The 230,686-nt window shown below is 50.1% G+C and carries 162 protein-coding genes, 4 tRNA genes and 4 pseudogenes (2 of these 170 only partly in view); 70 read left to right on the top strand and 100 right to left on the bottom strand.

What is annotated here, in order from left to right; genetic code table 11:
• Together E0E47_RS12835 and E0E47_RS12830 are read right to left on the bottom strand one after the other, a co-directional pair.
• Positions 1-504 carry the 5' portion of a DNA cytosine methyltransferase gene (locus E0E47_RS12835; RefSeq protein ID WP_130893896.1) on the bottom strand. 636 nt of this gene lie to the left of the window's left edge, so only the first 504 of its 1,140 coding nucleotides appear in the window; the start codon lies at positions 502-504; its stop codon lies off the left edge, out of view.
• Between the two features lies 1 nt (position 505).
• The gene (locus E0E47_RS12830) at positions 506-1,135 is read right to left on the bottom strand and encodes an Eco29kI family restriction endonuclease (protein ID WP_130893895.1); all 630 of its coding nucleotides are present in this window, start codon (positions 1,133-1,135) and stop codon (positions 506-508) included.
• Positions 1,136-1,334: 199 nt separating this feature from the next.
• Here E0E47_RS12830 and E0E47_RS12825 point away from each other — a divergent pair, with 199 nt between their 5' ends.
• The 3 genes from E0E47_RS12825 to E0E47_RS12815 all read left to right on the top strand — a co-directional run bounded on the left by E0E47_RS12825 (position 1,335) and on the right by E0E47_RS12815 (position 10,217).
• The gene (locus tag E0E47_RS12825; RefSeq protein WP_130893894.1) at positions 1,335-5,360 is read left to right on the top strand and encodes a hybrid sensor histidine kinase/response regulator transcription factor; all 4,026 of its coding nucleotides are present in this window, start codon (positions 1,335-1,337) and stop codon (positions 5,358-5,360) included.
• A 156-nt stretch (positions 5,361-5,516) separates the two neighbouring features.
• Positions 5,517-7,988 carry a glycoside hydrolase family 2 TIM barrel-domain containing protein gene (locus E0E47_RS12820; RefSeq protein ID WP_232038435.1) on the top strand — a complete coding sequence of 824 codons (2,472 nt, stop codon included), beginning with the start codon at positions 5,517-5,519 and terminating at the stop codon, positions 7,986-7,988.
• A gap of 51 nt (positions 7,989-8,039) precedes the next feature.
• On the top strand, positions 8,040-10,217 hold the full coding sequence (locus E0E47_RS12815; protein ID WP_130893892.1) for a fasciclin domain-containing protein: 2,178 nt from the start codon (positions 8,040-8,042) through the stop codon (positions 10,215-10,217).
• A 364-nt stretch (positions 10,218-10,581) separates the two neighbouring features.
• Here E0E47_RS12815 and E0E47_RS12810 read toward each other — a convergent pair whose 3' ends face one another.
• The 5 genes and pseudogenes from E0E47_RS12810 to E0E47_RS12790 all read right to left on the bottom strand — a co-directional run bounded on the left by E0E47_RS12810 (position 10,582) and on the right by E0E47_RS12790 (position 15,572).
• The gene (locus E0E47_RS12810) at positions 10,582-11,904 is read right to left on the bottom strand and encodes a sigma-54-dependent transcriptional regulator (RefSeq protein ID WP_005775887.1); all 1,323 of its coding nucleotides are present in this window, start codon (positions 11,902-11,904) and stop codon (positions 10,582-10,584) included.
• Positions 11,897-13,258, bottom strand: a pseudogene (locus E0E47_RS12805) (sensor histidine kinase); the annotation flags it as partial. The pseudogene E0E47_RS12805 and the gene E0E47_RS12810, both read right to left, overlap by 8 nt.
• Positions 13,259-14,134, bottom strand: coding sequence for a radical SAM mobile pair protein B (locus E0E47_RS12800; protein ID WP_004329298.1), 876 nt, complete (start codon positions 14,132-14,134; stop codon positions 13,259-13,261).
• A complete protein-coding gene (locus tag E0E47_RS12795; protein ID WP_004329299.1) occupies positions 14,131-14,799 on the bottom strand; it encodes a radical SAM mobile pair protein A in 669 nt (222 codons plus the stop codon). Before E0E47_RS12795 ends, E0E47_RS12800 begins: the two co-directional genes overlap by 4 nt.
• Positions 14,796-15,572 (bottom strand): MBL fold metallo-hydrolase, encoded by a 777-nt coding sequence (locus E0E47_RS12790; RefSeq protein ID WP_004329300.1) that lies wholly within the window; start codon positions 15,570-15,572, stop codon positions 14,796-14,798. Before E0E47_RS12790 ends, E0E47_RS12795 begins: the two co-directional genes overlap by 4 nt.
• Before the next feature lie 130 nt (positions 15,573-15,702).
• Here E0E47_RS12790 and E0E47_RS12785 point away from each other — a divergent pair, with 130 nt between their 5' ends.
• A complete protein-coding gene (locus tag E0E47_RS12785; RefSeq protein ID WP_004329302.1) occupies positions 15,703-16,602 on the top strand; it encodes a helix-turn-helix domain-containing protein in 900 nt (299 codons plus the stop codon).
• Between the two features lie 47 nt (positions 16,603-16,649).
• On the opposite strand, the gene E0E47_RS17375 is transcribed toward E0E47_RS12785, so the two are convergent.
• Positions 16,650-16,799: a hypothetical protein gene (locus tag E0E47_RS17375; RefSeq protein WP_004329303.1), complete on the bottom strand. Its 150-nt coding sequence runs from the start codon at positions 16,797-16,799 to the stop codon at positions 16,650-16,652.
• Between the two features lie 86 nt (positions 16,800-16,885).
• Here E0E47_RS17375 and E0E47_RS12780 point away from each other — a divergent pair, with 86 nt between their 5' ends.
• On the top strand, positions 16,886-17,521 hold the full coding sequence (locus E0E47_RS12780) for a helix-turn-helix domain-containing protein (RefSeq protein ID WP_224201639.1): 636 nt from the start codon (positions 16,886-16,888) through the stop codon (positions 17,519-17,521).
• Positions 17,522-17,542: 21 nt separating this feature from the next.
• Here the strand turns inward: E0E47_RS12780 and E0E47_RS12775 are convergent, their stop codons facing one another.
• From E0E47_RS12775 to E0E47_RS12750, 6 genes are all read right to left on the bottom strand, one after another.
• On the bottom strand, positions 17,543-18,490 hold the full coding sequence (locus E0E47_RS12775) for a relaxase/mobilization nuclease domain-containing protein (RefSeq protein ID WP_007560543.1): 948 nt from the start codon (positions 18,488-18,490) through the stop codon (positions 17,543-17,545).
• Complete coding sequence (locus E0E47_RS12770; RefSeq protein ID WP_004329306.1) at positions 18,487-18,852, bottom strand: MobC family plasmid mobilization relaxosome protein; 366 nt, start codon at positions 18,850-18,852, stop codon at positions 18,487-18,489. Before E0E47_RS12770 ends, E0E47_RS12775 begins: the two co-directional genes overlap by 4 nt.
• Before the next feature lie 176 nt (positions 18,853-19,028).
• Positions 19,029-19,967 carry a toprim domain-containing protein gene (locus tag E0E47_RS12765; protein WP_130893891.1) on the bottom strand — a complete coding sequence of 313 codons (939 nt, stop codon included), beginning with the start codon at positions 19,965-19,967 and terminating at the stop codon, positions 19,029-19,031.
• Between the two features lie 257 nt (positions 19,968-20,224).
• Complete coding sequence (locus E0E47_RS12760; protein WP_004328112.1) at positions 20,225-21,430, bottom strand: primase-helicase family protein; 1,206 nt, start codon at positions 21,428-21,430, stop codon at positions 20,225-20,227.
• Positions 21,431-21,707: 277 nt separating this feature from the next.
• Positions 21,708-22,097, bottom strand: a complete 390-nt coding sequence (locus tag E0E47_RS12755) for a virulence RhuM family protein (protein WP_004328110.1) — start codon at positions 22,095-22,097, stop codon at positions 21,708-21,710.
• Positions 22,094-23,317 (bottom strand): site-specific integrase, encoded by a 1,224-nt coding sequence (locus E0E47_RS12750; protein ID WP_130893890.1) that lies wholly within the window; start codon positions 23,315-23,317, stop codon positions 22,094-22,096. The genes E0E47_RS12755 and E0E47_RS12750 overlap by 4 nt, the downstream gene beginning before the upstream one ends.
• Before the next feature lie 289 nt (positions 23,318-23,606).
• Here E0E47_RS12750 and E0E47_RS12745 point away from each other — a divergent pair, with 289 nt between their 5' ends.
• The 4 genes from E0E47_RS12745 to E0E47_RS12730 all read left to right on the top strand — a co-directional run bounded on the left by E0E47_RS12745 (position 23,607) and on the right by E0E47_RS12730 (position 39,044).
• The gene (locus tag E0E47_RS12745) at positions 23,607-27,575 is read left to right on the top strand and encodes a hybrid sensor histidine kinase/response regulator transcription factor (protein ID WP_130893889.1); all 3,969 of its coding nucleotides are present in this window, start codon (positions 23,607-23,609) and stop codon (positions 27,573-27,575) included.
• 129 nt (positions 27,576-27,704) lie between these two features.
• On the top strand, positions 27,705-32,069 hold the full coding sequence (locus E0E47_RS12740) for a family 78 glycoside hydrolase catalytic domain (protein WP_232038434.1): 4,365 nt from the start codon (positions 27,705-27,707) through the stop codon (positions 32,067-32,069).
• Positions 32,070-32,340: 271 nt separating this feature from the next.
• Entirely contained in the window at positions 32,341-35,142 is a 2,802-nt protein-coding gene (locus E0E47_RS12735; protein WP_130893888.1) for a LamG-like jellyroll fold domain-containing protein, read from the top strand.
• Between the two features lie 227 nt (positions 35,143-35,369).
• Positions 35,370-39,044 carry a hypothetical protein gene (locus E0E47_RS12730; protein WP_172604709.1) on the top strand — a complete coding sequence of 1,225 codons (3,675 nt, stop codon included), beginning with the start codon at positions 35,370-35,372 and terminating at the stop codon, positions 39,042-39,044.
• Positions 39,045-39,124: 80 nt separating this feature from the next.
• Here the strand turns inward: E0E47_RS12730 and E0E47_RS12725 are convergent, their stop codons facing one another.
• The 3 genes from E0E47_RS12725 to E0E47_RS12715 all read right to left on the bottom strand — a co-directional run bounded on the left by E0E47_RS12725 (position 39,125) and on the right by E0E47_RS12715 (position 41,617).
• Entirely contained in the window at positions 39,125-39,820 is a 696-nt protein-coding gene (locus E0E47_RS12725; RefSeq protein WP_021980152.1) for an LrgB family protein, read from the bottom strand.
• Entirely contained in the window at positions 39,801-40,151 is a 351-nt protein-coding gene (locus E0E47_RS12720; protein WP_008616919.1) for a CidA/LrgA family protein, read from the bottom strand. The genes E0E47_RS12725 and E0E47_RS12720 overlap by 20 nt, the downstream gene beginning before the upstream one ends.
• A gap of 125 nt (positions 40,152-40,276) precedes the next feature.
• Positions 40,277-41,617 carry a hypothetical protein gene (locus E0E47_RS12715; protein WP_130893886.1) on the bottom strand — a complete coding sequence of 447 codons (1,341 nt, stop codon included), beginning with the start codon at positions 41,615-41,617 and terminating at the stop codon, positions 40,277-40,279.
• 298 nt (positions 41,618-41,915) lie between these two features.
• Here E0E47_RS12715 and E0E47_RS12710 point away from each other — a divergent pair, with 298 nt between their 5' ends.
• From E0E47_RS12710 to E0E47_RS12685, 6 genes are all read left to right on the top strand, one after another.
• Positions 41,916-43,292: an alkaline phosphatase gene (locus E0E47_RS12710; protein ID WP_130894380.1), complete on the top strand. Its 1,377-nt coding sequence runs from the start codon at positions 41,916-41,918 to the stop codon at positions 43,290-43,292.
• A 232-nt stretch (positions 43,293-43,524) separates the two neighbouring features.
• Positions 43,525-46,794 carry a SusC/RagA family TonB-linked outer membrane protein gene (locus E0E47_RS12705; protein ID WP_008629037.1) on the top strand — a complete coding sequence of 1,090 codons (3,270 nt, stop codon included), beginning with the start codon at positions 43,525-43,527 and terminating at the stop codon, positions 46,792-46,794.
• Positions 46,795-46,806: 12 nt separating this feature from the next.
• Complete coding sequence (locus E0E47_RS12700; RefSeq protein WP_021980150.1) at positions 46,807-48,270, top strand: SusD/RagB family nutrient-binding outer membrane lipoprotein; 1,464 nt, start codon at positions 46,807-46,809, stop codon at positions 48,268-48,270.
• An 18-nt stretch (positions 48,271-48,288) separates the two neighbouring features.
• Positions 48,289-48,837, top strand: a complete 549-nt coding sequence (locus tag E0E47_RS12695) for a hypothetical protein (protein ID WP_130893885.1) — start codon at positions 48,289-48,291, stop codon at positions 48,835-48,837.
• Positions 48,838-48,843: 6 nt separating this feature from the next.
• On the top strand, positions 48,844-50,277 hold the full coding sequence (locus E0E47_RS12690) for a calcineurin-like phosphoesterase C-terminal domain-containing protein (RefSeq protein WP_130893884.1): 1,434 nt from the start codon (positions 48,844-48,846) through the stop codon (positions 50,275-50,277).
• A gap of 11 nt (positions 50,278-50,288) precedes the next feature.
• Positions 50,289-51,062 (top strand): glycerophosphodiester phosphodiesterase, encoded by a 774-nt coding sequence (locus tag E0E47_RS12685; protein ID WP_008629031.1) that lies wholly within the window; start codon positions 50,289-50,291, stop codon positions 51,060-51,062.
• A gap of 8 nt (positions 51,063-51,070) precedes the next feature.
• On the opposite strand, the gene E0E47_RS12680 is transcribed toward E0E47_RS12685, so the two are convergent.
• Positions 51,071-52,003 (bottom strand): ComEA family DNA-binding protein, encoded by a 933-nt coding sequence (locus tag E0E47_RS12680; RefSeq protein ID WP_130893883.1) that lies wholly within the window; start codon positions 52,001-52,003, stop codon positions 51,071-51,073.
• Between the two features lie 7 nt (positions 52,004-52,010).
• Positions 52,011-53,369 carry a sodium-dependent transporter gene (locus E0E47_RS12675; RefSeq protein ID WP_008629029.1) on the bottom strand — a complete coding sequence of 453 codons (1,359 nt, stop codon included), beginning with the start codon at positions 53,367-53,369 and terminating at the stop codon, positions 52,011-52,013.
• 82 nt (positions 53,370-53,451) lie between these two features.
• Here E0E47_RS12675 and E0E47_RS12670 point away from each other — a divergent pair, with 82 nt between their 5' ends.
• Positions 53,452-53,847: a VanZ family protein gene (locus E0E47_RS12670; RefSeq protein ID WP_008629028.1), complete on the top strand. Its 396-nt coding sequence runs from the start codon at positions 53,452-53,454 to the stop codon at positions 53,845-53,847.
• A gap of 27 nt (positions 53,848-53,874) precedes the next feature.
• Here the strand turns inward: E0E47_RS12670 and E0E47_RS12665 are convergent, their stop codons facing one another.
• The 3 genes from E0E47_RS12665 to prfB are packed head-to-tail and all read right to left on the bottom strand — an operon-like array spanning position 53,875 to position 55,628.
• Positions 53,875-54,351, bottom strand: coding sequence for a CYTH domain-containing protein (locus E0E47_RS12665; RefSeq protein ID WP_008629027.1), 477 nt, complete (start codon positions 54,349-54,351; stop codon positions 53,875-53,877).
• A complete protein-coding gene (locus E0E47_RS17370) occupies positions 54,341-54,490 on the bottom strand; it encodes a hypothetical protein (RefSeq protein WP_008616959.1) in 150 nt (49 codons plus the stop codon). Before E0E47_RS17370 ends, E0E47_RS12665 begins: the two co-directional genes overlap by 11 nt.
• Positions 54,491-54,515: 25 nt before the next feature.
• A complete protein-coding gene (gene prfB, locus E0E47_RS12660) occupies positions 54,516-55,628 on the bottom strand; it encodes a peptide chain release factor 2 (protein ID WP_008629026.1) in 1,113 nt (370 codons plus the stop codon).
• A gap of 197 nt (positions 55,629-55,825) precedes the next feature.
• On the opposite strand from prfB, the gene E0E47_RS17365 reads away from it, so the two are divergent.
• Positions 55,826-55,966, top strand: a complete 141-nt coding sequence (locus E0E47_RS17365) for a hypothetical protein (protein ID WP_008629024.1) — start codon at positions 55,826-55,828, stop codon at positions 55,964-55,966.
• A gap of 300 nt (positions 55,967-56,266) precedes the next feature.
• On the opposite strand, the gene E0E47_RS12655 is transcribed toward E0E47_RS17365, so the two are convergent.
• Positions 56,267-58,123, bottom strand: a complete 1,857-nt coding sequence (locus E0E47_RS12655) for an AMP-dependent synthetase/ligase (protein WP_008629022.1) — start codon at positions 58,121-58,123, stop codon at positions 56,267-56,269.
• 119 nt (positions 58,124-58,242) lie between these two features.
• Between E0E47_RS12655 and E0E47_RS12650 the strand changes: the two genes are divergently transcribed.
• On the top strand, positions 58,243-59,304 hold the full coding sequence (locus tag E0E47_RS12650; RefSeq protein ID WP_172604708.1) for a M20 family metallo-hydrolase: 1,062 nt from the start codon (positions 58,243-58,245) through the stop codon (positions 59,302-59,304).
• 31 nt (positions 59,305-59,335) lie between these two features.
• On the opposite strand, the gene E0E47_RS12645 is transcribed toward E0E47_RS12650, so the two are convergent.
• From E0E47_RS12645 to dut, 4 genes are read right to left on the bottom strand one after another with little or no spacing between them, the layout of a single operon-like run.
• A complete protein-coding gene (locus E0E47_RS12645; RefSeq protein WP_008629017.1) occupies positions 59,336-60,661 on the bottom strand; it encodes a murein hydrolase activator EnvC family protein in 1,326 nt (441 codons plus the stop codon).
• The gene (gene lolB1, locus E0E47_RS12640) at positions 60,658-61,494 is read right to left on the bottom strand and encodes a lipoprotein insertase outer membrane protein LolB1 (protein ID WP_008629016.1); all 837 of its coding nucleotides are present in this window, start codon (positions 61,492-61,494) and stop codon (positions 60,658-60,660) included. Before lolB1 ends, E0E47_RS12645 begins: the two co-directional genes overlap by 4 nt.
• The gene (locus E0E47_RS12635) at positions 61,491-63,236 is read right to left on the bottom strand and encodes a tetratricopeptide repeat protein (protein WP_232038433.1); all 1,746 of its coding nucleotides are present in this window, start codon (positions 63,234-63,236) and stop codon (positions 61,491-61,493) included. The genes lolB1 and E0E47_RS12635 overlap by 4 nt, the downstream gene beginning before the upstream one ends.
• A 5-nt stretch (positions 63,237-63,241) precedes the next feature.
• A complete protein-coding gene (gene dut / locus E0E47_RS12630) occupies positions 63,242-63,676 on the bottom strand; it encodes a dUTP diphosphatase (RefSeq protein WP_040603091.1) in 435 nt (144 codons plus the stop codon).
• A gap of 130 nt (positions 63,677-63,806) precedes the next feature.
• On the opposite strand from dut, the gene dgt reads away from it, so the two are divergent.
• Positions 63,807-65,162: a dGTP triphosphohydrolase gene (dgt, locus tag E0E47_RS12625; RefSeq protein WP_172604773.1), complete on the top strand. Its 1,356-nt coding sequence runs from the start codon at positions 63,807-63,809 to the stop codon at positions 65,160-65,162.
• Positions 65,163-65,189: 27 nt separating this feature from the next.
• On the opposite strand, the gene glsB is transcribed toward dgt, so the two are convergent.
• The 16 genes from glsB to rsmH all read right to left on the bottom strand — a co-directional run bounded on the left by glsB (position 65,190) and on the right by rsmH (position 83,440).
• Complete coding sequence (gene glsB, locus E0E47_RS12620) at positions 65,190-66,122, bottom strand: glycine N(alpha)-acyltransferase GlsB (protein WP_008629008.1); 933 nt, start codon at positions 66,120-66,122, stop codon at positions 65,190-65,192.
• A gap of 23 nt (positions 66,123-66,145) precedes the next feature.
• Entirely contained in the window at positions 66,146-66,964 is an 819-nt protein-coding gene (gene glsA, locus E0E47_RS12615) for a lyso-glycine lipid O-acyltransferase GlsA (RefSeq protein WP_172604707.1), read from the bottom strand.
• A gap of 74 nt (positions 66,965-67,038) precedes the next feature.
• Positions 67,039-67,404, bottom strand: a complete 366-nt coding sequence (locus tag E0E47_RS12610) for a hypothetical protein (RefSeq protein ID WP_008629006.1) — start codon at positions 67,402-67,404, stop codon at positions 67,039-67,041.
• A gap of 237 nt (positions 67,405-67,641) precedes the next feature.
• Positions 67,642-68,091: a GatB/YqeY domain-containing protein gene (locus tag E0E47_RS12605; protein WP_008629005.1), complete on the bottom strand. Its 450-nt coding sequence runs from the start codon at positions 68,089-68,091 to the stop codon at positions 67,642-67,644.
• A 23-nt stretch (positions 68,092-68,114) separates the two neighbouring features.
• Positions 68,115-69,434: a cell division protein FtsZ gene (ftsZ, locus tag E0E47_RS12600; RefSeq protein WP_008629004.1), complete on the bottom strand. Its 1,320-nt coding sequence runs from the start codon at positions 69,432-69,434 to the stop codon at positions 68,115-68,117.
• Between the two features lie 21 nt (positions 69,435-69,455).
• The gene (ftsA, locus tag E0E47_RS12595) at positions 69,456-70,808 is read right to left on the bottom strand and encodes a cell division protein FtsA (protein WP_008629003.1); all 1,353 of its coding nucleotides are present in this window, start codon (positions 70,806-70,808) and stop codon (positions 69,456-69,458) included.
• Position 70,809: 1 nt separating this feature from the next.
• Positions 70,810-71,547 carry a cell division protein FtsQ/DivIB gene (locus tag E0E47_RS12590; RefSeq protein ID WP_130893880.1) on the bottom strand — a complete coding sequence of 246 codons (738 nt, stop codon included), beginning with the start codon at positions 71,545-71,547 and terminating at the stop codon, positions 70,810-70,812.
• Positions 71,544-72,920, bottom strand: a complete 1,377-nt coding sequence (gene murC / locus E0E47_RS12585) for a UDP-N-acetylmuramate--L-alanine ligase (RefSeq protein ID WP_130893879.1) — start codon at positions 72,918-72,920, stop codon at positions 71,544-71,546. Before murC ends, E0E47_RS12590 begins: the two co-directional genes overlap by 4 nt.
• A 69-nt stretch (positions 72,921-72,989) precedes the next feature.
• Entirely contained in the window at positions 72,990-74,117 is a 1,128-nt protein-coding gene (gene murG / locus E0E47_RS12580; protein WP_008629000.1) for an undecaprenyldiphospho-muramoylpentapeptide beta-N-acetylglucosaminyltransferase, read from the bottom strand.
• Positions 74,118-74,505: 388 nt separating this feature from the next.
• The gene (locus E0E47_RS12575) at positions 74,506-75,714 is read right to left on the bottom strand and encodes an FtsW/RodA/SpoVE family cell cycle protein (protein WP_008628999.1); all 1,209 of its coding nucleotides are present in this window, start codon (positions 75,712-75,714) and stop codon (positions 74,506-74,508) included.
• Between the two features lie 17 nt (positions 75,715-75,731).
• On the bottom strand, positions 75,732-77,066 hold the full coding sequence (gene murD / locus E0E47_RS12570; protein ID WP_008628998.1) for a UDP-N-acetylmuramoyl-L-alanine--D-glutamate ligase: 1,335 nt from the start codon (positions 77,064-77,066) through the stop codon (positions 75,732-75,734).
• Between the two features lie 10 nt (positions 77,067-77,076).
• The gene (locus E0E47_RS12565) at positions 77,077-78,342 is read right to left on the bottom strand and encodes a phospho-N-acetylmuramoyl-pentapeptide-transferase (RefSeq protein ID WP_130893878.1); all 1,266 of its coding nucleotides are present in this window, start codon (positions 78,340-78,342) and stop codon (positions 77,077-77,079) included.
• Positions 78,343-78,353: 11 nt separating this feature from the next.
• Positions 78,354-79,805 (bottom strand): UDP-N-acetylmuramoyl-L-alanyl-D-glutamate--2,6-diaminopimelate ligase, encoded by a 1,452-nt coding sequence (locus tag E0E47_RS12560; RefSeq protein WP_172604772.1) that lies wholly within the window; start codon positions 79,803-79,805, stop codon positions 78,354-78,356.
• A gap of 15 nt (positions 79,806-79,820) precedes the next feature.
• Positions 79,821-81,983: a penicillin-binding protein gene (locus E0E47_RS12555; protein WP_008628986.1), complete on the bottom strand. Its 2,163-nt coding sequence runs from the start codon at positions 81,981-81,983 to the stop codon at positions 79,821-79,823.
• Positions 81,980-82,528 (bottom strand): FtsL-like putative cell division protein, encoded by a 549-nt coding sequence (locus E0E47_RS12550; protein WP_130893876.1) that lies wholly within the window; start codon positions 82,526-82,528, stop codon positions 81,980-81,982. Before E0E47_RS12550 ends, E0E47_RS12555 begins: the two co-directional genes overlap by 4 nt.
• 3 nt (positions 82,529-82,531) lie before the next feature.
• Positions 82,532-83,440: a 16S rRNA (cytosine(1402)-N(4))-methyltransferase RsmH gene (gene rsmH, locus E0E47_RS12545; RefSeq protein ID WP_008628982.1), complete on the bottom strand. Its 909-nt coding sequence runs from the start codon at positions 83,438-83,440 to the stop codon at positions 82,532-82,534.
• A 195-nt stretch (positions 83,441-83,635) separates the two neighbouring features.
• Between rsmH and E0E47_RS12540 the strand changes: the two genes are divergently transcribed.
• The 6 genes from E0E47_RS12540 to E0E47_RS17360 all read left to right on the top strand — a co-directional run bounded on the left by E0E47_RS12540 (position 83,636) and on the right by E0E47_RS17360 (position 90,383).
• On the top strand, positions 83,636-84,376 hold the full coding sequence (locus tag E0E47_RS12540; RefSeq protein WP_130893875.1) for a peptidylprolyl isomerase: 741 nt from the start codon (positions 83,636-83,638) through the stop codon (positions 84,374-84,376).
• Positions 84,377-84,528: 152 nt separating this feature from the next.
• A complete protein-coding gene (locus E0E47_RS12535) occupies positions 84,529-85,677 on the top strand; it encodes a PCMD domain-containing protein (RefSeq protein WP_008628976.1) in 1,149 nt (382 codons plus the stop codon).
• A gap of 20 nt (positions 85,678-85,697) precedes the next feature.
• Entirely contained in the window at positions 85,698-86,513 is an 816-nt protein-coding gene (locus E0E47_RS12530) for a porin family protein (RefSeq protein ID WP_008628975.1), read from the top strand.
• 20 nt (positions 86,514-86,533) lie between these two features.
• Positions 86,534-87,190 (top strand): calycin-like domain-containing protein, encoded by a 657-nt coding sequence (locus tag E0E47_RS12525; RefSeq protein ID WP_172604706.1) that lies wholly within the window; start codon positions 86,534-86,536, stop codon positions 87,188-87,190.
• 458 nt (positions 87,191-87,648) lie between these two features.
• Positions 87,649-90,192: a calycin-like domain-containing protein gene (locus tag E0E47_RS12520; RefSeq protein ID WP_130893873.1), complete on the top strand. Its 2,544-nt coding sequence runs from the start codon at positions 87,649-87,651 to the stop codon at positions 90,190-90,192.
• A 17-nt stretch (positions 90,193-90,209) separates the two neighbouring features.
• The gene (locus E0E47_RS17360; RefSeq protein ID WP_008628967.1) at positions 90,210-90,383 is read left to right on the top strand and encodes a hypothetical protein; all 174 of its coding nucleotides are present in this window, start codon (positions 90,210-90,212) and stop codon (positions 90,381-90,383) included.
• A gap of 116 nt (positions 90,384-90,499) precedes the next feature.
• On the opposite strand, the gene E0E47_RS12515 is transcribed toward E0E47_RS17360, so the two are convergent.
• Positions 90,500-91,609 carry a hypothetical protein gene (locus tag E0E47_RS12515; RefSeq protein WP_008628965.1) on the bottom strand — a complete coding sequence of 370 codons (1,110 nt, stop codon included), beginning with the start codon at positions 91,607-91,609 and terminating at the stop codon, positions 90,500-90,502.
• A gap of 309 nt (positions 91,610-91,918) precedes the next feature.
• Here E0E47_RS12515 and E0E47_RS12510 point away from each other — a divergent pair, with 309 nt between their 5' ends.
• Complete coding sequence (locus tag E0E47_RS12510; protein WP_130893872.1) at positions 91,919-92,365, top strand: copper resistance protein NlpE; 447 nt, start codon at positions 91,919-91,921, stop codon at positions 92,363-92,365.
• 125 nt (positions 92,366-92,490) lie between these two features.
• On the opposite strand, the gene recO is transcribed toward E0E47_RS12510, so the two are convergent.
• Complete coding sequence (gene recO, locus E0E47_RS12505; RefSeq protein ID WP_130893871.1) at positions 92,491-93,216, bottom strand: DNA repair protein RecO; 726 nt, start codon at positions 93,214-93,216, stop codon at positions 92,491-92,493.
• 209 nt (positions 93,217-93,425) lie between these two features.
• Here recO and E0E47_RS17355 point away from each other — a divergent pair.
• Both E0E47_RS17355 and rpsT read left to right on the top strand, forming a co-directional pair.
• Positions 93,426-93,497, top strand: a tRNA-Glu gene (locus tag E0E47_RS17355).
• Between the two features lie 30 nt (positions 93,498-93,527).
• Positions 93,528-93,782 (top strand): 30S ribosomal protein S20, encoded by a 255-nt coding sequence (gene rpsT / locus E0E47_RS12500; protein WP_008628959.1) that lies wholly within the window; start codon positions 93,528-93,530, stop codon positions 93,780-93,782.
• 82 nt (positions 93,783-93,864) lie between these two features.
• On the opposite strand, the gene E0E47_RS12495 is transcribed toward rpsT, so the two are convergent.
• Positions 93,865-94,506, bottom strand: a complete 642-nt coding sequence (locus tag E0E47_RS12495; protein ID WP_008628958.1) for a thiamine diphosphokinase — start codon at positions 94,504-94,506, stop codon at positions 93,865-93,867.
• On the bottom strand, positions 94,503-95,081 hold the full coding sequence (gene pnuC, locus E0E47_RS12490) for a nicotinamide riboside transporter PnuC (RefSeq protein ID WP_008628957.1): 579 nt from the start codon (positions 95,079-95,081) through the stop codon (positions 94,503-94,505). Before pnuC ends, E0E47_RS12495 begins: the two co-directional genes overlap by 4 nt.
• A gap of 220 nt (positions 95,082-95,301) precedes the next feature.
• On the opposite strand from pnuC, the gene gyrB reads away from it, so the two are divergent.
• Complete coding sequence (gyrB, locus tag E0E47_RS12485; protein WP_008628956.1) at positions 95,302-97,269, top strand: DNA topoisomerase (ATP-hydrolyzing) subunit B; 1,968 nt, start codon at positions 95,302-95,304, stop codon at positions 97,267-97,269.
• Between the two features lie 96 nt (positions 97,270-97,365).
• Here the strand turns inward: gyrB and E0E47_RS12480 are convergent, their stop codons facing one another.
• The 8 genes from E0E47_RS12480 to E0E47_RS12445 all read right to left on the bottom strand — a co-directional run bounded on the left by E0E47_RS12480 (position 97,366) and on the right by E0E47_RS12445 (position 106,945).
• A complete protein-coding gene (locus E0E47_RS12480) occupies positions 97,366-99,759 on the bottom strand; it encodes a leucine-rich repeat domain-containing protein (protein WP_130893870.1) in 2,394 nt (797 codons plus the stop codon).
• Positions 99,760-100,088: 329 nt separating this feature from the next.
• Complete coding sequence (locus tag E0E47_RS12475) at positions 100,089-101,366, bottom strand: hypothetical protein (protein WP_130893869.1); 1,278 nt, start codon at positions 101,364-101,366, stop codon at positions 100,089-100,091.
• Positions 101,367-101,670: 304 nt separating this feature from the next.
• Positions 101,671-102,255, bottom strand: a complete 585-nt coding sequence (locus tag E0E47_RS12470) for a DUF3109 family protein (protein ID WP_172604771.1) — start codon at positions 102,253-102,255, stop codon at positions 101,671-101,673.
• A gap of 27 nt (positions 102,256-102,282) precedes the next feature.
• Positions 102,283-102,945 carry a uracil-DNA glycosylase gene (gene ung / locus E0E47_RS12465; protein WP_130893867.1) on the bottom strand — a complete coding sequence of 221 codons (663 nt, stop codon included), beginning with the start codon at positions 102,943-102,945 and terminating at the stop codon, positions 102,283-102,285.
• Between the two features lie 206 nt (positions 102,946-103,151).
• A complete protein-coding gene (gpmI, locus tag E0E47_RS12460; protein WP_130893866.1) occupies positions 103,152-104,669 on the bottom strand; it encodes a 2,3-bisphosphoglycerate-independent phosphoglycerate mutase in 1,518 nt (505 codons plus the stop codon).
• 365 nt (positions 104,670-105,034) lie between these two features.
• Positions 105,035-105,346, bottom strand: coding sequence for a hypothetical protein (locus E0E47_RS12455; protein WP_008628947.1), 312 nt, complete (start codon positions 105,344-105,346; stop codon positions 105,035-105,037).
• A 57-nt stretch (positions 105,347-105,403) separates the two neighbouring features.
• On the bottom strand, positions 105,404-106,318 hold the full coding sequence (locus tag E0E47_RS12450; protein ID WP_130893865.1) for a helix-turn-helix transcriptional regulator: 915 nt from the start codon (positions 106,316-106,318) through the stop codon (positions 105,404-105,406).
• 3 nt (positions 106,319-106,321) lie between these two features.
• On the bottom strand, positions 106,322-106,945 hold the full coding sequence (locus E0E47_RS12445; RefSeq protein WP_130893864.1) for a ribonuclease HII: 624 nt from the start codon (positions 106,943-106,945) through the stop codon (positions 106,322-106,324).
• A gap of 235 nt (positions 106,946-107,180) precedes the next feature.
• On the opposite strand from E0E47_RS12445, the gene E0E47_RS12440 reads away from it, so the two are divergent.
• Entirely contained in the window at positions 107,181-107,354 is a 174-nt protein-coding gene (locus E0E47_RS12440) for a hypothetical protein (RefSeq protein ID WP_008628935.1), read from the top strand.
• 84 nt (positions 107,355-107,438) lie between these two features.
• Here E0E47_RS12440 and E0E47_RS12435 read toward each other — a convergent pair whose 3' ends face one another.
• The 10 genes and pseudogenes from E0E47_RS12435 to E0E47_RS12390 all read right to left on the bottom strand — a co-directional run bounded on the left by E0E47_RS12435 (position 107,439) and on the right by E0E47_RS12390 (position 119,695).
• A complete protein-coding gene (locus E0E47_RS12435) occupies positions 107,439-108,653 on the bottom strand; it encodes an aminotransferase class V-fold PLP-dependent enzyme (protein ID WP_130893863.1) in 1,215 nt (404 codons plus the stop codon).
• Between the two features lie 7 nt (positions 108,654-108,660).
• Complete coding sequence (gene sufD, locus E0E47_RS12430) at positions 108,661-110,004, bottom strand: Fe-S cluster assembly protein SufD (protein WP_130893862.1); 1,344 nt, start codon at positions 110,002-110,004, stop codon at positions 108,661-108,663.
• A gap of 14 nt (positions 110,005-110,018) precedes the next feature.
• A complete protein-coding gene (sufC, locus tag E0E47_RS12425; protein ID WP_008628924.1) occupies positions 110,019-110,774 on the bottom strand; it encodes a Fe-S cluster assembly ATPase SufC in 756 nt (251 codons plus the stop codon).
• 22 nt (positions 110,775-110,796) lie between these two features.
• Complete coding sequence (gene sufB / locus E0E47_RS12420; RefSeq protein WP_130893861.1) at positions 110,797-112,320, bottom strand: Fe-S cluster assembly protein SufB; 1,524 nt, start codon at positions 112,318-112,320, stop codon at positions 110,797-110,799.
• A 95-nt stretch (positions 112,321-112,415) separates the two neighbouring features.
• Positions 112,416-112,952, bottom strand: a complete 537-nt coding sequence (locus E0E47_RS12415) for a CvpA family protein (RefSeq protein ID WP_130893860.1) — start codon at positions 112,950-112,952, stop codon at positions 112,416-112,418.
• A gap of 7 nt (positions 112,953-112,959) precedes the next feature.
• Positions 112,960-115,182 (bottom strand): annotated as a pseudogene (infB, locus tag E0E47_RS12410) (translation initiation factor IF-2); the annotation flags it as partial.
• Positions 115,183-115,769: 587 nt separating this feature from the next.
• Entirely contained in the window at positions 115,770-117,032 is a 1,263-nt protein-coding gene (nusA, locus tag E0E47_RS12405) for a transcription termination factor NusA (RefSeq protein ID WP_130893858.1), read from the bottom strand.
• Positions 117,033-117,037: 5 nt separating this feature from the next.
• Positions 117,038-117,505 (bottom strand): ribosome assembly cofactor RimP, encoded by a 468-nt coding sequence (rimP, locus tag E0E47_RS12400; protein WP_130893857.1) that lies wholly within the window; start codon positions 117,503-117,505, stop codon positions 117,038-117,040.
• Between the two features lie 136 nt (positions 117,506-117,641).
• Complete coding sequence (locus tag E0E47_RS12395) at positions 117,642-118,034, bottom strand: hypothetical protein (protein WP_008628913.1); 393 nt, start codon at positions 118,032-118,034, stop codon at positions 117,642-117,644.
• On the bottom strand, positions 118,031-119,695 hold the full coding sequence (locus E0E47_RS12390) for a S41 family peptidase (protein ID WP_008628911.1): 1,665 nt from the start codon (positions 119,693-119,695) through the stop codon (positions 118,031-118,033). Before E0E47_RS12390 ends, E0E47_RS12395 begins: the two co-directional genes overlap by 4 nt.
• Before the next feature lie 164 nt (positions 119,696-119,859).
• Between E0E47_RS12390 and E0E47_RS12385 the strand changes: the two genes are divergently transcribed.
• Positions 119,860-119,933: transfer RNA gene (locus tag E0E47_RS12385), tRNA-Asn, on the top strand.
• Positions 119,934-119,955: 22 nt separating this feature from the next.
• A tRNA-Asn gene (locus tag E0E47_RS12380) sits at positions 119,956-120,029 on the top strand.
• Between the two features lie 51 nt (positions 120,030-120,080).
• Here the strand turns inward: E0E47_RS12380 and E0E47_RS12375 are convergent.
• From E0E47_RS12375 to pnp, 4 genes are all read right to left on the bottom strand, one after another.
• Positions 120,081-121,130 carry a 6-bladed beta-propeller gene (locus tag E0E47_RS12375; protein ID WP_172604705.1) on the bottom strand — a complete coding sequence of 350 codons (1,050 nt, stop codon included), beginning with the start codon at positions 121,128-121,130 and terminating at the stop codon, positions 120,081-120,083.
• A 161-nt stretch (positions 121,131-121,291) separates the two neighbouring features.
• Positions 121,292-121,720 (bottom strand): NVEALA domain-containing protein, encoded by a 429-nt coding sequence (locus tag E0E47_RS12370; RefSeq protein WP_130893855.1) that lies wholly within the window; start codon positions 121,718-121,720, stop codon positions 121,292-121,294.
• Between the two features lie 827 nt (positions 121,721-122,547).
• On the bottom strand, positions 122,548-123,159 hold the full coding sequence (locus tag E0E47_RS12365) for a hypothetical protein (RefSeq protein WP_130893854.1): 612 nt from the start codon (positions 123,157-123,159) through the stop codon (positions 122,548-122,550).
• 166 nt (positions 123,160-123,325) lie between these two features.
• Positions 123,326-125,554 (bottom strand): polyribonucleotide nucleotidyltransferase, encoded by a 2,229-nt coding sequence (gene pnp, locus E0E47_RS12360; protein WP_130893853.1) that lies wholly within the window; start codon positions 125,552-125,554, stop codon positions 123,326-123,328.
• 185 nt (positions 125,555-125,739) lie between these two features.
• Here pnp and E0E47_RS12355 point away from each other — a divergent pair, with 185 nt between their 5' ends.
• On the top strand, positions 125,740-126,894 hold the full coding sequence (locus E0E47_RS12355) for a TlpA disulfide reductase family protein (protein WP_130893852.1): 1,155 nt from the start codon (positions 125,740-125,742) through the stop codon (positions 126,892-126,894).
• Positions 126,895-126,914: 20 nt separating this feature from the next.
• Here the strand turns inward: E0E47_RS12355 and E0E47_RS12350 are convergent, their stop codons facing one another.
• Positions 126,915-130,901, bottom strand: coding sequence for a two-component regulator propeller domain-containing protein (locus E0E47_RS12350; protein ID WP_232038432.1), 3,987 nt, complete (start codon positions 130,899-130,901; stop codon positions 126,915-126,917).
• Positions 130,902-131,266: 365 nt separating this feature from the next.
• Here E0E47_RS12350 and E0E47_RS12345 point away from each other — a divergent pair, with 365 nt between their 5' ends.
• The 4 genes and pseudogenes from E0E47_RS12345 (at position 131,267) to E0E47_RS12330 (ending at position 139,414) form a co-directional block, all read left to right on the top strand.
• On the top strand, positions 131,267-134,917 hold the full coding sequence (locus E0E47_RS12345; protein ID WP_232038431.1) for a hypothetical protein: 3,651 nt from the start codon (positions 131,267-131,269) through the stop codon (positions 134,915-134,917).
• Between the two features lie 94 nt (positions 134,918-135,011).
• Positions 135,012-137,192 (top strand): fasciclin domain-containing protein, encoded by a 2,181-nt coding sequence (locus E0E47_RS12340; RefSeq protein ID WP_130893851.1) that lies wholly within the window; start codon positions 135,012-135,014, stop codon positions 137,190-137,192.
• Positions 137,193-137,269: 77 nt separating this feature from the next.
• Positions 137,270-137,980 (top strand): annotated as a pseudogene (locus E0E47_RS17650) (rhamnogalacturonan acetylesterase); the annotation flags it as partial.
• Between the two features lie 72 nt (positions 137,981-138,052).
• Positions 138,053-139,414 (top strand): family 43 glycosylhydrolase, encoded by a 1,362-nt coding sequence (locus E0E47_RS12330; protein WP_130894376.1) that lies wholly within the window; start codon positions 138,053-138,055, stop codon positions 139,412-139,414.
• Between the two features lie 720 nt (positions 139,415-140,134).
• On the opposite strand, the gene E0E47_RS12325 is transcribed toward E0E47_RS12330, so the two are convergent.
• From E0E47_RS12325 to E0E47_RS12305, 5 genes are all read right to left on the bottom strand, one after another.
• Positions 140,135-142,492 (bottom strand): glycosyl hydrolase 115 family protein, encoded by a 2,358-nt coding sequence (locus E0E47_RS12325; RefSeq protein ID WP_172604704.1) that lies wholly within the window; start codon positions 142,490-142,492, stop codon positions 140,135-140,137.
• Positions 142,493-142,541: 49 nt separating this feature from the next.
• On the bottom strand, positions 142,542-144,149 hold the full coding sequence (locus E0E47_RS12320) for a sialate O-acetylesterase (RefSeq protein ID WP_172604703.1): 1,608 nt from the start codon (positions 144,147-144,149) through the stop codon (positions 142,542-142,544).
• 150 nt (positions 144,150-144,299) lie between these two features.
• The gene (locus E0E47_RS12315; protein WP_130893848.1) at positions 144,300-148,346 is read right to left on the bottom strand and encodes a beta-galactosidase; all 4,047 of its coding nucleotides are present in this window, start codon (positions 148,344-148,346) and stop codon (positions 144,300-144,302) included.
• A gap of 13 nt (positions 148,347-148,359) precedes the next feature.
• The gene (locus tag E0E47_RS12310; protein ID WP_130893847.1) at positions 148,360-151,068 is read right to left on the bottom strand and encodes a discoidin domain-containing protein; all 2,709 of its coding nucleotides are present in this window, start codon (positions 151,066-151,068) and stop codon (positions 148,360-148,362) included.
• Positions 151,069-151,147: 79 nt separating this feature from the next.
• Positions 151,148-153,133, bottom strand: a complete 1,986-nt coding sequence (locus E0E47_RS12305) for a beta-L-arabinofuranosidase domain-containing protein (RefSeq protein WP_172604702.1) — start codon at positions 153,131-153,133, stop codon at positions 151,148-151,150.
• Positions 153,134-153,577: 444 nt separating this feature from the next.
• On the opposite strand from E0E47_RS12305, the gene greA reads away from it, so the two are divergent.
• Both greA and E0E47_RS12295 read left to right on the top strand, forming a co-directional pair.
• Positions 153,578-154,045 carry a transcription elongation factor GreA gene (greA, locus tag E0E47_RS12300; RefSeq protein WP_008629428.1) on the top strand — a complete coding sequence of 156 codons (468 nt, stop codon included), beginning with the start codon at positions 153,578-153,580 and terminating at the stop codon, positions 154,043-154,045.
• Positions 154,046-154,050: 5 nt separating this feature from the next.
• Positions 154,051-154,458 (top strand): HIT family protein, encoded by a 408-nt coding sequence (locus E0E47_RS12295; protein WP_008629426.1) that lies wholly within the window; start codon positions 154,051-154,053, stop codon positions 154,456-154,458.
• Between the two features lie 78 nt (positions 154,459-154,536).
• On the opposite strand, the gene E0E47_RS12290 is transcribed toward E0E47_RS12295, so the two are convergent.
• Both E0E47_RS12290 and E0E47_RS12285 read right to left on the bottom strand, forming a co-directional pair.
• Positions 154,537-155,622, bottom strand: a complete 1,086-nt coding sequence (locus tag E0E47_RS12290) for a mannose-1-phosphate guanylyltransferase (RefSeq protein ID WP_008629418.1) — start codon at positions 155,620-155,622, stop codon at positions 154,537-154,539.
• Between the two features lie 90 nt (positions 155,623-155,712).
• Positions 155,713-156,387: a nitroreductase family protein gene (locus E0E47_RS12285; RefSeq protein WP_008629417.1), complete on the bottom strand. Its 675-nt coding sequence runs from the start codon at positions 156,385-156,387 to the stop codon at positions 155,713-155,715.
• Between the two features lie 203 nt (positions 156,388-156,590).
• Here E0E47_RS12285 and E0E47_RS12280 point away from each other — a divergent pair, with 203 nt between their 5' ends.
• The 3 genes from E0E47_RS12280 to E0E47_RS12270 all read left to right on the top strand — a co-directional run bounded on the left by E0E47_RS12280 (position 156,591) and on the right by E0E47_RS12270 (position 160,223).
• Complete coding sequence (locus E0E47_RS12280) at positions 156,591-159,134, top strand: glycoside hydrolase (RefSeq protein WP_130893846.1); 2,544 nt, start codon at positions 156,591-156,593, stop codon at positions 159,132-159,134.
• Between the two features lie 84 nt (positions 159,135-159,218).
• Positions 159,219-159,300, top strand: a tRNA-Leu gene (locus E0E47_RS12275).
• Positions 159,301-159,620: 320 nt separating this feature from the next.
• Entirely contained in the window at positions 159,621-160,223 is a 603-nt protein-coding gene (locus tag E0E47_RS12270) for a DUF1349 domain-containing protein (RefSeq protein WP_415959484.1), read from the top strand.
• Between the two features lie 567 nt (positions 160,224-160,790).
• Here the strand turns inward: E0E47_RS12270 and E0E47_RS12260 are convergent.
• From E0E47_RS12260 to ruvB, 5 genes are all read right to left on the bottom strand, one after another.
• Positions 160,791-161,573: a class I SAM-dependent methyltransferase gene (locus E0E47_RS12260; RefSeq protein WP_008629413.1), complete on the bottom strand. Its 783-nt coding sequence runs from the start codon at positions 161,571-161,573 to the stop codon at positions 160,791-160,793.
• Positions 161,574-161,706: 133 nt separating this feature from the next.
• Positions 161,707-162,600, bottom strand: coding sequence for a glycerophosphodiester phosphodiesterase family protein (locus E0E47_RS12255; RefSeq protein ID WP_130893843.1), 894 nt, complete (start codon positions 162,598-162,600; stop codon positions 161,707-161,709).
• A gap of 102 nt (positions 162,601-162,702) precedes the next feature.
• Positions 162,703-163,080: a fluoride efflux transporter CrcB gene (crcB, locus tag E0E47_RS12250; RefSeq protein ID WP_130893842.1), complete on the bottom strand. Its 378-nt coding sequence runs from the start codon at positions 163,078-163,080 to the stop codon at positions 162,703-162,705.
• A gap of 13 nt (positions 163,081-163,093) precedes the next feature.
• Positions 163,094-163,519, bottom strand: a complete 426-nt coding sequence (gene ybeY / locus E0E47_RS12245) for an rRNA maturation RNase YbeY (RefSeq protein ID WP_008629410.1) — start codon at positions 163,517-163,519, stop codon at positions 163,094-163,096.
• 14 nt (positions 163,520-163,533) lie between these two features.
• The gene (ruvB, locus tag E0E47_RS12240) at positions 163,534-164,568 is read right to left on the bottom strand and encodes a Holliday junction branch migration DNA helicase RuvB (protein ID WP_008629409.1); all 1,035 of its coding nucleotides are present in this window, start codon (positions 164,566-164,568) and stop codon (positions 163,534-163,536) included.
• A gap of 94 nt (positions 164,569-164,662) precedes the next feature.
• On the opposite strand from ruvB, the gene E0E47_RS12235 reads away from it, so the two are divergent.
• From E0E47_RS12235 to E0E47_RS12220, 4 genes are read left to right on the top strand one after another with little or no spacing between them, the layout of a single operon-like run.
• On the top strand, positions 164,663-165,898 hold the full coding sequence (locus E0E47_RS12235; protein ID WP_130893841.1) for a nucleoside recognition domain-containing protein: 1,236 nt from the start codon (positions 164,663-164,665) through the stop codon (positions 165,896-165,898).
• Between the two features lie 21 nt (positions 165,899-165,919).
• Positions 165,920-167,422 carry a lipopolysaccharide biosynthesis protein gene (locus E0E47_RS12230; RefSeq protein WP_130893840.1) on the top strand — a complete coding sequence of 501 codons (1,503 nt, stop codon included), beginning with the start codon at positions 165,920-165,922 and terminating at the stop codon, positions 167,420-167,422.
• A 5-nt stretch (positions 167,423-167,427) separates the two neighbouring features.
• The gene (locus E0E47_RS12225) at positions 167,428-168,822 is read left to right on the top strand and encodes a TIGR00341 family protein (RefSeq protein ID WP_008629400.1); all 1,395 of its coding nucleotides are present in this window, start codon (positions 167,428-167,430) and stop codon (positions 168,820-168,822) included.
• Positions 168,823-168,840: 18 nt separating this feature from the next.
• A complete protein-coding gene (locus E0E47_RS12220; protein ID WP_130893839.1) occupies positions 168,841-171,006 on the top strand; it encodes a S46 family peptidase in 2,166 nt (721 codons plus the stop codon).
• Positions 171,007-171,085: 79 nt separating this feature from the next.
• Here E0E47_RS12220 and E0E47_RS12215 read toward each other — a convergent pair whose 3' ends face one another.
• Positions 171,086-173,080, bottom strand: coding sequence for a DEAD/DEAH box helicase (locus tag E0E47_RS12215; RefSeq protein WP_130893838.1), 1,995 nt, complete (start codon positions 173,078-173,080; stop codon positions 171,086-171,088).
• Between the two features lie 215 nt (positions 173,081-173,295).
• On the opposite strand from E0E47_RS12215, the gene E0E47_RS12210 reads away from it, so the two are divergent.
• Entirely contained in the window at positions 173,296-174,228 is a 933-nt protein-coding gene (locus E0E47_RS12210; RefSeq protein WP_130893837.1) for a carbohydrate kinase family protein, read from the top strand.
• Between the two features lie 181 nt (positions 174,229-174,409).
• Positions 174,410-177,634 carry a hypothetical protein gene (locus tag E0E47_RS12205; protein ID WP_130893836.1) on the top strand — a complete coding sequence of 1,075 codons (3,225 nt, stop codon included), beginning with the start codon at positions 174,410-174,412 and terminating at the stop codon, positions 177,632-177,634.
• A 95-nt stretch (positions 177,635-177,729) separates the two neighbouring features.
• On the opposite strand, the gene E0E47_RS17645 is transcribed toward E0E47_RS12205, so the two are convergent.
• The 4 genes from E0E47_RS17645 to E0E47_RS12190 all read right to left on the bottom strand — a co-directional run bounded on the left by E0E47_RS17645 (position 177,730) and on the right by E0E47_RS12190 (position 181,015).
• Positions 177,730-178,209 (bottom strand): outer membrane beta-barrel protein, encoded by a 480-nt coding sequence (locus E0E47_RS17645; protein ID WP_232038430.1) that lies wholly within the window; start codon positions 178,207-178,209, stop codon positions 177,730-177,732.
• Positions 178,095-178,745 carry a hypothetical protein gene (locus tag E0E47_RS17640; protein WP_232038429.1) on the bottom strand — a complete coding sequence of 217 codons (651 nt, stop codon included), beginning with the start codon at positions 178,743-178,745 and terminating at the stop codon, positions 178,095-178,097. Before E0E47_RS17640 ends, E0E47_RS17645 begins: the two co-directional genes overlap by 115 nt.
• Positions 178,746-179,468: 723 nt before the next feature.
• Positions 179,469-180,002, bottom strand: coding sequence for an LOG family protein (locus tag E0E47_RS12195; RefSeq protein ID WP_130893835.1), 534 nt, complete (start codon positions 180,000-180,002; stop codon positions 179,469-179,471).
• A 32-nt stretch (positions 180,003-180,034) separates the two neighbouring features.
• Complete coding sequence (locus E0E47_RS12190; protein WP_130893834.1) at positions 180,035-181,015, bottom strand: response regulator transcription factor; 981 nt, start codon at positions 181,013-181,015, stop codon at positions 180,035-180,037.
• 240 nt (positions 181,016-181,255) lie between these two features.
• Here E0E47_RS12190 and E0E47_RS12185 point away from each other — a divergent pair, with 240 nt between their 5' ends.
• The 9 genes from E0E47_RS12185 (at position 181,256) to E0E47_RS12145 (ending at position 194,608) form a co-directional block, all read left to right on the top strand.
• Positions 181,256-182,557 carry a hypothetical protein gene (locus E0E47_RS12185; protein WP_130893833.1) on the top strand — a complete coding sequence of 434 codons (1,302 nt, stop codon included), beginning with the start codon at positions 181,256-181,258 and terminating at the stop codon, positions 182,555-182,557.
• Between the two features lie 45 nt (positions 182,558-182,602).
• The gene (locus tag E0E47_RS12180) at positions 182,603-183,796 is read left to right on the top strand and encodes an imelysin family protein (protein WP_008629374.1); all 1,194 of its coding nucleotides are present in this window, start codon (positions 182,603-182,605) and stop codon (positions 183,794-183,796) included.
• Positions 183,797-183,905: 109 nt separating this feature from the next.
• Positions 183,906-185,348: a di-heme oxidoredictase family protein gene (locus E0E47_RS12175; RefSeq protein ID WP_130893832.1), complete on the top strand. Its 1,443-nt coding sequence runs from the start codon at positions 183,906-183,908 to the stop codon at positions 185,346-185,348.
• Between the two features lie 59 nt (positions 185,349-185,407).
• Positions 185,408-186,619: a porin gene (locus E0E47_RS12170; RefSeq protein WP_130893831.1), complete on the top strand. Its 1,212-nt coding sequence runs from the start codon at positions 185,408-185,410 to the stop codon at positions 186,617-186,619.
• Between the two features lie 32 nt (positions 186,620-186,651).
• On the top strand, positions 186,652-187,362 hold the full coding sequence (locus tag E0E47_RS12165) for a hypothetical protein (RefSeq protein ID WP_130893830.1): 711 nt from the start codon (positions 186,652-186,654) through the stop codon (positions 187,360-187,362).
• Between the two features lie 7 nt (positions 187,363-187,369).
• On the top strand, positions 187,370-188,509 hold the full coding sequence (locus E0E47_RS12160) for a Rid family hydrolase (protein WP_130893829.1): 1,140 nt from the start codon (positions 187,370-187,372) through the stop codon (positions 188,507-188,509).
• 29 nt (positions 188,510-188,538) lie between these two features.
• Entirely contained in the window at positions 188,539-190,587 is a 2,049-nt protein-coding gene (locus E0E47_RS12155; protein WP_130894374.1) for a cytochrome c biogenesis protein CcsA, read from the top strand.
• An 80-nt stretch (positions 190,588-190,667) separates the two neighbouring features.
• A complete protein-coding gene (gene feoB, locus E0E47_RS12150; protein ID WP_130893828.1) occupies positions 190,668-193,055 on the top strand; it encodes a ferrous iron transport protein B in 2,388 nt (795 codons plus the stop codon).
• Between the two features lie 302 nt (positions 193,056-193,357).
• Complete coding sequence (locus tag E0E47_RS12145) at positions 193,358-194,608, top strand: M16 family metallopeptidase (RefSeq protein ID WP_130894373.1); 1,251 nt, start codon at positions 193,358-193,360, stop codon at positions 194,606-194,608.
• 174 nt (positions 194,609-194,782) lie between these two features.
• On the opposite strand, the gene E0E47_RS12140 is transcribed toward E0E47_RS12145, so the two are convergent.
• On the bottom strand, positions 194,783-197,254 hold the full coding sequence (locus E0E47_RS12140) for a M6 family metalloprotease domain-containing protein (RefSeq protein ID WP_232038428.1): 2,472 nt from the start codon (positions 197,252-197,254) through the stop codon (positions 194,783-194,785).
• Between the two features lie 559 nt (positions 197,255-197,813).
• Here E0E47_RS12140 and E0E47_RS12135 point away from each other — a divergent pair.
• The 5 genes from E0E47_RS12135 to E0E47_RS12115 all read left to right on the top strand — a co-directional run bounded on the left by E0E47_RS12135 (position 197,814) and on the right by E0E47_RS12115 (position 208,811).
• A complete protein-coding gene (locus E0E47_RS12135) occupies positions 197,814-200,297 on the top strand; it encodes a leucine-rich repeat domain-containing protein (protein WP_130893827.1) in 2,484 nt (827 codons plus the stop codon).
• 97 nt (positions 200,298-200,394) lie between these two features.
• On the top strand, positions 200,395-203,001 hold the full coding sequence (locus E0E47_RS12130; RefSeq protein WP_130893826.1) for a zinc-dependent metalloprotease: 2,607 nt from the start codon (positions 200,395-200,397) through the stop codon (positions 202,999-203,001).
• Between the two features lie 12 nt (positions 203,002-203,013).
• Complete coding sequence (locus tag E0E47_RS12125) at positions 203,014-206,094, top strand: SusC/RagA family TonB-linked outer membrane protein (protein WP_130893825.1); 3,081 nt, start codon at positions 203,014-203,016, stop codon at positions 206,092-206,094.
• Between the two features lie 25 nt (positions 206,095-206,119).
• Complete coding sequence (locus tag E0E47_RS12120) at positions 206,120-207,880, top strand: RagB/SusD family nutrient uptake outer membrane protein (protein ID WP_172604700.1); 1,761 nt, start codon at positions 206,120-206,122, stop codon at positions 207,878-207,880.
• A 40-nt stretch (positions 207,881-207,920) separates the two neighbouring features.
• Entirely contained in the window at positions 207,921-208,811 is an 891-nt protein-coding gene (locus E0E47_RS12115; protein ID WP_130893823.1) for a T9SS type A sorting domain-containing protein, read from the top strand.
• A gap of 109 nt (positions 208,812-208,920) precedes the next feature.
• Here the strand turns inward: E0E47_RS12115 and E0E47_RS12110 are convergent, their stop codons facing one another.
• The 5 genes from E0E47_RS12110 to dapB form a co-directional block, all read right to left on the bottom strand.
• Positions 208,921-212,055, bottom strand: a complete 3,135-nt coding sequence (locus E0E47_RS12110; RefSeq protein WP_130893822.1) for an alpha-L-fucosidase — start codon at positions 212,053-212,055, stop codon at positions 208,921-208,923.
• Positions 212,056-212,252: 197 nt separating this feature from the next.
• Positions 212,253-212,927 carry a WbqC family protein gene (locus E0E47_RS12105; RefSeq protein WP_040602932.1) on the bottom strand — a complete coding sequence of 225 codons (675 nt, stop codon included), beginning with the start codon at positions 212,925-212,927 and terminating at the stop codon, positions 212,253-212,255.
• Complete coding sequence (gene lepB / locus E0E47_RS12100; protein WP_232038427.1) at positions 212,927-213,679, bottom strand: signal peptidase I; 753 nt, start codon at positions 213,677-213,679, stop codon at positions 212,927-212,929. The genes E0E47_RS12105 and lepB overlap by 1 nt, the downstream gene beginning before the upstream one ends.
• A 10-nt stretch (positions 213,680-213,689) precedes the next feature.
• Positions 213,690-215,138, bottom strand: coding sequence for a S26 family signal peptidase (locus E0E47_RS12095; RefSeq protein ID WP_130893821.1), 1,449 nt, complete (start codon positions 215,136-215,138; stop codon positions 213,690-213,692).
• Positions 215,139-215,158: 20 nt separating this feature from the next.
• Complete coding sequence (gene dapB / locus E0E47_RS12090) at positions 215,159-215,914, bottom strand: 4-hydroxy-tetrahydrodipicolinate reductase (protein WP_040602906.1); 756 nt, start codon at positions 215,912-215,914, stop codon at positions 215,159-215,161.
• Between the two features lie 102 nt (positions 215,915-216,016).
• Here dapB and E0E47_RS12085 point away from each other — a divergent pair, with 102 nt between their 5' ends.
• From E0E47_RS12085 to E0E47_RS12060, 6 genes are all read left to right on the top strand, one after another.
• On the top strand, positions 216,017-217,324 hold the full coding sequence (locus E0E47_RS12085; protein ID WP_130893820.1) for a DUF2851 family protein: 1,308 nt from the start codon (positions 216,017-216,019) through the stop codon (positions 217,322-217,324).
• 1 nt (position 217,325) lies between these two features.
• Positions 217,326-217,733 (top strand): acyl-CoA thioesterase, encoded by a 408-nt coding sequence (locus E0E47_RS12080; protein ID WP_008628108.1) that lies wholly within the window; start codon positions 217,326-217,328, stop codon positions 217,731-217,733.
• 4 nt (positions 217,734-217,737) lie between these two features.
• A complete protein-coding gene (dprA, locus tag E0E47_RS12075) occupies positions 217,738-218,859 on the top strand; it encodes a DNA-processing protein DprA (protein ID WP_130893819.1) in 1,122 nt (373 codons plus the stop codon).
• Positions 218,860-219,111: 252 nt separating this feature from the next.
• Positions 219,112-219,438, top strand: coding sequence for a hypothetical protein (locus tag E0E47_RS12070; RefSeq protein ID WP_130893818.1), 327 nt, complete (start codon positions 219,112-219,114; stop codon positions 219,436-219,438).
• A 5-nt stretch (positions 219,439-219,443) separates the two neighbouring features.
• Positions 219,444-220,589 carry a 6-bladed beta-propeller gene (locus tag E0E47_RS12065; RefSeq protein WP_008628099.1) on the top strand — a complete coding sequence of 382 codons (1,146 nt, stop codon included), beginning with the start codon at positions 219,444-219,446 and terminating at the stop codon, positions 220,587-220,589.
• 73 nt (positions 220,590-220,662) lie between these two features.
• Positions 220,663-221,787 (top strand): 6-bladed beta-propeller, encoded by a 1,125-nt coding sequence (locus tag E0E47_RS12060; RefSeq protein WP_130893817.1) that lies wholly within the window; start codon positions 220,663-220,665, stop codon positions 221,785-221,787.
• 102 nt (positions 221,788-221,889) lie between these two features.
• Here the strand turns inward: E0E47_RS12060 and E0E47_RS12055 are convergent, their stop codons facing one another.
• Together E0E47_RS12055 and E0E47_RS12050 are read right to left on the bottom strand one after the other, a co-directional pair.
• The gene (locus tag E0E47_RS12055; protein ID WP_130893816.1) at positions 221,890-222,999 is read right to left on the bottom strand and encodes a 6-bladed beta-propeller; all 1,110 of its coding nucleotides are present in this window, start codon (positions 222,997-222,999) and stop codon (positions 221,890-221,892) included.
• Positions 222,984-223,352 (bottom strand): NVEALA domain-containing protein, encoded by a 369-nt coding sequence (locus E0E47_RS12050; RefSeq protein WP_130893815.1) that lies wholly within the window; start codon positions 223,350-223,352, stop codon positions 222,984-222,986. The genes E0E47_RS12055 and E0E47_RS12050 overlap by 16 nt, the downstream gene beginning before the upstream one ends.
• 671 nt (positions 223,353-224,023) lie before the next feature.
• Between E0E47_RS12050 and E0E47_RS17635 the strand changes: the two are divergent.
• Positions 224,024-224,275 (top strand): annotated as a pseudogene (locus E0E47_RS17635) (Fic family protein); the annotation flags it as partial.
• A gap of 47 nt (positions 224,276-224,322) precedes the next feature.
• Here E0E47_RS17635 and E0E47_RS12035 read toward each other — a convergent pair.
• From E0E47_RS12035 to E0E47_RS12010, 5 genes are all read right to left on the bottom strand, one after another.
• Positions 224,323-225,084 (bottom strand): class I SAM-dependent methyltransferase, encoded by a 762-nt coding sequence (locus tag E0E47_RS12035; RefSeq protein WP_172604699.1) that lies wholly within the window; start codon positions 225,082-225,084, stop codon positions 224,323-224,325.
• A gap of 5 nt (positions 225,085-225,089) precedes the next feature.
• A complete protein-coding gene (locus E0E47_RS12030) occupies positions 225,090-225,896 on the bottom strand; it encodes a KilA-N domain-containing protein (RefSeq protein WP_130893813.1) in 807 nt (268 codons plus the stop codon).
• A gap of 724 nt (positions 225,897-226,620) precedes the next feature.
• Positions 226,621-227,379 carry a succinate dehydrogenase/fumarate reductase iron-sulfur subunit gene (locus E0E47_RS12020; protein WP_008619073.1) on the bottom strand — a complete coding sequence of 253 codons (759 nt, stop codon included), beginning with the start codon at positions 227,377-227,379 and terminating at the stop codon, positions 226,621-226,623.
• 37 nt (positions 227,380-227,416) lie between these two features.
• Positions 227,417-229,399, bottom strand: a complete 1,983-nt coding sequence (locus E0E47_RS12015; RefSeq protein WP_008628089.1) for a fumarate reductase/succinate dehydrogenase flavoprotein subunit — start codon at positions 229,397-229,399, stop codon at positions 227,417-227,419.
• Positions 229,400-229,433: 34 nt separating this feature from the next.
• Positions 229,434-230,126 carry a fumarate reductase gene (locus tag E0E47_RS12010; protein ID WP_040602903.1) on the bottom strand — a complete coding sequence of 231 codons (693 nt, stop codon included), beginning with the start codon at positions 230,124-230,126 and terminating at the stop codon, positions 229,434-229,436.
• A gap of 167 nt (positions 230,127-230,293) precedes the next feature.
• Between E0E47_RS12010 and mnmG the strand changes: the two genes are divergently transcribed.
• Positions 230,294-230,686 carry the 5' portion of a tRNA uridine-5-carboxymethylaminomethyl(34) synthesis enzyme MnmG gene (gene mnmG, locus E0E47_RS12005; protein ID WP_130893812.1) on the top strand. It continues 1,479 nt past the right edge of the window, so the window shows 393 of its 1,872 coding nt (coding positions 1-393); its start codon is at positions 230,294-230,296; the stop codon falls past the right edge of the window.

Below are 230,686 nucleotides of genomic sequence, written 5' to 3'. Positions count from 1 at the left end.
AAATATTACATTATACTTTAATTCTTTATAAGAACCTTCTGTATGAATACGTTCAAGCAATGAAAGATTTCTCTCCCAGTCCAAGTTTTTCAACTCCACATGAGGATAAGTAAGTTGCAGGATGATGTAACTAAAATATCGAGCAAATGACTGCCTCAGCAAGCCCTTTACATTCTCAAAAATAAAAACTTTAGGCGTTAACTGTCGAATAGCGGAAATTGCATATGGAAACATGTCCCTATCATCCTTGTATCCCAAAGCCTTTCCACCCAAAGAAAAAGGTTGGCATGGAGGACCTCCCGCAATAACATCTATATTACTGAACTGAGAAAATTGAAAATCCCGTATATCTGTCTCAAAAACAATATCAGGTGAGTAATTCCATCTTAAAGTTTTACAAGCATCTCCATTCCACTCAACAAAAGCCTGATGACGAGCACCCGCCATTTCAATACCCTTTGCTAAACCTCCAGCACCTGAAAATATTTCCAAACTATTAATCATATTACTCTCCCGATAAATACTTACAGACTTTCCTTTCTACATCAACCAAAGGCAAAGCCTTACCTTGGCACTTATAAGCCCAACTCCGTCCTGGATGCAATACGTCCCAATCTGATTTGGACTGATTATATCGTCCTTTTCCGGGATCATGATTGCCAAACCCATCTATCGAGCTATTCCATACCGGAGTATAACAACGGATTAATGCCGCTTCAATAGTTCCTATCATATCACAAGCGGCATTTTCCAATATCATGAAACGACAATGGAAATCTTTCAAATCCAAATTATGCACCTGGTTGATACTATTTGCGTGCTCACATAACCTTCTGTAAAGTTCATGCGAACTTTGAGATTTCCCAACTGTCCTTGCCTGCCTCCAACCTTGCGGCACGGCCTTACCTACATAAATCGGTTGCTTAAACTCCAACCTGTTTAAATCATAAAGTATCTTATAATAAGGATTCTTCCCTATATAATATAGAGCATACACCCCTGTACCTATGAAATTTTCCGGAGGTGGCAATTCATGAACAGGCGTACCATTGAAAAAACGTATGGTATCTTTTATTATTTCTTCAAAAGCATTCGATTTATACACATGCTTAGACCTGTCAAAAACATCATTCATTCTATACTTTTTAAGGAAGGTATATTATAAAATCTTCTTAGCTTATAATTATCGGCAAATATACTTATAGTTGCAAAATTACACTTTTTACTGGTAAAAATGAGAGCCAAAGACTGAAAAGTTGAGGATTTTATAAAAATCTGACGAATAAGCCTATTTTTTCACTACCTTTGTCCATCATACTTCGGATGGGATGCGAATGAAAAATACTTTCTACCTGTTGCTGTTCTGGTTAGGACTTTCCCTGAGAGTTCCGGCACAAGCCATCTGGTCGGCGGATTTCCCGTTCGCCGGAGAACTGCCATCCAACGAAATGACGGAACTCTATCAGGACGAAGACGGCTTTGTCTGGATAGGCACAACGAACGGCTTGTCGCGCTACGACGGTTACCGCCTGCAAACGTTCCAAACAGACTACCGACATCCGGGCCGGCTTACCCACAACCACATCACCTGCATTGCGGAAGACAGTGCATACCTTTGGGTTGGAACGAGAAAAGGACTGAACCTCGTCGACAAACGGACTTACCGGATTACCACACCGGGAGAAGCCCCATTACAGACCGCCTACATCCGCTCTCTTTGTTCCGACGGGAAAAGCCGTATATGGATAGCCTTAAACGACCGGCTATTGGAGTCCCGTTTCCCATACCATGAATATACCTCCATCAAACTACCTTCCCCAAACGGCAAACCGTCTTACATCAACTCTTTCTTTTATGAAAAAGGAAAAGAACGCCTATGGATATGCACGTCGAATGGGATTTTCGTCTATACGGACAGTACACAAGAACTACGCCACCTGCCGCCTGTGGGACAAACCAACTCTCCTTTCACGCTTTTCCAAGACAGGGACGGGCGGTACTGGCTCACCACCTGGGGAGAAGGACTGTGGCAACTCCTGACCGATGAAACCTTGAGACATGTGGAATATATCCATCAGGACATACAGTCACCACGAGGGAAAGTGGCAGACAGCAAATTCTTCAGTACAAGCCAAGACGACACGTTCGGTTACATTTGGGCCTTGTCCTATAACAACCTGTACGCATTCCAGTATGACGACCGTACCGGCAAGTTGATCCCCGTGGCTTTACCCAAATACATAGACACGGGCAAAATGTACACCAAAATCCTGAAAGACCACGATGGCAACCTGTGGCTCAGTTCTTACGACCGGGGCACGTTGCTCACGTTTCATACGGAAACCATACGGAGCTACCCGTTGGACGACCTGCGCAAGACCTTGGACTGGATGCCCAATCTGCTCACTTTGAACCGCGACACCCAGGGGCGCTTCTGGTTCATCCAAGACCGCTTCGGTCTCTGCCTCCATGGGCCGCAACACGGAAAAACCGTTTTCGCTACCCCCGAAATCCAGAACCTGACGGTAGATGCCCGCGTCACGGCATCCAGTCCTGTCAGCGGCGGCTTATGGGTAGCAGCTCCCCACCGCAACCAAGTGTACCTGTTGACATACGAACAAGGAACATTTAAGGTAAACCGCCGCATCCGGTTGTCCGACGCTTCCGGTGATTATGTTCCCGCCAACCAGATGGAAGAAACATCGGACGGCAAACTTTGGTTGCGTAGCGGAGGGCGTATGCTCTGCCAGCCTGCCGACGGCACGTCCCTGCTCTCCACACCCGACAGCCTGCACTTTACCGCCTTTGCCCATAGAGACGCTGTGTCCGTCTGGGCCGCCACTTCCCGACGTCTATATATAATAACGGTGGAAGGGAAACGCATGGCATGTATTCCGCAAACACTTGCCTTCCAGAACCACAAGGACGAGGAGGCGCGCTTTCTCTGTCCTGATGACTCGGGCGGCTTTTGGATAGCCACCAGTATGGGGCGCATCCTGTACGGTCAACCGGAGGATTCGGTTTTCCAAGATTTCAGCGACCGTTTCGACACGCAAGGCATGACGATATTGAATCTGTTGTGGCGAAACCACCACCTTTGGATCGTCTCCCACAACCGTTTCATCCACTACGACACACGGAGCCACAACCTGCAACAATACACTTCCTCGGACGGCAATATGTCTTCCCCCATCTTCCGCGACCAAGCTGCATTCCTTTCGGCCGACGGTACACTCTACGCCGGAGGACGTGGCGGTTTCGTATCAGTCACTCCCCCATCTTCATCCGGCTCTAAAGCCCCTTCACGTACGGTGATGCTGACCGACTTCAAAAGCGGTACGCGCAGTATGCTGTTCAATCCCTCCGGGCGGTACGCGTCCGGACAGCCCGACCGGCACACGCTTACCTTGCAACCTGAAGCAGCCAACCTTTCCCTCTGTTTTTCCACATTAGATTATGCACGAAGCGGAAAAGTACGTTACGCTTATCGGTTGGAAGGCCTCGATACCGATTGGAACTACCTGCAAGAAGGAGAAAACACGGCTTATTACCAGAAACTGCCCAAGGGATACTACCGGTTGGTCGTAAAAGCCACAGACCGTAACGGGCAATGGCAGGCTCCCGCCACGCTGCTCAGCCTCACGCAACTTCCGGCTTGGTACGAAACCATGTGGGCTTACGCGGCCTACGTAACCGTTGCCCTGTTTCTCATCTACGTACTCCTGAGGCTGTACTTGCAACGATTGCGCAGCCGCAACCGATTACAACTCCAAGAAGCCCTGACACAAGCCAAACTGAATTATTTCACCAACATCTCCCACGACTTGCTTACGCCGCTCAGCGTGATATCCTGCGTAGGTGACTACTGGGAACGGAAGTATCCGACCGAAAAACGCCAGACCACGGTGCTGCGCCACAACATCTACCGGCTGAAACGCCTGCTGCAACAAGTCCTGGATTTCCGTAAGACCGAGAACGGCAACATGGTACTTCGCCCCGAAGAAGGCGACATCTTCGCTTTCGCCCGTCAACTGTGTACCCACCATTTCTGGCCTTTGGCTGAACAGAAAGGCGTACGGCTGAACCTCCGAATTCCGGAAGGCGAATGCCGGGGCACACTGGATTTTGACAAAACAGACAAGATACTCTACAACTTGCTTTCCAATGCCGTCAAATACACGCCAAGTGGAAAAAATGTCGATTTCATCGTGGAAATACGGCAAAACGGAACAGAAAAAGACGTGATATTCACCGTACAAGACGAGGGTGTCGGCATACCGGCCAAAGAACAACAAAGGATATTCGACCGCTTCTACACCGGAAGCAACGGGCGTAGCGGACAATCGAACGGCATAGGGTTGGCATTGGCACGGGAATTGACCACCTTGCACCATGGCAGATTAACACTGAAAAGCGAACCGGGAAAGGGAAGCTGTTTCACCGTGGCCCTTCCCCTGGACCTTCCGCCCACCGTCTCCGCAAAAGAAAACCTCGAAATACAGCTGACAGATGCTGAAGCATCCACACAAGACTTCACTTCACCAGAAGCTTTCTCCCCTATGCCGCAAGAGCCGTCTCCCGAAGCCCGAGAACCCGGAAACGACCGTCCCTCCATCCTCCTTGTGGACGACAACACGCAACTGTTGGAAATGATGGAGAAGATATTGGCCACGAAGTACCGGGTGCTCACGGCAGAAAACGGGTTGGAGGCTCTGAAACAACTCAAGGCAAGCGCCGTAGACCTCATCGTATCGGATGTCATGATGCCGGGCATGGACGGATTCGCCTTGTGCAGGAAACTTAAATCACAACTCGAAACTAGCCACATTCCCGTTATCATGCTGACAGCCAAACAGAGCGCGGATGACCGGGTAGATTGTTATGAAGCCGGAGCGGACGGTTATTTGGCCAAACCTTTCGAGTTGAAAGTGCTAGCCGCCCGGATAGACAACCTGCTCCATACCTACCGGAACCGCCAACAGGCTTTCAGGATGGAAGACCACGTCCGTCTGGCCGAACTGGAATATTCTTCCGGCGACACCCAGTTCCTTCAGGACATGGCAGACTGTATCCACACCCATTTGGCCGAAGAAGGATTCGATTTGGAACAACTGTCCGGCCATTTGAATGTGTCCAAATCCACCCTCCACCGCAAAGTGAAGGCCATGACCGGGCTTACACCTTTGGAATTTATCCGGAACATCAGGCTGAAGTATGCCTGCGAGATGCTTTCACGCCGCGACCGGAACATCAGCGAAATCGCTTATGCCACGGGCTTCTCTTCGCCCAAATATTTCACCAAGTGCTTTAAAGAAGAGTTCGGACTGACACCCCGCGAATACCAAGAGAAAGAAAAATAAAACCGTAACAGGCAAAAAACAGTCAGGAAGGGGGTAAAAAACTGCCAAAATAGGATTTTACCCCCTTTCTGGCAGTTTTTTACCCCTCTGTAACCTTCCTTTTCATATAGTTTTGCAAACAAATCAATCAAAACACATAAAAAAATACAGATTCAAATGAAAACGAACTTACGTACACACCGGAGTAGCCGGCTGAAGTGGGTGGCCGCCCTCTTTTTCGCATTCGGAATCGGAAACGCCCTCCCGGTTTCTGCCAACTTCTCCCGTGCAGACGAGCTTGCCATTCCAAACGATACACGTTCAAACCGGGAAGTAAACTTTAACGGGAATTGGAAATTCTTTTTAGGCGATACCGCTGCAGCCTCGCATCCGGACTTCGACGACAACCATTGGCGCACGTTGGACCTGCCCCATGACTGGAGCATCGAAGGCCGTCCTGAAGCAGACAATCCGGCCGGTAACGATGGAGGGTATTACCCCACTGGCATCGGTTGGTACCGCAAGACATTCGACTTTACTCCGGATAGCCGACATCCCGAAACCACCCTCTATTTCGAAGGGGTTTACATGAACGCGGAAGTATTCGTCAACGGACATAATCTCGGCATACGCCCCTACGGTTATTCAACTTTCTACCATGACATCACGCCTTACCTCAAAGCGGGTAAGAATGTCATTGCCGTGCGTGTGGACAACTCGGGACAGAAGAACTGCCGTTGGTACACCGGTTCCGGCATTTACCGCAACGTGAAACTTATCCGTACCCCTAAAGCACACTTTGAACCGTGGGGCATAGGTATCACCACCGAACAAGTGAACCAAAAGACGCAGGTGGAAGTGAAAGCCACGCTCGCCAACCGCAATAAAGCCCTCCCGGCCACACTGCTTTGCACGGTTACCGACTTGGACGGCCACACCGTTCTCACACAAAAAGAAAGCGTCACCCTTGAAGCGAACCGGACAAGCAAAATCAAACTGCAATTTCCTTTTGAAAACGCCAAGCTCTGGAGTCCTGAAACACCGAACCTCTACCGGATGGTATGTTGCCTCGTACCGGCCAACGGAGAACCGGCCGACACGGTCACCACTACGTTCGGAGTGCGCCACGTGGAATACAATGCCGAAAAAGGATTAGTTCTGAACGGTAAGGCCATAGAAATGAACGGCGGATGCCTCCATCATGACAACGGTCCGCTCGGTGCCGCCTCCTACCGCGATGCAGAATGGCGTAAGGCACGGCTGATGAAAGAGGCAGGATTCAACGCCGTGCGCACCTCGCACAACCCTCCATCAGAAGCCTTTCTCGATGCTTGCGACCACTTGGGACTGTTGGTCATCGACGAATCGTTCGACGGATGGCGGTCAGCCAAAACGCCTAAAGATTACTCCGTCCTGTTCGACCAATGGTGGACGAAGGACATCGAGTCCATGGTACTGCGCGACCGCAACCATCCGTCTATCTTCTGTTGGAGCATCGGAAACGAAATCATCGAGCGCAAAACGCCCGAAGCCGTCCTTACGGCATACGCCTTGGCAGGCCATGTACGCCGCCTCGACCCGAGCCGTCCGGTGACATCTGCCCTTGCGGCATGGGACAGCGACTGGGAAATCTACGACCCGTTGGCTGCCGCACATGACATCGTGGGTTACAACTACATGATGCACAAAGGACCGTCGGACCACGAACGCGTCCCTTCGCGCATCATGATGCAGACGGAATCTTACCCACGCGACGCATTCGCCAACTGGGCACGGGTCAACGACCATTCCTATATCATCGGAGATTTCGTGTGGACGGCTATCGACTACCTCGGCGAATCGGGTATCGGACGCTTCTTCTATAAAGGAGAGACCGAAGGCGAACACTACCAACGTAACCAATTCCCGTGGCACGGTGCCTATTGCGGTGACATCGACCTTACTGGATGGCGTAAACCCATATCCTACTACCGCGAGATGCTCTTCTTCCCCGAACGCAACAAACTGTTCCTCTCCGTAAAGGAACCTTCCGGATACTACGGAGAAATCAAGGAAACCCAATGGTCCGTTTGGCCCACATGGGAGAATTGGAACTGGCCCGGACATGAGGGAAAGAATATCGACGTGGAGATTTACTCCCATTACCCATCCGTACGTTTGTACTTGAACGACAAACTCATCGGTGAAAAGGCTACGACCCGGGAAGAAGAATTCAAGGCTATCTTCACCTTGCCCTACGCTCCGGGCACCCTACGCGTCGCAGGCGTAGAAAACGGGCAGGAGAAAGAATCACGTACTTTGGAAACAGCCGGAAAACCGGCACGCATCCGGTTGACGGCCGACCGCACGGAAATCTCGGCCGATGGCGAGTCATTGGTTTATGTCGTGGCTGAAATTACGGACAAGAAAGGACGGGTGGTACCCAATGCCGACAATCTGTTGGCATTCGAACTCCAAGGGCCCGGTACACTGTTGGCGACATGCAGTGCCGATTTAAAAGATTGCACGGCTTACACCGCTCCGGAACGCAAGGCTTGGAAAGGCCGTGCCATGGCCGTCGTGAAAAGCGGACGGGAAAAAGGCGGCCTCACCCTGACCGTAAAGGGCACGGGACTAAAAAAGGCTTCCGTCAGCCTCGACGTAAAATAGCCTGAAAAGAAACAAAACCATATTATTAACCTGATTCCATTTTTTGAGACCATGAAACGTCTGTCAAAACTCTCTAAATTCGTTTGCACTGTCCTGCTTTTGGCAGGACAGGCAAACTTGTTTACCGGTTGCAACGATGACATGCCGGCAGAAAGCTATTACACCTTCACAGGAGAAATGATGAGTGATTTTCTAATCGAACATGAGGACTTCAGTCTCTTCAAACGCATTGCGGAACGAGCCGGCAAAATGGACTTTTTAGGAAGCCGTGGCTCACGCACCTTCTTTCCCGCGACCAATGCGGGCGTGGAAGCTTTCCTGAAAGAGAAAGGATATGCATCTGTGGAAGACATTCCCGCCTCATTCTGCGATACGCTGTTGAGGGCCTGCATCATAGAAAGAATCATGTACACTTATGACTTGCCCGAAACACAACAGGAAAACAACGAACTGGACTTACCACTCATCTTCGAAAGCAAGGGAGATACGTTGGATGCCAACCAAATGGCCTTGACCATCGTCAACCGCCGGGCCGCCATCATCAACGAATTGAAAAACGACTCCGTGGAAAACGGTGTGGTACATCCGGTTGACCGTGTCCTGGTACCTAGCACCAGTTTAGGTTCCACTCTGTTGGACGAACATCACGAGGATTTCCAGATTTATTACGAAGCCCTCCGGCGGACGGGACTGATAGATTCCTTATACCGTTACCGGGACGAAGAATACGAACAGGAAAAAGGGAAGTATGCCCCTTTTACCCAAAGCATGCGCATCGGAAATGAAGACTACGTGGCCAAACTTCCGGACCACCGGTACAGCGGCTTCACCCTTCTCATCGTGCCGGACAAAGACCTGTACGGAAAATACCCCGACCGCTTCAACGAAAGCATGACCATGGACGAAAAGATCGATGCCCTATACGAATTGGCTGCGGAGAAATACAGCGGGGCAGATGCGGAAGGCATCTTCGGCCTGAACCAGACCGTTCCGGGTTCCGGCAAGACATATAAGGAACTGTACTGGAACAAAGGTTCATTGACACACAAGTACAACCCTCTGAACATGTTCCTCTCCTACCACATCATCGACCGCCTGTTCAGCAGTACGGCCAAACTGGTAAACACCATCGGCATCCACACCGCATACGCCGACCCGACGGACTGGGTCAGCACGCTGCTCGACTTCTCCACCATCAAATTGGAAAAGGTGTACCGTCCGGTAGACCCGGCTGTCGAATATCCCTCCGAATTTTATGTCAATCATTGCCATGCTTCCCAATACAACAATTACGAACGGATCCGGGGTGCCCATCTGACCGTTCCGGAACAAGAGAACTACTCTTTGAACGTGGCTTACTATTACATCGACGACGTGGTAGCTTACGACCCTGTCATGCGCAACACCGTCATGAATACCCGGATGCGCATAGATTTTGAACTCTTATGGCCGGAACTGACGAACAACAACATGCGGTTGTGCGGCAATCCTCTTAAGGAGTACAACAGCGGTGACAACAGCGAAGACGGGACGGAAGGTGGAGGCTTCAACTATTACCTTCCTCCCGGCTACTTGAAAAACATGTCATTCAGCGAGAACACCATGTTCATCGTGAAACGCCCGATAATCTATTGGTCTAACTATCAAGGAGACGACATCGCCGTATTGGGCACGAGCTATGACGTGACGTTCAGACTGCCATGCGTACCGCCCGGAGAATACGAACTTCGTCTCGGATACTGCGCGTTGGGAAGCCGTGGCATCGGACAGGTTTATGTAGACGGAGTACCACAGGGGCTCCCGATAGACATGCGCGATAAAGCTGATGCACCTAATATTGGGGGACTTTACAACGGATGGAACGGTGTAAGAAGCGAAAAAGACGGTGCTGCAGGAATTTATACGGAAGAAGAACTGCAGGAAAACGCCCGGACAATGAAAAACAATGGTTATTATAGTGCACCCAAGGGAGTATACTACTACTTCGGGGGAAGCGGCACTACCACAACTCCGGCTTATGACCCGTCCAAATGCGTCATCTTTTACAATCAGAATGATTTGTTGCGGCGGAAAATCTGCCAAGTGCAGGTACAACCCAACCGGCACCATACGATACGCTTACGTTCCGTGCTGTCCAGTGCCACCAGCGGAGGCTTCTCTTTAGATTACATGGAACTCGTTCCCATAAGCATCTGCGGTCCCGGCGGTATCGGGGAAGACATCTATTAAACAAAATACCTTTAGCCAATACCACGCCTGATTAGCGTGGTATTGACATATAAAAAATAAAGGAACATATTTTCATCAAAAATGCGTCCCATCCCATTTCTTTTCGTAATTCTGGAAGATTTTTATAACCACTTTATTAGCAAGCAGTTCTGAGGATAAGGTAAAAATGAGGTAATGATTTGGCAACCCTGTCTATTTCTACGTTCTGCTGTGAGTTGCTGTCAATGTCTCTCGTCTTGGTACAAAAGTAGCAATAAAAATCGGATACACATCAAAATGTCCCATGATTTTTATCACAGGACGTTTTTTATCTTCGCTGAATAATCCGGTTTAACCGTTACTTCTATTTTCGGCAAGTTGCGGGCTATGATTGCTGAAATTTATACTTTAATCCATACTCTTCCAACTTGCTATACAGCGTTGTACGTCCGATTCCGAGCAATTCGGCGGCAACCTTGCGGTTTCCGTTTGCCTGCTTCAACGCGCGTAAGATGCGTTCCTTGTCCTCCGCATCGTTTCGCAAGGCGAAGCTGACAGGTGAGGTCGGTTTCGTTACGGCAAGTTCCAGATGCTCTTTCATGACAACTCCCGTCTGTGCCTGCAACACCGCGCCCATTATCTTCTGCCGAAGCTCACGGACATTACCCGGCCACGGATGGGTCAGCAATGTCTTACGGGCTTCCGCATCGAACCCAGTCACGCTACATTCCAATTCATTGTTGGCAATCTCACGGAAGAACTCCGCCAACGGCATGATGTCCTCCTGACAGTCACGCAAGGGCGGAACAGTTATCTCGAAGTCGTGCAAACGGTACAGCAAATCCTGTCGGAAACGTTTTTCAATGACCGCTTTCTCCAGATCCTCGTTGGTGGCGGCGATGATGCGGACATTGAAGCTCTTGTCCGTCTTGTCACCTATAGGGCGGTATCTCCGTTCCTGTATGGCACGGAGTAACATCTGCTGGGTTTCCAATGCGAGATTGCCTACCTCATCCAAGAACAATGTGCCACCCTCTGCCTCATTGAAGTATCCTTTCTTTGTGCTGTCCGCACCCGTAAACGCGCCTTTGACATGTCCGAAGAATGCCGAGGGCGCAAGGTCTTTGGAGAGTGAACCGCAGTCCACAGGCACAAACGGTTTCCCTGCCCTTTTGCTCTTATCATGCAGATGGTGGGCGATATGCTCCTTGCCCGTGCCGTTCTCTCCGAATATCAGCACGCTCATATCAGTAGGGGCAACTAATCTTATCTGTTGCATGATTTTCTGAAAGGCGGAACTGTCACGGGCAAAAACGGGCATACGATTTCGTCCGATACTCCGTTCTTTCAGGATGGTATGAAGCAGAGGCATAAGTTTATCCTCCACAAGCTGCTTGGGGATATAGTCCAGCGAGCCGAGTTTCATACTTTCGACTGCCGTATGCACTTCGGCATAGTTGGTCATGATGATTAACGGTTGTGTCATGCCTTCCTTGCGCATCCATCGTAATAGGTCGATGCCGTCACCGTCGGGTAGTCGTAGGTCAGAAACCACGATGTCCCCGTCTGAGGCTTGTTGCAGAAGTTTCTTCGCGGTCGAGAGGTGGTAAGCCTGCACGGTACGGAATCCTTCCCGTGCCAGCAGGTTGCAGACAAACTCGCAATACACGATATTGTCCTCCACCACGATGATTCTTGTTTTATCCATTTTCGTATTTTTCCTTTCTTCTTTTGCCTGCCGGATAATTTCAGCACCTTTATCCAGCACAGCCGGTCACCGCTTTGCATATCGCTTCGTCATCTGGAGTGGCACTTCCATGAAGTTGGGCGTAAAGTTCCCTCAATGGCTGGTCGGCACGGAGAATCTGCCATGAACTTCGCAGATGGTGTGTAAGTGTGTCCAGTTCTTGGAGGTCTTTACGCTGTTCTGCATCCTTGACCGCCTGCATTTCCTTTTCGGTTTCCGCTATCAGTTTGTCCAGCATGACGGATTCATTGCCATAAGATAGCAGAGTGGAAAAATCCGGCTTTTCATCCAATATGCTGCTTAATGCGCATTTATCCGTAATCTCCATCAGTTCGGATATGGAGAACGGCTTGAACAGGCATCCGGCAAATCCACGCCCTATAAGTTCCTCCTTGCTGCAACTGCCCGAAGCGGTTGTCACGACTATGGGAATACTCTTCGAGTTGCCTACATTGGATGAGCGCAACAGTTCCAGCAGTTCAAAACCGCTTATCTCAGGCATATTCAGATCCGTCAGAAGCAGGCTGTATTCCTTTTTTCGTATCAGCTCCATCAGTACCGAAACATTGGTACAGGTATCGCAGTGCATCCCTTCATGGGCATACATTTCTTTCAACATAAGGAGAAGTACCTCGTCATTGTCGATGGCAATCACATCATGGCAGATATGATTATGGCGCATTTGCGCTTGAATTGTCTGTTCCGGCAGTTCCTCGGCTGTCTGCATGGGAATTTCCACCGTGAAGCGGCTCCCTTTGCCTTTCTCGCTTTCCAAGCGTATAGTTCCACCGAGCATCGCCACAATACGCTGCACGATGGACAATCCTAATCCGAAGCCGTCTTTTGCGGCGGCATTTGAAAGACGTTCAAATGCACCGAATACTCGTTGTTGCTCATCTTCGGTCATGCCCGTACCGGTATCTTCAACGATAAGTTTCAGCAAACCGTTATCATAATCCGCTGCCAATGATACACTACCGTTATCCGTGAACTTGATGGCGTTTGACAACAAGTTGTTGCCGATTTGCAGGATACGTTCCTTGTCGGTCAAAACCACCGCATCGGTGTGGCTCTCCACTATCAAAGTCAGCCCCTTGTTCATGGCAATGGGCATGAACTCCGTTTCAAGAATATGCGTGATTGCGGAAATCCTGCAAGGGGAAAGGTTGGGTTGCTCCTTGCCGTTGTCCAGACGGAAGAAATCCAGCAGCGTGTTGAGCATCTCCCGCATACGCTCGGAAGATTGCCGGATATTATCCACATACATGGTGCTTTTATCCGCGCTACAACTTTTCTGCATCAGTCCGGCATAGCCTCATTTTGTCAATCGTATTTTTTCGTGGTAGAAGTAGTTTACGATGACAGGTTTGCCTTTTTCCGAGCGTCCGTATGGCAGATCGTTTATACGATACGGGAAGCCCTGCTCCTTGGCGTAATTTGAAATGTCCTGCTCCAATGCCTGCCAGTATTCAAGCCTTTTTTTATTGTAAATTTCCTCGTAAAGCGGTATGAGGTCAGGATACTTCTCACGGATATACGTCATTATCCCGCCTTTGAACTGCCCGCGTAAATTCAGGTTTTCAAGCCAGATTAAATCAGCATAATCTTTTACCTCCTCTATTATTGCCTTTACGTCTGTTATTCTGGGGAATATGGGCGAGACGAAGCATACGGTGCGGATACCTGCCTCGTATGTCTGACGCATCGCTTTCAGACGGCGTTCAATGCTTACGGCGTTGTCCATATCTGCGCAGAACTGCTCGTCGAGCGTATTGACAGACCATGACACAGTCACTTTGGGAAAACTCTTCAACAGGTCGAGATCGCGAAGGACAAGATCGGACTTTGTGCATATCATAATCTCGGCATCGCTTCCTCGCAGCTCTTCGAGCAGCCTTCGGGTACGGTGGAATTCTTCTTCATACGGATTGTAACCGTCCGTCACAGACCCTATTACAACACGTTCACCGTCGTATTTATGAGGATTCGTTATCGGCTTCCAGTTTTTTACATCTAAAAACGTACCCCACGGCTCGGTGTGCCCGGTGAACCGTTTCATGAACGATGCGTAGCAATACCTGCAGGCGTGGGGACACCCTACATAAGGGTTGACCGAATATCCTCCCACCGGCAGAGAGGATTTGGTCATTACACTCTTTACATCTATTTCCTTTATTGTATCCATATTCATTGTATTCGTCTGGTAAATTGTTCCGGCAATTCCTGAATCATTCTTTCGTCGCCCATAATCGGCAGCAAATCCTCTTTCATGAACACCGGTATGCCATGAGCCTTTGCCTGTTCTGCAATGCTAAGCACCCATTCGGGGCGCGAATATGACTTTCCTTTTCGGTTTCCGGTCTCTGTGCCTATGACAATCCAGTCAATTCCCTCGAAATCAATCTCGCCGATATCATCGAAGAGAGGTTCAAACGTGACATGGTAGTGTCGTGCTTTGATATTCTTTTTCAAATCATCAATCCTCCTTTTCTCGGAACTGCGCGTAACGGTCACGCCCATCCATACGTTCTCGTCGTCAGAGGAGAAACTGATTTTGTCAGGGCGCTTCGTCAGAAAGATATAGGCGTGCTGGGGATTGCTGCTGATCCGCTCGAAAATTTCTGCGTTCCATTCAGGCTTCCAATCGGAGAAATCGCTCATTCCTGTCATGAGCCACACATGAGGACGGGACGTATCGATGATGCGCAGTTTTCGTTCCATGTATTCAGGCACGGAAAAGTCGTCGGTAATGTGGAAACGGCGGCAGTTGTTACGGGCATAGCAGTAAGGGCATCCTATAGTGCACCCTACCACTATGTTCATGTTTTTTATCAGGGATTTAATGCAGACACTCATAACACAACTGTTTCTCCGTCCTCCGGGATAATCAGCCGGCTCATGTCGGCTTCGTGATGCGTTGCCTCATTGCGCAGAATTGCACGGGTGGTCTGGCAATGGTCGATGGCATCCATGTGTACGGCTATCAGCTTGATATGCGAAGGCAATTCGTCAAGTATCTGCATCACTTCGTTCTCGTCGGGGATGATAGGACCGTCCGTTTTGGAAAATTCGGGAAAGATTGCACCTCCGGAGTTTACCACGATATAGTCAGGATTGAACCGTTCCACGGTGTCTCGGATACATGCTTCCCATCGGCAGTCACCCATTATATAAACGGTCGGGAAGCCCTCGGCTTTTAGCACATAACCTGATACAGGTCCCATCATCTGCCCGATCTGCCCGAAACCATGATGTCCGGTCGTGCGGTAAATGGATATGCCGTCTATTGTTTTTATTTCTTCGATGGGTATCACATTTGTAAATCCGTCGTTTCTGATGGCGTCCGCGTCCTGGGGCTGAACGTAGAAAGGAATTTCTTTGGGCAAATGTGTGGGGACACTCGGCTCGTAATGGTCGATGTGATTGTGGGTCAGGAGCACCATGTCCACGCCTCCGATAATATCCTGAATAGGAATGGTGAGGTGTACCCTCGGTGTTTTATTCACACCGAGGGCCGATATCAAAGTGCCTTTGTCGGCTAAAACGGGGTCAATTAGCATGGTGTGTCCCGCATACCTGATTTTCAAGGTGGCATTGCGCACCAATTGTACTGTAGATGTCTTTTTCATGACTATATGTCTTGTTATTGATTACGGGTGCAAAGTTCGGAAGAATCCGGCGAAACATCTATGCCTGAAAAAACGGCAATTATGCCATTTTGATAAATGAAATTATTATCTTTGCAAAAACGACAAGGATATGGACGAGATAATCAACCCTGATCGACTGGTCAGCGTACCGTTCAACAAGACACGCTGCGGCGTGGATTTTTACATCAATACTGCCATAAACAAGGACATCGGACTTGTGCTGACAGAAAACAAGCGGTTTAAGACAGACTTCTTCAGCTTCTACTTTTTCCGTAAGGCAAACGGATATTTGCTACTGAACTTCCGCAAGATTGAACTGCGCGACGGCATGGTTCTCCTGCTTTCACCCCATCAGCAACAAGAGTGGCATGTAGATGAGACGGCGTTGGATTACACGTTCCTTATATTCCGCGAAGATTTCATGCGTACTTTTATCGCCGACAAGTTCTTCGTTTTTCGCCTTTTGTATTGTTACCAGACAGATACGCCGCCTTACATCAATGCCACACATGACGAAATGAAGGAATATATGCGGCTGCTCGGAAAGATTAAGTATGAGCTGATGAATCCAGTGTCCGATACGTACAATATCATTGTTTCCTTACTATATTATCTTTTGCTGATTATCAATCGTACATACGCTGCCGCCTATTGCTTGCCCGCTGAAATTGCTAAAAACAATTTCGCTTTTCGGTTCAAGGACTTGTTGGAACAGAATATCCGCACCCACCAGCGGGTGCAGGAATATGCAGACATGCTTCATGTCAGTCGCATCACACTCAATAACTCAGTAAAAGCCCAATTCGGAGTATCAGCTACCCATTTGATAAAACAACGTCTGCTTGAGGAACTGAAGAACGAATTGCTATTCTCCAACCGCACTGTCAGTGAAATGGCGGATGATTTCAATTTCTCTGATCCGAGCCATCTCATGCGCTTCTTCAAACAGCAAACAGGCAAAACATTTACTCAGTACATGACGGATTACAATAAAGGCATATACGAATAACTTCTTAATATAGTCGATAGCGGCTATCGAAATATGGTTGTTGATGTTCAGGCGTTTTTGTACTGCATGAACCATTTTACGATTTCTGGATCTTCGTGCGAGCCGAGTAAGAAAGGCTTGTCGGTATCCAGCGTCTTTATCCGTGCCATGTCGTCGGCCGACAGGGTGAAGTCTAATATGTCGAGATTCTGCTTCATGCGTTCCGGTTTCACAGACTTAGGAATAATTATGCACACTGATATTTATCGCGCCCGGACAGGTGTTCGGTGCGGAAGATGACGGCATGCAGTTCCAACCAGATGGCTACCTGCTTATGTTCCATCCCGACCTGCTGCGGAATACACCTCTCGGGCGGATAATGCGTGAATATTCGTTCTTTTCCTACGAGACAAACGAGGCATTGCACCTTAGTGTGGAAGAACGGCAAATCATCATGGATTGCTTCCACAAGATTCAATATGAATTGAACCATCCGATACACCGTCACAGCAAGAACCTCATCACAGACAGCATCAAGACGTTCCTTGATTACTGCACACGTTTCTATGACCGCCAGTTCATCACACGCGACAACCAAAACCGAGACATCCTCGCAAGATTTGAGCGGTTGCTTGACGAATACTTCCATGATGGGGCTGCTAAACGGATAGGCTTGCCCACTGTACAGTATTGTGCAGACAAGCTCTGCCTCTCGCCCAACTATTTCAGTGATTTATTGAAAAAAGAAACAGGTTCAACCGCCCTGCATTTCATTCATGACAAGTCTATTGAAATAGCCAAGACGGAACTTGCATCTACAGACGACACCGTTAATGAAATCGCCTATAATCTCGGTTTTCAGTACCCGCAACATTTTACCCGACTGTTCAAGAAAGAGGTAGGTTACACTCCGAATGAATATAGAGCGCAAGTGTCGTGAGAATTGGATTAGTACAGAATATTAGAACCCAACACCTCTCTTGCGCTTAACTTTCTTCCTTCTGCGAAGTATATCCACCATTTCCTGATTGGCTTCCGCATCAGCAGCGTTATAAGATGAGCCACTGCTTTTTAGCAATCCCCAAGAGCCGTTGAACAACTCGCTTTGTGCCGTGCCGGACGGTGCGCTTGGTGTAGCCGTTTCATATATTCCGGCTGTTATTCCCATACGTTCCCTGCATCTGTTGTGCTGCAAAGCCGCGTCAATCTTGGAATAACTGAAACGCCTGTCCACTTTGGAGCCGTTGAAATGGTAGCCATTCATGGAGAATACAACACCCTGTACCTCGCTGGTCTGCCCCTTATGCTTGAAATGTACTTCCACTCCCTGCCGTTTCAGGTTGGCGATAAGCACGTTCCAGTTGCCGCATCTGCCGACTTCCATTTTGATGATGTCGTAAAGCGCATATTTCGTCCTGTCTGGCTCTTTCAGGCGGTTGCGTTTGACATTGTCCTTTCCGCCAGCCATATGCAAGCCGTATTTCAAGGTCAATTCCTTGCAGATGCGGGTACTGCGCAGACGCTCGTGCCTGTCCGATATGGTATTGCCGTTGTTGTCTATGCGGTTGAAAGCAATATGCACGTGCGGATGCTCCTTGTCGAAATGCTGGGCGATGAAGAACTGCGTATTCTTGATTCCCATCCGTTCCATATATTCAAGCGCGATGCCTGCCATGATACGGTTCGTCAGCCGTAACTCATCCTCTTTGGAAAAACTCAACGCGATATGTCCGACAGGTTTTGTCACCTTATCGTTCATCCGTGACTGGGCATTGAAACTCATGGCGATAGTTTCCAGATTTTCCATAAACAAGCCTTCGCTTGCTACTATCTGCGTATCCTTCTTCTTGTCGATGATGTAATCCACCACACCCTTGAAGTCGCTTCCTTTTACGATTTTCGCCATCATATCCCTATCTTGGTTATAAGTTCATGAATCCTTGCCACTGCCACCTTGCAGTCCCACCGTTCATCGTGGAAGCCTCCGGCGTTTGCCTTACGCGCAAGCTGGTTGAGATTGTTAGCCATGCCGCAGAGTTGGCGGATGTATCCGGCATGTTCCTCCGACAGCCGTTCTTTCACATGACCGTTACGGAAACATTCCCTCATGTACTCGCTTGGTGATACGCCCGCCTCATGCGATCGTGTCAGCAGGCGGAAGTAGTCGGCTGCCGTCATTTTCACTGCGATACGGTATTTCAGTTTCTCGGTTGCTTCCTTCTTGGGGCGACCTCCCTTGTTGCGTTCCTTGTGTTCCTTTGTCTGTTCCATATTTTATTCCTTTTAATTCGGTTACTGATTCAACTGTATAGACCGACGGGATGCCACCTCCTGCAATTTGGATGGTGGGTGGCAAGCGGTTTCGGTACACCCGAAACACAAACTTGCTACCTCCCAATCCTTAAGGAATGAGTTTCGGGCATCTCCCGTTTTTCTCATTCGGGATGTCATAATCCCAACCCTTTCTTCTTGGGTTTTACGATAGTTCTTGGCGGTGGACTAACGGCTAATTTCTGCCGGATTCCACGCAGGTAATCGTTCAGGTCTTTATGCCCTTTGTAGTTGTCGGAGAAGTCGCGGATGCGTCCGGCGAACTTCCTTTCCAATTCCCGATACGCCTTTCTTCCCGCCTCGTCATTGTCGAGCATGCAGTGGATACGTCCATACCCGTGCAGCACATCTATAGCTTTGGAAACATTGGCGGTCGAATTGAGGATGACGTAATCCTGCCTGTCAAGGTCGGGCAAGTTCGAGCAGTTCCTCTTCCGCAACGTGAGGAATGAAAGATAGTCCATCATGCCCTCGAATACAAGGCATTTCTCTCTCGCTTCTCCCTGTTGCCGAATATGGCTGATGTCTTTGGGTGCGACACAGCCTTTGAAAAAACGGTTACGCACTTCAAATCCTCCCGCCACATTCGGAAAACCGATGGCGAAATAGGGCTTGCCGTTATGGGTGAAGTGGAGCTCTTTACATTGCGCCTTTGCCAAAGCGATGTTTATGCCCCGTTCCTGCAAGTATCGGAGCAATGCCGGATGGGTGAGTTCGCCCACCTCCAAATGTTGGAAACTCGGTTCGGATGCCTGCTGGCGAAAAGAGAAAGATATGGGACGGATGTGTGGTGCCTGTTCCGCTATCTTGCCAAGCAGATAAGGCACATGGTCGGATGCGTACAGTACCCCTGCAAGTGCGATGATGTTACCACCTCTTCCCAGTCCATAATCGAACCACAGGTTGCGGTCGGTGTTCACCTTGAACGAGGCTTCCGTTTCCTGACGGAACGAGGATTTATACCACAGGCAGTTTCCCTGTTGCTTTACGGGCGAATAACCCAAACTTTGCAGATAGTCCGCAATTTTGATTTGTTTTGCTTCTTGGATGTTCATGATATAATTTCTATGGATTTGATGATGACTGTAAAAACGTTGATTTGATGAATGAGATATGTATTGTCCTATACGTTAATGCTTTATATTCTCAACATCTTCTCAACAAACCACTCACAAATAGAGAATCCAACAAACTGATGCTGTTTCCCTCTCAACTTTTCTTTTCGATTGTTGAGAATTTGTTGAGAGTGTATGCTGTTTATTATCAGTATGGTTATATCATTATTCATCAATTCAACAAAAAAAGAATAGTATTACAGGGATTCAAGTTGTTCCCTTGTGACGGTGTAGAAACGACCGACTCTTTTTATCGGCTCATATCGGCACTCCCGATTGTAATTGAATTGGTAAGTGGTATATGTAAGCCCGTTAGAGGCAGGAGTAAGTTTCCAACATTCCTGCAATACCTTTCTGACTTGGTGCTTCTCCACCTTTACCTGCGAATGTACCAGCAAAAGAAGAATGTCGTTGTGGCAGAACGAGAATGTGTCCGTGCCGACACTTTCCATAATGTCAAGGATAAGTTCGCACATCTCTATCTCCAATCGGTTGCGGTTGCTGCGGATAATCTTCTGCAAGGCTTCGGTATGCAGCAAAGAGGGCGCAAACCACATACGGCTTTCCTTTTCGGTGGAAAGTTGTCTGTATTGCAGGTAATACAGAAAGGCAGGTATCTCAGCTTTCAGCTTTTGCAGGAAGTCTGTGTCATCGGATTGCAGACGGTCTATCTTGCGCACCCAATAGCGTGTTTCACCTGCATCAATGATAACAGGCAGATACTCGTTGTTGGAGCATAGCACGAACTTGGCAAAGAACGCTATCTCGTCACGGTCTTTGCCTTTGGCTTCCACCTTGTAGGAAAGTGTGGTGCTGAGGTTCTTCAACCGCTCGCTGTCCTCCCTGCGGTTGAGCAATACCTCGTCCACCACGATGAGCAGTTTTCCTGCCCAGTCGGAATTGAACTGGCTGCGGAAGTCCTCGTTGGTATTGAAAGTGACATTGTTTTGAAACACAGCTTTCAGGAAGTTCAGGAATGTACTCTTGCCCGTGTTGCGTTCTTCTGATACCAACAGCAGGATAGGCAGTTTCTGCACGGGTTGCAGGTAGAGCAATTGAAGATAGTCCATGCCCAATTCATACTGTTCACCGAAGATATGGCGCACCAATGACCGGATACAGGGAAACTCGCCTTGTTGCGGACGGTGTCCTATCGGCTCGTAGAGGTTCAGGAACTTGTCCACCACGGGACGGTAGTCCACATGGTCGGGGACGGTGCAGAAGCCGTCGTACTTCGGCACGGTGGCGAGATAGTCCTTGCCGTAGTCCTGCCGCAGTGTTTCGTTGTTCCACACGATGCGCTTCTTCACATAGCCTCCGTTCAGACGGGGCTGGTTCACTAACTTGTAGAGGGTAGTACCCACACGGATAAACTCCTCATTTTCAAAGTTGCCTTGTTTCATTAGCACTTCATTTTTTTGTTTAATCAGTGCAAAACTCGGCAATTAGCGCAGAACGGATTAACAACTCACGCATACCTCACGTAAGATTTTCTTGGATTTGGCTTTATGACATACAACAAAAGCCCGAAGAAATGCCATTCTAATGGATTTTTCTTCGGGTTTGTCGTAATCGTACGTATGAATGGCAATACACCTATTCACATACTCGTATAAATACATTGTTGGCAATGGGAATACGCATAGGTCTCACTACTTCATGTCGTCATATCATTAGAACTTATGCCTGATAATTAGACATATCCCAACCATTTATACCCAGCGAAAAGAAGATATTTGTTTTCTCTTTTCGCAAGTACAGCCTTTTAAATATGGCATTGCGCACCTGTTCCGCACCGAAGCTGTCAATGCGGAAAGCAAGTGCGACTATCATCGGAAAGCTGAACACATCGGCATGATACCCGTTCTCCTGCCGAACATACTTCTGTACCTCGTATTCTTTTAATGCTCCACTGTTATAGATGTTTCTGATGGCAGAACGAAGTGTCGGAGCAATTACTCCGAACAGTTCCACCAATTCCGGCTCGCTCATCCAAATGTTTGAGACATTCTCCGGCATGATGATATTGCCGGATTCATTCACTGTTATGCTGTTTCTTCTCATACTCATGACATCGTTATTCCGTTAAACGTCTTACTCAGTTTGTCGCCGAACATGGTCAGGTCGTTGTCGAGCTTCTGCGTGGTTATCTTTGCGTAGAGTTGGGTCGTGACTATATTCGTATGTCCCAACACACGGCTTACGCTTTCAATGGGCATCCCCTTGCTCAAAGCTAATGTTGCGAAGCCATGACGACTGCAATGAAATGATATTGACTTGGTTATGCCACATTCCCTTATCATCCGTTTCAACGGTTTGCAGATAGACCAATAGTTCAAGCCGGGGAATATACGATTGTCTTTCTGCATCGGTCGGTAGCGTTCGACTATCTGCAAGGGTATATCCAGCAGCTTCACTTGGAAGGCGACTTTTGTCTTGTGGCGTTTGGACAATATCCACTTCTCGCCGTTCACCTCCACGATGTTGTCATTCGTCAGTTCCTGAATGTCCACGAATGACAAGGCGGTGAAACTGGCAAAGATGAAAATGTCACGGATGTATGCGAGCTTGCTGTCTGCAAACTCATGTGTCATGACCGCTTTCAGTTCATCCTCCGTCAGATATTCCCGTTCTTTCACATTGGGGCTGATATGAAACTGGATGAAAGGATTGCGCGGTATCAACCCGTTATAATGCGCTTTCATGACCACGCCTTTCAGCCACATACAGTTTGCCCATATCGAACCGTTCCGCAATCCGGCTTCAGTCGAGAGGTATGCGGCGAACTCCTTGATGAAATCGGGAGTAAGTTCCAACATGGACATATCGCTGCGTCTGTAAAACGACTTGATAAAGGCGGCTACATGGTTTCTTGCCCGTACACGTGCCCGATAGGTAGCCATTACCCTGTCTTTGCCTACCCGTTTCTTGAACACTTCGTTCTCACGGTCGAATGCTTTTAGCAGCGTCTCATACTCGCTGCCGATTCCCTGATAGGCGTTGCGCACCATCTCAGCCGTAACAAATGCCTCGCGGTCTGAAATGCGCTGGTAATGTTTGATGATTTGCGCCTTGATGTTGTCAAGGGCAAGGTTGATGTCTCGTGCCTCGCGGCTCTTGCTTTTCGCCTTGTTTCCTTTCACGTCCCAAAGCGTTTTCGGGATGTTCTGCTTACAACTGAACTGCGCCACAGTCCCGTTGATTGTCACTCGTCCCATGATGGGGACAATACCGTTTTTCTCCTTGCTGCCGTTCACGTAGAACAGAACCTTGAATGTGCTTCTTGCCATACTCGTTTTTTGTTTGCAAAGTTATTACTCAACGAGTTAGACCTTGATATGCCAACCTGTGCCACAAGCTGCCAAATACAACACGGTGTGTTAAAAATCACCATTCGGCGGGTAATGATTTGGAGACCGTTCTTCTTCATAAATCCGCTTTCCTTTACGTTACCTCGATTTTTCGCCTGTCCTCATTTGTCTTCGCAAACGCCTTATTGACAGGCATTACGAAGACATTTGTCCCTTTTTATTCGTCTTTTCCAGAGATTTTTCGTAACTTTGTACAAATTAATCCTACATGAAAAGCCGCGATTCCATATTCCTCACGCTCCTGTGGTCCGGATTGTTCCTTTCGTTCTTTACCCTGCACGCACGGGATTACTCGGCCACGCCCCTTCCGTTTGCCTCTTCGCTTCCCTCAAGAGAAATCACCTCCCTTCATCAAGACCGCGAAGGCATGATATGGATTGGCACAACCCATGGTGTAGCACGTTATGACGGATACGAAACCATAGTGTTCAAATCTGATCCCTTACATCCCGACCTACTGACGGACAACTCCATTACGTTGATTACCGACACGGAACACCGCGTATTCATCGGTACACAAAACGGACTGAACCTGTTCGACAAACAAACATGGAAATGGATGCCCGTCCTGAATGGAGCGTTCTGTCATACGGAAATCAAATATGTGTACACTGACAAAAAACAGCAGTTATGGATTGCCACGGCACAAGCCTTGTACCGATGCGACGAACAATTGCATATCCTTCGACGATATGACCTGAAAGCCGCCGTCACCTCCATCTATGAAGACCACGCCCAACACTTATGGATATTGACCTGGGGCAAAGGTTTGTTCCGATGGGATGCTGAAAAAGACCATCTCACCGGCTATCCGGCCATAGGAAACGCCAACATACCTTTTGTCTTGTTTCAAGATCGCGACGAACATTATTGGTTAGGCACATGGGGCGACGGGCTTTTCCGTTTTTATCCCGAACGGAACGGAGCGGACATGTACGAACACCAAGACGTGGCAGACGACATTTTCTTCGATATAGAACAAGACGGGCACAACGGACAACTCTGGATGCTTTCCTATAATGCTTTGCACATATTCAACCGTCCCACAGACGGCATATTGCATTTCTCGTCCGCATCTGTCCCTTTCGACCGCAACCGGATGTTTTCCACTCTATTGAGAGACCGGGAAGGAGACCTTTGGTTAGGAGCATTCGACGCAGGCTACCATATATCTTTCTGTCCGGAAGAGCTATCGGGGCACAGTTTGCCTTTCATCAAGGAAACATTAGGATTTGATACCAACATCAACTGCATGTACGAAGATGAGGGCGGTGTACTATGGTTCAATCAAGAACGCAACGGCATCGGGCTGTACGCCCCGGATAGCGGGACCTACAACCTCCATCCCTATTCCCAAAAGAGGAATGTGGAAGTCAATCTCATCGCCCGTTCCCGGTTTCCCAACACGGTATGGATCGCCTCAGCTTTTGTCCCGACCGTGTTCCGGGCACAACGTCAGGGTATGGACATTCGCTTCACCGATACGCTGCTTTTAGCCCACGACGGGGCAGAAACCGGCCATGTCACCGGAATACTTGAAGACCCGGCAGGCCGTTTATGGGTCATGACAGAAAGGAAACTGTTCGTATTCAAACCGGACGGCCATCCTCTCACCGCAGTCACAAACCTCCCCGGAAACGTCAATGCCCTTTGCGAAGACCAACAAGGCCGGCTATGGATAAGCGATGCTACCGGCAGGCTCTCTTGCATGCATACCTATCCCACAGGAATCCGCCCCACAACCCGCTATAAACTACCCTTGTCCCCGCACGACCGCATCCGGCACCTTTGCTGCGACAGCACCGGACACATCTGGATGGCTACGGAACTGGGCTGCCTCTACAGTTTCTATCCAAAGGCTTCCAAATGGTCGGACCATACCTTGTCCGGTTTGCCTGACATGTCACCGGTGCTCCATTTGGAAGCCATCGGTAAAGACTTATGGCTTGTCACGCCGAGTGCCGTCATCCGGTATGACCCAGAGAAGCGTACCCGGCATACTTACAACACACAAGACAAGCATGTTCCCGTATATGCCTTCCGCAACAACGCATCGTGTACAGGACATAAAAAACTGTTATACGCCGGAGGCCATGGAGGATTCATCGCCATACGTACCGACAAACCGCAACCGGAAGTAAAGCCGGACAAGATATTTCTCACGGACTTACGTATCGAAGACAGAAGCATGCAGACCGACCCTTGCGAAGGATTTTCATGGAACAACGGACTGATTGCCTTGCCACCGGAAGCCTCCCGCATCGAATTCCGTTTTTCCTCCCTTACATATTCTTCTTCCGGAAACATCCGCATAGCATACCGGCTTGCCGACCTGGACCGGAACCCCATACAACTCAGAGCCGGTGTACACACGGCTTTCTACGACCGCCTGCCTAAAGGAACCTATACATTAGAGGTTTGGGGCATGGACGAAAACGGGCACACTACAGGTCCAAGCACCATTTATACCGTTGTCAAACGCCCCCGATGGTTTGAAACCTGGACAGCTTATACAGCCTATGCCGTCATGTTTCTTGTCTTGTGCGTATGCGGTTTCCGTCTTTACGCCAAACACCTGCGCAAAAAGAACGCACAACTGTTACGCGAAGAAATCGCCCGGACAAAGTTGGAATACTTCACCAACGTTTCCCACGAACTGCTCACTCCGCTCACCGTCCTGTCCTGCCTGACCGATGAAATCGAACAAAACAGCCCCTCCGGTTCCCCTATAACCCGTGGCCTGCGCGACAATATCCTCCGCCTGAAAAAGCTCATCCGTCAAGTACTCGACTTCCGGAAAGCCGAACAGAAAAGCCTGTCCTTGCAGGCAAGCTACGGTGATGTGGCGGCTTTTATACGCCACATTGCACAAACGGACTTCACATTACTGGCCCGCAAAAAAGAGATTGACTTTAACCTGGACATCTTCCCTGAGGACATTTACGGTTTCTACGATGCGGACAAATTGGAAGAAATGGTATTCAATCTTCTTTCCAATGCCGTCAAGTACACACCATCCCGCCATAACGTCGGCATACGGCTACGTACTGCAAAGAAAGACGATGGCAAGCACTTACGGTTGGAAGTATGGGATGAAGGCATCGGCATCTCCGCCCAAGAACAAACCAAAGTATTCACCCGATTCTACCGCTCCCCTCAAGCCAACGGAACCGAATCGAATGGCATCGGGCTGTCCCTGACACGAGAATTAGTCTACCTGCACCACGGCACATTGGACTTGCAAAGCACACCAGGCAAAGGCAGCCGTTTTACCATCGATCTGCCGTTAGAAGAAACTGCCTACCAACCAGAAGAAATCTGCCAGCCACCGATGGTGAACCATCCGGATACCGATACAACACGACCGTCAACCGACGGACTCGCACATTCTCCGTCCGCAAGGCTGTGTCCGACCATACTTATCGTGGACGACAACGCTGAAATCACCGATTCCATCGGGCGTTTAATCGGACAACGCTACCACATCATAACAGCCCACGACGCAAGACTGGCATTCTCTCGGCTCCAAGACCAAAATATAGACCTGATGGTGTGTGACCTGAAGATGCCTGGCACAGACGGACTGACACTCTGCCGAGAGGTGAAGAACGACCTGTCCACTAGCCATATTCCCGTCATCATCCTCACGGCACAAGCCACGGACGACACCCATGCGGCCTGCTACGAAGCCGGAGCGGACGGTTACCTGACCAAACCTTTTGACATTCGCGTACTCACCACCCGCATCGACAACCTGCTCCTGCAATACCGCCAACGCAGCCGACAGTTCCTTCACGCACCGGATACAGACTGCGATGTCCTACCTTACCAGAACCGGGACAAGACCTTTCTGGAAAACATGGTGAAGACCGTAGAAAGCCATTTCACGGACAGCGACTTCAATCTGGACTACCTCGCCGCAGAAGTCAAGCTGTCCAAATCAACCATGAACCGCAAACTCAAAGCCATGACCGGGCTTACCCCGATGGATTTCGTAAAGAATATCCGTCTCCGGTCGGCTTGCCGCCTGCTACGGCAAGCCGACATGACCGTGTCCGAAGTGGCCTATGCCGTAGGCTTCAACGACCCGAAGTATTTTGCCAAGTGTTTCAAGGAGGAATACGGCCAAACGCCCAGACAGTTCCAAGACAGGCCGGACATGGGAAATCGGGCATGACAAGTGCGTATCTCCCTTGAAAAATACGCTTTGCCGCGATTTTCCACCCTTTTGGCAATCTGTTACACCTGTCTTTGCCCGGATTCCATTAGCTTTGCCCCCGAAAACATTTTTAGATATAATGATATCATGAAACAAGACAAAGACCAACGCCGGACATCTCCCGGCACATTCTTTCCGGAGCATACCCCAAAACGCCCGACAATGAACCGAATGCAAGACCGCACACGATCTTTTTCGTTGTTCCGCCATACCGTTTTATGGTGTGCCATCGGCCTTTTGGGCATGCACTCCACCTATGCCATGGAAGTGGAAAGACTACGTACGGAAGCCGTGAAAAACCCTATAGGTATCGATGTGGAAAAACCTATGTTCAGTTGGATGATGGACGCAGACAATGAACGGGGCATCCGGCAAACTGCCTATGAAATCTCCGTATTCACCGATGCCACCCACAGCGAACAGGTATGGACCTCCGGCCGAATCGAATCCGATTGCCAGATAGACGTGCCTTATGACGGCAACCCATTGTCTCCTTCCACCCGTTACTATTGGACTGTGACCGTATGGGACAACAAAGGACGTGAATCTACTTCGTCCGAAGAAGCATATTTTGAAACCGGACTGCTCGGCAGCGGATGGGATGGCGCACGTTGGATCAAAGCGACCGACACGCCACTGGCTACATCCGAAAACGCCATCACGCACTATTCCGTAGAGGCGGATTTCGAAATCGACAACCTTTCCGCAGGAATCATCTTTGCCTCGAATGCCGAACACAGCCATTACTATATGTGGCAAGTGAACCTCGAAGCCGGTTATCCCCGTTTCCGCCCACACATCTGGCGCGGCCCCGACCTCGCGGACGCGACCTGCCTGGCAGAGATAGACCTTCGCCCGTTCATCGACGTGCAACTGCATAAGTCCTACCATCTGCGCATCGAAGTGGACGGTGACGTGGCGCGTTCGTACATCGACGACGTATTGATTGACACCCGAACGAATCCCGACGGTGGAGATTACGGATACGGCACGGTGGGCATCCGCCAGGACCGCGCCCTAAACAATTACAATGATACGGAACGTGCTTATTTCGACAACTTTACCGTAACCGATTTAGAGGGAGAGAGTCCAAAAATATTGCTTCACGAAGACTTCTCAGACGAAAACAACCCTTTTACCACAGGACAAATCAAGAACGGACGCCTGTTCATCGAAGCCTCCTATTCCTGGTACAATCCCATGAACACTCCAACGGTATATGCACTCGATTTGGATTTCCTCATCGAGCGTGACAACGCAGGCATAATCTTTTCAGGCTACGACACGGACAATTTCCACCTGTGGGGCATCAATGTGCGCGACAAAGAAACACCGTTCTTGCGCCGCCACGTGAAAACAAACGGTGCGTTCAGCTCCAACGATGCCGATTTAGGCAAGTTTTTCACTAAGGCCGAACTCACCGGCTCGCTCCACCATCTGACCCTCAAGGTGAATGGCACGACTGTGGAGACCTATATCGACGGGACACTTGTGGACACCTATACCGACACGTCCGGCCGGTTAAAAAACGGCCTGATTGGCTTCCGCACCTATCACGACTTGACCATGGACGAGATGGCGTATTATGACAACATCAAAGTGACCACCTACGACGAAGAGGACGGCACGCAAGGTACCGTGACTTTCTCCGAAGATTTCGAAGGAGCCGGAATGGCATTCAGCGACGGTACCGTGATAACGAAGAAAGGCAGCAAAATGCTGTGCGTACACTCCACTTACGAAGAGACTTGTGCCATGCAGACCGGTACAGAAAAGGGCATCCCTCTTTTCCGCAAGGCTTTCACTGCAAAAAGCACGGTGAAATCGGCTAAAATCTACGCATCCGCTCTTGGGGTATTCGATTTGTTCATTAACGGAAAGCGCGTCGGACAAGACGGTACGACCATGTATGATGAACTGAAACCGGGCTGGACCGACTACCGGAAAGAAATCAACTACATGACCTACGATGTGACCCCTCTTATACAAGAAGGCGAAAACGCAGTCGGCGCACAAGTGAGTAACGGCTGGTGGGGCGGAGCCATCGCACATGGCATGTACGGTTCCCCCTCGCTCGGGTTCATCGCCAAACTAAGGCTTGAATACGAAGACGGCACGATAGAAAACATCGTAACCGGAACGGACTGGAGCTGTTCTTACTGCGGCCCCGTCATTTCAGGAGACATCTACAACGGCGAGACGTATGACGCACGCCGCGAAAGCGACTGGAGCATGCCGGAATATGATACCTCCGAATGGTTCGCCACAGCTGAAAACACAGAATTCAACGGAGAAATCACAGCCTTCTGCGGCCCCACGGTCAAGGTGCGCGACTTCTTGCGCCGCACGCCCCAGACCATCACCGTATATGAAGGCACGAAAGCCTCCGGCACCACTTACGGCACCATCAATGTGGTCCGTACATTGGAAGGCACGGAAACCCTCCGGCTGAAAGCCGGTGAAACCGCCCTTTTCGACCTCGGACAAAACATGACGGGATGGATACGGTTCACGACCAAAGGAGAACGCGGCACGAAGCTCCGCTTCAAGTTCGGGGAAATGCTGAACGACACGGGAGCAGCCGACCGCGCCAATGACGGACCGGGCGGAAGCCTCTACACTTACAATCTCCGCACGGCGGAAGCCACACTCCACTACACGCTGAAAGGAACGGAAGAGGGCGAGACATTCCAACCCTCCACCACTTTCTTCGGCTTCCGTTACTGCGAAGTAACAACCACCTCGGATGTGGAAATCAGCAAACTTACGGGAGAATTCGTCGGTTCCGACCTCGAAGAACTGGCTACTTTTGAAACCAGCCATCCGGACATAAACCAACTTTACAGCAACATCATCTGGAGCCAACGCGACAATTTCCTGAGCGTGCCCACCGACTGCCCGCAGCGCGACGAACGCCTCGGTTGGACGGGCGACACACAAGTGTTCGCACGTGCGGCTTCCTATAATACGGACACACGTGCCTTCTACCGTAAATGGTTGAATGACCTGCGCCAAAGCCAACGCGAAGACGGGGCATATCCGGAAATCGCACCGTTCTGCAACTTCTGGGGCTTCGGTAACTCAGGATGGGCCGATGCCGGAGTCATCGTACCTTGGACCGTCTATCTCATGACCGACGACCAAAGTGTACTGAGCGAAAGCTACGCTTCCATGAGCCTCTACATGGATTGGCTCTCCACACAAAGCGGAGGAGGCTTCAAGTACAACGGTGCCGGTACGGCCACAGGCGACTGGCTCTCTTACGAGACCACGGACGGACGCTACGTCAGCGTATGCTATTATGCCTACGTGGCCCAACTGATGAGCAAGATTTCAGGAGTGCTGAGCGAGGCACAGGCCGACCGTTTCTATTTGGATTCACTGAAATACAGCACTCTCTACGAAAACATCAAGGAAGAATTCCAACACAGGTATCTCAATTCCGACGGCCTGCCCAACATATCCACGCAAGCCTCTTACCTGATGGCCTTGAAGTTCGGCCTGTTACCCGAAACCGCCATAGGGAAAGCCCGCGAAGTGCTGCGCAAAAAAATCACAGACAACGGTTACAAACTGAGCACCGGATTCCTCGGCACGAGCATCCTAAACCAGACACTCAGCGCGGAAGGCATGGATGACTTGGCCTACGACCTGCTGCTGCAACGCGAGAACCCATCGTGGCTGTACAGCGTAGACCAAGGAGCCACGACTATTTGGGAACGTTGGGACTCCTACACCAAGGAAGGCGGGTTCAACAAGCACCCGTGGATCATGAACTCCTTCAACCATTACTCCTACGGTGTGGTGTCGGAATGGATGTTCCGTTACGTGGGCGGCATCGAGGCAGACGAAACACAACCCGGATTCAAACACATCATCCTGCAACCCACTCCGGACTTCAGGACGGCATTCCCCACCGGACAAAAACGCATCACGCAGGCCAAGGCATCTCATCTGTCCGGATACGGGCGTATCAGCAGTGAATGGCAATACAAAGAGGACGGACGCATCAGCTATACGGCCACCGTACCGGCCAACACTACAGCCACACTCTATCTGCCCCTAATGGAAAAGACAGACAACATCACTGAAAGTGGAAAAGACCTGAAAGAAGCAGAAGGCGTGGACTTCAAAGGCATAGTAGACGGAAAGGCCGTGATAGAACTGCAATCGGGCACCTACCAGTTCGACATGGAAAAGGGAAGCCCCGACCGTGTGGAAGAAAGTACGTCCCCAAACTTACGCATACATCCCAACCCCTTCTGTGACAGGCTCCATCTTTCTTGCAGCGAAGACATCCGCTATGCCAGTGTCACGGCTTGCAACGGGCAAATCCTGTATCGCCAGCACCGTGGTGGGAACATCGACACGTCTGCTTGGGCACCCGGCATCTACGTGGTGAGGGTGGACACGCCGGAACACAGCTACACCGAAAAGGCTATCAAGAAATAAAATGACAACCGAAAAGAAAAGCACTTCCTTATAACGCTCTGTATACCAACATAATGAAACAAGCAAATCGTTTGGCTTAGATTGATTTTCCATTCTGCGCCAAACGATTTTTCAATCTCCTGAGATTGATTTCCCGTTTGGCGCAGAATGATTTTCGGACGAGGCTTTCCTTTACAATGCTTTCCATTCCCCCATAAAAAAACGGCCATTCGCTTGCCTAAATCAGCAAAAATCTTTTTCTTTGCCACAGCAATCCAATATACTTCAATCAATGAAAGACAAAACATTACACCTGATTTCAATCCTGTTAGCCGGGTGCAGCACATTCCCGGCCCTCGCACAAAATTTCAGCTCAAGCAGCAACCTGAAACCCCAACCCACGGCAGACCGCGTCGTACCCTTCCGGCTTTCGGACAAGGGCATCACCCATAAATATGTGGAATGGGGGGCAGACATTGCATGGCTTGATGAAAACAACCTGCGACGCAGTGCCGCCTTCATGGGCAAGGACAACCTTGACGTGGTACGCACATCCTTCCAACCGGACCTGCCCATCGTGGACGGAAAAATGCAACAGGGGACAATCGACACACTGCAAATGCGCGTCAACATGTTCAAATGGGTCAAACCCGATGTCAAACTCATGATTAATTGTGACGCGCCTTTCATGAGCACTTATTACACGGACGAGAACGGAGCCAACGCCGCCCATTGGGCAGAAATCATAGACCTTTCCACCCAATATTACCAAGATGCCGGTTACGAGGTCGTCTCTGTCGCCCCGTTCAACGAACCGGATTACCTGTACAACAACCAAGGTTCACCCAATGAGGCAAAACGAAAAGCCGAGTTTGCCGCAATCATCACGGAATTAAAGCAAAAAGAACGTTTCAATAATATCCGCATGTGTGGCGGAAACACGCTGAACTCCGACCAGGCCTTGCCGTGGTACAATTACTTGAAAGACCAACTGGATGAGGGAAACACGCACCAACTGGCCGGAAGTTTCGACAACTTCGCCCAATTCTTCACCACGGTGAGAGAAGACGGCAAACATGCCACCGGTGACGAGATGCACAACGTCATGGAAGCCATGGTAGGCTTGGAATACGGCATGCAAACCGGAATATGGTGGGGATGGGCAGAATACACACGTGGCGAGTTCTGCAAGGCGAGCCATGGTGAACGGTTGGCCTACGCGGAGCATCGTCCCAACTGGACGGCAGCGTCGGTCTACCGTGCACCGGACGGCAAGGTACAGGCGTTCGGCGGGACATCCGAACGGCAAGCCGTCACCACCTCCTACCGCTTCCTTTCTAAAGAGCGCGACGTGTTCTTCGACGGACACGGGCCGCAACGGGAATACGTCATGGAGCTTCCGGGCGGAGCACCGGGAAGTTACCAAGACGGGCAGACCAATGCCGAAACCGTGGTGAACATCACGTGGGGCGATGACGTGCAACCCGTAGTGGACGGCACCTACGCATTAATCAACAAAAGCAACCTAAAACTGTTGGACAACGACAACGGCTCCCTCACCTCATCCACTTATTCCACAGGCAAAAAGTCGTTGCAATGGCATGTAAATCCGGTAGACGCTCGCATCGGAGGTGCGTTCAGCTACCACCAGATTCTTTCGGGCACTTCAAACCAGACGCTCGACGTACTGAACTGGTCGATGGACGACGGCACGGAAATCATACTTTACCAAAACAACAAGGGCACTAACCAACAATGGTACTTGGAATATGCAGGCGACGGATGGTTCCGCATCCGCAACCGCAACAGTTCGCTGTGCCTCAAGACATCAGGCAACAAAATCGTACAGGCCGAACCAGACGAAGAAAGCGCAGCGCAACTCTGGCGCTTCATCCCGACCGGCATCCGTCCGCGCATCCGCGACATCGATGCTCCCACCGGCCTGAAAGCCGAAATCCGCGCATCCTCCGTACTCCTGACATGGGAAAAGGCAGACGCCACAGCCCCGACCTACACCGTGCTGCGTTCGGAAAATCCGGAGGAGGGTTATGAAATCATCGCACGCTACGTGGAGGACACGGCTTTTGTGGACAACAAAGCCGAAGAGGGAAAGACATATTATTACACCGTCAAGACTGTGGATGCTTCGATGAATACTTCCCCGGCATCCTTGACCGTAAGCGCAAGCGTAGCCCCGACGGATGCCCTCTTCGCACGCTATGAATTTGAAGAAAACCTCCACGACACGACCCTTAACATCCGCCACGGGGTCATGCCGGAAGATGGTGTGTACACCGAAGGAAAATCCGGCCAATACGCTTTGGCTCTGGACGGTTCTGGCCAGTACGTGCAACTGCCGACCAACGTGGCCGACCATGAGGAAACCACCATTTCAACGTGGGTGTACTGGCAAGGCGGCAACAGTTGGCAGCGCGTGTTTGACTTCGGAAACGGGGAAGACGAATATATGTTCCTCACCGTGCGTTCGGATGACGGCCGGATACGGTTTGCCGTCAAAAACGGTGGAGACGAACAGCAATTAGACGGCGAACGAATCACGCCATACCGCAAGGAATGGATACATCTGGCCGTCACGATAGGAAAAGATGAAGTTTGCCTCTATTTGAACGGAGCACTTATGGCTTCTTCAAAAGACATGACCTTGCGCCCTTCCGACTTCCACCCGTTGCTGAACTACATCGGGCGCAGCCAGTCTGCAGCCGACCCGTTGTTCAACGGCAGTATCGACGACTTCCGTATATACGATTATGCTTTAAGTGCTGAAGACATCAAGAAGCTCGCAGACGGCACCACCCGTATCTGCGGCACGCCGAAAGACGAGCCAGGCGCGTTCGACGTAGGTCCGTTGCCTGCCGACCGCCGCCTCGACGTGCGTTACTTGTTGGACAACGGTCCGGAAAGAGTGGACTTCCACATTTACGACCTGCAAGGCAACATGCAACTTACCCAAAGAGGCACGAACGGAGCCACGACTTCATTCGATGTCAGCGGACTTCCTGACGGCATGTATATCCTGAAAGCCCGGTGCGGACAGGCGAACGACAGCAGGAAATTTACGGTACGGCATCCTTAACGTGGATGCGCACGACCACACCCTAAACCGTCCCGGAAAACAGTTCCCTTGTTTTCCGGGACGGTTCCGTTTATGGAGCGGGAACTATTCGTGGAATACGCTCAATGCAAAAAAATACAAAAGTTTGCAAAAACGGGGGGGGGGGTAAACGGGATTATCGTATATTTGACACCGTTTCCGGAAGGAAATAGAGAATATTGATATTATTAACTTAATTTCTGTCCAAAATGAAAAACAGATTACTTGCCTTAATGGCACTTTGCGGTGCGACTTCGTCAACACTTCCCTTGTGGGCCGCATGGGATGATCCCGTACTACAATTCACAGAACCGAACTTAGCTACCGATGGTACCGGAGGCGGGGTGTTCTACATCTACCACGTAGCCACACAAAAGTTCATGGCCGCCGGACAACCACACGGCACACGTCTTGTAGTAGCAGACGATGGACAAGAAGTAACCCTAAGTTACGGGCAAGACTATGAATTGAGCCGCCGTGCGGAGAGTGACCCTGAATACTCGGAAGCCTACGGTTGGCGCTTAAGTATGATGAAAGCTCCCTCCAACGGAGGTTTCCATGAGTTGTTCAACGATGCAGCCGCCAGCATTTGGGTAGACCACAACAAACAGGGACATATCTTATGGAAGATTGTGGCACAGGACAAGGCCAACAAGGTCTACCGCATAAAGATGATAGATGAAGACAAGCTTTATGGCACGGAAGCAAACGACGGCTTGTACGCCAATGCCTACATGGGAATAGACGAAGGAAAGCTTGAAGTGTCCCCGTCCATCGACACATCCACTTCCGGACATGAAACTGCCAGCTTGGATTGGAAGTTCGTGGATTCCGAGGTATATACGGTCTATAAAGCCAAGAAAGAATTGCAAACTCAACTGAATGCCGCTGACGAGGCCGGATTCAGCGATTATGCAAAGTATGCCGAGATTTATAATAAGGCTAACGCCACGGCTGAAGAAGTCGAAGAAGCAGCCAAAGCCTTAAAGCAAGACATCGTAAACTGGAAGAGTTCGGAAGCCACACCGGACAAACCCGTAGAATTCACTAACGCCATCGCTAATAATTCGTTTGCTGACGGGAACAACGGTTGGAATGTAGTGGGAAGCATCGGACATCAAAGCGGAACGAGCTACGAGACTGCCGACAACAAATACAAAATGGATCACTTCTCCGAAAAATGGGTGACTTCTGCCAACAACGGCAACCTTTCGGGCAATCCGATGGATATCTCCCAAACTTTGGAAAACATGCCTGTGGGAAAATACCGCCTCACGGCCAACACCATCGGATACTGGCAAGGCGACTGGCAAAATACCGTGCCCCATGGGGTCTACGTCTTTGCCGAGAACAACGGGACGGAATACCGTGCCGAAGCACACACCATCGAATTCGGTGGAATCAGAGGTACTGAAGCCCCTGCTGAAGGCATTCCTTCTCCGCGCAATGTAATCTTGGAATTCTTCGCTCTGGAAGGCTCAATTAAAGTAGGCTTCAAGACCGTCAACACAAACTGCAACTGGGTGGGCGTGGACAATTTCAAGCTCGAATATCTGGGTCTGGTCGAAGGCGGCATGGCAGAAGAACTGAACAAGGTCATCACCAAAGCCGAAGAACTAAAAGCAAAATATGACACCAACCAAGAAAAATACTCAATAGCCGGAGAGGAAAAGTTCACCAAGATGCTCCAAGCCGCTAAAGATGCGGCCTCCAACCCGGAAGTCGATGACAAGACCTTGGGCATGTTACTCACTACGGTACAAACCGGCATGGACACGCTGACTGCTGATGTGAACGCCTACAAGACCTTGAACCAAAAAATTTTGGATTTGTCAAATGCATGGGACAACGGAGTATATGTAGATTTAGACCTCCCCGATTACGAGCAATTCCTCATAGATTTGGAAACGGCACGGGATGGCAGGACATTCAATCCCGCCGAAGTAGACAGCATACAACCGCGCGCCGACCGGATTTGGATGTCGGGAATAAAGAAGGCCTTACTAAATGGGGATACCGACAATGTGACTGGGATAATGAATAATCCCGGTTTTACGGGCAGCAAGGACGGGTGGAAATACGACTTCGTGTCTGGTGACAACAAGTTCAACTATGGCTATAACATGGGTGAAGTTTATCAAACGGTTTGTGACGTATACCAGGAGTTGGAGGGCTTGCCCAATGGCACGTATGAAGTCACTTTGCAAGGGTTCTACCGCCCGACATGGAATGGCACCTGCGCATCCGCATGGGGCCTGGAAGGCGATACCACGAATGACATTTTGGCTTATGCTTTCGGCAACAACACAAAAGCCAAGCTATGCCACCCGTTTGAATGCGTACAAGACACCAATACCGTGAACAATTGCGAGCAGTTGACAGCCGGTGGAGCGGAACTTGAAGGAAAGTGGACTCCCAATGGCATGGCCAGTGCTGCAGCCATCATGGAAGCCAACCCCGATGCTTATAAGCTCTCTTTCAAATGTTATGTGGAAGATGACGGGAAACTCCGTGTGGGAATAACCATTCCACAGGCCGGATTAGCCGGATATTGGGCTTTGTTTGACAACTTCCAAATCAAATACGCCGGAGCTGATGACATGAGCGGTGCCGTTTCTACCATCAACGCCCTGATTGCAGAAGCCACTGATTTGCTTAACAACGAAGAAGCCCTGACCACAGAAGAAGCCAAACAAACACTGGGCGCAGCCATCGAAGCTGCCAACAATGCCATAGCTGAAGGCTTGACCCTCGAAACCTACAAAGCACAAAACGAAGCTTTGAACGCTGCCATCAAGGGCGGACATGATGCTATGTCAGCAGCTTCCGCGTTCGAGACATTGGTAACAGAGCATATCAACAACTTCGACACGGGCGTATACGACCCATACTCGTCCAAAGCAGAATACGGTAAATTCCAAGACCTATTGTTGGATGAAATGGAACCGGCACTGGCACAAAGCCTGGAATCCATAAAATGGATTGAAGATGCCACCGTGAAAATCGACAAGGCTTACGCCACGATGGTAAGCACGGACATCGACTTCACCGGAGCTAGCATCAACGCGCCAGCCGATGTCACCGCAATGATACAAAGCCCGAGTTTCTCCGTTCCCGACCCGAACGACCCCTCCAAGGAACTCTCCTCCATCAAGGGATGGGTGACCACGGAAGGCAACAACGCCAACGCGACCGGTGCACAGAACTATGAGTTCTACGTGGGCAAGGGCGATGCAGACATCCACCAAGTACTGTATGCCTTACCCAAGGGATACTACCGTTTGGTTTATAACGGCTTTTACAGAGCCGGAGGAGCAGTGGAAGCCGCCGTTGCACACCGCGACAGCACGGATGCCCGGAATGCGAAAGTCTATGTAGAGGCCGGTGATGGTAAATGGAGCAAAGAACTGGCTTCCATTTTCGACCACGTAAACGAATACAAGTATGATGGCGGTGATTTCGCATTGGCTGACAGCCTCTTCCCTGAATCAGACAAACTTTACCACTTTGTGGTGAACAATGTGAACGGGACGAAAGCTGCATTCGACGAAGGATTGTACGAAGGTAACTTCTCATTCTACGTATCGGAGAACGGGCAACCTGTCACCATCGGAGTCAGCAAAAAAGAAGTAATTCCTAACGACTGGGCTATCTTTGACAATTTCCGCCTCTATTATTACGGTGACGGAGATGCTAACAAACCGGGAGACTTCACTTCTGCCATAGAAGATGCTGTTACCGACGGCAAGGCAAACGTAGTAAGCACAGCATGGTATACCATCAACGGCGTACGTGTAGATGAGCCGAAACAACGCGGTATCTATATTCGTCAGGATTTGATGAGCGACGGCACCAAGAAGTCAGTGAAAGTGATAGTCAAGTAACTTCTTGTTTAAGTTAATACAATGTTTTGTGATGAGCCGGTTCGAACCATGTGAATCGAACCGGCTCACTTTATCTCCTCTTAAACAATACCTAATAAATGCAACATCAAAGGCGTAAAAAGAGCCGTCAACAACCCGTTCAGAATCAATCCTAAGCTGGCATACGCCCCATAAATACGCCCGTATTCCATGGCACGCGATGTCCCGACGGCGTGCGAAGCCGTGCCCATGCTCAGGCTTTGGGCGATAGGGCTTTTCACCCTCCCTACCTGAAGAATCTTAAACCCGCATACCGCTCCGAACAGTCCGACCAACACGACAATGGCAGCCGTCAGGGAAGGAATACCGTTTAACGATTCCGTCACGGCCATCGCAATAGGAGTCGTGACCGACTTGGGCGCAAGGGAAATAATCACATCATCGGAGGCTCCCATCCATTTGGCGGTCAATACCACCGAAACAATGCCGACAAAACAGCCGACCAACTGGGAAACCAACACCGGCATCAGTTGCCGCCGGATGCTCTTGAGTTGCAGATACAAAGGCACACCCAAAGCCACAATGGCCGGTTTGAGCCAGAAGTCGATGATGGAAGCACTCCCGGCATACGTCTCGTACGAAATACCCGTAACTTTCAGGAAGCCTATCAAGGCCAATATGGCCAACAATATGGGATTCAGCACCACCCAGCCTGTACGCGCCTGCAAACGTTTGGCCAGAAAATACACGCCGAACGTCAGCGCGATAAGGAAAAAATCACTTTCTAAATACTCCATGTCTTCTTACCCATTGATGCACGTGCCCCGTGACGACTAGAACCAATACCGTACTGACCACCGTGGCCGTAAAAATCGGCCAGAACTCAGCGGCAATCACATCGAAATAAAGCATCAGGGCCACTCCCGGCGGAACGAAAAAGAACCCCATGTTGCTTACTAAGAAATCTGAGATACCCTTGACCCAACGCAGCTTTACCCATCCCATCTGCAAGAAGGCGGTCAGGAGAAGCATACCGATAATGCTGCCCGGCAATTTTACCCCCGTGGCCCACACCACGAAGTCGCCCAAAGCCAGACAGCCGAACAAAATCGTACATTGTTTTACCATGTCTACAATCTTTATAACCTTAAAACGCTAAAAAACTATATTCTTACTTACAAAAAGCCCTCGTGCGCCGCTCCCTCTCGAAACGACACACGAGGAATATTCTCAAAAGAGGCAAATATTACTCCTTAACGATTGATAATCAATTTTTCCGTAACTGTACCGCGAGTCGTTTTCTTCACCAAGATATAAATGCCACTCTTCTGTACGTACCCCTTTACATCTGCAATTTCTTCCGCAGACAAATCGCAAACTTTCACACCATCCAAAGCATAAAGCGTAGCCCCCAGAACCTCTCCGTCTGCCACAGCCGAAGAAACAGAAGAAGCATCATGCCACTTCGTAAACTTCAGAATGGAATTCAAATTAAAGCTTCCTTCCCTGTCCGCAATATAACGTTTCATACTAAGCGGACGGCCTTGCTCATCATACTCCCACTCCATCTTTTCTTTCGAAGAATACTCTACGCCTTCGTTTCCGATTTCTTCCCTTGAATTTTCAACCTCATCTCCCATTTCATTGAATACATGTGTCTCTTTCATAATAAAAAGGTCGCCGTAAGAGTTATCCCGGTCTTCCAACACATAGCTACCGTTGTCATCCGTATAGGTCAGCGTAACCACATCATCCAATATGTCTCCCGCTTTCATGGTCTGTGTCAGCGTTTTCTTGTCCTCGCTCACACTTCCGGTCAACACCAAGTCAAATGTCTCTCCGTCCTCAGTAACGGTTCCGGTAGCATTACAAATCCACGTACCACTCCCGAAATTTTCTGTCAAATCAATAGCATAAGCATTAAACGGAACCGCAGCATAAACCTCTTTTATATCGGTCACGTTCATCTCTGTCTTATAAAGGACTTCTCCGCCACCTCCATATTCTTCATACAAATTCCTCCATGAAGAAGGAACCTCACCGTTCCAGGTATAGATGTCCTCCATACGGAATTCACGGACATCCTCCACAGCCCGTGTCACACGCCCCGCCTGGTCCAACTCGATGATGTCATAATTTTCGTTCTCCAATTTCGTACGTACCCCTCCTTCCATCGTAGTACGTTGACGATATTCAAACGGGGTTTTCTCATGCGTTATGGCCGATTCCCGGTAATGATACTGGTCCAATAACACCGGATATCCCTTAGAATAGTCATAAGAGGATTTCTGAACATAAAAAGAGTCAACCTCTCCACTCATGGTATATACAGAAGAGGAAGAAACAATCTGCCCCTTTGCGTCATACTCATACCAATAATACGGCTCCTCAGAAACCTCTCCGTTATACACAGTATATTCCTCTGCCGACGCAGGCTGCACTCTTTCCACAGCCAAAACCGGACGAGCCTTCAGGATATTCTCTGTTCCCACTTTCATTTGCGCAGCTTTTCCTTTCTTCCGAATCAACTGTGCATTTACAGTCACAACGCCACACAATATGGCCATGCTAAAAAAAAGTAATCTTCCTTTCATACGCTTATTATTTAAATAATTGGTTGCAAAAATATCCCATAACCTCAAAATAAACAATAAACTTAGGATAAAAAAGTTTAATGCTTTGCTTTCTATTCATCCAATTGCCGTATATAACCTAACGCAATTATATTTCGTTGCACTTTTGACACATCACCATATTTTTCTCTGTTCCGCAGCGGAAAATATTAGATTTTGTTGAACATCAGACCGATTTTTCCGTAACTTTGGCTCATCAACTATTAGCATTGATATCATCATGAGAAGAAGACTACTATCACTTTATGCCGTCCTTTGTATGGCACTGGCCGTAATGGCTGAGGGCAAAGCCAAGTATGTATTTTATTTTATCGGTGACGGAATGGGAGTCAACCAAGTAAACGGAACGGAAACCTATATGGCTGCCGTGGAAGGGCGTATCGGAACATCACCGCTCTGCTTTGCACAATTTCCATACGTGGGGCTTGTCACGACGTATTCCGGTACGAACGGGGTAACCGATTCTGCCGCCGGAGGAACGGCCCTTGCTACCGGAAACAAAACGAAAAACGGAGCATTGGGCATCAAGTCCGACTTGACCACCCGCATCAATAGCATAGCCGCTTTGGCCAAATCAGAGGGGAAGGCCGTGGGCGTCACTACAAGCGTATCCGTGGATCATGCCACTCCCGCATCTTTCTATGCCCACGTAAAAGACCGGAACATGTATCATCAAATCGGCAAAGACCTCATAGCAGCCGGGTTCGATTTCTATGCCGGTTCCGATTTCCTGCAACCGGAAAACAATGAACTGAGCGGAAATAAGGACTTGTACACACAATGCCGGGAGGCCGGTTATACCATCGCACGCGGATATGCCGACTACCGTAAAAAGGCAAAAAAAGCCGATAAAATGCTCCTGTTGCAAACCGAAACGGCCAACAAGGCAGACCGTACCAGTATCCCCTACGCCATAGACCGTCAAAAGAATGACCTTACCTTACAGGATATTACTCGGGCAGCCATCCATTTCCTCAGCCAAAAGGATACGGACGGTTTCTTCTTGATGGTGGAAGGCGGAAAAATCGACTGGGCTTGCCACAGCAACGATGCGGCAACAGCTTTTAAAGAGGTTATAGACATGGACAATGCCATCAAAGTGGCATACGAGTTCTATGAACAGCATCCTGACGAAACGCTGATTATCATCACAGCCGACCACGAGACCGGAGGGATTGTTTTAGGAACAGGTAAGTACGAACTGCGTACCGACCTGCTGAAATACCAAAAACAAAGTGCGGGAGCCTTCAGTAAAATGATAGCCGCACAACACCAGAAAGAGGGCAAAAAGTTCACGTGGGATTTCGTACGCAAGCAGTTACAGGATAACTTCGGATTTTGGTCTCAAATACCATTGGATGAACGGGAAACGGAGCAACTCAAAAAAGCATACGAGAATTTCTGTGAAGGAGTGGCCAAAGACACGAAGACTTTGTATGAAAGCGAAAACATCATTGCCTCTACAGCACGGCAACTCATGGCTCGGAAAGCTATGGTAGGATGGCAAAGCGGAGGACATTCCAACGGCTATGTTCCGGTGTTTGCCATAGGAGCCGGTGCCGAAGAATTCACCGGACGTATCGACAACACGGAAATCCCTAAAAAGATAGCTGAAATAGCGGGCTACAAGGAATAAGGAAGACAAAACACACAACCTATAATAGAAAGAGAAGTAGAGGAAGGAGTTCCCCGTACTTCTCTTTTTTCTTTTTCAAATGTCATATATACCTGATTTTATTTGCATTAACAGGAATGACATAGCATTGCAACCAACATTTAAAACGAACGTTACAGTGTCTTAAAAAGACTTTAGTTCCTTTGCAGTGTATTTAGAAAACGACTCAAATACATATAGCAAATAGAAAAAAATGGAAACTAAAGTTTTAACGAATTTGAGCAAGAGTATGGCAATCCTGGCTATCAGCAGCCTGACGACCCATGCCATACAGGCTCAAAGCTTGGTGAGAGGTCAAGTGACGGACACAAAGGGTGAACCGTTAATGGGCGCCACTATCAAGGTAAAGAACAGCCAAGAAGGAGCCATCACGGACTTGGACGGGAAGTTTTCGTTCGAAAGCAAACGGACGCTGACAGCCAAGGACCGCCTGGAGGTGAAATATGTAGGTTTCAAGACACAAGAAATCGAATATTCCAATAAAGCCCTCCAAGTTCATTTGGAGGAAGACGCGGAAGAAATCAATGAGGTAGTGGTAACCGCATTGGGCATCAAGCGCGACGAGAAAGGCTTGGGATACGCCACAACGAAAGTGGAAGGCAGCCAAATCACCGGTACAATGCCGGCTAACTGGTCGTCGGCTCTGACAGGAAAAGTGGCCGGATTGAGCATCATCTCTTCCGGAGGACCTCTAAGTACTAGCCGGATATCCGTCCGAGGAGATGTTTCACTGAATGCGAATGGCAATAATGCTTTGGTAGTCGTAGACGGTGTTCCCCTGAGCAGCCCGATGACCAACCCGGGAATGGCCTACGGAGCCGGCGATGCAGCCGAACTCTCGGTTGACTACGGCAATGGTTTCTCAGACTTGAATCCGGAAGACATCGAAAGTATCCAGGTATTGAAAGGAGCCAGTGCCACAGCCTTGTACGGTTCGCGCGCAGCAAACGGTGTAATCATGGTAACGACCAAATCGGGAGCCGGTGCCAAGAAAGGGCTTGGCGTTTCTTATAGTGCCCACGTCAGTATGGATAACGTCATGCGCTGGCCCGACTATCAATATGAATTCGGACAAGGACAAGCCAAAAACATCGGTGCGGAAGGTACGGCATACGCCGGACAACATTACTATTCATACGGTGCCGGTCCGGACGGGACTCCCAGTACCGGTGGAACCAGCAGCGCATTCGGTCCGCGTTTCGAAGGACAGATGTTCTATCAATACTCTCCGGAGAACCAAGGCCGTGCCGATGCTGCGACTCCTTGGGTGGCTTACAAAGACAACCGGAAAGACCTGTTTCAAACAGGTTATACACTGACCAACTCCGTAGCGTTGACCGGAAAATCAGACCGGGGCAACCTGAGAGCCTCTATCACACATACCAAAAACGAATGGATATTGCCCAATACCGGCTTTCAACGCGTATCGGCCATGGTATCGGCAGCCCAACAAATCTCACGTGCTTTACGTGTCAACTTCAAAACGAGCTATACTTATCGTAAAATCAACAACACTCCCGCATTGGGATACAACAGTAATTCCATTGCCTACTTCCTCATCTTCCAGAATCCGAACGTGAACCTGGACTGGTTGCGCCCCATGTGGAAAAAAGGGCAGGAAGGACTTGAACAGTTGCAGCCTTACAGCAGCTACATCGGTAATCCCTTTGTCACGCTGTATGAAGCAGAGAACCCTTCGGAAAAGCATAACGTCGTCTCTACCGTATCGGCCAACCTGAAGCTAAGCAGCAAGTTCGACTTCATGATACGTTCCGGCATACAACTCTCGGCCGACCAACGCGAACAGCATCGCCCCATCAGCGACGTGGTATTCCGCAACGGGTTCTTTAAAAAAGAAAACGTTTTCGACTACGAATTGAATAGCGACGCCTTGTTGACCTATCATGATTCATACGACGGAGGATTCCACCTCAATGCTTCCGTAGGAGGCAACATGATGCAACAACGTTATGACTTACTGTCGGCTTCCGTCAACGGACTTATTACCCCCGGTGTGTACAAGCTGTCTAACGGAATCTCTAACCCGAACGTCGTGAATACCATCCGACGGAAAGCTTTGAACAGCCTTTATTTCACCGCCAACCTATCCTGGCAGTCCAAACTGTTCCTCGATGTGACAGGACGCAACGACTGGTCGTCTACCCTTCCCCGTAACCACCGTTCTTTCTTCTATCCTTCGGTCAGCGCCAGTGCCGTCATGAATGAATTATTTGCCCTGCCCGACCCCGTCAGTTTCTTTAAGCTCAGGGCTTCTTTTGCCCAAGTAGGTAACGACACCGACCCTTATAAGACCTCCGCTTACTACGACAACAGCAATTTTCCGGGGGCGGCCGAAGTGGCTTCCACTTTATACAATCAAGACTTTAAACCTGAAATCTCGACGAACTACGAGGCCGGCTTCGACTTCCGTATGTTCGACAATCGAATAGGTGTAGACTTCTCGTTTTACTATAATCGCACTAAAAACCAAATTTTGGATGCTCCTCTCGACCCGACCACAGGATACAGCCGCGGCACAATCAATTCCGGCTGCGTCCGTAACAGGGGATATGAATTGGAAATCACGGCCACGCCGGTCCTGACACGCGACTTCCGATGGAACACGACGCTCACATGGTCGAAGAATGACAATAAAATACTTTCACTGGCTGAAGGAGCAGACGAAAACCAGGTCATCAGCACTGTGGGAACCGCATCCATCATCGGACGCGTAGGAGGTACCACAGGAGATTTATGGGGCTACAAACTGGTACGCGACCCCGAGGGCAACGTGATTATCGGAGACAACGGCTTACCCGAACAAGCCGACGAAATCGAATATGTAGGTACAGCCTATGCCGACTGGAAAGCCGGATGGTATAATGAGTTCTCTTATAAAGGCTTTAAATTAGGAATCCTGCTTGACGGACAAGTAGGCGGTACAATCTACAGCATGTCATTCCACAAAATGATGGAACAAGGCAAACTCACACAATCCCTGAACGGACGCCTTCCGGGCACGGAGTATTATATGGATGCCAACGACCCGCGCATTGCAGCCGCCGGCTACACGCCCCAAAGCGGAATGTACATGATAGCACCGGGCGTGGTACGGAATGACGACGGAACGTTCTCGCCCAACACGAAAGTGGTAACTATCGAAAGTTTTTATAAGGAGTATTATCGGAGAGCCAATGTAGAAACCAACTCGTTCGATGCCTCTTTCTTGAAAATCAGAGAAATCCGATTGGAATACGAACTCCCTAAGAAAGTCTTGGAAAAATCTCCATTCTCAAAAGCCTCGATAGCCGTATACGGACGCAATCTGTGGTGTTTCACTGACTATCCTCTCTTCGACCCGGAATCCGTAGCCTTGGATGGCAGTTCCATGGTATCCGGTATAGAAACAGGCTCGCTGCCTACTACAAGAACTTTCGGCTTCAACCTCAATCTTACTTTCTAAAGAACAAAAACAATGAAAAGAACGAATCTTTTAAGAAATATCACACTCGGAATGGTATTAAGCGGCTTTGCCTGCTCGTCATGTACCGACTTCGATGAACTGAATACAGACCCCACACGTATGGAAAAGGTGAATCCCGGCACTCTGCTCGACCCGATTCTTTACGACATGGGCACTTATAACTGGAACCGCTATTACGACTACACATTTCCTTTGATGCAATGTCTCGTAAGCAATAACGGCACAAGCGGGGTCGGATGGTGGAACATGACAGACTCCCGGGGCGACGGAACATGGAACACCTACTACAAATGGATCAACAATGCCAAAGAAATCCAACGGCTCAATGCCCAACTGGCTTCCCCAGAACCGAACTACGAGGCTGTATCCCTCACCTTGCAAAGCTGGATGTACGGCATATTGGCCGATGCTTTCGGTGACATTCCCATGTCGGAAGCCTGTTCGGCCGACCAAGGTATTCTTGCTCCCCGGTTCGACCGGCAAGAACAAGCCTACCGGCAAATCCTCGACAATCTGAAAACGGCCAACAGTTTGTTCGACACAGAAAGCGGACTCGTGTACAACACTTCCGGAGACATGCTTTACAGCACTACCGACGGAGAAGGCATCAAGAAATGGCAGAAATTCTGTAATTCGCTCCGCATGCGTACCTTGACCCGGCTCTTGGATGCAGAAGGTTTTAACGCACAAGCCGAATTACAAGAAATGTACAATAATCCGGCTACGTATCCCGTATTCGAATCTAATGACGATGCTGCCATGTTGGGCATCTCGGGGGTATTCCCTGAAGAGGCACCCATGGCACGCCCTCAAGATTTCACTTCATACGTCAACTTATCTGAATTCTTCATCGACCTGCTCAACTCTTGGAATGACCCGCGCCTGCCGGTATTTGCCACCCAAGTGGAACAGGAAGACGGTACCAAAGCCTACGTGGGACTTCCCAGTGGTTATCTGACTCTACCGGCCATAACAGCTTCCCTCCCCAACCAAAGCATGGCAAAGGCTCCTATGGAGCTTACCTTGATGTCGTACGCAGAAGTGGAATTCATCAAGGCAGAATTGTTCCAAAAAGGAATCCTCCCCGGAGGTGCCACAGAAGCTGAAACCGCTTACAAGAAAGGTGTACAGGCTTCTGTGGAACAGTGGAACGCCACACTCCCCGCCGATTATTTCGACAATCCCCAAGCCCGATACGACGGTTCCTTGGAGCGTATCATGAATCAAAAGTTCGTGGCCTTGTATTTCTGCGACTATCAACAATGGTTCGAATACAACCGCACGGGGTATCCGGTTCTTCCCGTAGGAGAAGGCATACAAATCAGCCACAACCAAATGCCTCGAAGGTTTAAATATCCGGCCGCCGTGCAACGTACCAATATGGCAAACTACCAGGAAGCCAAAAAAAACATGGGCGGCGATGAGTTTTCCATCAAATTGATTTGGCAGAAGTAAAGCAAAACATAGAAGAACATGAAAAAAATTATTGTAGCAATAGCTGTTTGCTGCTGCGCAGGAACAGTCCCCGTAGAAGCCCGTCCGGAAAACCATACGGAAACAGCCGTCTCCACGTCCCATCCGGAAAAAAGAAACACCGAGAGTAAAGAAGCGTCAGGCACGGAGTTTGTATTCGACATATATGGCGACATTCCCGTAGTAAAAGTAGTTTTCGAATCCGACCACTTCCTCGGAGAGGGTATCGCTAAAAAATGGGACACTTTCGTCCATAACTATACTCACGAATACGACATGTCCGTCGGTTTCTCCGACACATCGGTAGAAATAGTCAAACCGGCGGTATACAAAGCCGTCAACAAGGTGAATAAATATTATAAGAAAGCCGTCAACAAAAATCAGATTAGCCGCGATGCCGCCATCACCAACATGGCCCATATCCTGGACTGCGCCAACGTAATCTGCTTCGAACAAGACACCCAAACCTTAGAGCAAGCTTTGCGCTCGGCCGACCGACCGGAAGCAATCATCGCCCTATTCGATAAAGTAAAACTCAGAAAACATTAAAAAGCTATGAAACGTAACTATAAACATATCCTATTCCCGTTTGTTTTATGCGGACTGATGGCTGCCCAGACCTCGGCAGCCCCGGGAATCGTCAAAGGCCGTATCACCGACACCCAAGGAAAACCCGTAGCCCAAGTAGTCGTGACGGACGGACGTAATTTCACTACGACCGATGGCACGGGACATTACCGCATGGAAAGCGATGCAGAACGCCAACCGTTGGTTTACATCTCAACCCCATCTGCCTACAAGTTACCGGCAACCGACGGAATTGCTGACAGGTTCTACCAATTCCAAAAAGCGGATTCGCAAGAAAACACCTGTAATTTCACGCTTGAACCACGGGAAACCCCTACCCGCCGGTTTGTGTACATTGCCATTTCCGACCCTCAAGTGAAAACCGACGCCCATCTCGACCGTTTCCGGAAAGAAACCGTTCCCGACCTGAAATGCACTGTGGATTCTTTCAAAGGACAAGAAGTGGTAGGCATGGCCGTGGGAGATTTGGTCTGGGATGCCATGAACCTGGTAGAACCATATAAAGAATGTGTTTCCCACTTGGGACTGACGATGTTCCAAGCCATCGGAAATCATGATTTCAACCTTAAGTATGCCGATATGGAACGCACGGCAGTTCCGGAATCGGGTTATGGAGAAGCCGATTACCACAAAGCATTCGGCCCTACCGATTACTCTTTCAACATCGGCCAGGTACATGTCGTAACCATGAAAGACATAGACTACCAAGGCGGAAAGAAATACAAAGAAGCTTTTTCTCCGGCCCAACTGGCATGGTTGAAAAAGGATTTGAGCTACGTGCCCAAAGGCAGCCTCGTGTTCCTCAACCTGCACGCACCTACTTCCAATACAACGGCAGAGGGCAGTGGAAACACAAGTAATACATCAGAGTTGTTGGACATTCTCAAAGATTACCAGGTACATATATTTGCCGGCCATACCCACTTCTACGAAAACGCACAACCTGCGGCTAACATCTACGAGCACAACATAGGAGCCGCCTGCGGAGCGTGGTGGGCCGGACACGTGAACCGTTGCGGGGCTCCCAACGGATACCTTATAGTAGAGGTAGACGACAAAAACGTGAAATGGCACTACAAAGCTACCGGGAAACCCTCTGACTACCAATTCCGCACCTATAAGCCGGGAGAATTCAAGAGCCAACCGAAACAAGTCGTGGCCAACATCTGGGACTGGGATCCGGACTGGAAAGTAGAATGGTTCGAAGACGGAAAACCGAAAGGCCCGATGCAGCCATTCGAAGATGAAGACCAGGACTTCATCACAATGAAAAACGGAAAAGCAGAAGGCTACCACACCCGCCATCTTTTCCGTGCCCAACCTTCCACGTCGGCCCGAACCATCACGGTCAAAGCGACTAACCGTTTTCATGAAAACTACACACAACAAATCGAACTATAAGCCTGATAAAAATGAACATCTATCAAAAAACCATTGCTACAGCCTGTCTTTGCCTCGCCGCACTAAGCATCCAGGCACAGACTCAAGTCATCGCCCATCGAGGTTATTGGAAAGCCGAAGGTTCGGCACAAAACTCATTGGCCTCTTTAAGAAAAGCGGCCGAAGCGAAAGTCTACGGGAGTGAATTCGACGTACAAATGACTGCCGACGGCATCGTGGTTGTCAATCATGACAATACCATCGGTTCGACAGCCATATCCCGGGCTACTTACGAGCAAATCAAAGAGAGCAAACTCAAAAACGGGGAGACGTTACCCACTTTGCAAGCTTATTTAGAGGAAGGACGCAAGCTGAAAGACCTGCAGCTTATTCTTGAAATCAAGAAGAACAAAAACAAAGAACATGAAGACCAAGCCGTGAAAACCATCGTAAAAATGGTAAAAGACATGGGAATGGAAAAACAAACGGAATACATCTCTTTCAGCCTGAACGTATGCGAACAGTTAGTCAAAGCCACCAACGGAGCCTCCGAGATATTCTACATCAACGGAGACCTCTCGCCCCAGGAAGCCAAGGCCAAAGGTTTCACCGGCATAGACTATAATTTCAAGGTGTTCGACCAACATCCCGAATGGGTAGAAGAAGCGCATCGTTGCGGTCTGAAAGTAAATGCCTGGACGACGAACAAAGAAGAAGACCTGAAAAGAATGCGCGACCTGGGAGTAGATTTTGTCACGACCGACCACCCCGTAGAGGCCATACGACTCATGAAAGAAAAATCATAGCGGACGAATCATTCCTCAAAACTCACATAAGGCTGCAGGCGTTCCAAATCGGAAGGGGAAAACTCCTCGTACAACGACAACGCTTGCAGCTTTTTTATCGGCCCGTATTTACGGCGATGCTCCACTATCACCCGGCTCTGATAGAAATTCAAATAGGGATGACGGCGCAAGACTTCTACCGACATCCGGTTGACCTGCAACGGACGATGTACGGCCGGAGATACCGTAAACCATCTTCCGATGTTTTCAGGCAACTCCCCCATCTCCTTCAGTTGAGCCACAGACACAAAACCGCCCAAACGGTTGCGATAGTCCACAATCCGCCTCGCATAATAAGAGCCGATACCGGGAATCTTCTTCAATGTAGCCGTATCGGCCGTGTTCAGTTCCACCCGTATGCCTTCCGGGAATTTCTCTTGCCGTGGAGGGAGTTCCACGGTGTCTGTTCCCGGCAGACCGTGAGGGTACAAGTCCGACATCAACTTATACTTATCAGCGATACGGATATAAGGCAACAGCCTTTCGTAGTCTCCTTTTGTCAGTCCGTAAAGTTTGGAAAAATCTTCCGGACGGTGGTAACGTCCGCCACGTGCCCGGTATTTATAAATATTGCGCACTTGCCATGGCGACAAGCCCAAACGGAGCAAAGCGGTGGAATCAGCCGTATTGGGGTCGAAAAAGAATGTAGCCGGTTTCGCCTTAACAGGTTGTCCATAGGTTGGCCCGCTACGTACGACTACCACGGTATCCGGTTTCAATCCGGCAAAAAAGCGTTCATAAACCAACGAGTCTCCGCTGTCTTCTTTCACCGGTGTCCGACGGTCGAACCACAAGAAAAAAGAAGTGGATAACACAATCCCCATCAATACGCCCGCCAACAGCAAGACCGCCCTTCTGTCCGCTTTCGAAAAATAGAAGAGATTACGCCACGTCCGCCTCATTTTCCGGTCATTTGAACAATTCGTTTACAAAAATGGAAGCAATGGCCACTGGGGCCACAAATTTCAACAGAAAGATATAGAAGCCGAAAAACGGTATCCGGAGCTTCCCCCAATCCGTCACTTCCTCCCGCACGATCCTACGGTCAAGATACCAACCGGTAAAGATAGAAATGAACATCCCGCCCAAAGGCAGCATCAGCTTGGCTGTGACAAAATCGAAAAGATCAAAAATAGTCATTCCTCCCAAACGGATTCCGTTCAACAGCCCGAAAGACAAAGCGCAAAATACCCCCAACGTCATACAAACCAAGGTCACCACGGTGGCAGCTTTCTTACGGGAAAGTTTAAAACGCTCGTGCAGATAGGCTGTAGCCACTTCATGCAAAGAAATGGTGGAAGTCAGCGCTGCCAACACCAACAATACGTAAAACATGAGCGAAAAGATATAGCCCACCCACGGTACACTCTTGAAAGCCAACTGGAACACATTGGGCAAAGTGACAAACACCAATCCCGGACCGGCATCGGGCGACAGCCCCGGAACAGAATAGACTGCCGGAAAAATGATGAAACCGGCCAACACGGCCACAAACGTGTCTATCAACGCCACGCTTCCGGCTGTCTTTACCAGATTGGCATCACGCGTAAAATAGGAAGCATACGTACAAAGACATCCCATGCCGACACTCATGGAAAAGAAAGCCTGCCCCATGGCATCGAGCACCACCTTGCCGTCTACCTTACTGAAATCGGGACGCAACAGGAAAGCCAACCCCTCGGACGAACCGGGCATGGAGAAAGAACAAACCACCAAGACACAAATAATCAACAGCAGCAACGGCATCATGACTTTGGAGAACTTCTCTATGCCGTCTTTCACCCCCCGGACGATGACGACATGTGTCAACAGGATAAAAGCCGCCATATAGAGTACAGGTTTCCAAGGACTGCCGACAAAGTCATTGAAGAAAAGCGTATAGTCCTTGCTCCCGGAAAGCCGCCCCGTAGCCGATGTCACCATATACTCCAATGTCCATCCGGCCACTACGCCATAATATCCCAAGATAAGAAAAGCTGCCACGACCCCCATCATACCGACCCATTTCCAATGTGTGCCCGGTGCCAACACTTCGTATGCCCCTCCCGTATTGGCCCGTGAACGGCGACCGATAAGAAACTCGGAAACCATCACCGGTATGCCCAGAAACATCACACACAGGATATAAACCAAAATAAAGGCAGCCCCGCCGTTCTCGCCCACTTCGCAAGGAAAACGCCAGATGTTCCCCAGCCCGACAGCCGACCCGGCCGAAGCCAATATGATCCCGATCTTACTTCCAAAATTCACTCTTTCATTTGCCGACATAAGCCCGTTCTTAAAAATTAGACCTGTAATGCCGACAAAAGTACGAAAAAAGAATTATTTTTGCAGATAAATTGTTATTTATATGACGCACGAACTAACAAAATGGATAAGAAGACATCCAATTAGCGTTATCCTCATTCTCGTAATCTGGTATCTCTCGCTGTTTACCCCACCCAAGACCGAACTGGCCAACGTACGCTTTATTGACAAGTGGGCGCACTTGTTGATGTATGGTTCGTTGGCATTTGTCTTATGGATGGAAGACTGGCGTGTGCGGAAGGCTTCCCCCTCCATGCCATGTGCCCTTGCCCTCTATATAGGACCGGTAGCCATGAGCGGACTCATCGAATTGGCACAAGCCTACTGCACCACCGACCGGAGCGGCGACTGGCTCGACTTGGCCGCCAATGCCATAGGAGCATTGGCCGGCATTGTCCTCAGCGGCATGCTCACCCGGAAAATGCGCAAGAAAGCATAGCTCGCCGCACGCTACGCCTTCGCACCCCTATCCTTCCCGCCAAAGTTTATACGGATAAGTACGAAGGTGGGAATTGTAGTAACGGCGATCGCCTGTGACTTCCCGTCCAATGAAACCGGGCTTTTCAAAAGCTTCTTGTTCGTCGGAAAGTTCCACCTCGGCCATAATCAGCCCTTCGTTGTCGCCATAGAACTCATCGACCTCGAACACGTGCCGCCCCGACCGCACAAGGTAACGCGTCTTGTCGATTACACCCGGTTCGCACAACCTCATCAGGTCTTCCGCGTCCTGCAAGGGTACTTCCGTCTCGAATTCATAACGCGAGATGCCCGCTTCATTCGAACGGCCTTTTATCGTGAGATACCCCTTGTCGTCGCGAATACGGACACGCACCGTAGCCTTCCCCACCGTAGAAATATAGCCCTGCCGGATACGGCTGCTACTGTATGCCTGCGACTTGAAGTCACCCGTGACCAGAAACTTACGTTCTATTTCAAAACTCATTTCCCATGATGGCGAAAGCAATGATACCCAAGACAATCAGCACCGCCAAGGCACCGATCAAAGCTCCCATTGCGCGTTTCTGCTTCTTCTCTTCACGGGCGGCACGAGCGGCACGTCTCATTTGTTTTTTCACACTCATAGTCGTATCGTTTTAAAGGTAAAACTCATTCTCCTCCGGCAAACTCCATCAGATAGGACTTGATGAAGCCATCCAATTTCCCATCCATCACCCCGTTCACGTCCGATGTCTGGTAATTCGTACGGTGGTCTTTCACACGACGGTCGTCGAACACGTAACTGCGTATCTGGCTCCCCCACTCGATTTTCTTCTTTCCGGCCTCGATTTCAGCCTGTTTGGCCTTACGTTTCTGCAAGGCACGGTCGTAGAGCTGCGACTTCAAAAGGCGCATGGCATTCTCGCGGTTCTCCAACTGCTTGCGGCTTTCCGTGTTTTCGATGAGGATTTCTTCTTCCTCGCCCGTATCGGGATCTTTATATTGGTAGCGCAAGCGCACGCCGGTCTCCACCTTGTTGACGTTCTGTCCGCCGGCACCTCCGGAACGGAACAAGTCCCATGACACACGGGAAGGATCCACATACACTTCTATGGAATCGTCCACCAAAGGTGTCACGAACACCGACGCAAACGAAGTCATGCGCTTGCCCTGCGCATTGTAAGGCGACACACGCACCAAACGATGCACGCCATTCTCCGATTTCAGGTAGCCGTAGGCAAACTCGCCCTCGATTTGCATGGTCACCGTCTTGATACCGGCCTCATCGCCGTCCTGATAGTTGCTAATGGTACATTTATAACCATGGGATTCCGCCCAACGCATGTACATGCGCATCAGCATCGACGCCCAGTCCTGACTTTCCGTACCTCCGGCACCGGAATTGATTTTCAGCACCGCGTCCATCGGGTCTTCCTCCTGCCGCAACATATTGCGCAGCTCAAGGTCTTCAAGGGCATCCACCGTACGACTGTACAATCCGTCCACCTCTTCTTCGGTAACCATCTCTTCCTTGTAGAAATCAAAAGCAAGTTCCAACTCATCGCACAGCGTCTTGACCTCCTTATAACCGTCAATCCACTTCTGCAAGCCCTTTACTTTTTTCATCTGTTCTTCCGCAGCCTTGGCATCGTCCCAAAACCCCGGAGCCTGTGTGCGGAGCTGCTCTTCCTCCACTTGGATTTTCTTGTTTTCAATATCCAGATAGCGGTAAAGCGCCTCAGTACGCGTCTTAATATCTTTCAGTTGCTCAATGGTTATCATAAACTCAAAACTTTATCACAAAGATAGATATAAAAAACCAAAAATCTTATCTATTCCACCCAAAAATAAAAAAGGACAAGCATAGACAAAGGTATGCAGCCCCCCCCAAATCTGCCATTTTGTCAGTTTTCATCGTCCGAGAATCGCTTATTTGAGGGCATCCGCGTCCTTACCCGTCTATAAACGAATCTCAAAGCATGCCTTTTTATCAAACCGTCGGTCGTTCGTCCATCCGGCTTGACAAAAGAAACCGTATTTCCGTCAACCTGCGGCAATGTCGCCACCGGGATGATTCCATTTCGTCCCTCTGCACGACTATCTGTTTCGGATTTTTGTAATCGAAAAACAGGCTAATAAAGAAAAAATACCCCAAAACAAGAGGTATTTATACCCTTTTAAGCCCCCTTATTCTGCGTCGTACTGAGAACATGCGAAAAACATGCTGAGAACAAAAAATCGCTTTCAGCCAAACGATTTTTTGTTCTCAGCACAATGATTTGCATATATACCGTATATTTGCATTTTCAGTCCTGAAAAGCCGTATTTTTATACAAGATTTCTTTCCAGAACGATACTTCTTATCCTTTTTTAGTCTGTGAATGTTCTCAAAACTCTGCCATAATGGCAGAGTTTTACACTCAGACAGAAGGAGTCACCGGTGGCGGACAAGGAACTTCCGGCGGCGTATCCTCCACGTACATGGCTTCTATCTCGGCCGCGTAGTTACGGTTCACCACCGGACGTTTCACCTTCAACGTATTGGTCAGCTCTCCTTTTTCCATGCTGAACGGCTCTGGCAGCAACGTGATGCGCTTCACCTGTTCATAATGGGCAAACTCTTGCTGCAAGGTATTGATACGGAAGAGCAACATCTTGTTGATGTCGGCATTCCGGCACAAATCCGCCGTATCGGCATACCGGATATGATGGCGTTCGGCAAACTCCTTCAACAAGTTGTATTCGGGAACGATAAGCGCCGATACGAATTTACGTTGGTCGGCAATCACTACTATCTGGTCGATGTAACGGTCCACCACCAGTTTCGACTCTATCATCTGCGGGGCAATGTACTTCCCGTTAGAGGTCTTGAACAAGTCTTTAATCCGGTCGGTGAGGAACAACTCACCGTTCTTGAGATAACCGGCATCGCCGGTATGGAACCATCCGTCCTCGTCGATGGCCGCACGGGTCGCCTCATCCTTCCGGTAATATCCTTTGGTTATGGATGTTCCGCGCAGCAGTATCTCATTGTCGTCACCGAACTTCAGCTGCAATCCTCCGATAATACGCCCCACGGACCCTATCGTCTTGGTTTGCCCCTTCCGGTCGCAAGAGACAGTGGCCGTGGACTCCGTCAACCCGTAACCGGCCACCATGTTGATGCCGGCCGAATGGACGAATTCTTCCACAACCGGTGGAATGGCAGCCCCGGCAGTAGGGAAAAAGTTGGCGTTCTCAAAACCCAAGGTCCGTTTTAAAAGAGCGATTACGGTTTTCTCGAAAAACGTATACCGCAGCCTCAGTGAAACGGGAGGAATCAGACCGCGCATCTTATAATGCACGTTATATGCCTTGCCCACCTGAAGTGCTTCATGCAACAACTTACGCTGTACGGGATTGCTCCGCCTTATCTTCTCCTGCACGCCGGCATATACTTTCTCCCAAAAACGGGGTACGGCACACATGCACGTCGGATGCACTTCCTGCAACGACTGCAACACGTCGGCAGGCCGCAGATTGACGGCCAACTGCGCACCTTCGGACAGGCAAAGGTAAGACCATGCCCGTTCAAACACATGGGTGAAAGGAAGGAAGTTCAACACGACATCCTTTTCCCCAAGCGTCAGGACCGCGTCGTTGGCGATAATCGCATCATGATACATCCGGTGGCTCAGCATCACCCCCTTGCTGGCCCCCGTGGTGCCCGAAGTATAAAGTATATTGGCCAAGTCGTCCATCCGAAGTTCGGCCGCACGCCGCTTCAACTCCTCATTCTCTTCATGTCCGGCACCGGCTTGCAGGAAATCCTCAAAATAGACCGACACCGTGTCCTGAGGATTCTTTACCACGGAAGAGTCGAAAATAATCAGTTTCTGGAGCGTCGGACAATGGGGCATGCTACGGAAAGCAATGTCATATTGGTACTGTTCGCCGACAAACACATAACGAACCCCGGCATCGTTCACCATGTAAACCACCTGGCTCTCCGAACTGGTAGCGTAAAACGGTATCGTGACGGCCCGCACGCCGTAAGCCCCGAAATCCACGTACAAGCATTCGGGCATGTTCTGCGAAAAAACAGCCAGATTCTCCTGCACATCCACCCCCAAGGCCAACAGGGATGCAGATACTTTCCGTACGACTTCCGAAAACCGGTTCCAGGAAACCGGCACCCACACATTCTTTTCATAATCGCGATAGCTCATGGCCGTTCTGTCGCCATAACGTTTGGCCTGTTCATGGACGAGCACTGAGAAAAGACTTGTATTCAGCATAATCTTGACTTTTTAATATCTACAAAGTTATGGTTTTAAATGAAACGATGTACAAGAAAACCTCAAAATATTTAATTTTTCTCCAAAATACCTTAACTTTGCCTCAAAGAAACACAATTATGGACATTGAAGCATTGACACAGGAAGCCATCGGCCTGCTCGAACGGATGATAAGCCTTCCCTCCGTAAGCAGGGAAGAAAAGGAAGTGGCCGACTTATTGGAAAATTTCATGAAAGAACGGGGCAAAACGCCTTGCCGTACAGGACATAATCTTTGGTGCATCTCGCCGTTTTACCGGACCGGGCGCCCCACCCTCTTGTTGAACGCACATATCGACACCGTGAAACCGGCTGCAAGTTGGACGCGAGACCCGTTCCGCCCTACAAGGGAAGGCGAACGTATTTACGGATTAGGCACGAACGACGACGGAGCCAGCGTGGTCGCTTTGTGGCAGGCTTTTTGCACATTATCCGGTAAAGAACAACCCTACAACCTCATCTTCTTAGCCTCGTGCGAGGAAGAAGTCTCGGGAAAGAACGGTATAGAATCCGTGCTCCCCCTGTTGCCGCACATCGACTTGGCCTTGGTGGGCGAACCCACCGGCATGCAACCGGCCATCGCCGAAAAAGGGCTGATGGTATTGGATGTCACGGCCCACGGCAAGTCGGGACACGCGGCACGTAACGAAGGGGAAAACGCCATTTACAAAGCCATGAAAGACATGGAGTGGTTCAGGACGTACCGGTTCCCGAAGACTTCACCGCTCTTGGGAGACGTGAAAATGAGCGTGACGGTCGTCCATGCCGGCACGCAACACAACGTCGTGCCAGACCAGTGCGCTTTCACCGTAGACGTGCGCAGCAATGAGAACTACTCCAACGAAGAAATCTACCGGACAGCCTGCGCCCATACGGACAGTGAAGTGAAAGCCCGCTCTTTCCGCCTGAATTCTTCGCGCATAGACGAGAACCATCCCATTGTGGCCAAAGCCAAAGTTTTGGGACGCACACCTTTCGGATCGCCTACGCTCTCCGACCAGGCGCTGATGCACTTCCCGTCTTTGAAAATGGGGCCGGGCGAATCCTCACGTTCCCACACGGCGGACGAATACATCACCGTAACGGAAATCCGGGAAGCCATAGCCTTATACATCGAGCTGTTGGACGGCCTACAGATATAAAGAAAGATTTGCGGCTCCGGCTGAAAGCCTCTCAACGCCCTATCCAGACTTCGGGGTTCAGTTTCTGAGTCTCTTTCCGCAGTTGGAAGTGCAGCACGCAATTACCCGTACCGTCGTCCTCCACCGTACCTAAGATATCACGCGCCTTGACCTTCTGTCCCTTGCTTACCCGCACGGAAGACAAGTTGCAGTAGACGGAAATATAACTGCCATGGCGCACCAATACATTCTTGGTATCTCCAAACTGGAAGACGGCCGAGACTTCGCCATCGAAAATGGAACGTGCCATAGCTCCGGGACGCCCTACATAATTGGTTCCCTTATTATCCAAACGAACGTTCTTCAAGCCCGGCACATTATAGGTTCCGAAATGGCTACCCACCATGTAACTTCCCGTAATGGGAACCGGCAGCCTCCCTTTATTCCGGACGAAATTGCCATTCAGGGCTTGTTCCTGAGGCGTAATCCATTTATACTCCGGAGGGATGGAAGAAGATTTTTTCCCTTCTTTCTTTCCCGAAGCGGCTTGATTACGGCCCTGCTTCCGCTGCTTCTCCGCTTTCCGGCGTGCCTCGGCTTCGGCTTTCTTACGGGCAGCCTCGGCTCTCTTGCGCGCCTGCTCCACCTCGTAGGCTATCATCTGGTCTATCTTCTTGTCCAAAGCGGAAAGCTGCTGTTGCTGTTGTTCTACCTCTTTTTTCAGGTGCTTCTGCCTCTGCCGCAATCCGGCTACGTTCTTTTGCTCTTCGTCATGCTGCTTTTGCAACAAAGCCTTTTGCTGCTCGCATTCGGCAATCAAACGGTTTTTCTCGGCTTTCACACCCAATAATTCGTTCTTCTGCGCCAACAAATCGTCCTGCTTACGTACAATTTGCTCAGCCAACGTACGCTGATAATTGGCATATTCCCGGGCATAACGCGAACGACGGTACATCTGAGTCACAGAACGGGTGGAAAGCACGAAAAGCAAAGGACTCCCCACCGACTTGCAAGCCCGTGCATAACGCAAGGCTCTGGCATAATCGGCCTTCTTTGTTTCCAATTCGGCTGCCGTACGCTCCACCTTCCGTTCCAGTGCATTTACCTGGTCGCTGACCTTTTTCAACTGCACCTCCATCGTGTCGATATAACGTTGTCGTGCCTCCAACCGGTTGGCTATCATGCTGATGTCACGCAGCTTGGTGGCTACGGTTTTCTCCGTCGTTTTCAGTTCTTTCCGGGAACGGGTCAAGCCCTTCTGTATTTCTTTCTTCTGAGTTTGCAGTGCCTTTATCTTACGATTGGTCTGCGCCTCCAACGTTCCTCCGCCGGACACGAGCATCCATACCGTAAAAAACATGACCAACCTACATTTCATTTTATCAGTTGTTTTAAAATAAGGTCGGGACTGACCCTCTTGTATTTTCCGCCCGGTTCCGGAGTCAACTCGATGCTTTTCGCATTCCATTTCAAATTGCTCAGCGAAAAGACAGCCGTCAGGTCTTTCCCCGCTCCCGTGACGGATAATTGCATCTTGTCGGGAAAACTTTTTTGCTCCACACTCGCAAAATGCTGATACGTCCAGTTCAGACGGGGCACGGAACCTTGACCTGTAACGGCAATGGACGTATTGCGAATCAACCCGGTCAGCAAGTCGACCACGAACTGGCATTGCAACAACGAACCGCTATTCGAGGTCAGAATCGTACTTTCCTGATTCTTCGAGATGGTAAAGTCCCGCTCTTGCCAACGGCCTTCCTGTCCCGGCACAAACACATCGTTCCAAAACAAAGCCTGCAACGTATAGAAATCCACACCGGCCTGCTGCAAATAAGGCACGTCCGCGTAATCCACCTTTACGTATTCCCTTCCCATCCGGTTGACCATCATCATGTATTGGGGCGTAAATTCCAGACGTCCTACTTCCATAAAACCCATGGCCACAAGCGAAAGTTGGATCACCTCATCCCGTTTCAAGTTACAGCTTCCGCCCACCGACAAAGATTTCCCGCCCAAATTCAAGTCAAGGTTCATTTTCGAAGTGACAGTCCCCTCCTTCAAACCGGACAACGCCATCTTGTCTACCCACTCCACGGCACCACCATCATCATGCGGCTCCGTCTGCGTTATGTTTTTAGTGGAACGGCAAGCCGACAGACACAATACAAAAACGGCAACCAGGACACCCCATACGAAATTCATTCTCTTCATTCTTCAATATACTTTTTCATTTGGATCTTCTTTTTCAAAAGCCGGGAAACATCACCCCCTTTTTCCTGTGCCATCTTCCAATACTTCAAGGCACCCTCCATGTCGCCGCATTGTGCATAAATATCCCCGGCATGCTCCAAGACTCCTCCGGACACTTCTTCGTCTTTCCCGATGTCCCCTACAAGGACACGGTCCATATAAAGCTTGGCCTCAGCATACTTCCCCTTGATAAAAAGAATCCAGGCATAAGTGTCGATATAGGTCTTGTTTCCGGGTTCCGCCACAATCGTGCGGTGGCTCATTTCTTCTGCCTTGTCCAAATCCTTTTTTTCCAACGAGAGATAATAAGCGTAATTATTCAGGCAACCGACATTCTCCGGGTTGTACACCAGACAAGAGTCGTATGCGATGAAAGCCGAGTCTTTCAGTCCGTTGCTGTAGTACAAGTCGCCCATGATGGAATACATATCGGCCACTATGCCGTGGTCCGTATCCGGCTTGATCTGCCGCACGCCTTTGCGGAACACATCCAAAGCCTTGTCTTGACGTTCAAGCTGATAATAAGAAAAACCCAAATAGAAATAATAGGGTAATTGTTCCGGGTAATGCATGATGGCACGCGTACAAATGTCCGCCACCTTCGGATAGTCATTGGCATGGACAGCCAGTTGCACCAACTGGTACAAAGCCACCTGATTGTCCGGCTCAAGCTTCAGGATGCGTTCCAAAGCCGGTTCGAGCAGGCCATTTATATGTTTCATTTGCAGATAGGAGGCATAAAGCGTCAGCATATCCACCGTCTCAGGGACAGCATCGAAGATGCGGTCGAAAACGGCTAATACCAAAGTGCTGTCGGCATGCGCATTCTCTTGGTCTACGATATAGTTACGCATGAGCATGACCCTGGCCCGTTCGTCAGTCTCTTTTCCATATAAGATTGCATCCAACTGGGTCTGATAAAGCGAATCTTGGCCCGTCTGCTTATAATAATCGAGCATGGACATGCGCAAAGCCTGGTTCCCGGGCTCTTTCTTCCGGACTTCCTCATAAACGGCAAGAGCCTTGTCCGGCTGTTGCAGCAACAGATATTGATCGCCGATTAATACACGATAAGCCAAATCGTTAGGATTCTCGCGCGCCAGACTTTCCAATTCGGCAAAGGCCTTACCGTCCTCTTTCAATTCACGATACAGCCGGAACTTCTCCATGCTGATGGACAGGTTCTTGCCTTCAAGCGTCTCTATGCGGTCGAGCGCACTAATCGCCTCGCGGTATTGCTCACGGTTCATGTACATATTAACCAACTGCGCCAATACATCCGAACGGGTCGGATTGCACCGCACCATATCTTCGAGTACAGGCACGGCCTGCACATCATTCCGGTTACGCAAATAAAAAGACGCAAGGGCTTCCTTATAATATATATTATCCGGTTCCAAAGCCACCGCACGGGACAGATGCGACGCGCACCGGGCAGAGTCATCCATCCCCAGATAATACAATCCGAGATTGTATAACGCTTCGGCCGCATCGGGATTGATGTCCAAACAATGTTTATACAACTCGAAAGAATCATCGTAACGCCCGGCCAACTTGCTCTTCACGGCCTCGGCATAATAATAATCAAACCTGCGTTGTGCCTCGGCCGATATACCTTGCGTCTTCCCTCCCGTCGCACAAGACGTGAAACAGGCTGACAACATGGCCCAAACTCCGCATATCAAAACTGTAACCTTCTTCACTGACTTTATTTTTCTCCCGAATGGCCGAAACCACCCGCACCTCTTTCCGTATCATCCAAACTCTCCACAGGCTTCCATCCGGCCTGCTCATAACTTGCCACAACCATTTGCGCAATCCGCTCTCCGTCCCGTATCTCGAACGGCTCGGATGACAAATTGACCAGAATGATACAAATCTCCCCCCGGTAGTCCGCATCAATCGTCCCCGGCGAGTTCAACACGGTTATTCCTTTTTTCAAGGCCAGTCCGCTCCTCGGGCGGATTTGTGCCTCCGTCCCGTGCGGCAAAGCGATATAGAGTCCCGTCGGCACCAGGCAACGCTCCAGAGGTTTCAACACGATGGGGCTGTCCAGATTGGCACGAAGATCCATTCCTGCCGAGTCCGAAGTGGCATATTGAGGTAGCGGATGATGCGATTTATTAATAACACGTACTTCCATTATATATAGAAATGATTGTTTTTGAGGTACAAAAATAACCAATTCCCGGAACACAGCCATTGATTTTTTGAGAAAAAGAGAGAATGTCAACCTTTTTAATTACTTTTGTGAAGAATCTACAAGAATGAATATGAATTGGCAGCAACTGATATCCAACAAACGGTTGGGATTGGAAAAATACCACCAAGTCCGGAAAGACGACCGTACGGAATTCCAACGCGATTATGACCGTCTTATATTCTCCGCACCGTTCAGACGTTTGCAGAACAAAACGCAAGTGTTTCCGCTCCCGGGAAGTGTGTTCGTCCACAACCGGCTGACCCACAGCCTGGAGGTGTCCAGTGTAGGACGTTCATTGGGCAACGACATCTCACGGGCACTCTTACAGAAGCATCCGGAACTACACGGAAGCCATCTGACCGAAGCCGGTGCCATCGTGTCGGCCGCCTGCCTGGCACATGACTTGGGAAATCCGCCCTTCGGACATTCGGGCGAAAGAGCCATAGGGACGTTCTTCAGCGAAGGCAAAGGCAACTGGCTGAGAACCTACTGCGACCCCACGAACGGGGACCGGCTCAACGAACGGGAATGGAACGACCTGATTCATTTCGAAGGAAACGCCAACGCATTCAGGTTGCTGACCCACCACTTCAAAGGCCGGCGCGACGGAGGGTTTGTCATGACTTACACCACCTTGGCTTCCATCGTCAAATACCCCTTTTCGTCCAACCTGGCCGGCGGACACGCCAAATTCGGGTTCTTTCAAAGCGAAATCCCCGTCTACCAACGGATAGCCGAAGAACTGGGCATCCCTCGCCAGACCAGCGCAGAAGGCAGCCTGCGATATGTGCGCCATCCCTTCGTATATTTGGTAGAAGCGGCCGATGACATTTGTTATGAGATTATGGACATCGAGGATGCACATAAACTGAAAATCCTCAGTACGGACGAGACCCAAAGCTTATTGTTGGGCTTCTTTGAGGAAGAACGCCAGAAAAGTATCCGGAAAAACCTGCAATACGTCAGTGACATCAACGAACAAATCGTCTACCTGCGTTCCTGTGTCATCGGTTGCTTGGAAAGTGAATGCGTGAAGGTGTTTTTGGACAATGAAGAAGAAATCCTGGCCGGCACCTTTGAAGGTTGCCTCATCGACCACATTTCCGAAACGCCGCGAAAGGCTTACAAAGCTTGCGAAAGCATGGCATACGCCAAGATTTACCGGAGCAAGGATGTCGTGGATATCGAACTGGCCGGTTTTCAGGTTATCACCACGCTGTTGGAACTCATGACAGAAGCGGTATGCCACCCTGAGAAAGCGTATTCGCAGTTACTCATCAACCGCGTGTCACAACAGTACGACATCGGAGCCGAACGGCTCTACGACCGCATCATGGCCGTATTGGATTACATCTCCGGCATGACGGACGTGTATGCCTTGGACTTATACCGTAAAATCAATGGCATGAGCCTGCCTTTCGTATAACCGAGAAGCCTCATGCCGCCTCCCCCGTTATCCGCGTCCGGAGAAGGTTTCAATGTGCCGCCTGCGCTTTTCCTCCCGAATCTCGTCCACAGCAATCAGGATGCCGGTCTCCTCCACGTCGCCGAACTCGTCGTTGATAGCCGTGCCGAACATCTTCATCGTGGGCGACAACCCCATGTAGGCGTTCACCAAAGGTGGGATATTATAACCCAACTTGCGCACTTCCGAATTCAGTATCTTATAGTCTTCCTTGAAATCCTCGTAAACGAACAATTTACCCAATTCCTCCGTATCGGCTTCCAACTGCAAGGGATGAATCGGCACTATCAGCCTGTCCTTATCCTCGAAATGCTTTTTCAGAAAATACAGAATCATATCACGCCCATAACGGTCATAAGACGGATACATGGTCATCTTACCGAAATAATAGCGCACGTCAGGCACTAAAACCGTCAATGCCCCCAGGCCGTCCCACAAGTTGTCCAAAGTGAACAAGCCTTTTGAACCCTGTCGCGTACTCTGGTATTCCAACGTCACGAACGAACGTCCGAGCTCTATCGTATAGGGCATATAATTCTTCATGAAGTTTTCCGAGAAGTGGAACATGTGGGAAGTAGCCAATATGGGCTGCCCATCCTCACGCAGCTTCACGTCTGCCCCAATCAAATAGCGGTATCCTCCCAAAATTGCTTCTACATCAGGGTCCCATACGATCAACTGCTTATAGGGTTCTTCCATCATGTCGAAGTCATCCAAATCGAGCGACATCCCCGTACCTCCACCGGCAGCCCGGAAAGCGATTTCACGCAAACGGCCGATTTCGCGAAGTACATTCGGTGAATCCTGCCACGTCACCACATATATCTCATTGTGGCTTTTGTTCGTATAACGCAACCTCTTATCCGCAGTCAGTTCTGCCTTCAGCAGCTCTTTACTCACCGGAGCTATGATTTCTTCCATATCATCAATCTGTTTTCTTCTCTTTATAACTTATACACTTTTTCCTTCACTTCCTGTGCCCACTGTTGGGGGCTTTTGGACTTGTCGAACGTGCTCCATGGTATCGGTTTCCCGATTACGACCCGATACTCGCCATGCCTGCTGCGGTACATTTCATCGGGTAAAAACAGCATGGCCAGGTTAAACTTGAGATGCAACCGTTTGCACCATCCCGCGATGGAATAAAAGCGGTCGGAATTCTGCCCTATGAAATGTATCGGCACCACATCCCGCCGGGCAGCCACACTTTTCACGATAAATGTCTTGCTCCATGCCAAGTCCCTTATGCTGCCGTCTTTCATACGCCGCGAACAAATGCCGGCCGGGAACATGATGACTTGGTCATCAGAACGAAAAGCATTCTCTACCATTTGAGGGAAATTACGCGCCTGCTTCCCCAACTTATTGATAGGTATACACAGGGGAGCCAATCCTTTCAGGTTCATCAGAAGGTCATTCACCAGATACTTAATCTTCCCGTCGTAATGACGCCCGAGCACCATTCCCAAAGTCACACCGTCTATGGCACCCAACGGATGGTTGGACACAAAAGTATATTTCCGGGACAAATCGGAAATGTTCTCCAAGCCGTCCACCTTTACTTTCACATCCAAATAAGCCAATGTGTGTTCACAAAAGTCAACACCCACATAACCTTGACGCAGATACTCATTAATAAAATCCTGATGAATGAGACGTTTGAGCCCGTTAATCAGAAAACCGGGAATATATCTGGCTTTCTTTCCGGCACGCGTCCGTATGATGTCATCAAGATCGATTAATGTCACAGCTTTATCCGGCATGATTCTTTCCTTTTTCTCCATTGCAACAGCAAACCTCCATCTTTAACTCAATCTTCCATATTCGTAAAGAAGTCTCACGATACCGTCACTTTAGAGTTGTTAATGATATAAGTCCCCTTCGGCAATCCACTAATCCAGTTTGTCCCTTTGTTCAGTCGGAACAACCCGTAAAATACGCCATTACCCTTATACACCGGAAGCATCTGGGAATGTCGGCTCGTAACCAACAACGAACCTCCCTTCATCTTAATCTTAATTGGATAAGTCGAAGAGACTCTCTTCGTCTTGTAGACATGGGTATATTCGGAAAAAGACACGTCATGCCCTACCGAATCTGCCTTAGCCCGGATGGACACGCGGTCTACAGCCGAAGTGCTTACGGAACTAAAGGACATCAATAGCACCCACAAACTAACCTTTTTCCAACTATGCGCCCACATTACGTTTAAAATTAACTTCTATTTTGCAAAAATAGAATGAAACTATCAGTATCCAAGATAAAGGCTGAATATTTTAAGAAATATTAGACATATAAGGTTTGAAATCCCCGTTCCGCTCTCATTTCCGTTTCAATATCCCGTCCTTCAGAACCGGACAATAATCAACAAAAGCCGAATGGCACTCTACCTTTATCCCGTATCGTCACATCCGGCTTTCGTTGAGTTTATCCTCAGCAGTCAGGCTAATAATTGCCTTACCAAGGAGCTGATAGCCTTACCATCAGCTTTGCCTGCCAACTGTTTCGTGGCTGTGCCCATCACTTTGCCCATATCCTTGGCACTCGTAGCGCCTACGGCAGCAATAATGGCTTTGATTTCCTGTTCCAGTTCTTCTGCCGAGAGCTGCTTGGGCAGATAACGGCTGATGACTTCTACCTGAGCCAACTCTTCGTCGGCCAGATCCTGACGTCCTTGCCCTACGTATAAAGCCGCAGTGTCCTTGCCCTGCTTGGCCAGTTTAGCTAAAATTTTCATTGCCGCATCATCTGTCAACTCATCGTTTGCTCCCGGAGCGGTTTTGGCTTCCAAGAAAAACTTCTTGATGTTCCGCAACGCCTCCAACGCGACTTTATCCTTGGCCTTCATGGCCACTACGATATCCTTACTGATTTGTTCAAAAAGTGCCATATCTTATTTCTTCTTATTATATACTAAAACACTATCATCGACTTTTCCTCTCCATTAGTTCCTGCCGCCATGCCATCGGCCGCGTTCTCCATTCCGGCTGTCTTGCTTTTGATACTGGACAACACTTCCTTGCTACGCTTATAGGTAGGCGTATCTTCCACCATGGAAATCACATCGTCGTTATCCAAGTCGTCTTCTCCGAAAATATAAAGATGATGCGGGCGCTTGATTTCCCTTTGGTTCATGTCATGCGTGTAAAACTCACGTCGGCGTTCGGCTTTCTTTACGGCTATTTCTTCTTTCTGAGCCCGCGCTTCTTCATCTTCAATGCCATGCTTGGCCATCACATTATCCATGCCCGGCACGTTCTTCAGACCGAATCCGGTAGCCAACACCGTGATCTTTACCTTCTTCTCCAACGTAGCATCCGTGGCCAGTCCGAACTTCGTCTCCACATCGTCACCGAACTTACTCATGAATTCATGCACTTCGTTCATTTCTTCCATGGTCAACTGGTCGCTCTCTTCCTGATCGCAGAACGAAATGCTCAGCAACACCTTCTTGGAGTTGAATATGTCGTTGTTATTGAGCAACGGGGAATGAAGCGCACTTTCAATGGCCTGGCGCACACGCCCTTCACCCTCTCCGAATCCAGTACTCATGATGGCCACGCCACCGTCTTTCAGCACCGTGGTCACATCCTGGAAGTCGAGGTTCACAATGCCATGTACCGTAATAATTTCGGCTATGCTCTTGGCGGCAACGGACAACGTATCGTCTGCCTTGGCAAAAGCATTCAGCACAGTAAGCTCCGGATAAATCTCGCGCAAGCGTTCATTATTGATAACCAACAACGCATCGACATGCTTGGATATTTCCTCCACACCGTCCAATGCCTGGTCTATTTTCTTCAATCCCTCGAAACGGAACGGTATAGTCACGATACCGACCGTCAGGATACCCATTTCCTTGGCACATTGTGCTATCACGGGAGCTGCACCGGTTCCGGTACCGCCTCCCATTCCGGCCGTAATGAAGACCATACGGGTTCCGTCGTTCAGCATTTCTTTTATACCGTCCAAACTCTCCATGGCTGCCTGACGAGCACGTTCGGGACGGTTCCCGGCCCCCAATCCTTCTGTCCCCAATTGCAGACGCGTCGGGATAGGAGAGTCGCTCAAAGCCTGATTGTCGGTATTGCACAGCACAAAACTCACATCATGGATACCCTCCTTATACATGTGATTGACGGCGTTACCTCCGCCTCCCCCAACTCCGATCACTTTAATGATGCTCGGGCTGTTCGTTTTGAAGTTAAACCGTATGTCTGTTTCTTCTTGCATAATCTATTTTGTTTTTCTATGTTATTCTTCAGTTACCGTTTTAGTCAAATCCACAAGTTTCTCTTTAAACTTCTTCCAAATCCCCCCTTTACTTTTCGGTTCCTCTCTTTCGTAGACTTCCTTATGCGTTTCCTCTACCGGAACAAAACCGGGAGCCGTTTGCGGCATTTCCTGTTCTTCTGCAACCTCCTCGGGCACTTCCTCCTTCATTACGACCTTGGGTTCCACGCAATTCTGGTTTCCTTCGTTCATCAACGCTAACAAAGTATTCAAAGAACCGTCCTTCACAACCTGCTCGGCATGAACAGCTTGTAAGGCAAAAGGTACAATACGCGCAAAACGCGTTTTATCCGGATGAAGACGGGCTGCTGCCGCTTTATCAAGGTTCTTCACATTGGATGCCGCACCCGAAATGACAATTCCGGCCAACAACTTATCCTGATAGCCGCTGTTACGAATCTGTGCTGCCACATTGCTCAAGATTTCTTCCTCACGAGCCTCTACAATGTCCACCAACAAACGCTCCTCAATCGTACGACCGTTGTTCACCAGAAGATTCTTGGCCAGTTCTTCACTGCTCAGATCGGAATAAGCCGACCCGTATTTCATCTTCAGTCCCTCCGCTTCGTCTTCATCAATTTGCAGGCTGCAAAGATCCTGAGTGATATTATTTCCTCCTAACGGTATCACTGCCAGATGGCGCAACAAGTTGCCTTTATATACTGCGACAGTAGTCGTTCCGTAACCGAAATCCACAAGAGCACAGCCCGAACGCTTCTCCGTATCCGTCAGCACGCAGCCGGCTAAAGCCATCGGTGCCACAAACATGCCGGCCACGTCAAGCCCGACCGCCTCCACACATTTCAGAATATATTCTTTAATTTCCGTTTTGGCAATGATATTCAGATAGTTTCCGTCTATCTGGCTGCTCAGGACCCCGACCGGATCCACCGTAGTATCCAAACCGACATGGTATTCCTGTGGAACCACTTCCAGTATTTCATAGCCGGCATATACCGTATTCCTGTTGGTCTTGAGCAAAGAATCCACCAACTCTTGCGATACCACGGTTTTTGTGGCAAACTGACGTGACACCGTGTTCTTCTTCGTCCGCAACGACTGACCTCCTATTCCGACAAAGACCTTACGCACGCGCATTTCCAACGCATTCTCCATCTTGTCGACAATGTGTTTCAAACACATCACGGTCTTGTCTATATTATATACCACACCCTTGCGGATACAGTTCCGTGCATCTACCTGTTCGATATCCAACACCTGCACACTGCCGTCTATATTCTTGCACCCGGCCACACCCCGTATCTTCGAGGAACCGAATTCTATCGCTACAATGATTTCTTTCTCTACAGCCATATCATTTCTTATTTTTCTTGCAAATAATTTGATTGTTATACTTCAGGCTGATCTGGGAGTACTTATTCCATCCCACCTTGTTCAGTCCTTCCGTATAAAATTCTTTCATCCTGCCCAGTTTGTCTTCCACATTCGTGGGACGCCCCAAAAGGATCGTATGTTCCCCTACCCGGGGCACTAATTCCACCTCGCCATTCTCCAACACATGAATCTGTTGGATTTGGTGGTTCCAGAACGGGTTATCTTGTATCAGCCTTCCCAGACGAGTCAGATTCTGCCGGGCATACTGCGGTGTGATATCCCCGGTCGCCACGACCAAATCAGCGTAGTAGGAGGATTTCGGCATCTGCCGGCCCGCACGGTCCAGATAGTAATCCTGTCCGTCGGAAGACATGACATGCAATATAGGAAGACGTTGCTTGATGCGCACACATACCTTCCCGCCGGGCGTCTTATAGCTTGTTACGTCCTCGATATAAGGATTCTTCCGCAAAGCCTCTTCTATCCGGCTCAACATCACCTCGTCCATTTTTTGTCCCGTCGGGTTGCATTTGCGGCTTTCCAACAGCCTCAACACTTCTCCCGACTGGATGAAACCGGTCCGCAGACTGTCTTCGACCACAACCTCCACGCCATTGCACACAAGCCCTTCCTTGGGTTTGTTCAGCACCGTGACTGCTGCGATAAAATAGCAAAACAGTCCCACCAAAAACAATATAATGGCCAACTTCTTAATCATCTCTCTTCCAATACCTCCGTAATCTGCGGAGCATAGGATTCCAAATCTCCGGCTCCCAACAATATAAACACATCCGCATCCGACTGCCGCACTATTTCCGGCACGTCTTCCTTCCGGCACAGGCATTTCTTCACCGTAGGAGCCAAACGGTCGTATATCAGCCGGCTCGTCACGCCCGGGATAGGCGCTTCACGGGCAGGATAAATATCCGTAAGAATCACCTCGTCCAACAGCGAGAGGCTCCCGGCAAACTCCTTATAAAAATCACGTGTACGCGTATAAAGATGAGGTTGGAATATCGCTGCAATCTTCTTTCCCCGGTACAGTTCGCGGACAGATATCACGCTTTGACGTATCTCGGCCGGATGATGGGCATAGTCCGTCAGGAAAACGGCCTTATCGCTCTTCAAGCGGAAATCGAAACGCCGGTCCACTCCTCTGAACGAAGCCATGCCTTGCTTTATCTCTTCCGGTGTCACGCCGCTGATTTGCGCCAAGGCCATGGCCGCTATCCCGTTCTCGATATTGATGCTTACGGGAACGCCCAACTGCACATCCTTGATATGCCCTAACGGAGAGATAAAATCAAAATATATTTCACCGTCACCGATACGGATGTTCTCTGCATGGAAATCCCCGTGCCCGCGACTATAAGAATAGGTTATCACCCCCTCTTGTACATCCGGCTGCATCTCCAGTCCCTCGTGCAGGACCAAAAAACCTCCCGGACGAATCAAGGAAGTATATTTTCTGAAGCTTTCCAAATAGGCCTCTTTCGTCCCATAGATATCCAAGTGGTCGGGATCGGTGGCTGTAATCACAGACGCGTATGGCGTCAGCCAATGAAAAGAACGGTCGAACTCGTCGGCTTCAATGACCACGTAGTCGCTCTTCGGAGAAAGAATGTAATTCGTACCGTAATTCTTGGTGATGCCACCCAAAAAGGCATTGCAGTCCACGTGGCTCTGGTGCAGGATATGGGCCGCCATGGACGATGTGGTGGTTTTCCCGTGCGTCCCGGCCACACAAAGTCCTTTATGGGCACGCGTCAACGCGCCCAACACCTGCGCACGTTTCTCTATCTCGAATCCGTTCGCCTTGAAATAGGCCAACTCGGCATGCTCGCAGGGGATGGCCGGTGTATAAACCACCAGGCAAGCGTCCTTGTCCCGACAAGCGGAAGGAATCTGTTCCACATCCTCTTCATAGTGAATCCGGGCACCCTCTTCCTGCAACTTCCGCGTGAGTTCGGAAGGCGTGCGGTCGTAACCTCCCACACAAAGCCCTTTCTGCAGGAAATAACGGGCTATGGCACTCATGCCGATTCCCCCTATTCCTACGAAATACACAGCTTTTATCGCGTTCATTTCCATCTTCTACTTCTTCCTTTAAATAAACCGCTCCCGCTCGGCAGAGGCAAGCAAGCTTGCCTCCGCGCTCGCTTAATCGCGGTTTTCCCTATATGCCACGGCGAGTTTACAAACCTCTTCCGCAATGCGGTCGGCAGAGTCCGTAAAGGCCATGGCTTTGATATTCCGGCCCAATGCAGACAATTTGTCCGCATCCCGGATGACATTCAGGGCCAATCCGATTAATTTGTCCACGGCCTCGTCATCTTTGACGTAAAGCGCGGCTTGTTTGTCGACCAAAGCCAACGCGTTTTTAGTCTGGTGGTCCTCGGCCACGTTCGGCGAAGGCACCAATATGGCCGGCTTGCCCAACAGGCACAATTCCGAGATGCTACTGGCCCCGGCCCTTGAAATGACCAAATCGGCAGCCGCGTATGCGTCCTCCATCTTGGCGATGAAATCCGTCACGAACAGATTGTCGGGCTGCCCTTTCAGTTTCAACTGTTCCTGTATATGGGCAAAATAATAACCTCCCGTCTGCCAGATAAACTGCACACCGGAAGCCGAAATAGCCGTAAGATTAGCGAGCACGCTCTCGTTCAAAGTACGCGCCCCCAAGCTGCCGCCTATCAGGAGCACCGTTTTCAGCCCCGGCAGCAAGCCGAAATCCGCCAAAGCCTCTTCACGGCTTTTGGTATTTTCCAACAAACCTTGACGGACAGGATTTCCCGTCAGGATGATTTTCTCTTTCGGGAAAAAACGTTCCATTCCGTCGTAAGCCACACAAATCTTATCGGCCCGCTTGGCCAACAACTTATTGGTCACTCCGGCATACGAATTCTGCTCCTGTATCAATGTGGGGATTCCCATTGCCCCGGCCACATTCAACGTGGGACCACTGGCATATCCTCCCACTCCCACGGCCGCCATCGGCCTGAAATCACTGATAATCTTCCTCGCCATTCTCCGGCTTTTCCAAATCTTGAAAAGCACGGCAATATTTTTCAGCAAATGCTTGCGGTCGAAACCACAAATCGGCAATGCCTTGATAGGATAACCGGCAGCCGGAACACGCTGCATCTCCATCCGCCCCTCGGCTCCGACGAACAATATCTCGGCTTCCGGATGCTGCGATTTGATGGCATTCGCAATGGACACGGCAGGGAATATATGTCCGCCCGTTCCTCCTCCGCTCACGATAATCCTTAACTCTTCTCTCATGAAACTGAATTTTATCAGCAAAAATAATAATAAATCCGGTATTTCTATCCTTTTTTCTTCCTTATTTTATTCCGGATAAGAATTATTCCTTACAAAATCATTTGATTTAGCCCATTCTCTCATCCACTTGCGGCAAACGTTTTTTCAATCTGCGCCAAATGATTTTTCATTCTCAATCGAACGATTTTTCATTCTCCTGAGACCGGTTTTCCAATCTACGGCAAGAAATCCAAAGAAAATAACTTCTTGAAAACAAGCCTTCTATACACGAAACCATCCACAAGCTTTCCACAAAGGGCAAGCAGCGGATGGAGAATCATAAATCATGACATAAAGGAAAGTCCGTTCCCTTCCCGGGAACATTACCGTCCCTCATACGAATCTTTCTTCAATCTTCAGTTTCTTCCGTTACCTGGGGCTTTTTCTTGGCCGAACGGCTTACGCTCAGGATGACTCCCATATACACGCAATTAATCAAAGTGGAGGTACCCCCTTTACTGATTAGCGGCAAGGGTTGCCCCGTCACCGGAAAGACCCCGACGGCCACTGCCATATTAATCATGGCTTGCGTGACGAGCATCAACGATAGCCCCATCACAAGGAAAGCCGGGAAGTTCCGCTCGCACCGGCTGGCTATCCTGGCCGACCGGAAGAGCAACACGATATACAGGAACATGACGAAAGCTCCGCCGCCCAATCCGAGTTCCTCTATGACGATGGCATAAATAAAGTCGGAAAACGACTGTGGCAGGAAATCGCGTTCCACGGAATTTCCCGGCCCCCGGCCTATCACATTACATGTGGCAATGGCTATCTTGGCATGCGTCACCTGCGGATTCTTGGTCAGGTCGTAATCCGCCGCATCCTCCGGTATATTCCCATGCCCGCGTACACGACTGGCCCACGTAGGCAAACGGTGCAAGCCGGGCCATTCGCTCATGGATTCTGTCGTAGAGTCCGGTGCAAAACGCAAAAATGAGAACAAACCGGCTCCGGCAATAACGATAATGCCCAATAAGGTGCCCAACTGTTTCCAAGGTATCCCGCCTATGAACATCATCACCAGAATGACCAGGAAAGTCATGGCGGCCGTAGAGAAGTTTTCGGGGACAATCAGCGCACAGATTACCATCGAAACGCCCATAATCCACTTGAACGCACGACGTTGCGCACCGGCCTCGTCACGCATGCTCGAAAGAATCATGGCTGTCGTGGCTATCAATACGCCTTTGGCTATCTCGGAAGGCTGAAAACCGATACCGCCCACCTCAAGCCATCGGCTCGCGTTGTTCACCTTCGTGGTGAACATGGCTATCCCAAGCAAGAATACGGACAACGGTATGCCGGCCAAAGGTATCAACTTAAAATAACGGCACGGTATCTTATGCACCAAAATCGTGGCCAACACGCCTACGACGAAATATGAGGCATGCTGCAGAATCGGCTTCCAATAATACCCTGTCTTGTAACTCATATTACTGGAGGCACTATACACTTCTATGATGGATATCATGCCGAGGAAGAACAAAATCATCCAAATGACCTTGTCACCTTCGAACAGGCTCCACTTCTTTAAAACTTTTACAGGTGTGACCATCCTTTCGCTCCCTTACTTTACAACGCCCTTACCAATGATTTGAACTGTTCGCCACGGTCTTCCATGTTCTTGAACAAATCGAAACTGGCACAACAAGGGCTCAACAATACGGTATCGCCGGGACGGGCCATTCTGTAACATGCCTCCACGCAGTCTTTCATGCTATGGGTGTCGGCAATGGGAATACCGAATGAATCGAAAAAGGCATGCAGTTTCCCGTTGTCTGCCCCAAGGAACACCAGTCCCACACATTTTTTCCGCACCAGTTCGGCTATGGCCTCATAATCATTCCCCTTGTCTTTTCCTCCCAAAATCAATACCGTGGGCGTTTTCATGCTCTCCAATGCGTACCAACAGGCATCCACGTTGGTGGCCTTGGAATCGTTGATATAATCCACGCCACGCACACGCACCACTTTCTCCAAGCGGTGTTCCACGCCTTCAAAATCACTCAGGCTCTGACGAATCACCTCGTTCTTCACCCCGGCAATGTCGGCCGTGATGCCTGCCGCCAAAGAGTTATACATATTGTGCTTCCCGGTCAAAGCCAATGACTCCTGTTCCATGTTGAACGGCGTGGGGTATTCTATCACATATTGCCCGTCGGCCAGATAACCTATCATCCCTTCTTTCTTCAAGATGGAGAACGGACACTTCTTGGCCTTGATTTGGTATTTCTCCAATTCTTTCCGGATAATCGGGTCGTCATTCCAATAAACGAAGGCATCCGTCTCTTCCTGGTTCTGCAAGATGCGCATTTTGGCATCCACATAATTCTGCATGCAATGGTCGTAACGGTCCAGATGGTCGGGCGTGATGTTGAGCAATACGGCAATGTTGGCCCGGAAACGGTACATGTTGTCCAACTGGAAACTGCTCAGTTCTATCACATAGTAGTCATAATCTTTCTCGGCTACCTGCAGAGCCAGGCTTTGGCCGATATTCCCGGCCAACCCGACATTGTAACCCGCTTTCTTGAAGATATGGTAAATCAGGGATGTCGTGGTAGTCTTGCCGTTGCTGCCCGTAATGCAAATCATCTTGGCATGCGTATAACGTCCCGCAAACTCGATTTCCGAAATGATAGGGATACCGGCCTCTTTCACTTTCAACACCATCGGGGCATCTTCCGGTATGCCCGGGCTTTTTATCACCTCGTCCGCATTCAGGACTAATCCTTCCGTATGGCCGCCGTCTTCCCACGCAATCCCGTAACGGTCCAACATGTCTACATAATGAGGTTTGATTTTTCCCATATCGGAAACAAAGACATCAAAGCCTTTTTTCTGAGCCAGCACTGCAGCACCCACGCCGCTTTCGGCCGCTCCCAATATTACCATTCTTTTCCCCATAGCTTCTTCCTTATCTAATTTTTAACGTTATAATCGTCATGGCCGCCAAGATGATCGTGATAATCCAAAAACGGACCGTAACTTTCGACTCTAACCAACATCCTTTAGGCCAGTTGCACAGCACTTTCACGTCTGGGGCCAACTGCCCCGGGCGCACCCGGAAAGTATCATGGATCGGGGCTCGCTTGAACACTCTTAACTTCAGTCCTTTCCGGTTCCCCCATTTCGCATAGTTCACTTGCAGAATCACGCTCAGGCTCTCCATCAGGAACACGAAACACATCAAGGGGATAAGCAATTCTTTATGTATGATGATGGCCGTCACGGCAATGATGCCTCCAATGGACAAACTGCCCGTATCCCCCATGAATATCTGGGCAGGATAGGCGTTATACCACAAGAAACCGACCAATGCCCCGACAAAAGCACAGATGAAGATGACCAGTTCCTCCGAACCGGGTATATACATGATATTCAGATAACTGGCAAAGGCTATATGACTGGACACGTAGGCCAATACGCCCAACGCCACACCGATAATAGCCGAATTGCCCGCCGCCATGCCGTCCATGCCGTCGTTCAGGTTCGACCCGTTGGACACGGCTACCACGACCAAGGTCGTCATGACCACAAACAAGAACCACCCGGCAGCCGTCTTGTATTTTCCGCAAAAGCTCATCATCTCGGCATAATCCAAATTGTTGTCCTTCACGAACGGAATCGTGGTAATAGTCGATTTCACTTTCTCGCTTTTGTGCACAACGACTTCTGTATTGCCCAAGCGCTGTGTCGAAACATTCTCCCGGATCACTGCGTCGGGACTAAGCCACAATGTCAGGCCGACAAAAAGCCCCAAAAGGGTCTGTCCCGCCAACTTGTAAATGGGGCGCAAACCATCCTTGCTTACTTTCATCTTGATATAGTCGTCCGCAAACCCCAAAACGCCCAACCACACAGTCGTAATCAGCATCAGTATCATATAGATGTTACGCAAACGCCCGAAAAGCAAACAGGGGATGATGATGGACACAATGATAATGACACCGCCCATCGTGGGCACACCCTTCTTCTCCACACCATAGGGATCTATGGAAGCATCGCGTTGCGCCTCACTCACGTTGTGGCGTTTCATCCATTTGATGAAGTATTCCCCGAACCAGACGGAAATGACCAACGACAGAATCAAGGTCAGCAAAGCCCGGAAAGAGATGTAGGTCCACATGTGCGAACCGGGAATCCCGTACTCTCCTAAAAATCGAAACAAATAATACAACATGCGCGCAACGGTTAAATGCCAAATACTCCTTTTATTACCTCATGGTCGTCAAAATGATGCTTCACGCCTTTCACCTCCTGGTAATCTTCATGCCCCTTCCCGGCCACCAACACCACATCGCCGGGACGTGCCATCATGCAGGCCGTACGGATGGCCTCCTTACGGTCGACAATGGAGATTACCTTGCGCATTTGCTCCTTGTCCAGTCCGGCCAACATATCGTTGATAATTTCCTGCGGCTCTTCGAAACGCGGATTGTCACTGGTAATGATTACCCTGTCGCTGTTTTTCACCGCTTCCTGCGCCATAATCGGACGCTTACCCTTGTCACGGTTGCCTCCGGCACCGCAGACCGTAATGACTTCGCCGCGCCGTTTCAGTATTTCGTTCACGGTCGACAACACATTGACCAACGCATCCGGCGTATGGGCGTAATCGACAATGGCTGTCACTCCCTCCCGAGAACGAATCGTCTCGAAACGTCCGTTCACCGGGCGCAATGTACTAAGGGCTACCAAAACGTCCTCAGCCCCGTGCCCCATACAAACGGCTGCAGCGTACACAGCTAACAAGTTGGATACATTGAAACGGCCTATGAAGGGGACACTCACCTCTTTGCCATTGACATCCAAGCACATTCCTTCAAACGACTCTTCCAACACCTTTGCCTTGAAATCGGCAACCGCACGCAAAGAATAAGTATTCACGACGGCCTTTGTGTTCTGCACCATGATCATTCCGTTACGGTCGTCAACATTCGTCACGGCAAAAGCCCCCTTGGGCAAACCGTCGAAAAATGCCTTCTTGGCATCGCGGTAGTTCTCGAATGTCTTATGGTAATCCAGATGGTCTCGCGTAAGGTTCGTAAAAATACCTCCTGCAAACTTCAGACCTGCGATACGGTGCTGGGCCACGGCATGCGAACTGACTTCCATGAAAGCATATTTACATCCTTCGTCTGCCATACGCCCCAACAAACGGTTCAACGTAATCGGGTCTGGCGTGGTATGCTCTGTCGGGACAGCCTCGTCATCTATATAGTTGCAAACCGTGGAACAAAGTCCGCACTTATAACCGAACACCCGGAACATATTATATAATAAGGTGGCAATCGTAGTTTTCCCGTTCGTACCGGTCACTCCGACAAGTTGCAATTTGGAGGTCGGGTCACCGTAAAACACCGTAGCCAACCGCCCCACCGCACTTTCGGAATCCTTCACTTGTACGTACGTCACCCCCTCAGCCTGCACCTCCGGCCATGCTTCGCACACTACGGCCACGGCTCCTTTCTCTATCGCCTTGCCGATATAAGCGTGACCGTCGGCCTGCGTCCCTTTGACGGCGACAAACAAATCGCCCGGCTGCACAAGCCGGGAATCCATATTGATTCCCGTAATGTTCCGTGCGGTATCGCCTTCGACCCGTACGACACTCACGCTTTTCAGCAAAATATCCAACTCCATCATCATGCTTCCCTCTTATCTTTTTAATTTAATCTGTATGGTTTGCCCTTTCTTATATTTGACGTACGGCGGGATGCTCTGCGAAACCACACGCCCCACGCCTTCCAATTTCACTTTCAATCCCCGGCTCTCCAACATATACACGGCGTCTTTCGCCCCCATGCCTTTCACGTCCGGTACGATTTCCATCGGCGTATTGTCACCGCGCAACGTCACGGCATTCCCGCTGTTCACCGCTTTCCCCCAAACGCTCTTTCCACCTTTGTCCGTGCTCCAGTCTTGTTTAAAAGGAATATCCAGTTCTTTCAGTACTGCCCGCGTGGCATTCAAGTCACCGTCCAACACATCCGGGACGAAGACGGAAGCCGAATCTGATGCTTCCGACACATCGCGATATACCCCTTTCGCCATGACGCTTTGGGCAATCTCGCTGAACACCGGACCGCAATGCCCCCCTCCCGAAGCAGGCAGGCCGGACTTTTGTATCGCGACGATGCAACTGTATTTCGGCCGGTCTGAAGGATAATAGCCGCAGAAACTGATAAGATATTTCATCCGGCCTCCATGATAGCCGCCCTTGCCTTGGGCCACTTGTGCCGTACCGGTTTTCCCCGACACCTTGAAATCCTTGCATCCGGCTTTCTTACCCAGTCCCTTACTTACTACCATTTCCAGTATTTCCTGAATGTCGTCCAGGGTCTTCGGAGAGCATATCCGCTCTTTGATGACTTCCACCGGGAATTCGCGCACGATTTCGCCATTCTTCCGGACGGCTTTTACAAAACGCGGACGTACCATCTTTCCACCGTTGGCTATGGCATTATAGAAAGTCAATGTGGCTATCGGCGGTATCTGGGTCTCATACCCGATGCTCATCCACGGCAAGGCCGTCTTCGACCAATTGCTGCCGTCCTTCTTCGGGCGGCGCACCCGCGGCTCTCCGCTTCCCATCAAAGGTATATTCAGGGGAATGCCCACTCCTTCACGATACAGCCCGTCCACGAATTTTTCCGGATGGTCTTTATAGTTGTCGTCTATCAAGCGGCTGACCCCGATATTGGAAGAATACATCAGCACTTCAGGCACACTGATTCTTCCGTAACCGCCACGCCGCCAGTTGTGATCCTTCATCACCCGCCCGTGCATCTCCCACTGTCCGTTACCGGTGTCTACGAAATCATTCTTCGAAATCTTTCCGTCCTCCAGTGCCACCATGATGGACGCGGTCTTAAAAGTAGAACCGGGCTCCATTAAGTCAGACACGGCGTTGTTCTTTACCTCGCGATACTCGCCATCCGCACATTTCGTCATGTTCACAATGGCCTTCACATCTCCCGTGGCCACCTCCATCAGCACCACCACGCCCACGTCGCCATTGATGTTTTTCAACTGTTTCAACAACGCCTTTTCCGCCGCATCCTGCATGGACACATCGATGGTCGTTTCAATATCATTACCATCCACCGGAGGGGCATCCACCAGACTCAACCACTTGTTACGCACCTTGGCACGATGGGACACGCCTTCCTTGCCCCTCAAAATGGAGTCGTAGGAAAGCTCCAGGCCGTAACGCGCCGAATCCTTACTGGCATACAAAGCCCCCAACGTACGCGTGGCCAATGAGCCGTAAGGCTTCTTTCGTTGATTGAATTCCTCTGCATAGAACCCGCCCTTGAAAGGAGACTCACGGAACAACGGCAGTTTCTTGCACTCCTTATACTGGATATAAGAGATTCGCCGACCGTATATCTGCCAGTTCCTCCGTCTCAACTTTTTTCCCTTTTTCAGCCGTTTCTTGAAATATCCGGCGGTTTTATCGGGAAAGATTTTACTCAACCCCCGGGAAATGGAATCCAAGTCGGCCATCAACACGCTGTCCCTCCAAGCCTGCAGTTCCTTGGCCGTCTCCGGATTCTTGTCCGACGCGACATAATCCATATAGATCTTATATTCCGGCAAGGAGCTGGCCATAATCTGCCCGTCTGCCGAAAGGATGTTTCCACGCTTGGCAGGAATGGGCACATTCTCTTTTACCAGTTTACGGCTCACCTGCGTCCAATACTCGCTCTCCACGAACATCAGGTAGGCCGCATTGCCCAATATATACAAACCGCCCAAGCTCATCAGTACGATGACCACGAAGAAACGGGGCATTATCTTTTTATTGTCGAAGTTCATTCTTCTTCCTCGTTTTGGGATCTAATCAAAAAAGGAGGTTCTTTCGGACTTTGCAGCACGCTGTCCGGAGTCTGTCTCAAACTTTTTTCTATCTGGCTTTGCCGTGTCTTTACGGTCAACTCGCTAGAACGGGTCAGCGCACGGTATCTCACCTCCGTCAATTCCGTCTTCAACTTTTCAATCTCAATCATCTCCTGCTCTGCGGAATAACGGTTCGTGATATAAATGATGGCAAAAAACGTACAGAGTAAAATCAATCCCATCTGACGACGCAACCACCCGGCCGTAAGGATATCCCCACCCAATATCTCGCGTAAAGACACGTTAGGACGTTGGTCCACGCCCTCACTCTCCGTGAAAGCCTTGATAGGAGACAGTTCACCCGGCCCGGCCTTTTCCTCGTCGCCCGGCACCACGCCATCCCCCTCGGACAGCCCCCCGCCCGGCTCGGCCTCCTCTGCTCCGGGACTTCCGGCAACTTCCTCCGTGGGCACACCGACGAGTTCCACGTCCGTTTTTTCTTCCAAATCCAGCTCTTCCTTCATCCTTTATTTCTTTTCCGCGATTCTCAACTTGGCACTGCGGCTACGGGGATTCGCACGCTGCTCCTCTTCTCCCGGCACTATCACTTTATTATGGACAGCCCTGAGCGGACAATCCACATTGCCATAGAAATCCTGTATCCGCTTGCCCTCCACATTTCCGGTTTTGACTAAATTCTTCACCATCCGGTCCTCCAAAGAATGATAGGTCAACACCACCAAGCGGCCTCCCGGGCGGAGCAATTCGACCGCAGCCGTCAACATCTCCTTCAAGGCGTCCATCTCCTGGTTCACTTCTATACGCAAAGCCTGGAACACCTTAGCCAATTCTTTCTTCTCTCGGTCACGCTCAAACAAAGGCTTTACGACCTCCATGAACTCTTCCGTCGTCTCAATCCTCCTGTGCATACGGGCTTTCACCACCCATGAGGCTAATTTACGGGCATTCTTCAATTCGCCGTACAGGTAGAAAATGTCGGCCAACCGCTCTTCCGCGTAATCATTCAACACATCCGCCGCTGTCAACTGCGCCCGCTGGTTCATCCGCATGTCCAACCTCCCGTCGAAACGAAACGAGAAGCCCCGTTCCGCATCATCGAAATGGTGGCTCGACACGCCCAAATCAGCCAGCAGGCCGTCCAACTCTCCCACGCCGTAATAGCGCATCCAGTTCTTCAGGTACCGGAAATTGCTCCGGACAAACGTAAAACGTCCGTCAGCAACGATATTCGCCTCGGCATCTTCGTCTTGGTCAAAACTATACAAATGCCCGGCCGTATCCAGTCGGGACACAATCGCCCGGCTGTGCCCTCCTCCTCCGAAAGTGACATCGGCATATACCCCGGCAGGATTGACCACCAGACCGTCTACACATTCTTTCAACAAGACAGGGACGTGATAAACTGCTTCTTCCATCAATATTTTACATTACGCGAGGTCAAAGGTACGAATTTTCATAGACACATACACCTTATTATAATAAAATATTTATCGACATGCTGTTAATAACTCCATGAAGAAAGAACGCGAGGCATCTGCAAGAAAAAGAGCGATTTATTTCCCAACAGAAATAGTTTTTACTATCTTTGCCCACAGTTAGACTGAAACCTTATGAAAAAACTCTTGTTATTGGTATTCCTAATAGGAACAACCGCATTTCACACCCAAGGGAAAATCCGCGAAAAACGTTCGATTGTGCGACTGGAAACCGCAATGGGCAACATTCGTATCGCGCTGAACGACGAAACACCGGTCCACCGGGATAATTTCCTCAAATTAGTTTCAGAAGGATTCTACGACGGAACGCTCTTCCACCGCGTCGTGAAAGACTTCGTCATTCAAGCAGGCGACCCGAATTCCAAACAGGCTCCGGGCGGAAAGATATTGGGAGAAGGAGGGCCGGGATATATGTTGGCTCCCGAAATAGACCTGCCTTTCCAATACCATAAAAGAGGAGCGGTGGCCATGGCGCGCGAAAATGACGCAAACAACCCGGACCGCCTAAGCAACGGGTCGCAATTTTACATCGTATGGGGAAAGAAATACCGCCCCCGGGAACTGGCCTTTGCCTGGACCGCGCTGAAAGGCGGTGTGTACGGTGATTTTGAAACCAACAGGGAAATGGAGCAAGAATACCTCACCACCGGAGGCACACCCGGGTTAGACGGAGGATACACCGTATTCGGCGAAGTCATAGAAGGGCTCAATGTGGTAGAAAACATCCAATCCACCGCGACAGACTCCCACGACCGCCCGCAAACCGACATCGTAATCCTGCATGCCGTGGTAGAACAAAAATCAAAGAAGGCCGGAACAACAGGTAAAAGACAGCATTTGCCAGGATTATATTAAAAACATCCGATTTCATCGGTGTTTTCTTTTCTATTCGTCTGCCTGCGCACGAGAGGAAATAATGGTAAAATAACTCTTTATACCGTTTTTTGCGATTTAACCAACCTTTTTCATTACCTTTGCCTTGGTTTTAATCTAAGACTTGTATATTCATGAAGAAAATCTTATGCGGACTTTCTCTTTTTGCCGCTTTTTCGTTAAGCTCTTGCATACAAAACGAACCCGCCAACTCTGAGTGTGATATAGAAGAGGCTTATGTTCTCGCATCTGACGAGGAGGCTTTGTTCTTCACCCCGAATGACGCAGTGAAGGACGTGGCGTCGTCCGACACGTCCATCGTGTTTTATCTGCGCGAAGACTTCACAGACTCCACGCAGTTGCAAGCGTTGAAAATAAACTTCAAGCTCACTCCGGGTGCCTCCATCACACCCGAAAACGGTAGTGTGCAAGACTTCACGCACGGCGGCATACGCTACCGGGTCATGTCCGAAGACCGGCAATGGCACCGGGATTATCATGTAAAGTTTGCACTCATACAGCCCATAGAAACCGACCTTTCTTTTGAAAACATTAAGATGGAAGCCAATGGACGTTATTACGAGTGGTTCGAAAAATCGGCACACGGCAACGACGTCCCCCAATGGGCTACCGGCAACCCGGGTTACGCCATCAGCCGTTCGTCAGCCAAACCCGACGAGTTCCCTACGATACCGTGGACAAAGGATGCCATAAACGGACAATCCGTCAAGCTCGAAACGTGTGACACCGGTCCTTTCGGTGTCATGGTCAATATGCGCATCGCAGCAGGCAACTTGTTTATCGGGACGTTTGATGTGGCCAACGCCTTGAAAGATGCCATGGCCGCCACGCGCTTCGGCCTGCCGTTCAACAAAAAACCATTGCGCTTTGAAGGATATTACAAATTCAAGCCAGGCGAAAAATTCCAGAACAGAAAAGGCACCATCATTGAAGACCGCATTGACGAACCGGACTTATATGCCGTATTATACAAGAACACGGACGGGCACGGGCAACCTGTCACCCTGAAAGGCGATGACGTATTGACCCACCCTAACATCGTGGCTTTGGCACGCATCCAAAATCCGGTGCATGATTTCAACACATGGACCCGCTTTGACATCCCCTTTGAATATAGCGGCAACGTAAACGAGAAACTACTAAAGGCTTACGGCTACAACCTGGCTGTCGTCTTCACTTCCAGCATCGAAGGAGCCAGTTTCTGCGGCGCCGTTGGAAGCACGCTGCTGGTAGATGAAGTGAAAGTGGTTTGTGAAGAATAACCCATAATAAAGAAGAGAACATGAAACATCTGAAATATATCCTAATCTTTGCCCTGTCATCAGCCATGGGCACGTTACAGGCACAAGACCTCAAAGAACTGATGAAGGAAAACCGCGAGAACCGGGAAGCCAACTATGCGAAATGGGGACCGACATCCGACCACGACGGTATGGGCTATGTCGTCAGGGCCGGATTCGTGCTAGGCGGAACGACTCCTCTTCCTCTTCCCAAGGAAATCCGTAAAATCAACGAATTCGCTCCGAAGGGCGGTTTCAGTTTAGGAATAGACGGATATAAGTACTTCAATACGAGATGGGGACTTTCCGCCGGACTTCGTTTTTTCATGCAAGGCATGCGCACGGGGGCTGAAGTGAAAAACTACAACATGGCCATCGTGATGGGCGAAGACGTGGTAGAAGGACGTTTCACGGGGACGGACATTACCGAGACCCGCATGACGGGCTTTACGATTCCCGTAACGGCCACCTACCGTGTAGGAGCCAGATGGACATTCAATCTCGGCCCTTACGTCAGCTATTGGATTTATCGTGACTTCGATGGCGAAGTCTTCGACGGCTATTTGCGCGAAGGCTCACCCGTGGGACAAAAGATAACCATCGGTACCGACAATCCGGCTTCTTACGACTTCAGCGACAACATGCGCCATTTTTCTTGGGGGATGGAATTCTGTGCCGACTTCCGTATAAAGAAGCATCTCAACGTCTTTGGACTGTTGGACTGGGGTATGAACGATGTGTTCAAAAGCGACTTTGAAACCGTCACGTTCTCACTCTTCCCACTCTATGCCACTTTCGGAATGGCTTATTATTATTGATCACTTAAAAAAATATGAATATGAAGAAGTTATTTACCTTATTATTATTTTGTGCAAGCCTCACGCAAGGGTACGCCATGAACGCTGCTTCAACAGGAAGCAAGGCATCTAAAGAGTACACAGACAAACTCGTTGTCACCATTAACGGTGAATCCAGTCCTGAACAAACTACTAAAATCACGGTAGAGACCCCCAAAGACGGCATCATGAACATTACACTTCCCAACTTCTGTCTTAGCGCAGGAGAAGACATGATGTATGTAGGGACAATCAAGGTGAATGAAATCCCGTTGACAGCTTCTGGATTGTATAACACATTCACCACGAACCAGACCATACAAATCGAGGCCGGAGACATACCTATTGAAGGCATGTGGCTCGGTCCTATGTTAGGCGATGTGCCCCTACAAATGGTAGGTAAAATTTCCGATGACAAATTCTACACTACAATCGACATTGAAATGGTCTTGCTCGGACAAACTATCCACGTCGTATTCGGCACGGACGATTTTGGTTCTTCCATTCATTCTGCCCAGTCTGAAAAGCAAATGCAAACGACAAACGTCTACACTCTGCAAGGCATTCTCGTGAAGGGCAATGTGGAAAAAGCCCATGCCCTCGACGGATTGCAGAAAGGCATTTATATTGTAGACGGCAAGAAAGTTATCAAAAAATAAAGTAACGGGCTGCGATTCCCCTAAAAAAAGAAGACAAATGCCGATGGAGGGTTCTCCATCGGCATTTGTCATATAAACAGCTGAATACAAGACACTTCCCAAATCTCAACGACCTTCTTCGAAAAACTGCGGAGAACGAAAAATCAATCTGCTTAGAATGATTTTCCATTCTCCTGAGATCAATTTTTCAATCTCCTGAGATTGATTCGCTCCCTTCTGCCAATGGCATCCGGATTTTCGTTATCTTGACACAACGCCCCACCTACCCCCTTTCTCTTCTTACCCTGCCCCATTCCTCCGGGCAAAAACGGTAAACCCGTGATTCTACTGAAATTACTACCGTAAAAGCCGAAAATCCTACCAAAACAGGATATGCCCTTTTGGCCTTTCTGCCTACTTTTGTATTGGCCAAACGAACTAAAAGCAGCTATTTACAAACTATAAAAAGATAGATAAGAATGAAGAGATTGTTTACTTTGTTATTGGGGGCAACATTTGGCTGCGGAATACAAGCGCAATATCTCCCAAATACAGGTTTTGAAGCATGGAAAGAAGTTTGCGGTAGTTCCTACCAATCAAGTAAAAGCGGAAAAAGCGGTGGAGCCGAAGGTTTCAGGCAACGCCCGGGAACCGAACCAATGGATTGGAACGGTTCAAGCGTAAACCAAAAAGTTTGGGCTTTCCTTTTTTCACAAGAAAAACAAGAAAAACTCATAACACAAGGTGTAAGCAGAAACGGAACAAAATCCGTGGTTCTCACCAATAAATTTGTCGGTGTCGGTACTATAGGTAGCAATGCACCCGCTTTCATCACATTTGGCACCCCGTGGGTCTATGCCGTTTCTACTATTTCGGATTGCGATGGCGGCGTATATGGCGGGACGAATTTCACTTTCCGTCCTGACGCCATCAGAGGATGGTACAAACGTACGCCATCCACAGAGGGAAATGAAAACGCCCACATAATCGCCTATCTGTGGAAAGGGGCCTACAGCTCAGGAATCAAGTCACACACAACAAACGACATAAAAGAAGATGTAGACCGCGTTGTTATGGGAAAAGAGAGTGGAACGGCAAACGGGACGCTCATTGCGTCATGCGACTATGGATTCGCCACTACCACAAACAATGACTGGCAAGAAATCATCGTGCCGCTAAATTACGAAAAAGGGCAAGAAAACACCATTCCTGAAAAAATGAATGTCATCATTTCAAGTGCCGATTATTGGACGCGTGCTAACATCAAAGACCAAAGCATACTGGAAGTGGACGACGTGCAATACTTGTACTATTCCCAATTAGCCGAACTCTCGTACGACGGCAAAAGCATCGACGGTTTCAGCAAAGACAAATACGAATATACCATCACGGCAGATTACGACGAAAGCAAACTTTCCGCTAAAGCCGACGGCATAGGCGCCATCGTGGAGAAGTCTTACGATGAAGAAACACACAAGCTTACTATCACGGTGAAGGGGAACGACATCAGTGCCAATACAGAAAACTTCCATACTTACACGTTGGAATTCAAGCAGGCAGAAGAACAAATACCCTTGGAAAGCACCGACTATTCCGGCTTCTTGACCGTGACCGTCAATGGCAATTCCGCAGATTCCCAAATCACAACTATCCGATTAATCAAGAATACGGACGCGTCCTATTCCTTCGCCTTGGACAACTTCATATTGGGAGCAGGCGAAGATGCCATGCCCATAGGTAACATCTTATTGAAAAACCTAACCGTAAGCGAAGACGGGAATATCTTTACCGCAAACCAAACCATACAAATCACAGAGGGAAACAAAGAAGGTGTTACAAGTTGGCTCGGACCGCAATTGGGGGATGTCCCCGTGGTACTCTCTGCCACCAAAAACGGAAACAACATGACAGCCGACATCGACATTGACATGACTAGCACTATCGGACAGGTCATTAAAGTCTCTTTCACGCCAGTACTGGAAACCAAGTTTACCAATCCATTGCTCGTGACCATCAACGGTAATTCCGCAGATCCCCAGATTACAACTATCCGATTAATCAAGAATACGGACGCGTCCTATTCCTTCGCCTTGGACAACTTCATATTGGGGGCAGGCGAAGATGCCATGCCCATAGGTAACATCTTATTGAAAAACCTAACCGTAAGCGAAGACGGGAACTCCTTTACCGCAAACCAAACCATACAAATCACAGAGGGGAATAAAGAAGGGGTTACAAGTTGGTTCGGACCGCAATTGGGGGATGTCCCCGTGGTGCTCTCTGCCACCAAAAACGGTGACAACATGACAGCCGACATCGACATTGACATGACTAACACTATCGGACAGATAATTAAAGTCTCTTTCGCACCAGAACTTGTCATAAACGGCACCACAACGTTAGAAGTGACCGGAGGAGGGCTTTACAACGTGACTCTCTCCCGTAATTTTGCGGCAAATTGGAACACGATATGCCTACCATTCGACACTACACCCACTACATTAGGTGCAACACAGGTACAAGCTTTCACCGCTTGCGACGGAACTACACTCACTTTCACTAAAACAGAAAGCATGATGGCCAACACGCCCTATCTCATTTATTTTGAAAAGGCACCTGCCACTCCCTTGTACATCAGCACAGAAATCAAAGCAACCGCCCCCACTTCCGTAACCCACGGCAACGTGACCTTCGTCGGCAACTATGAAGCAGGCAAGAACATGGAAGGCCTTTACGGCGTAGCCGAGAAAGCAGGCGAACAGTACATCATGCGCGGCGGAACGGGCAGCACACTGGGCAGCACAGGAGCCTATTTCACCGTAAGCGGATCTGAAGTGAATACCCTGCGCATCCGCCTTGAGGGAACCGGAACCGGCATCTCCGACGTGGAAGCCGGGAAAGGCGGCCAAACCTTCGACATCTATAGCCTGAACGGCATCAAGGTGCGCAGCCAAGCCACCACTACCGACGGCCTGCCCAAAGGCATCTACCTCATCAACGGAAAAAAACATATCGTAAAATAAAAACAGGAGACACCGAAATGAAAAAGAACATTTATACCACGCCCGTTGTGGGAATAGTGAAATTGGACACAACAGGAATTATCGCGACATCCGCACTGGGCACCGGGGACAGGAACGACATCGAAATAAAGGATGAAATCTTCGAAGGCGAATTCCGTTCCAACCGGAATCACTGGGAAGGACTCTGGTAAGGCTAAACCTGAACTTTATCCATAACGCAAGTGTGGGGCGCAGCACGGAACGCAGTTCCGGCCCGCCCCACATTTCTGTTTCCCGGCACTTTGCCAAACAGGAAACAAGCACAATGCTAAGCCTTGGCGTTGAGGGCAGACCTTTTCTTCAGGTAATCGTCCAACTTCATGCCTTCCATACGCTCAAAGCAAATACGGGCGGTCTTGGACGAGCCGAAACCGACAACGACACAATCGGCCACCGAGACGATTGAGCCGTCGGCCACTCCGCGCTTCAATGCACTGATACGGTAAGAATTGATGTAGTCGTGGCAATTGTTATAACCTTGGCTCCGGAGGCATTGCAATAACAAATGGCGGTTGATTCCCGTGGCCTCGCACAGGCGGTCGCGCCCGAACGTGTTGTCTTGCCACTCACGGTCATGTTGCATGAAGAACTCCACCCGCTCAAAACGACGCCGGTTGGTTTCGTTGAAGTCCTCCTTTTCGGCCTGCACGATAACCTCTTCCGTGGGTGCTTCATCCACCTCTACAATCTCTGGCTTAGGCAAATGGATGGCCATGGTCTCCAATGTCCGATAGAACAAATACATATTCAAAAGACAGAACAAATAGAAATAGACTAATAACAACATGGCATTGAATACTGCCGTAACTACTATATAGAACACCATATTCAGCCCCATGGCGGTCACGTAACCTTTCAAATAACGGGGTATCTCGGCATTCTTGACCAACAACCGGGGCAGGCGAAGTATATTGGTCACATAGTAGACAGACAACCCCAAACCTGCCAGACGGAACAACATGTCCGGCCCCCACCAACACTCCGCCAGTTCGGAGTAGGTATGGACAATCACCGGACGGTTTCCCAAAAGCAGACTGGCGACATATAATATAATAAGGAATATGGCCGGCGAGGCATAACGCCACATCCGTCCCCACTGCAAATATCCCGGCATGGGGATGCTCAAGGGATAAATGCCCTGAAGAAAAGAAGTCACCACCAACAACAAAAGCATGAAAGGATGGAGCAAGCCGACATTCGCGAACTTGAGCAAGGGCATGAACGGGAAGGACACACAAGTCAACACTCCGAATATGCCCATAATCCATGCCAAGGACAAGTATTGCACCTTATAACGGGAATACAAGAACAACACGGAGGCCATCATCAAGTGGATGGTAGCAATGACGACGAGGGTAATAAGAATATAGGTCTGCATATCAGGCAAAGATATAAAAAACAGCCCAGTTGCAAAAGCCTATGGATAAAAAATTGATTCTGATTGCTGTTGACGCCACTTTCCGTAAAGCCCCGTCTTTTGCGGCAGGCGACGGTTGCCAATAATCCGGAAAACTCGTTAGCCAACAAGATTGTGCACATTGCCTTTTTGCCCAAAGGGTCCTCTGGTATGTTAAAGTCGAAAAGATTATCCGGGTTCATGATTTCATTCCCAAAATAACATGTACTTTTGTGTGTCTTGAAGAAACAACTGTTCTAAGGCAAACTTATAAAAGAAAGGATTTTAAGTATGAAAAAAATGAATCAGATCTTGGCAGCAGCCTTGTTGGCTTGCATGGCCGCCTGCACAAGCAACCAGAAAAAAGAAGCTGCAACAACAGAAACGACAGAAACGGAAGCAGCCACAGCCGTCGGCGACACAACTGCCCTCGCCATGACGGGCACCTTTGAAGGTATATTTCCGGCTGCATCCTGTGAAGGCATCCGCGCTTCACTGACAATCAATGCAGACAGCACTTATACCTATAAAAGAGAATACATCGGCGAAAAAGACGAGAAGTATGAAAGCAGCGGCATTTACCACCTGAAGGCAAAGGACTTGATTGAACTGATTACTCCTTCTTCCGGAGAAAAGACTTATTTCAAACGTGTCGAAACAGGCTTTATGCTGTCTGACAGCCTGGGCACAGTCAATCAAGGCGAGCTTGCCGGACACTATATATTGAAAAGACAATAGACTTTTCATTTGGCACACGCAAAAGGAAGAAGCCACATAGGCTTTTTCCTTTTGTGATTCAAAGCTTTCTTGCATATCCCTTAAGGACATACAAGCCCCGGACATTGCTTCCCCCACGCTCGGAATCAGGCAAAAACCTCCTTCAGGACATCCAAGGATTTCAATTCAGGGAACTCCGGGACATGCAGCCTGTAATACTCATCCAACACCTCTAAGTAACGACCGCGCTCCAGACGGTTCATCGCAAAAAAACGCATCGTATCATAGTTCATCCGCATGAAGAGGGGGATGAGAGCCGCCTCTTGCGGTTCCAAATATGCATGGCGAGACGGGGAAGAGGACACAAAACAAGCCTCCACCATGTCGAAACAATCCCCCTTGTGCCACTCCTCCACGTTGGGATAGAAACCAAGAAACCGCGTCAGCCGTGTGAGAAAAACCAGATGGAAGTTTGAGAACCCCTCCCCGCTAGCATCCAACCATTGCAAAGAATAGAGGATATAGGAAAAAAGTGTGTCGCTCCCCTCTTCATGTTTCAACACACGGCAAAGGAATTCGGCCAGGAACAAAGCCATGGAAGACTTACGTGGGTCGTACGGCAACGTCTGATAAACATACTTGAACCGCACATCCCGTATGCGCTGCAAAGCCGACTTCTGCCGGTAGTCGAAATCTATCTCCAAAATGGAAAGCGGCCGAAAGAACACACCTTTGAGGGCCGCCTTACGCGATTTTGGCAACTTTACCATGAAAGACACCGTCCCACGTATGGCCGTATAGATATCCACAATCAAAGAATTGTCGTTGTATTTTAGCGTACGCAACACCACGCCTTGCGTTTTTTCCTGCATAAATCTCCATTTTTGGGGACTAAAATTAGGAAAAACGACCGAAATACGGGAAAAAATCACCAAAAACACATTTTTTTGAAAGATTTTCCTCGATTTATTTTGTCGGTTCAAAGAAAAGCCATACCTTTGCATCGCAAATGAGAACGGTAGTCTGCAAATGACTTGAAAACGGTTTCAGAAAGCAAAAGAGCGAAAGCTCAAATCGCGTTGGTCCCTTCGTCTATCGGTTAGGACGAGAGATTTTCATTCTCTAAAGAGGAGTTCGACTCTCCTAGGGACTACTAAGTTGAACGAATTATTTAAACGTAAAGATGGCAAACCATAAATCATCATTAAAAAGAATACGGCAGGAGGAAAAAAGAAGACTCCACAATAGATATTACGCGAAGACCATGCGTAATGCTGTTCGTAAGCTTCGTGCTACGACAGACAAGGCTGAGGCTACAGCGATGTATCCCAGTGTACAAAAGATGTTAGACAAATTGGCTAAAGTAAACATCATACACAAGAATAAAGCTGCCAATTTGAAATCTAAATTGGCCATTTACATCAACAAATTGGGATAATTCCGATAGTATCATATATAGGAAAGAGTTGAAGTTTCTTCAACTCTTTTTTTTGTATCTGTACCCATTGGGCAAACTGTCCCTAAGAAACCGTCGGCATATTGATGAACACTAAATACTCCCCCTCCCCACGTATCACGAACTCTTCACCGGTCGCCTCGTTCAACGTCCCTTGCCACCAGTTGGCAAAATCGCGCAAAGGATAAGCCAGACCTTCCCCACGCAAGCCTCGCGTGCCGAAAGCAAAAATCGAAACCTGTACCCCCTTGCAACAGAAAAAACGGCAATCCCCTTTCACCGGTACGAAAAAACCATAATCCGTATACATACGTACTTCCGCTCCCATCCGCATATATTCCATCAACAGGCTGATATTCCCCAAAGTATGATCTTCCCTACGCCCCGTAGCACCGACAATGGCAATCCGACGAAATCCTTTTTCCAATAGATAGCTCACAGCTTTGGTCTGGTCGTTTGTCTCTTGGTCCGGATTATACCGGATAATACCCGCATATCTTTTCTGGTTTTCCACGCTCAACGAATCTCCATCCCCTACAATCCTGTCCGGCACGCGTCCCGACTCTAAACAACGGTCGGCCGCCCCGTCACAACATACCGTAAAAGGAGCTGTATCCAGTATCCTCAACGGCAAAGCCGACACGGGAAACTCCCCATTCCCCACGACTACCGCTTCCGGCACAAAATCCCAACCGACCCGTCTCATTTCTCCTCTTCCATCATTCGTATCCATTTCTTATATCCTCCGATAGCAATTAGGGCATAAAGGCCGTACAGTCCGGCCGTAAAATAAAGTTCTTTATAAACATACAATCCACAGCAAACCACATCGACTATAATCCACACCAACCACTGCTCTACGTATTTACGGGCCAACATCCATATTCCCACGATACTCAAAGCCGTCGTAAAACTATCCGACCAAGGCACGTCACTATTGGTAAACTCTGTTAAGATCCAGGCAATCAATACCAAAGTGACCACAAAGACCGAGAACAGAGGCACATAAATCCGGGGAGGAGTATGGGTTATCGGCAGAGCAGAAACAGCGTCCTCCTTTCCGCCCCACCCGTATTTCCAACTCAACCATCCGTACGCAGCCGCCAACAGATAATAAACATTGATAGCAAAATCTGCGTATAACCCTGCTTCATAATACACGAAAATATAGATGGCCGGCATGACTACACCTACTATCCACAAATAAATGCTAGCTTTATACTCTAGCCAAAGATAAATCAGACCGACACAGGTACCGGCTATCTCCAGACAATTACCCATCACCTCTTTTTCCAATTATTAAAAAACCGACATCATGACCCGGCAACTTCTTTAAACGGCAAAATTACACTTTTCGGCCGACGCAAGCAAACATCCTCGTCTAAACACGACAAACCCACAGGATTTTCACGGTTACATAAAGGGCAAAACCCTCCTTTTTCCTTTCCCCTTTCAAAGTTTTTGCGTATATTTGTGCGTTAAATATGAACGAATTAAAACTATGTCAGAAGAAGAAATAAAAGGCACAAATTATTCGGCCAGCAGCATTCAGGTGTTGGAAGGACTGGAAGCCGTACGCAAACGTCCGGCGATGTATATCGGAGACATCAGCGAGAAAGGTTTGCACCACTTGGTTTATGAAACCGTGGATAACTCCATCGACGAAGCACTTGCCGGCTATTGTACTCACATAGAAGTCACTATCAATGAAGACAACTCCATCACCGTACAAGACAACGGCCGCGGTATTCCGGTAGACATGCATGAAAAAGAGCACAAGTCCGCATTGGAAGTCGTAATGACCGTACTTCATGCGGGTGGCAAGTTCGACAAGGGTTCCTATAAGGTGTCCGGAGGTCTTCATGGTGTCGGTGTGTCTTGCGTAAACGCCCTTTCTACCCACATGCTTTCGCAAGTCTTCCGGGAAGGCAAGATTTACCAACAAGAATACGAATGCGGCAAGCCGCTTTATCCGGTCAAGGTCGTAGGCGAAACCGAACTTCGGGGCACACGCCAACAGTTCTGGCCGGACAGCAGCATCTTCATCACGACCACTTACAAATATGAGATTCTGGCCAACCGCATGCGCGAACTGGCATTCCTGAATGCTGGTATCACCATTATCCTGACCGATATGCGCGAAAAGGACGAGAACGGTGTGCCGCGCAGCGAGACATTCCACAGCAAGGACGGCCTGAAAGAATTCGTGCGCTACATTGATTCCAGCCGTATCCACCTGTTCAACGACGTGATATACCTGAACACGGAAAAGCAAGGGGTTCCTATCGAAGTAGCCATCATGTACAACAACGGTTATACGGAAAATATCCACTCCTACGTCAACAACATCAATACCATAGAAGGCGGTACGCACTTGGCCGGCTTCCGCACGGCACTGACCCGTACGCTGAAGAAATACGCTGAAGACGAATACGCCAAGGAATTGGAAAAGCTAGAGAAGAACAAGGTGGAAATTTCCGGCGAGGACTTCCGCGAAGGACTTACCGCCGTCATTTCCATCAAAGTGGCCGAACCGCAGTTTGAAGGACAGACCAAAACCAAATTGGGTAACAGCGAAGTAGCCGGTGCCGTACAGCAAGCCGTAGGCGAAGCCTTAAGTTATTATTTGGAGGAACATCCAAAAGAAGCCAAACTTATTGTGGACAAAGTCATCCTGGCTGCGACAGCACGTGTGGCCGCCCGCAAGGCCCGTGAAAGCGTACAGCGCAAGAGTCCGATGTCGGGCGGCGGTATGCCGGGCAAGTTGGCCGACTGTTCGGACAAGGATGCAGCCAACTGCGAACTGTTCATCGTCGAGGGTGATTCGGCCGGCGGCTCTGCCAAGCAAGGGCGCAGCCGTCAATATCAGGCCATCCTCCCCATCCGCGGTAAGATATTCAACGTGGAGCGTGTCATGTGGCACAAGGCTTTCGAACATGAAGAAGTGAACAACATCATACAGGCTTTGGGCGTACGTTTCGGCTTGGGCGAAGACAGCAAGGAAGCCAATTATGAAAAGCTACGCTATTACAAAGTAATCATCATGACCGATGCCGATGTCGATGGTTCCCACATTGACACACTGCTGATGACGCTCTTCTACCGCTACATGCCCGAACTCATCCAGAAAGGCCACTTGTATATCGCCACTCCTCCGCTTTATCGTTGCAAGAAGGGTAAAATCGAAGAGTATTGCTATACGGAAGCCGACCGCCTGCGTTTCATGCAACAATATAACAACGGTTCCGAACAAGGTATGACAACCCAACGCTACAAAGGTTTAGGAGAAATGAATCCGGAACAGTTATGGGAAACTACCATGAACCCCGAAACACGCCTGCTGAAGCAGGTCACCATCGAAGACGCAGCCGGAGCCGATTACGTGTTCTCCATGCTGATGGGCGAAGATGTCGGACCGCGCCGTGAGTTTATCGAACAGAACGCCACTTACGCCAATATCGACGCATAAACATGGACGGGCAATGAAAAGCCCCCTGCCATATAAAACAAAAGAATCCGCTTCGACATAGTCAAAGCGGATTCTTTTGTTTCTATCTGCAAGCAATCAGTCTACCACTACCTTACGAGTTGTACCATCGCTCATCTTAATCAGGTTGATGCCACGCTCCGGCTGCGTAATCTTGCGACCGTCCAACGTATAGCGGCCTACTTCTTTCACCTCTTGAGCTGCCGGCAAACCGTTGATGGCAGAAGCGTCGAACTCTTCAATATGCCCGAAACGCGACCATTCCACGGCATTCTTATAAGCTTCCAGACTGCCTTCCGGAACATAAAGCGTCACTCCGGACAAGTCGTACGGGAATGTATTTTCCTCCAATACTATGGGAGAGGGATTATAAACCCGGCACTCTTTCAGCCTGCAATAAGAGAACATGCCATAACCATAAACCGCCTCAAGGGTTGAAGGCAATGAAATAGACTCTATCCTGTCGCCAAAATAAATCTCAGGCACAGTGATATCCGCGCTGCGCATGCGCGCCCATTCATCCGGCTCGCCGATATACTTCACCCCCTCTTCTATCCTTACCCTCGTCTTGGCCGGAGGTACCATATACACCGTAACGAGGTCTTTGGCATACACAATACCATCCACCGACTTGTAGTAAGGATTGTCGGGCGACACCTCAAAGGCTTCTACATAATATCCAAAACCGGAAGCTTCCCAATCACCGACAGATGCAGGCACATAAACCTTCTTGACGGGCAGGTCTGCAAAAACATCCGGCAAGAAAGTGATACCTTCTTCCAATGTCAAACCGGACAAGGCCGTACAATAATCAAAAGCGTTGCCAACCACAGTTTTCAACGAAGCCGGCAGGTTGATTTCCTTCAACTTATCACAATTGGCGAAAGCATAGGATTCTATCGTCTCCAAACCATCGGGCAGAACCACCTTGACCAAAGATGTGGGACGGTCGAACGGAGTGAACGCCTCTTTGCCGATGGTCTTTGTACCCGGCTTGATGGTAATTTCTGCCAAGTCGCCTGCCAAGCCGATGGCCGTCGTTCCGGCATAAATCACGCCAGGCTCATGGTTTTCCAACCACGGTGTCCCCACGAAAGCGGAACTTTCGGCCGACGCACTCCCTTTAAAGATAACCTCCGTCAACTGCTTGCTGTTGCCGAACGCACCGTAAGACACCATTACCCCATCGGGAATGGTCACTGAAGAAATCAACGAGCCATAGAAAGCCATACCGTCCACCTTGACAACATCGTCAGGCAGCACAACCTTGCCGGTCAAGGCCGGTGCCACCAACATGGCCACCCAACCTTCTTCTCCTCCGCCTATGGCTTCGTCCGCCTTTTGGAGCAACACATTGCCGGAAGCCGCAAAGTGCTTGTTTCCTTCGGCCACAGTCAGTTTTTCCAACTTCTTCAACATGCCGAATACCGGCACAACACGATCTTCAAAATTATAATCATCCGAAGGAATCTCAACATGCGCCACATCAGCGACATCCGCCGGTATGTGGAATGATGTCAATCCACCGGCCAAATCCACCAAGCTCCTTTCCCCATTAAAAGGCTCACGTGAATAAATGGCATTGTCCTCTGAAACATATTCGGCATTTCCCGCTGCGACAGACAAAGAAACCAAATTCTCCATAGCGGCAAACTGCGCAGCTTGATAAGACGATGTCAACCTTGCATCCGCCGGCATCGTATAAGATGTCTTGTCCACACCGAGAAAAACGATTTCACGCAACCTCACATCAGAATTCCATTCTGTATACCATCCGTACAGCACATTGTCTTCTACTTCATAACGTTCACTCTTGCCGGACATCTCTAACTTGGCCAAAGACGGGCAACCGTCAATGGAAATACCTTCTGCCGAAGCCGGGAACGTTGCGGAAACCAAAGACGGGCAGTCCTTCACTGTCAGATTAACCAAACCGGCCGGAAACACAATACCCTCGATATTGGGCTTATCCTCCAAATACAATGAAGGACGTTCTCCTCCCACCGCATCGTCCGGAACGACCACCGTGCCTTTCACCATGCGCGGAATGACAAGGCATCTCTTCGGCAATGTCTTACTGTAAAGGCATCCGTCCTGCGAAAAGAAGAATTCGGAACTTGGATCCACCGTCACTTTCTCCAACTGGTCGCAATCGTCGAAAGCATACTTTTCATCACTGAAACCTTCCACCGTGGCCGGAATCGAAAGCGAATGGATGGATGAAGCGATGATGGCATCCCCACCAATCCACACCACGCTGTAGTCCACACCCTCATGCTGCACAGAGGAAGGAATGACTATATCCTTCACCCCACGGGGAATGGCTGACAAAGTAACCCGTTGGCTTTCTCCGCTACGGACGATATACTTATAACCATCCACCACAAAAGTGATCGGTGCGCCCCAAACCTGCACGCCTGCGCCCCACAAAAGGGCACAAACCCACAACCATAAAAAAGTAACTCTTTTCATAACTTATTTTTTTAATTACACATTGCTCTCTTCGTAAGAGATAAACTGACGAGAGTAATAAGCTATACAATATAGAGATACAAATCTGTTTTATGTCAGACTCTTGACAAAGTACTGAATTTGTTTGTAACCTCTACTATATTTATCTTCGTTATTCTTGTATTTTTCAAGTTATTAGCATAACTTTGTCCTGTCAGTTTATCTCTTACGAAGAGACAAACCAACGACATAATAAAGCCCCAATGCTCTAATCTTCAAAATAAAAAATGCCGTTTTAGCATAAAAAAATAGCTAAAACGGCTTTTATTATCTTAACACCTCTATCAAAATCAATAAGCAGCTTCGAGCACCGTAGTGTAGATAGACCGCATCAACAAATCATCTTCTTCCGAATAGTCGGAGAAACTTTCCAACACATTGACACGATTCCCATAGAAAACGGCAGTGGCAGTTGTTCCGTCATATTCCTCACCAAAGTCATAGGCATAAATGACACCATTGGCCTTGTCCTCCCATCTCCAATAGGAAAGCTCCACAGAACCATCGCGGAAAAATTGCAAGTAAGTACCTGCTTGCGAGAACAGCACACGTTCCATGGCTTCACTTCCCACGTCGAAGATGTCTTCTTCCGCCCAATCTATGCCGTAACTGTTCACATAGGTAGTCACTTGGTCGGCATCCACACGATAGATGGCATCATATACATTCACCTTTTCCATATAATACTGTGCACGTTCTTCCACGGCCGTCCACATACGGCAAAGATTTCCGGAATTTCCCGTCAACTCATCGTCCACGTTCACAGCCTTTTGTACAGGTACCTCGGTCTCCACTCCATCATAGCCTATCATTTTAAAAGCTGTGATATTACCGTTTCCGTCCCGTCCTTCCACAACCAATGTACCAAGCCCTTCCAAACTGTATTCATTTTCAATAACTTGTTCAAAACGCCCTGCTATCAACATCGTGTTCTCAATATTGCGGCTGAACACAGGACGGCGATTGAACAAACCGGCCACTTTCGTAGCCTTGCGTGCCGCAGCTTTCACGCCATAAGGATAGGCGGCAGCCTTTATCGCCACATATTGCCCGTCAGCTGTCAGTTCGATAGAACGGTAAGGAATTTCAGAGGTATTGATTTCATACTTTCCGCTCACGTCCGCATAACGTGCAGCATCGGGCAAATCGACAGGAGCAGAAGTGTCATATTCGGGAGCAGACTGAGGGATGTCACCGCCTCCTTCGCCTTCACCGCCAGAAGTCCCGGGACGCAAAAACACCTCTTCATAACCATCCTCATCCACAGCCACCATTTTAGTATCTGAGATAGAAACAATCGTCCAACGCATCACTTCGCCATCGGCCGAAACGGTCACGGTCTTAGAAGCCGCATCATAAGTGAACGAAAACGGATACCGTTCACCTTCCTCCACTATCACGCCACTTCCGTTAGCATTAAATGTAATTTCATCTCCATACCACAACCATGTACCCAACAACTCTTTAGGTGCTCCCACATCACCTTCATCGTCATCGTCGCAAGACACAAAACTTACTCCCACCATTAAAGCCAGAAGTAACATCCATAAATAACTTAGCTTTTTCATAATACCTTGTTTTTAATTAATAAATAATCGCACTCTTCCCAAGAGAGCGACTGACGTATTTAAAACATTATGAATGAATTCCAGACTATGGTTTTAAATCACGTGATTTAAAACAGCTTGCTCATTTTGTTGGACAATGCTAAAATATTTTGCATTGTTCTTTCTTCTTTCTCAAATAATTATGGTATTTTTGCATTGTCAGTCGCTCTCTTGGGAAGAGAGCGACTGATATTTTTTTACTTTCGCAGAACAAGCCTATACTGTCAGACGGTTTACGATTCACATCATCCCTGCATATCGGCTCTCATTCCAAGTAGCCCTGTTCTTTCAATTCCTTTGCTGCACTCTCCAGTTCCGTGTACCATTCTTCGCCGAAACGGCGTATGAGCGGTTCTTTCAGGAAACGGTAAACCGGAAGATTCAAATGCCCGCCCTTCATCACGGCCATCTTGCATACATCCCAACGATGGTAGTTCAACGCCACACAACCGCCAATCTTCTTCAAACGAATGGGGTAAAGATGGCAGGACAACGGTTTGTAGAACGAGATCTTCCCTTCGCGGTAGGCTTTCTCCAAAGCACAATAACAATAACCGCGCTCGTCATAACACGTGAACACGCAATCTTTCCCGTTGACAATACTGGTGACCATATCTCCGTCTTCATCCGTGTAAACCACGCCCTGCCGGTCGATCACAGCCTGGGCCGAAGCCGACAACCAAGGCCATACCACCGGCAAAGCCTCTTCCAACTCGGCCACTTCGTCCAATTCCACAGGAGCACCCGCATCTCCCTCTATGCAACACTCCCCCTTGCAGGCATCGAGGTCGCAACAAAACTTCTCGCTCAAGCAATCGATAGAGATAATGGTATCGTCTATCTGAATCATAGGTATACGGTCGTTCTTCATGACATCCTACCAATTTATCGGTGTTTCCCCATGTTGCTCCAAATAAGCATTGGCCAAGCTGAAATGCCTGTTCCCGAAAAAGCCATGATAGGCAGACAATGGAGACGGATGGGCCGAAGCCAATACCAGATGGCGGCTACGGTCTATAAACGCCCCTTTCTTTTGGGCATAAGCCCCCCAAAGTATAAAGACCAGATGTTCGCGTCCCTCGGCCAACGCCTTGATGGCGGCATCGGTAAACTCCTCCCATCCCTGACGCTGATGCGACCCGGCCTGGTGGGCACGTACCGTCAATGTGGCATTGAGCAACAACACACCTTGTTCAGCCCAACGGGCCAGATTGCCACTCGGAGGCACCGGTACCCCCAAATCATCATGTATTTCTTTAAAAATATTCTGCAAGGACGGCGGAAAGGGGACTCCGTCATTGACAGAAAAACACAAACCATGCGCCTGCCCCGGCCCGTGATAAGGGTCTTGTCCGATAATGACCACCTTCGCCTTGTCATACGGGCAGAGGTTGAAAGCATTAAAAATCAACTTTCCCGGAGGATAACAAGTCGTCGTACGATACTCCTGACGAACGAAATTCGTCAACTTCACGAAATAAGGTTTCTCAAATTCCGGAGCCAAATGCTGTTTCCAACTCGGTTCTATTTGTACATCCATAAACTCTTTCTTTATACCTACAAAAATAAAGCTTTTTTTCGGTAATCCGGAGATTTATTCCCGTTTTTGAGACCATAGGCGCATCAAAGGCTCCTCAACGCCATGATAGAGAAGAAATGCCGACACCCAAGAGAGGACAAAAAAGGGCAAAGCCTCCACGCCCCTGAGTGCGGAAGCCTTGCCCGGGATTCATGAATAAAGTAAAATTAATCTTTTATCAAGTTTTTGCCCGTCATGTCGGAAGGTTGTTCCAACCCCATGATATGCAGGATGGAAGGTGCCACATCGGCCAAAATACCATTCTCCACCTTAGCCTGCTTGTTGGCTGTCACGTAAATGAACGGCACTGGATTCAACGAGTGAGCCGTATTGGGCGTACCGTCCGGATTGATGGCATTGTCGGCATTGCCGTGGTCGGCAATAATGATGGTCTCATAGTCGGCAGCCTTGGCTGTCTCCACCACTTCCTTCACGCATTCGTCTACGGCCTTCACCGCCTTTTCGATAGCCTCGTAAATACCCGTATGGCCCACCATGTCGCCATTGGCAAAGTTCACCACGATGAAGTCGTACTTGTTCTCCTTGATGGCAGCCACCAGCTTGTCTTTCACCTCGTATGCACTCATCTCCGGTTTCAAGTCGTATGTAGCCACTTTCGGAGACGGAACCAAGATACGGTCTTCTCCTTCGAACGGAGTCTCGCGCCCACCGTTGAAGAAGAACGTCACGTGTGCATATTTCTCCGTCTCTGCCGTATGCAACTGCGTCTTGCCCTGTTTGCTCAGGTATTCACCCAACGTGTCCTGCACGTTCTCTTTCGGGAAGAGGATGTGCACGCCCTTGAAACTGGCATCGTAGGGTGTCATACAATAGTACTGCAAGCCCGGTATTGTCATCATGCCCTGTTCCGGCATGTCCTGCTGAGTGAGCACCACAGTCAGTTCCTTGGCACGGTCGTTGCGGTAGTTGAAGAAAATCACTACATCGCCTTCCTTGATTGTACCATCCACCGTAGAATTATTGATAGCTTTCACAAACTCATCGGTTACGCCTTCGTCATAAGATTCCTGCATGGCAGCCACCATGTCCGTAACCTGCTTGCCTTCACCTTTCACCAAAAGGTCGTAAGCCTCTTTCACACGTTCCCAACGCTTGTCGCGGTCCATGGCGTAGAAACGGCCGATGATGGAAGCGATGACGCAGCCCGTCTTCTCGCACTCGGCCTGCAACTGCTCGATGAAGCCCTTTCCGCTCTTCGGGTCGGTGTCACGCCCGTCCATGAAGCAATGCACGTAAGTATGCTCGATGCCGTAAGTCTTGGAAATGCCGCACAGCGTGAACAGATGGTCCAACGAAGAGTGCACGCCACCGGTAGAGGTCAATCCCATCAAATGCACGCTCTTACCGTTCTGCTTGGCATATTCGTAGGCTGAAACGATTTCAGGATTCTTCAAGATGCTGCCGTCGGCACAGGCACGGTTGATTTTCACCAAGTCCTGGTACACGATACGGCCTGCACCGATATTGAGGTGACCCACCTCGGAATTCCCCATCTGTCCGTCGGGCAATCCCACGTTCTCACCCGAAGCCTGCAACTGCGACATCGGATAATTCTGGGCCAAATAGTCCATATACGGTGTCGGGGTGTTGAAGATTACGTCACCCTTGCCGTGATTACCCATTCCCCATCCGTCGAGAATCATTAAAAGTGCTTTCTTTGCCATAATTTTATATTTTTTAGAATGATTATTCTTTCCGTTATCCGTGCAAAATTACGAATAGTTTTCGAGAATATTCCCGCCTGCGAAGAAATTTCACACCTTTTATCTCTATGCCTTTCCCATGCCTCTTGGTACAATGGGACAAAAAGACAAAACTTTTTCAAACCTCTGCCATTCGTTTCAGCGATGTGCAGAGAACGGAAAATCAATCTGCGCCAAACGAAAAATCAGTCTCAGCCGATTGATTTTTCGTTTGGCGCAGAAAAAAAATCGAATTTAAGGAGAAACATAACACGTTTATAAACAAGTCATTGCAAGCCGTCAGCATTTCAAGTCAGACCGTCTTCAAAGCCCTCCGACCGTACCGTTTATTTCAATCCCGCACGACGGCATTGCACCATCGTCAGTGCAAACCAACCCAAGAACAAAAAACGGACAAAAGGAGAAAACGGGAACGGAAAAACCATCAGGACAAAAGCCATTTGTGCATGAAGAAGATGCAGCGTCTGCAAAGGAGTGACGCAAGTTTCCAACAAACGGCTGTAGAACGCAGAAAGGGAGTGCACCGCCTTGCTGCGCAAACAATAACCTTTGAAAGCCGCAAAAACGGAAGGACGGGAAGCCGCATACTGTCCGGAACGGACGGAAGAGGACGGCAGAATCATTTCTTTCTTCATCATCGTAAAGTTTTAAAGGTTGAACTTCATGGTGCAAAGAAACGATGCCGTCGTGTCAATCTACGACACAACACCGGCTTTTTTTGTTAAATCTTTGATTTTCTCCCGCAAAAACAACTTGAATTCGGGCGACTCCAACACTTCCACGTCTTCAAACAGCCCCAACACGAACCGCCCCACGCCCTGAAAACTGCACACATCCGTCGACAACAACCAATGGTCCGCCCCGTCGGGCTGCAACGAGCGGATGGCCTGCGGGCATTCTTCCTTCAACAAGCTGCACGCCAAACGGCCGAGCCGCAACACGACCCGGCGGCGTTCCTCGCCACTGAAACGGAACAGGTCGGTATACACCATCGCATGCTGTTCTTCGTGGCTCCACAATAAATCCAAGACTTCCACCCTGCCGATACGGCTTACTTTGAACGTCTTGTTCTGGCCGCTTTGTAACTCGTAACAACGAATCCCGTCGTGATGGTCCAGAAACAAATAGGGTTCCACCACACGGTTGCTCGTCCGGTTGCTGTGCGCAGAACTGTAATCGTGCAACACCACCTGGCGGTGGAGTTTCACGGCCTCGTACAACTGCTGAAGCTTTTCTGCCTGTCCCGGGTCGGTTTCCACCGCATTCAATATCCCGAAATCATAGATACGCTCCAGTTTATGGCGCAAATGGCGTACCTGTACATCCGTGCCGGAGGCCATGTCGAGCACGTGCCGCAACGTGAGTGCCTCGTCTTCGGTGAAATGGACCAACTGGGTGATCTCCTTAAAGAAAGGCGACGACTTATCGAGACGGTAAACGCTACCTTGCTTGACCACCTCGAAACCGATGTCGCGGAACAGTTCCAGGTAACGGTACAACGTGCGGCGGCTCATGTCCAACTTGCGGCACAGTTCGTCCAAGGAATATTCACGGTTTTGCGTGAGCAACACCATCAGCCTCAACTGCCGTTCAAAAATACCCAGTTCCATCGGTCATCGCCCTTTCGTCTCGTCGGGAGCAAAGAGTTCCATCTGTCCGTCTCCCAACAGGTTATAACTCATCCGGTGGTAGGGTGTCACGCCATGGCGGCGGATGGCTTCACGGTGCGCCTTGGCCGGATAACCTTTGTTGGAATCCCAATGGTACACAGGATATTCCTCATGCAAGCGGAGCATGTAATCATCGCGGTAAGTCTTGGCCAAAATGGAAGCGGCGGCGACACTCATATATTTCCCGTCACCTTTCACCACGGTGGTATGCGGCAGGTCCCGGTAAGGCTTGAAGCGGTTCCCGTCCACCAAAAGAGCCTCCGGACGAACGGCCAACTGGTCGAGTGCCCGGTGCATGGCAAGGAACGAAGCGTTGAGGATATTGATTTCGTCGATTTCCTGCGGCGTGACGACGCCTACGGCCCATGCCAACGCGTCCCGCTCTATCTGTCCGCGCAACAAATACCGCTTTTTTTCGCTCAACTGTTTGGAGTCGTTGAGCATCTCATTGCGGTAATCTTTCGGCAGGATGACCGCCGCAGCGTACACCGCCCCGGCCAGACAGCCGCGCCCGGCTTCGTCAAGGCCGGCCTCTATCAAATCTGGATTTAAATACGGTAACAACATGGTGGCAAAGATACAAAAAGAAAAGAGGCAAAAGCATGCCGGCACAAAAAATCCCATAGAAGTTTGCCCGTCAGTCTATCTTTATTTACCTTTACCTCCTACTAAAGACGCCTCCAATCCCATACTCGTCCGCTACAGGTTCAAACAAGCGGAATGAAAAGGGATTTTATCGTCTTTTTCACGAGTTTGAAACAACAAACGGTTACCTTTGCCCTGACTAAAAATCATAAAGATTATGGATACACAGATTTCATTCGGCATTGAAGAAACAACTGACGGATTTTTAGCTTATCAACTGCAAAATCCATCTTGTTATGCTTACGGTTCAACCGAAGAAGAAGCTTACGAAGCACTCTACACCCTGACGCACGAAGAAAGGGAAATGTACACGTGGGAGGAATGGAACTAAAAAGCGTATCAAACCATCCGTGCCCCGAAGACTTGGTGTTATAACCTGTCCTCGGGGCACGGATGTATAACTAAAGAGGAAGCCTCAGAACATCTTGGCAACCCTTTCGATGCCTTCGGCCAGGGCGTCCACCTCCTCGAGGGTGTTGTAGAGGCCGAAGGAGACGCGCACCGTGCCCTCCACGCCCAGACGGCGCATCAGCGGCTCGGCGCAGTGGTGGCCCGTGCGCACGGCGATGCCCAGGCGGTCGAGCAGCGTACCCATGTCCAGGTGGTGGATATCGCCCACCAGGAAGGATATGACGGCATCCCGCTCCCCGGCTTCGCCCAATATGCGCATGCCGGGAATGCGGCGCATGCGCTCCAGTGCATAACGGGCCAGTTCCTGCTCGTGCGCATAGATGCTGTCCATGCCCAAGGCGGAGACGTAATCGAGGGCGCTCGCCAACCCCGTGGTGGCCACGTAGTCGGGCGTGCCGGCCTCAAACTTGAACGGCAATTCATTAAAGGTGGTACGTTCGAAAGTGACGTGCCGGATCATCTCTCCGCCTCCCATATAAGGCGGCAGACGGTCGAGCCACGTCTCTTTGCCATAAAGCACGCCCACGCCCGTGGGACCATAAATCTTATGGCCGCTGAAGGCAAAGAAATCACAATCGAGCGACTGCACGTCTACTGCAAAATGCGGAGTGCTCTGCGCACCGTCCACTAATACGGGCACGCCGTGGGCATGGGCGATGTCAATCATCCGGCGTATGGGATTGACCGTGCCCAACACGTTGCTCACGTGCGTCACGCTGACGATGCGCGTGCGGTCATTAAAAAGCTGCTCGTATTCGTCCAGAACCAGTTCGCCACGGTCGTTTATCGGAACCACCCGCAGCTTGATGCCCCGCCGTGCCTGCAGGAGTTGCCAGCTCACGATGTTGGAGTGGTGCTCCATCTCGCTGAGGATGACTTCGTCGCCTTCGCGCATGAAGGCCTCGCCAAAGCAGGAGGCCACGAGGTTGATGCTCTCCGTCGTGCCGCGCGTGAACACAATCTCAGCCGTCGAACGGGCATTCAGGAAGCGGCGCACCGTCTCGCGGGCCGCCTCGTGCAGTTCGGTGGCCTGCTGCGAAAGGAAGTGCACGCCCCGGTGCACGTTGGCGTTCACGTTGTAGTATTCGTCCGTCATGGCTTCCACCACGCAGCGGGGCTTCTGCGTCGTGGCCCCGTTGTCCAGATAGACCAACGGACGCCCGTAAACCTCGCGCCCCAGGATGGGGAAGTCTTTCCGTATCTCTTGTATGTCGTACATCTTTCTCTTATTTACATAGTTTGCATCCCGAACAACGGCTCAGCTCGCCACGGAAACGCTTCTCCACCAAATGGTGCAGGCGGTCGCGCAAGGCCTCCAAGGAGATGGCATCGATGACTTCGCCCGCAAAAGCGAACTTGAGCAACATCTGTGCCTCTTCGCGGCTGATGCCGCGCTGCTGCATGTAGAACAGGGCCTGTTCATTAAGCTGTCCCACCGTGGAACCGTGGCTGCACTTCACGTCGTCGGCATAAATCTCCAACATGGGTTGGCTGTACATGCGGGCTTCCTTGGTGGCACAGAGGTTGGCGTTGCGTTCGTTCGAAATCGTATGCTGCGCGCCCTGCCGTACCAGAATCCGTCCGGCAAAGGCGCCTACGGAACGTTCGTCCATCACATATTTATACAACTGGTTGCTGACACAATGCTCGGCACGGTGGTCTATCAGGGTGTTGTTGTCCACGCGCTGCTCCTTGTCGGCTATCACCAGGCCGCAGAGGTTCGACTCGGCTCCTTCGCCGTCCAACACCAAATCGGTACGGTTGCGCGTCTGGCCGTTGTGCAACGTAATGTTGTAGAGGTTCACCACGCTGCCGCGCTGCTGACGCACATACATGTTGCTGAAACGCCGGTTCTTCACGTGTGTCTCCTCCAATTCATACAACTCCAGACGGGCGTTATCTGCCGCAAAGACTTCCACCACTTGGGTGGTCAGGAAATTGCGGTCGTCCATCGCATGGTCGCAGAAAAGCAACCGCGCCTGAGCGTTTTCTTCCAATACGACCAGTACGCGGCGGTTGGCCATCAGGTCCACGTCGGAACGCAGGATGTTCACCACCTGCAACGTGCGTTCCACCACCACGCCACGCGGCACGTAAATGAAAAGTCCGTCTTGCGCCAGCATCGTGTTCAGCGCATTAATCGCGTCTTTCTCCGTACGGGCCAGTTTGCCGTAGCAGGCCGACACCCGGTCGGGATAATCCTCGGCCGCCTGCTTCAGGGAGCATACCACCACGCCTTCGGGCAACGCGGCGGCCGGCAGCGACTTCCGGTAAAAAGCGTCGTTCACCACAAAATAAAGCGAAGTGCTCAGGTTCGGCACGTCGCACCGGAAGGCCTCGTAAGGATTGACGGGAAACTCTACCCGGTTCAGGTTCAGCCCGTAGTCCGGCGCAAAGGCCGCCGAGACATCCGTATACTTATAGCGTTCCACTTTCTGCGTAGGGAAACCCTGGCGGGCGAAATCCTCAAAAGCCTTGTCGCGCAAGGCGTTCATCGCCCCTGCACTATGGCTGTCGAGCATCTCCCGGCATCCGGTGAAAATATCCATGTATTGTTGTTCGCTATTCATTGCCGCTCAAGTTTTTAAACGGCCGAAGTTTCGGCCTTGATCCAATCGAAACCCTTGTTTTCTATCTCCACGGCCAGTTCCGGGCCTCCGCTTTTCACGATGCGTCCGCCGAGCAGCACGTGCACCACATCCGGCTTGAGGTAGTCCAACAGGCGTTGGTAGTGGGTGATGACCAAAGCCGAAGTTTCCGGCGTGCGCAGCTTGTTGAAACCTTCGGCCACGATGCGCAAGGCATCCACGTCCAGTCCGGAATCCGTCTCGTCGAGGATGCTCAATTTGGGTTCGAGCATGGCCATCTGAAATATCTCATTACGCTTCTTCTCCCCGCCGCTGAACCCTTCGTTGACGGAACGGTTGGCCAACTTGCTGTCCAGTTCCACGACCTTACGCTTCTCACGCATCATCTTCAGGAAATCTCCCGCGCTCATCGGTTCCATCCCGTGATACTTGCGTTTGGCATTGATGGCCGCACGCATGAAGTTGACCATCGACACGCCGGGAATCTCCACCGGCTGTTGAAACGACAGAAAGAGTCCTTCGTGCGCCCGTTCTTCCGGTTTCATGGCCAACAAGTCCTTGCCGTTGAACGTCACGCTGCCACTCGTCACCTCGTATGCGGGATTTCCCACCAACACATTGCTCAACGTGCTCTTTCCGGCTCCGTTCTGCCCCATCAGGGCATGTATCTCCCCCGGATTCACCGTCAGGTTGATACCCTTCAATATCTCTTTGCCATTGATGCTGGCATGCAAGTCTTTTATCTCTAACATAATGTCTGTCTTTTAAGTTTGTCTATCCTACCGTGCCTTCCAATGACACATTCAGAAGTTTCTGCGCCTCTACGGCAAACTCCATCGGCAGTTTGTTGATTACGTCCTTGGCATAACCGTTCACAATCAGTCCCACGGCCTCCTCGGTAGGGATGCCGCGCTGGTTGCAATAGAACAACTGTTCTTCCGAAATCTTCGACGTGGTGGCTTCATGCTCCACGATGGCCGTCTCGTTCCGTACGTCCATATAGGGGAAAGTATGCGCCCCGCATTCGCTGCCTAACAACAGGGAGTCGCACGAGCTATAATTGCGCGCCCCGTCGGCTTTCGGCGCCACACGCACCAACCCACGATAGGAATTCTGGCTTTTGCCGGCCGATATGCCTTTGCTGATAATCGTGCTCTTCGTGTCGCACCCCAAGTGAATCATCTTTGTGCCCGTATCGGCCTGTTGGTAATTGTTGGTCACAGCCACGCTGTAGAACTCAGCTTGGGAATGGTCTCCGCTCAGGATGCAACTGGGATACTTCCACGTAATGGCAGAACCTGTCTCCACCTGCGTCCACGAAAGCTTACTGTTCGCCCCGCGCAGGTGCCCTCGCTTCGTCACCAAGTTCAGCACGCCGCCGCGCCCTTCGGCATCGCCCGGATACCAGTTCTGCACCGTGCTGTACTTCACCTCTGCGTTTTCGTTCACCACGATTTCCACAATGGCCGCATGCAACTGGTTCTCATCGCGCATCGGAGCAGTACAACCTTCCAGATAGGACACATAGCCCCCGTCGTCGCACACGATGAGCGTACGTTCGAATTGCCCCGTATTCCGCGCATTGATCCGGAAATAAGTGGAAAGCTCCATCGGGCAACGCACGCCTTTGGGGATATAGACAAAGGAACCGTCGCTGAACACTGCGGAATTCAACGCCGCGAAATAGTTGTCACGGTAAGGGACCACCGAACCTAAATATTGCCTTACCAAATCCGGGTACTCACGCACGGCTTCGCTGATGGAACAGAATATGATGCCGCGCTCCGAAAGTTTTTCCTTAAAGGTGGTCTTCACGGACACGGAGTCCATCACGGCATCCACCGCCGTACCGCTCAGTGCCAGGCGTTCCTCCAACGGGATTCCGAGCTTGTCGAAGGTTTTCATCAACTCGGGGTCTATCTCGTCCAAAGACTTCGGCCCGTCCTTCTTCATGCCCTTCGTCGGGTCGGCATAGTAGGAAATGGCCTGGTAGTCTATCTCCGGTATCTTCAGGTGAGCCCACGACGGCTGTTCCTGCGCCTGCCAGTAGCGGAAAGCCTGCAGGCGGAATTCAAGCAGCCATTCCGGTTCTTCCTTTTTGGACGAGATGAGACGCACCACATCCTCGTTCAGGCCACGCTCGATGATTTCGGTCTGCACGTCGGTACTGAAACCGTACTCATATTTCTTGTGCGCCACCTCACGGACGAACTGGTTTTTCCCTTCGTCCGGTCCTTGCCCGTCCTTGGGAACGTCCCCATTTCTCTTATCTTCTTCTTTCTTATACATTTCTTTCATATCCTCTCACTTATAGCCAAAGAGAGGAATGCCCCATAAGTACACCTCATGACCGCATTCCTGCCCTTCATTGTATTATGTAATAAGGTAAATAGCTACCTTAACTGCTTTTTCGGGTCTTGCCCGAAGGCCGGTGAAGCCGCATCCTCCACAGCCCGGACCACATGAATCTTGCACACGTCGAACAGCTTGTCGGACATGGCACGAACCGGATGATACAAACGGGAATGCCCGACCGTCGGACCGGATATCAGATGTATCCTGAACGCGACATTCAACGCGCAACTCAGAAATACCATGTATTTCAATCCGCCCAACAAAGCTCCCCCCAAACGGTTCAATCCTCCTAATTTCACGGTTTCCACGGCTTTAGTCAACATATACGCCAACAGCGACAGCCCGACCGGAACACCAATCCACAGAAGGATGAATGCCAACGCCCGTCCTACGGATACGTCGCTTCCTATATAAGGAGCTATCCAATCGCCCAACGCGGAATAAAGCATGAAGGCAACCCACAGCCCCGCCAAAAACCCCACAATGGAGACGACTTGGCGAAAAAATCCGCACATCAGCCCCTTGACAAAGCCCGCCAAGACCACGGCCAGAATCAGGATATCCAGCGCATTCATCACCTTTTTACAGCTTGGCCTTGACCTCCACCTCTTGATAGGTTTCAATCATGTCGCCTTCGCGCAAATCGTTATAGTTCACCAGACTGATACCGCACTCGAAGTTCGTGCCCACCTCTTTCACGTCATCCTTGAAACGTTTCAGGGCATTGATTTGCCCGGTGTGCACCACGATACCGTCGCGAATCACGCGAGCCTTGTTGCTACGCTGCACTTTTCCGTCGACCACGTACGCACCGGCCACCGTACCCACCTTGCTGATATGGTAAACCTGACGCACCTCCACCGTGGCCGTCACTTCTTCTTTCACTTCGGGAGCCAACATGCCTTCCATGGCAGACTTCACCTCCTCTATCGCGTCATAAATGATAGAATAAAGGCGGATGTCGACACCTTGTTGTTCGGCCATCTTGCGGGCCGAAGCCGAAGGACGGACCTGGAAACCGATGATAATGGCCTCTGAAGCCGCTGCCAAAGCCACGTCGCTCTCGGATATCTGTCCCACGCCCTTATGAATCACATTGACAGCAATCTTTTCCGTAGACAACTTGATCAAAGAATCGCTCAAGGCTTCGATGGAACCGTCCACGTCTCCCTTCACGATGACGTTCAACTCTTGGAAACCACCCAAAGCGATACGGCGGCCCACCTCGTCGAGCGTCAGGATCTTCTGCGTGCGCAAACCTTGCTCGCGCTGTAACTGTACACGTTTGTTGGTAATCTCACGTGCCTCTTGTTCCGTATCCATCACATGGAACGTGTCGCCTGCTGTCGGCGCCCCGTCCAGACCCAGAACCGTGGCCGCCTGAGCCGGGCCGATTTCCTTCACACGTTGGTTACGCTCATTGAACATGGCCTTCACGCGGCCGTAGTTCGTACCGGCCAACACGATGTCGCCTACATGCAACGTCCCGTTCGACACCAGTACCGTCGCCACGTAACCGCGCCCCTTGTCCAAAGAAGACTCGATGATGGAACCGGTCGCCTTACGGTTCGGGTTGGCTTTCAAGTCGAGCATCTCGGCCTCGAGCAACACCTTCTCCAACAACTCTTCCACGCCGATGCCTTTCTTGGCTGATATGTCCTGGCTTTGGTATTTGCCTCCCCAGTCTTCCACCAAGAAATTCATGGCCGCCAATCCTTCTTTAATCTTATCGGGGTTAGCCGCCGGCTTGTCCACCTTGTTGATAGCAAACACGATAGGCACGCCTGCCGCCATGGCATGGTTGATAGCCTCTTTCGTCTGCGGCATGATGTCGTCATCCGCCGCAATGATGATGATGGCAATATCCGTCACTTGCGCGCCACGGGCACGCATGGCCGTGAACGCCTCGTGTCCCGGGGTATCCAGGAACGTGATATGCCTTCCATCCTCCAACGTCACGTTATAGGCGCCGATATGCTGCGTGATGCCTCCGGCTTCCCCGGCAATCACATTGGCATTACGTATATAGTCGAGCAAAGAGGTCTTGCCGTGGTCGACATGCCCCATGACGGTCACAATCGGGGCGCGCGGCACCAAGTCTTCCTCATCGTCTTCCTCTTCATTCACCGCTTCGGAAACTTCCGCACTGACATACTCCGTCTTGAAACCGAACTCCTCGGCCACCAGGTTGATGGTCTCGGCATCCAGACGTTGGTTGATAGACACCATGATGCCGATGCTCATGCAAGTCCCGATGACCTTCGTTACCGGGACGTCCATCATCACGGCCAATTCGTTCGCGGTAACGAATTCGGTAAGTTTCAGCACCTTGCTTTCTGCTGCCTGTTCTTCGAGCTGTTCTTCCATGGAAGCCCGGGCATTCTCCCGCTTTTCCTTACGGTATTTGGCTCCCTTTCCGGCTTTGCTCTTGTTCGTCAGGCGAGCCAACGTCTCTTTTACCTGCTTGGCTACGTCCTCGTCAGATACCTCCGCCTTGATGACCGGCTGTTGGCGGTTCTTGTTCTTGTTATGTTTGCCGCCTCCCTGACCGTTCGCCCCGGGCGCATTGTCCCGTTTTTTCCCGTTCTGTTGGCCCGCCACGGCATTCACGTCCACACGTTCCTTGCCGATGCGGACGCGTTTCTTTTTGCTTTCGGACGCATTCTGTCCCCCTCCGCCCTGGCGCGGGCGGTCGCCACCTGCCTGGCGGTTCTTTTCTTCACGCTCCTTGCGTTTCTCTTCCTTCGTCTTTTTCTTAGGACGGGTAGACTGGTTCAAGGCCGACAAGTCTATATGCCCCTTCACCTTGAGTTGGGGAGCGGCCTGCGCCGTATGGTTCAGGCGGAACACACCGTCCGTTTCCGTACCGATGGCATTGCTCCTTTCCTGCAGGAGTGCCGCCTTCCGGTCCACGGAGTCCTCCTTCCCGGCCCGGGGGGGCCCTGCCTGTTTCGGTTCCTGTCCTGCCACGGGCGCTTCCGCTTTCACCTCAGCCGGACGGGCAGGAACCGGAGCCTCCTTTTTCTCCGGAGCAGCAACCGGCCCCCGCGCCCCCAGGTTATCCAAGTCGATATGCCCTACGACTTTCGGCCCCTTTCCTAGTCTGGCCTCGGTCGCTGTCTTGATCTCCACCGGCTTCTCTTCGGGAAGCGCGATGGTCGCTTTCTTTTCTTTGTGTTGCCGCTTACGGCTGACGGCAGCGGCATCGTCCCTCAACCCCTTGTCCTTCTTGAACTCGGCCACCAACATCTGGTACTGTTCGTCGGAGATTTTGGTGTTGGGATTGGCTTCCACGTCGCTGAAGCCCTTTTTCTGCAGGAACTCGACGGCAGTCTGGAGCCCTACGTTGCATTCTTTGGTTACTTTATTTAGTCTTATGCTCATACTTGTGCTTATTCTTCCTCAAATTCTTCTGCTAAGATTCTCAATACCTCGTCCACGGTCTCTTCCTCCAGATCGGCACGGGATACCAACATTTCACGCGGCGCGTTCAATACGTCTTTAGCCGTTTCCATGCCGATACCCTTCAGCGCGTCTACGATCCACTGGTCGATGTCGCCCACGAACTCGTCCAGATAGATGTCGTCGCCTTCTCCTTCGGCCCCTTCTATTTCACGGAACACGTCTATGGTATATTCCGTCAGCATGCTGGCCAATTTGATGTTCAACCCGCTCTTTCCGATAGCCAACGAGACCTGGTCGGGGTTCAGGTAGACTTCCGCCTTGCGCTCCTCTTCGTGGATGCGCACGCTGTTCACCGTGGCCGGGCTTAGCGCGCGGGTAATGAACAGCGAAATGTTCTGCGTGTAGTTGATCACGTCGATGTTCTCGCCGCGCAACTCGCGCACGATGCCGTGCACGCGGCTTCCCTTCACGCCCACGCAGGCTCCCACCGGGTCGATGCGGTCGTCATAGCTCTCCACGGCAATCTTGGCACGTTCTCCCGGCATGCGCGCAATCTTGCGCACCGTGATCAGGCCGTCGTGTATTTCCGGCACCTCGGCTTCCAGCAAGCGTTGCAGGAAGACGGGGGAGGTGCGGCTCAGGATAATCTTGGGATTGTTGTTCGTATTGTCCACGCGGGCCACCACGGCGCGCACGGCCTCGCCCTTGCGGTAAAAGTCGGAAGGTATCTGTTCCGTCTTGGGCAATATCAGCTCGTTGCCCTCGTCGTCCACGCAGAGCATCTCCTTTTTCCATATCTGGTACACCTCCGCGCTCACGATCTCGCCCACACGGTCCTTATACTTGTTATACAGGCTGTCGTGCTCCAGCTCCAGGATCTTGCTGGCCAGCGTCTGGCGCAGGGTCAGGATGGCGCGGCGGCCGAACCCCGCAAAGTCCACATTCTCGCTCACCTCTTCGCCCACTTCGTAATCCTCGTCAATCTGGCGTGCCTCCGTGAGGGAAATCTCCCGGTTGCCGTCCTTTACCTCCCCGTCGGCCACGACCGTGCGGTTGCGGTAGATTTCAAAGTCGCCCTTGTCCGGGTTCACGATCACGTCGTAGTTGTCGTCCGAGCCGAAGAGCTTGGCGATGACGCTGCGGAAACTCTCCTCCAACACGCTCACCAACGTGGCGCGGTCGATGTTCTTCGTCTCCTTAAACTCTGCAAATGTATCAATCAAACTGATGGTTTCTGCTTTCTTTGCCATGGTTCCTATTTAAAACTTATTGAATACTTCGTGTACTTTATTTCGTCATACCGCAGTGTAACCGTCTCTTCCACCCATTTCGGGCGCTTCTCCCCCTCCAGTTTCCTCTTGACCTTCACCGTCACCTCGAAACTCTCCGGGCCGGCAGCCGTCAGCACCCCGTGGAGCTTGCGCCCGTCGGCCGTGAGCACGTCCACCTCGCTCCCCACATGGTTCACGTATTGCTGCAGGACCTTGAACGGCTGCCCTATCCCGGCGCTGCCCACTTCAAGTTCATAGTCCTCTTCCTCGCGGCTCAGGCGGCTCTCGATGAAACGGCTCAGCTCCACGCAGTCTTCTATCCATACCCCTTCGGCGTGGTCTATCTCCACCACGATGCGGTCGTCCGCGCTCACGGCCACGTCCACCAGGAAGTAATCCCGGCCCTCCAGCCATTCTTCCACTAACCCTTTTACAATGCTCTTTTCTATCATGCGATTACACTATTAAATGCAAAGTGAGGAGCCTTGTCAAGCCCCTCACTTCATCATACGACTGCAAAAGTAGGCAAAAAGCATCAATCTGCCAAGCTTTCAAACAGTTATTTTATATCATTTGAGAAAATCCGGTTCAAAAGGCTTCCATAGACACCGTTTCGTCATGGTTTCGCAACACGACACGCCCGCCTTCCGAAGGCAATTCGAACGAACTGACCGCATCTGCTTCCGGGCGTACCACCATCAATAAATTCTCTTTATCAGGCACCGCCACGACGACTTCCAATGAATCTGCGGCCACCCTTCGGCTAAACACCACGCTGTCATTGATTTGAAACAGCACGCTATCGCCCCGGAAACCTTCATCCAACGATATCCGATACTCCGTCCGTGCCTCTTCCGTTCCATGCGTCCCGTCAGGGAAACACCACATCCAGAAGAACACGACAACCGCCAACACGACTACGGCCATAGCCATGATACCGAACATGATGCCCTTGTTAGGATTCGCCCTTCTCTTTTTCATTTTTTCACCGGTTTAAGCAAACTTGCATAACGTTCCGTATCTGTCAAAATCTCTAAAGCGGTTTTCAAGTCCTTATCCGCTTTCAACTGTTGTTGGACCACCCCGCGCCTGAAATAATAACGGGCTACGATATCACTTTCCAACACCGACTTGATTTCTTCCTTGTTTTTCGGGACTTCCAAGTCGGCAGACACACCGCCCTTCATCTTTGCAGCCAACGCCTCGAATTCCGGCTTGGCTCCCTCATAGCATCCCTCGAAGCGAGCTGTCCGCTCCAACAATTTCATCATTTCCTCTGTACGACGCTTATAAGTAAAATCACTCCCTTCCACCATCTTCACAAAATCAGCGTAATCCGCATCCGTCAAGGAAAACTCCCCGGCCGGCGCAATGGCAGCATGCGTCTGCACATAATGGTTGACGTAGTCCAACAACACATCGGAAGTGGCTATGTCATAAACGATGGACGGAAGACTGTCCGGTGTAATCACCACGTCCGGCTTAATGCCGCCACCGTCGCGAACCTCGCGGCCACCGGCCGTCTTGAACGCTTTCGTCAGACTGTCCGGCAAAGTCTTCGCAGAGCCGTCCGGATTCAAATGACGGTAGTCATACGCCTGAATACAGCGTCCGCTGGGAATATAATAGCGGCTCGTCGTCACCTTCAGACTTCCGTGATAAGGCACCTCACGAATCATCTGCACCAACCCCTTACCGTAAGTACGCTCACCGACTATCACGGCACGGTCCCAATCCTGCCATGCTCCGGAAACGATTTCGGCCGAGGATGCCGTAGAACCGTCTACCAACACAGCCACCGGAATATCCACGTCCAAGGGTTCTTTCTTCGTGTAGTGTTCCGAATTGACCGAAGCCAACTTGCCTTTCGTGTACACGACCTTCTGTCCACGGGGCACAAACAAGTTCGTCACCTCTACGGCCTCGCTCAACGGTCCGCCCGGATTGCCACGCATGTCTATCACCAACGCCTTGGCACCCTGCTCCTTCAAATCGACCACGGCCCGGCGGACATCGCGCGAACAACCGTCAACAAAACGTTCGAAATAAATATAACCGATACCGTCTGCCACCATTCCATAATAAGGCACGGGGGGCATCGCGATATTCCGGCGCGTAATCTTGAACGACAAAGGATGTTCCACTCCGGCACGCTTCACCGTCAGTTCAAAAGTCGTACCTGCATCGCCCCGTAAGTTTTCGCTTACTTCCTGCGTGCTCTTTCCTTTCATATCCTTTCCGTCGATGGACAGAATCAAGTCCCCTCCTTTCACTCCGGCTTCTATGGCCGGGCTGTCTTCCTGGGGTTCTATGACCATCACCCGGTCTTCTTTCTTATAGAATCGGATTACAGCCCCTATTCCGGCATATTTCCCGGTAGTCATCTCTTTCAGTTCATCCATTCCTTCTTCCGGATAATACACCGTGAAAGGATCCACCTGCCGCAACATGGCATCTATCCCCCATTCTATCACCGTATCGGCCGACAGGGAATCGACGTAGAACATATCCAGTTGCTTATAAATGTCATTAAAGATTTCCAGATTCTTTGAAATCTCGAAGTTATGGTTACTGTCCTTTTGGGCGGACACGGGAACGGCCGACATGCAGCAAAGCCCCACAGCTAAGAATATCTTTTTCATACCGCAAATTTAATCATTTCAACCATACGGTAGCAAAATATGGAGACAAGTATTCCTCCGGCTTATGATTTTTTCATTTTAAAGTCATTTTTTTCACCAATAAATTGCACAATTCAAAAAATACCACTACTTTTGCATCGCAATTAAGGGGAATGCCCCAGACTGCTTCAGTAGCTCAGTTGGTTAGAGCACCTGACTGTTAATCAGGGGGTCGTTGGTTCAAGCCCATCCTGAAGCGCCCAAGCCCCGTAATTGCACTTGCTTCAGTAGCTCAGTTGGTTAGAGCACCTGACTGTTAATCAGGGGGTCGTTGGTTCAAGCCCATCCTGAAGCGCAAAAAAAAGGAGACTTTACAGTCTCCTTTTTTTTATTTTTATAAATGAAATCAACGCTTTAGCTTATAAAAGAACAGACAAGGATTATCCTCTTCTGCCATGGTAGACACAGCCCGCTCCATCACACGCAAATGCCTGTCTTGTATGCTGTCCGCAAAACGCCAAGACTTCAAATCGAACGCATTCTCATAGCCAATCAAGTAATCGTCGTTGTCTGTTGACAATATGTTCACCAAAGGAAGACAATCTACATTCTCCTTATCCACTCCATATCCATACCGTTTCACACGGCCTGCAACCTTGTCCGCCACGGCATAATAAAGATTGGAAAAACCCAACAAATAATGCCCACTTGTCTCGAATATATCCGTAAAGCCCACGAAAACACCGCGTGACAATTCTTCCGCATAACGGTTGATACCATAATCTTCAATCTCAACCAACTGCTCTTCGGCCAGAACCGGTTGGCGAGTCAACACTTCCATCCGAGGCTGCAAGGACATGTCTTCGGTTGAGTAAACATATATCCGGTTGTCGAACGGCAACACGCATGCTATCTCATTGCCGGACAACGCGAAAGGATGCCTCCCTGTGTATTCCTGCGTGTTGTCCGTCTGCCCGGGAAACCTGTATACAGGCTCCCCTTCTTCTTTTGACATATCAAAATCAGACATCACCACGTTTTGGTCGTTATAAATGTAATTGGCACAAAAAAGGCGATGCCTGCCCAAACTCTCTGCCGTTCCCAACAAAGAAAAAGTAGCAGGCGGGAAAAAAAGCGTATCAAGCAACTTCCCATTCTGGGCATACACCAAAGCGCGGTTCCGGATACCGTCAATCACTCGTAAGGTACGTGTTGACTTGTCCCAATAAGCCGTGGACACTTTTATATATTCACCCTCTCCATTTCCGCGCTGCCCAAAATTACATATATAATGCCCACAGCGGTCGAATGCCAAGACGCTCCTTTCAGACACCACAATCAGCAACGAATCTACTGGTATGATTTTTTTTATACCCTCCACCATACACTGTGCCCCCGACTGCAGGGGCACAGCAAAGAATGCCTCCACAGCTAACCCGTCACCGTTTTTCCGCATTCCATCATCAAAGCCATCAAAAGCCTTCAAAGGAAATTGGACTGATTCACGGCACGCGAACAATAAAAGAGAAGGCAATAACACTAACAAGAATCTTTTCTTTACGAATATCATAACAACAAAGACAAAATCATAATAGTATCTATCCCTTAAGCCGTCATTCAAGCCAACTTATCATCCCCTGAATATAGCCCCTGCTTCGTACAACAATTCCCCACACTCGGCTCACATTGATAGCGAGCCCATGCAATAGAATATTTGTTCCCCTTTTTAAAGGAACCTTTTATTACGATGCCAAAAGCAGAAATCTCACCGGCCACCTCGCATTCAAAAGTCTCAAAGCCACTGTCCACACAATGAGAGGCTTCATTCCAATTTCCTCCCTTTTGATAACACTCTTCTCTGCGTGCTTTCATTGCAGCATCCTCTCCGCTCTCGTCATCAGTGGCCAAAGCCTCAACATTCTCCAACAACAAGCTATCCTCAAGTTTCCGTGAACCCTGAGAGTCATACACATGATAGGCAACACAAACCATGGAGCATCCTAAAACCGTACCTACAACCACATTGAATAACTTTCTCTTTTTCATACTATAAATTTATTAAAAATGAATATATTATCAAAATCAAGCTGCACATGAACAACTTCACGGTACAAATATAGAGAAAATACAAAAATCACACTTTCTACCATGTAACACTTCCTTTTTGATTTGTTACATTCCGTACTTTTCCCTATCAAAAAATGACAAAAGCCATAAAAAGACAGACACCTTACATGTCATTTTGACTACCCATACACCTCTATCCTAAAGAATTTGCAATATGTCAAACCTCCCATTCAGGAATCCCTTTTTTGTCCCCAAGGCCGGAAGCCGCTGGAAATACGCGATTCTCGCGGATTAGGGGACGGACAATTTGCCAAACACCAGAGGCTCCTGCCTTTCACGAAACACAACGAAAAGGCACAACTTCCGCTGATATGAAAAAGGTAATGTAAGCATAAAACAAGATTCACAAGACAATCTGTCATTCCTTTTTAGCACAGCAAAACACCTCAAATAGAGAAAAAACGGGCCTCGGAGGTGCATCGCCACCCCGTTTTCGGGAAAACTTCGCACCGACATGCAGAGGGTTGGCGAACAACATGCGGACAAAAAAAATGTTTTTTCAGCCAAACGAAAAATCATTTGGCTGAGACTGAATCACAAATTCACTCAACAAATGCAAAAAACAAACCGAAAACCGTCTAAAAGGTTAAAAGAACCAAACAAGAAGACTTCACAACCACTCTATTTACCTTCCTTTGCAGGATTCCGTTTTGACATTATGTCAGCCTCAGTCCGGCCTGAAAGACAAAATTAGGGGGCAGCCCCCGAAATCAGGAACCACCCCCACATCCCACGCCGAACCGGGATCAGCGGATGACCTCGCCTTGAGGTATCCGGTGTTTAGGTCGTAAATCTTCCACGTACAAGCCGGACATATGCTTTTCCGAACCGTCGAAATTAAAACGCGACTCACCGGAAGGTATAAAGAAATCCACGGTCTTCACTTTTTTGGGAAGCGGAGGGAAAACCAATACGAAACGAACAAACTTGTCCCTGCTGTCCTTTATCCAAAAACATGTATCCGTAGGATAATACTCCACTTCGCGCAACATGTAACGGTCGCCTCTCTTGTTGTCGATAATGGCCCATCCTGAATTAAAATTAAAAAACCACCAGTCCTCTGGGCAACGGTACGTAGCCGTGACATAAGTCGCGTCCTTCGCACGGTAAAGCTCATAAGCCCCCCTACCGAAAAACACCTGCCCCTCTTGCTGATTCACCGTATAAGGTGCCTTATAGATAGGGAACGTGTGCTCATTGTCCATTCTGTAATAGGGCGAAGCCTTGCGTTCCTGATACAGCGCGGCACGGTTCTCCGGACGCATATCGTAGGCTCTCCGCCGGCTTGTGGCACATGAACTCAGCCATAGCACAACCGCCAACATTCCTATAAGGCTTTGGGCACTATTCACACTCATAACATGTCCTTTTTGATGTCACTTTGCAAATATGACGTTTTTCTTATAGATAACCAAATATTTTCCCATAAATTTGAAAAGAAAAATATGAGTGTCTCCAAATCAAAAAGGCTGTCCGCAGGATAGCAGACAGCCTTTCGGTTATCATTTTCGTTGATGAAACAATTTATTCGCCTCTTTGTTCGTCATTGCGCGGGCGACGTTCGCGGCGTTCGCCTCTCTCAGGACGCTCGCGACGGGCGGGACGCTCTACGTAGCCTTCCGGCTTTTCGAGCAACACGCGACGGGACAACTTGAACTTGCCTGTCTTCTGGTCTATATCCACCAGTTTCACCTGAATGTGGTCGCCTTCTTTCAGTCCGGCTTCTTCCACCGTTTCCAGACGCTTCCAGTCGATTTCGGAAATATGGAGCAAACCGTCGCGACCCGGCATGAATTCCACGAATGCACCGTAAGGCATCACGCTGCGAATCACACCGTCATACACCTCACCGACCTCGGGCACAGCCACGATAGACTTGATTTTACCCAAAGCTGCGTCTATCACGTCCTTATTTGCACCACTCACTTGTACGACACCTACGCCGTCTGTCTCCTCAATGGTAATGACAGCAGTGGTTTCCTCTTGAATACCCTGGATAATCTTTCCGCCCGGGCCGATGACAGCACCGATGAACTCTTTCGGTATCGTAATCTGGACGATACGCGGAACGTGCGGCTTCAACTCCGGACGCGGTGCAGGCATGCACTCGGTCAGCTTGCCCAAGATGTGTTCACGCCCGGCTTTCGCCTGCATCAGGGCCTTCTCTAGAATCTCGTAACTCAAACCGTCGCACTTGATATCCATCTGGGTGGCAGTCAGACCGTCGATAGTTCCGGTCGTCTTGAAATCCATGTCGCCCAAGTGGTCTTCGTCACCCAAGATGTCGGACAGCACGGCATACTTTTCCTCACCCGGATTCTTAATCAAGCCCATGGCAATGCCGCTGACGGGCTTCTTCATCGGCACACCGGCATCCATCAGCGCCAACGTCCCGGCACAAACCGTGGCCATGGAAGAAGAACCGTTGGACTCCAGGATATCGGACACGACACGCACCGTATAAGGGAAATCTTCAGGGATTTGCCCTTTCAGGCCGCGCCAAGCCAAATGGCCGTGACCGATTTCACGACGACCCACGCCGCGTTGCGCCTTGGCCTCTCCCGTGGAGAACGGCGGGAAGTTATAATGCAACAAGAAACGCATCTTGCTTTGGTCGAGCACTTCGTCGATAATCTTCTCGTCCAACTTCGTACCGAGCGTACAGGTAGAAAGCGACTGGGTCTCGCCACGCGTAAAGATGGCCGATCCGTGGGGACCCGGCAGCGGACTTACTTCGCACCAGATGGGACGGATGTCCGTAGTGGCGCGACCGTCGAGACGCTTGCCTTCGTCCAACACGCAACGGCGCATGGCATCGCGCTCCACATCGTGGTAGTAACGGTCGATCAACGTATTTTTTTCAGCCAGTTCGTCTTCCGACAAATCGGCGTGTGCTTCAGCATACGACAGTTTGAAGTTCTCGCGGATTTCCATGAAAGCATCCTCACGGGCATGCTTGTCGCGGTTGCCTTCCTGGGCGATACGGTACGCTGCGTCATAGCAAGCCTTCTTCACTTCTTCGCGCAAGTCCTCATCGTTCACCTCATGGCAATACTCCCGCTTCACTTCCTTACCGGCTTCCTTCTCCAACTCTTTCTGGAGGCGGCACATCGGTTTGATGGCCTCATGGGCTACCTTCAAGGCGTTGAGCAAGTCCTGTTCGGTCACTTCCTTCATCTCGCCTTCCACCATCATGATGTTCTCTTCCGTGGCACCCACCATGATGTCCATGTCGGCCTGTTCCAACTGGGCAAAAGTCGGATTGACCACATACTCGCCATTGATGCGTGCCACACGCACTTCGGATATCGGGCCTTCAAACGGTATATCGGAAACTGCCAATGCGGCAGATGCGGCAAAACCGGCCAATGCATCCGGCATGTCCACGCCATCGGCAGAATACAAAATCACATTCACATAAACTTCTGCGTGATAATTGCTGGGGAACAAGGGACGCAAAGCGCGGTCCACCAGGCGGCAGGTCAGAATCTCATAGTCAGAAGCCTTACCCTCACGCTTGGTAAAACCTCCGGGGAAACGGCCGGCAGCGGCGAATTTCTCTCTGTACTCTACCTGCAAAGGCATAAAATCTGTTCCGGGAACGGCATCTTTGGCGGCACAGACAGTGGCCAAGAGCATCGTGTTGCCCATAGTGAGCATAACGGCTCCATCGGCTTGTTTGGCCAATTTCCCGGTCTCGATGCTGATGGTTCTTCCATCAGGCAATTCGACTGTTTTCTTAATTACGTTCATTTGGTTTCTTAAAATGTTTCATCAATAAATCGGGCAAATGTACGCATAAATATTGATAAATCAGACTTAAAGCCCGTAAAAAATGGCACAACATGGCTTTTTTCCGAAAAAACCGTAGTTTCATACTCCGAGAGAAGCCGAAAGACCCTATCTTTGTAAATGGTTTGTAAACACATGATGCCGAGATGAAAAAAATGACATGCGCCATGGCCGCCCTCATGATACTGGCTACGGCTTGTAAAGATAAGAAAGAACAATTTGAAATCAACGGACGGATTGCCGAAGCCGACGGCAAGACACTCTACTTCGAGGCTGTCACCTTGAACGGCATAGAAGCACTTGACTCTATCCGCCTGGACGAAAACGGCGACTTCCGTTTCCAAGGCATGCGTCCTTTCAATCCGGAATTTTACCGCCTGCGTATCGACCGGCAAATCGTCAACTTGTCCGTAGACTCTACGGAGACCATACACGTGGAAGCCACGTGGCCCGCCATGGGCACCGGCTATGAGGTGGAAGGCTCACCCGACTGCCAAACCCTAAAGGAAATCAACGGCAAACTCATCGCCTTGCAACAATCCGTCAGGGACATCATGACCGACAAGACCCTGACGTTAGGGGAACAGGAACGGCTCGTCCGTGAAAAAATAGACATCTACAAGGAGGAAATGAAAAAGAAGTACATCATGGAAGCCCCTGCTTCTGCCCCGGCTTACTTCGCCCTGTTCCAGACCGTAAACGGAAGCCTCATCTTCAACCCGGTAAGTAATCCGGACGACATCAAGTTCGTGGGAGCCGTGGCCACGGCATGGGACGCGAACTATCCAGGCACCAACCGCACGGAAAACTTGCACAACATTGCCATACAAGGCATGAAGAACACCAAACGCCCCACTCCCGTATCATTGGCAGACATCGACCCGGAAAAGATATCCGCTTCGGGCATCATCGACATAGAATTGCCGGACATACACGGTAAAAACCGCAAACTTTCCGACATCAGAAATAAGGTCGTGCTGTTGGACTTCACTGCTTACTCCCTCCCGTCTTCACAAGAACGCATCATGCAGATGAGGGGACTTTACGACCGGTACGCCGCACAGGGATTTGAGATTTACCAAGTATCCATCGACCCCGATGAACATTACTGGAAAACGGCATGCGAACACCTGCCCTGGACTTGCGTCTATGAGAGCCGAGGAGAGGCTTCGGGCTATTTAGGCTCTTACCTCGTGCGCCGCCTTCCCACCTTCTTCCTCATCGACCGCCACGGCGACCTTGTGGCGCGGGACGAGCAAATAGAAGACTTGGAAAAAGCCATCGGGAAATTATGTGAATAGGGCATCACATGACACACGCCTTAACGCTTTGTGTATTTCGAGGGTGAAACGCCATATTCTTCCTTGAAGCAGCGTCTGAAATGACCCACATCGTTAAAACCGCTGGAGTATGCGGCTTCCGTCACGTTGAGCCCTTGTTCGGTCATCAGGTATAAACTGCGTTTCAGCTTTATCTTCCGGATGAACTCATTGCCCGACAGGCCGGTCAACCCTTTCAGCTTACGGTAAAGCGTGGACACGCTCATGTTCATCTTGTCGGCCATGAAAGGGATATCCAACTTATCCTGACTGATATGCTCCGTCACCACGTCGGTAAACCGGCGGATAAACTCTTCGTCCAATTTGCTGAGACGAACCTCTCCGGCAGGCATTCCACGTTCTTCGTCTTTTGCCTTTCCCACAATCATCCGAGCCAGTTTCCTGCGCATGTCCAACAAGTTACGTACCCTGCTGTTCAGCAACGTGGCACTGAACGGTTTGGTCAGATAAGAATCGGCACCGCTATCATATCCTTCTTCCTTGTCCCGGATGGAATCTTTGGCCGTCAGCAAAATGACCGGTATATGGCTGGTACGTACATCTTCTTTCACCCTCCGGCATAGCCCTATCCCGTCCATCTCCGGCATCATGATGTCGCTGACGATGATATCCGGCACAAGACGTTGGGCTTCCCCCCATCCCTCCCTGCCATTCATGGCTGTTACCACCCGGTATCCTTCATCGAAGGAAGAGGCCACGTAATCCCGGATATCATCGTTGTCCTCCACGACCAACAGAAGCGGTCGGAGGTCAGCTTCTTCCCCTCCGTCAAGCCCATGCTCTCCGGTCACCTCTGCCTCGATTTCCGAATGGAGAGCCGACGGATAAACTTGGTCGGCCCAAAGGCGGAATACGAAAACGGAACCTTTCCCCGCTTCACTTTCCACTCCCAGCACCCCTTCGTGCAAATCGGCCAAAGACTTCACCAAAGCCAACCCGATACCTGTACCTGAGGCCTGATGCTTTCCCTCTGCCTGGTAATAGCGGTCGAAAACATGAGGCAAGGCCTGAGGTGCAATCCCATATCCGGTATCGGACACGGAAATCTCGGCATACGGCCTTCCCTCTTCCTCTCCACGGCACAAACGCAAACATATATGCCCCTCCGGCGTATATTTCATCGCATTGCTCAATAAATTGTTCAGGATGGTTGTCACGACTTCCGCATCGAAATACATCCGGAACTCTTCTTCCGGAACTTCTATACGGAAATCCACTTTCGGGTTCCGGTTCAGTTCCTTGTAGCGCAAGCCTATCTCGGTCACCAAACGTCCCAATCTGCCTTTGGCCACCCGAAGCTGCCGGTTTTGCGTTTCCACCTTACGAAAATCCAACAAGCGGTTAATCAGGTCGAGCAACTGCAAAGCACTCTTATGCACCAAACCGACTTTCTTGCGGTAAACGTCCGACAAATTCCCGTCTCCGGCCAAGTCTTCCAACGGGCCGAGTATCAAAGTGAGCGGCGTACGCAGCTCATGCGTGATGTTCGTGTAGAAACGAAGCCGCTCGTTGTTCAGTTCCTGTTCGTCTCGCATCCTTTTTTCTTCTGCCTCCATGGCGGCTTTGGCGGCTAATTTGCGTTTATAGGCACGCATCCAAAGCCACAAAGCCGACAAGGCCAGTAATCCGTAAAAAGTCCAGGCATACCAAGTCAGCCATAACGGAGGATGGATGCGGACAGACATCGTAGCCACATTCTTTTCGTCCCACTCCCCATTCCTCAGCCTGGCCTTCACTCGGAAGGTATAAGTCCCGAAAGGCATGTCACGGAGCGTAATCTGGTTTTCCTCTCCGATATTGACCCATTCCCGTTCCAATCCTTCTATCTTGTAGGCATATTCCACCTGCCCGTTCTGTGCATAATCGGGCACGGAGAAACTTATACGGAAAGCATTGCGATGATAAGGCAATTCAATCTCCCCGTTTTCTCCCGGTAAAATCAATTTTCCGCCTCTCCCTGTACGGCTGTCCATTTCCCGGCACTCGATGATTTGTACACTGCCTGCACGGCGGGACATCGTATCCAATCCCAAAGGATTGAAACAGCAGATACCCTTCATCGAACCGAAATAAAGCGTACCATCCGCCCCCCGGCAAGCTGACCGTTCAACGAGATTTCCCATCGGGACCCCATCACGGTAATCATAATTCTCAAACCGCTGTTTCCGTTCATCCCAATGAGAGATGCCATTGTTGGTGGAAACCCATATCCTTCCATGCGAGTCTTCTTGAACGGAACGTATGAAAACGTCCTCCAAACCATGCTCATGACCATAAAAAAGAAATGAATCAGGACGGCGAGTGTCCCTGACATACCCCAACCCGGCACGCGTGGCAATCCAAACCCCGCCTCGGGAATCCTCGAACAGTGCATTTACGGAACCGTCCGGAAATCCCGTATCGGTGTTCAGCTCAGCCGCTACACGCCGGTTACGGTCGAACACTTTAACTCCCCAACCATAAGTCCCGACCCAAAGCTTGCCTTGCCGGTCGCGAAGGATACCATACACGCTTTTTTCCTCCAACTGGCGATTCAGCTCCGTCTCCTTATGTATCTTCCCACCACTATAAGTATACAATCCCAATACGGTCCCCATCCAAAACTTTCCGTCCTCCCTAAAAAAGGTAAACACGCTCAAGTCCCGCACATCCAAAGGCATACGCTCAATCCTTCCCGTCCGGACTTCCATCTTCAGGAGGTCGTTACCAGAAACACCTATCAGCAAAGCCCCCATGCCGTCACCGACGATGGCACTCACCCATCCATAGAACCGTGACAAATAAGGCGACAAATCAAAACGTTCCAACAACCTGCCGCCGCGATACAAGAACAATTCATTTTCCCCGCCTACCCACAACCGGCCCTCTTCGTCCTTATACATCCCATACGCAGGCTTACTGCCCAAAGTCCGGAACAACGGACGATTGTGGCTGACAAAATCCAAGCCGCTGTTATAATTTCCAATCCAGATATTGCCAAATGAATCCTGTAGGATTTTGCGGATATTGCCGGACGAAAGTCCTTTCCCGTCCCCTTCCGGCAACAAGTTCTCAAAAACCACTTCTTCAGGATGCTTGAAAGCCATCTGATGCAAATCCAAGATACTCACACCGCCCATATCGCAAGCGATCCAAAGTTTACCGTCCGCCATCTCACAAATGTCGTAAACACAATCCGACACCAAAGAAGAAGGATTACCCCGGCCATGCCGGAATACCGTAAAATTGTCGGCAAAGGGATTCCACAGGGCCAATCCCCGTCCGGTCCCTACCCAGATATGCCCCATGCGGTCTTTGCAGATAGCATATACCCTGTCCTCCGGCAAACTCTGCGGTGAAGCCGGATCGTGGAAGAACCGGCGTACGGTCTTACTCTTCAAATCCACCATGCTCAGCCCGCCGCGATTGTGACCGACATACAATATTCCGGCATCCTCGAAAGCACACAAATTAGAATGATAATCCAAATGGACGCCCATCTCGGACAAGGTGGAAAACTTTTGTGTACGGGTGTCAAAATGAATGGGATCCGCATGATGGGGTGTAATCCAAATCCCTCCGTCGCCGGCCTTTGCCAAATGCACCACATTCTCTAACTTTAAACCGTTACGGTTTTCGTAGGTACGGAAACATCCGGTTTGGCCGTCCCAAGCACAAAGTCCGCTGAACTTACCGCCAATCCACAACACATCTTCTGCCTCATCATAAAGGAGCGTGTTCAAGGCATCGGACGTAAGTCCCGAATCATGCGCTTTGTAGACCATGAAACTGTTTCCGTCGAAACGGTTCAGACCGACATCCGTAGCGACCCAGATGCAACCACGCTTGTCTTGTGCCATGCCAAGCACAAAATTATTTGAGAGACCGTTTTCCACTCCCAAGTGCTGCATCTCGTATGGCCGGGCTGTCATAAGCGTCACATGGCATTCCCAAAGAAAAAGCATAAAAAAACAAACGTACCGTCTCATGGCCTTAGAATTTTACGATCCAGTTTTCCGCAAAGATATGATAAATTAAACGGTTCCACCATCCCATCGTATGCTTTTTGCAACAATAGCCCTCTTTTTGACCGATTTCACACTATCTGCATATCCCCATGGAGAGTTTGACGGAATTCCCCTTCTTTCAGAATGATTCCGCACGCTTGCCGAGGAAGCAAGCCATTAACTTTGCGTCAAGCAAACCAAATGGAAGTATATTCACCATTGAAATTGGTGGAATCAGTGTGTCTACTTCCTTGCTACGTCATTTAATTAATAAAAACAACACTGCGGCCCGTGCTACACACACACTGATTTAGCCCGGTCGGCAGACTAACTTCAATTCTAACGAAATGAGAAACAAATTACTCGTTGCCATGGCATTATGCAGCGCAACTTCATCCACGTTGCCCTTGTGGGCGTCTGAAAACTGGCCCGACCCGGCCTTGACCTTTGTTGACCCGGCTTTGACTCCCGACGAGAACGGAGGCGGTGTATATTATGTCTACCATGTAGCCACCCGGAAATTCATGTGCGATGGCAATTGGAAAAACAACTGGGGCACGGAACTCATCGTGGCCGAAGAGGGAAAGAAGGTCACACTGAGCTACGGGCAGGACTATGAACTGAGCCGCCGTCCCGTCACGGACGGGTCTTATAACGACGCATACGGTTGGCGCATGTCCATGATGGAGGGGAAGACGAACAGCAAGCTCCATGAATTCTACATTCCCAGCGAACTTGTACTCTGTGTGGACCATGACAAACAAGGACACATCCTGTGGAAAATCGTGAAACAAGACAATGGTGCTTACCGCATCAAAATCGCCGATGAAGATCCCCTATATGGTGAAAGCTCACAATATGCCGGATGTTACATCGGAATCAACGAAGGCGACTTCGGGGTCAACCCGTTAGTCATCGAAGGAACGGAAGGTGTCGTGAATCCACAATACGACTGGAAGTTTGTGGAGCCAACTGCCTATGACATTTACCAAGCCAAAAAGAAGTTACAAGCCCAGTTAGACGCGGCAGACGCGGCAAACTTCCAAGACATAACGGATTATGCCAACCTTTATAAAAGTGAAAAAGTAACTGTCGAAGAACTGGAGAAAGCGACAGAGGACCTAAAAACAGACATATTGAACTTCAAATATGGTTCGGCCACATCCGCCCATCCTATAGATATCACAGAATTAATGGCAAATCCTTCATTTACGGACAACGACGAAGGATGGGACAAATGGAGGGAACCCGCCAATGAACAAGATAATTTCTCCCGTAAGACCGGTTCACATACGGCATCCGACGGCACGGAAATCTCTAATTTCTTCGAACGTTGGAATCCTTCCTCTCCTCAAAAGGATTGGTCTATCACACAAAACCTTACCAATCTGCCTGATGGAAAATACCGCCTGAAAGCCTATATATTCTGCCCAATCAACGAAGGGGACACCCAAGCCGAAGGACGTTACCTTTATGCCCGCACTTTGGTGGGCGAATCACGTCAGAAAGCCGAAATCACCCAAAGCCAAGTGTTCACCCCGACCACGTTGGACTTCTCCGTCGTGGGTGGTACGGCCACTGTCGGATTCCGTGTAGAAGGAGCTAATTCCCAATGGACAGCCGTGGACAACTTTTCCCTGCAATTCTTGGGCCAAGAAGGAGCACAAACCCTACATGACGTCTTAAAGCAAAACATTGCAGATGCAGAAACAAAATACGCCGAATACACAAATGCCAACGAGACATTCAGCAAAGACGGGCAACAAAAGTATGAAGAGACCATAAAGACAGCCAAAGAAGCGACCAATAACCCGCAACTGGACAACGAAACCCTGATGGGAATCATCCAATCAGTCCAACTTCGCATGGACTCCTTGGCTTTGGATATTGCAGCTTACAAGACCCTGCAAGCCAAAAGCAATGAACTGGAAACCGCATACGATGAATCTCCATACGCAGAAGCAGGATTACCCGCTTATGAGGACTATCTGGACAAATTACAGGAAGGTTACAGCCAAAAAACATTCAACCCCAACGAAGTGGACAGCATCCAACCGCGCGCCGACCGCATATTGAAGGAAGCCGTCGCAGAATCCTTGAAATCACCGGATGGCATCCGCGATGCCACCGGACTATTTACCAACACAAATTTCAGCAACGGCACCAACGGATGGACCAAATCGGGCAGCGGGCAACTCTCAAGCAAGCTCAACCGCATGGCAGAAGTATGGAACGCCAAAGACAGCGACTGCGAAGTGTACCAAGAAATCAACGGACTGCCCGAAGGCTCATATAAAATCACGATGCAAGGGTATTATTCACCCAGTATCACCAATGCAAACAATTGGAAAGAGAACTGGGGAACAGAAGGAGACACGAGCAACGACATCCTGGCATTCCTGATGGGCAACGACGCCCAAGCCAAACTCTGCCACATCATGGACTACCCGATAGAGGAAAGCGCGCTGCCCGGCACCGATGGATTTGAACAGATTACATGGACTGACGACCCTGCCTACCAAAACAAATGGCTGACCAGCAATTCCACCACATCGGCAGACTTGTTTGAAAACGACGAAACTTGTTACCTCAACAGCGTGGTTTGTTATGTAGGCCAAGATGGCAAGCTTCGTATCGGAATAAAAATAAAAGGTTCTGCCATCAGTTGGTGGGAATCGAGAGTGTTCTTCGACAATTTCAAAATCGAATATCTTGGTGCAGGCGACATGAGCGGAGCCACTTCAGCCATCAACGCATTGATAGAAAGTGCGGAAAGCATGCTCAATCAGGAAGACCTGACCACCCAGGAGGCGCGCAACAGCCTAACTGAAGCCATTTCTTCTGCCCGGGAAGCAATAGCTGCGGGCTTGACGCAAGAATCTTATGGCAAACATGTGAAAGCGTTGAACGAGGCTATCACGGCAGCTCAGAATGCCACTGAAGCCGCCACCAGATTCGATGCCTTGGTTACCTATCACGACATCAAATTCATGAGTACCGGAGATTACAGTTACGAGCAATTTGCCGGCACCCCGGAGTTCGATGCCTTTAAAGCCCTTATCAGCGAAAAAATGGTACCCGCTGTGGAAAACTTGCAATCCATGGACGAGATTGAAAAATTGACAGCTGAAATCAACGAGGCTTACAACAAGATGGTAGCGACTTCCATCGACGTATCGGGAGCAACACTCGACAGCCCGGCTGACATGACATCCATGCTGCAATCCCCAAGCTTTTCGGAAGTGAACGGGGACGGGGAAACCGTAGGTACCATACAGGGTTGGACTACAAACGGGAACCAATATGCCATGTCGGCCAACAACTATGAGTTCTACAACTTGAAAGAGGCCGACATCCATCAAACCGTTTACGGCTTGCCTAAAGGATATTACCGCTTGGCATTCGACGGATTATACCGTGCAGGCGATGCCATCCCTGCCGCCCTTTCACGACGGGAAGGCAAGGAACCGCAGAACGCACTGGTATATGCGGAATCCGGTGAAGGCAAATGGAACGAACCCTTGGCATCCATTTTCGAGGGCATGGGAGAATACAAATATACCACGGGCGACCAAGTCCTGCCGGATAGCCTTTTCCCCGAATCAAAAGCCTTGTACCACATCATAGTAAACAACGTATCGGGCGCTGACCTTGCATTCCAAGAAGGTTTGTATGCCGGTGACTTCTCGTTCTATGTATCCGAGACAGGACAGCCAGTCACGATTGGAATGCGCAAAGACAGTCTTGTAGCCAACGACTGGGCCGTATTCGACAACTTTACATTATTATATTATGGCGACGGGGATGCCAACAAGCCGGATGACTTCGAGTCGGCCATCGACGGTGTCACTGCCGAGGGCAAGGCCAAGATAGTAAGTTCAGCATGGTACACCCTTGATGGCGTGCGCGTGAAGGAACCAAGACAACGCGGCATCTACATCCGTCAAGACCTGATGGACGATGGGACACGGAAAGCCATAAAGGTCATGGTACGTTAACCCATGCCATAACAAAAGCTTGTTGAACAAGCCATTGGCGGCGTTAGGCATCCATTTGTTTAATTCTGCCAATGGCTTTAAAACTTCCAAAAAGATGAACAAAGACTGGCTCAAAACATTCAAATCTTGCTGCGTAGTCCTGTTTCTGGCCGCACAGATAAACGTATTCACCGGTTGCCAAGACGACCTGCCGGCCGACAGCTACTACACTTTCACCGGAGAAATGATGAGCGACTTCCTGAAAAACAGGGAAGATTTCAGCCTCTTCAGGCGCATCGTGGAGCGTGCCGGAAAGTTGGACTTCCTGGGTACCCGGGGCGCACGTACCCTATTCCCGCCCATAAACTCCGGTGTGGAAGCCTTCTTGAAAGAAAAAGGGTATGCTTCGGTCGAAGACATTCCCGTCTCCTATTGCGACACCCTGCTGAAAGCCTGTCTGGTGGAACGAATCATCTACACTTATGATTTAGGAAAGACCCAACAGGAAAACAACCAGTTAGACCTGCCCTTGATTATACAGACCGACGGCGACACATTGGATGCCAACCACATGGTGCTCAGCATCATCAACCGGCGTGCGGCCATCATCAACGAACTTAAAAACGATTCCGTGGAAAATGGCGTAGTACATCCTGTGGACAAAGTGCTGATTCCAAATACCAGTCTGGGAGCCACTTTATTGGATGAGAACCATAGCCAGTTTTCCATCTTCTATGAAGCCCTCCGGCGTACCGGACTGTTGGATTCTTTGGCTCGATACCAGGACGAAAGCTACGAGATATGGAAGGAGGACTATCCCCGATTCAAACCCAATATCGTCTGTGGCCACGACACGGACATCTTTACGGCCAAACGTCCCGACCACCGGTATAGCGGTTTCACCTTGCTGATTGTCCCGGACGAAGTCCTCTATGAAAAATACAGCGACCGCTTCAACGAAGACATGACCATGGAGGAGAAAATCGATGCCCTTTACCGGTTGGCGGAAGAAAAGTACGACGACCATGCAGCCGCAGAAATATTCGGATTAAACAAACCGGTGCCGGAAAACCCCGAAGGTAAGACCTATAAACAACTGTTCTGGAACAAGCATTCCCTGACCGACCGGCACAACCCACTCAACATGTTCCTTTCTTACCATATCCTCGACCGGCTCTTCGAGAGCACGGCCAAACTGGTAAACTGCAGGGGGGTGCACACCCAATATGCCAATCCCACCGAATGGATCAGCACCTTGCTCGACTTTTCCACCATCAAACTGGAAAAAGTATATTCGACCGTAGACCCTGCCGTGGAATCCCCCACGGACTTCTACATCAATCATAGCGTGGCCAGCATTTACAACTCCGGCCAACGGGTACGCGGTGCACACTTGTCCCTCCCCGATGCCGACAACTTTTCACTCAACGTAGCCTATTATTACGTGGACGACGTATTGGCCTACGACGAGACCATGCGCAACAATGTCATGAACACGCGGATGAGAATCGATTTCTACACCGTATGGCCGGAACTGACAAACAATAAAATAAGGTTATGCGGCAACGTGACACAGCCATACGGCTCATACGACAACACGGAAAACGGGACAGAAGGTGGAGGATACAACTACTACATTCCCTCCAACTACATCAAAGGACTCAAAATGAACGAGAACGCCATATTTTTCGCCCAACGCCCTAAAATAGGCATGACTTCCGCATTCGACGATTGTGTCAGCATCTTAGGAACATACGACTTGACGTTCCAACTTCCCAACGTCCCCCCGGGCACGTATGAACTGCGTTTGGGATACGGCAGCATGCCCGACCGGGGCATCGTGCAGATGTACGTGGACAATGTGCCCCAGGGACTACCGTTGGACATGCGCGAAGAAGGGGACAGCCCCATCATCGGAGGGCTTTACAACGGATGGAACGGGTGGCGGAACTCTGAAGAGAATGCCAATGGAATATATACCTCCGAAGAACTGGAAGAAAATGCCAGGGTCATGAAAAACAACGGTTACTACTGTGGCCCTAAGAGCCTCTATTCCGGCAACGACGGTACGAGCGGCCCCCAATACAGTGCCGCCAAATGTACTCTCCTTTATAACCTGAGGGCTACGCTGCGCCGCAAAATTTGCAACGTGAACATAAAGGCAAACACCCCCCATACCATGCGCATACGTTCGGTGTTCACCCCGACCGGAAGAGGAGTCTTCCATCTCGATTACATTGAGTTGGTGCCCCTCGGCATTTGCGGTCCCGGTGGCCTCGGAGAAGACCAATATTAACCTACCTGCAATATCCCCGAAGAAAGTTTCGCCACTTTCTCGGGGATACATACACGAATCTTACATCAACCCACAATATGAAATACAAAGTTATCTTTTCATGCCTCGCATTCCTGTTCTTTTCCGCCTTCACCCTGAAAGAGAAGCCGGTTACCATTTTTTTGATTGGAGACTCTACTATGGCAGACCGGAGCACAGCTTCCGGAAGTCCGGAACGGGGATGGGGCCAAATGTTACCTTGTTTCCTCAACGGACTCATCCGCGTAGAAAACCATGCTGCATGCGGACGCAGTTCTTTAAGCTTCATCCGTGAAGGACGATGGCAGGCCGTACTCGACCGACTGCAAGCCGGAGACTATGTCATTATACAATTCGGACACAACGATGAGAAAACCGATACGGCATTACACACTGTGCCCGGAGGTTCTTTCGATGAAAATTTGAGACGGTTCGTGCGTGAAACCCGTGAGAAAGGGGCTTATCCCGTCCTGATGAACTCCATCGTAAGGCGTAATTACCCACCTACTCCGGAGACACCTCACCAATACATTTATGAAAAAGAGGGCAACACACTGGTGGACACACACGGTGAATACCTCTTGTCGCCTCGCCGCATAGCCCACGAAATGGACGTGCCGTTCGTGGACATGGCCAAGCTGACCCACGACCAGGTCGCGGAAATGGGACCGGAACTATCTAAAAAACTGTTCATGTGGATACCGCCCGGACAATATCCTTCCTTACCGCAAGGCAAAGTAGACAACACCCATCTTAATATATGGGGGAGCAAAGTCTTTGCGGCCATTGCCGCCAAGGCTTTGTCCCAAAAAGTGCCCCGGTTGTCCAAATACATCCGGCATATTGACCCACAGACCGTCCAAGATACCGAAACAACCAGTTTCGGCCAAAGTACAGGCACGGTGATAGTCAACGGCATCCCGTGGTTCGACGACCGGGGCGGCATCGTCAACGCCCACGGTGCCTGCATCGTGGAAGAGGACGGGCGTTATTACCTGTTCGGCGAATGGAAGTCGGACAAGAGCAATGCCTTCCCGGGCTTTTCCTGCTACTCTTCCGATGACCTGGTCAACTGGAAATTCGAGAACGTGGTCTTGCGGGTGCAACCGGACGGCATCCTCGGCCCCAACCGCGTGGGCGAGCGTGTCAAGGTCATGAAATGCCCCAAGACCGGGGAGTACGTCATGTTCATGCACGCCGACGACATGGGATACAAAGACCCGTATATCGGTTATGCCACATGCAAGACCATCGACGGGGACTACCAGTTGCAAGGCCCGTTGCTTTACCAAGGGAAACCCGTCAAGCGTTGGGACATGGGCACGTTCCAAGACACCGACGGCAAGGGTTACCTGCTCATCCACCACGGCCCCATCTACCGCCTGAGCGACGATTACCGCTCCGTGGAAACGGAAGTGGCCCACGTCAAGGACTCCGGCGAATCCCCTGCCATGTTCAAAAAGGATGGCATATACTACTTGCTCTATTCGAACCTGACCAGTTGGGAGAAGAACGACAATTTCTACTTCACCGCCCCACGGATAGAAGGCCCGTGGACGCGACGCGGCCTGTTCTGCCCGGAAGGCAGCCTCACCTACAACTCGCAGACCACTTTCGTTTTCCCCCTTCGGCGCGGCAACGACACCATTCCGTTGTTCATGGGCGACCGTTGGTCGTATCCCCATCAGGCTTCTGCCGCCACTTACGTGTGGATGCCCCTGCTGACGGAAGGCACAAAACTATCCATGCCTGAATACTGGCAGGCATGGGACATGCGCACGCTCCGCCCCACGGATGCCCTGAAAGGCGGCAAGATTGTGTCTCCTGCGGACGGGCCGTGCCCTGACAACTGGAAAAAGGAAAACGGGGCCATACTGTCCGACACGCGCGGAAGCACGTTGGAAATGAAGTTCAAAGGCACCCACGCAGCCCTCATCGGAGAAGCCGGCCCACATGGAGGGTATGCCCGTGTGAGCATCCTGAATGCCCGACAAGACACGCTCTACTCCTCACTCGTGGACTTTTACAGCAAATACCCCGACACGGGCATACGCGCCATCACGCCCCACATGCCTATGGACAGCTATATGCTTTGCGTGGAAGTGACCGGCATCAGTCCCGTATGGACCGACAAGTCAAAGAAGATTTACGGCAGCAAGGGATGCCGCATCGGCATCAGGCAAGTCTGCATCTTTGAAGAATAAACGGAACAGCCCAGCAATCGTCCATGCAGATGGAAAATAACTTGAAAGCATCCTCGAAAAGGATGCTTTCATTTTGACAATATGCCACCCATGGCCTCACGAGAATCCTTTATTCATACCCTGCACGGGACAAGAACGGAAATATGCGATTCTCGCGCAGTGTAAAAGAAACTGTTTGCGAGCCATAAGGGGGTCCCGGCTGCCATAAAGCAACCCGGAAAACCGCAACCTGCGCCCATGAACCACGGGCACGTAAGCAAACAAGCGGAATGGCACGACAAACTGGCATCCGTCCGGGACAAGCGGAAACTCTTCATACAGAAGAAAAAATCAACGATTCAGGGAGGTCATGACTCGCTTTCAGTCCGGTTTCGGACCGACATGCAGAGAAAATCCGCACGACATGCGGAGAAAAAAAATGTTTCTTGCGCCAAACGAAAAATTGCTTGGCTGAAAACGATTCGCCTTTTTGCTTAAAATAAGTAAAAAACAGGGCTGAACGGTAAAAGGATGTATCCAAAAAGCCTTCCCAACCTCCCTAAAACAGATGTAGAACACGAAGATTCCGGCCTGCCCAACCGGGATTTTACTGTCATTTTGATAGCAAAACGGCAAAAACGGCAGAAGAAACCCTCCTGAAAGGCAAACGAAAAGAGGCCGCCTGCGGCAATACGCCTGACGGCCCCACGCTGTTTCATGCCACAGCTTGCCTGCCGCTCCTTACGGAAGGTACAGAATCACCTGGTCCAAGACTACGCCTTCGTCCAATGCACGGACAGCAAGCCGGTGCTTCCGCTTCCTCCCGAGCGGCAACGCGACGCGGCGGACGGCCTGGTTCCGCAGCACATTCTCTTTCCACTCCTCGCTACGCCCCAGGGTCTCATAGCCAACCGGAGCGGAATCCGTCCCGTCCAACGACAAGAGGAAACGCAGGCGGTTCCCCTCCACCGGATGGTTGGGCAGCAGACGGACCTCCACCTCCACGGAATCCTGTCCGGAAAGGTTGAAATCGAACGACAGCTCCGTGCCTTTCTCCACACAGACGGCTTTCCCTTCATAGCCCAGGCCCTCGCATGCCACGTAACAGCCACGGCTACACTCATTCCCGTTCCAACGGAACAGGACCTCACGTCCTTCCGGCAAAGCATCCTGCGCAACCTCACGCTTCACAGGCTCGAACACCGGCAAACGGCGCGGACGATAGTCCATCATCCCGTTCCACTTTCCACCATTGGCTATGCCTTCATTGTACCGCCGCGTCAAGGCCACAATACTGTCGTAGGCCATGTCGCTCAAATTCCAACCGGCCTCACCGTGGCGTGCCAGTTGGGCGTAAAGCATTTTTTTGTTCATCTCCGCAGCCGCCTGCACAGGGTACTGCACCAACTGGTAGTAAGCATCCCGGCGACCGGCATCCACACGTAAAGCCCACCGCCCGGCCTCGTCGGAAATCTCCCGGTAGTCCGTCAAGCGTTCCTGTATCTCCCTGCGGCTCCAAGGCAAATCCTTCACCACGCGGTAAGCCCGGTCACGCTCTTCCTCGCGCGTATTGCCCATAAACTCCGGTTTGCGGACGTATGCCAGACGGTAATGCTCCTCCATGACCGGACGCAGGGCTTTCCCGGCCTTCCGGCCAAACTCCCGGCACAGGAATCCCTCCAAATGGGCAGACACGCCTTCTACGGCCACCTTGTCCATGTCCCACGCCATATCGAGGAACAATTCCGTCTGGTATTCAGCCGGTTTGATGTCGCCCACGTTGAGCACCCACACTTTCCGGATGCCACGGTCGTACGCCAGTTTCATCTGTTGGTAAAGCAAGGCCGGGCTGAAAGTGCCCAACCAAAGGTAGTCGTGCGGACGCCCCCAATACGACACATGGTAATAAATCCCGTTGCCGCCCTTCCGGGCACGTTCCTCAGGCGTGGGGAAGTGCCGGATATAACCGTAATTGTCATCACACCACATCAGGGTGACATCCTCCGGCACCTGAAGCCCTGCACGGTAGACCTCCAACACCTCTTTGTAGGGAATGAACACTTGCGGCACCGCCGTCACGTCGGAATCCACGTGCTGCCGCAGCAAATCCCTCTGGTCGCGGATGACCCGCTCCAACACGGCCTTCTGTTCGTCCACGGTCTTGGCTCCCTGCATCTGCCCGTCGTGCACGCCACGCATCCCGATGGTATAGAAGATTTCCTGCCCGGCCACTTCTTTCACACGCTCTTCCCAAAAATCGCGCACTGCCGCATGGTTGCGTACATAGTCATAATCTCCTTTCCCTCGCCTACGCCATTCCCCGGCCGTACTGGATGCCATCGGTTCACAGTGCGAACCACCGATATAAATTCCGAACCGCCGGGCCACCTCGCGGTTCCCGTCCGTCAGGAAGAATGGCTCGGTGCATTCGTGCATGGCAGGCCAATAGAGGTTGGCCCGCAAGCGCAGGAGCAACTCAAAAATGCGCTCGTTCGTGCGCGGCCCGATGCGCCCTTTCTTATGCCAAGGTTCGTAACAGGTGCTGCTCCACGGCATCAGTCCCCAATCCTCGTCATTGATGAAGATGCCCCGATATTCCACGGAAGGGAATTGCAAATCACGGTAGCCCGCAGGCAATTCAAAGTGCGTACGAGTCTCGGGAGTGGCATCCGCCCACCATTCCCACGGCGAGACACCCAACAGCCGCGACACTTCCATCAGGCCGTATGCCGTGCCGTGGCTGTCGCTTCCGGCCACAAGCAGCCGCCCGTCGGGGAGTACCGACAAAAGGAAAGCCTGTTTCCGCCCCTCCAAGGCATCGAGGTCAGCCCCCGTTTTCTCGACAAGACCACCCTCGCCGACCGTACCGGCCACGATGTCTCCCCCTGCCGGCAAAATCCGCAGGGAATCGCCCAAGACCGCCCGTACGTCGCGCTGCAAAATCGACAACGCCGTATGCACCACGGGCTTCTCGGACGGGGACAGTTCCACACCGGCAGCCCTCCCGGCCTGCAAGACGAAAGCCATGCCACGCGCCGACAACCGGCCGGGCCACACACAACACAACAGTCCACAAAAACTCACTATAAACTTCTTCATATCCTTAATTGATTTACCATACATCCATACTCCGGCCCGCTATGCCATATCATTTATTCACGTCCAAACCCTCAAGCCAATTTTCCAGTTCGTACATCCACCGGCCCTTATAAGCAAAAGAGTCCTTCATCCCCCATCCATGGCCGCCATCGGGGTATATGAACATGGACACGGGGACATGATTTTCCCTAAGGGCATTGAAATAGCGCAAACTGTTCTCGGGACTGACGGCAGGGTCATCTGCAGAAAGTATGATGATGGCAGGAGGCGTCTTCCCGTCCACTTGCCTTTCAAGCGAATAACGTTCCGCCAATAAAGACGGGGCATCCATGCCTATCAAATGGTTGCGTGTGCCCCAATGCGTTATTTCCGGCGACATCGATATGACCGGATACATCAGGATTTGAAAATCCGGCCTGCCCAAGCTATCGCCCAACGTGGCCACGCTTGCGGCCAAATGTCCCCCGGCAGAAAATCCCATGATACCGATACGGTCAGGACTTATACACAACTCATCGGACTTGCCGCGTAACAGGCGTATGGCATCCCGGGCATCGTCAAGGGGAATGTTGCTTTGCCCGCCAGGCAAACGGTATTTGAGGACAACACACAAGTAACCTTTTCCGGCAAGCCATTCGGCCACTTCGTTCCCTTCATGCCCCATGGCATGATGCCCATATCCACCCCCGGGACATATTACAACCGCCTTGCCATTTGGGATTTGGGGATAGTGCCATGTCAAAAGACTGTCCACCCCATTGGCAACCGGCGGACGGGACGCACCTGCCGGAGGAGCATCTACAAGCCCTAACCCGACTAGCTTATCAAACATGAGCTTACCGACATATTCCGTCCATGCCCCGTCGAAGTGCAACCCGTCGGCCTGTAGCCCGGCATCGCTCAAGTCAATGACATGGACATTGGGCAACTCCCGGGCCACCTGAAGTTGGGCCGCCTCCACAAGCGGGTCATATTGGCGGGAAGCATGGGGTACAGTCCCGAATATGAACGGCAATGTCTTATCCTTTTCCTTACCGGTCACGGCATATATCCGTTCGCGCATGAACGTTATCATTTCCTTGAAATTCCGATAATAATCCCCGGCCTTGGTACGGTCGCTCTCCCCCTGATGCCACATGATGGCCTTCACATCATAACCGCCTGGCAATTTCGACAGGGTCGTCCCTGCACACTTGGCAAAACCTTCGGTAAGCGAAAGAGCCAACGACATTCCCCCATGGGCATCACTGTGGGCCTTGTTCTTCCTGAGCCATTCCCTACCGGCATACCATACAGGTTTGCCAGGCTCAGTCGCGCCGGGAGCAATGGATGTCCCTCCGTAGGTACATTTGATGGCATAGAAATCGGCATCCATGGCCCGGTCTATGAAATAGTTCGTCACATCGCAAAAGGCGAAAGTATCCCCAAACCTGAAATCACCGAACTTGCCCGTCTGCGCGGAACGTACAAAAGCGTAACGGAGATGGCCGTAAGAGAAATCCTTAAGGTATACGGGAAGGTCTTCCACTGTCGCCCTCCCCTCTGCATTGGACTGCCCGGCCGTGATGAAAACACTTGCCGGGTTCTGCGGCAAGACCGTAACCGTACACATCGCCAACGCCAATGAAAAAATAAGCTTACATCTATAACCTCCCATAATTGCATGCAAATGCCCCAACCTGAAATCCATATATGTTGTCATGTATTATAAAAAGCCAACGTGCATTGTTTCCCGATGCCATAAGCTATTCAAACGCTCCACGGCATGAAAGAAAGAAGCACGTTGGCACTCAACAAAACTAATTACCTATTCACGAAACATTATTTTAGTATTACTTGCTTTGCCTTTCACTATATAGACACCTCGCGGCAACCCTTCAACGGCTTCTTCCGGCATGCCGTTCCCCGATTTCACACGGATGCCTTGAAGGGTGTACACCTCAAAGTCCTGCGGGGCCGCGCCGGAATCCGTCAAGCCGAAAATCCCCGAACCCACCGGAACAAGTTTCACATGGTCAAACTCAATGGTGGTCTGTCCTCCGTCTGTCTTGATGTCCAACCCTATGGGCAGGCTACCGTCTCCATTCACCTCAGCTTCCACTTCATAAAAGGCAGAAGCCCCGTTACGCACGGGCGCCTCCGCATCCCCGGCAAAAAGCCGGATGCTTCCGCCACCAAAGGAACATACCAGACCGGCAGACAAGCGGTAGCGTCCCTCAGGCAAACCCGTGACCACCTGCATTATCTTGCCTTCAAGGCCACCACCGTGCCACAACTGCCAATGATTCTCGTTACCTTTTATCACAGTCCCGTCGCCTTTGGCTTCCACACTGATCTTAGAGGTCGACGCATGGGTCGTATTCGTCCAACCATAAGGTGCCCCGTCCACCATGTAACTGTTGTTGAACTCGGGGTTCACCACGTATGATTCCTCCCCCGTGCCTTCTTCACCTATCTCCAAACGCACGCAAGCCGTTCCGTCCAACGTGACTTTCCTGTTTACGACTTCCCCGTCGGTTTCGCGTACCCACCGTCCTTCTTCATCCATATAGCCGAAAGAAACATCCGTAACTTTCATGGTGGCCGGCAACACGAAAGTCCCCCGGGCCGTGGAAAGGAGCAATATCTCACGGGCACTATGCCGCACAGCCACAGCCTGGACCCGCGATGAAGACGGAAGGAAAGAAATGCCTTCAAGACCGGTTTCCGCAGACACTGAGTTTCCTGCATAATTATAGACGTACAAACCTTTCCCGTGCGATTTGACGGCAATGTCCTGGTTGGCCAAGTTCAGCATTTTGTTCCTTTGGCGCACTTCTCCGATGTGCCCGCGTTCTACCAGTTTATGGCCATCCGCCCCATAAAGGGCATTACCGTCCACCACACAATAATTATAGTAATCGAACGACTTGTCACCGGCCAAGGCCGCCATCTGGTAAACAGGCGAGTTGGCATCCTTGGCATCTATCTCCATAATCATACGGAAATTCTTCCCGTTCGTCCCCAACTGCCCGTCCATGTTTCCTTTTACCTTTGAGGCATTCGTACCATAAATGTCAATACCTACAAAGTCTATGTTCGTCCCTCCGCTATTGCGTTTTCTTTCGTTGGCCGAAGTCCTGCCACTGGTTTCATAACTCACACAATTCAAACGTGTCCAGACTTTGTACTTGGATTCCTTCACGGCAGCCCCCACATGATGGTAATAATTGATGATTTCATCCGGCGTGGCCGGATTGCCGCCATGCCCGCGGGCCTCGTTGCCTAACTGTACTCCCACCACGACATGGGGTGCTCCATTGTTGGCATCCCAAAGGGCCACATGCTCCATCACTTGGGACAGCACGTAACGTTCACGGTCGCGCAGGTCCGTGTCGCGCCAATCCAACGAATATTCAAAAGTCTTTTGGAGCATATTAAACTCGGATGTGCCATCGATGGAACATACATAATCCGGCGTACGCAGTTCCTTCCGTCCATTGCAGTTCCAAAGGTATTGCACACGGCCGCCACTGCTCCAGCTGAACCACAGAAGCTCCATCTTCATGCCATATTTCTTGCACCACCCCATATACTTGTCCAAAATCTGCCAGTCGAAAAGGTCCTTCTCTGGTTCCACCTCCCGCCAGAAAACCGGAATGGACACCGTATTGAAGCCATCCGATGCCGCCTGTTCCATCACGGCTTCAAGCTCACTGTCGTTCCACCCTTCATAACCGTAAAGCTTGTCCAAACGGACCTGCACATTGGTCATGTAGAAAGGACGCCCGTCCACACGGAGCACATATTTCTCCACTCCATTCCCCAAGTCATAGTCCACCTCACTTACCGTCTGTGCCATTGCCGGACGGGTGTACTGGGAATCATAATACCGTGCCTGTGCCATGCGGAGTTCCTTCATCACGACCGACATGTCTTTCCCTACCGGCAAATCGTAGGCAGCCTGTGCCCCGGCTATGGCATCCGCAAAGTCCTGCCTGCCCGGATAGTCTGATTTGTCCAACATGGCTTGGGCTTTCTTTATCGCGGCTTTCAAATCGGCATGAGCCACCAATTCCTTCTGGTCTGCCGTTATCCGATCCAACATGGGAGCTATTTCCTCCCGCCGGTCTTCCTTGCTTTCATATAAAGCATGTGCTTCCGCCAACGTCTGCAAGAAACGGTCTTTGACGGCATAATCCGATGTTTCCACAATTTGTTCCAAACGATTGAAAGCATCCTTTAAGACCTTATATTCGGCCACAATGCCATCATATTCCTTCATCGCAGCGTCCAACAAGCCGACAACTTCGATTAACCTCCCGGCAGAAGCGTCTTCTTCAAGCGACTCGGCCGCATCGATAGCCCGGCGATATGCGCCAAGATTATTAAATCCGGGCAAGTCATCCGCACCGGAAACCATGACGAGCGTATCGGCTTTCGCTTCCTCGAGCATGCCTTTCATTATCTTCATATATCCTTCCCGGTCGTTTCCGCAATAGGTCAGCTCGAAATTATCCATGTCTATTGTCGGGCTTCCGCTTGCATCCACTTCCAATCCCAATTCAAGCGTACCGTTGAACACGATTCCCGAAGTTTCATATATTTTAGGATTGCCAGACAGGACGGAAGTCCTGCCCTCGTTCGCAAAAAGTTGCACTTTGCCATTAAAGGATGAAGACACTGCGGCCTTTACACTGTATTTCCCGTTTGGAAGACCGCTTACGGCCTGACTGGCCTTTCCGTCCATTCCACCGCTGCCGGTCCACAATTGCCAATGGTTTTGTCCGCCAGGAATAATCCCCCCGCCTTTCTCCCCCGTACTGATTTTAGACTGTGCGGAAAAGGAAAGCGTCCAACCCACAGGGGCGTTACCCGCAAATGTCCCGTCCGAGAAACCGGCATTCACCAAATAATCCGTCATCTCCATGCTATGGCTGTCACTCAATACAAGATTGTCTGGCGCAAAGGCATATCCCCCCAAGTAAACCACATTGCTTACTTGTCCTTCAATGCCTTTCGTTTCCGTGTCCACTTCCACCAGTTCAATATCGTCAATCCAATCGACTTTCGACTCAGCCCGATACAAAGAGAACCATATATTTTCCGGCAATACCTCCGGGGTCTGTATGAGCAAAGCATAGCTGCCCTTGCCCATACCGGCTGCCGGTGTGACATGCCCTTGCAAATCCGCAATATCGCCCTTGCAACGGTCGGTACCTAACAATATACGGTAGGCCGCATTGCCATTGCCATATCCTTCGGAAGTCCAGTAATCGTAAGTCAGCAAATAGGCCGTGTTCGGTTTCAACGCCTCCGGTTCCAACTGCTGCATCAGATAACGGCTTTCGCTATGCATGACCAAAGACTTCAAACCGTCACTCCGGTAGGACGGGTTTTCCCTCACGTTCGTCTTGCCGGTTTCTCCTCCCCAGGTTGGCTTGCCTCCGTCCCATGTTTCCCACACGTCCGGTTGCCAACGACCGCCCGAAAAGTCCGTTTCCACTTCCTCGAAACTGCCATTACGTATGACGTTGGTTTCCGAAAGGGTGTATTGTGGCTTTACCGCCACTTTCTTCTTGTACAACCCATTCTCAAACACATAGGCTGTGCCGTCGTGGCAGGCTACACGCAACATACCGCCGTCTTCCATCGTATGTTCCACATTGCCAAAAGCAATTCCTACCGGACATCCGGCCGGAACAGACATTTGCAACGTATAATCACCGATATTCGGAATGAAACCCTCGACATCCGTCACGTTTGCCCCGCCAAAATCTCCTTTTAAAGGCATGTAAGGCAAAACCTCGGCCCTTCCGTTACCGGAAGCCGCCACCAGAATGGCCATGCCTGCAAGCACGCTACTGATTTTCATCGCTTTCCAACCTTTAGTCCAACAATTTCTTTTCCACTTTCACGCTCCCGTCGCCATAACAGGTTTTCACGACATACATGCCTTTTCCGGAAGGCTCGGACACTTCCATACCTTGTAACGTGTAATACTTCGTATCCACCACCGCCAAGCCTGATTCGACACTTTCCACATCCGTCCCACGGATAGATAATTGGAAATCCACTTTGGCACTTTGGCAATACTGGTCGCTATATATAAAGGTATAAACGCCCACGTTATCATCCGACACTTTATCAATCCGGTATTCGTTTGTATGTCCCATTTCCCCGTCCGGACCATAGAAAGCCCAACTTCCACCAGAACTCCCGGTCTTGGCCGTAAGGGTCACGGTACTCCTTTTACGTACCGTCGGATTTGTATTATAAAAAGGAGAGCTTTCTCCCAAACGCCATGATCCATTCACCGATGCAGGTGCAAAAGAATCCGGTGCCTCTTGCAATATATCGATTTCAGAAATGCTGGCATACTGCCCCGCCAATGCCACTAGCCGGAAATAACGAGCCTTGACAGGCTCAAAATAAACCCCGGCATAATAAGGCAACCACGTGCCTCCGGAGACAGCCTCCCATTGTTCTCCGTCGGTACTTACCAAGAACATATAGTCACGAACCAAGCCATTGGAAGAATTGTCCATGCGCGGAGCACAAAGGAAACCGGCAATCTCATGTTCTTCTCCCATGTCAACCTCGATGTGGTGGGGAGCCGATGCCACGCCTCCGCTATACCGGGTGTGCCATTTCGTCTGTAGGTTCCCGTCGATGGCATTGGCTGCCGCTCCGTTCTCCGAGCCGGTCTCCTGGCTGCTGAATGCCCTCACTTTCCATTTGCCTTTCGGGACGTAGCATGACTGCGCGACATCCCGGCATTGCCCCGTGGACAAATCCAAATCAAACTGGGGCTTATAATCGAATACGATGGAATTTCCATTAAAAGATATAGGGAACATGATGGTCTTGGATTCAGCCAATCCCGGGTCTTGCCAACGGTCGCCGACATACACATACGACGTGCCTTTGGAACCGGTAACCGTCAGGACAGAAGCCGCCTGGGTGTCATACGCAATAGAATTACCGATATTTGCACGCGAAGACCATCCGGAAGTAAGCGATTTGGAATAAGAAAAAGTCGCTTGGTTCGGATCCCAACCGGAACAGGCCGAAAACATCATGAAATAGGTATCGCCATGGCGCACGATGGCCGGTGCTTCGCGCGACTGCCACTTAAACAGTTCCGTATATTCCACCGCACTTAAATAATCGTCCGACAGCCTAAAAAGTCCCAAATGCTGGTTCTCCTCGATGGTGGATATGAAATAGGCCGTACCGTCATTGTCCACAAAGACATTGCAATCCCGCGACTTGACCCCCAACGGACGTCCTGCCCAATGGAACTTATAATCCCCGTTCACGGAGTCGCAATAGAAAACAGCAGCTTCGGAAGCCCCGTAGTTCCCTTGTTCCCAATGGCACCACACGACATACTTTCCCGTCTTACGGCAATACATAAGTTTGGGACGCTCGATGAAACGGCCATTCCCCAAAGACGGGTGCGTCACACCGTTCTTAATGATCTTACGCTCAAACTTCCAATGCACGAAGTCTTTGGTTGAATACATGTTCACATCTGGATTCCATGTATTATTACGGTCTTCGCCTATCATGTACCACGTGTCGCCGACTTGCAAGAAACCTGCTCCGTGAGCCTGTACCGGCTCACCTCGGTCGTCCACCCATAAAGCCCCGTTACGGATAGTCATCCAATTGGACGGACGGGTGTCCAGATAGTCCTGTGTGGCTTTCTCCAATTTGGAAACCGCCTCCATCAAATCTTGCCCTTCCGGATTGTCAGCCAAAGGTTCAAGTTCCTCTATCACTTTTCCAAACAATGATTTTCCGGCATAATCGCTGCCGTCATACAACTTCTTCGCATTGAGCAACGCCCGTTCAAAAGCCCCATACTGCACAGCTAACCGGTCGTATTCATTGATAGCTGCATCCAATCCTTGCAGTGCGGCTACTAACTCATCCACCGAATCCCCTGTTTCCTTTGCTGTTTCAATCGCCTTGCGAAGACTCGTCAGGTTATGGCAGTTTTCCTGTGCCGCGCCTTCCTCTGCCACAGCCAACAGGATGTCCAGTTCCTCTTTATAAGCCTCCACATCGTGTCCTTCATACAACAAACGGAAATGGTCGACCGCTGCCCAATTGGCATCCGTACCTTTCAGCCTGAACCCGATTTCCAATATGCCATTCACGGCTACGGCACGAAGTTGGTATTCACCACCCTTATGGACAGACGTTTCATGCCGTCCGGCATACAGGAAAGCTCCTTGACAAACTTCCGGTTCCCCCTTTTGATTCACGGCATGCGCATCGACAACCACCTTAAACACACCGACCGGAAGTTCCGAAACGACTTGGTGCAAATCAGCATCAGGCAACGTTTGGGAATCAGCAACCCACCGTTCCATATAAATCTTGCCATCCTTCGTCCATCCTTCTCCTGTCGGTGAATCATTCGTCTGTGTCCAAAAGCCGGCATTTGCCCAACCCGTCGCCCCGTCTTCAAAACTCGGGTTTACAATAGAAGTCGTCATTTCGGTAGGATTATCCCGAAATGCAGCCTCGGCCATACCTTGGCCAAAGGTTAATACAGCCAGCAAACATAATTTCATTCTGTTCATGGGTAATATTTTTTAAGATTAAAATGATAACATAGTCTGTTTCTTACACCCCACATGCTTTTTATAAGAGACTAAACACCTATTCCTTATACAACCAAATACCGTAAGTAAACATCTCTGCATTCTTTTCCGGTTTCTGTCCGGACGGACGGAACCATTGCCCGATGTCAACAAACGGTGTGAGCAAGACTTCCACTTCACTTCCTTTATACAATGCTTTCGTACGATAAACAGGTCCTACCATATTGGCATAAGGCTTATCCACCACAGATGGCTTAACGCTTACATTCAATCGTATATCCTTTGCCAAGTCCACATCATCGTTACAAAGTTGTTTGTTCCACACCATATCCAAGCAATAAACCATAGGACCACGTAGAAAAGCGTATGGAATTCTGTCCGTCGGTTCTTCTTTATACATAATCTCTCCCCAGGGAAGTGTATAAGTAGTGTATTTGCTATGGTGTTCACGCATCACCCACCTTTCCTCCATAGGAAAGACAATACTAACCTTGTCCCCTTTAGACCATTTACGGGATATTTTTAAATAAGTCCCCGGTTCCACGCCTATCACATTTTTCCCATTTACAGATACCCGAGGAGCCTTACACCAACTGGGAATACGCAGATTCAACACCCTGTCAACAGCCTTCTCTGAAAGGACGGTCAACTCCATATTCTCCGCCTCCGGATAATTACCGGAAATCTGAAAAGCGAAATCCTTTCCTATATAATGGGACGGCAGATACTGGTTCACAAAAAACTCCTTACCTCTTTCCGCATACATAAAAGTGGGCAACATGGAAATGATACGGTGCCCGCTTGCCGTACAGCAGTCAGGACCGTGAAAATAACTAGCGGGCTTCGTTCCGTTCGGGGCTGTATGGTAACGGCAAGTACCAGTCTCGCAATCTTGAGCGGCAAATACATGATTCATCATCAAACGTTCCATTGCATCCGCATATTTAGACTCCCCGGTCAGTTCCAATAACATCTGCGTAAGTTGCATCCATGACATTGTGGCACAAGTCTCAACCACATTCCCCGATACCGGTTTTACATAGCCGTGTTCATAATGTTCAGCCACGCTGACTCCACCGGTAATATACATTTGGCGCTTGTGGATATCCTCCCACGCTCCCTCTACTTTACGGAACAAAGACTTGTCGCCTGTAATACGATATAGGCGAAGAAAACCCATAAAATTCATTTGGAACGTATGTGAATGCACGTAAGGCTGAAGTTCGTCAACCCCCAATGTGCCGTCTGCCACAGAATCCAATCGGGAAAAAGCATCCCAACCGCTCCATTTGTCAATGTTGCCAACGACCCATTTGCTCCAATCCAAATATTTCTTCTTTCCGGTCAGTTCATATAACCGTGCGACAGGGTCACAAAGCAATGTTCCTTCCCATGAATAATGTACTCCATGCCCTGCAAAATCAGACAAGGCATCCACCCGTTTGCGCTTATTCTCCGGTGCCCGCAAATCCGAAGGCCAAAATTCCAACTTATCGGGACCAAAATATTTCAAAAAATAATCTGCCAACTTTTCAACAGCGACCAGTGCCTCTTCATCTCCAGTCTGTTCGTATACTGTCATAAAGGCATGAAAAACAAAGTATAATTCATAGGCATCCATACCCCTGACAGGTCTTTTGCCAGAACGATAACTCCGGGCCGTAGCTCCCAAATAACCATTATCTTCCTGTGAGTCAATAATACGTTTCAATACAGCATGAGCCTTCGATAACAGTTCATCATCACCACCCTGAATAGCCGACAAATAGGCGGATTCAATCCATTTGCCATGTTGTTCGGCTTTTGTCCAGTCCCACTGGATATGCTGTCGTTCCACGATAAAATCCACATATCTGTTTATAGGAAAATTCTTCAGGTAAATATCACGGTTCAACTTCATGCGTCCTCCATAGAAACCTGTTATATTCTTCACAGAAGAAACGGGAACCGGATTCTCCAATAACACGACTTTGTCATGACTTCTGGCGTTAAGTTTCGTCATCAAACAGACTAATACTAAAACTGCATAAATTTTCATATTCATATTTTCTAATAATGAATTGTTTTATGGTTAATATGTTTTCTTTCCACCATATTGAATTTCTTCGGTGGTTTTCATTTACCGGCAATTCCACTTCTCATCCGACAATACATCATAATGCTAATTTTCTTAGCCATTTGCACTGATTAATGTATTCTTGGTTCTGTACCACAAAGATAAGGGTATAGCAAGGAAAGCAAGGAGCAGAATCGTGCAAAAAAGAGCCAAAAATCATTCATAACCTGTTTTTAATACTTTTTTCCCCATCCCCATCCCCGGCAAAATAGAAAAAAATGCAAAAATCTTTGTGATTCAGATTTTAAAGCTTAACTTTGCATCGAATCATTAAAGGAAAAGGCAAAAGGGTTCCGGCTGATTAAGGCCGGAATTCTTTTGTTTTTATCTTTTCAAGTAAAAACGCATAATAATAATTAAGGAGGAATAATTATGGCTTATATGTCACAAGAGGGCTACGACAAACTGGTGGCCCAACTCAAAGAAATGGAAACCATCGAACGTCCGGCAGCTTCGGCAGCCATCGCAGAGGCACGCGACAAGGGTGACCTGAGTGAAAACTCGGAATACGATGCCGCCAAAGAGCATCAGGCTATGTTGGAAATGAAAATCAACCAACTGAAAGCAGTCATCGGGGATGCCAAAATCATCGACACCTCGAAACTGAAAGCCGACACAGTACAAATCCTGTCCAAGGTAGAAATGCGCAATGTGAAGAACAACATGAAGATGACATACACCATCGTGTCTGAAACGGAAGCCAACCTGAAAGAAGGCAAAATCTCTGTGCAGACCCCCATCGCGCAAGGCTTGTTAGGCAAGAAAGTAGGCGACGTGGCAGAAATCAAAATCCCGCACGGCACCGTACAACTGGAAATCACGAACATTTCATTTGAATAACCGCCATGGCTACCATATTCAGTAAAATCGTAGCCGGAGAGATTCCGAGCTATAAATGCGCAGAGAACGACCGTTTCTATGCTTTCCTCGACATCAATCCTTTGGTGAAGGGCCATACGTTGGTCATTCCCAAACGCGAAGTGGATTACATCTTCGACTTGTCAGACGAAGAAATCGGTGCGATGCAAGTCTTTGCCAAGCACGTAGCAGAGGCCATCAAAAAGGCTTTTCCTTGCATCAAAGTAGGACAAGCCGTTTTGGGACTGGAAGTACCCCATGCGCACATCCACTTGATTCCCATGCAGAACGAAAAGGACATGCTTTTCAGTAACCCTAAACTGACGTTCACGGATGAGGAGTTCAAGGCCATTGCCAAAGCTATCTCGGATAACTACATGGCAGGTATTCGATAACACAAAACACACGACAAAATAAAGGCGCGGCTTCGTGAGAAACCGCGCTTTTATTATACCTTATATATAATAAGAAAGCTAAATAAACTCTTCTCCCAACTTCATCTGGGCATCTGTCATCATACGCCTTAATGCCGCACTGTCATCCTTGGGGCAAATCATCAGCACATCGCCTTTTTCTGCCACGACAAAGCCCTTCAATCCATCAATAACGGCTATCCTTCCCTTAGGCAAACAAATGACATTCCCTTCACTGTTGTACAGCAAGGCTTCGGTATTAAGCAACACGTTGTCCTGCCGGTCGTGCTGCGTATCATTGTGCAGGGAGCACCATGAGCCCAAATCCGCCCATCCGAAGTCGCACACCTGTACATAGACATTCTCGCTCTTTTCCAAAATACTATAATCCAATGAAAGGTTCGGCAAGGTATCGAAATGGGCCGGCACGCGACAGAAATCATCTTCGTCAATGGCATCGATGGCCTCCGTCAGGCTGTCCCGATAGTCTGGCACCAAATCATGAATCGCCTTCATCATGGTACGGACGTTGTACAGATATAACCCTGTATTCCAGTAAAACTCCCCGCTTTCCATGAATACACGGGCAAAATCCAACGCGGGCTTCTCCGTAAAGGACTTCACACGGGCAAACGCCCCTTCCTCCATATTCTCATGGGCTTGGATATACCCGTACCCGGTATCGGGACGGGTCGGCTTTACTCCCATGGTCAGCAGACAATCCGAATGCCCCACGAAGTCCAATCCTTTCAGCACGTCATCATCGAAGTTTTTCTCCTCCAGAATCAACTGGTCGGCGGGAGAAACTATCACATTGGCGTGCGGACAAAGGTGGCTGATACACGTCGTAGCCCACGCCACGCTCGGCAAGGTGTTCCGCCGGATAGGTTCTTTCAATATTCTGTCTTGTGCCACATCCGGCAACTGTTCCCTTACCAAATCCGCATAATGCTCGTTGGTCACGATAAAAATATGCTTGGTATCGATAATCTTGCGAAAACGGTCGTAGGTCTGTTGCAATAAAGTACGCCCCGTTCCGAACCAGTCGAGAAACTGTTTGGGCAACTCTTTACGACTTACAGGCCACAAACGACTGCCGATGCCGCCGGCCAATATCACACAATAATTCTGGTCTTTTGCTTCCATAATTCAAAGGCTAGTGTAAACTGTCGCTAAGTTAACCCTTTTCACGAACAAACTCGAAAAAGGAATTTTAAAATCACTTAAATACACAGTTTATTCCACAAACTTAACCTTCTCCGCATCTCTCGGTTTGGCAGCGGGAGACTCGTCTGGATAACCCACAGCAATGGCATACAGCAGAACATAATCTTCCGGGAGTTGCAAACGTTCCAGATAAGAAGCGGCCTCCTGATTGCCTGTCATGAAAGCAATCGGACCGCCAAGGCAACAAGTTCCGAGTCCTAAAGACTGTGCTGCCAACACCATGTTTTCACCTAAAAGCCCGCAGTCCAACTGGCCGCTTCCGTCCTTCGGGGATGCGATGAATATCACGGCGGGAGCATTCCGGAACATATTCTTAAAACCGGGTTCTTCGGCCGCCTTCGGATTGGCTTTTTTGAAAACCTCTGTGATTCCATCGATATAATCGGCATTGTCCACCACACGCACCTGCCAAGGCTGACGGTTCATCCCGCTAGGCGCATTGATACCGCAATTCACAATGGTCTCCAACTTCTCGCGTTCCACCGGTTGGTCTTTGTACTTACGGATACTGCGCCGGGACATTATGGCCTCGACCACCGCATTTCCTTGCTCTGTATCCACACTATCGGACATAACCGTCTCCGTCTTTCCACCCGAAGATGTACAAGCCCCCAACAGGGCCAGGCCTAACCCGAATGTGCCGCACAAGCACACACCGAAAGCAAAATTCTTCAATGTATTCATACGCTTCTTCTTTTGATAAATAATAAATAAGTAGTCTTCGCAAAACTAATAAAAAACGTCTTCAAAGCCAACTTTTTCCTCATAATCTTCCGGCAAGAAGCCATAAATACTTTCAGCTATAAACTTTTATCCCCCATTTGCTTGTTATTCTTGCAGAATCGTCGTACTTTTACCCCATCAACCTGATTTCAAATTCAAAACAGATGAAGAACAGACTTTACACTTATCTGGCCGGTTGGATATTTCTGTGGTTACCGGCCCTGCTTTTGGCACAAACCATCAACAGTCCCACGGCATTTTTCCTCATGCACTCCAGTGGAAACCATGTGGCCAAAGACGCCCAAGGAGGAGCGGTATTGGAAGCCGCAGATGCCCCGTCGCCCCAAAAACTTACATTCATCCCCGACGGCAACGGATATTATGCCTTGCAATCGGCCGACGGACAAGGTTATCTGTCACTGAGCGGACAATGGAACACGTCCTTCACAACCGACCCCTCATCGGCAAAAGCCTTGTATGCCATAGAGAACTCCGGAAAGTTCTTCATCAAGCTGCGCTGCAAATACAACAACAAATATTTAGGAACGGACGGGACGACAGCGTCGTCAGCCGTGTATTCGGACAAAGACGGGACGGACACCCGGCACCTGTGGTACCTTACGACCGACGTGCATCAGGCTCCGCCTGCCGACACCTCAGTCTACGTCATCAACCCGGCCGTTACCCGCCAACAGTTCGAGGGATGGGGCATCTCGCTCTGCTGGTGGGCCAACATGTGCGGGAAGTGGAGCGATGAGAAGATAGACGAACTTGTGGATTGGCTGGTCAGCCCGGACGGACTGGACTACCGTATTTTCCGCTACAACATCGGTGGGGGAGACGACCCGCAAAACCGGAACTGCACGCCGCACCACATGGGAAGCGGAAAAGGCCTGCGTGCGGAAATGGAAGGCTTCAAAGACAGCCCGGACGGTGAATACATTTGGAACCGTGATGCCGCACAACGTAAAATCATGCTGAAAATCAAAGAGAAGCGTCCGGATGCCATATTCGAGGCCTTCAGCAATTCCTGTCCCTACTACATGACTTACAGCGGATGTTGTGCGGGTAGTACCAATGCGTCGGCCGACAACCTGAAACCGGAATACTATGAAGCATTCGCCCATTATCTGGTAGACGTGTGCCGACATTATAAAGAGGAATACGGCATAGAGTTCCGTACGCTTTCGCCTTTCAACGAACCGATGACGAGTTATTGGGGAGCCAACGGAGGACAAGAAGGATGCCATTTCGACATTGCCTCGCAAGTGGCTTTCCTCAAAGTGTTGCACCCAATCCTGAAAGCCTCCGGCCTGAACACCGTCATCTCGGCCTCGGAAGAAACCGATGCCGCACAGTCGGTCAGGGACTTTGAAGGTTATCAGGCCGCCGGAGTGCTGCCCCTCGTCGGACAATGGAACACGCACACCTACTCGGCCACCACGCAGGCACGCAGCCAAATCAGTGCCCTCTGCAAGGAACAGGGCATCCGTCTATGGATGAGCGAAGTAGGTAGCGGCGGAAGCGGTATTGCCGGAAACCTGAACCTGGCACAGAAACTGATGGACGACATACGTTACATTATGCCTGTGGCGTGGGTGGACTGGCAATACGTGGAGGAGGGCAACGACCAATGGTGCCTGGTGCAAGGCGACTTCACGAAACAGACCTACCACAAGGTGAAGAACTATTCCATCCGCCAACACTTCAGTAAATTCATCCGTCCGGGCTACACATTCCTCACGTCGTTGAACGGACAGACACTGGCAGCCCGCAACCCGGAAGGCGACAGCCTCACCATAGTGGCCATCAATCCGAACGCCTTACCCGTCGTGCATCGTGCCGATTTAAGTTTTTACGAATCCATAAGCAACGGGCTGACGGCACTCCGCAGCTCGGAGACCGAGGATTTGTCCCCAACGGCCGATTACACACTCGAAGACCGCATACTGACCTACAAGCTCCCAGCCTACAGCATCATCACGTTCGTCATCCCCGTGGAAGAAAGCGCGGATGCCGACAACGCCATACGCCCCGGCCTTCCTTACTGGATATGCCCCCGTAACGCAGCCGACCAAGCCCTGCAGGCATCCGGCGGCAAGGTGACTTTACAACCTCTGTCATACACTCCGGAACAAACTTGGAAACTGCAACCGGACGGAAACGGATATACCTTTACCAACGGCAACGGTGATATCCTGACCGACCACTCGCCGGACTATGCGTTAGGATATGAAACTTCTCCCCAAGCCGGACAAAGCTTTACCCTCACTCCCATCGACCGGCTCTTTTATAAAATCATGACAGAAGACGGATCGAAGGCTTTCGACTTGGAAGGCGAACATCATACGGCCGGCACAACAGTCGGTCTGTGGGAATACGGTTCCGCTCCGACTGCCTGCCACCGCCAATGGTTCTTTATGCGCCAACCGGACAGCGGAAACCCGGATGCCGTTCCGGGCATCTCCTTTCCCGATGATACATCCCGGACCCTTTTCCGTCTCACTTGCGAACCGGGAAACATACTCCGGGCAGACAAACTTTCGGATACCCCTTGCAGGCTCGGCATCTATGCCCCTTCAGGAGGCTGCATTTACCAGACCTTACTTCAGGACGAGACCCTACGAGTCCCGCTCCATCCGGGCATCTACATCGTCAGTGGCATAAGCCGCTCTACCCGCTTCCATCAAACGATTTTCATAAAATAATGCCGGAATAAGAAAAAAATCCGGCTAAAGTTTTGCAAATATAAAAAAAACGCCTACCTTTGCACTCGCAATCAAGAGAGATGCGCCCAGATGGCGGAATAGGTAGACGCGCTGGTCTCAAACACCAGTGGGGCAACCCATCCCGGTTCGATCCCGGGTCTGGGTACAAAGAAAAAGTCAAACGATTTTTATTATCGTTTGACTTTTTTCGTTTTTTCAGGAGAATTCCCCCAAAAACATCCTGTTTTCATTTTGCCGGAAAGTAAAAACGACGTATTTTTGAACCGGAAACCTTCAAAAGGCATTCAAAACAACCCCAATATAATCATACCATTTATGAGAAAAGCATTTATCCTCCCGGCACTTATCGTTACCGGACTGGCTGCGCAAAGCTGCCAACAAAAGAATCAGGGAAAAAACATGGTGGAAGAGGTCACGGCTGACACGACGGCAGTTTCCGCCAAAGTAGCTTCCTGCGATGTCCGCATGGATGGCATCACTTTCACGGGTGCACTCAACGGGGCAGACACTTGCGTCACCGTGAAAGACGGACGTGCAATAGAATTCCGTTGTACGGAGAAACTCGACTTCTTTTGCGACCCCAACGGCGGACAGTTGAGCAACACCACCCTGCCTATCCTGCTCACGGAAGTGGACAACAGCCAACCTTTCACGCTCACGGCCAAAGTGACGCCGGGATTCACCACGGAGGGGACGTACAACGCGGCCGACCTTTTCGTGTATGCCAACGACACGTTGTGGCAGAAGTTCGCTTTTGAACAGGACGAGCGCGGAAACCACCGTATCGTCACGGTGCGCACCCAGGGGACTTCCGACGACAACAACCATGAACGGCTCACCGTACCTTCCGTCTATCTGAAGATTTCGTCGGACACTCGCACAATAGCCAGTTATTATTCCCTTGACCAAAAAGAATGGCAGATGGTGCGGCTCTATAAAAACTACTATCCCGGCAAGATATGGGTAGGCATCGCCAGCCAATGCCCCCAGAAGGGCGAATGTACAAGCCTTTTCGAGGAAGTCTCGCTGCAACAGACTGCCGTGAGCGACTTCCGTATGGGAGAATGACAAGGCAACCGTTTTCATTCTGTCACCGTTCGCCGTGACCGACATGGCAAAAAGTCAGCCCAAACAGCTTCTTACGGAATCTTCCCAAAGCGGAAACGGGCAGGATAGGAACGCATGGCTGCATAAATATTCACTTCAAACGGCATATATGCGGAAAAATATCGCATATATGCCGTTTTTTCTCATGAGAATAAAAAATCATTCGGCTGAAAGAAAAAAATCATTCTCAGCAGATTGAAAAAATGAAATGACGAAAAACGGGAAAAAACCTCTCCCAATCCGTTTTCCAAACACCACAAAACGTATTTTTTCCTCTATTTGAACCTCTCCGGCTTGTCTAAACAGACTGTCAAAAAGTAAGGCCAAACCCACCGACGCTGACAAGCCGTCCCGAACCATACGGACAAATCCGGGCATGCCGTTCTTTTATGACAGTCCAACGCCTTTTCAGCTATCTTCGTGCATGCCCGCCGAAGCCCGAGATTGCGATATTTCAAGTCACTCCCCGACCCTACGCCAAATACGCGAGCCACGCACAGGCCGGAATGACATTTTGACAAACGGCATTCACCCTCTTTCGGGCTGCACGAGATAGAAACAACTTGTACTGAAAAAATTACGCACGTATGGCAGGACGGAAAGCGCACCATGGAGCTTACGGGGCTTCAGGCCGAATTTCGTCTCGTAATGCGGATTGATGAAATAGAGTTGCCGGTCTACGACCCGATAGCCGGTGGCATACAATGCCGCCTGAAACTTCTCTATGGGGCAACGTGTGCGCTTGATGTTCATCAGTTCGCGGATGGTCGGCCCGTCTTCACCGGCTGCGGCCAACACGCCCTTATAGAGTGGAAAAGGCAGAAGATGAAGGAACGGGAAATGAGACACCACCTTGCTGTGCGCTATTTGCTGGTGGCCGCCGAAAGGCATTTGCCATGCCGGAAAGGCCATAAACACCACACCGCCCGGTGCCAGATAGCGTTTCAGGCCTTTCAGGAAACCGGCCTTGTCGTTGATATGCTCTATCACATCGTGCACCAATATCAGGGAGAATTTATGCTCCAGTTCCGTCAATTTGAAAATGTCGGACGCGACAAAAGTACCTTCCGCCCCTCTCTCGGCAAAAAACTTACGGGCCTCGGCAACACGTCCGGCAGCAATGTCCACTCCTGTCACCGAACAACCCAACTTCGCGAACGAGAACAGGTTACCCCCTTCGCCACAACCCACTTCCAACACCTCTTGCGGAAGTTCAGGGAAGCATTTACGGATATAAGGAATATAATATTTCTCTGTCGTACGGGCCTGCTCGTCAAAATAACGTTCGCGGTCGGAATGGCGCTCTTGCATGTTAAATTCTCATTTTATTTGCGCCAAAGTTAATAAAAAACTATTATATTGAAGGGGCTGTCCGGATAAAATCTTCCAGACGACCTCTTTTTCCATCTTACCGTTCAGGCTCTACGGTGGGAACCGGACTGGTTCAAAGGTTCCTTCTTCCTTTTTTCTCCAAATATTCAATCAACTCTTCCGGACGGTCGGTCTGTATGACAGAGGCCCCGCGATCGAGCACCCAGCCCCAGTGGGCATCGGGGTCGGACAGGGCTTTCCCGTCTTCATGGCCGCCGCACAGGCTCGCCCACAACGTATTGATCCAGACACGGCAATCCGATGCGGCTATCACCGGCAAGTAGGACAACTTGGCAAAACGGTCTGTCTTGAAAATAACCTCCACGGCCTGTGGGCGGAATGCGGAAAGGAACGAAGCGACGTAGGGTATCGCGCCCTCACCATCGAGATCCACCACGGGCATATAAAGAATGTCCTTGTAGCCGGAAAGCTGCCGTTCCACCTCCTCTACCGTGCCGCGCCCCTTCAGCACCACATGGTCTTCCGTACCCGTCTTGCGGATAATCGGTGCAATCTCGGACAGGTAATCTCCGCCCTTGTCGATGTTCACCAGCACCGCCCCCTTGCAAGCCGTCAGGGCTTCCTCCAGCGTGGGTATGGTCTCGTCCGAAAGACTTCCGTCCGCCCGGCGCAGGCGGAAACGCTTCAGTTCCTCCACCGTGTAGTCTGCCACGTTGCCTTTACCATCCGTCATGCGGTCGATGTTCCCGTCGTGCATCAGCACGAAACCGCCGTCCTTCGTCCGCTGGATGTCAATCTCCACCATGTCCACCCCCATGTCTGCTGCCCCTTTGATGGCCGCCACGGAGTTCTCGGGCGCATGCCGCCAGTCGCCCCTGTGGGCCACGACGAATACATAATCGGAGCGGCTGTCTTGCAGTTCCGCCCTCAACCGACTGATATGCCCGTCAGCCTGTACGCACAGTGCCAGCCACCACAGCCCAACCGTAAAAAGAATCTTTTTCATTTCCCTTTCATGTTTAACCGGAGTAAAAGTAGTCCTTTCCGTGGGAAACGCCGGAAAAGATTTACGTCTAAGATTGACAATCTTGTGTCTCCAGAGGGAAAATCAGAAAACACGTACCAGAAAATGACCGAACCACACGGCCAACAGCCCCAAGGCAAAGCTCAACACCGCGTATGCGGCAAACGACCAGAACTTGTCTGAAAGGAAAAGGATGTAGTTCTCGTGTACGAACGTGGAATAGGTGGTAAACCCTCCGCAAAAGCCCACCGTGAGGAACAAACGCCACTCGGGGGACAAGACATCCGCCCGCTCAAACCAACCGTACAACAAGCCGATGAACAGGCAACCCGCCACATTGACGACCATCGTTCCCAACGGGAGATGAGTAAAATTGCCCGCCGAGACCCACCGGGTCAGCCCGTAGCGGGCCATGCCGCCCACGAAACTACCGGCTCCGACGCACAACAAGGTCTTCCACATTTGCCTCCTCCCGTCATTGGGCCAATGAAGAACGCAAAGCCAAAGCCTTGTCTTCGGCCGCCTCCATGATTTCACGTTCGCCCGGCCCCTTGTCGTTAATGCCGCAAAGGTGCAGGATACCGTGTATGATGACACGGTGCAGTTCCTCTTCGTAGGTTGCCCCCACCTGCTCGGCGTTGGTCCGCACCGTGTCGAGGCTGATGAAGAGGTCGCCCGAAATCACGTCACCTTCGCAATAATCAAACGTGATGATGTCCGTGTAATAATCGTGCCCGAGATACTGGCGGTTCACCTCCAGAATCTTCTCGTCGTCCACGAAGATATAGGCAATCTCGCCTACCCTTTTGCCGTAACTCGCAGCCACGGCTTTCACCCAGGCCGTGTTTTCGCGTTTCTTGATGGAGGGCATCTTCACGCCGTCCGTATTGTAAGTAACCATCTCTTTCCTATGTTTTAATCGTCAAACAAACTGCCTTGCAACTCCGTCGTGAAACGGCTGCGCCCCAAATGCTTGTAAGCCATGTCCGTCACCTCCCGTCCGCGCGGCGTGCGCTTGATGAACCCTTCTTTAATCAGGAAAGGCTCATACACCTCTTCCACCGTCCCCGCATCTTCCCCGATGGCCGTGGCGATGGTCGTAATGCCAACCGGCCCGCCCTTGAACTTATCAATAATGGTAAGCAGAATCTTGTTGTCTATCTCGTCCAGTCCGTAGCGGTCGATATTCAGAGCTTCCAATGCATAACGTGCAATGGCCATGTCCACCCGTCCCGTGCCGCGCACCTGGGCAAAATCGCGCACACGCCGCAAAAGCGCATTGGCGATACGGGGGGTTCCACGGCTGCGTCCGGCAATCTCCATGGCAGCATCGTGCTCGATGGGTACGGAAAGAATGTGCGCCGAACGTTCCACGATGCGCGAAAGCACCTCAGCGTCATAATACTCCAGATGCAGGTTGATGCCGAAACGGGCACGGAGGGGAGCGGTAAGCAGGCCGCTGCGCGTAGTGGCACCCACCAACGTGAAGGGATTCAAATCGAGTTGTATGCTGCGCGCCGACGGGCCTTTGTCTATCATGATGTCTATCCGGTAGTCCTCCATGGCGGAATAAAGATATTCCTCCACTACGGGACTAAGCCGATGGATTTCGTCGATAAAGAGCACGTCGTTCGGCTCCAGCGAAGTCAGGATACCGGCCAAATCGCCCGGCTTGTCCAGTACAGGGCCGGACGTGACCTTGAAACCCACGCCCAGTTCGTTGGCTATGATGTTGCTCAACGTGGTCTTCCCCAATCCCGGAGGACCGTGCAACAAAGTATGGTCGAGGGGCTCGCCCCTGTACTTGGCAGCCTCGACGAAAACTTTCAGGTTTTCCACCACCTTCAACTGTCCGCTGAAATCCCCGAACTGGAGCGGACGCAAGGCATTCTCGAACTCGCGCTCGGCAGACGAGTTTGAGGAACGGCGTATGTCGAAATCTTCTTCCATTGTGCGGCAAAGATAGCATCTTTTCCGCACAAAACGGGCATGCGTCCCATTTTTTATGTAACTTTGCCTTTCAATCATGTAACGAGAGATTTCTATGGTTCTGAATTACATTTGGGTGGCATTCTTCGGCATCGCATTCCTCATCGCGGCAGGGAAGTTGGTATTCGCAGGCGATGCCGGCGTGTTTCCGGCCATCATGGACTCCACGTTCAGTTCCGCCAAGACGGCTTTCGAGATTTCCCTCGGCCTGACCGGCGTGCTCTCGCTTTGGATGGGCATCATGAAAATCGGGGAACGGGGCGGAGTGGTCAATATACTGGCACGCGGCCTCAGCCCGCTCTTCTGCAAGCTCTTCCCGGACATTCCCAAGAACCATCCCGTCATCGGAAACATTTTCATGAACATCTCTGCCAATATGTTGGGGCTGGACAATGCGGCCACGCCCTTGGGACTGAAAGCCATGGAAAGCCTTCAGGAACTGAACCAGAAAAAAGACACAGCTAGCAACCCGATGATCATGTTCCTCGTGCTGAACACTTCGGGACTGACCATCATCCCTGTCAGCATCATGGTTTACCGGACCCAAATGGGAGCGGCACAGCCCACGGACGTGTTCATCCCGATTCTGTTGGCGACCTTTGCCTCCACGCTGACGGGTATCATCGTCACCAGCCTTTATCAACGCATCAACCTGCTGGACAGGGTGGTCGTACTGGCATTGGGGGGGGCCTGTCTGGCCGTGGCCGGCATCGTGTATGGCTTCAGCCGGTTGGACAAAGAAGAAATGAACTTGTGGAGCACGACTATCGCCAACGTGTTGCTGTTCTGCATCATCATCGCTTTCATGGCTGCCGGTGTCAGAAAACGCGTTAACGTGTACGACGCTTTTATCGAAGGAGCAAAAGACGGTTTTACCACAGCCGTACGCATCATTCCCTATTTAGTCGCCATCTTAGTGGGCATCGGGGTATTCCGTGCTTCGGGTGCCATGGACTTGTTGACAGACGGCATCGCCGCTGTCGTCAAAGCCTGCGGCGGCGATGCAGGCTTTGTCGGTGCCTTGCCTACCGCACTGATGAAACCGCTGAGCGGCAGCGGGGCGCGCGGCATGATGGTGGATGCCATGGAAACCTATGGCGCCGACTCCTTCGTGGGGCGGTTGAGCTGTATTTTCCAAGGCGCGACAGACACCACCTTTTATATATTGGCCGTTTACTTCGGCAGCGTGGGCATCACCCGCACGCGGCATGCCGTGGCTTGCGGCCTGTTGGCCGATTTGGCAGGTATAGTGGCCGCCATCGGTGTGGCTTATCTCTTTTTCGGGGCATAATAGAAACAAAACGGACGAAATATGGCAGAATTGAAATCGGTGGCCAAAGACACCGCCATCTACGGACTAAGCAGCATCATCGGAAGATTCCTGAACTATTTGCTGGTTCCGCTCTATACGGCCAAGATGACCGTAGAAAGCGGAGGCTATGGCATCGTGACCAACATTTATGCCTACGTGGCGCTTTTGATGGTCATCCTCACGTTCGGCATGGAAACCACGCTGTTCCGTTTTGCCAACAAAGAGGGGGAAAATCCGCAAACCGTCTATAGCACGACACTCACCATAGTAGGTGGCCTGTCTCTGTTGTTTGCCTTGCTCGTACTCTCTTTCCTTAATCCGATAGCTTCTGCCATGGGGTATGCCGAACACCCGGAATACGTGGGTGTCATGGCGGTCACGGTAGCCTTGGATGCCTTTCAATCTATTCCTTTCGCATGGCTGCGCTACCAACACCGTCCCATCAAGTTTTTTGCGTTGAAGATGCTGTTCATCGTGCTCAACATCACGTTGAACATCCTTTATTTCGTCGTGCTTCCGGCATTGTACGTCCGCCACGCATGGGTGGGCGCAATCTATGACCCGTCTGTCGGACCGGGATATGCCTTCATCCTGAACCTTGCCTGTACATCGTTCATCACCTTCTTTTTCATTCCCGAACTGACAGGATTCAAATATCGGTTCGACACCCGGCTAATGAAACGCATGTTGGGCTACAGTTGGCCCATCCTGATTCTTGGCATTGCAGGCATCCTGAACCAGACGGCCGACAAAATCATCTTCCCGTTGGTGTACGGTGACGCAGAAACGGCCAAGTCCGAACTGGGCATCTACGGTGCCTGCGTGAAGATTGCCATGATAATGGCCATGATTACCCAAGCCTTCCGCTATGCTTACGAGCCGTTCGTGTTCGGCAAGGCTAAGGACAAGAACAGTGGGGAGACCTATGCCTCAGCCATGAAATTCTTCATCATCTTCACCCTTCTGGCATACCTCTGCGTCATCGGCTACATGGACATCCTGAAACGCATCATAGCACCCGATTATTGGCCTGGCTTACGTGTTGTCCCCATTGTCATGGCTGCCGAAATCATGATGGGGATATACTTCAACCTTTCGTTTTGGTATAAGCTCATCGACAAGACGATTTGGGGGGCCTGGTTCTCGACTGCCGGTTGTTTGGTCCTCTTTGCGGTCAACATCGTCTTTATCCCGACATACAGCTACATGGCTTGTGCCTGGGGCGGTTTCGCCGGATACGCCACAGCCATGCTCCTGTCCTACATCGTGGGACAGAAGAAAAACCCCGTCCGCTATCCGTTGAAATCCATCGGCATCTACGTACTGATTGCCGGGGGCTTCTACACCATCATGGCCGGTACACCCGAAGAATGGCCCGTATGGACACGGTTGGGCATTAACACGGTGCTCATCCTGCTCTTCGTCGGACATATCCTGAAACACGACCTGCCGGTACGAAGCCTACCGGTCATCGGCAAATATTTTCGTAAACCTCAAAAATAAAAGCAATGGAAAACAAGACAAAAAAGGAACGAGGTTACCTCAACCTGTTCATTCGTAGGTTGCTGAGCTTACGTAACGACAAAGCTCCCGAAGAAGAAACGATAGCTTCCATCAAGGCCAGCGTGGAATTCCGGGGTGCCAATCTATGGATTCTGATTTTTGCCATCTTCGTGGCTTCTTTAGGGCTGAACACCAACTCGGCCGCCGTCATCATCGGTGCCATGTTGATTTCACCTCTCATGGGACCTATCATGGGCATGGGATTAGGCGTAGGTATCAATGATTTCGAATTGCTCAAAAGGGCGTTCCGAAGTTTCGCCACGGCCACCATTTTCAGCGTACTCACTGCCACGTTCTATTTTGCCATCACCCCGATAGATGAAGCCCAGTCGGAACTTTTGGCCCGCACCTCGCCCACCATTTACGATGTGCTCATCGCCTTATTCGGCGGATTGGCCGGCATCGTGGCCTTGTGCAGCACCGGGCAACGAGGCGGTAACGTAATCCCAGGCGTAGCCATAGCCACAGCCATCATGCCTCCCCTTTGTACCACAGGCTTCGGCATAGCCACCGGAAACTGGATTTACGCCGCCGGAGCTTTCTATCTCTATCTGATTAACTCCATATTCATAAGCCTTGCCACTTTCATCGGAGTCAACATCTTCGACTTCAAGAAGAAGGTGTTCGTGGACAAACAACGGGAAAAAAGAGTGAAACACATCATCGTCACCATCGCTGTATTGACGATGTTACCCTCAACCTTGCTGACTTACATGTTGGTACGTGAAAACTTTTTCACCAGCAAAGCCAACAACTTCGTGGCACAAGTCGTCACATCGGAACAAACTCAGGTAATAGCCAAAGAAGTGGACTATCATACCAAAGAAATCCGCCTCGTGACCATCGGTGAAGAAATCCCCGAAAAAGAATTAACCCGAATGAAAAGCCAAATGGAAAATTTCGGACTGGAAGATGCCAAACTATCCATTGTACAAGGAACAAAAAATCTTAGTGCCAGCGAACTGAAGACCATGCTGAATGATCCGGCAAGCAGGCAAGCCGACAAAAACGCGCAACTCTTAGCCAACGAACAACAACGTGCGGACAAACTGCAAAAAGAACTGGACGTTTACAAAAAGACCGAATTACAGGCTCAGTCCATCAGCGCGGAAATGGCTACGCTCTTTCCAGAAGCGGCTCGTGTCAGCATTGCCCGCACTTTCTCCTATGCTGTTAGTGACAGCCTGCAAAAGGATTCACTGACCTTAGTCAGCCTCACCCTAAAAAAGAAACTGAATACCGAGACGCGCGAGAAGATGGAAGAATGGCTGAAAACCAGACTTAAAACACCCGACATGAAACTCATCGTCGGGACTAAAATAGAAAATAACGACAAATAACCCTATTAACAAATAAACATGAAGAAAAAGTTTTTAACGTTACTCGCTTTCGTTTGTGGCCTCAACGGTATGAAGGCCGACGAGGGCATGTGGATGCTCAGCCACATTTCACCCAAAAGCATGAAGGTCATGAAAGATTTGGGACTGCAAATGAGCGAAAAGGAATTGTATAATACGAAAGGGACCTCGCTGAAAGACGCTGTGGTAAGTTTTGGCGGTTTCTGTTCCGGTGTCGTTGTCTCACCGGATGGTTTGGTCTTTACAAACCACCACTGTGGCTTCGGCAACATACAGGCTTTGGCCACACCTGAAAACGACATCCTGAAGAATGGATTCGTGGCCCGCACCCAAGCGGAAGAACTTCCGGCAAAAGGTCTCTATGTACAGATACTGCAAAGGACGGAAGACATCACTAAACGGGTAAACAAAGCTTTGGACAAATACTACAAGGAACATGCCGCCGAGATGGCCACATTGGGTGAAAATGCCAAGGAAAAAATGCGTTGGAACGGTGTGGATTCCATCTGCCTGGCCATAGAAAACGAATATGCGAAAAAATACCCGGAGTTGGTTTGCGAAGTCAGTCCTTATTACACGGGAAACGCTTTCTACGTCAACGTATATAAACAATACGATGACATCCGCCTTGTGTTCGCGCCGCCTCAAAGCTTAGGCAAGTTCGGCGGTGAAACGGACAATTGGATGTGGCCGCGCCAAACCTGTGACTTCAGTGTCTTCCGCATTTATGCCGATAAGGATAACCAACCTGCCGGATACAATGCGGACAACCGCCCGTTGAAAGCCGAACGTTATGCTAAAGTATCTTTGGATGGTTTCAAGAAAGGAGACTACTGTATGACCATCGGCTATCCCGGACGTACTAACCGTTATCTCTCTTCTTACGGAATCGTGGAACGCATGGAGAATACCAACGAATCCCGAATCAATGTACGCGGCTTAAAGCAAAGTATATGGAAGAAATGGATGGACAGTGATCCGAAAATCCGTTTGCAGTACGCTTCCAAATATGCCAACAGTTCCAACTATTGGAAAAACAGCATCGGCATGAACAAGGCCCTTAAAGAGTTGAAAGTCGTAGAACAGAAGAAAAAACAAGAACAACAAATCAACGAATGGGCACAAAAAAGCAAAAAAAGACAGGAAAACTTTGGTAACTTGGCTCCCGAACTCGAAAAAGCGTACGCAGCCCGCAAAGACGGTAACCGTGCCATCGCGTTCCTCAACGAGTCTTTCCTTGGAGGTCCCGACTTGCTGCGTATCGCCATGTACTTCAACAACCTGCAAAGCGCAGGAGAAGAAACGGGAAAGGAAACGTGGAAAAACCGTCTGCGTCAACAATACAAGGACTGGAACAAAGAGGTCGACAAGGAAACGATGACGGCCTTGATGGACAACTACGCCAAACAAGTAAAACCCGAATATCTGCCGGACTTCTATCAGACGATAGAAAAGGAATACGATAACGACATCAGCGCCTACGTGGATGCCATGTTCAAACAGTCGGTCCTGACCGACACAAACTGTGTCAACCTGACGCTGACCCAAGAACAAAAAGATAATGACATGGCACTGAAATGCCTGAAGAGCGTGATGGAACTTGGCGGAAAGGTATCTGACGGAATCAGCCAGTACAACATGGATGTGGCAGAAAAGGAAAGACTGCTTTGCGAAGCCATACTTGAAATGGAAATGGACCAACCGCATTATTCGGATGCGAACTCGACCATGCGCCTGAGTTACGGCTTCGTAGACGACTACACCAGTGCTGCCGGACACCAGAACTACTTTACTACCATGCCGAGCCTGTTGGATAAAGTCGCACAAAGCGACAAAATCGACGAATATAAGGTGGAACCGGAAGTAAAGGTCCTGTTTGAAAAAGGCGACTTCGGCCCTTACAAAGACAAGGAAAGCGGCGAAATGCAGCTCTGTTTCCTGACGAACAATGACATCACCGGCGGAAATTCCGGTAGCCCGATGTTCAACGGCAAAGGCGAACTTATCGGACTGGCTTTCGACGGCAACTGGGATGCCTTGAGTAGCGACATTACTTTCACACAGGATTTGACCCGTTGCATCGGTGTGGACATCCGTTATGTACTCTACATCATCGACCGATGGGGAGGAGCCGAACGTCTCATCCAAGAAATAGGTGCACGATAAAAAACAAAGAAACGGCAAGCAATAATGCAAGACTCCCGATTTGCATATCTGTAGCAAACCGGGAGTCTTGCATTATTGCTTATTTTTTCGGGAAGCGGCGTGCCCATCCTTCTTCCGAGAAGTCCGGCTCATCACCTACCAAGTCCTTTCCTCCTTGCGGCAAATCTTTTCCGCCTTGTGGTTGAAAGAACTGTTTCCAATCATCTTTCGTATATTTCTTACCACGTGGTTCGGTGTAACCCCGTTCCTCACGAGACGGCTTGGCTTCTTTCCGTGCATTATCCTTATTGGCAACATCCTTGTCCTTCTTGCCTTTCCTTTTGCCGGACATGGCCTCCTCATAGGTTTTTCCTCCACCGCGTCTCTTGCGGTCGCGACCACCCTTTGCGTCACCACCGCCCCGACCGCCACGGCCGGACCGACGGTTCGACTTACCATCTCCGGCCTCGTGAGCCTCTCCGGTAGCCACTTCCACGTTGACTTTACGTCCCTTCACCTGCACACCGGAAAGCCCGTGCAACACGCGGTCGGCCTCACCGTCGGGCACCTCAAAGAAAGAAAAGCTCTTCATCAGGTCGATACGCCCGACTTCTACCTTGCCTTGCACATGGTCGTTCACCAGTTTCATCACCTCTTTGGCATAGAAACCGTCCACCTTACCCACGTTAAGGAACAACCGGGTGTATCCCTCTTCGGGCTTGCGCCCGCCGCGTTGGCCTTTCTTGCCGCCTTTCTCCCCACGTCCCGTCGGTTCGCTGATTTCAGGCGCGTTGGCATAGTATTGCAGGAAACGTCCGAACTCCCGGCTCACCACACGCTTGATGAGGTCTTCCTTGTCGAGCCATTCCAACTTGCGGTACACTTCGGGCAGGAACTGTTCGATTTCCTCCTCATCCACTTCCACGCGCTCGATGTCGTCTATTACCTTATATAATTGTTTGGCGCAGATTTCCTTGCCACTGGGCATCTCTCCCTTCACAAACTCCTTGCCGATAACCTTTTCTATCTCGCGGATTTTGGAACGTTCGCGCGTGTGAACGATACAAATGCTCGTCCCTTTCTTGCCTGCACGCCCCGTACGCCCGCTGCGGTGCGTGTAATTCTCGATGTCGTCCGGCATACCGTAATTGATGACGTGCGTCAAGTCTTCCACGTCGAGTCCTCGCGCCGCCACGTCGGTAGCCACGAGGAACTGTACGCGGTGTTGGCGGAATTTCTGCATCGTCAGGTCACGTTGTTGCTGCGAAAGATCCCCGTGCAACGAGTCGGCATTGTACCCATCCTGTATCAATTTATCTGCCACTTCCTGCGTTTCCAAACGCGTGCGGCAGAAAATAATGGCATAAATCTTGGGATAATAGTCCACGATGCGTTTCAATGCCAGATATTTGTCCTTGGCATGCACCATGTAATACACATGGTTCACCGTTTCTGCTCCTTCATTACGCGAACCTACCACGATTTCCTTGGCGTCGCGCAAGTATTTCTTCGAGATACGCTCTATCTCACGGCTCATCGTGGCAGAGAAGAGTAATGTGTTGTGATTTTCGGGCACTCCGGCCAGAATCTTGTCGATACTCTCCGTGAACCCCATGGAAAGCATCTCGTCAGCCTCGTCCAACACCACGTTTTCCACATGCTCCAACGAAGCTGCCTTGCGCTCCATCAGGTCGATCAGACGGCCCGGCGTAGCCACAATGACCTGTACGCCCTTCCTCAGCGTACGGATTTGCGGTTCGATGTTCGCACCGCCGTACACCGGCAACACGCGCACACCGGGCAAGTACTTGGAGTAGTTCTCCAAATCATCCGCTATCTGCAAACAAAGTTCTCGGGTGGGACTTAAGATCAAAGCCTGCGTTTCGTTCCGGCTAGCATCCACTTTCTGCAAAACAGGAAGGCCGTAAGCCGCCGTCTTCCCTGTACCGGTCTGCGCCAGTGCCACAACATCGTTATTCACTCCCAGTAAATAAGGAATCACTTCCTCCTGTACCGGCATCGGGTGTTCATACCCCATTTCCTCAATAGCTTGTCTGATTTCCGCAGAAACACCAAGCTCCTCAAAAGTTTTCAATACGTTAATTATTAAATTAATACACCAAAGGCAGCGCACGGCGCATACTACATACAAAAACAACCCTTCAGTGTATCATCACGCCTGAAAACCGCCTTCCCTAAAAATTAGGTGCGCAAAGATACGACAAATCTTCGTTTTTTTCACTTTTTTCTACGACTTATTCCACTTTTTTATCGTATGTTTGCATTCACTTGTTTCTAAACTAGACATTCATGCGCAAAGTCATTGGGATGGGCGAAACCATCATGGACATCATTTTCCACGGGGAACAACCCACGGCAGCTGTACCGGGAGGCTCGTCGTTCAACAGTATTATCTCCATCGGACGGGCAGGCATCCCGGCTGTTTTCGTCGGCGAAACGGGACACGATGAAGTGGGACGGCGCATCGCGGATTTCTTGAACGCCAACCATGTGGATGCCAGTTTCCTGCGGATGCGCGACGATATCCAGTCTGCCGTGTCGTTGGCTTTCCTCGATGAACGGAACGATGCCCATTACATGTTCTACAAACAACCGCCACGTACGTTGAAGGGCTTCATCCACCCCACGGTGGAGGCCGATGACATCGTGCAGTTCGGTTCCTACTATGCACTCAATCCGCACATCCGCCCGCAGGTCAAGGCTTTTTTGGAATACGCGCACGGACAAGGTGCCATCTTGTATTACGACCTGAATTTCCGACGCACATACCAAGACCGCATAAAGGAACTGCTTCCGGCCATCCATGAAAATTTCCGGTTAGCCACTGTGGTACGCGGTTCGGCCGACGACTTTGAGGTTATGTACGGCCTACGCGACGCGGAAGAAATTTACCACCGCCATATCGCACCCTACTGCCCGTTGTTCCTCTGTACCTGCGGTGCGGAAAACATCATGCTGTGCACCCCAAAAGGGAGTTCCCGTTTTCCGGTACCACCCGTGCGCACGGTAAGCACCATCGGAGCCGGTGACAACTTCAATGCCGGATTCATTTACGGATTGATACGCTATGGCATCCGCCGTACCGGTTTGCCAGACCTTTCCGAAGCACAGTGGGAACACGCCGTGACATGCGGCATCCGATTTGCAGCCAACGCCTGTGCCAGCATACATAATTCCATTGACGAAGACTTCGGACGGCAAATGTCCCGAAAGATGCCATAACGGCAAAAAGAGGTCTCCGGAACAAGATAAATCAACATAGTTACCATCATTTTCAACATAATTGACATGCCTTAGACACTTTAAAAGCTAATTTTGCGTACAATATTGAGACTTTATTCAAACCTGTTCCAACAATCACACCAGGAAACAGGATATTATTATTAACTTAAATTTCTGTGGAATGAAAAACAGATTCTTCCATCTCTTGATGATTGGGACTTTGGCTTGTTGGAGCCCCCAACCGATTTTCGCACAAACGGATGTGACGGAAACCTATTTGAAAAACCCAAGTTTTGAAAACCAGTTCACGGATTGGGAAAACAGCGGCATGCAAAGCCAGACCAATACCTCTTTCCAGTTAAAAGAGGGTAACACGTACGTGGAACGATGGACAGGACAAGGCGGCCAAGTGGCCGACTGCCATGTCAGCCAAACTCTGACTACGCTGAAGAACGGAGTCTACAAGTTGACTGCGGCTGCGCAAAACATCCAACAAAACAGCCCTGCCACACAAAGTGGAGCGTATGTCTTTGCCGGCAACGCACAAGTAGCCGTCGGAGCCGCTAACGATTACTCCCTTGAATTCACGGTCATCGAAGGACAAGCCACCATAGGTTTCAAGACCGAGAACGCCACAGGCAACTGGGTTGCCTGTGACAATTTCCGGCTTTACGCACTCAATAACGATTTGGCTGAAATCCAAGAGGAATTGCAACGCCGCATTGAAAAAGGCCAGGCACTGGTATCCGAAAAGATGCAAAAAGACGTGCTCAAGGAATTGAACGCGGCACTCGAAGCCGCACGTCAGGAACTAAACAGCACTACGGACGACAATATGGCTCCCGTAGCCATTCGCCTGCGCCAAGCCACCGAAGCCGCGCAAACCTCCATCCACGCCTATCAGGAATTGCAAGCCGCTATAGACAAGTCACTTGAGGCTTACGGTGACGGAACCCTGAACGGGGCGGCTGAATTCCACGCCGTTATCCAAGAAGCGCAAGCCTTGGCTGAAAACTTGGATGCAAACGCGGAAGATTTAGCAACAGCCGTTGAAAAATTAGGGACAGCCCTTTTGGCTTTCCGAATAGCTAACCCAACCGGTGACACGCCTGCCGTCGTGACCGACACGCGGTATGCACGCGGTTCCACCATGGCATTCGGACGGAGTACCATCACAGGGGTGCCTGAAACAGAACTTGTAGAACATGGTTTCTGTTGGAGTACGGAACCTGAGCCTACCATATTGGACAACCGGACCACCGAATATATAGAGAACAACGGACACATCTACGTATTGAGGAACCTGACCCCTTCTACCATTTATTACATACGGGCGTATGCCTTGACCAAAGGGTACGCCGTGGGTTACGGCGATGCCATCAAAGTCATCACCATACCAAAAGGAACCATTACGTGGTCCTACAACAACGGGGGAGATGCCGAATCCAATGCACGCATCAACGCAGCCGTAGGTTCCGCCGTAGAGTACTGGAACAACCTGACCAGCATACAAGGATTGCATTTAAGCGTCAATTTCGGGTCGGGCACTCCCACGGCAGACTGCAGCTATGGAGGATGGATGCGCGTAGGCCCCAACGCCAGTTACCAACGCACAGGTACCATCATGCACGAAATGGGACATGCCATCGGTGTAGGGCAACACGCCATTTGGTGGGACGGCAACATGAGAGCCAACGGTGACCGGGGCGACTGGTTGGGAGACCGCGCCAATGAAGTACTGCGCTTCTGGGACAACAACCCCTCAGCTGTCATGACGGGAGACAACACCCACATGTGGCCTTACGGCATCAACGGTGCACACGAGGATACAGGCAGCGAAGCACTTTATATCGCAAACGGCCTGATTACGCAAGGACTCGGAGAAGACGGATTGCCACCCACCGGAGGATTCTCTACCCCCGCTTACGTGTTCGAACAGGAGGACAACGTAAAGTACTACCTCAAGAACGAGGACGAGGATGCCGGCCTATATTCCTCCTATCTGGTGGCCAACCCTAACACGACGACCGTCAAGTGCGAGGAAATGACAGCTGCCGAAGCCAAAGCCGATGACAACGCGGCATGGTATATCACTTTCGACCCGAAAACCTCTTATTACTCGCTCCAAAACGTGGGGACAGGCAAGTATCTGACCTATAACGCTTCAAGAAAGAAATTCCTCACCAAGGAAAAAGACCTTCCCGCCGTAGACGAGAAATTCCATTTCATGAAAGGGCGCATCGACGTCAACATCGGCACCGAAGGCCATGCCCTCACGACACGGGGATATTGGATCATACATCCGGAAAAGGTGCTCAACCCGAATTGCATGGGTTCCAATGCCGGAGGAAGAATCGTCACGGAAGCATTCAATATCAGCAATTCGTCCAAGGGGCAACGCTGGGTCATACTCTCCGGCGAAGGGCTTCAGGCATTCGACCAGGCAATCAAGGACGAACGCAAGGCCGAACTCGAGGAAATGTTGGCACATATCAAGGCATTGGCAGAAACCCCACACACGGAAGACGCAAGCGGAACGGATGCCGCGCTACAAACCAAACTCTCGGAAATAGAGGAAAAAGCCAACCAGGCTGAAACCACCACCGAAGCCATCGCCACACTGACCGAAGAAGCCTTGGCTGCCGGTATGGCATTTCTGGCCGAAGCCACCCCCAAAAGTGTGGAGCACCCCTTCGACATCACATTCCTCATGTCTGATGCTAGCCTCAAGGACGGGGAAGGATGGTCCACCAAACCGGCCATCTCTTTCTCCTGCGGGGAATTCTTCGAGAAAACATTCGACTTCAACCAGACCCTCACGGCACTACCGGCAGGAACTTACCAGTTTAAGGGACAAGCATTCCAACGCCCGGGAAATACAGAAGACGTGTACAAAGCTTTCACCGCAGGACAGGACAATGTCAACGTAGTCATCTATGCAGGCGACGAAGAAGCCAAAATACAAAACATCGCTGCTGAGGCACAAACCAAAAAACTGGGCGGAAGCGAAACGGCTGTAGGCTCCAACCCCACCCGTTACGTGCCGAACAACATGCAAGCCGCCAGCTTTTATTTCGCAGCCGAACTTTACGATAACGGAGTCGTGACGCAATTGGATGAGGATGATTCCAAAATGAAAGTCGGCATGCGGTGCGAGGAAGTGCAGGCCGCTTACTGGACCATTTTCGACAACTTCCGCCTGTACTATTACGGCACCATGTCGCCCGACCAGGTGACTAGCATTCGGCAGACCGTGGCCGACAAGGCACAGTTGGACGGACCTTTCGCCACTCCAGCAGACGTGTACAGCCTCAGCGGAATCCGCGTACGCCAACAGGCCACTTCGCTTGACGGACTGCCACAAGGCATCTACATCGTAAACGGATACAAACTCATTGTAAGGTAGTAAGGCCAAAAGATGCAGGCATAAAAATCTCCCGGTTACGCAACATACGTGACCGGGAGATTCTTTATGTCCTCCCGCAAAAAAGACATAAAGACCTAAAAATAAAATCGCAGTCCGCCTGTCACGAAGAAATGGAAACAACCGTCCAGCCCTTCGTGTTTCCCAGAATCGCCTAGTTCGCCCAAGCCGTCATCGGAGAAGAACTCCCTTGCAAAGTCTTTACCGGGAAACCAACCCAGTACGTACCCTCCGTTCACCCCAACACCGACGTGCTCGGCCAGACGGTATTCCAGTCCCAACTGGAAGTGCCCGCCCCAACCGTCCAGACCGTAATCCAACCGCGAGTTGCCGCGCACCTTTTCGCGCGAAAAGAATGCCCCCAAGCCCAAACCGGTCTTCACAGACCAATAATCACTGAAAAACAGCCGGGCTACAAATTCCGGCCCGATATAGAAGAAGTTCATGTGGAACCGTTCGTCTGCCAACTCCAACGGCGACTCGATTCCATAAGCCCGGGAATGGTAGGCCGAGAAGAACAGGCCACCGCCAAGCCCCTCTGCCCCACCCAGTCCCATCCGGCCTGCACCTCCGTGCCCCGGCGCGGATGTCCCCATACGCCCACCCCTCCGGGCGTGCGCAACTCACTGGTAAGGAAACCTCCCCCTGCATTCAGGTAAAGCGTGCTCGTGCCGTCTTTCTCTTCATCCTTCACGACCTCATGGCCCGTATCCGTCCAAAAACGATTCGCGGCAAGCCCGCCCAACGCCAGGTCCACTTCCAGACGCGTACCCGGGAAACGTAACATGTAACCATCCATCCTGCACGACCGTCCCATGAAAGACGAAGATTTTTCCTTCACGGCAAAGGCGTTGCCACCCACCTTGGCCGTCTCCACCTTGACCATGGTCTCAACATCGCTTTCCGTACCCTTCTCCACAGAGGCACGCCCCAACACCTCGGCCACGGAAGGCAAGGTATCCTTTGCCTCGAAAAGCCGTACGTCGTATGCCCGCGTGACGGGATAAGACTTCACCACTTCCGTCATCACTTTCGGACTACATCCCGCGATGAAAAAAGACACACACCCAAAGACAAAAAACGTATTCTTCATTGCATTTTGTTTAACCGTTATACATTAGCATGATTCTCCCCTTGGAAGAAACGGACAGAAACGATTCCCTATAAATCTCCCCAAAGGCCGAAAGCCAATGCCCAAATTTATTATTTTTATTTTTAAGAAACAACATCATACCGCACTTTTAGGCCAAACGGTAACAAAATGTCAGCCTTTCTTTGTAAAAAGGGAATGAAAAAAATGAATTCCGGAAGCAACCGGAAAGACTTTTTGCATATTTATGCGCATATTTCACCGATTTCCACCTAAAAGACTGCATATATGCAAATCAATCACAGGCGAACGATTTTTCGTTTGGCTGAAAGCGAAAAATCGTTCTCCGCATAACTTTCCGAACCTCACCGCAGAAAAGGGGAAAGAACCCGCGTGAACGGAAAAAAGAGGTCTCGGAAAAGCGGATTTTTCATCTATTTGCCCTGCCTCAGCCTACATAAAATCCCTGCCACATCTCCATGAAAATCCGCATGATGCTTACCCATATCCTCACGGTATGCCATACCACGGCTTTCCCTGTCCTCCGGAAAGAAAGCAAAAAAAGGAAACGGGTGACATTACGTCAAAAGGGAAACCGCCATGGTTGGCGTATTCGCGGGCAAAGCCTTGGCCGGAACGATATGAGCCATTCTCAGAAAGCCGGATTTGACACTTTGGCAAAAGCCAGTCCGGCCTTTTACATCCTTACCATGGGCTTCAAAAAAACTACGCCAAGACGGCCTGGAGCTCTCCCCACGAACGTGCCACGACAAGGTATTGCCTCAAGGGAACATTGACGAAGCCTCGCCGGTCCATCTCCTGCAACACCGCAACCAACCCGTCCCAAAATCCGTCTAAAGCAAACAAAACCACTTTCTTCCGGTGATAACCGATACTATTCGCAGCCATCACGGTGAACACCTCGTCCAACGTCCCGATACCGCCCGGCAAGGCCACCAACACGTCGCTACGTTCCACCATGATGGCCTTACGGTCGCTCAAATCATGACACGGCACCACCTCGTCCACATAACGGCTCACGCGCCGGCGCGTTTCCAAGACAGACGGTACAATGCCCACCACATGCCCACCGGCATCTTTCACTCCGCGTGCGGCGCTCTCCATCAGACCGGAATCGGCTCCGCCATACACCAATGTCAGGCCGCGCTCTCCCACGAAGCGGCCAAAAGCCCCGGCCAAGTCATAATAGCTTGCCTCAAGCCGGTCCGAAGCGGCACAAAAGAGTCCGATATGTTCCATGTCTACCTAATTTAAAGAAAAGGCATTCACCCTTACAGTTTCACATCTTCCAAGTTAATCAGCCCGTTTACAATCGCATAAATGGTCAACCCTGCGGGAGAATGAATCTGGAGTTTACGGCTGATGTTACGCCGGTGCGTCATCACGGTGTTGACCGATATATACAACTGCTCGGCAATTTCTTTGTTCGACATGCCTTTCACCACGCAAACGATAACTTCTTTCTCCCGGTCGCTCAACGCATCATTCGCGCTATCCTCCCCGTCCTGTTCCTCTGTCTGGGGATTTTCCTCGCGGGCCTGTTCCTGGCGTTCGTCTTCCAACCGCACCACGGCTTCCAGAAACAAGGTGTCCTCCAAATGGCAATGGCTGAACAGGTCTTCTTCCGTCATGAAAAGGTCTATCAACACGTCGTTGAGCAACTGCGCGTTGCTATCCGTGGGATAGTACTTGATGATGATGCTTTTCAGTTCGGACAGGCTTTTTTCGAGCTGCGCGTGGTTGTCGTGATGCTGATGGGACAGCTTGTGGATGTTCACGTCCGGACTGGTTTTCACGCCCTTCATCAAATCGGTCACATACGTATGGATATGCTTGTCTTCGTAATCCATGTGGCGCCCGACTTCCGAAGCGAACTCGTCGTAAAACTTCAGGATGAGAAATGCAACCTGGTTGCGTGCCGAACAGTCTATCGCTTCTATCAATTTGCGCCGGATGGCCGGCAAACGGAACTTCACAAAGTAATCATGGGAACGGCGAAGGTAGTTCATCAATGCCGTGAGCGACAAAGACTCCACAATATCGGACAGATTCGACGTCCGCCCGTTGGAACGTATGAAATTCACCACTGCCAAAAAAGTGGGGGCATCTACTCCCGCCGCCAAACAGGTTTCGCTCACCGTATGGTCGCCAAACCCTAACGTAAGCCCGAACCGACTAATCACCTGCAAGATGCGGTAATCATCGCAAATGATATCTCCCATACGGTCGGTCTCTTTATATTTTTCAGACATGATACCTTAAATCGTTAAACTTCTTGCAAAGAACGGAAAAAAAAACGACCCTGACAATCGCTATAGTTGAGTATTATCAAAAAATATTAGGTAAAAAACACCTCATGTAGGTATGCCGCCCTAATCCCCCCTCAAATGAGATTGCCCATTTTTGTGTATTGTTGTTTTTTAACCAACCCGGTAACTTTGCAGCGTCAAAACAAAGAAAAGGGTAAAAAGATAAAAAAAAGCAATAAAAACATGGAAAGGAAGAGATTTGTCTTAGCTGCGGCCTTGGGTTGCCTGATAGCGTTCGGAAGCGTTTCTGCCCAAGAAGAAACCGGTGACAACGACACTTACGAGAAATTCCGCGTGGGCGGATATGGAGAAATGGTAGCCAACTTCAAAGATTACGGCATCAACCGTTATTGGGGCAACAAGATAGGAAATACCAAAACGAACCGTAACACCATTTCCATTCCTCGCTTCGTGGTCGCTTTCGATTATAAGTTCGCTCCCCAATGGGTGTTAGGAGCCGAAATCGAATTTGAAAGCGGAGGAACGGGAGCAGCCTACGAACTGGAAAACAGCGAAAACGGCGATTACGAAACGGAAATAGAAAAAGGCGGCGAAGTGGCTTTGGAACAATTCCACATCACGCGCCTCATCCTTCCGGAAATCAACATGCGGGTAGGCCACTTGATCGTGCCTGTCGGCTTGACCAATTCCCACCACGAACCCGTCAATTTCTTCGGAACGAGCCGCCCGGAAGGGGAAACGAAAATCATCCCCTCCACTTGGCATGAAACGGGTCTTGAATTGTTCGGTACGCTAGGTAAGGGATGGGCTACGTTCGACTACCAGGCTATGGTAGTGACCGGCCTCAACGCCAATGGTTTCGACCGGAAGACGTGGGCCGGAAGCGGCAAGACCAGCATCTTCGAGTACGACAACTTCACCTCACCGGCCTACGTGGCACGTGTAGATTATCGGGGAGTACCGGGCCTGCGCGTGGGAGGTTCATGGTATTTCTGCAACAATATAGGTGCCAATGCAGACAAGCCCACGACTTACACGAGTTACGGCGATATCCCGGTAAGGATATATACGGTGGATGCACAGTACATCAACCGCTTCCTGACATTCCGTGGAAATTGTATCTTCGGCAATCTCGGCAAGAGCGACAAGCTGAGCCAAGCCAACCTGAATTTAGGAAACAACAGCCCTTATACCCGTGCCGTCCCTATCGCCAAGAAGGCAGTGAGCTACGGCACAGAGTTGGGCTTGAACTTACAGGGCATAGCAGGCACTCCCAAATGCCCTGCCCTCTACCCGTTCGCCCGATATGAATACTACAACCCACAGGAAGAAGTAATCGCCCGTCAAGGAGCCGATGACCGAGAAAAAGTAAGCATGTGGACAGCCGGCCTGAACTGGAAGGCCCTGCCGAACCTGGTGTTCAAAGCAGACTACACGACCCGTAAAATCGGTGGCGGCAAATACAACAGCGAAAATGAATTTGCCATTGGCGTGGCCTATGTAGGTTGGTTCTGGAGCAAATAACAAGAGACTATATCATTTCAAATCATATCAAAAAAAATCAAAGTCATGAAAAAGAAATTTTTCTATTCAGCCTTATTCCTGATGGGAATGGCCTTTACAAGTCTCACAACCGCTTCTTGCAGCGACGACGATGGCAACAATGGCGGTCCGAAGCCTGACGAAAAGTTCGACGCTGCCGCAAATTTGAACTATACTCCGGAAAACGCCGCCAGTTGGCGCAACTACTCACTCCAAGTGGCCAAGCTGTTGCAGAAGGATGCCACGACCCTCTATGACAGTTGGGAGACTTCGTTCCAAGGCGGAGAAGCTTTCAAAAAGACTTTCATAGAACACAACGGCGGTACTTACACTTCCGCATTGAGCTGTATCGAACAGATTATCGACAAGTGCGTGGAAATCACGGACGAGGTGGGCAACTCCAAAATCGGCGACCCCTACAACAAATGGACGGCCGGACAGCAGACCGAGGCCCTTTACGCTGTGGAATCTTGGTATAGCTTCCATTCACGCGACGACTACTCCAATAACATCCGTTCCATCCGTAACTCTTACTTCAACAGCATGGACAGCACAGTTAGCCAGTACTCATTGTATAACTTGGTACAAAAAATCAATCCTGCGTTGAACACGAAGATTGCCAACGAAATCGAAAGTACTAAGAATGCTATCCTTGCCATCCCGCAACCGTTCCGTAACAATATCGGTGACGCAAAGGTACCTGTGGCACAATCGGCTTGTGTCGCCTTAGGGATAACGCTCACCCAAGAATTAAAAGGTGCCATTCAGGCAGCATACGCAAACGGAACCATTACCGACGCGGAAATGGACAGCGTAGTCAACGGCTTTGTGAACAAGGTGGTGTTGCCTACTTATAAGGACTTGAAAGAAAAGAACACCGCCCTCTGCGCTGCCGTCCAGAACTTCTACAACAATCCGAGTGATGCCACTTTCGAGACAGCCTGCGATGCTTGGTTAGTCGCACGTACTCCGTGGGAACAGAGCGAAGCTTTCTTGTTCGGTCCGGTAGACATCCTCGGTCTTGACCCGAACATGGACAGTTGGCCTTTGGACCAGGTTGCCATCGTCAACATATTGGAGTCTGGCAATTTCGACGACCTGAACTGGGAAGACGGTGACACGGAAGAAGAAATCACAGCCTCACAAGAGGTAAGAGGCTTCCACACCTTGGAGTTCCTGCTGTTCAAGGATGGTAACCCGCGTACCGTTGCCGCACAGTAAACCCAACTCATAACCGCACTGTATAAGTGTAAAAGTGGAGACAGTCCTCACAACGGTTGTCTTCACTTATGTGGTATAAAAAAGACTTATAAAAAACAGACATATCACAATGAACCATACTGTAAAATATTTAGCCCTGTTCTCCTTAGCCTTTAGCCTCGCCGCTTGCGACGACGACGGATTGGACGTGAGGGACATGGAAATCCCGCAAGGTTACGCCCTTTCGGCCGGAATCTCTACCATTTTCCTCAACAGTTCCGTGGCCTATGACACGCAGGCCGACTGGATTGATACCGACCCCGATTATGCCATGCGCTTCCGCGACGGCGACGGGCTGTACGACGACACGCGTACCATCTCGGGAGGTCTTGGTCCGGTCTATGCAGGATATTCCTGCGGAAGCTGCCACCGCAATGCCGGGCGCACGAAACCGGAGTTATGGAACGGTGGAGGTAGCTTCGGCGAAGGGGGAAGCGGCTCTTACGGTTTCTCTTCCATGTTGGTGTACATCAGCCGCAAGAACGGCGCATTTTTCCAGAACTACGGACGCGTACTTCATGACCAAGCCATTTACGGTGTTAAACCGGAAGGCAAGCTGAACGTCAAATGGCATTACGAAAAAGGGGCATTCCCCGACGGGGAATACTACGAACTATGCTATCCCGAATACAGCATCAGCGAATGGTATGCCGACAGCATCGCGCCCGAAGACTTGTTCTGCACTGTCAGAATCCCATTGCGCCATGTCGGCATGGGGCCGATGATGGCCATCGACCGCCACGAAATAGAACAACTGGCTGCGAAGAGCAACTACCCGGAATACGGTATCAGCGGACGCGCCAACTATATCACGGAAAAAGGGAAACTGCAATTAGGGCTGAGCGGCAACAAAGCACAGCATGCCGACCTGACCGTGGAGCTTGGCTTCAGCAGTGACTTGGGCGTCACGAACAGCCGCTATCCGGAAGAAATCTGCGAAGGACAGCTCCAGATGCAGGACGGAAGCATGATGGGACTGACATACGACCAGTTGGACATCAGCGCGGAAGAAATGGAGGATGTGGACTTATACATGCAGGGGCTTGGCGTACCGGCCCGTCGCGACGTAGATGACCCGACGGTAAAACGCGGGGAAGAGATGTTCTACCAAGCCAAATGCCACTTATGCCATACCGTCACGCTGCATACCCAACCCCGTGGTTCCACCTTGCTGTTAGGTACGCAACTGACATGGTTGGGCAGCCAGACCATCCACCCTTACTCCGATTTCCTGCTTCACGACATGGGAAGCGAAATCATGGGTGTAGGATTGAACGACAATTACGTAAGCGGGCTGGCTCGCGGCAATGAGTGGCGCACCACCCCGCTTTGGGGTATCGGGCTACAGGAAAAGGTCAACGGTCACACTTACTTCTTGCACGACGGACGCGCCCGTAACTTTACCGAAGCCATTTTGTGGCACGGCGGAGAAGGGGAAGCCTCGAAAAACCTGTTCAAACAGATGAAGAAAGAAGACCGTGCGGCACTCATCCGATTCCTGCAATCCTTATAACAAGACGACGAAAGCCTCTTGACAGAACAAGCATCAAACAAAGAAAAAAACAGAAAACAATGAAAAAAATATTTGCGATGACCCTATTGGCGACTCTCCCTCTGGCCGCCATGGCACAATATGAAGAGGGCAGCGAAAACGGCGTGGTGTCCCTGGCCGGACGCGAAGGGTTCTCCATCCAGACGAAGAAAGCCGACTTTGTGTTCAAACCTTACCTGTTGGTGCAGACTGCCGCACACATCAACTGGTACGACGACGAAGGGGTGGACAAGGCTTACAACCAAGACAACTTGGCCAATTCAGGGTTTGCCGTGCCGTACGCCGTACTCGGATTCACAGGAAAGGCGTGGGGCAAGGTTTCGTTTAACCTCTCCATCAATGCGGCTGCCAGTGGAGGAGCCATCCTTCAGCAGGCATGGATCGACGTGGCTATGAAAGAAGCTTTTGCCGTACGTATCGGTAAATTCAAGACACCCTTTTCCCACGGTTACCTGACGACGTTGGGCGAAACCATGATGCCTACACTCCCGACTTCGTTGACTGCGGCTGTCATCATGCCTTATTCGTTGAACGCCGTCACACCGAACATCGGGACGGGATTCGACCTCGGCGTGGAAATCCACGGCTTCGCAGCCAACAAGTTCGGATATGAAATAGGAATCTTCAACGGTACCGGCGCATCGGTCAACACGGCTACGAAAACCATCAGCGATGACTGGCACATCCCGTCCCTGCTCTATGCCGGACGTTTCACTTTCATGCCGAAGGGTATCATGCCCGCCACGCAGGGTAACCCCGACCGTCTGCACGAAGACAAATGGATGTTAGGCGCAAGTGCCAACCTGAATGTGGAAAGCGAGAGCGAAAGTACCAACGACACCCGCGCCGGACTGGAGTTTGCCATGCTGAAGAACAAGCTTTACATCGGAGCCGAAGCCTACTACATGCACGTGGGATTCACCGACCGGCAAAAGATAGACAAAACTTACGATTTCTTGGGCGGCTACGTCCAAGGCGGTTATTTCGTGGCTCCCTGCGTACAGGTTGCTGCACGTTACGACTTCTTTAACCGCAACGGCGTAGACACGAATGGTTTCCTCAACATGCCGGCCGTAGGATGCAATTATTTCTTCAAGAACTGCAACTTGAAACTGCAAGCTATGTATCAGTTCATCGGACGCACCGGACACGACACGCAACTCGACCGTGATAACGACGACCTTGGGCTAGCCAAGCACTCAGGCACCATACAGTTGCAATACTCTTTCTAATATTCGTTAATTCAGCCGATAAAGAATTTACAATGAAAAAAAACTATGGTATATTTGTTCTCCTGTCTGTAGCAATGGGACTCACCGCCTGCGACGACGGCTCCATCCCACGGAAGGAACACACGGCTACGCATACCGGCTTTGCGGCCAAACTGACCGGGCACATCACCGGTGCGGACAGTTGGCCGGAATATTACCAACTTGTATTGGCCGGGTTCGGAGACAGCGAATACGCGACCACGCAAGTGCTCGTCAGCCCCGACGCGAACAGCAACGTGAGCCTCACCCTGCCTAACATCGGGAGCGAGGTGAAAACCATCGAGCTATGTGTGACCAACCGGTTGCGCAAACGCGTCCTGACGTATCAAAGCCTGGATGCGGCCTCGATTTCGGGAGACACACTCTACATGGAAGCCGGACAGGTGGATGCCCACATGTATGCGGCCATACAAGAGAACATATTCGACAAGACTTGCGCACAGTGCCACGGGGGAAGTACCTCTCCTGCAGCCGGACTTTACCTGACGGCCGACAAGAGCCATGCCAACCTTGTAAACCAACCCTCCACAGAGGTTGCCGGTGGCATACGTGTCATTCCGGGCAACGCCGAGGAAAGCATCTTGCATAAGGTAATCAATCCGGGCAATGAACTCGGCTTAGGTTTCAGCCACGAGAATATGATAACATCATCAACCGACCTGCGGCTCATAGACGAATGGATTAATGCAGGTGCCAAAAAATAGAAATAACATGGATAAAAGCAAAGTATATTGGGAAGATTTGGGCGTAACTGCGGAAATATCCGCCTTTGCCCCACAAGGTAAAATAGAAGAGTTCCACGCCATGCTGCATGTGGAGCCGAAAGCCGAACTCTTCGACGGCCAACTCAAACGAATCTACGAAGGAGAAAAACGGCTGTTACAGTTGCCACAGGTCATGGGTGCCGATGTCATCCTGAAACGGTACTTCCTTAGCGATTCGACCAACCAACAGCCTTTGATGAAGCAAGAAGCAGACTGTTCCGTGTCCGTCATCCAACAGCCACCGCTTGACGGCAGCAAGGTGGCCGTGTGGCTATATCTGCAAAAAGGCAGTAAAGTAGCCAATGTAAACGGTGTCATCGTAGCGGAACACAACGGTTACCGCCATTTATGGAAGATGGGCATGCACGAACACAAGGGCGACTCGGCCTGGCAAACAGAATCCCTGCTCATCAGTTACGAGGAGACTTTACAAAGCTTCAACGCCACGTTGGCAGGCAACTGTATCCGTACGTGGTTTTTCGTACGCGATGTAGACACCCAATACGCCGGCATGGTGAAAGCACGTAAGGAAAACTTCGCCGAGCAAGGACTCACCGAACGGACCCACTACATCAGCAGCACGGGCATCGGCGGACTGCCTGCGGATACACGGGCTTTGGTACAGATGGGAACGTATGCCCTTACGGGGTTTGAGCCCTCACAACAACGCTATTTGTACGCCCCCACCCACCTGAACCCTACTTACGAATACGGAGTAACCTTCGAGCGAGGTACCGTCATGGAATACGGCGACCGTGCCCATGTGTTCATCAGCGGCACGGCCAGCATCAACAACAAAGGGGAGGTGGTGCATGTGGGCAACATCGTGAAACAAGCCGAACGCATGTGGGAAAATGTAGGAGTCCTACTTGAAGAAGGCGGCGCATCTTTCGATGATGTCATGCAAATCATCGTTTACCTGCGCGACATCTGCGACTACCAGACCGTGAAAGAGATGTTCGACCGACGGTTCCCCGACACTCCGAAAGTCATCACCTTGGCACCGGTATGCCGACCTACATGGCTTATCGAAATGGAGTGTATTGCCGTGAAAAAGCGTTGCAACGAAAAGTATCGCGACTTTTAAGGACTTATCCGGTATATTCTCCCTACATCATGAAGCCTGTCCCCTTTATACTACTCTTTTTGGCTGCCGCAGGCATCGGCATATCCACGTTTGTGGAAGATGCCCACGACACGCCTTTTGTCCAAACCTACGTTTACGGCACTTGGTGGTTCAAACTGTTATGGACCACCGTAGTGGTCACTTCGGCCGCACTTTTCGCACACCGTAAAATGTGGAAAAACCTTCCGCTTCTCATCCTTCACCTCAGTTTCGGCGTGATATTCACCGGAGCGCTCACCACCGCCTTTACCGGACATAAAGGCATACTGCACTTGCGTAAAGGCCAGCCTACAGGAGAATATGTCAACGAACGGAAACAAGTGGCACGCCTGCCTTTCATGATGCGTTTGGACAGCTTCCGTATAGCATATTATCCGGGCACGGAAGCTCCTGCCGACTACGTGAGCCAAATCTCCTGCCAACATATCGACGGTGACATCTTTGCCCGGCCAATTGTTTCCATGAACCGGATATTTTCTGCACAAGGGTACCGTTTTTACCAGTCTTCCTACGACGAAGACGGGGAAGGCAGTTGGCTTTCGGTAAACTATGACCCTTGGGGGACGGGCATCACCTATGCCGGTTTCTGCCTGATGGGGTTGGGGTGCCTGCTCCTGCTGTGCGCCCGGGGCGGAGGTTTCCGCCGTCTGTTAAGGCATCCGCTGATTCGGAAAGGCGGACTGTTCCTGATAACCTTGTTTTGGGGCTTTCAACTGAAAGCCGACCCGGCCTTGCCCGTAGTCAAGCGGATACAAGCCGACAGTCTGGCTATCCAACAAGTGGTCTACAACGACCGCGTCGCCCCGTTCAACACACTTGCACGGGATTTCGTACAAAAAGTATACGGACGGCCAACCTTCCACGGAATCACCCCGGAACAGGTGGTGAGCAGTTGGATGCTCTACCCCGAAGAATGGAACCGCACCCCCATTATCCGCATCAAAAATCAGGAGTTGCGCACCGCTTTGGGCCTGAAAGAAGAATATGCCTCGCTCGATCATTTGTTCGACGGGACACAATACAAGTTGCAGCCTTTATGGCAACGCGAACAAGGCAACCGGAGCAAACTGGCCCAGGCCATACAGGAGACGGACGAAAAAGTAGGACTCATCCTCATGCTCCGGCAAGGCACGCTCGTCCGCCCGCTGCCGCCCGACGTTCCACATCTCAGTAGCCAGAAAGTCAACGCCGAACTGTGGTACAACCGTATTCCCTTCAGCAAAATCCTGTTCATGGCCAACCTCACTTTAGGCTTTGCCGCCTTCGGATTATTCATGTTCAGGATGCTGACGAGCCGTAAGGAGAAAGCCGTAAGCCGACGGGTATGGGGCACAGCCCTCTGCCTCACCACTCTATTCCATGCCACAGGATACGCCTTGCGCGGTTACATTAGAGGCGGTTTCCCCCTGAGCAACGGATACGAAACGATGCAGTTCGTCGCTCTGGCAGTCCTCCTGACCGCCTACCTGCTCCAACGGAGGTTCCCTTTCACCCGGCCTTTCGGTTTCCTGCTTTCCGGATTCACCCTGCTCGTGGCCTACTTGGGCGAGATGAACCCGCAAATTACGCCCCTCATGCCGGTACTGGCATCCCCGTGGCTGAGTTGGCACGTGTCGCTCATCATGATTTCATACGGCCTTTTTGCTTTCACCTTTCTGAACGGCATCCTGGCCTTGTGCCTGATAGGGAAACAAAAAAACACCGCTTCGCCGGTTACGGGAGAACAAATCGAACAACTCACCTTGTTGAGCCGCCTTCTGTTATATCCGGGCACTTTCCTGTTGGGCATAGGCATTGTGTTGGGAGCCGTATGGGCCAACGTGTCGTGGGGCAGTTACTGGTCGTGGGATCCGAAAGAAGTGTGGGCACTTGCGGCGTTCATCATTTACGGCATCTCTTTCCACCGTAACAGTCTGCCCTGTTTCCAACGTCCATGGGTATTCCATGGCTATATGGTCTTTGCCTTCGCCGTAGTCCTGATGACCTACTTCGGAGTCAATTATCTGCTTGGCGGCATGCACAGCTATGCCAATTCTTAACAAAATCACCACTATCAGGTATTGCACAAGCCGGAAAATGCAAGTAATTTTGCACGCTGTATAATTATATATAAGTAGTAATGATGAGATTATCGGATGTCAACACGAACGAAACCGTGATGATATCGCACATAGAAGGCAGCGGAGCCTTCAGAGCCCGCTTGAGCGAAATGGGGTTTGTTACGGGGAAAAAAGTCAAGAAGTTGTTTTGTTCTCCCGTGGGGAATCCTATCGTCTTTGAATTGATGGGTGGGCAAATCGCACTCCGGAAAAGCGAAGCGGAAAAAATTCAAGTCACCGTTCCGGGAGAAGCGGATGCTTCATCTCCGGTGCAGGAAACGGATGCCCCAACCCCGTCCACAGGCATCCCCACAGACCTCCCGAACCGAAAGCTCCGTTCAGACCGGCATCAACGAAGAAACGGAACCGTCGTGCCGCCATCCCCCCACACGGGATGCCCCAGTTGCGGTCCGTCCAAACACCGTATCACCACCCACACGCCGGCCGAAGCCGGAGTGATTACGATAGCTTTGGTCGGTAATCCGAATTGCGGCAAGACCTCACTTTTCAATGCAGCCTCGGGGGGACACGAACGTACCGGTAATTACAGCGGAGTGACCGTCAGCAGCGTGGTCGGGGAAATGGTCTTCGAGGGTCGGAAAATCCGTCTGGTCGACCTGCCGGGAACCTACTCTATCCGCGCTTTCAGTCCAGAAGAAGCGTATGTGGCACACGAACTGGAAAGCGGCCGGATAGATGCCGTCATCAATGTGCTTGACACAACCAATCTGGAGCGGAACCTGTTGCTCACCATGCAACTGAAGGAACGGAACCTGCCGCTCGTCGGAGCCTTGAACATGTACGATGAGTTTGAAGAAAGCCAAAGCACGCTCGACATCGAGGAACTAAGCCGCCGATTAGGCATGCCTCTCTACCCCACCGTAGCCCGCCAACGCATGGGCATCGATGCCTTATTGGAAAAAGCCATAGAACTGGCAAACCAACACATTGAACTTCACCGTGCGGGCATACAAGGACATACCCACGAGGCAGCCTGTTGCAACGACCCGGAACATTGTACCCACTGTACCGGGAAAGGAGCCAGACCGGGAAATATGGAAGCAGACAAAGGAAGTGGCATGGCCTGTCCCTGCCCCGAACGCGAACACGAAGACGAGGAACGTTACTCCCATATCGGACAAATACTCGACGGGGTCTATATCAAGAAACACGGACGCAGCCACCGCGTCACCACAACGTTAGACCGGTTGTTGGCCAACCGTTGGATAGCCTATCCGTTGTTCGTGGCCATCATGTGGTTCATCTTTTGGGTCACGTTCACCATCGGACAATATCCCATGGACTGGATAGACGGCGGGGTGTCATGGCTCATCGCCCTCTGCGAGAGCCAAATGCCCGAAGGCACGCTGCAAGCTTTGGTTTGCGACGGCATATTAGGCGGTGTGGGCAGCGTCATTGTCTTCTTGCCCAACATCCTGATTCTTTATTTCTTCATCTCCATATTGGAAGATTCGGGTTATCTGGCACGTGCCGCCATGTTGGCCGACCCGTTGTTCGACCGGTTGGGACTGCACGGCAAATCCTTCATCCCCATGCTGATGGGTTACGGATGCAACGTGCCGGCCGTCATGGCTACCCGTACGATAGAAAATCCCAAAAGCCGTATGATTACCATGTTGGTCACTCCGATGATTTCATGCAGCGCACGCATTCCGGTGTATGTGGTCTTTGCCGGGGCATTCTTTCCACAAAACGCTTCCACCGTCATGCTCTGCCTTTACATGTTCGGAACAGGAATGGCCTTGTTTGTCGCATGGGTATTCAGCAAGATTTTCATGCGCCAATACGAAAGCCATTTCGTCATGGAACTCCCTCCTTACCGCCTGCCCAGTTCGCGCGGTGTCTGCCGCCATACGTGGGAGAAAGGACGCCAATACTTACGTAAGATGGGAGGCATCATCTTGGTGGCCAGCATCGTGATTTGGGCTTTAGGACATTTCCCCACGGGCAACGGTGAGCTGACGGAAGCCGAACAACAGGAACAATCTTACATGGGCCGGATAGGCCATGCCATCGAACCGGCCATCCGTCCGTTAGGTTATGATTGGCGCATGGGCGTAGGTATCATAGCCGGTGTCGGTGCAAAAGAACTGATGGTCAGCACACTGGGAGTTCTGTACAACTGCGCGGCCGAAGACGCGGAACCGGAAACCACCGAAGACGCTTCGCAGACCCGTCTGGCACAAATACTGAGCCAACACACCGCACCCGAAGCCGCATTGAGTTACATGGTCTTCGCCCTGCTTTATTTCCCTTGCCTGGCCACGATTGCAGCCGTCAAAGGAGAAAGCGGCACATGGAAGTGGGCCATTTTTACGGCGGCATACACCACCGTACTGGCCTACGTGACGGCCTTCGCCGTCTACCGCATGGCACTGTTCTTTTAAGCAAAACATAAAACTCTCCAGCAAGGGGAAAGCCCAAAGGCACTTTCCCCTTGCCGATAGTAAATACCGGACGGACAACTGCGGACTGCAAACGGAATAAAAGGAAAATCGCGATTAAGCGAGCGCAGACCGAGCTTGCCCGAAGCTTGCCGAGTGGGAGCGATTTATGCAAATAACGGCCTGTTTCCTTTTCCTTTCCCGTGGTTTGCAGTAACTTTGTGCGGCTAAACATAAAGCATAACGACATGACAACAAATTCTCCCGCTTCGGCTGTTCCCTATACCCATACCCTTCCTTGCGGCATGCGCGTCATCTGTGCCCCTTCGGCTACGGACGTGGTATATTGCGGCATTGCCGTCGATGCCGGCACGCGCGACGAACAGCCTGACGAAAACGGGTTGGCACACTTTTGCGAGCACCTGACTTTCAAAGGGACGCACCGACGCCGCTCGTGGCATATCCTGAACCGCATGGAAAGCGTGGGAGGAGACTTGAACGCCTATACGGGCAAAGAGGAAACCATTTACTATACGGCTTTCCTGAAAGAACACTTCGCACGTGCCGTGGACCTGTTGGCCGACATCGTGTTGGGCAGCACCTATCCCCAAACAGAGATGAACAAAGAGGTGGAGGTGGTCATCGACGAAATAGAAAGCTACAACGATTCGCCTTCTGAATTGATTTTCGATGATTTCGAAAACCTTATCTTTTGCGGCCACCCCTTGGGACGTAACATCCTGGGCGAAGCCGGACGCCTGCGCGGATTCCGCAGCGAGGACATCCAACGTTTCGCCCGGCGGCTGTACCGTCCCGATCGGATGGTCTTCTTCGTCTACGGACGCATCGAACCGGCACAGGCCTGCCGGGAAATCACCAAAGCCCTGAAACGGGTGGCCTCCTCCTTGCCCGAAAACCATCCTTTCCAAACGCTTCTCCAAGCAGACGCTTCCCCTGCGCGGCCTGACGGGAACGATGCCGGACGCACGGCTGTACCGGAATACCGCCCCCAGACCGTCACGCTGCACAAAGACACCCATCAGGCGCACGTCATGATAGGCGCACGGGCTTACAGTGCCCGCGACCCGCGCCACCTGAGCCTCTACCTGCTGAACAATATCTTAGGAGGCCCGGGCATGAACTCACGCCTCAACCTGAGCCTGCGCGAGAAGCACGGCCTTGTATATACGGTGGAAAGCGTCATGACCACTTACACCGACACCGGCTTGTGGAGCGTATATTTCGGCTGCGACCCTCACGACGTGGCGCGTTGCCGCCGCCTCGTGCTGAAAGAACTGAGACGATTGGCCGAAGCCCCGTTGGCACCCCATGCGTTGGAAGCCGCCAAACGGCAAATCAAGGGCCAGATAGGCATCTCTTACGACAGCTTTGAGAACGTGGCGTTAGCCATGGGAAAAACGTTCCTGCATTATGACCGGGCACGCGACCTGAACCGTCTATACCAAAAGATAGACGGGCTGACGGCAGAAGGCCTCCATGCCGTGGCACAAGAGCTTTTCCGTCCCGAAAACTTGACATTCCTCATCTACCAATAACCCGTTCAGAAGGCGCGGAAATCACTGTCAGCACAAACGAAAATCAATCTGCGCCAAATGATTTTTCAATCTCAGTCGATTGATTTTTCATTTGGCGCAGATTGATTTTCCACTTTCCGGAAGGTCGTCAACCCTCTTCCGAAACGGGCTTCAGGACAGACTTAACCTACTCTTTTACTTCAAGATAACCTTTCGCACGACAGGCGTTCCGTCCCCATCGGTCTCGCAGACTACAAGATAGAGGCCACGGCTCATCCCGGACACATCAAAAATATATACATTCCCGTCAGGACGGGCAAGGGCTGCCTGCATGCCTTCCGCTGTCACGAGACGCACTTGGCGCAACGGAACGGACGACCGTACCATAACGCGCCCTTGTGCCGTCCCGACCGTCACGTCCGGCATCGCCCCTACCTTTTCCACGCCGGAAGGGTCATACACCAATATGACTGCTTCCGAATCAGAAGTCTCGCCGAAACTTCCGGTAGCCCGCACGGTATAGATATTTTCACCAACAAGCGGCACGGCATCCGTAAAGTTCACATCCAATGTCTCGCCCAATTTGACACCGTTGCGATATACGGCATAACCCTCCACCAAGGTTTCCGACGGAGCGGAATAAATCTCCACGTCATCGATTTGCCACCAATAAGACAATCCCACATCGTTCGTATCGTAGGCATGGAAAGCCACGCGCATGCGGTCGGACTGATAAGCGGAGAGGTCGATGGTGATTTTCACATATTGGTTCAGCACATCGCAGTCCTTGATTAAGTCGTACACCGGTGCCCATGTTTCCCCTCCGTCGGTACTCACTTCCACATAATAGTATTGGTCCTTGATGTCCTTCTGCGGAGCAATGGACTTGCTCCAGAATGACAATTCACGGCCATAAGCGAACACTGGAGAAATAAGGCGTTCGTCCTGATGCTTATCCTCCCAAGCACTCTTCATGTACATGGAATAATTTCCGCTGTAAGGCATGTAATTCTTGGCAGCCTCCTGCCACGTCCATCCCCTGTCACCGGCGTTCTTTATCGTCCAACCATTCGGATTGGCCGTATCTTCAAAACCGTCCGACAACACGGGAGCCCCCTCTTGCGGAGCCGTCCATGCCAGTTCCACCTTCCCGTCCTCCGTCACACGGGCGGACAACCCGGACGGGGGCAGAATGACATTGGACTGTTGATGTACGGTCAATATGGTTTTCAGCCCGGCATCCGAAGGCGAGGTGAAGGCCAATTCTGCCTTGCGCGTCTGCGCAGTGGCATTTTCAGACAGGGTTTCCAAAGTGACAGTGGTCTTTCCCGCCTCTCCCTGCTGCGGCGACAGTTTCAACCAATCGGGTAAGCCGGACACAGTCCAGTCCACATCAGCCTCCACCGAAAACTCGAGCTTGTCGCCCGCCGTGCCGCCAAACGTCACAGCTTCTTCGGACAGTTTGATCTGATGTCCCAGGTTCTCCAGATTGAACGAAAGGGTCTCGCCGCACGACGAGATATTCGTCAATGCGAAACGTGCCACCGTACCGTCGCTGTAAAAGGGCTTCACTTCCGCGTCTCCCCCGAAAGCCGTACGCCCGCTCTCCTCGCTGAAAGCCGCCTTTTCTATGTCCCCGTCGGCCGTCACCGTACCACCTGGCCGGAAAACGTATACTTCGTCCAGACGGGTTGTCCCGTTATAGTTCACGTTACCGCCCGTATAAGCCGGATTGATGCGGTAAACCAACAAGCCGGATTCCGGCAGGCCGCCGTCAAACGTGCTGCCCTCCCTGCGGCGGTATTCCACCACAAAATATTCTTCGGAACCGACGGGCTTGATTTTATAAGCCACATTCTCTTTCTTCTCTCCCCCGACCGGGTTCAACACGTATGTGCCCGGCTCCGAAATCTCAGGAATCTCGTCCAACCAACCGCAATAGCGATACTTCGTGTAAGCCGACATCTGTTGGGGCACAAGAAGATTGTCCGACATCAAGTCCCAGACTCCGACGGGATTTAAATTGTCATTCACGTGATATAGGTCATACGTACCGAGAGAATGCGACATTTCGTGGCAAATCACTCCGGTGTTCAACGGTATGGGTTCCAACGAAGCCCAACCGTTCGCATCGTCGAACACCATCAGGTAACCGACCAGTTTCTTACCTTTTATATATATGGCCTTTTCATCGGGCAAAGCCAGGTCGGAACGGTGGGGCCACAATAAATACTTGTTACTGAGGTCCGAACGTCCGCTCAGCACGATACACATGTTATCCACGATGCCGTCGCCGTCCGCATCCAACGGTGAGTCCTCCGGAAGCGCATCGGAAAGCCAGGTCGCCACTTCGCGGATAAGGGCTTGTTCCCGCGCCGCTTTGTCCACCTCGTCCTCATAACCTATGTCGTTGATTTCCCCTTTCGGCTTGTAATATCCCCGCTCCCTGTTGGCACGATAAGAAATGACCTTTCCGTCCACCGCCTTCGGATAAAAACTGCTTTTCCAAGAAAGCTGCCCGTAAGAAGCCTCACGAAAATAGTTGTATACGGAATTCGCCCCTGACGTAGCGTCATTAAACAACTGTTCATACATCGAAAAAGGATGCTCGAACATCTCGTCGTTATCCTCATCCAAGAAACGTACGAAACAAACTAAATTACTCAAATTTCCCTTGTTCTTCCCGGCTTGAACTGGAATAACACACAATATCCCCAAGAACAGGAGAAAAAAACTACAAGAATAAACTTTCACCATAACCCTTCGGCATTTGATTGATACTATGCGCAAAGATATTCATTTTTCCATACGACGCCGAGATTTACTTTCTTTTTTTCCATTCTTGGATGTAAAAACAGCTTTAAAATTCCTCATTTGCGTAAACCGGATACATTCCGAACAGTTCTACTCCTACACCATACAAGTTGGCTAAGAGTACATTGAAAACATATCTCTTAATAAGAGAGCGATTGCATAATTATGCAACTCTATAACACCCTCAAAGATAAGCAAAAGGATGAAACCCACAAAACAAAATGCATGTTTTCATATAACAAAGACTATAATTAAGTTCATCAAATAAGCATTTGACTCTTCATTTTGTAAGTGTGACTGCCAGGTGTAAATGAAACATCGCTCTCTTATTAAGAGAGCAACCAGTTCGCAGGAAGAATAAAAACGGACAAAAAGAGACTAAAAACTATTTCCTAATTAAAAACAAACGTCTATGAAGAAGTATCTACTCTCTATCCTATTCGCCATGTTCGGCATCGTCACTTATGCACAAACCGAACCGGCCATCACGTTAACCGTTGAAATCGACGGTAATGCACGCAATTTGGTCTTTGCCATGACAGAAACCGGTCATAAACTGCAAATCGACTGGGGAGACGGAAAACTCGTGGAAACAGAAGAAATTGCCGTAGCAGACGAATACGGTGCGACTACTACCGTAACCGGTACGCCCACCGGGGAAGGTATCATCAAAATCTATGGCAACGGCATCACTGTATTCGGCTGCGACTCACACCTGGAGGGAGCACATGTAACAGCCATTAACACATCGGCTGCCACCGACTTGAAAGAACTGAACGTGTATACCAACGCACTGAAGACATTGGACCTCAGCCAAAACACGAAGTTGGAAAAGCTGAACTGCTACAACAACGACTTGGAAACACTCGACCTCACGGCAAACAAGAAACTGACACGCCTGGATGCCAAAGACACGCCCTTGGCCAAAATTGACTTGACCCAAAACAAGGAACTGAGCTATTTGTCGCTCAACAACTGCCCGATAGAAGCCATCGACCTGTCGAACAACACGAAACTGTCGAGCCTGTACCTGCTGAACTGTAAACTCGCAAACATCGACCTGAGCAAAAACACGGCTCTTACTTATGTCAACTTGAACAACAACCAACTGACCTCTTTGGATGTGACAGCAAGCGAGGCTTTAGGCACCTTGTTCTGCATGGGCAACCAATTGACGGAACTTAAGGCCGACAATGTGACCAAAAGCGTGAACTGTAGCAAAAACAACTTCACGTTGGCCACCTTGCCCGCACTGCCTTGCAAGACTTACACTTATGCCCCGCAAAACGCCTTGCAAATCATGAAACGAATATGGCAGGGTGAGAAAATCGACCTTTCCGCACAAGACAACCTTACCGGACTGACTACCGAAGCACAAAAAACCACATTCGTATGGAAAACAGGCGACACCGAACTGCAGGCGGGCACGGACTACACAATGGAAAATGATGTATTCACGTTCCTGAAAGCTTTCGACGAACCTGTTTACTGTGAAATGACCACAGAGGCCTTCCCTAAATTTTCAGGCACAAATACTTTTAAGACCGCACAGGCTACCATTGAAACCGAGCCGGAACTTTACTTGACGCTTACCGCTGACGTGGACGGCAATGAACGTAACCTCACATTCGCATCCACAACGGAAGCCAACCGCATCATGGTGGATTGGGGCAACGGACAGCGTATGACAACGGACACCATCGCATTGGCAGACGAATACGGTACGACTACCACCGTGACCGGTACACCTGCCGGAGAAGGCCACATCAAAATCTATGCCCGCGAAATCTCTGTCTTCGGCTGCGATTCACGTGTGGACGGCGCACAAGTGACTGCCGTCAACACATCGGCCGCCACCGACTTGAAAGAACTAAACGTGTATACCAACGCACTGAAGACTTTGGACCTCAGCCAAAACGTGAATTTGGAAAAGCTGAACTGCTACAACAACGACTTGGAAACGCTCGACCTCACGGCCAATACGAAATTGACCCGCTTGGATGCCAAAGACACGCCCTTGACCCAAATAAACTTAACTCAAAATACGGAATTGGATTACTTGTCGCTCAACAACTGCCCGATAGAAGCCATCGACTTGTCGAACAACACGAAACTGTCGAGCCTGTACCTGCTGAACTGCAAACTCACAGACATCGACCTGAGCAAAAACACGGCTCTTACCTATGTCAACCTGAACAACAACCAACTCACTTCGTTGGATGTGACGGCAAGCGAGGCTTTAGGCACCTTGTTCTGCATGGGCAACAAATTGACGGAACTCAAAGCCGACAACGTGACCAAAAGCGTGAACTGCAGCAAGAACAACTTCACGTTGGCTACCCTTCCCGCACTGCCTTGCAAGACATTCACCTATGCCCCGCAAAACGCCTTGCAGATTGCAGCGGAAGTAAAAGCGGACGAAACCGTAGACCTCTCGGCACAAAACCATATTACCGGACTGGCAGAGAGCCCACAAACGACCACTTACACGTGGATGACCGAGGACGGCACGGCACTCGTAGCCGGAACTGACTATACCGAAGAAGACGGCGTGTTCACCTTCCTGACGAAGCAAGATTCGCCCGTGTACTGCGAAATGACGACTGAAGCTTTCCCGAAATTCAGCGGTTCAAATACGTTCAAGACCACAACCACACTCGTGGAAGGCGGAAGCAATATAGAAGGCACTCGCCACAATGCCCCTGCCATTACGGCCACACGCGGCAACGTGCTAGTAACAGGATTGACAAACGGTTGCGAAGTGAAGGTTTACAACCTGTCCGGACAGGCCATTGCCATACAGGCTGCAAGCGGAAATGCAGTGAACTTCAGCCTCGAACCGGGCTTGTATATTGTAAAAGCCAATCACATCTCATGTAAAGTAAACGCCCAATAATATAGCACATATACCGGAGAGGAGGGTAAGACGAGTTCTCATCCTCCTCTCTTATCTTCTGCTGTCTACAAATCAATCACTCAAAAATAAGACGATTATGAGAAAAAGTACAGGAATAACTCTCGCCTTGTTGGCCACTCTGGCTGTCTGCCAACCAACCGAAGCCAAAAGAAAGAGCAAAAAGAACAAGAATGCAATAACGGCATTGGTAAAAGACTCCGTCAATGCCGATTATAAAAAAGTGACCAAAAACGCCGCCGTACAGAAAGGCTTGTTCACCACCTTATACAATGCCAAAGAAGGAAAACTTTACTTCGAAATCCCGGACTCCGCTTTCGGGCGTACCTATATCCTGGCCAACCGCGTAGCGGCTACGAGCAACACACGGGATTTCGTAGCCGGACAGATTGCCACACAGCCGCTATTAATCCGCTTCAGCAAGGACGAACGGAACGTGTACATACACCAAATACAAAGCAGCGACATCGTAGCGGGGACAGACCCCATAGAATCGGCTTTCGACAAGAACTTTTATGACCCCGTGCTGAAAGGGTTCAAAATCGCGGCCCAAAACGGAAAGAACGTGGTAATCGACGTTACGGCTTTCTTCGGTGCCAACGAAAAAGCCATCAGTCCTATCAAGACCGATAATCCGTTAAGCAAACTGCTCGGAGGAGGCAACTCACTCAAAGGAACTTTCGTACCGGATGCTTCTGGCATCGTCAGTTCGAAATGTTTCCCGGAAAACATCGAAATCAAAAGCCGCCTTTCATTCACCCTCACCCCGCTCGGCCAACCTTACTCGGTCATCATGCACCGTTCGCTCTTTGCATTGCCCGACGACCCGATGCCGATGCGCCTGCAAGACAACCGCGTAGGTTTCTTCTACTCCGACAAAAGCATATATACTTCGGAACAAGACCGCCTCATCCGGCGCACGTTCATCCATCGTTGGCGTTTGGAACCGAAGAAAGAGGACTTGGACAAATACTTCCAAGGCGAACTGGTGGAACCGCAGAAGCCCATCGTGTTCTACGTAGATTCTGCTTTCCCCGAAAAGTGGCGCACGGCCATCCATCAGGGCATCGAAGACTGGAATACGGCTTTTGAAGCCGCCGGTTTCAAGAACGCCATCAAAGCTGTGGATTATCCTAAAAACGACCCGGACTTCGACCCTGACGACATGCGCTACAGCTGCTTCAAATATGCTGCGACATCCACGGCCAACGCCATGGGGCCCAGCCATGTGGACCCGCGTACGGGCGAAATCCTTACCGGTGACGTCATCTGGTACCACAACATCATTTCCCTTCTCCACAACTGGCGTTTCGTGCAGACGGGAGCGGTAGACCCAAGAGTACGTTGCCAGGTATTCGACGACGACGTGATGCGCGAATCCATCCGTTATGCAGCCGCCCACGAAATCGGCCACACGCTCGGACTCATGCACAATATGGGGGCCAGCTACTCTTTCCCCGTAGATTCGTTACGCAACCCTTCTTTTACGCAGAAGTACGGCACGACACCGAGTATCATGGACTATGCCCGCAATAACTTCGTCGCCCAACCGGGTGATGTCGAACGGGGTGTAAAACTGACACCGCCCGTATTGGGCGTGTACGACATCCACGCCATCAACTGGGGCTACCGTTTGATTCCCGGTGCCTCAACTCCCGAAGCCGAAAAACCGACATTGGACCAGTGGATAGCCGAAAAGGCAGGAGACCCCATGTATGAATTCGGAGCACAACAGCTTTTCGGCACCGTAGACCCGACCGACCAAACGGAGGACTTGGGCGATGACCATATCAAAGCCGGCAACTATGGCATCAGCAACCTCAAGATTCTAATGCAAAACCTTGAAACATGGAACATGGAACGCGGCGAACGCTACGACGAGATGGAAAACATGTACCGCGAAATCGTCAACCAATACAGCCGTTACCTGCGCCACGTCATGCCTTATATCGGGGGTATCCGTTACGAAGAGATACGGCAAGGAGACGGCAAGGAGACGGCCAAACACTATATCGACCGCAACCGGCAGCGTGAAGCCATGCTTTGGCTATTGGACCAAGCCCGCACTTACAACGAATGGTTGACAGTGAAAGAACTGATTGGTAAATTTGAAATCAACATGAACGTGAACGACAAATTGCAAACCATGATTGTCAGCTCGCTCATCAACTCGGCCACACTTTACCGTATCCAAGAAGGCGGTCTCATGGATCCGGCAAACAACTACCGCCTCGACGAATATCTGGACGAGGTCACCACGGCCCTCTTCAAGGCCCCGACCGGAGGCCGTTTGTCTGATGCCGAACAAAATTTGCAAGCCGCAGCCATCTCCGTCATGCTGAAAAATACGGGACTGGCCCCTACGACAAAAGCCTCGACAAGCCTCGTTGGCTACACGGATGTTGCCCCAAACCCAACCACCGGACAGGAAACTGCACAAGAAGATGCTTTCGATGAAATGGCTTCAAACTTCCCTTGCTCTTGCGGCATGAGTCACGGCAACGAGTTTGCCCGTATCAACTTCGGACTGCCCACGCTGACCAAGGAACAAATCGGCGCTCTCATGACCGGACGCTTGCGCAAGGTGCTCAGCCTTTATAAGTCGCGCCGCGCCGCTGCAACCGGTTCCACTAAAGATTTCTACGATTATCAGATCCTGCTCATCGAGCGGACATTTGCCAATTAAACGCATTACACCATGGGAAAAAGAATAACTGCGCTGTTCATCGGCGCCTTGTGCCTGGCCGGGGGACTGGCGGCACAAACCCCACAACCCATATTGAAAGGCAAGGTGATAGACCGCGGAGGCGAGACTGTCATCGGAGCCCACGTCAAATGGAAGAATGCACAGGGAGGAGCCGTAACCGACCTGGACGGTAACTTCTCCATTCCGGAAACTGGGACGGAACTGGTCATCTCATTCCTCGGATACAAAACCCAGACCATCAAAATCAAACCCGGACAGAAAAACCTTGTAGTCACGTTGGAAGACGACGCACAGGACCTGGACGAACTCGTCGTAGTGGGATACGGCACGCAAAAGAAAGCTTCGCTCACCGGCTCCATCGAGACCATCAAGAGCGAAGACCTGCTGAGCCTGCCGACGGCCAACCTCGATGAAGCCCTTTACGGGCAAGTGGCCGGCTTGCAAGTCATGCAAACCACCGGTGACCCGAGCAGTGCCAAGGAAGCTAACCTGCATATCCGAGGTATCAATAATTCTCCTTTGCTTGTCATCGACGGCGTGCCGCGTTTTGGTACGACCACCAGCGACGGGGAAATGCGCTTGTCTGACCTGAATCCTGACGACATAGAAAGCATCTCCATCCTGAAAGATGCCGCTGCCGCAGCGGTCTACGGTGCCCGCGCCGCCAACGGGGTGATTTTAGTACAGACCAAACGGGCTTCCGGCAATCAAAAAGTCTCGGTCAACTACCGAGGCCAGATGAACATCCAACAAGCCACGCAATTGCCGGACTTCCTTGACGCTTACGAATACGCCAAACTCTACAACCGTGCCGTGGAGAACACGCCGGGAACCACCAATACGGCCTATACTCCCGAACAGTTGGAAATGATACGCACGCACTCCAATCCGAACGTGTACGGCGATGAAAACTTGTTGGATTACCTGGACAATGTGGGGTATACCACTACGCACAGCGTATCGGCCAACGGAGGTAACCAATACGTAAAATACTACATCTCGGGCGGATACACCCATTCCAAAGGTTTATACAGCGGAGTCAACCGCGACCGTTTCAACTATTCGGCCAAACTGGATGCTACCCTGACCAAAGGCTTGGTTCTCTCGCTCGACCTCACCGGTTCGCGCTCCAATAGCAAGAATTCCAGTTATACGACCATCGACAACGCTTATAATTTCTCGCCGTTGCAGGTTTTGCGTTTTGACAATGGTTATCTGGCCAGTGCTGATGGCAGCAACCCGCTCATCAACGTGGAAGGTCTTGGCGGCTACATCAAAGACACGGGAAAGATGAACACCATCACGGCCAACTTGCGTTGGGAGCTGCCTTGGGTGAAAGGCCTCTCCGTCTATGCCCGGGCTACGTTCGACAACAATACCCGCATAGAGAAAACCTTCAATAAGCCTGTTACGCTCTACACTTACGACCAACAGACAGGACAGTTCGATACCGACCCGAACACGGTCTACCCGACCGCCAAAGTCTCCATCGAACAAATCGACCGTTTTGTAGACAACCAACTTTATGAAGCCGGAATAAATTACAACCGTACATTTGCCGCCAAACACGACGTAGGCGCCATGCTCGTAGCCAACTACCAACAGACGCACAACCAATACATGACGGGCGAAAACCAAAACGCCAGCATCTATCCGGAGACCATCGGGACAGCCGTGACCGCACGCCTGTTAGGCAGCGAGACGTACAACCAACGTGCGTCCCTCATCGGACGACTGAACTACGGCTATGACTACCGTTACTTTGTGGAAGCTAGCTTCCGTGTGGACGGCTCCACTTATTTCCACCCCGATCACCGGTGGGGCTTCTTCCCTTCGGTATCGGCCTCGTGGGTGCTGTCTAACGAAACGTTCTTCAAAAACTGGAAACAAAAGGTGCTCTCCAATGTCAAGTTCCGGGCTTCCACAGGTCTGCTCGGCGATGACGGACTGGTCGGAGAGTACTCTTACCTGCTCACTTATATAGAGTCTACAAGAGAGGGTTATAACATCGGGGGGAATTACCGTCCGGGCATCATCATGTCTACAGGCAATTATCCCAATCCCGAACTGACGTGGGGAAAGTCGCATGACTATAACATCGCTGTAGACTTGGGTTTCTGGGACAACCGCTTCGGCCTGACCTTCGAACACTATTGGCGTTACGAAACGGATAAAATCACAGCAGCCCCGTCTTATCTCTACCCACCTTCGACCGGTGTGGACGGCAACGTGCCCAACATGAACTTCAGCAAACTGAAAGCCTGGGGTTGGGACTTAACATTGACCCACCGCAACACCGTCGGCAAGGTGAAGTACAACGTAGACCTGACACTGGCCAAGAGCCAGGACAAATATCTGGATTTCGGCGATGAGTCGAGCGTTACTCCTAACCTGCGCCGTGTGGGACGCAGCAGCATGGTATGGTCGATGTATGAAGCCGAAGGCCTGTTCCAGTCGCAAGAAGAGATTGACAACTGGCCGCTCGATCAAGACGGACAAGGCAATGCCACACTGGCCCCCGGCGACATCAAGTACAAAGACCAGGACGGAAACCACGTACTCGACACCAAAGACTTGGTTTACGTGAAAAACTCTTCCAACCCGGACTTTAATTTCAGCCTGCGCCTCGGTGCAAGTTACAAAGGATTTTTCGTCAACGTCATGTTCCAAGGCGCCACAGGTTACCAACAGAACATCAAGGAACTTTACACCACGAACAGCGGAAGCTTACAGCGGTTCCAGAAATACCACCTGACGGACACCTGGACACCGGACAATCCCGGTGCCTCACTGCCGCGCATCAAATTTGCCACGGCTAATGACAACAACCGTAAAGAGTCTACTTTCTGGGTAAGAGACTGCGACTTCCTGCGCCTGAAATCCCTGTCATTGGGCTACGCCCTGCAACCGGCCGTGCTGAAGAAACTCAAGTTGACGTCGGCCAGCATTGCCTTGCAAGGCAGTAACCTGGTCACTTGGTCTTCACTCAGCGACTTGGGGATGGACCCGGAATCGTTGCGCGGCTATCCTATCCAACGTTCTTACGGAATCACCTTGAATTTAGGTTTCTAAGTCTAACTTCTTAAAACGAATTGTTATGCTTCTCAAAAAATATATCCTCTGCGGATTGTTTGCCGCCAGCCTTACCGCTTTCACGGGCTGCGACGACCTGTTCCGCGACACACCCGTAGACAAGATGTCGGAAAAAGACATCTGGAAGAACCCCATGCTTTTGGACGAATATGTCTTGCCATGGTACCGGAACATGAACTCCGGCTTCTCTACTTACGTTCCCACAACCATCTCTTTGGTCAAAAGTGCTTCGCGTTACTACATGCCCTGGTTCGGCGATCAGATAGTGCCCTCCAAGAACGACTATTACAATGCCGGTTACGGTGATTTACTGAAAAGCAACACCAAAGAAATCACTAACTGGGCACAAGTACAATGGTCGAACTACTATACACAGATACAGTCCGTAAACCGCTTGTTTGTCAACCAAGGCGAGATTGCCGAAGGTAGCCAAAAACAGCGTATATTGGGCGAGGCACATTTCTTCCGCGCCTACTATTATTATATGCTCTGGAGGCAGTTCGGCGGGGTAATGCTCATCCAAGAGCCTCTCGACCCGTTGAATGACAGCCGGAAATATCCGCGGGCCTCATACGAAGAAATAGTACGGGCCATCGTGGACGACGCCCGGGCTGCCGCCACCGTCCTCCCTTTGGAATATGATGCTACGGACGAAGGGCGCATCACCCAAGGAGCAGCTCTCATGTTGGTGGCTAAAACATTCCAATGGGCTTCGAGCGACGTATTTCAGAATCAGGAAAAAACGTATCTGGGCTTCAGCGACGACCGTTCTCACGACATGCTCGACTCGGCACGGGTAGCCTACGAAACCCTCATGGGCCTGCAGCACTACGACTTGATACAGATAGCCGGAACGGATGAGGAAAGTATCAAACAAGAATACCGGAACATATTCCTCACCAAGAACAGCAAGGAATCCATTCTTGAAGTACAGCACTCTGACGACGGCAATTACGACACGGGCTTCGGCCATAAACTGGATCGTGACGCCGCCGCTCCCCACTTTACGGGCACGACAGCCGCTTATACGCCCACGCAGAACCATGTGGATGAATATGGCATGCGCGCCGGCCTCACTTACGATGCACAGCACCCTTATGTGGGACGCGACTACCGCTTCTACGCCAATATCCTGTATGACGGCTCCACCTATAACGGGCATGTCATGGACATACACTACACACGCGAAGGCAACAACGAAATCCCGGGAGAGGACCTGACGGCCTACGGCACGTCCACCACAGCAGCCGTGACCCGCACGGGCTACTATATGGGCAAGTTCGTCAACGAAAAACAACAAATCAACAACGACGAAGCCTACGCCAGCAGCCAGAATTACATCATCTGGCGTTATGCGGAAGTATTGCTGGATTATGCAGAAGTAATGTTCCGGTTGGGCAACACAGAAGCGGCACGTACCCAGGTGAACGCCATCCGCCGCCGTGTACACATGGACGAGTTACCCTCGCTCACATGGGAGCAACTGGTGAATGAACGCCGCGTGGAACTGGCTTTTGAAGAAACTTCATATTGGGATTTTTTCCGTTGGGGCATAGCTGAGGAAAAGCTGAATGGAACAAGCAACCCGCTTAAAGCGATGAAAATCGTGAAACGTGGCGAAACAACCACTTATTCCATCAGCAACATGAACCGTTTCCCACAACGTGTACGCGTGTTCCAAAAGATGCAGTATTACCTTCCCATTCCTTGGGACGAGATACGCTACCACGGCATCGACCAAAATCCGGATTGGGTAGAAGTATAACATAGATATTAGTGATTGTTTAACTAAAAAGAGAAAGAAAATGAAAAAGATTATCAGTACCTTAATTTTAGGTTTGGCCTGTACCATCGGAGTACAGGCACAGGAGTACAACCTGTTTTATGATGTCGACGCAGACGGTTGGCTTTGGTTTGACTCCCAAGAAAAGATAGATAAGTATGTAGGCCTTTGCAACGAAGCGGACAATAAAATTGACCCGAATGGCAAAATCATTCAAATGGTACCGGCAGACATCGCCCCCAATTATCCTGCCACTTATGCAGACCCATTTTGGGAAGGTGCCGGAGAAGGCGGTGAAATCGGCGCAGAAGGTTTCCGTACGGGAGCCATCGTCACAGCGGCCTCATCGGCTAGTATGAGTACAAACGGAGGAGGCTTTGCTGTCCTCATGCCCTCTTGCTCCACATACAGCATTTGTCTGTCCCGTGAAGGAAGTACATACGTACGTATGATGGGGTCTAAGGATATCAATACTGTATTCACCAACTATGATGTCATCAGTGCAGCTTATTCCACTGTATTCAAACCACTGTTTCGCGGAGGGATTTTCACTTGGACAGGCATAGAAAACCTGACGAACGGTAACGAAGGAGCCTATTCACTCAAAAGCAACCAACCGATTTATGCTTATTTCCAGTCGTTGACTGCCGACCCTATTTACATCCACGGCATCCGCGTGACCACTCCGACCAACAGCACGGTGGACATCAAGGAAACCGTAGCCCCGAAGTCCCGCATCTTCTTTGAGGGTAACCGCGTGGTGCTGAATGAAACAGCCGACATCAAGGTGTATAACGCCAATGGACTGCTGATGAACGCCGCCCATACCGACCGTATGGATCTGTCTAACATGCCCAAAGGCATCTATATCGTGAAAGCCGGTGACTCTGTCCGCAAATTAGCCGTGCAATAATCCGCAAACTTTCCGGATTCATGAATACAAAAGAAATCTCCGCTAAGCCACATTCACTTAACGGAGATTCCTTTTTTTAACTTTTGAACACCAATAAAATCCTAATCCACTATTTTAAAATTTTACGACCATTCTTTATGTAGATCCCCCGATGAGGTTCCTTACTTAATTTTTGCCCCTTCAAATTGTATAAACGGCCTTCCTCTGAAACAAACCCTGTTTTGGCTGAAGACACGGCATCCCCACCCTGCTTGGGAGAGTAAAGCAGTTGTACTTCTTTCACACGAAACTCTTGCGTCTCACCACCTAAATTCAAACTCGCTTGCCATCCCACATAAATATCTTGAGGTCTGTCAACCATGAATGTAATGGAACGCCAACGTTCATCCTTTTCTCCTACTTTATTAAGAGAATACTTCGCCAAAGAATTGCGTACAAGTTTTTTTGTGGTCATCAGTTCGGTGGCAGCAAACATATAGGCACTGGATGTCAAGCCATAACTTGTTTGAAATTGGACTTTTAGCGTATAGGTACCAGGTTCCAAGTACAATTTACGATAAATGCGCGCGTCAGCGAGTGAGCCTTCTTGGTTTCTGCTACGGTCTTGCCATACTCCCAACATCAAACAATTATAACCCGGATGATTATCTATACCATTTTTTACCCCCTCAGCCCCATTGGGGATTTTAAAGTTTTCTACTTGCCAATATTTGGGAGTTGCGAAACGCGTAGTTACATTTTCGTCCAAACGGGAAAAATTGGAACGTTCGTAAAGAAACGGCAAGGTCACATCTTTCATATCCACAATCAGGCTTTCATCATAACGAAGCAATTGCAAACGGGTGGCCCTGAATTCTTGTGTACTGCTCCCCATAAGCAAATTAGCCTGAAACCCTAACGTCACATCTTGCTCTTCTTCTATAATAAAAGTAATCCCCCACCAACTTCCGTCATTAGGTGCCGTGTTTAAGCGTGCCCAAGCAATAGACTTAGCCGGTATATCCGCAGTTTGCAGATTTTCAGCATTACCAGGAGTTGCAAACATATAAGCTTCATCCGGTAATTGGTAAGCAGCATTGAAAGTCGCTCCAAAATAGTATGTACCAGGCGTGAGACGTATGGTACGCCGTATGGAAGCCTGGGATAAATCACAATCCGTTGCAGCATTCCGGTCATCCCATACCCCCAACATCAATGCCTCCGTACCACCATAAGCATCAAGCCCCTGCTTGACCCCATCGTTCCCGTTTGGAATATTAAAATCCGTCACCGTCCAATTGGCAGGTTTCCCGAATCTTTTCCCATTTCGTGTATCCGGTGTACGACTGAAACCGGCAGCTTCTTCAAGTTTATCAACAGTCAAGTCTTCGCCCGTATAAAGAGGCGCGGCAGCAGGAGTAACATCCTTACCAAGGCAATCCTCAAATGCCTCACGTAATTTCCGCAAGGCTGCGGCTTGCTCACCGGCAGAGCCTTCAAGACATGCTTCAGCTTCTTCTGCGGCATACTTCAAATCAGACAATGCAGTCACATTAGGGCTACCTGTATTGACAGGCTTTATGCTACCATCAGCTCCTTCGGTAAGAATTTTGCAATAATCGACCAACTCAGCGAGTGAAACCGGTTTGTCCGTACCCGGCTCAAAGGTTATGGCAAACACAGGAGCAATATCATTTGTTTTCTTTTCAGGCAATTGCACCGTAAGCCCTTCCATCGTAAGCTTATGCTCCACAACACCGTGACCTAACAGTTCAATGCTTTCAATTTCACCGGAAAAATGTTCGCTTGCGCGCCCTAAATGACGGAATGTGAAAGTCCGCTGCGCAGGCCAACGCATAACGGTGGCAAAAACAGTATCGACATCCTGCTCCGTCTTGGCGTATTTAACGACATAACGCACGTCCTTTGCCGAATAATCGTTGCCTTCATTAAATCCTTGGTTATTAATCGGGCGCGATGCTTCTGCAGAGGGTCCCTCCCCAAATGATTTCCATACACGTGTACCGTATATGGAACGTGAATTCTGATCCATCCAGGCTTTCACGTCGGCAATGAATTTCATCTCCTTGTCATCCAACGTACCATCCCCTTTGATAGGAATGGAAAGCAACAGGTTCCCGTTCTTGCTGACAATATCAACAAGCATGCTTACGACATGCTCGGCAGACTTATATCCAGCATTGTAATCGTTCTCACCATAATGCCAACCACCGATGCAAGTACATGTCTGCCATGGTTTCTCCTGCGGACGGTCTGGAATCCCCCGCTCCACATCCCACATCATAGCCTCCTTATGTATAGGCTCCAAAATCTTTCCGGTCACCACCATTTCAGGATTGGTATTGTAAGCATGGGCAAGGATATTGAGTCCGATGCTCTCATCACACCCATAAAACGGCAACACCGTGTCGTCGAAATAAAGCATGGCCGGATGATAGGCATTCACACATTGCAGCACACGGTTTTGAAATTTCATCTTGTATTCTTCGCTAGGCAAAGACACACCATTGCCCCATGCCCATTGTCCATGTATAGCACCTGCATCTTGCCATCCTGAACTGTGAGGATGACGTTGTGCATAAAGGTCCTGTGGGTCATAACCTTCCCACCATTTTCCCTTACCATCTTCTTTTGTCATATTGCCATCATACGGTTGGGCGATTTCAAACCACGACCAAGCATGGCTACCATGCATAGACACACCTAATGGCATTCCATACTTCTCGCAAGCCTTGGCCCATTCACCTACCACGTCACGTTTAGGACCAATATTCACTGAATTCCATGGTTGATAAGGAGAATCCCAACAGTCGAAATTATCATGATGCTGCCCCATGGCAAAGAAATAACGTGCCCCCATGCCATGATAGAGCCCAATGAGATGTTCGGGATCCCATTTCTCGGCTTTCCATGCGTTACACAAGTCCTTATAACCGAAGTCGGTATTAGGTACACAAGGATCACCGAAATGGCTTACATGCCAATTGTAATTTCCGCTGCCCTTGAAATACATGCCACGGGCATACCAGTCACCTCCCGCAGCCTGACATTGGGGATCCCAATGTGCCCAAATACCAAATTTGACATCCTGATACCATTCAGGACACTCCCACTTTCCCAAATTATCCCAATCAGGAGCGTATTCCCCCGTTGCAACAGGCACATCTTGTGCGTTTACAGAAAAAGAGGCCAAGAAAACAAATCCGGCCAAATTCTTTCTCAGATTCAGGTTTTTGTTTTTCATATCATCCTTACATTTAGGTAATTAATATAATGCAGACAAATAATGTCTACAAAAATAGAAGATTTTCCACAATATAAAGTAGGACTATCTTAACAAGGAATAGCATTTTATAAGCATCCTAATATATGTAAGATTGCTAATATTCCTATTTTAACAGGAATCCCAAAACAATGCAGGACTTTTAATTGCCCTTCCCCCTATATAACCGAATCACGTAGCACCAAAACCGCTTCCGGTCCCATATTAAACAAAAGGTCGACCACACTTAGGTTAGGCAAGAAACCATGTTTCTCTCTAAACACCTGATAGTAAGAATTAGACACAAATCCCTTATCCATAGCTGAAGGCACTTTCGGGCTAATCTTCTCCCGAAAATCATCTACGGCATATTCGACATATCCCACAGCCGAATCCACGCTATTCATCCCATTTATGACACCATAAGAAGCCGTAGGTAAGACTTTCGGGTGCAAGTCTATAAGTTCGCAAACCTTGGCACGTATTGCTTCGTTAAAATCAAAAAGGAAGTCCCACTTCTGTGTATAAAACGGGAGGAAGTCGTCGGCATAATACTCAAAGAAAGGGCTGTTGCGGTAAGCCGTCTCCAAAGCATTCCAATGCAAATGCCGCCAATTGCCATGGTCGGAAATACGGATGTCTTTCATAAGGCACTTATCCGTGCCTGGCTTCACCACCGGAACGGTCAACGCTTGCACACCGGAAGGAGAAGCGATGAGGCAACGGTTACGGTAGGTCTGCTTCACATAATGTTCATGGGCCTCCATCCACACTTCGGGATAGGCATACAGCTTGGCATAGTATTGCACTGGGCCGAAATAAGTCGTAGAAAGTAAACAAACAGTATTCATCATCATGGATTTGGATTCTCCTGAGACACCTTCATCATCGTGCGGTGAGCACGAAACCGGGCATACCAAGGCACTTTGGTAGCCCAAGAATAAAGAATACGGCTCAACCTACCGATAATGTATGTATCGGGCACAAAACCGAAAGTTCGTGAATCGGCATGGTTACGCTCATTGGCCGACGACATCCAATAGTAGTCGTGGGTAAAACGGAAGCTTGACACGAAATGCCCTGACACACAAAGCGAATCATGGATAATGGCTGCATGCACCCCTTCGTGTAGATTAATCATACGGCAATACCATTGCATATTATCGGGCGTGAGCGTGACATAAGCATTCTTCCGTGGAAGCTCAACCACCCTGCATGGACGACCGACACGCGGACGGGCACGATAGACCTTTCCCAACGAATCAATCCACAAGCTATCGCCAGGAACGGCATAACAGAACCCTACAAAAACATCGCGCTCATCTATAAACCGTTCATCATCCTCACCTGCAGAAGGATCGTTGAAAGCCACCCAATCGCCCCTTGGCACGGGTTCAGCCCACCAACGCACATCCCCCCACCAACGCATAGGCGACAGACGTACCCCGTATGCCATACGGTTCACCGCCACACGGTCACCTGCCATGAAGACGGGACGCTCGCCATCCTCTGGTATCTCGATGAGAGACACCCAACACCCTCTGACCAAGACCACCCCGATGGCAGCGGCCAGCAGCACGGCACACAATCGTCCAACCGTCTTCAACCTATGTCGTCTATTTGATATTGTCTACCCAACGGAACAGGCGATTCCACCGCACATGGCCGTCGAACCATCCACGGTCTTTATCCAACGAAAGCCAAATAAGTATCGGCTTGCCCACAATGTGGTCTTCGGGAACAAAACCCCAATAACGCGAATCGGCTGAATTATGGCGGTTATCACCCTGCATCCAATAGTAATCCATCTTGAACGTATAGCTGTCCGCCTGTTTTCCGTTAATGAAAATCTTCCCGTCCTTCACCTCAAGGTTATTGTGTTCGTATACCCTAATAGGACGTTCATACACGGCGATATTGTCCATGGTCAGTTTGACGGACTCACCTTTGGCAGGAATCCACACGGGACCGTAATTGTCACGCGTCCAACCCGTCCAGGCATTGAGCGGATACAAACCATCAGGCACGGAATTCGCACTGTCGTAGGCAATACTGTCCACAATGTCCGTACAGGTTTTCAGGCGTTCGTAAGCACGACGCGTCAAAGGCATCGTCCCCGTTTCAGACAGCGAGGCCAGATCTTCCTGGCTGATGCCCAATTCACGCACCAACTCGTCCGGAATATCTTGTTTCAGACGTACGAAGTAATCGTACTGCACATTGTCCGGCTCCTTGTTGGGTTTCCCATCCAGATAGACCACATGATCCTTGATTTGAAGTGTCTGTCCGGGCAGTCCCACGCAGCGTTTCACATAATTTTCCCGGCGATCTACCGGCCGCGACATCACTCCTCCGAACATTTGGGAATTCTGGTCGATATACTGACGACCCATAGCATAAAGTTCGGCAAAGAAGTCACGCTGCTGCTGTCGGGTGAGCGAATCCAAAAGCGGATAACCACCATGCAGCTGCATATATTGCTGACCGCCGATACCGTATGCGATGGCATAAAAATCCATGTTCTGGTATTCCGGGTTCACGGTCACCGTATCGCCCGCCGGGTAATTGAACACCACGATATCGTTCAACTGTACCCGTCCGCCCGGAACACGCTCGTAATCCCACTGCGGCCATTCGATATACGACTTGCACCCCACAAGAGGCATTGTGTGCTGCGTAAGCGGCATGGACAAAGGTGTCTGCGGCTTGCGAGGCCCGTAGCTCATCTTGCTCACGAACAGGTAATCTCCCACGAGGAGTGACTTTTCAAGCGACGACGATGGTATCGTATAGTTTTGGAAAAAATAAATATTGACGAAATACACAGCCACCAAAGCGAATACGATGGCATCCACCCAACTCATCACCGTGCGCGTCACAGGATTTTCTGCTTCTTTCCACCATGTCCAAGGGATGAGTTTTGTAATATAAGCGTCGTAGATGAACGGCACAACCAACAATCCCCACCAACTCTTGATCCATACAAGAAAAGCCAAATAGAGGGCTATTACGACGCCCATCTTTATCCATTGTGCCCGTGTGGGCTTCTGCCTGAGTTTCTTCATGTCTTTCTTTCAAATGTCGTTTAAAATTGGAATAAATCATCCATCGTAAGCAACCCCTCATGTGTGGCCGTATATTCGGCAGCCAGTACGGCACCCAACGCAAACCCTTTCCGGTTGTGCGCATCATGGGTAATCGTAATGCAGTCCGCCTCGCTGTCATAAACCACGGAATGTATGCCCGGCACCTCGCCACGGCGTATGCTGTCCACCCGCAATTCGTTGGCTGCACACGCCTCCGTACCGCTCACCGTACCATCCGGTGCCGTAAACGTACCCTTCACCCATTTGTCTTTACGACCGATGGCATGGATCAGGTCTTCGGCCAACGTAATGGCCGTCCCGCTCGGCGCATCCAACTTATGCACATGGTGCACTTCCTCCATCCTCACATCGTAGGCCGGAAAACCGGACATGATGTGCGCCAGATAACGGTTTACAGCCCCGAAGATAGCCACGCCGAGGCTGAAGTTGCTGCTCCAGAAAAGCGTATGTCCCTCTTCGCGACACAAGCGGCGTACTTCTTCGCCATGTTCGGGTATCCATCCCGTACTGCCCGACACCACTTTTACCCCGGCGGCAAAAGCCTGCAGATAATTGTCGTATGCCGTCTGGGGCGTAGTAAACTCGATAGCCACATCTGCACTCCGGAAAGCTTCCGAAGCGAAGTCTTCGCGGTTGTCGATGTCGATGATACTCACTATTTCATGGCCACGTTCCAAAGCGATTTGCTCTATCATGTGACCCATCTTGCCATAGCCAATTAATGCGATTTTCATATTTTTCAAGTAATATGCTGATATTTTCTCTCGCAAAGATAGGGATTTGACTTGAATTTCATTACTTTTGTTAGTAAAAATAAACTTTTCAGCCCTTGCACCATGGAAAAGCTGCTGCACTACATCTGGAAATACAAACTCTTTCCACTCAAACCGTTGCAAACCACAGACGGCCAAACGGTAGAGGTCATCGACCCGGGAACACTCAACAGAAATGCCGGCCCTGACTTTTTCAACGCCAAAATCAAACTGGACGGGACGACATGGGTGGGCAACATCGAGATTCACGGACGATCCACCGACTGGTACGTCCACGGTCATCACGAAGACATACATTATAACAACGTCATCCTGCATGTGACGGAAACAGCCGACCGCCCCGTCATCACACAAGACGGAAAGACACTTCCACAGATGAAACTGGAAGTTCCGGGCTACCTGCGCGAGAACTACGAGGAACTGTGCCGGACAACGGATTATCCGCGATGCCACCGCATCATTCCTCAAATCGACCCGTTCACAGTGCACAGTTGGATGAACGCCCTGCTTTACGAACGGTTGGAACAACGTGCGCAGACTGTAGCAGCCCGTGTGGAAAAACTGCAAGGCGATTGGGAACGGGCTTATTTCATCACCCTGTCCCGCAATTTCGGTTTCGGCATCAACGGGGACGCTTTCGAAACGTGGGCACAACATATCCCATTGCAAGCTGTGGCACACCACCGCGACAACCTGTTCCAGATAGAAGCCGTATTCATGGGCCAGGCCGGATTGTTGGACTTCGATACAATTCCGAAAAAATACCGCGACGAAGCCATCGACGATGATTATTATCCCCGGTTGAAACGGGAATATGACTATCTGGCACATAAGTTTGCCCTTACGCCCATGGACGCGGCAGCCTGGAAATTCCTTCGCCTGAGACCGCAAAACTTTCCCCATGTGCGCATCGCGCAGCTCACCCAACTGTATTATAACCAAACGGCCGGATTTTCCCGGTTATTGGAAGCCCGGACATTGGAGGAACTGCACGACATGCTCTCCACACACGCCACCCCCTATTGGGAGTCGCACTATATTTTCGGATGTCCAAGCCACAAAAATACCAAGGCCCTGACGGTTGGCTCATTGAACCTTATCACCATCAACACCGTCGTCCCACTGCTGTATGCCTACGGACAAACCCATGGTAATGACAAATATTGCGAACGGGCCTTGCAATTCTTAGAACCGATCAAGGCGGAAAACAACTATATCACGCGCCAATGGGCCGAATGCGGCATCAAAGTGGACAGCGCGTCGGATTCGCAAGCGCTCATCCAACTGAAAAAAGAGTATTGCGACCGGAAATACTGCCTGCATTGCCGCTTCGGCTACGAATTCCTGAAACGAAAAAACACTTCTGAATAAAATGAAAACGGATTATATCTTTGAACTGGAGATGAAGGTACGCGACTATGAATGCGACCTGCAAGGCATCGTAAACAATGCCAACTACCAACATTATATCGAACACACCCGGCACGAGTTCCTGCTCGCACAAGGCATCAGTTTTGCCGACTTGCACGCACAGGGCATAGACGCAGTGGTGGCACGGCTGAACATGGCCTTCAAAACACCCCTGAAAAGCGGAGACCGTTTCGTCAGCAAACTGCGCGTAGAGAAAGAAGGTATCAAATATGTATTCTATCAGGACATTTTCCGCCTGCCGGACATGAAATGTTGCCTGAAGAGCCAGGTAGATACCGTATGCCTGATAGAAGGCCGTTTGGGAACTTGCCGCGAACTGGACGACATCGTGCCGAAACCGGAAGATTAAGCTTATGACCGAACAGGAAACCATCTATACCATGGCACTGACGCGTACCCCACGCGTCAATACAGCCACCCAACACCATCTGATGGAGGAGTTGGGCAGCGCAACGGCCGTATTCGACCACTGCCGCCATATCCGTGATTTTTATCCCGACGCTTCAGACAAACTGGCTGCCGCACTACAAGAAATGGAAACCCAAGTACCCCGTGCGGAAGAAGAACTGGAATTTGCCCGCCTGCATCACATCCGCTGTCTGTGTTACCACGATGCAGATTATCCCTCACGCCTTCGGGAATGCGACGATGCTCCTTTGCTTCTCTATTATAAAGGTAATGCAGACCTGAACCGGACACATGTCATCAACATGGTGGGTACGCGCCACTGCACGGAATACGGGAAAGACATTTGCCGCCGCTTCGTGGACGAATTGGCCACCCTTTGTCCTGACGTGTTGGTGGTAAGCGGGTTGGCCTACGGGATAGACATCCACAGCCATCGTGCGGCATTGGACAACGGACTGGATACCGTAGGCGTACTGGCACACGGATTGGACCAGATATATCCCCGCCTGCACCGCGACACAGCCATACAAATGACGTCGCAAGGCGGACTGCTCACGGAATTCATGAGCCGTACGAACGCCGACAAGGTAAACTTCGTACGCCGGAACCGCATCGTGGCAGGCATGGCGGATGCCACCATCGTGGTGGAATCGGCCGAAAAGGGCGGCGCATTGATTACGGCAGACATCGCCACGAGCTACCACCGCGATGTGTTCGCCTTTCCAGGCCGCGTGAGCGACCCTTACTCACAAGGCTGCAACCGCCTGATACGGGACAGCAAAGCTGCCCTGCTGCAAAACGCGCAAGATTTCGTGGAAGCCATGGGATGGCAATCTCGTTCATCGGAAAAGCAAAAAGCCGACGGCATACAAGGCGAACTATTCCCCGACTTGTGCGAAGAGGAACAGCGTATTGTGGACTGCCTGCGCCAGTCGGAATGCCTGCAAATCAACGCACTGGCCGTGGCGACGAACCTTCCGGTACATAAGCTCAGTGCTTTTCTCTTCAATCTGGAAATGAAAGGCGTGGTCAGGCTCTTAAGTGGAGGAATGTACCGGTTGGCATGAAGAAGGAATCAAGAATAGACATCTTGTTACATTCTCTTTTTCCCCCGTAACACACTCATCAAAATGATACAAATTCAAACAAACCTGCAACATGGGAGAAAATGCCTTTTAAGAAATTGGTATACTTTTGCAACGGGGTTGGATGTTCCAATCTCATAATCATTAAATACACGAAAAAGATGAAGACATTAACAAAAGGTATTTTGGGAGTTGCTATTACCGCAGCATGCGCGTATTGTGGGTATACCACCTATGATTCTTAACATTTACCAACAAGAAAACGCCTTGTTGCTCGCCAACGTGGAAGCGTTGGGACAGAATGAATCAGGACCATTAGGACCATCAGAATGCCCCGGCCCTGAAATTTATTCCATATCTGGTGTAATCGATGCACAACTGAGTTCTAAAACACATAAAAACGACTCAACAGATGTAGTCACAGTATATGCATGTAAGAAATGTGTTGCAACAGGAAGCGGAAGCTTACAAGGCACCAACAATTTGTATTTTGATTTTAGATATGAAAATGAAAGAGAGGAACCGTGTGACGGTAAACATTATAATTTGCCATCATTTTAATAAAGATGAAAATGAATTTAAGCAAAATATTGGCAACCATTATCATGGGACTTATATATGCTTCATGCACACCATCTGAGCATTTAAACAATATAAAAGTCGAACTTTTTGATAGTGGACATTCACTTACATTCTCTTCTTTTTTGGAGGGATATAAAATTATATCGCTATCTTCTGATACCTCTGAAGCCATTGTACACTACCCAGACAGGTTATTGTTCTTCGACAATAGAATTTTCGTCATGGATAGAGGAGGAAATAAAATCATCATGTATGATAGGAATGGGAAATTCCTCAAATCCACAGCAAAAATGGAGGGACGAGGACACAATGAATATATTCGGGTAATTGATGCCTCTATAGATGAAAAAGACAAAAAACTCTACGTACATTGTGACGCACCTTACCAAATGATGATATTCGACCTCGACCTCAATTTGGAAAAAATAATTCCTATGGATTATTATATGGGAGAAATAGCCATAGAAGGGAATCAACTTTATGGAATTTGTTACAATGAACCGAAAGATGGAGGCGGCTATAGATTTGTTACAGTAGACAAAAAGGACTTAAAAAAAGAACCCACAACACTCTTATCGTTTGAAAATGCAATAATAGGAAGATGGACATTGGGAAAATCCCTCATGCCTTGCCATGACGGAGTCTATGTTTGCCTACCATTCGATACTCGAATCTACAAATTCAAAGATGCAACTGTCACGGAAGAATATAACATGGATTTCGGAGAGAAGGGCCTCATTGAACATCCCGTGACCAAAGATATGAACCCAAGATGGTTTGATAAAAACTATCGCGACATCAATTGGTCTATTGTGAACATGACCGAATCTGATTCCATATTATTATTCAATACCAATAAAGCACACGCATTCATCATGAACAAGAACCAATACAAATGTAGTGGGTACTTGAATTTCGACAATGATATATTCCCTATCGCATGTGCAAGAATAATTCCATCACAAGGGCTGTCAAATGGAGTGGTTTACTTCACAATACCTAGTTCCATAGAAAACATGTTGGAACAAGTCAAGAAAGGCAATGAGCCATTGACACCTGCCATAAAAGAAATTAAGCAAAAGTTCGACCCTGACGGCAATCCTATGCTCATTGTTTGGGATATCAAATAATAAATCTCCGGCAGAAGTACTCCCTGCCGGAGATTTTCTCCTTAAAAACATGTCAAACCCAAAGAACAATCAAATGAAACACAATATTTTTTTATACACCGCCCTTCTGGCCTGCCTTTCATGCAGCACGAAACAAAAAGTGACGGTAGAATACAAGGACTACCGCCCCCTCAACATGTCGTCGTTCATCACCCTCCAAAAGAACATCCTGCTGGACACTCCGACAGAGGAAAAGCGTACCATAGAAGACTTTCTCCATATCGGACGGCTGCTTTTCGCCCAAGACAAACTGTACGTAATGGATGACAGGGGAAACAAAATCCTGATGTTCGACGATGAGGGAAAGTTCCTCAAATCCATAGGCGGTGCAGCAGGAGAAGTTTCCGGAAACCGCCTCAAAATACAGGATGCCGCCCTTGACGCACAATCACAAAAGCTCTATGCCTATTGCAGCACAACTTGCCAAATCATGGTGTTCGATCTCGACCTGAATGTGGAAAAGACCATCCCAATGGTTACTCCTTTTCTCGAAATCGGGTTGGACGGAAACTGCCTGTATGCCATCCGGACATCCCTGAAAAGAGACGGCTGCGAGCTTGTGGCGTTCGACAAGAACAGGTTGGAGGACGCGCCTTCCGTCTTGTGGAAACAAGCAGGTATCCCTTCCGGGAAACAAACTCCCGGAGAAACATCCATCCTGCCCGGAAAATCGCTTTCCCCTTCCAAGAACGGCACCTATGCAAGCTTGCCGCAAAGCAACCGGATTTGCCAAATACAGAACGGGAAAATCACGGCAACCTACAACTTGGATTTTGGCGGGCAAGCCCCTCAATCCGCTTCCTATAACATCTACAACATCTGTGCCTCGGACTCCTTCCTGATTTTCAACACGGACAGCTCTAAGTCATGGTTCATCCTGAACCGAAAGACCGGAAAATGCATCGTAGATGAAAACCTGCGCAACGACGTGTGCCTTGGGCAGAATTCCCGGATCATCCCCGTGCAAGGGAAGGACAACGGGTTGGCATACGACATGCCGGCCGTAGTCGTGTCACAAACGCTGCAGCACCTCAAAAAGCACAAGGAGGAATTCGAGCAATTCGACCAAATGAAATTATATCGTCCTTACCTACCTTTCCTCGAAAAGGACATCGCTCCACAGGACAATCCGATGCTATATCTTTGGGAAATCAAGTAATAAGCAACAGCCGGTATTCACAACTGCAGTTCATAAAAACATCCCAAAAGTTTGCGTCTAACTTTTGGGATGCAGTTCAGAATTCAGCCGCCAAACAAACTGTTATTGTACTTGCCCGATCACGATCCAATAATCTTCCGAATCCAAATGAGGGACATCTCCTAATGCTTGGAAAAACGGATATTTCTCCAAATAGTTTTCAGGCATCGAAAGCAAGCTCTCCATATTGGCAGCCGTAACAAATGTCAAAAACGTACCATCCGGACAAACCGTCACAGGCTTGCCCAACAGGACAGCATAGGGCATTTCCATGTGATTGAACACGGATACATTCAAAGTATTTGTGTCCATCACGCACTGGACATCCTTATCCGTAGCAAAAAACAAAAGATTCCTATACATAGCTACATTTTTCAGAAAACGCACGCCCTCAAACGCTATGGTTTTCCGGACAAGCTGTCTACGGTCTTTTTCTTTCAAGATGTCCTCTGTAAGGTTTTGGCTTCCGAAATCAAAGTTGTATACCGGCCGAGCCTCATCCTCATCCACAGCATATAATACATAATCAAACGGATTGGTAAAGAACAAACGGCCACCGCTTGCAAAGACTCCCCCACCGTTACTGATAAGCATGTGGGGAATTTCTTTAGGATACGGTATTTCTTTCCGTTTATTGCCAGCCTTATTAAAAATTGTCAGGTTGCATTCCCCCAAGATGTTATTATAAACCACCAGACTGTCTGTCCCACAAAGGATAAACCCTGTACCTGCACAAACCTCTATTTTATGATGATAATGCCCCTCGGCATCGTAACAAGTAATCCGTTGGGTTGAAGAATCAAACAAATAAATATTACCTTGCTCGTCCACGGTAAAATCATCTAAAGAAAGATACTCTCCCGAAGCCCTTCCTAACTTTTTGAGCGTGTGCCTCAAGTGCCCCTCCTTGTCAAAAGTGAACAGTGCCATCTGTTTTTGGTCAAGCACATAGATAAGAGAATCCATCATGCAAACCTTATCCACTGATGAAACCATCCCATCGGCCTGCAAAGGTACCAAACAAGAAACAGACAGCAAATGCTCCACACTGTCACACCCTTCAACATCCAAATCTACCTTGACGGTAATGGAGTCTGTTTGGGATGAAGAACTACATCCTGCCCATAAAAGGCAGGAACAAAACAGAGCGATATAAATTAATTTTTTGACCATTCTCCGCAAGTTGTAACTACTCCGTTCAAACTTTCATAACAAATATCATCATCATCTCCTGTATTCTTACAATATGTAATCGCAGACTGGCAAGTCCGTTTCCATGAAATAGAAACACCATTTTCATTAACCTCTGTTTTGAATTCCGTATTGCTACTAAATTTTGTAGCATTAATATATCGAGAGTACTCTCCACTTGTGGTACTTTCACCATCTTGTGCCAAAGCTTCTATATTAGCCAAGAGCAAATAATCTGTTTCCTGTGCATTTTCATAATCTTGGTACCCCCGGTAAAACGCAAACGCCATAGTAAAAGCAAATGCCGACAACGCAAATAATTTAGCCTTAGTCATGTTAAGTATATTTTAATTAGACAAATAAGATTAATATTCACCCTTAATAGGGATTTGGTATAAAATACAAATAAAACATGAGTAGAGCAAGAAAAGAAAGTTTTATTTTAGGAAATTAACAGTTTGATTGTTTATTTCTCCCTTCCACGCCCTCTTATTGTGAATTTTTGTTTCATTCGAATATACTTTCCTGATGTGCCTTACCACTTTTTTCTATTTCACCTTCGACCGATGCCTGTTTTACACACCTCAAAAAGCACATATTTACTTTCAAAAAGACAAAATTATAAAAAGGACTCTATTGGTATATGATCTTTTTGCCATAAAAACATAAAATAAGGCTACAAAACGGCAAATCAGCGACAGGCCAATACTGCGATATTTGCAAACAGACGTACTTCTGCCCGCAAATTCCGCAAGGATTTCAAGGTTCCGTCCGGGTTCCGCAAAGCTGTCAGAATGAAAGTATGTTAAAAATAGAAGCCGTTTCGCAATACATATCCCAACGTAGTATTAAGCCGTTTCTTTTGGACGAACAAAGCAAATACCGTACCTTTGAAAGAAATATAAAAAGGCTATGGAACAAAGTATCTGGCAAGAGATAGGACAGCTATACCAAAAGTTTCAAGAACTGGGCATCAGGGAAGCGGTAAACTATGAGAAGTACTACCACGATTCACCCTTGGGTGGATGGCAACGGCAGGACAGCGCGTTTGCTGATGAATTATATCCAATTCTACTGTAACCTTTTCCCGACCAAGATATTCAGGGAAGAATATATTCTTTCCTTACGTCGCTCACAAGAAGAAGAAACCAACCAACCGTTCTTGGATTTCATGGCATCCCAATTAAAAAAATCGCTTTCTTTGGAGATTGAGAAGTTCAATGCTTCACAGAAGAAAGGTTTTGGCTTTCTATTCTAAAACATATCAGGAGCAGCTTTTTCGTCTATGATTTTATCATTTTGCCCTTACTCTTTAAGTTCCAAAATATATATTTGTTTCTCTGAACTGTCATCAAAATCTCCTCCCGTAAAATCCCCGAATTTATGGATAATATTAAATCCAATTTGTTTGAGATATGAATTTAACTCTTGGGGAAAAAACAATCTCATGTCCATATTCTGGACTGAATGAAATTTATCGTCAATAAAATATTGCCACTTTATACGATTAATTTGAGATGCGCTTTCATAGTGCATGCTTTGTTTTATCAACACTCTTCTTCCATCATTGGTTGTATATTCTGTAATAACTTGTTGCTTCCTCTCGTTTTCAACAATATATTGGATATTAGGATTGAAGCAGTCCAATAAAAACAAACCTTTTTCTTTCAAATGATTTCTTACGACTTTCAACGCATCAAATAAATCCTCATTTTTATACAAATGATGGATTGAATTAAACGGAATAAAAATAAGATCAAATTTTTCTCCTAAGTTCAGCTCTCTAATATCTGCCTCAATGAAATCTATTTTTAACTCAGCTTGAAATGCTTTCTCCCTTGCCCGTTCAAGCATGGATAAAGTATAATCAACTCCCTTAATATTATAACCATCCTTTGCTATTGGAATCGTAAGCCTACCCGTTCCACAGCAGAGTTCAAGTATTTTGGCATCTTTATTTTGAGGCAGCCATTTTTTGTAAAACTCCAAATCGGACAGAGATTTATTCAACCCATCATAAATATCTGCATTATAAATAAAATCACCGACTTTATAATCTGTATTCATATTCTTTATTTTAACAGCTCACGATTTTGATTATCACCACTTTCCAATATGCTCATTTGATGGATAGCTATTTGGTTTAACTTAACAAGACGTTCACGTTGTGTCATATTCTGTTCGATAAACACGGCATTTAGATTCTCCATATTCGACAAACAGATAAGTTCATTGATAGTAGCATAATCACGGATGTTTCCTTTCAGTTCGGGATTCGCTTCTCTCCATTGTTTTGCTGTCATACCGAACATCGCCACGTTCAGCACGTCGGCCTCATTGGCATAAATAATGCTTGCTTGCATTGGTGTGACTTCCACCGGAATAAGGTTTTGCTTTATGGCATCAGTATGTATGCGGTAGTTGATTTTCGACAATTCACGTTTCGCTGACCAACCGAGCAGCCTTTGTTCTTCTGTCTTTAGCCGCTGATACTCCTTAACAAGAAGTAATTGGAATTTAGGAGAAATCCACATGCCAAAATGATATGCTATATCCCGATGTGCGTATGTGCCACCATAACGACCTGCCTTAGAACGAATACCGATGGCACCGGTACGTTCTATCCACGTTTTCACCGAAAGCACAAAATTGTTACTTCCTGCCGCATTTTTAATTGTACCGAATTCGGTACAATTAAAATCGGAATTATACAACATTTCCCATTCGCCAAGATACTCGATAGTGCTTTTAAGACTAAGCCAACGGAAGATAATATGCTCTTGCAGTTGGCTTCTTGCCATGTCTGTAAGGCTGATGTAATCTTCTTCATTGTACTTGACAACGCTAATATCTGTATTTTGAACAGTAATTTTTGCCATTATAATTGATACATTGGGTTTCAATCACAAAGGTCGCTATAATTTGAGAAACTGCATCCTTTTTAATGGACTATTCACAAAAATGGCAGACCAGAAAGCCTACTTTGTTGTAAATATACGCCTATTTCCCGTAAAGCGCAAGGATTAGGAATATTTTTCTTTCAGGATTTCCTGTATTCCGCCAAAAGCTGTACCGCATTTAACCCGAAAATGAAAAAGGAAACCACCTTTGTTTCTTCGGCTGCCGCCCCGAAAACACCTCCTCCAAGGGATTTCCCAAAAACATCCTTCATCTTTCAGGTTTCGCCATAACACACTTATAGATAATCATTTACTGGATGAACTTTCATCCGGGCATCTTTCAGCCATGTTTCAGCCATACCTTACAGGGAAGCGAAAATCGTTTGGCACATGAAACACTTTTTTCTCAGCCGAATGAAAAATCAATCTCAGCCGAACGATTTCTCATTCGGCTGAGATTGATTCCCACCCTCCGGGATGAAGGAGAACTGAAAGACAACTGAAATATCTTTCAGTTCACAACTCACTCGATACAAAAGCATTACGTTGAAACCTGAAGGATGAAGGATGTTTTTGGAAAATCCCTTGGGGGAAAACACATACCAGACGACCATAGACCAAAATAAAACGCGTCCACCCTGAACGGGGGACGCGTTTTATTTTCCATGCAAACGTGCTTAGGAAAAGCCTAAGCGCTCGCCTTTTAGTCGTTCAACTTTGCCTTGATGAACTCACGGTTCAGACGGGCGATATTGGCGATACTTTCACACTTCGGACATACGGCCTCACAAGCGCGGGTGTTCGTACAGTTACCGAATCCAAGTTCGTCCATCTTGGCAATCATGGCCTTGGCACGACGAGCAGCTTCAGGACGGCCCTGCGGCAACAAAGCCAACTGGCTCACCTTGGAAGAGACGAACAACATGGCAGAACCGTTCTTGCAAGCTGCCACGCAGGCACCGCAACCGATACAGCTAGCGCAATCCATAGCTTCGTCGGCATTCTGCTTCGGAATCAAAATGGCATTGGCATCCTGAGGCTGTCCCGTACGCACGGTCACATAACCGCCGGCTTGCATGATTTTATCGAAAGCCGTACGGTCTACCATGCAGTCTTTGATAACCGGGAAACCGGCGGAACGCCACGGCTCCACGGTAATCGTATCGCCGTCCTTGAACTTACGCATATAGAGCTGGCAGGTGGTGGCACCGCGTTCGGTCTTGCCGTGGGGCGTACCGTTGATATACAAAGAACACATACCGCAGATGCCTTCCCGGCAATCGTGGTCGAATACGAACGGCTCTTTGCCTTCTTCTACCAGTTGTTCATTCAAAATGTCCAACATCTCCAGGAATGAGGTATCGCCCGGTATGTCTTTCATCTCACGCTCGTCAAAATGGCCCTTGTCTTTCGGTCCGTTCTGGCGCCAATATCTAAGCTTAAATGATATATTTTTCTCCATTGTTGTTTTTCTTTATAATCGTTGAACAAACCGTTTATTAGCTCTTGTAGTTACGTGTCTGAACCTTGATGGCTTCGTAAACGAGAGGTTCCTTGTACAATACGGGAGCCACGTCGTCGGAGCCTTGGTACTCCCAACAAGACACGTAGAAGTAGTTCTCGTCGTCACGCTTGGCTTCGCCTTCTTCCGTCTGGTATTCTTCGCGGAAATGACCGCCGCAAGACTCGTTACGGTTCAGGGCATCGTAAGCGATGAGTTCGCCCATAGTGATGAAATCGTTCAGGCGCAAAGCCTTCTCCAATTCGATGTTCACGCCTTCCGTAGAACCCGGGATGAACAAGTTAGTCTCGAACTCCTGACGAATCTCCTTCAACAGTTTCAACGCTGTCTTCAGACCTTCTTCCGTACGGCCCATGCCGACATATTCCCACATGATATGACCCAGTTTCTTGTGGATGGAATCCACTGATTCCTTACCCTTGATGCCCATCAAATGGTCGATGCGCGCCTGCACGGCTTTCTCTGCCTCTGCGAATTCAGGCAGCTCGGTAGAGAAACGCGGAACGGTAATCTGGTCGGCCAGATAGTTCTGGATGGTGTAAGGCAGGACGAAGTAACCGTCGGCCAAGCCTTGCATCAAAGCGGAAGCACCCAAACGGTTGGCACCGTGGTCGGAGAAGTTACATTCACCGATGGCGAACAAGCCCTTGATGGAAGTCTGAAGCTCGTAATCTACCCAGATACCGCCCATCGTGTAGTGGATAGCCGGATAAATCATCATCGGGTTATAGTATTTCACGCCATTGATTTCGTTGGCCAACTTGCCAGGGTTCACGTCGGTGATTTCTTCGTACATGTCGAAGAGGTTGCCGTAACGCTGGAGCACCACGTCGATACCCAAACGCTCGATACTCTCAGAGAAGTCGAGGAATACGGCCAAACCGGTATTGTTCACACCAAACCCCTTGTCACAACGCTCCTTGGCTGCACGTGAAGCCACGTCGCGCGGAACGAGGTTACCGAAAGCAGGATAACGGCGTTCCAGATAATAGTCACGGTCTTCCTCCGGAATATCGCTGCCCTTCTTGGTTCCGGCCTGCAATGCCTTGGCGTCTTCCAACTTCTTCGGCACCCAGATACGGCCGTCATTACGCAACGACTCTGACATCAAAGTCAGTTTGGACTGCTTGTCGCCGTGGACGGGGATACAAGTCGGGTGAATTTGTACGTAAGCGGGGTTTGCGAAATAAGCTCCCTTGCGGTAACACTGCATGGCTGCCGAACAGTTGCAGCCCATGGCGTTGGTAGAAAGGAAATACGTATTACCGTAACCTCCGGTAGCGATAACTACGGCATGGGCGGCAAAACGCTCCAATTTACCGGTCACCAGGTTGCGGGCGATAATACCGCGTGCACGGCCGTCCACCATCACCAAATCCATCATCTCGTAACGGGTGAACAATTTCACCGTACCGGCATTCACCTGACAGCTCAAAGCCGAATAAGCACCGAGCAACAACTGCTGTCCGGTCTGTCCTTTGGCGTAGAACGTACGGGATACCTGTGCGCCACCGAACGAACGGTTGGCCAACATGCCTCCGTATTCGCGGGCAAAAGGAACACCTTGTGCCACACACTGGTCGATGATGTTGTTGGAAACCTCGGCCAAGCGGTACACATTGGCTTCACGGGCACGGTAGTCGCCACCCTTCACCGTATCGTAGAACAAACGGTAAACGGAGTCACCGTCGTTCTGGTAATTCTTGGCCGCATTGATACCTCCCTGTGCGGCGATGGAGTGTGCGCGGCGCGGAGAATCCTGAATACAGAAATTAAATACTTTGAATCCCATCTCGCCGAGAGAAGCTGCGGCAGAGGCACCGGCCAGACCGGTACCGACCACGATGATGTCCAAACGGCGCTTGTTGGCCGGATTCACCAATTTCTGATGTGCCTTATAATTGGTCCATTTCTCAGCTACCGGTCCTTCCGGAATCTTGGAATCGATTATCTTTGTCATAGTTCGTTTCAATTTAATGATTCATTAATTAATATTAGTAGCACACGCTTCCGCTGCAACCGCCGCAGAAAGAGAAATACAATGCCACTACCAAGAACATCAGGATGACGATAGTGGTGTAGATGTTGCCGATGCACTTCCAACGGTTGAACCACACCTTACCGTTCCAACCCAGTGTCTGGATGGCACTCCAGAAGCCGTGCGTCAAATGGAACCACAGGGCAGCAAGCCAGATGATGTACAATACGGTATAAACCGGACAACTGAACGTTTTCACGATGTAACCGTAACCATCCGTTGCGTGCAGGCCGCCCATGTAGGGATCGCCCATCAACTCGGCGAACATCATGTTATACCAGAAATTGTACAGGTGCAGAACCATGCCCAACACAACGATGATGCCCAACACCAACATGTTCTGTGAAGCCCACTCCACCTTGTCAGGCTTGCTCGTCACGTCGTAACGGTTGTTACCGCGCGCCTTACGGTTTTGCATCGTCAGCCAGAAAGCATAGATGATGTGAATAACCACCAAAGCCGCTAATGCCAACGTTGCCGCTACGGCGTACCAGTTGGAGCCCAGAAATTCACAAATCATGTTATAGCCTTCTGCCGAGAACAGAGCCACAACGTTCATCGACGCATGGAACGTCAAGAACAGGACAAGCGCGATACCGGTAACCGACATCACCACTTTCCTACCAATAGATGAATCACATAACCACATAAATGATTGAATTTAAAATATTTAATAAATAATATAAAGGAATTCCTACATCTTCATCCTCCTGATAAGGTTCTGCAAAATTACTCTAAATCCTGAATAACACAAAGAAATAGCCGAATTATATTCCTAAAAATCACTACTTTTGTAACCGTAAAAACAAGTTAAAAATGAAGTTCGACTACGATGTGATAGTGATAGGCGGCGGCCATGCAGGCTGCGAAGCAGCAGCAGCCTCTGCCAACATGGGAGCGCAAACCTGCCTTGTCACCATGGACATGAACAAGATAGGACAAATGAGCTGCAATCCAGCCGTGGGGGGCATTGCCAAAGGACAAATCGTCCGGGAAATAGACGCTTTGGGCGGCTACATGGGTATCGTGACCGACCGCACTGCCATACAATTCCGTATGCTCAACCGTTCGAAAGGACCGGCCATGTGGAGCCCCCGCGCCCAGTGCGACCGTGGAAAATTCATCTGGGCATGGCGGGAAATCCTGGAAAATACACCCAATTTGCATATCTGGCAAGACCAAGTGAAGGAACTCCTCGTAGAGCATGGA

Origin of the sequence: Paraprevotella xylaniphila YIT 11841, from assembly GCF_900683745.1 — a bacterium.
Taxonomy (GTDB): domain Bacteria; phylum Bacteroidota; class Bacteroidia; order Bacteroidales; family Bacteroidaceae; genus Paraprevotella; species Paraprevotella xylaniphila.
Note: the sequence above shows the minus strand (reverse complement) of the source record. Positions and strands in the feature narration are given on the sequence as shown.

Coding starts and splice junctions, on each gene's coding strand:
- E0E47_RS12010 (WP_040602903.1), bottom strand. CDS start 230,126: ATGTGGTTATGTGATTCATCTATTGGTAGGAAAGTGGTGATGTCGGTT.
- E0E47_RS12230 (WP_130893840.1), top strand. CDS start 165,920: ATGGCAGAATTGAAATCGGTGGCCAAAGACACCGCCATCTACGGACTA.
- E0E47_RS12190 (WP_130893834.1), bottom strand. CDS start 181,015: ATGTCTGAAAAATATAAAGAGACCGACCGTATGGGAGATATCATTTGC.
- gyrB (WP_008628956.1), top strand. CDS start 95,302: ATGTCAGAAGAAGAAATAAAAGGCACAAATTATTCGGCCAGCAGCATT.
- E0E47_RS12735 (WP_130893888.1), top strand. CDS start 32,341: ATGAAAGACAAAACATTACACCTGATTTCAATCCTGTTAGCCGGGTGC.
- E0E47_RS12095 (WP_130893821.1), bottom strand. CDS start 215,138: ATGAAGAAACTCAGGCAGAAGCCCACACGGGCACAATGGATAAAGATG.
- greA (WP_008629428.1), top strand. CDS start 153,578: ATGGCTTATATGTCACAAGAGGGCTACGACAAACTGGTGGCCCAACTC.
- E0E47_RS12280 (WP_130893846.1), top strand. CDS start 156,591: ATGAAGAACAGACTTTACACTTATCTGGCCGGTTGGATATTTCTGTGG.
- E0E47_RS12020 (WP_008619073.1), bottom strand. CDS start 227,379: ATGGAGAAAAATATATCATTTAAGCTTAGATATTGGCGCCAGAACGGA.
- E0E47_RS12160 (WP_130893829.1), top strand. CDS start 187,370: ATGGATAAAAGCAAAGTATATTGGGAAGATTTGGGCGTAACTGCGGAA.
- E0E47_RS12675 (WP_008629029.1), bottom strand. CDS start 53,369: ATGTCGGCAAATGAAAGAGTGAATTTTGGAAGTAAGATCGGGATCATA.
- E0E47_RS12210 (WP_130893837.1), top strand. CDS start 173,296: ATGCGCAAAGTCATTGGGATGGGCGAAACCATCATGGACATCATTTTC.
- E0E47_RS12565 (WP_130893878.1), bottom strand. CDS start 78,342: ATGTTGTATTATTTGTTTCGATTTTTAGGAGAGTACGGGATTCCCGGT.
- E0E47_RS12130 (WP_130893826.1), top strand. CDS start 200,395: ATGAGAAAAAGTACAGGAATAACTCTCGCCTTGTTGGCCACTCTGGCT.
- E0E47_RS12605 (WP_008629005.1), bottom strand. CDS start 68,091: ATGGCACTTTTTGAACAAATCAGTAAGGATATCGTAGTGGCCATGAAG.
- E0E47_RS12030 (WP_130893813.1), bottom strand. CDS start 225,896: ATGGCAAAAATTACTGTTCAAAATACAGATATTAGCGTTGTCAAGTAC.
- E0E47_RS12065 (WP_008628099.1), top strand. CDS start 219,444: ATGAAAATGAATTTAAGCAAAATATTGGCAACCATTATCATGGGACTT.
- E0E47_RS17645 (WP_232038430.1), bottom strand. CDS start 178,209: ATGGGACTGGGTGGGGCAGAGGGGCTTGGCGGTGGCCTGTTCTTCTCG.
- E0E47_RS12750 (WP_130893890.1), bottom strand. CDS start 23,317: ATGGCAAGAAGCACATTCAAGGTTCTGTTCTACGTGAACGGCAGCAAG.
- nusA (WP_130893858.1), bottom strand. CDS start 117,032: ATGGCAAAGAAAGCAGAAACCATCAGTTTGATTGATACATTTGCAGAG.
- E0E47_RS12355 (WP_130893852.1), top strand. CDS start 125,740: ATGAAAAAAATGACATGCGCCATGGCCGCCCTCATGATACTGGCTACG.
- E0E47_RS12080 (WP_008628108.1), top strand. CDS start 217,326: ATGAAAACGGATTATATCTTTGAACTGGAGATGAAGGTACGCGACTAT.
- rsmH (WP_008628982.1), bottom strand. CDS start 83,440: ATGGAAGAAGCAGTTTATCACGTCCCTGTCTTGTTGAAAGAATGTGTA.
- E0E47_RS12165 (WP_130893830.1), top strand. CDS start 186,652: ATGAAAAAAAACTATGGTATATTTGTTCTCCTGTCTGTAGCAATGGGA.
- E0E47_RS12555 (WP_008628986.1), bottom strand. CDS start 81,983: ATGAACTTCGACAATAAAAAGATAATGCCCCGTTTCTTCGTGGTCATC.
- E0E47_RS12415 (WP_130893860.1), bottom strand. CDS start 112,952: ATGAATGCGCTGGATATCCTGATTCTGGCCGTGGTCTTGGCGGGCTTT.
- E0E47_RS12155 (WP_130894374.1), top strand. CDS start 188,539: ATGAAGCCTGTCCCCTTTATACTACTCTTTTTGGCTGCCGCAGGCATC.
- E0E47_RS12715 (WP_130893886.1), bottom strand. CDS start 41,617: ATGAAAGGAAGATTACTTTTTTTTAGCATGGCCATATTGTGTGGCGTT.
- E0E47_RS17360 (WP_008628967.1), top strand. CDS start 90,210: ATGAAAAAGAACATTTATACCACGCCCGTTGTGGGAATAGTGAAATTG.
- feoB (WP_130893828.1), top strand. CDS start 190,668: ATGATGAGATTATCGGATGTCAACACGAACGAAACCGTGATGATATCG.
- E0E47_RS12470 (WP_172604771.1), bottom strand. CDS start 102,255: ATGATTCAGATAGACGATACCATTATCTCTATCGATTGCTTGAGCGAG.
- sufD (WP_130893862.1), bottom strand. CDS start 110,004: ATGAATAGCGAACAACAATACATGGATATTTTCACCGGATGCCGGGAG.
- E0E47_RS12670 (WP_008629028.1), top strand. CDS start 53,452: ATGACGCACGAACTAACAAAATGGATAAGAAGACATCCAATTAGCGTT.
- E0E47_RS12530 (WP_008628975.1), top strand. CDS start 85,698: ATGAAACATCTGAAATATATCCTAATCTTTGCCCTGTCATCAGCCATG.
- E0E47_RS12800 (WP_004329298.1), bottom strand. CDS start 14,134: ATGAATATGGATACAATAAAGGAAATAGATGTAAAGAGTGTAATGACC.
- E0E47_RS12370 (WP_130893855.1), bottom strand. CDS start 121,720: ATGAAAAAGAGAAAGTTATTCAATGTGGTTGTAGGTACGGTTTTAGGA.
- E0E47_RS12725 (WP_021980152.1), bottom strand. CDS start 39,820: ATGGAGTATTTAGAAAGTGATTTTTTCCTTATCGCGCTGACGTTCGGC.
- sufB (WP_130893861.1), bottom strand. CDS start 112,320: ATGAAAGAAATGTATAAGAAAGAAGAAGATAAGAGAAATGGGGACGTT.
- E0E47_RS12645 (WP_008629017.1), bottom strand. CDS start 60,661: ATGAAATGTAGGTTGGTCATGTTTTTTACGGTATGGATGCTCGTGTCC.
- E0E47_RS12255 (WP_130893843.1), bottom strand. CDS start 162,600: ATGAAAAAGATTCTTTTTACGGTTGGGCTGTGGTGGCTGGCACTGTGC.
- E0E47_RS12785 (WP_004329302.1), top strand. CDS start 15,703: ATGGACGAGATAATCAACCCTGATCGACTGGTCAGCGTACCGTTCAAC.
- E0E47_RS12350 (WP_232038432.1), bottom strand. CDS start 130,901: ATGAGACGGTACGTTTGTTTTTTTATGCTTTTTCTTTGGGAATGCCAT.
- E0E47_RS12480 (WP_130893870.1), bottom strand. CDS start 99,759: ATGAAAAGAGTTACTTTTTTATGGTTGTGGGTTTGTGCCCTTTTGTGG.
- E0E47_RS12540 (WP_130893875.1), top strand. CDS start 83,636: ATGAAAAAACTCTTGTTATTGGTATTCCTAATAGGAACAACCGCATTT.
- E0E47_RS12260 (WP_008629413.1), bottom strand. CDS start 161,573: ATGCAAGAGCGCCATTCCGACCGCGAACGTTATTTTGACGAGCAGGCC.
- E0E47_RS12290 (WP_008629418.1), bottom strand. CDS start 155,622: ATGGAAGCAAAAGACCAGAATTATTGTGTGATATTGGCCGGCGGCATC.
- E0E47_RS12315 (WP_130893848.1), bottom strand. CDS start 148,346: ATGAAAATCAGTAGCGTGCTTGCAGGCATGGCCATTCTGGTGGCGGCT.
- ftsA (WP_008629003.1), bottom strand. CDS start 70,808: ATGGCTGTAGAGAAAGAAATCATTGTAGCGATAGAATTCGGTTCCTCG.
- E0E47_RS12035 (WP_172604699.1), bottom strand. CDS start 225,084: ATGAATACAGATTATAAAGTCGGTGATTTTATTTATAATGCAGATATT.
- E0E47_RS12755 (WP_004328110.1), bottom strand. CDS start 22,097: ATGAGTATGAGAAGAAACAGCATAACAGTGAATGAATCCGGCAATATC.
- murD (WP_008628998.1), bottom strand. CDS start 77,066: ATGGGGAAAAGAATGGTAATATTGGGAGCGGCCGAAAGCGGCGTGGGT.
- E0E47_RS12495 (WP_008628958.1), bottom strand. CDS start 94,506: ATGAGACGGGTCGGTTGGGATTTTGTGCCGGAAGCGGTAGTCGTGGGG.
- E0E47_RS12650 (WP_172604708.1), top strand. CDS start 58,243: ATGGACATTGAAGCATTGACACAGGAAGCCATCGGCCTGCTCGAACGG.
- E0E47_RS12510 (WP_130893872.1), top strand. CDS start 91,919: ATGAAAAAAATGAATCAGATCTTGGCAGCAGCCTTGTTGGCTTGCATG.
- E0E47_RS12310 (WP_130893847.1), bottom strand. CDS start 151,068: ATGAACAGAATGAAATTATGTTTGCTGGCTGTATTAACCTTTGGCCAA.
- E0E47_RS17375 (WP_004329303.1), bottom strand. CDS start 16,799: ATGAAGCAGAATCTCGACATATTAGACTTCACCCTGTCGGCCGACGAC.
- E0E47_RS17640 (WP_232038429.1), bottom strand. CDS start 178,745: ATGAAGAATACGTTTTTTGTCTTTGGGTGTGTGTCTTTTTTCATCGCG.
- pnuC (WP_008628957.1), bottom strand. CDS start 95,081: ATGGGTAATTGTCTGGAGATAGCCGGTACCTGTGTCGGTCTGATTTAT.
- E0E47_RS12775 (WP_007560543.1), bottom strand. CDS start 18,490: ATGATGGCGAAAATCGTAAAAGGAAGCGACTTCAAGGGTGTGGTGGAT.
- E0E47_RS12820 (WP_232038435.1), top strand. CDS start 5,517: ATGAAAACGAACTTACGTACACACCGGAGTAGCCGGCTGAAGTGGGTG.
- E0E47_RS12815 (WP_130893892.1), top strand. CDS start 8,040: ATGAAACGTCTGTCAAAACTCTCTAAATTCGTTTGCACTGTCCTGCTT.
- E0E47_RS12345 (WP_232038431.1), top strand. CDS start 131,267: ATGAGAAACAAATTACTCGTTGCCATGGCATTATGCAGCGCAACTTCA.
- E0E47_RS17365 (WP_008629024.1), top strand. CDS start 55,826: ATGCCTTTTTATCAAACCGTCGGTCGTTCGTCCATCCGGCTTGACAAA.
- E0E47_RS12710 (WP_130894380.1), top strand. CDS start 41,916: ATGGCACTGGCCGTAATGGCTGAGGGCAAAGCCAAGTATGTATTTTAT.
- E0E47_RS12575 (WP_008628999.1), bottom strand. CDS start 75,714: ATGGTCACACCTGTAAAAGTTTTAAAGAAGTGGAGCCTGTTCGAAGGT.
- E0E47_RS12705 (WP_008629037.1), top strand. CDS start 43,525: ATGGAAACTAAAGTTTTAACGAATTTGAGCAAGAGTATGGCAATCCTG.
- E0E47_RS12055 (WP_130893816.1), bottom strand. CDS start 222,999: ATGGTCAAAAAATTAATTTATATCGCTCTGTTTTGTTCCTGCCTTTTA.
- E0E47_RS12015 (WP_008628089.1), bottom strand. CDS start 229,399: ATGACAAAGATAATCGATTCCAAGATTCCGGAAGGACCGGTAGCTGAG.
- E0E47_RS12175 (WP_130893832.1), top strand. CDS start 183,906: ATGAACCATACTGTAAAATATTTAGCCCTGTTCTCCTTAGCCTTTAGC.
- E0E47_RS12795 (WP_004329299.1), bottom strand. CDS start 14,799: ATGAGTGTCTGCATTAAATCCCTGATAAAAAACATGAACATAGTGGTA.
- E0E47_RS12320 (WP_172604703.1), bottom strand. CDS start 144,149: ATGGGAGGTTATAGATGTAAGCTTATTTTTTCATTGGCGTTGGCGATG.
- E0E47_RS12365 (WP_130893854.1), bottom strand. CDS start 123,159: ATGAGTGTGAATAGTGCCCAAAGCCTTATAGGAATGTTGGCGGTTGTG.
- E0E47_RS12375 (WP_172604705.1), bottom strand. CDS start 121,130: ATGCGGAAAAACGGTGACGGGTTAGCTGTGGAGGCATTCTTTGCTGTG.
- E0E47_RS12145 (WP_130894373.1), top strand. CDS start 193,358: ATGCGCGTCATCTGTGCCCCTTCGGCTACGGACGTGGTATATTGCGGC.
- E0E47_RS12295 (WP_008629426.1), top strand. CDS start 154,051: ATGGCTACCATATTCAGTAAAATCGTAGCCGGAGAGATTCCGAGCTAT.
- E0E47_RS12700 (WP_021980150.1), top strand. CDS start 46,807: ATGAAAAGAACGAATCTTTTAAGAAATATCACACTCGGAATGGTATTA.
- pnp (WP_130893853.1), bottom strand. CDS start 125,554: ATGAACGTAATTAAGAAAACAGTCGAATTGCCTGATGGAAGAACCATC.
- E0E47_RS12695 (WP_130893885.1), top strand. CDS start 48,289: ATGAAAAAAATTATTGTAGCAATAGCTGTTTGCTGCTGCGCAGGAACA.
- E0E47_RS12185 (WP_130893833.1), top strand. CDS start 181,256: ATGGAAAGGAAGAGATTTGTCTTAGCTGCGGCCTTGGGTTGCCTGATA.
- E0E47_RS12305 (WP_172604702.1), bottom strand. CDS start 153,133: ATGAATATGAAAATTTATGCAGTTTTAGTATTAGTCTGTTTGATGACG.
- E0E47_RS12135 (WP_130893827.1), top strand. CDS start 197,814: ATGAAGAAGTATCTACTCTCTATCCTATTCGCCATGTTCGGCATCGTC.
- E0E47_RS12685 (WP_008629031.1), top strand. CDS start 50,289: ATGAACATCTATCAAAAAACCATTGCTACAGCCTGTCTTTGCCTCGCC.
- dprA (WP_130893819.1), top strand. CDS start 217,738: ATGACCGAACAGGAAACCATCTATACCATGGCACTGACGCGTACCCCA.
- E0E47_RS12285 (WP_008629417.1), bottom strand. CDS start 156,387: ATGAATACATTGAAGAATTTTGCTTTCGGTGTGTGCTTGTGCGGCACA.
- crcB (WP_130893842.1), bottom strand. CDS start 163,080: ATGTGGAAGACCTTGTTGTGCGTCGGAGCCGGTAGTTTCGTGGGCGGC.
- E0E47_RS12665 (WP_008629027.1), bottom strand. CDS start 54,351: ATGAGTTTTGAAATAGAACGTAAGTTTCTGGTCACGGGTGACTTCAAG.
- E0E47_RS12740 (WP_232038434.1), top strand. CDS start 27,705: ATGAAACAAGACAAAGACCAACGCCGGACATCTCCCGGCACATTCTTT.
- E0E47_RS12395 (WP_008628913.1), bottom strand. CDS start 118,034: ATGAAAAAGAGAAGGGCGAATCCTAACAAGGGCATCATGTTCGGTATC.
- E0E47_RS12560 (WP_172604772.1), bottom strand. CDS start 79,805: ATGGAGTTGGATATTTTGCTGAAAAGCGTGAGTGTCGTACGGGTCGAA.
- E0E47_RS12450 (WP_130893865.1), bottom strand. CDS start 106,318: ATGGAACTGGGTATTTTTGAACGGCAGTTGAGGCTGATGGTGTTGCTC.
- ybeY (WP_008629410.1), bottom strand. CDS start 163,519: ATGGTTACTTACAATACGGACGGCGTGAAGATGCCCTCCATCAAGAAA.
- E0E47_RS12235 (WP_130893841.1), top strand. CDS start 164,663: ATGGTTCTGAATTACATTTGGGTGGCATTCTTCGGCATCGCATTCCTC.
- dgt (WP_172604773.1), top strand. CDS start 63,807: ATGAATTGGCAGCAACTGATATCCAACAAACGGTTGGGATTGGAAAAA.
- murG (WP_008629000.1), bottom strand. CDS start 74,117: ATGAGAGAAGAGTTAAGGATTATCGTGAGCGGAGGAGGAACGGGCGGA.
- murC (WP_130893879.1), bottom strand. CDS start 72,920: ATGGAAATGAACGCGATAAAAGCTGTGTATTTCGTAGGAATAGGGGGA.
- lolB1 (WP_008629016.1), bottom strand. CDS start 61,494: ATGAAGAGAATGAATTTCGTATGGGGTGTCCTGGTTGCCGTTTTTGTA.
- E0E47_RS12810 (WP_005775887.1), bottom strand. CDS start 11,904: ATGGATAAAACAAGAATCATCGTGGTGGAGGACAATATCGTGTATTGC.
- E0E47_RS12085 (WP_130893820.1), top strand. CDS start 216,017: ATGGAAAAGCTGCTGCACTACATCTGGAAATACAAACTCTTTCCACTC.
- E0E47_RS12325 (WP_172604704.1), bottom strand. CDS start 142,492: ATGAAGAAGTTTATAGTGAGTTTTTGTGGACTGTTGTGTTGTGTGTGG.
- E0E47_RS12435 (WP_130893863.1), bottom strand. CDS start 108,653: ATGTACGACATACAAGAGATACGGAAAGACTTCCCCATCCTGGGGCGC.
- E0E47_RS12690 (WP_130893884.1), top strand. CDS start 48,844: ATGAAACGTAACTATAAACATATCCTATTCCCGTTTGTTTTATGCGGA.
- E0E47_RS12535 (WP_008628976.1), top strand. CDS start 84,529: ATGAAGAAAATCTTATGCGGACTTTCTCTTTTTGCCGCTTTTTCGTTA.
- rpsT (WP_008628959.1), top strand. CDS start 93,528: ATGGCAAACCATAAATCATCATTAAAAAGAATACGGCAGGAGGAAAAA.
- E0E47_RS12340 (WP_130893851.1), top strand. CDS start 135,012: ATGAACAAAGACTGGCTCAAAACATTCAAATCTTGCTGCGTAGTCCTG.
- E0E47_RS17370 (WP_008616959.1), bottom strand. CDS start 54,490: ATGAGTGTGAAAAAACAAATGAGACGTGCCGCTCGTGCCGCCCGTGAA.
- E0E47_RS12730 (WP_172604709.1), top strand. CDS start 35,370: ATGAAAAACAGATTACTTGCCTTAATGGCACTTTGCGGTGCGACTTCG.
- E0E47_RS12105 (WP_040602932.1), bottom strand. CDS start 212,927: ATGATGAATACTGTTTGTTTACTTTCTACGACTTATTTCGGCCCAGTG.
- E0E47_RS12680 (WP_130893883.1), bottom strand. CDS start 52,003: ATGAGGCGGACGTGGCGTAATCTCTTCTATTTTTCGAAAGCGGACAGA.
- E0E47_RS12440 (WP_008628935.1), top strand. CDS start 107,181: ATGGATACACAGATTTCATTCGGCATTGAAGAAACAACTGACGGATTT.
- E0E47_RS12125 (WP_130893825.1), top strand. CDS start 203,014: ATGGGAAAAAGAATAACTGCGCTGTTCATCGGCGCCTTGTGCCTGGCC.
- E0E47_RS12205 (WP_130893836.1), top strand. CDS start 174,410: ATGAAAAACAGATTCTTCCATCTCTTGATGATTGGGACTTTGGCTTGT.
- ruvB (WP_008629409.1), bottom strand. CDS start 164,568: ATGGAAGAAGATTTCGACATACGCCGTTCCTCAAACTCGTCTGCCGAG.
- ftsZ (WP_008629004.1), bottom strand. CDS start 69,434: ATGCAAGAAGAAACAGACATACGGTTTAACTTCAAAACGAACAGCCCG.
- E0E47_RS12655 (WP_008629022.1), bottom strand. CDS start 58,123: ATGCTGAATACAAGTCTTTTCTCAGTGCTCGTCCATGAACAGGCCAAA.
- E0E47_RS12825 (WP_130893894.1), top strand. CDS start 1,335: ATGAAAAATACTTTCTACCTGTTGCTGTTCTGGTTAGGACTTTCCCTG.
- dut (WP_040603091.1), bottom strand. CDS start 63,676: ATGGAAGTACGTGTTATTAATAAATCGCATCATCCGCTACCTCAATAT.
- E0E47_RS12720 (WP_008616919.1), bottom strand. CDS start 40,151: ATGGTAAAACAATGTACGATTTTGTTCGGCTGTCTGGCTTTGGGCGAC.
- E0E47_RS12830 (WP_130893895.1), bottom strand. CDS start 1,135: ATGAATGATGTTTTTGACAGGTCTAAGCATGTGTATAAATCGAATGCT.
- E0E47_RS12170 (WP_130893831.1), top strand. CDS start 185,408: ATGAAAAAAATATTTGCGATGACCCTATTGGCGACTCTCCCTCTGGCC.
- E0E47_RS12780 (WP_224201639.1), top strand. CDS start 16,886: ATGCAGTTCCAACCAGATGGCTACCTGCTTATGTTCCATCCCGACCTG.
- ung (WP_130893867.1), bottom strand. CDS start 102,945: ATGGATGTACAAATAGAACCGAGTTGGAAACAGCATTTGGCTCCGGAA.
- E0E47_RS12550 (WP_130893876.1), bottom strand. CDS start 82,528: ATGAAGGAAGAGCTGGATTTGGAAGAAAAAACGGACGTGGAACTCGTC.
- E0E47_RS12180 (WP_008629374.1), top strand. CDS start 182,603: ATGAAAAAGAAATTTTTCTATTCAGCCTTATTCCTGATGGGAATGGCC.
- E0E47_RS12770 (WP_004329306.1), bottom strand. CDS start 18,852: ATGGAACAGACAAAGGAACACAAGGAACGCAACAAGGGAGGTCGCCCC.
- glsB (WP_008629008.1), bottom strand. CDS start 66,122: ATGGAAGAAATCATAGCTCCGGTGAGTAAAGAGCTGCTGAAGGCAGAA.
- gpmI (WP_130893866.1), bottom strand. CDS start 104,669: ATGGCAAAGAAAGCACTTTTAATGATTCTCGACGGATGGGGAATGGGT.
- E0E47_RS12270 (WP_415959484.1), top strand. CDS start 159,621: ATGGATGGCATCACTTTCACGGGTGCACTCAACGGGGCAGACACTTGC.
- E0E47_RS12115 (WP_130893823.1), top strand. CDS start 207,921: ATGAAAAAGATTATCAGTACCTTAATTTTAGGTTTGGCCTGTACCATC.
- E0E47_RS12445 (WP_130893864.1), bottom strand. CDS start 106,945: ATGTTGTTACCGTATTTAAATCCAGATTTGATAGAGGCCGGCCTTGAC.
- E0E47_RS12120 (WP_172604700.1), top strand. CDS start 206,120: ATGCTTCTCAAAAAATATATCCTCTGCGGATTGTTTGCCGCCAGCCTT.
- sufC (WP_008628924.1), bottom strand. CDS start 110,774: ATGTTAGAGATAAAAGACTTGCATGCCAGCATCAATGGCAAAGAGATA.
- E0E47_RS12590 (WP_130893880.1), bottom strand. CDS start 71,547: ATGATTAAGAAGTTGGCCATTATATTGTTTTTGGTGGGACTGTTTTGC.
- E0E47_RS12220 (WP_130893839.1), top strand. CDS start 168,841: ATGAAGAAAAAGTTTTTAACGTTACTCGCTTTCGTTTGTGGCCTCAAC.
- dapB (WP_040602906.1), bottom strand. CDS start 215,914: ATGAAAATCGCATTAATTGGCTATGGCAAGATGGGTCACATGATAGAG.
- E0E47_RS12050 (WP_130893815.1), bottom strand. CDS start 223,352: ATGACTAAGGCTAAATTATTTGCGTTGTCGGCATTTGCTTTTACTATG.
- E0E47_RS12070 (WP_130893818.1), top strand. CDS start 219,112: ATGATTCTTAACATTTACCAACAAGAAAACGCCTTGTTGCTCGCCAAC.
- E0E47_RS12610 (WP_008629006.1), bottom strand. CDS start 67,404: ATGTGGGCGCATAGTTGGAAAAAGGTTAGTTTGTGGGTGCTATTGATG.
- E0E47_RS12390 (WP_008628911.1), bottom strand. CDS start 119,695: ATGAAAAAGATATTCTTAGCTGTGGGGCTTTGCTGCATGTCGGCCGTT.
- rimP (WP_130893857.1), bottom strand. CDS start 117,505: ATGATAGAAAAGAGCATTGTAAAAGGGTTAGTGGAAGAATGGCTGGAG.
- E0E47_RS12455 (WP_008628947.1), bottom strand. CDS start 105,346: ATGATGAAGAAAGAAATGATTCTGCCGTCCTCTTCCGTCCGTTCCGGA.
- E0E47_RS12790 (WP_004329300.1), bottom strand. CDS start 15,572: ATGAAAAAGACATCTACAGTACAATTGGTGCGCAATGCCACCTTGAAA.
- E0E47_RS12515 (WP_008628965.1), bottom strand. CDS start 91,609: ATGCAGACCTATATTCTTATTACCCTCGTCGTCATTGCTACCATCCAC.
- E0E47_RS12745 (WP_130893889.1), top strand. CDS start 23,607: ATGAAAAGCCGCGATTCCATATTCCTCACGCTCCTGTGGTCCGGATTG.
- E0E47_RS12525 (WP_172604706.1), top strand. CDS start 86,534: ATGAAGAAGTTATTTACCTTATTATTATTTTGTGCAAGCCTCACGCAA.
- E0E47_RS12760 (WP_004328112.1), bottom strand. CDS start 21,430: ATGAAACAAGGCAACTTTGAAAATGAGGAGTTTATCCGTGTGGGTACT.
- E0E47_RS12225 (WP_008629400.1), top strand. CDS start 167,428: ATGGAAAACAAGACAAAAAAGGAACGAGGTTACCTCAACCTGTTCATT.
- E0E47_RS12195 (WP_130893835.1), bottom strand. CDS start 180,002: ATGGAACATATCGGACTCTTTTGTGCCGCTTCGGACCGGCTTGAGGCA.
- E0E47_RS12765 (WP_130893891.1), bottom strand. CDS start 19,967: ATGAACATCCAAGAAGCAAAACAAATCAAAATTGCGGACTATCTGCAA.
- prfB (WP_008629026.1), bottom strand. CDS start 55,628: ATGATAACCATTGAGCAACTGAAAGATATTAAGACGCGTACTGAGGCG.
- E0E47_RS12520 (WP_130893873.1), top strand. CDS start 87,649: ATGAAGAGATTGTTTACTTTGTTATTGGGGGCAACATTTGGCTGCGGA.
- E0E47_RS12110 (WP_130893822.1), bottom strand. CDS start 212,055: ATGAAAAACAAAAACCTGAATCTGAGAAAGAATTTGGCCGGATTTGTT.
- E0E47_RS12060 (WP_130893817.1), top strand. CDS start 220,663: ATGAAACACAATATTTTTTTATACACCGCCCTTCTGGCCTGCCTTTCA.
- E0E47_RS12475 (WP_130893869.1), bottom strand. CDS start 101,366: ATGAAAAAGCTAAGTTATTTATGGATGTTACTTCTGGCTTTAATGGTG.
- glsA (WP_172604707.1), bottom strand. CDS start 66,964: ATGCCGGATAAAGCTGTGACATTAATCGATCTTGATGACATCATACGG.
- recO (WP_130893871.1), bottom strand. CDS start 93,216: ATGCAGGAAAAAACGCAAGGCGTGGTGTTGCGTACGCTAAAATACAAC.